Below are 230,686 nucleotides of genomic sequence, written 5' to 3'. Positions count from 1 at the left end.
CACCTCGCCGATGCCGTGCCCGCTCACCTCGCCGAACTGCTGGCCGGTGGCCTTGGCCTGACCGGGCCTCGGCTCACCTTCACCAATGCCTGCGTGGCGTCCGCCGCCGCGATCATCCATGCCTGTCGGCTGATCTCCTCGGGCCGGATCGATACGGCCGTCTGCGCGGGCGGGTATCTGGTGGAGGAGGAGACCTTCGGCAAGTTCGACTCCGGGCGGGCGTTGTCCCGTGACGGCATGGTGCGCCCGTTCTGCGCCGAGCGCACCGGACTGCTGCTGGGCGACGGGGTCGCGGCCGTCGTACTGGAGTCCACCGAGCACGCCCGGCGTCGCGGGGCCCGGCCCCTGGCGTCGGTCGTCGGGTGGGGCGCCGCAACGGACGCGCACCATATCGCCCAGCCGCACCCGCAGGGCGCCGGGCTGGCGCGCGCCGCACGGCAGGCGCTGCGGATGGCCGGTGACCCGGAGGGGGCGTCCCTCGGCTATGTGAACGCCCATGGCACCGGCACCAAGTACAACGACGGGGCCGAGACCCGGGGCCTGCGCGCCGCGTTCCCGGAGCGGGCCGATTCGATCCCGGTCAGCTCGACGAAGAGCACCACCGGCCATCTCCTGGAGGCGGCGGGCGTCGTGGAGTTCGTGATCACGATGCTGGCCCTGCTGGACGGCGTGCTGCCGCCGACCGCCGGATTCGGCGGCCCCGACCCGGAGTGCGACCTCGACTACGTGCCGAACCGGCCCCGCCCCGCCGACCCGCGCCGGGCCCTCACCATCAACGCCGCCTTCGGGGGCGCCAACACCGCACTCGTCCTGGAGCGGCCATGACCACGACCGACACGATGGTCCTGCGCTCGCCTCTCGCCATCCTCGCGTCCGCCACCGCGACCCATGACACCGGCCGGGACGACGACATCGCGCTCCCGAAGCTGCCGGGCTTCGTGGAGTCGGCGTTCAGCCCGCTGGCGTACGAGGTCAGCAGGCGGTGTCTGACCGAGCGGCCCGGGGACGGCGCCCGCACCGCCGTGGCACTGGCCAGCCTGACGGGTGACACCACCACCGCCGATCTGGCCAGCCGGCGCATGGTGTCCGGGCGGGTGCACAACCCGCTGCTGTTCATGCAGGCCACCGCCAACTCCGTACTGGGCCACACGAGTCGTGAGTTCGGGATCACCGGGCAGATGTTCAGCCTCTCGACCCTCGACGACGCACTGACCGAACTGCTGGCCATGGCGGACCTGTTGCTGGAGGACCCGGAGGTGGACCGGGTCCTGGTGCTGGGCGTGGAGCTCGGCGGCGGCGAACGCGTGGCCGCCGCGCACCGTGAACTGAGCCCTGTCCGACAGGTCTTCGCCGCGCCCGGAACGCCCGGGCAGGACCTGACGGCGGACAGCGGACGTCCGGTCCCGGACCTCCCCGCGTCCGCCGGCCTGGCGGCGGCGGTGCTGCTCGGCCGTCCCGGCGACCCCGGAGCCCCGGTGTCGGTCCGCTCGGCCGGGACGACGTACGACACCGGTTCGGCCCGGCAACTCGGAAGCATCCAGGGTCTGTTCGAACTGGCCGACGCCCACCGGCGGCTCCTGCGGGACGGCGGCACCCACCTCCTGACGACCGAACCGGAAGCGCCCGCATTCATCCTCAGCTCCGGCACCGAAGCACGATCCGACACCAAAGCACGATCTGGCACCGGAGCACGATCCGGCACCGCTGCAAGAGACACGGCAAGGAATGAGACGGAGACCCATGCTCATCAGTAGGCAGGAGCGGGCGCGGATCTGCTCCGACACCGAACTGGGCGCCGGCAATGTCCTGGCGCGCCTGACGGCGTACGGCCGTCCACTCGACGAGGTCGTACTGCGAACGGACGGCACCTGGCAGTCCCCGGACGGCAGTTGCCCCGAGGCGCTGACCCTCGGGCAGCTGTGCGAGGTGGTCGAGACCTACGCGGGCTGGTACGCCGCCCAGGGGGTGCGCCCCCGCGATCCCGTCGCCCTCCACTCCCACTCCAGCGCCGAGTTCGCGGTGAACTTTCTGGCGCTGACGTCCCTCGGCGCGATCCCGTCGTTCGTCAACGGCAACCTGCCGCCCGACATCGCCCGGGAGTACGTACGACGACAGGGCGCCGTGGGCGCCTTCACGGACCAGGAGCACCGAGCCGTGCTGTCGGCCCCCGGGGCGGACCTCGGCTTCTGTGTGACCGCCGCCGGCATCGGCCCCGAGCACCGCGCCTCGCTCCCGCCCTCCTACCCGTACCGTCACGACCCCACCGACCCGGTGCTCATCTCGCACTCGTCCGGAACCACCGGTATGCCCAAGGGAGTTCCGCACACCCACCACACGCTGATGTACGCGCAGCTGCACCGGCTCCGCCACTCCACCGGAACCGACATGGAACGCACCCTGGTGGGGCTGCCGGGCGCGCACAACGCGATGGTGGCGACGCTGCTGTACTGTCTGCTGCTGCGCACCGACATCAAGCTGCTCTCCAGCCAGGGCGGCACCGAAGTGCTGGACGCCATCGAGGAGTTCAGGCCCACCGCCGTGCTCGCCTTCGCCGGCACCTTCGGCGAGATGGCCTCCGAGGACCTGGCCGCCCGCGACCTGTCCAGCGTGCAGGTGTGGTTCAACACCGGGGACGCGGCGCACGAGGCGCACATCCGGGCGCTCGTGCGGTACGGCAGCCACCGGACGATCGGCAAGGACCTGCGCCGCACACGCGTCGACGGCGCCGTCTTCGTGGACGGGCTCGGCTCCTCGGAGGCCGGCTACTCCGTCTTCCACAACCGGCACACCAAGGACACCTCGGCCTACTCGCGCTGCGTCGGCAGGCCGATCAGCTTCGCCGAGGCCGCTGTACTCGCCGAGGACGGCACCCCGCTGCCGCCCGGGGAGATCGGCCGCCTCGGCCTCAAGTCCCCTACGCTCACACCGGGTTACTGGAACGACTCGCTGACCTGGAACCGTATGCGGCTCGGCGGCTACTGGCTCACCGGCGACCTCGCCCGCCAGGACGAGGACGGCAACTTCTACCACCTCGACCGCGCCCCGGACGCCATCCGCACCCGCGCCGGCCTCGTCCTCAGCACCCGCACCGAGGAACTCCTCCTGCGCGAGCTGCCCGAACTGGCCGACTGCACCGTGGTCGGGGTCGCCCCGGACGGCGTACGGGCGGACTGGGACGGCGACGGGGTGGCGGAAGCGTACGCGCTGCTCCAGCTCGCCGACGAAGAGGGCGGCAGCGACGAGGAGTTGACCGACCGGGTCAACACGGCTCTCAAGGCCGCCGCATTCCCCCCGATGACCCGCGCCCTGCGCATGAAGCCCGACGACGTGGTCAAGGGCGCCACCGGCAAGGTTCTCAAACGAGTGATGCGCGACCGCTTCGCCGCCTCCTCGGCCAAGGAGCAGGCATGAGTACGGGCACAGGCGCCGGCGAGGTCAACCACCGCGCGCAGACGGTCGAGGCCTACCGGCTGTGGTGGCAGCACGACGCCCACTGGTACCAGGGGGTCGCGAGCCGGTTCGGGCAGGAGGCCGCGAACGAGATCAATGCCGAGGCGCTGCGCAAGGTCGCGGCGCACGTCGGGCAGCGCGTCGGCCGCCGGTCCGGGGCGTTCCCCGACTCCGGCGACAGCCGCAAGGACCTGGAGGAGCTGCGCCGCAGGTTCGACGAGTGCGGCGACCGGATGTTCCCGCCGGAGCTGCGCAACGCCTCCACCGAGGTCGAGGACGACGACCTGATCGTCCTCACACTGCGCCGGAACTTCGCCATCACCATGGTGCGGATGGCCGGTTCACTGGACGGCTACCGGTGCCCGTGCACCGACATCCACGCGGGCTGGTCCGAGGGACTCGGCGTCACTCTCACGGAGAACCGGGCCGAGAGCTGTCTGCGCAACGGCGACAAGGCGTGCCGCCTGCTGATGCGCGTGCGTACTCCTCTCGCTCACGGTACGGAAGGCTGAGCCGTGCGGACAGTTGTGGCCGGGGCCACCGGAGTGGTCAGGCATCCCCTGCTGCGCGACGGGCTGGGCCAGGAATGACCGGACCAGGTGCCGCAGGTGATGCCCGCGATGCCCGTGACACGCCTGCCGCGCCCGACGCGCCTGACGCGCCTGACGCGCCTGACGTGCCTGACGCGCCTGACGCGCCTGACGCGCCTGACGCGCCTGACGCCATCAGCGTGTGCGTGATCGGCGCCGGTCCGCGCGGGCTCTCGGTCCTGGAGCGGATCTGCGCCAACGCGGGCCAGGCCGCCCGCCCGGTCGTGGTCCACCTCGTCGACCCGTACCCGCCCGGCCCGGGCGCGGTGTGGCGTACCGACCAGCCGCCCGAGCTGCTCATGAACACGGTCGCCTCCCAGGTGACCCTGTTCACCGACGACAGCGTGCCCTGCCCGGGGCCGTCGGTACCGGGCCCGAGCCTGTACGAGTGGGCGCGCACCCTGGAGCCCGGGGCGTACCCCGGCCGGGTCCTGGCGGAGGCACGCCGACTCGGCCCGGACACCTACCCGACCCGCGCCTTCCACGGCCACTACCTGGAGTGGGTCTTCCGGCACCTCTTACGCACCGCACCGCCCCGGATCACGGTCCACACCCACCGGGCGACGGCAGTCGCGCTGGACGACACCCCGGACGGGCGCCAGACAGTGGCCCTGGCGGACGGCGACCGGCTCACCGGCATGGACGCGGTGGTACTGGCCCTCGGCCATGGGGAGTTGATTCCGGCCCCGGAGGAATGCGAGCTGCGCTCTTTCGCGGAGCCGCACACCCGCCTGGCCTACGTGGGCCCAGCCAACCCGGCCGACGCCGACCTGAGCGGCATCCGGCCCGGCACGCCGGTCGCCCTGCGCGGACTCGGGCTGACCTTCTTCGACCAGCTGGCACTGCTCACCGAGGGGCGCGGCGGAACGTTCAAGCAGGGCGCGGCCGCGCTCGTGTACATCCCGAGCGGCAACGAGCCGGTACTGTACGCCGGTTCGCGGCGCGGAGTGCCGTACCACGCCCGCGGCGAGAACGAGAAGGGCGCGCTGGGCCGCCACCGCCCCCGGTTCCTGACCCCGGAGGTCATCGCCGGACTGCGGCGACGACCCGTCGGTTTCCGGGCCGACATCTGGCCTCTGATCGACCGCGAGGTACGGACCGTCTTCTACGAGGCGTGGATCCGGGCCGCCCGAGGACCGTGGGCGGCCGAGGAGTTCGTACGGTCGTGCTTCGCGGGCCGCCACTCCGAGTCGGCCCTCCTCGACCGGTACGGGATACCGGCGGACGAGCGCTGGGACTGGCGGCGCATTGAACAGCCGTACGGCGACCGGCACTTCACGGACCGCGCGGACTTCCGGCACTGGCTGCTGGCGTATCTGCGGCAGGACGTCGCCGCCGCCCGGCTCGGGAATGTGACCGGGCCGTTGAAGGCCGCGCTGGACGCGCTGCGGGACCTGAGGAACGAGGTCCGGCTGGTGGTCGACCACGGCGGGGTCTCCGGTGACTCGTACCGGTCCGAACTGGACGGCTGGTACACGCCGTTGAACGCGTTCACGTCGATCGGCCCGCCCGCCTTCCGGATCGAGCAGCTGATCGCGCTGATCGAGGCCGAGGTACTGCACGTGGTCGGTCCGGGGATGCGGGTGGAGCCCTCGGCGCGCGAGGGCGGTTTCCTCGTGGACGCGGAGAGAGTGTCCGAGGCGCCGGTGCTGGTGAACGCGCTCGTCGAGGCCCGGCTGCCCGACATCGACCTGCGGCGCAGCGCCAATCCGCTCCTGCGGGGGCTGCTGGCGGAGGGCCGGTGCGTCCCGTACCGGCCGGGCGGCCACGAGACGGGCGGGATGGCGGTGACCGGCGGTGCGCCCCGGCTGGTGGACGCGTCGGGCCGGCCGCACCCGCGCCGGTTCGCCTTCGGGGTGCCGACGGAGGGGGTGCGCTGGGTGACGGCGGTCGGCATCAGACCGGGCGTGGGATCGGTGACTCTGGAGGACTCCGACGCGATCGCGCGGGCAGTGCTGCATCTGCCGGAAGCCGAAGGGCCTCCGGTTACAGCGGCTTTGACGGTAGGTCAGTCATCAAGCACAGGGGAGTCGATCAGCGTGAACGGGACGTCCGTGTCCGTGGACACCGACACAGGACTGGTCGACCGGGCTCTGCGCGCATACGGCGACAGCACTTGCGGAGACGACGGAGATGTCCGATGAGCGAAACCAACAGCGGTATCGGGAAGACCTCCCGGTCGTGGCCCGTCCTCCTGGTCGTGGTCTGCGCCCAGATGCTGATCTGGCTGGACACCTCGGTCCTCAACGTCGCCGTCACCACCCTGGCCGACCCGGCCGAAGGCCTGGGCGCGACCCCCGCCGAGCTGGAGTGGGTGGCGAGCGCCTACACCCTGGTCTTCGCCGGTGCCCTCTTCGCGGGCGGCGCGCTGGCCGACCGTTTCGGCCCCCGGACCACCCTCCTGGCCGGGCTCGCGCTGTTCGGCGCCGCTTCCGGCGCGGGCGCCTTCGCCTCGGACCCCGCCTGGCTGATCGTGGCGCGCGCCGTCATGGGTGCGGGCAGCGCGCTGCTGATGCCGGCGACGCTGTCGGTCATCGTGCAGAGCACCCCGGAGGAGAAGCGGACCCGGGCGATCGCGATCTGGAGCTCGTCCAGCGGTCTGGGAGTGGCGGTCGGACCGGTCGTGGGCGGGGCACTGCTCAGCAACTTCTGGTGGGGCTCGGTGTTCCTGGTCAACGTGCCGATCGTGGCCCTCTGCATGGCCGGAGTGGCCGCCGTCGTACCGGAGTTGAAGGCCCCCCGGCGCAGACAGCTCGACCTGCCCGGGATGGCCCTCTCGATGCTCGGCCTCGGCGGCTTGGTGTACGGAATCATCGAACTCGGCAACGGACAGATCTGGTACGGCCCCCATGTCCTCCTCCCCCTTCTCCTGGGCGGCGCCCTGCTGGCCGCCTTCGTGGCCGGACAACGCAAGTCCCCGGCACCCAGCCTGGACCTACGGCTCTTCAGGCAGCCCGGATTCACAGCCGGGAGCGTGGTGCTGCTGATCGCGTTCATGGCACTGGCCGGGCATCTGTACTACGCGGCCTTCTACCTCCAGGGCCCCCGCGGCCTCTCCCCCGCCGACGCCGGAACCGTGATGATCGCCGCCGCGATCGGCATCGTCCTGGGCAGCCAGGCGTCTCCCGCGATAAGCCGCCGGCTGACGGCCCGCTGGACGGTCGCGGCCGGGGTCCTGGCCACGGCCGCGACCTACGTCGCCTACGCCTGGCTCGACGGACGGACCCCGATCTGGTTCATCGCCGCGCTGCTGTGGATCCAGGGCTTCGGCATGGGTCTGATCGGTACGCCGGTCACGGCCGTGATGATGAGCGGGGTACCGCCGCGGCTCGCGGGCGCCGGATCGGCCGTCAACAGCGTCACCCGGCAGGTCGGCGGAACGCTCGGGGTGGCGATGGCCGGTTCGATCCTCTCCGGGGTGTACCGGGCGCGGATGTCGGATGCCGAACTACCCGGCACCGGGCGCGAGTTATCATGGGCGGCCGAGGAGCAGGCCCGTACCTCCGCCGAGGCGGCCCGGTCACTGGCCGGTTCCTTGCGCCTGCCCGAACTGGCGGCCACGGCCGACCGAGCCTTCCTCGACGCGATGTCCGCCGCCACCCTCTCCATCGCAGCACTGGCCCTCATCGGCTTCGCCGTGTCGGTCGTGGGTCTGCGGACACGGGCGGCACGACCGAGCGACGTCCCGGCCCGGGAGGCACGGGACGAGCAGGTGGAATCCGCGTAGGAGGGCCCGTGAATGTGGCCGAAGAGACTGGAGAGTGAGATGGAGAGCGAAGCCATGACGGCGCAGACGACGCCCCGGTCGGTGCTGGTGACCGGGGGGAACAGGGGAATAGGGCTGGCCGTTGCCCGCCGCTTCGTGACGGCAGGCGACCAGGTCGCGGTGACCTACCGGGGCGAGAAGCCGCCCGAGTCCGAGGGATTCCTCGCCGTACGCTGTGATGTGACGGACAGTCACCAAGTGGATCAGGCCTTCAAAGAAGCCGAGTCGGCGCACGGTCCGGTCACCGTCCTGGTCGCCAACGCGGGCACCGCCAACGACCGGTTGCTGGTGCGGATGAGCGAGGCGGACTTCACCTCCATCATCGACACCAACCTCACGGGCGCCTTCCGGGTCGCCAAGCGGGCGATGCGCGGAATGCTCCGCGACGGCCATGGCCGTATCGTGCTCATCTCCTCGACGTCGGCGCTGCGCGGCGCACCGGGGCAGTCCAACTACGCCGCGGCGAAGGCGGGGCTGGTCGGTTTCGCACGGTCGCTGACCCACGAGATGGGCCCCCGGGACATCACCTGCAACGTGGTGGCACCCGGCCTCACCGAGACGGACATGACCAGCGTGCTCACCACGGAGCAGCGCCAGAACCTGCTCCGCCAGACACCGGCCGACCGCCTCGCCCGCCCCGAGGAGATCGCCGACGCGGTGGCGTTCCTCGCCGACGCCGGCTATGTGCGCGGCGCCGTGATCCCGGTCGACGGGGGCGCCGGGCTGGGCCACTGACGCGAACCGAAGCCTGCGCGAAGAGGACGCCACGGTCCCGAGGCTCTCGTCCGCCGCCGGTACACGGAGTTCACTCACCGCTGACGGGCCGCCGCGCGCTCCAGCAGCGGGGTGAGCCGGTAGTCGACCAGCCGGCGCATCTCCAGGGCGGTGTCGGTCCGCTCCACACCCGGGATGCTGAGAATCCGTCCGGCGGTGCGGTAGAGGTCCTCGGCGTCGGTGGCGACGACGTGCACCAGCAGGTCGGTCTCCCCGCTCAGGCCGTGCACTTGGAGGACCTCGGGTACGGCGGCGAGCGCCGCCGCCACCGTGTCCAGCCGGCGCTGCACGACCCGGGTGGTGACGAAGGCGGTCAGTCCGTAGCCGAGTGCCGCCGGGTCGACCCGCTGGTCGAAGCCGCCCAGGGCGCTGCCGTTGTCGAGGGCGGTCAGCCGGGCATGGACGGTGTTGCGGCTCAGTCCGGTGCGCTCGGCGAGCGCGATGGCCGTGGCACGCGGGCGGTCGGTGAGTTCGAGGAGCAGGCGCGCGTCGGTCGCGTCGAGACGGTCGCGGCTTGTCATGGTGCGCACCTTCCATGGGGCGGGGCAGGCGGAGACCATGCATTGTGCCCAGTTGACCGGCCCACACTTGTGCACATGATGGCCTGCTGGTCTCCTCGTTGGCAACGAACGCACACCGGGGGCCCGTACGCCCCGCTCGGTGACGACCGGCAGAGCCCAGGAGGCAGCACGCCATGACGACCGCGACTCGACTCGGGGAACGTGCCGGATCCAGCGGAGCGGCCCCCATCGGCTTCGACGTGCTCGGCGAGGTGGAGGACCGCCTGCTCTGGCTGTCCAGCGCGATCGTGCACCATGCCAACCGGGTGCGCCCCAACCCGTCCGGCCTCAAGGTCGGCGGCCACCAGGCGTCGTGCGCCTCCATGGTGTCGATCATGACCACGCTGTGGTTCCGCCATCTGGGCCCGCGGGACCGGGTGTCGGTGAAGCCGCACGCCTCGCCCGTGCTGCACGCCATCAACTACCTGCTCGGCGAGCTTCCCGAGGCGTACCTGACGACGCTGCGCGAGCTGGGCGGGCTGCAGAGTTACCCGAGCCGGTCCAAGGACCCCGATCCGGTCGACTACTCCACCGGATCGGTGGGGATCGGTGCGACCGCGACGATATGGGGCGCGCTGGCCCGCCGCTACGCCGGGGACGGCGCGGACGCCGGGGCGCCGGCGGGGCTGACCGAGGGGGCGCCGGCCCCGGGCGACCGCGGCTTCACCGGCCGTCAGTACGCGCTGGTGGGCGACGCCGAGCTGGACGAAGGCGCGGTGTGGGAGGCGGTGCTCGACCCGGCGGTCGCCGAACTCGGCGAGCTGGTGTGGATCGTCGATCTCAACCGCCAGTCGCTGGACCGCGTCGTACCGTTGGCCGCCTCGGACCGGCTGCGCGGGATGTTCACCGCGGCCGGCTGGCAGGTGCTGGAGGTCAAGTACGGACGGGTGCTGGAGGAGCTGTTCACCCGCCCCGGCGGCGACGCGCTGCGCGCCCGGCTGGACGCGATGACGAACGCCGAGTATCAGCGGCTGCTGCGCTGCGCGCCGCCGGAGCTGCGCCGCCGACTGCCTGGTACGGGACCGGGCGCGGCCGGGATCGCCGCGCTCGTCGCGGGGCTGACGGACGACGAGCTGGTCACGGCCGTCGGCAACCTCGGCGGCCACGACCTGACCATGCTCGACGCCGCCCTGTCCGCGGTCGCCGACGACCGGCCGACGGTGATCCTGGCGTACACCGTCAAGGGCTACGGCCTGCCGGTCCAGGGCCACCCGCAGAACCACTCCTCGCTCCTCACCCAGGAGCAGATGGACCAGTTGGCCGACCGGCTGGGCTGCGACACCGACCGGCCCTGGGCGGACTTCGCGCCCGGTTCCCCGGCGGCCGGACTCTGTGCGGAGACCGCCGAGCGGCTGCGCCGGGACGACCCGGCGCTCCAGCCGCCGCCCGCTCTGCCCACCGACATCGGCCGTACCCCCACCGGCTCCGGCACCACCCAGGCGGCACTCGGCCGGGTGCTGCTCGATCTGACGCGGCAGGCGCCCGAGGCCGCGGCGCGGGTGGTGACGGTCAGCCCGGACGTCAGCTCGACGACCAACCTGGGCGGGTGGGTGAACAAGGTCGGCGTGTGGTCGGCGACCGAGCGGACGAACTGGTTCGCGGACGACGCTGAGACCATCCTGCACTGGCGGGAGAGGCCGACCGGCCAGCACATCGAGCTGGGGATCGCGGAGACGAACCTGGTCGGCCTGCTCGGCGAGCTGGGCGCCACCTGGAGTCGCTGGGGACGGCCGCTGCTGCCGATCGGCGTGCTCTACGACCCCTTCGTGCAACGCGCCCTGGAACCTTGGTCGTTCGGCATCTACGCCGGCGGCCAGTCGATCCTGGTCGGCACGCCGTCCGGGGTGACGCTGGCGCCGGAGGGCGGCGCCCACCAGTCGATCACCACGCCGTCGCTGGGCGTCGAGCAGCCCGGTTGCACGACCTGGGAGCCGGCCTTCGCCATCGACGTCGAGTGGACCCTGCTGGCGGCGCTGGCCCGGCTGGGCCGGCCGGACGGCGGGTCGGCGTATCTGCGGCTGTCCACCCGGCCCGTCGACCAGTCATTGGCGGCGGTACCCACCGATCCGGCCGCCCGTGAGCGGCGCCGCCGCCAGGTGGTGGCCGGCGCCTACCCGCTCCGGCGTGTGGCGGGCGCGGAGGTCACCATCGCGGCGATGGGCGCGACGACCACCGAGGCACTGGCCGCCGCGGACCGGCTGGCGGCGCAGGGCGTCGCCGCGGACGTGGTCTGCGTGACCAGTCCCGGCCTGCTCTTCCGGGCGCTGAGCTCCCGTACGGGTCAGGACACGGGCGCCCCCGGCTGGATCCTCGACCAGGTCTTCCCGCCCGCCCGCGCGACCCCCCTGGTCACCGTGCTGGACGGCCATCCGCACACGCTGGCGTTCCTGGCGACGATCCGCCAGGTGCCCGTACGTACCCTGGGGGTGACCCACTTCGGGCAGTCCGGCTCGCTGGAGGACGTCTACCGCCACCACGGGATCGACACCGACAGCATCATCCGGGCGGCGCTCGACCTCACCCGGTAGGACTCGGGTCCGGCCTGATCCAACGACAGGCCCGAACTCCCCGTACCAGCTGAACGGGGCCGGCGCGGGGCATCGCGTGGGGTGTCATGACCGCCAATGCGGTGCACCGACCAGTCGCAGCACACGCATGTCACCCCGGGGCGATCGATGACGACCCGGATGGACTCCCGCCGGGCGTGCTGGACGGCGTTGGACACCAACTCGGAGACGATCAGCGCCCCGTCCTCGGCCAGCTCCTCCAACTCCCAGGCAGCACACGCGGCGCGCACCAGGCGCCGGGCCGTCGCGGCGCTCTCCGGCTCGCGCGGCAGGGTCTCGTTGTAGCCGGGGTGTCCGATAGGGCGGACTATGGTGAGCGGCAGGCGTTGCAGGGGCTGCTTTCGTGACTGCGCGTCCGTGGATTTCGGCACGTCAGTTGCTCTTTCGGGTCGGCCGCAGCCCCGGCCGTTCACGAGGTCGCGGGGCAGTGACCACTCATGTAAGCGACGTGCCGAGAAGAGTGACAGGGGCGCAACGTCCCACTTTCACCACGCTATTGGCCAAGACCGACCGGCGATTGGGGGGTGGGAGAAGGAGCGGGGGTGGGTGCGTGCGGGTGCAAGGCGGAGGACCGAGTCAACGCGGAGCGTTGGTGAGGGACGACAACACCGCAGATGCGCGTGCCCACCCCCGCGACGCCACCCCCCAATCGCCGGCCGGTCTAAACCCCCAGGAACTCCGCCAACGGCCGGAGTCCCGGCGGGTGGTTGGGGAGCGCCCACAAGTCGCGCACGATGGCCACGGCCAACGTGTGATGCTGCATCCACGTCGGCGCCACCCGGCGCAGGGACTCCAATGTCTTCACTGCTCCGGCTGCGTCCCCGATGTCCGTATGGGCCCGGGCCACGTCCAACAGCAGCCACGTCCGCCAGGACGGCGGGGTGTCCTTGCTCAGCCGCATTCCCTTGGCCAGCGCCAAGGCGTCCTGGGGATGCCCGTACTGAACTGCGAGCCGGACGCGTTCGATGCGGACCGACGACGGGCTGAAGACGCTGACCATACGGTTGTCGCCGCCGTCGGGCAGCTTCGAGACTCGGGCGGCTTCCTTCTCTGCCGTCTCCATCATCGCCGCCGCGCGCTCATAGTCGCCGCTTCGTGCAACCGACGTGGCGGCACTCATGGTCAGCGCACCCCACACCTTCAGGCCGTCGGCCGTGTCGGTACGGCCCGCGTTCACCATGTCCTCGGCGGCACGGAGGGCAATGTTCAGTGCGTCCTCCAGGCGCCCCTGCCGCTGGTAGGTCCACGCTGTGGAGTTGACGATCATCGGTAGAAGCAGCGGATCGGAGGACTCTCCCGCAGCGTCTATGGCGCGCTCCAGGCTCGTCAGGGCGAGGTCCGTCTTGCCCATCCGCACGGCGACATGTCCGGCGAGCTGAAGCGCCTTGCCCAGGGCTGTGAATCCAGCCCCACGGTCGTCGTCGTTGCCCGGGGCCGTGAAGGCGCGCGCATCCGAGAGCACGTCCGGCAGCGCCTTCATCACCGTGTCGAACTCGGCGGCGTGGTACTGCGTCCAGCCTTCCGCGATCTGCTCGCGGAGACGGTCCAGCGAGAAGTCGGGCCCCAGGGGCTCCAGCTCCGGCCCCCAGAGCACAGGCATGATGGCGCGGCGCACCGCCACGAAGCGCGGTCCGTCGTTCTCGCCTGTCGAGGAGACCGCAGGCGGATCGCCCAGAAGCGTGGTCAGCTCGACGCCCAGCCCGTTCGCCAGCGCGTGCAGCGTGGGGAGGCGTGCCGAGTGCTTCCGCCGCCGTTCGAGCTGACGAATCACATCGACGGACACGCCGGAACGCTCGGCCAGTTCTTCTTGCGCCAGTGAGGCCAGACGGCGCAGGCGGCGCAGAGCCCGTCCCAGGTCTTCGTTTGCCACGCGGCCACGGTAGGCCCAACACGACGGGGAGAGAGAGCCGGTGGCGCCGCCCGCAGCGCTGTGCAGGGCGATCCGCGCAGAGCCCTCGAAGATGGCGGCTCAGTCGGTCCTGATGGCTTCCCGCTGGGTTCGGAGAAGCTGGCCGAACCGCTCGGCTGACCTCTGTGAGAAATCGTGAGACGACAGTCCCGAGAACGATCAAGAGGGGCCCCGGAGGACCCCTCTGACCTGCTATCTCTCTGTCGGGACGACAGGATTTGAACCTGCGACCCCTTGACCCCCAGTCAAGTGCGCTACCAAGCTGCGCCACGTCCCGATGCTCGTCTGACCTGGGGTTTTCCCGGCCCAAACGCGCATGAGAACGATACCGCACTTGGACCGGTGGTCACGAATCGCTTTCCTGGCGCGGGGAGGTCTTGACCTCAAGCGCGCTTGAGGTTGCACCGTGGCCCGTATGACGACGACAGAGACGACGACAGAGGCGATCGCCCCCGCGCACCACCGGGACCTGAACCGGCTGCTGGCCCTGATGACGGGTGACGAGAAGCACGGGCCCGCCGCGACCTCCACCCTGGACGCGCTCTGGGTGCTCTACGACCGGGTCCTGCGCGTGTCGCCCGGCACCGTCGAGGCACCCGAGCGGGACCGCTTCCTGCTGTCGAAGGGGCACGGGCCGATGGCGTACTACGCCGTCCTCGCCGCCAAGGGGTTCCTCTCCGAGGATCTGCTGCCCGGATTCGGTTCGTACGACTCACCCCTCGGCCATCACCCCGACGGGACGCTCCTGCCAGGGGTGGAGATCGGCAGCGGGTCGCTCGGGCACGGGTTGCCGCTCGCGGTGGGGAGTGTGCTCGGGCTCCGGGCTCGGGGGCTGACCGGGCCACGGGTGTGGGTGCTGATCGGCGACGCCGAACTGGACGAGGGCAGCAATCACGAGGCGATCGCCTACGCGGGGCCGGCCGGACTGGAACAGCTCCACACCCTCGTGATCGACAACGCGTCCGCGACCCATGGCTGGCCCGGTGGCATCGCCGCACGGTTCGAGGCGGCCGGCTGGTCGGCCGAGACCGTCGACGGGCGGGACCACGAGGCGATGTACACGGCCTTCACCGCGCCGCACGCGGACCGGCCACGGGCGGTCGTCGCGCGCGTCGAGCCCAAGCCCTGAGCGTCCCGGTCCCGGCGGACGCTCCTCCGGAACACATCGACCAGAACACATCGGCCTGCGGACACCGGCCCGCAGACATCGCTCAGAGAGGTATCCCCATGGACACCATGCGCGACCGTTTCACCTCCACCACCACCCAGCTCCTGGACGAGGATCCACGACTCGCGCTCGTCCTGGCCGAGATCGGCCGGGAGAGCTTCGCCGAGGCGGCACGGCGCCACCCGAACCGGGTGATCAATGTCGGGATCCGCGAGCAGCTGCAGGTCGGAGTGGGCGGCGGGCTCGCCCTCGCCGGGGTGCGTCCGATCGTGCACACCTTCGCCAGTTTCCTGGTCGAGCGGCCCTTCGAGCAGGTCAAGCTGGACTTCGGTCACCAGGGGGTGGGCGGGGTGCTGGTGAGTGCCGGGGCGTCGTACGACTGGCCGGCCGGCGGCTTCACCCATATGGCGCCCGGCGACGTCGCCCTGATGGACACCCTCGACGGCTGGACGGTGCATGTGCCGGGCCACCCCGACGAAGCCGAGGTCCTGCTGCGACACGCCGCCGCCGGGGACGGCCGCGTATACGTGCGGCTGTCCGTGCAGAGCAACCGGCGGGCGCGGGCGGTGGCCGGGGCCGGGTTCAGCACCGTACGGGAAGGGCGTCGCGGGGTGGTGATCGCCGTGGGGCCGATGCTGGACAACGCGCTGGCGGCGACGGAGGGCCTGGACACGACCGTGCTGTACGCGACGACGGTGCGGCCCTTCGACGGGGCGGCGCTGCGGCGGGCCGTCGGTGTCGCGGACGCGGCCGATGTCGTGATCGTGGAGCCGTATCTCGCCGGGACCTCCACTGCGGCCGCCAATGACGCCCTGGCCCAGATGCCGCACCGGGTACTCGGGCTCGGTGTGGCCCGGCGTGAGCTGCGCCGGTACGGGACGCTGGAGGAACACCTGACCGGGCAGGGGCTCGACCCGGCGTCGCTGCGGGAACGGATCTCCGCCTTTCTCGCGCGCTGACGTCCGGGACGCGTAGCCGGCCACCCGGCACATCGGACGGCGCCCGGTACGGACACCGCATCCGCGACGTCCGGGACGCGTCTCCGCGCTGCGCGAGGGAACCTGGAGAGGTCCGGGGCATCTCGGCCCGGACCCTGTCCCCACCAGGCAAGGGAGTGTGCCATGACCGCAAGCGGTGACCTGGTCATCGACGCCTTCGGCCGGATCCGTGAAACCGTGCACGAGGTGGTCGACGGCCTCGGCCCCGACGAGCTCGCGGTCCGTATCGACGACGGGGCGAACTCGATCGCCTGGCTCGTCTGGCATCTCACCCGGATCCAGGACGATCACATCTCCGACGTGGCCGGGACGGACGAGGTGTGGATCACGCGGGAGTGGTCGCAGCGGTACGGACTGCCGTTCACGCGCCGCTCCACCGGATACGGCCACTCCCCCAAGGACGTGTCCAAGCTCGGCGGTGTGACGGCGGAACTGCTGGCCGGCTACCACGACGCCGTCCACGACCGGACGGTCGAGTATCTGGGCACGCTCAAGGACGCCGACTACGGACGCGTCATCGACAGCACGTGGACTCCGGCCGTCACCCTCGGCGTACGGCTCATCAGTGTCATCTCCGACGACCTCCAGCACGTCGGACAGGCCGCCTTCATCCGGGGGTGGCTGGAGCGGCCGTGACCGGCCGGGAGAGAGCGGCCGTGACCGGCCGGGAGCTGACAGCCGAGGCCCAGGACGCGGGGCTCAACCGTCCCTCGCGTTCCGTGGGCACGCGTGGCCCCCTGCATATCGACCTGCTGGCGCCGGTGACCCTCAACCAGGTACTGCTGCACATCGGCGACGCCGACCACACCCGGCAGGTGGTGGACACGCTCAACGACAACAGCGCCTGCTGGGTGACCCCGACCACCTGGACCGGCCACCCCGCCGTACGGATCTCCGTGTCCAACTGGCAGAGCGGCCGGGAGAGCGCGGAAGCGACCGCGGCCGCGTTCCTCCGGGCACACCGCGAACACCTCAGCGGCGCCGAACGATGAGCCGTCCCCCGAGCCCTCCCCCCGCGCGCGTCGTCTCAGATGAGTCCGTTCAGATGAGTCCGTCTTCCCTGCCGTGAATCCGCGACATCAGCTCCGCGGCGAACGACTTGATGGTGTCCAGCCCGGCCCGCCCCCAGCGCCGTGGCTCGGTGTCGACCACACAGACGGTGCCCAGGGCCATGCCCGTACGGTCGATGAGCGGCGCGCCGAGATAGGAACAGATGCCGCTCTCGTCCACGAGGGCGTTCCCGGCGAACCGGGGGAAGTCCCGTACGTCCTCCAGCACCAGCGCCTTGCGCCGTACCAGCACATGCGGGCAGTAGCCGTGGTCGCGGTCCATGAACCGCTCGCCACCGGCACCCCGAGGGGTGTGCAGCCCGGCGAAGAACTGCCGTTCCTCGTCGGGAAAGTTGACCATCGCGTACGGAGCGCCCGTCAGGTGCGCCAGTTGCTGGGCGAAGACGTCGAGGGCGGGCTCGGGACGCTCACCGAGGCCGAGCCCCCGCAACCGCACCACGCGGTCGTGCGCTTCTTGATCGACGGGGGTGAGCAGCAGACGGCCGATCGGGTCGTACGTCATAAGCGTGCTCCGTCGCTCGGAGGGGGAACCGAGGTGAGCAGATGCTGAACGAGCGTGACCAGGGTCTGGATGCCGGAACTGGCGATCCGCGCATCGCAGAGCACGATCGGCACTGCCGGGTCGAGGTCTATCGCGGCCCGTACCTCCTCCGGTTCGTAACGGTACGAACCGTCGAACTCGTTGACGGCGACGACGAATCCGATGCCGCGCTGCTCGAAGAAGTCCACCGCGGAGAAGGAGTACTCCAGGCGTCTGGTGTCGGCCAGCACCACCGCTCCGAGCGCGCCACGGGACAGCTCGTCCCACATGAACCAGAAGCGCTCCTGGCCCGGCGTGCCGAAGAGATACAGCACATGCCGCTCGTCCAGCGTGATCCGGCCGAAGTCCATGGCGACCGTGGTCGATGTCTTGGTCTCGACACCCGTCAGGTCGTCGGTCGCGGCACTGACCTGGGTCAGCAGCTCCTCCGTGCTCAGCGGCGCGATCTCGCTGACGGCTCCCACGAACGTGGTCTTGCCGACCCCGAACCCGCCCGCGACGAGGATCTTCAACGCGGTGGGGAAGGGCTCGTGGAAGGACCCGTGGAAGGGTTCAGAGCTGTCGTCGTAGGCCATCGAGCACTGCCTCCAGCAGGAAACGGTCGGTGGGGTTGTCGAAGCTGTCGGGCGGCCGTGCGGTGATCGCCCCGCAGTCCACCAGATCGGAGAGCAGGATTTTGCTGACCGTCACGGGCAGCTTCAGATGCGCGGCGACCTCGGCCACCGAGATCGGCCCCTGGCAGAGTCCTACGGCCTGGGCGTGCTCCGGGCCGAAGTGCGCCGGGGGCACGGAACCTGTGGATATCACCAGCGTCAGCAGATCGAGGGCCGTGGTCGGCCGGGTCCGGCCTCCGCTCACGGTGTACGGGCGGATGAGCCGGCCGGCCGCGTCGTCGAGCCACGGCCCGTCCGTCGGGACCGGCACGCTCAGAGCCTCGATGCGCTCGACGAGGCGTCGGCCCGTTGCCTGGGCGGGGTGACCAGGTACGGCCGTACGCTCTTGACCAGCATCGCCATCTCGTAGCCGAGGACCGCCGCGTCGGCCTCACGCCCCGCCAGCACGGCGAGGCAGGTGCCCGAACCGGCCGTGGAGACGAAGAGCAGTGTGGAGTCGAGCTCCACCACGACCTGACGGACCTCACCGCCGTCCCCGAACCGCACCCCGGCGCTGCGGCCGAGGGAGTACAGGCCGGAGGCGAGCGCGGCCATGTGGTCGGCGCTGTCGGGGTCCAAGCCGTGCATGGACCTGACCAGGCCGTCGGAGGAGAGCAGCACCGCGCTGCGGGTGTAGGGGACTCGCTGGACCAGACCGCTCAACAGCCAGTCGAGGTCCGAGACATGGCCGGTCGGCACATCGCTCGCCATGGTGCATCTACTCCTTGTGGGTGGTGGTGTGGCGCTGCGGTTCCGGCTGTTCCGGGAGCGGCTCCGACAGGGGTTCGGCGGGCGCGTGGTTCCGTTCTCCGGCGGGCTGGGACTCGGCGAGGCCGATACCGCGCTGGAAGGCGGCCATCAGGCCCGGGTCATGGAGCACGGGCTCCTGGTCGGGGGGCGGTACGGGCGCGCCCCGGAGCTGCGGGACCAGATGCTCCTGGCCACGGCGCCTGGGCAGTTGGGGCTTGCTCCTGATACCGGGAGCAGGGCCGTCCCCGGTGGATTCGGTCTGCGGTGGCGGCGGAACCGTCGGGGTGGCCGGGCGGCCGTGGCGTGCGCCACGTACGGGCAGCGGCGCGGGGTGCGGCTGAAGCTGGTTCTGCGGCTGAAGCTGGTTCCGGGTCGGGAGCCGGCTCGGAAGCTGGGGATGGGGCGAGGGCTGGGGATGGTCCGGAAGTTGGGGATGGTTCGGGGGTTGGGCAGGGGGCTGCGGAATTTGATGCTGTGTCATAGAGGACTGACGCGGGGACAGTTCCGAGAGGTACGGCCGCGCGGGCTGCGGCGGACGCGCCGGCGGGTGACCGTTCCGGTCCGCCTGATCAGCTTGATCCGCCTGATCTGCCCGGTCCGGTTGGCCTGGTTGGCCCGTCTGATCCGGCTGATCCGGCTGACCCGTCCGGTCGGAGCCGAGCAGCGCCCGCGGAAGGACCAGTACGGCCTGGATACCGCCGTAGATGTTGGACTGGAGACGCACCATGATCCCGTGCCTGCGCGCGAGCGCCGACACCACGAAGAGTCCGATCCGCCCGTCCTGGAGCAGATGCGCGACATCGACCTGCTCCGGGTCGGCGAGCAGGCCGTTCATCTTCTTCTGCTCGCCGAGCGGCATCCCGAGCCCCCGGTCCTCCACCTCGATGGCCAGACCCGCCGTCACATGCTGTGCCCTCAGCAGCACTTGGGTGTGCGGGGACGAGAACAGCGTGGCGTTCTCGACCAGTTCGGCCAGCAGGTGGATCACGTCCGCCACGGCATGGCCGCGCAGGGTGCCGTCGATGGGCGGCACCAGCTTGATCCGCGGGTACTGCTCGACCTCCGCGATGGCGGAGCGCAGCACCTCGGTCATGGTGACGGGCTTGCTCCACTGCCGCCGGGAGATCGCCCCGCCGAGAACGGCGAGGTTCTCGGCGTGCCGGCGAATACGGGTCGCCAGATGGTCGACGTGGAAGAGACCTTTCAGCAGCTCCGGGTCCTCGACCTCGTTCTCCAGATCGTCGAGCAGCTGGATCTCCCGGTGGACCAGCGACTGGAGCCGACGGGCCAGGTTGACGAAGACCTCCATCTTCTGTTCGTTCCCGGCGCTGCTGGACAGCCGGGACGCCTGCACCACGGCGCCGATGGCCGCGTACTGCGACCGGCCGACCTCCTGTGCCAGCAGGTCGAACTCGTCAGCGTCGGGGTCCGCGGGCGATGGCGGCGTACGGTGCGCGGACACCTGATCGCCGCGCCTGAGCTGCTCGACCACGGCGTCGAGATCGGCCTGGCCGCGTGCGGTGGAGCGGCGCAGCGCGTTGCAGCGGTCGAGGACGGACTTGGCGGTACGTTCCGCTCCCAGGGCGGCCGTACCGATGGCGGCGAAGGCGAGCAGCGCCGTTCCGACCAGGGCCGTCCAGGTCTGGGAGGTCGGCTCCACCGTGGTCGTGCGGAGGACGAGCACCACGGCCGCCGCACCGCTCAGAGCCGCCACTATCGCGGGGAGGACGGCGGCACGCAGGAGTTGTGGCCGTATGCGGAGCTCCGGCGGCGCCGGCGTGTTCGCCCGGCCCATGGCCGACAACGGGCGGGAGCCCGGCCGGCCGTGCCGCCCGCCCTCACGGCGCTCCGGCCGCGCGGCGGGTGCGCGAAGTTGAGACATCAGTGTCCTCGGTACGTGGGCCCCGGGAATCGGCACCGTGCTGGTGTTCCTGCTGTGGCGCAGCGGCAGGACCGGCGCATGCCGCATGAGCCCTCCGCTGATCACCGAGCACACACGGTAGTTGCCAAGCGGTCATCCGTGGCGGGTAGTTGACAAAGTTCCCCACAGAGCATCCCGCTCCGGTATGAGGCCTCGCACATCAGCACGAAATACTGCATTCAACCCGGCCCGGCACTTCGCACCGGTTGGGCTCGGACGGTCACGCGCGCGGGAGTCGCGTACACGAGCCCCACGGCCTCGGCCTGCGGACGCCCCGGATCCGCCGCACACCTATTGACGCGCTCGGCGTCTCCCACTCAATAATGTCAACGTCCGTATATCTAAACCGAGTTCGCTCTTATGGACGACGATCCTGGGTCGCTCCTGCTTCCCGACGACCGCACCCCAGGTCCATCCGTCCGCCGACGGCGGATCGCACCTCGAAAAGCGCGGAGGAACAGTGCCCGGTCCAGGATTACTGCCCACTCGTTCGCTCGCTCATCGCCGATGCGTACGAGTTGTCGGCGCGTTCACGTCCGTGGTCGCTCTGCTCGCCGTCTCCGGATGCTCGGTGGCCGGCGCCGACCCGATCGGTGAAGGCCCGGACACCCTGCGCATCGTCCTGCCCGAGGAGCCACCGACCCTTGAGCCCTGTGACGCCTCGCTCACGGCGACGGGCCGGGTGACGCGCGCCAACGTCACGGAGGCACTCACCGAGCGCGATCCGTCCACCGGCGGGCTGGAACAGGCTCTGGCCACCAAGTGGGCACGTAATTCCCCGACTTCATGGACCTTCACACTCCGCCGGGGTGTCACGTTCCACGACGGTTCGCGGTTCACGGCCGAGGCGGCCGCGTTCTCGATCAAGCGCGCCACGGATTCGCGCCTCAACTGCAATGTCGACGGCTACATCTTCACGGACAGCGAAGTGACCGCCACACCGGTCGACGACACCACACTTGAGGTCACCACGGCGAAGCCGGACCCGATCCTCCCCCTGCGTCTGTCCTTCGTCGAGATAGTGCCGCCGAGTACGGACACCCGAGCCAGGGTCCGTGAGCCGATCGGTACCGGGCCGTACCGGATCGACGAGTGGAACCAGGGCCGCTTTCTGCGTCTGAAGCGCTTCCCCGGATACTGGGGCAAGGCCCCTCAATTCGCCGCGGCCAAGTACGTCTGGCGGGCGGAAGGCAGCGTACGCGCGGCCATGGTGACCAACGACGAGGCGGATGTCGCGATCGGACTCGCCCCCGAGGACGGTGCGGGCGACCGGGCGGTCGAGTTCGCCACCAACGAAGTCTCGTACCTGCGGATGGACGCCACCAAGGCGCCCCTCGACGACATCCGGATCCGCCGGGCCATCAACTACGCCCTCGACAGGGAAGGACTGGTCACGGCGGTCTTCGCGGGCCGGCCGAGCGGCCAGCTCGTCTCGAAGGGCGTCACCGGGTACAACCCGCGTATCCGGCCCTGGCCGTACGACCCGGATCGCGCCGGAGAACTCGTGGCCCAGGCGCGCGCCGACGGAGTCCCGACCGACACCACCATCACCATCATCGGCCGCAACGGCATCTACCCGAAGGCCGCCGAGGCCATGGAGGTGGTGCAGGACTGCCTGCTCAAGGCCGGTCTGAAGGTCGAGATCAAGATGCTGGACGTCAACGCCTGGCTGGAGTATCTGCTGCGGCCCTTCCCGACCGGCGCGGGCCCCACTCTTCTCCAGGCGCAGCACGGCAACCAGGCAGGGGACGCCGCGTTCACCCTGGGCCAGATCTACGGCAGCAAGGGCGCTCAGAGCAGCTACGGCACCCCCGGACTCGACGCGTTGACAGCACGGGCCCAGCTCGCCTCGGGCAAGGAGCGGCAGAAGGCGTTCGCCGCCGCGTTCGCCCACCAGAACGACGAGGTCGTGAGGGACGCCGTCCTGGCCAACATGACCGCGATCATGGCCCTCTCCCCTCACGTCCGTTACCGACCGGACTCGGCCACCAATGACGAGATGCGGCTCGCCGACATGCGCCGCGCGGACTGAGAGAGGAGCGGACCGATGTTCACCATGCTGCGCCGCCGCGCGGTCTCCAGCGTCATCCCCCTGCTGGTCGTGGTCCTCGGAGTGTTCTTCCTGGCCCGCCTCACCGGGGATCCCGCCAATCTGTACCTTCCGCTCAGCGCGACACCCGAGATGAGGGCCGAGTTCGCCGCCCGGAACGGTTTCGACGAGCCGCTGCTCTCCCAGTTCGGCGACTACCTGGGCCAGGTCACCCACCTGGACTTCGGCGAATCACTGCGCACCGCCCAGCCCGCGAGCGAAGCGGTACTGCGGGCCTTCCCCGCCACCCTCCAACTGGCCGGGTGGACGATGCTGCTCGCCGTCGTGGGCGCCGTCGTGATCGGCAGCCTGGCGGCGTACCGTCCCAACTCGGCGACCGACCGGATCGCGAGCTTCCTGTCCTCGACGGCCGCCAGCGTCCCCGACTTCTGGTTCGCCATCATGGGCGTGCTGGTCTTCGCGGTGACGCTCGGCTGGCTTCCCACCTCCGGCACGAACGGTGCGGCGGCCTGGGTCCTGCCCGTGGCCACTCTCCTCATCCGTCCGTTCGGGGTGCTGGTCCAAGTGGTGCGCGGAGCCATGGTCTCCGCGCTGTCCGCCCCGTACGTCAAGGTGGCGCGCGGCAAAGGGGCGAGCGAGGGGCGCGTGGTCTTCGGACACGCCTTGCGCAACGCGTCCGCACCGGCGCTCACCGTCGCGGGTGATCTCGCCGTGGGGCTGGTCAACGGAGCCGTCGTCGTCGAGACCATCTTCGGCTGGCCCGGTATCGGCAAGCTGATGATCGACTCGGTTCTTCAGCGTGACTTCGCCGTTCTGCAGGCAGCGGTGCTGCTGACCGCCCTGGTGATTTTCGCGCTCAACATCCTGGTGGACATCTGTCACGCGCTCCTCGACCCACGGGTCCGGCAGCAGGCGGCGGCATGAGTCGAGGAAGTGACATGTTCCAGAAGGACGACATGTTCCGGAAGGATCCGGACGCGGATACGGGCACCGGTGCCGGCACCGGCGTGAACTCCGGGGGCGAGCGGGCGGCGGCGCGGTGGAAGTGGCTCGACCTGCTGCTCCAGGACCGGTTCGCCACCGCGGCGGCCCTGGTCCTGTTCGTCGTCGCGGTATGCGCCGTCCTGGGCCCGCTCCTCGTCGGGGACCTGGCGACGCGTCAGAACCTGCGCGACCCCAGCCGCCCTCCGTTCAGTCTCGACCATGGATGGGCCTTCGTCCTCGGCAGCGACTCACTGGGCCGCCCCGTCGCCGCCCGGCTGGCAGTCGCGGCCGGGACAACCCTGTCCGTGGCCGTGCCCGCCGTCCTGTGCTCACTCGCCGTCGGCTCGGTCTGGGGTATGTGGGCGGGCCATCACGGCGGATGGCGCGAGAACGTGTCCCTGCGGATCGCGGATGTGATCCTCAGCTTCCCCTCTCTTCTGCTGGCCGTGGTCGTGCTGTACGTCTTCTCGCCGAGCGCCGCCAACATCGTGCTGGTCCTGGCCGTCGCCAGGATTCCCGTATACCTGCGAACCGCACGGGCCGAGTCCGCCGAACTGCGCAGCCGGCTGTTCATGGACGCGGCCCGCACCTTCGGCACCGGCAGCTGGGCGGCCATCCGACGCCATGTCGCTCCCACGGTGCTGCCCACGCTGCTCACCGTCGCCGCACTCGACTTCTGCTTCGTGATGCTGACCGAGTCGTCGCTGAGCTTCCTGGGGATCGGCGTCCAGCCACCGGACATGAGCTGGGGACTGATGGTGGCGCAAGGGCGGCAGGAGTTGCGGAGCGCGTGGTGGATCGCGGTCTTCCCCGGTCTCGCCATTGTCGTCACGACCGTGTCGGCGACCGTCCTCGCCGCGTGGGCGCGGCTCTCGACCGACCCGGGGCAGCGCTGGCGACAGGGGCTGCGGCGCGTCAACCGGCTTCCGGGGCCGCCGCGTTCGGCAACAGGGAGTACGAGCGACGGCGACGACTCGGCGGCCCCCGCGACCCCCGCGGCCCCGGCGACCGAAGCCGCCACTTTGGCCGTGGAGGGTCTGTCGGTCGATATCCGTACCCCAGCGGGGCCGGTCCCTGTGGTGCGCGGGGTGAGCTTCGCCGTCCGCTCCGGTGAAACGCTGGCCCTGCTCGGCGAATCCGGATGCGGCAAGAGCATGACCGCCCATGCCGTCGCGGGCCTGCTCGACCCGGCCGCCTCAGTCGTGGGCGGTCAGGCCCGGCTGAACGGCGAGGATCTGCTCGGACTCGGAGCGCGCGCCAGGCGCCGGCTCGCCGGTCCGGGCCTGGCCGTCGTCTTCCAGGACGCGCTGAGTGCGCTCAACCCCGTCTTCACGGTCGGGACGCAGCTCGCGGAACCGTTCCGTATCCACGAGCGGATGTCCCGACGCGCGGCGAAGGCCAGGGCGGTGGAGCTGATGGAGCGGGTCGGCATCCCGGAGGCGCGCTCACGTGCCGACGCGTATCCGCACCAGTTCTCCGGAGGCATGCGCCAGCGACTGCTGATCGCGATGGCTGTCGCGCTGCGGCCGAGGGTACTGCTCGCCGACGAGCCCACGACGGCACTGGATGTCACGGTGCAGGCTCAGATCATGGACCTCCTCGGGGAACTGCGGAGCGAGCAGCGGATGGCTCTGGTCCTCATCACGCACGACCTCGGACTTGTCGCCGAGCACGCGGACCGGGTCGCCGTCATGTACGCGGGTACGGTCGTGGAGACCGGCAAGGTGGCCGACGTGTTCGGCAAGCCGAACCACCCTTACACGCAAGGGCTGTTGGCGTCGGTTCCGGGTCGGCAGCACAAGGGCGCCCGGCTGAGTTCCATTCCCGGGGGCCCTCCCGACCCGCGCTCCGTACCCGCTGGCTGTGCCTTCCGTACGCGCTGCCCGATGGCCCGCGACCTGTGCGCGACCCGTCGGCCGACGCTGGCCGTTACCGGTGCCGACCGCGCCGCCGCCTGCCACTTCGGGAAGGAACTGGCCGATGCCTGACTCCGGGACACTGCTGGAGGCCACCGGCCTGGCCAAGAGCTTCGCGGTGCCGCGTACCGCGAAGGGAAGCACCAGGCTGCGCGCGGTCGACGGGGTGGATCTGAGCCTGGGGCGCGGGGAGACCCTGGGCCTGGTCGGCGAGTCCGGCTGCGGCAAGTCCACGCTGGCCAGGGTTCTGCTGATGCTGGAGCGTCCCGACGCGGGCACCGTACGGTTCGAGGGAGTGGACCCGTTCACGTTGTCGGGTGCGCGGTTGCTCGCCTGGCGTCGCAAGGTGCAGATGGTCTTCCAGGACCCGTTCGGCTCGCTCAATCCCCGGCTGTGCGCGGCGGATCTGATCAGCGAGCCCTGGCTCACCCACCGCGGACTCGTGCCCGCCGCGAAGCGCGCGGCGCGGGTGGGTGAGCTGCTGGAGATGGTCGGGCTGCGCGCGTCCGACGCGCACCGCTACCCGCAGGAATTCTCGGGAGGGCAACGGCAGCGGATCGGGATCGCCCGCGCCCTGGCGCTGGAGCCCGATGTCGTGGTCTGCGACGAACCCGTGTCCGCGCTGGATCTGTCCGTGCAGGCGCAGGTGCTCAATCTCCTGTGCGATCTGCGGGACGAGTTGGGGCTGTCGTACGTGTTCATCTCGCACGACCTGTCCGTGGTGCGGCACGTCGCGGACCGGGTCGCCGTGATGTATCTGGGCAGAATCGTGGAGACCGGCCCGACGGAGGAGGTCTTCGAGCGGCCGCTCCACCCCTATACGGCGGCGCTGCTGTCGGCGGCCCCGTCCCTGGCCGCCGGGGGCGGGCCGAAGCGGCGGCGGATCCCGCTCACCGGCGAGATCCCCTCTCCGGCCGACCCTCCGTCCGGCTGCCGGTTCAGGACCCGGTGCGGGCGGGCCGAGGACGTGTGCGCCGAAGCAGCCCCCGCACCGGCGCACACCACCGCGCTCCACTCGGCGGCATGCCACTTCCCGTTGGAGGAGACGCCCGGAGTGACGGCCGGGACGTGACAGTCGGGACGTGACGGCCGGGACGTGACAGTCGGGACGTGACAGCCGGCATCGGACGGCCGGACTCGGACACCGCCCGGCAGAGGCACCGTCAGTCGGTCGCGAGGTCCAGCTGGGCCGGCTCGGCGGACGGCGCCGCCGGTCCCGCGGGCGGCCGTACGGGCCAGCCGCCGGGCGGCGGGGTCGCCACGGCGCGCCACCACGGGGCGGCCGGGACCTCGTCCCCGGTGGGCTCGAAGGGCTGGCCGGGGTGCGGCAGCGCGAGCGCGGCGCCCGCCTCGCCGGCGGCCGCGACCGTACCCTCACCGGGCTCGGCCCACGGGTGCGGGGCGAGGTTGAACGTCCCCCAGTGGATCGGCAGCATCACGCCGGACGCCCGGCCGCCCTGAAGATCGAGATGGGCCCGCATCCCCTCGGCCGGGGTCATATGGATATCGGGCCAGTACTCGCTGTACGCGCCGATCTGGATCATCGTGGCGTCGAACGGGCCGTGCTCGGCACCGATGTCCGCGAAACCGGAGAAATAGCCGGTGTCCCCGCTGTGGTAGATCCGGTGCTCGGGACCGGCCACCGCCCAGGACGCCCAGAGCGTGTGCTGCTGATTGCGCAGGCCCCGGCCGCAGAAGTGCCGTGCGGGAGTGGCGGTGAGCCGGATACCGGCGATCTCGGTGGACTCGTTCCAGTCGAGCTCGCGCAGCCTGGACGCGGGCACACCCCAGCTCTCCAGATGCGCGCCGACGCCGAGCGGCACGGCGAACAGCGTGTCCGTGGAGGCGAGGGCCCGGATCGTGGGCAGATCGAGGTGGTCGTAATGGTCGTGCGAGATCACCACGACGTCGACGGGACCGAGGGCGGCGAGCGGCAGGGGCACGGGGTGCAGCCGCTTCGGCCCCGCGAAGGCGAACGGCGAGCAGCGGTCACCCCATACGGGGTCGAAGAGCACGCGCCGGCCGTCGATCTCGGCAAGGACACTCGAATGCCCCATCCAGGTGAGCCGCAGGCCCGAGGCCGGGGGCTCGGCGAGATCGGCGAGGGTGGTGGAGTGCACGGGAATGGTGCCGGCCGGAGCCCGCCGGGTCCGCGCTTCCTTCTGGAAGTAGATCTTCGCCAGCTCCAGGCCTGAGGCGCCGGACGGTCTGGTCCTGGCACCCACCGGGTTCTGGAACACCCCGTCGGCGAAGTTCGGGGAGCTGTGAATTCTCTCCAGCCTCTCCCCCGCCGAGTCGGCCCCGAAGGCCGCGGGTCGCAACGAGCGCAGCCGTTGGCGCAACGAGAGGGGGGAACCAGCGCCTGTCACAGCATCTCCTGGAGGTTTGGTGTTGTCTCATTATGGCCACCGGTGTTCATCGGTGCGGGGCGAGCCGGTGGCATTCCCCGCCCCTGCCTACGCCGGTGCAACGTCGTCACTGCCCCCTGGATTCCCGGGCACGCCCTCGTATGCCGAATCAAGACGATCTCTTTGACATACGTGATCACCCTCTCGATACTGACCGGCGCTTCGGTAGATCCGCGGCCCTCGCCCCTCAGCCCCTCGCCCCGCCTGGAGATTCCATGTCCGAGTCCGAGTCCGGGCCACCGGGGGCGTCCCCGCCCGGCGCTCCTCTGATCTCGCTGACCTGGACGGACCACGTCACCGGCCGGCAGGGATTTCTGGTGGTGGACCGGCTGGTCCGTGGTGTCGCCAGCGGCGGCCTGCGGATGCGCCGGGGCTGCACGCTGGACGAGGTGACCGGCCTGGCCCGCGGGATGACCATGAAGGAGGCCCTGCACTTCGACGCGGACGACCCGAAGGTCCGCTATGTCCCGCTCGGTGGAGCCAAGGGCGGTATCGACTGCGATCCGCGTGATCCCGGGGCGTACGGCGTGCTGGTCCGTTTCCTCCGCGCGACGCGACCGTACATCGAGCGCTTCTGGACCACCGGCGAGGACCTGGGGCTGACCCAGGACCTCGTGGACAGGGCCGCCGCCGAAGCCGGTCTCGTCTCGACCGTCCAGGCGGTCCATCCCCTGCTGGACGACGAGCGGGAGGCGCGGCGGCGTCTCGCCGACGCCTTCGCCGTACGGGTCGACGGCATCGGTCTGGACGCACTGGTCGGCGGCTGCGGGGTCGCCGAGTCGGCGCTCGCGGCGCTCGACCGGGCGGGAACGGCGTACGAGGGGGTCCGGGTCGGCGTCCAGGGGTTCGGCACGATGGGCGGGGCGACGGCGCGCTTCCTGTCCCGGGCCGGGCTGAAGATCGTCGCCGTCGCCGATGTCCGGGGGACCATCGCGCACCCCGGCGGCCTGGATGTCGAAGCCCTGCTCGCCGCCCGCGACACGTACGGCACCGTCGACCGTACCGCGCTGCGGCCCGCGGACCGCGAACTGCCGGGCGACGCCTGGCTGTCCACCGATGCGGAGGTGCTGGTGCCGGCGGCCGTCTCGTACGCGGTCGGCGCCGGCAATCAGGCGGGAATCAAAGCCCGTTGGATCGTCGAAGCGGCGAACATGCCCGTACTGCCCGAGGCCGAGGAGCGGTTGGCGCGACGAGGCATCACCGTACTGCCGGACGTAGTGGTCAACTCAGGTACGAACGCGTGGTGGTGGTGGACGCTCTTCGGTGACATCGGCCCGGACGCGGACGAAGCGTTCGACCGTACCCGCCGGGCGGTGCGGGGACTCGTGGACGGAATGCTGGAGCGTGCCGAGGCCGACGGCACCACGCCACGCGTCGCCGCACACGCCATGGCCGCCGACCGGCTGGCGGCCGTCGACCGGCGGTACGGCTGGTACCGCTGAGACCGGTCGGCAGCAGGGCGGGCCGGAGGCGGACGGCTGTCAGCAGGAGAGCTGTCGGCAGGAGATACGGCCGACGACAGGTCCTGGGGAATTCCCGTGTGTCCGAGCAGTACGGTCCCCCTGCCACGTCCGCATCCCCGAAGGACCCGAGCCTCGTGCAAGACATCATCGAAGCCGTGCTCTCCGACGAAGCCGTCTCCGAGGACTTCGCCGCCCTCCCCGTGCCCGACTCGTACCGCGGCGCCCTCACGCTGAAGGAGGAGGCCGGCATGTTCGAGGGGATGGCCTCCTCGGACAAGGACCCGGGAAAGTCACTGCACATCAGTGAGGTCCCGACGCCTGCCCTCGGCGCCGGCGAGGTGCTGATCGCGGTCATGGCGAGCGCGATCAACTACAACACGGTGTGGAGCGCCATCTTCGAACCGCTCCCCACTTTCGCCTTCCTGGAGCGCTACGGCCGGTGCGGGCCCGAGGGCGCCCGCCACGATCTGCCGTACCACGTCCTCGGGTCGGACCTGTCCGGCGTCGTACTGCGCACCGGTCCGGGAGTGCGCCGCTGGAAGCCCGGGGACCGGGTGGTGGCGCACTGTCTGTCGGTGGAGCTGGAGAGCGCCGACGGGCACGACGACACGATGCTCGACCCGGAACAGCGGATCTGGGGCTTCGAGACCAACTTCGGCGGCCTCGCCGAGATCGCCCTCGTCAAGTCCAACCAGCTGATGCCCAAGCCCGCCCACCTCACCTGGGAGGAGGCGGCCTGCTCGGGGCTGGTGAACTCCACCGCGTACCGGCAGCTCGTGTCCCGCAACGGCGCCGGGATGAAGCAGGGCGACAACGTCCTGATCTGGGGCGCGAGCGGCGGACTCGGCTCGTACGCCACGCAGTTCGCCCTGAACGGCGGCGCCCACCCGATCTGTGTGGTGTCCTCGGACGCCAAGGCGGAGCTGTGCCGGGCCATGGGCGCCGAGGCCGTCATCGACCGCGCCGCGGAGGATTACCGGTTCTGGGCCGACGAGCGGACCTCGGACGCCAAGGAGTGGAAGCGCTTCGGGAAGCGGATCCGGGAGCTGACCGGCGGCGAGGATGTCGACATCGTCTTCGAGCACCCGGGCCGGGAGACCTTCGGGGCGAGCGTCTACGTCACGCGCAAAGGCGGCACGATCGTCACCTGCGCCTCCACCTCCGGCTACACGCACGAGTACGACAACCGCTATCTGTGGATGTCACTCAAGCGGATCGTCGGCTCCCACTTCGCCAACTACCGCGAGGCCTGGGAGGCCAACCGGCTGGTCGCCAAGGGAAAGATCCACCCGACTCTCTCCGCGGTCTTTCCGCTGACGGAGACGGCGGAGGCGGTGCGGCACGTCCGTGGCAACCGCCACAGCGGGAAGGTCGGTGTGCTGTGCCTGGCGCCGGCCGAGAATCTCGGGGTCCAGGATCCGGAGACCCGTGAACGTCATCTGCCGTACATCAACCGGTTCCGCGCGGCGGCCAGCCTGTGAACAGGCCCGCCCCGGCCTGCTGTTCGGCGTAAGGCCGTCGAACGCCGTGCTGTACGCGCCAAGTCTAGGGATTTGCGGGTATGGGGCGGACTTGACTGGGATCCGTCTCTCCGGTCTTCGTGGATCAGCCGGACGCCCCCGGGCCACGAAGACCGGAGGGACGGATCCCGGGACCATTCCCGGGACAGAACCCCTGGGAACGAGCGGGGACATCACGATCGGGAAGGACCGACGACACGTGGTTACGAAGGACGACGCCAGCACGGACTGGATCCGCCGGTACCACCCTTCCGGCGCCAGTACCGCGCGGCTCATCTGCTTTCCTCACGCGGGCGGTTCCGCCAGCTTCTTCCACCCGGTATCGGTACGGTTCTCCCCCGGCATCGACGTGATCGCCCTCCAGTACCCGGGCCGCCAGGACCGCCGCCGCGAGCCGTGCATCGAGGACATCGGCGCGCTCGCGGACGCTCTGGCCAAGGAGATCCAGACCTTGAGCGACAAGCCCACGGTCTTCTTCGGGCACAGCATGGGCTCCGTGCTGGCCTTCGAGACAGCCCTCCGGCTGGAGCGGCAGAACGCCAACCCGCCCCGCGCGGTGATCGCGTCGGGCCGACGCGGCCCCTCGACGCGGCGGGACGAGCAGGTCCACAAGCGCGACGACAACGGCATCATCTCCGAGCTGAGGCTGCTCAACGGCACCGATTCGGCGGTCTTCGGCGACGACGAGTTGCTGCGGATGGCTCTGCCGGCGATCCGCGGCGACTACACGGCGATCGAGACGTACGCCTGTGAGCCGGACCGGCGGGTGCGCTGTCCCATCACCGTCCTGACCGGCGACTCCGATCCCAGGACGACGCTCGACGAGGCGGACGCCTGGCGCGAGCACACCGAAGGAGCCTTCCGCGTCAAGGTGTTCCCCGGTGGCCACTTCTTCCTGGCTGACCATCAGGCCGAGGTCAACAGCGAAATCGCCAGGGAACTCGAAGCCGCGCGGTCGGCGGCATGAGCCCGCAGTCACGCCCGACCTGACCTGATTCGAGGAGTAGTCCGTGCCCTCCACGCCCCAAAGGCCGCCGGAATCCCGGGAACTGCCCGAACTGACCACCGAGGCGCAGCCCATCCTGTGTCCCAGCCGGCTGGAGGGCCTTCGGGCGGACGCTCCCGTCTGCCGGGTCCGTACCCCGGCCGGTGACGAGGCGTGGCTGGTCACCCGGCACGCCGAAGCGAAGCGGCTGATGAACGACCAGCGGGTGGACCGGTATCACCCGGACCCGGCCGCCGCACCGAGGTACATCAGGAACCCGCTGGTCGAGATGTTGATCGGCGACGACCTGGAGGACACCCGCGCGGGGCGGGCCCGGACGCGCTCGCTGCTCACGCCGAACTTCACCACACGGCGCATGGAGCGTCTGCGCCCGAAGGTCGAAGCGCTGGCGAGCGCGATGGTGGAGGACCTCGCGGCCCGCGAGCGCCCGGTCGATCTGCGCGCCAACTTCTCCCTGCCGTTCTCGCTGCGGGTCATCTGCGAGCTGATCGGGGTTCCCGAGGACGACTGGCAGCGGTGCGCGACGCTGCTGGCCCAGATCGGGCAGACGGACCCCGAGGACGGGACGTCCACCGGCCCGGAGGCGCTCTTCAAGCTCCTCGGCGAAGTCGCCACGTACAGGCGTCAGGAGCCGGGGGAGGACGTTCTCTCGCACTTGTGCGGTGCGGGCATCCCTGACGAGCACGCCGGCATGCTGACCGGGGGCGTGCTGTTCGCGGGGCTGGACAGCGTCGCGAACCATATCGACCTCGGTGTGGTGCTGCTGTCCAGCAACCCGGACCAGCGCGACGCCGTCACGCGGGATCCCGCCGTGCTGGGGGGCGTGGTCGAGGAGGTGCTGCGGTCCTCCAAGCGGGCCGGGGCCACTCTGCCGCGGTACGCGAACGAGGACATCGAGATCGACGACGTCACGATCCGCGCGGGCGACCTCGTCCTGCTCGACTTCGGTCTGGCGAACTTCGACGAGCGGGCGTTCGACGACCCCGAGGAGTTCGACGTCACCCGCTCCCCGAACCGGCACCTGTCCTTCGGCCACGGGATGTGGCACTGCACCGGCGCGCCCCTGGCGCGGATGGAGCTGAGCACCGCGTTCAGCGTGCTGTTCTCCCGCTTGCCGGAACTGCGCCCGGCGGTCCCGGTGAACGAGTTGCGGACGCAGGGCGGCACGATGATCGGCGTGCTCGCCGAACTGCCGGTGACCTGGTAGCCCGAACCGGATCCTGAGAGCGGACACCTATGACAACGACAGAAGCGTCGGACTCGGTGGACTCGTCGGACGCGGCAGACGCGGCAGACGCGGCGAAGCTGGTCGATTTCCCGCTGCGGCAGGCCGGTGAGCCCCTGCCGCCCCACCAGTACGCGGAGTTCCGTGAGCGTGAGGGGCTCGTCTGGTCCACCATGCCCACCGGTGCCCGGGTCTGGCTGGTGACCCGGTACAAAGACGTCCGCGAGGTGCTCACCCACCCGAAGATCAGCTCCAATCCCGCGCACGAGGGCTTCCCGAGCCCCGGCAGGACCGGCGGGCCGCCCGCGCAGGATCAGGTGCCCGGCTGGTTCGCGGCACTGGACCCGCCCGAGCACGACCGGTACCGCAAGGTCCTCATCCCGGAGTTCAGCGTCCGGCGCATCAAGGAACTGCGGCCACGGATCCAGGAGGTCGTCGAGGACTGCGTCGAGGCGCTGCTCGCCAAGGGCAGTCCGGCGGATCTGGTCTCCGACTTCGCGGTGCCGATTCCCTCGCTGGTGATCTGCGCCCTGCTCGGGGTGCCTCAGGTGGACCGCGGCTTCTTCGAGTCCCGTATCCGCTGCCTGGTCATGCTGGACGCCACGGACGAGGAGCGCGACGAGGCGTCCAAGCAGATCCTGCGCTACTTCAGCAGGATGATAGCCATCCGGAAGCGGCGCCCCGGCGACGATCTGATCAGCGTGATGATCCAGTCGGAGACGATGACCCCGATGGAGATCGGGGGCGCGGCGATGCTGCTGGTCATCGCCGGCCAGGAGACCACGGCGAACAACATCGCCCTCGGCGCGAGCACCCTGCTGTCGAACCCCCGGTGGATCGGCGACGACCGGGTGGTCGAGGAGCTGCTGCGCTACTACTCCGTCGCCGACCTGGTGCCGTTGCGGGTGGCGCTGGAGGACGTGGAGGTCGCCGGGCAGGTCATCAAGGCCGGTGAGGGCATCGCCCCGCTGGTCGCCGCGGCCAACCACGACGGGTCCGCGTTCGCCTGCCCGCACCAGTTCGACCCCGGGCGCGAGGAGCGGCACCACATCGCGTTCGGCTTCGGCCGTCATCTGTGTCTCGGGGCGCATCTGGTGCGTACCGAGATGGAATTGGCCTACAGGACGCTGTTCGAACGGATTCCGACGCTGGAACTGGCGCGGCCCGACGAGGAGTTGGCGTTCAGGAACAACGGTGTGCTGTTCGGCCTCGATTCACTGCCGGTGCGCTGGTGAACCGATGTGTCCCTGCCGGTGCGCTGGTGAACCGATGTGACTGAAGGACCGGCTACCGGCCCTGCCCCTCTCCGATGAAGGCCTCTGTCCCTCTCCGATGAAGAAGGAGCCTGGATTTCCCATGGCCATACGTCTCGCCCGGCTCCCCGCCACGTCCACGGTCGCCGAGGTCTCCGCGGCACTCGAACGCGACGGCGGCGTGATCGTGGAAGACCTGATCGACAAGACCACTCTCAAAGGACTCTGGGACGACCTGGGGCCCGCCCTGGACGGGACGGGGTACGGGGACAGCACGTTCACCGGGCAGCGGACCAAGCGGCTGTGCTCGCTGTTCGCGCGCTCCCGGCACATGGAGAGGGTGGCGCTGAATCCGCTGTTCCTCGGTGCCGCCCGTGATCTCATCGAGCGGCCCGTACCCAACTGGTTCGGGCCGCAGCGGACCGAGATCGCGCCCAACATCCAGGTCAGCATCACGCAGGCGATCCAGATCTGGCCCGGGGAGACACCGCAGACCGCGCACCGCGACGACATCGCGCACATGCTGCCTTCGCCCGGGCCGACCAACCGTGTGCAGATCATGCTGGCGTTGGACGAATTCACGGACGAGAACGGCGCCACGATGGTCTACCCGGGCAGCCATGCCTGGGAGGCGGAGCGCGCCCCGCGGCCGGAGGAGGCCGTACAGGCCGAGATGGAGCCGGGCTCGTGCCTGATCTGGGTGGGCGGCCTGTTCCACGGCGGCGGCCCGAACCTCTCCGAAGGCCCGCGGACCGGGCTCACCCTGGCCTATGTGCGGGGCAACCTCCGGCAGGAGGAGAACCAGTTCCTGGCCGTGCCCAAGGAGATCGTCCGGGAGTACCCGGAGGAGTTGCAGCGTCTGCTGGGCTGGGGCCTGTGCCCGCCGTTCATCGGCTGGTACGAACACGCGGACCCCAATGCGCTGCTCCGGGCCGAATAGCTGATCCGGGCCGAGTAGCCTCCGGGCCGGGTGGAGCGCCCCGGCCGGCACCTGCCGGGCCGAGGCCGAAAGCCGCCGGCTAAGACCGCCGGCAAAGACCGAAAGACGAAGGCCACCGTGAGGGGTTTCCGCCCCGCACGGTGGCCTTCGTCGTGGCCGCACCGGCCGGTGCGAAGGGGGGTACCGGCCGGTGCGGTGCCATGGGGGTTACCGGCCGGTGCCGTAGGGCTGCCGGCCGGTCCCACCGTCTGAGGTCACTCCTGATCCCTGAGCCACTCGTGGACCCGGCGCGCGGTCGTCTCCGCGTCGTTCTCCATCAAGGTGAAGTGATTGCCCGTCACTTCGAGCATCTCGTGCTCCAGGGGCCAGGACGGCCGCGTGGCCTCCAGCAGCAGCTCGGGGACGAACTCGGCCGCTCGTACGAACAGCGTCCGGGTGGTGACGGGCTCCGGCCGCCAGCCGGTGAACAGGCCCGCGTAATGCGTCATGGCGGTCAGTTGGTCGTCGTCCACCGGGATGTCCGGGAAGCGGCCCATCAGCCGATGGGTGGTGATCGCCATGCCGAGCGCGAGGTCCGCGCCCGCGCCGGCCGGGGTGTCCAGCAGGACCAGCGTGCGCGGCGGGGTGCCCAGTGCCTCCAGCCGCGCCGTGAGGGCGTGGGCCAGCCAGCCGCCCGACGAGTAGGCGACGAGCGTGAGCGGCTTGTCGCCGAACGCGCGCCGCACCGCGTCCGCCTGCCGGGCGACCGCGGCGTCGAGATCGGCCGGAAGCGCCTCGTCCCGACCGGTGCCCGGGGCGGGCAGGACCCAGACGTCCCGGGTGCCGCGCAGCGCTCGGGCGAACCGGGCGAACTGGTACGGGCTCGCCGGGGCCACCAATGAGGGCACACACAGCAGGGGTTCGGCCTCCGAGCCGTCCGAGAGCCGCACCGGCTCCGCGCCGGCCGACGCCCCGTCACCGGTGTCGGAGACCTGGAAGCTGGGGCGCACTCCGGCCGCGAGGTCGAGCAGGTCCATGCCGCGCTCGTACCGTTCCTGGTCGAAGGCGTGCCGGAACAGGTGGGTGACGGTCCCGCCCGGTGCCGCGCTCCCCGGGGCGACCGGAGCCGCCGGAACCTTGGGAGTCACTGAGCCGGGTGCGTCCGCCTGGTCGGTCGGAGTCGCCTGGCCGGTCCCGGCCGCCTTGCCGGTCCCGGCCGCCTGGTCCGTCGCGTCCGCCTGGTCGGTCGCGGCCATCGTCCCGGTGAGTCCCGCCAGCCCGGTCAGCAGATGGGTGGCGAGCGCCCGGGGCGTCGGGTGTTCGAACAGCGCCTCGGCCGTCAGTGCAAGTCCGGTCGCCCGGCTGAGCCTGGTGCGCAGGTCGGTGATCGACAGGGAGGTGAAGCCCGCTTCGAGGAATTTACGGCCCGTGCCCACCTCCGCCAGGTCGGTGTGCCCGAGGATCGCGGCGACCTGCGACGTGATCAGGGCGACCAGCGCCCGGTCCTGTTCCTCGGCGGTCATTTTCCTCAGCCGGGAGCCGAGTTCATGGTCGTCCTCGATCAACTCCGGGTCCGGCAGGGCGACTTTCGCCGACTCGGAGCGGCGCGTGTCCCACTGCGAAGACAGCGAAGGGCTCCCCGGCGCGACGGCCCGGTCCGGCAGCCAGAAGCGGCGGCGCCGGAAGGCGTACGTCGGCAGGTCGACGCGCCGCGCGCCGGTCCCGGCGAAGAGCGCGGCCCAGTCCACGTCCGTGCCGCGCACGAACATCTCGGCGACGGCGGTCAGCGCGCTCTCGGTCTCGGGGCGGTCCCCGCGCAGTACGGAGACCGCCGTGTCAGCGTCGGACCGTACGAGCGAGCTGAGCACCGGGTCGGGGCCGACCTCCAGGAGGCGGGTCACACCCAGCTCACCGGTCGTGGTCCGTACGGCGTCGTGGAAGCGGACCGGCCGGCGCACCTGCCGCACCCAGTAGTCGGCGGTGGCCCAGTCCCGCTCCCCCACCGGCTCCCCGGTGAGGGTGCTGGCCGCCGGGAGCACCGGCTGCCGGTAGGTGACGCGCTCGGCGACGCGGGCGAAGTCCGCCAGCATCGGCTCGATCAGCGGGGAGTGGAAGGCGTGGCTGACCCGCAGCCGGGACACCCGGCGACCGTCGGCGCGGGCCACGGCGAGTGCACGCTCGACCTCGTTCTCGTCGCCGGAGACGACCACCGCCGAGGGGCCGTTCACGGCCGCGATCACGAGGCGTGCGCCCGCCGGAGCATCCTTGGCCGCCTCTTCGAGGATGCGCAGGGTCTCGTCCTCGTCGGCCTCGATCGCCGCCATCGCTCCGCCCGTCGGCAGAGCCTGCATCAGACGGGCGCGGGCGGCGACCAGCCGGGCGGCGTCCGGAAGGTCGAACACCCCGGCGGTGTACGCCGCGACCAGCTCACCGATGGAGTGTCCAAGCACGGCGTCGGGGCTCATGCCCCAGGACCGCAGCAGTTCCACGAGGGCGGTCTGCACCGCGAACAGCGCGGTCTGGGCATACCCGGTCCGGTCCAGCAGCGCCGCCTGGTCCGAGCCCTCGCCCGAGCCCTCGTCCGCGAACAACACCTCCCGCAGGGAAACGTCGAACCCGGCGGCGCCGTCCAGTTCCGCGTCCAGGTGGGCGCACGCCTCCTCCAGGGCCTGGGCGAACACCGGGAACGTGGCGTGGAGTTCACGGCCCATTCCGACGCGCTGGCTGCCCTGTCCCGTGAACATCCACGCCGTGCGCCCCTCGGACACAACGCCCGACACCAGGGAGGCATCACCGTCGGCCAGAGCCGTCAGTCCCGTACGGAGCGCCGGGGCGTCGGTGCCGAGCACCACGGCGCGATGGTCGAGAAGAGCGCGGGTCGTCGCCAGCGACAGGCCGACGGCCAGGGGCGAGCCGTCCTGATCGTCGAGGAAAGCCGCGAGGCGGCCCGCCTGGGCCCGCACCGTCCGCGCGTCGCGGCCCGAGAGCACCCAGGGCACCACCGGCAGTTCCACGGACGGCTGTTCATCCGTCTGAAGGGTGGTCGACACAGGCCTGGTCCCCGCAGGCGTGGTCCCCGCAGGAGCGGTCTCCGCAGGCGTGGGCTCGGGGGCCTCTTCGAGGATGACGTGGGCGTTGGTACCGCTGATCCCGAACGAGGAGACTCCCGCCCGGCGCGCGCGCTCACCGCGCGGCCACTCCCGGGCCTCACTCAGCAGCCGTACCGCACCCGCGTCCCAGTCCACCCGGGACGAGGGCTCATCCGCGTACAGCGTCTTCGGCAGCCGCTCCTCCCGCAACGCCAGAATCATCTTGATCAGCCCCGCCACACCGGCGGCGGCCTGAGTGTGACCGATGTTCGACTTCACCGAACCCAGCCACAACGGCTCGTCGCCGTTCCGGTCCTGGCCGTACGTCGCGAGCAGCGCCTGCGCCTCGATCGGGTCACCCAGACTCGTACCCGTACCGTGCGCCTCCACCGCGTCCACCTCGGACACCGAAAGCCCGGCAGCGGAGAGCGCCTGCCGGATCACACGCTGCTGCGAGGGACCGTTCGGCGCCGTCAGACCGTTCGACGCACCATCCTGATTCACCGCACTGCCCCGTACGACGGCAAGCACTCGATGCCCGAGTTTCCGCGCGTCCGAGAGGCGTTCGAGTACGAGGACACCGGCGCCCTCTGACCAGCCCGTACCGTCCGCGCCCTCACCGAACGCCTTGCACCGGCCGTCCGGAGCGAGTCCGCGCTGCTGGGAGAACTCCAAGAAGGTCGCGGGGGTGGACATGACCGTCGCACCGCCGGCGAGGGCCATGGCGCACTCCCCCGACCGCAATGCCTGGCTCGCCAGATGCAGGGCCACCAGCGCCGACGAACACGCGGTGTCGACCGTCACCGCCGGGCCTTCCAGACCCAACGCGTACGAGATCCGGCCGGAGATCACACTGGCCGCCGAACCCGTACCGACAAAACCCTCCACACCCTCCAACCGGCCACCCACGGTGTGCAGATAATCCTGACCGTTGGTCCCCGTGAACACACCGGTCGCCGAACCGCGCAGAGACAACGGATCGATACCCGCCCGCTCCAGCGCCTCCCACGACGTCTCCAGCAGCAACCGCTGCTGCGGGTCCATCGCCAACGCCTCACGCGGCGAAATCCCGAACAACCCCGCGTCGAACTCGGCCACGCCCTCGATGAATCCGCCGACGCGCACATAGGTCGTGCCCACACGGGACGGGTCGGGGTCGTACAGCGCGTCGACATCCCAGCCCCGGTCGTCCGGGAACGGCGAGAGACCGTCACCGGCCGAGGACAGCAGATCCCACAACGCCTCGGGCGAGTCGACCCCACCGGGGAACCGGCACCCCATGCCCACGACGACAATCGGGTCGTCCGTCGTGTCGGCCGCCGCGCCGACCGGTGGCCGTTGCGTGGGTGCGACGTCCGCCACGGGCGTCTTCCCCGCGATCTGTTCACGCAGGAACGCCGCGAGCGCGGAGGGGGTCGGGTGGTCGAATACGAGCGTGGCGGGCAGCGGCTGAGCGGTGGCCTGGGCCAGGCGGTTACGGAGATCGACAGCGGTGAGGGAGTCGAATCCGAGGTCCTTGAACGCCCGGCCGGGGTCGATCGTCGCGCCCGAAGAGTGTCCCAGCACGGTGGCGACCTGGGACTGGACCAGTGTGAGTACCGTCCGGTGCTGCTCAGCCGCCGAACGGCCACGCAGTTGTGCGGCGAGTTCGCCGTCGCTCGCGGTGGTGGGAGTACGTTCCGCCGCCACCCCGGGCAGGTCACCCATCAGCGGGCTGGGGCGGGTGAATGCCATGGTGGCGGCGAACCGCTGCCAGTCGACATCGACCACGGTCGGGCAGACCCGCCCGTCCCCGAGCACCTGCCGCAGGGCGTCGATGGCACGTTCCGGGGCGAGCGGGCGCACGCCCAGGCGGCGGAAGTGCTCCGCCACGGTCGAGTCGGCAGCCATGCCATCGCCACCCCACGGCCCCCACGCCACCGACGTCGCGGCCAGACCCAGACCACGCCGGTACTGCGCCAGAGCGTCCAAATACGCGTTGGCAGCGGCATAAGCCGCCTGGCCGGCGTTACCGACGACACCGGCGATGGACGAGAACAGGACGAAGGCGTCAAGCTCCCGGTCGGCCGTCAACTCGTGGAGATGGCGTGCGGCGTCCGCCTTCGCCGCCAGCACCCGCGCCAACCGCTCAGGCGTCAACTCGGCCGCCAGACCGTCCTCAAGTACCCCAGCGGTGTGCACAATCCCCGACAGCGGGAACTCTTCGGGGATGCCGTCCAGCACCGCCCGCACAGCCTCACGATCAGCGACATCACACGCCACGAAGGTGACCCCGGCGCCCAACTCGGCCAGCTCACGCTCCAGTTCCTCCACGCCGGGAGCCTCAGCACCACGACGGGACAGCAAGACCAAGCGCTCGGCACCGGAAGACGCCAACCAGCGCGCCACATGCCCACCCAACGCACCCGAACCACCGGTCACCAACACCGTGCCACGCGGCGACCAGCTCTCCCCATGACCCGCACCAGCCGAGTCGGGCACCAGACGGGCCACGAAAGCGCCCGAGGACCGTACCGCTACCTGATCCTCACCCCCGGCACCCGCCAACACCGACACCAACCGGGACAGACTCCTGCTTTCTATATCCTCCGGCAGATCAACCAGACCACCCCAACGCTCAGGCTGCTCCAACGCCACCGTACGACCCAGACCCCACACCTGAGCCGACACCGGATCCGCCAACAACTCACCCGAACCGACAGACACCGCCCCACACGTCACACACCACACGGGCGCCTTGATCGCGGTGTCGGCCAGCGCCTGCACCAGAGTCAGCGTCATCTCGGCGGTGGACAGCAGGGACAGCATCCCGGCCGCCTCAGCGGGCGCGGCAATCTCGGCGCGGAGCCGGGCCGCCAGGGACTCGCGCGTGTCGTCGGCGGACACCGGCACAGCGATCACTTCCGCGCCGGACAGCCGCAAGGCCTCGATCACAGCGTCATGTCCGGCGTCGGCTCGGGCGTCACCGCCTTCGTGAGGGACGGCCTCGTGCGAGACGTCCTCCTGCGGGACGGCCACCAGCCAGGTTCCCGACAGCCGGGCGGCGGCCGGGAACTTCGCCGGCTTCCACTGCACCCGGTAGCGCCAGCCCGACAGTTCCGACTCCGCACGGTGCCGTGTCCGCCAGTCCGAGAGCACCGGCAGCACCGCGTCCAACGGCGTGGCCGCCGGAACTCCCAGCTGTCCGGCCAGGGATTCCACATCGCCCTGCTCGACCAGTTCCCAGAACCGCCGCTCGATCCCGAGGGACTCGGCGATCTCCTCCTCCGGAAGTTCCCGGTCCAGCAACCAGAACCGCTCCCGCTGGAAGGCGTACGTCGGCAGCTCCACCCGCCGGGCGCCGGTCCCGGCGAACACGGCGGCCCAGTCGACCTTGACCCCGCTCACAAACATCCGGGCCACGGCCGCCATCAACGTCCCGGACTCGGGCCGGTCCTTCCGTAGGGCCCCTACCGCTTCGACGGCATCCGCATCGGCGGAATCCGTGTCGGCGGTGTCCGCGTCGGTGCCCACGAACTGGGCGAGACCGCTGAGTACCGGATCGGGCCCGAGCTCCAGCAGTCGGCCGGCGCCCTGTCCGGCGGTCGCGGTCCGTAGCGCGTCATGGAAGCGCACCGGCCGGTGCACCTGGCGCACCCAGTACTCCGGGGTCGCCCAGTCCTCGGCGGTCACCAACTCGCCGGTGACGGTACTGACCGCCCGTGTACGGGGAGTCCGGTAGGTGATCCCGGCGGCGATCCGGGCGAACTCGTCGAGCATCGGGCGCATCAGCGGGGAGTGGAAAGCGTGGCTCACCCGCAGTCGGGAGACTCGTCGGCCCTGCTCACGGGCTACGGCTGTCGCGCGCTCCACGACGTCCTCGGTACCGGAGATCACCACCGCCGAGGGGCCGTTGACGGCAGCGATCGCGGCTCGACCGCTGCCGCCGTCGCCATCGCTGTCGCCGTCGCTGTCGCCGTCGGAGAGCCCGTTCAGGATCTCCAGCACATCGTTCTCGGTGGCCTCGATCGCGGCCATCGCGCCACCGCCGGGCAGCGCCTGCATCAACCGGGCCCGAGCCGCCACCAGACGGGCGGCATCGGCCTGTTCGAACACTCCGGCCGTGTACGCGGCGGCGAACTCGCCGATCGAGTGGCCCAGCAGTACGTCGGGGCGCATGCCCCAGGACCGCAGCAGTTCCACGAGGGCGACCTGCACCGCGAACAGGGCGGGCTGGGCGTAGCCGGTCCGGTCCAGCAGCGCCGCCTCGGCGGAGCCCTCGTCCGCGAACAACACCTCCCGCAGGGAAACGTCGAACCCGGCGGCGCCGGACAGTTCGGTGTCCAGGAGGCCGCACATCTCATCCAGGGCCCGGGCGAACACCGGGAATGTGGCGTGGAGTTCACGGCCCATGCCGACCCGCTGGCTGCCCTGGCCGGTGAACATCCAGGCCGTACGGCACTTGCGCACCGCCCCGGTGACGACGTCGGCCACCACGGACGCGTCTGCCTCGGTTGCTTCGTCCGGAGCGGCCGCACCGGACAGCGTGGTGGCGCCCGCGCGCAGGGCCGCGCCGTCGGCGGCGAGCACCACCGCACGGTGTTCCAGGACGGCGCGGGACGTCGCGAGCGAGAAGCCCACGTCCGCCGGGGAGTCGGACCGGCCGTCCAGGAAGGTCCCGAGGCGGCCGGCCTGGGCACGCACCGCGTCCGGGGTACGGCCGGACAGCACCCAGGGCACCACCGGCAGTTCCATGGACGGCTGTTCCACTGACGGCAGCCCCTGCGGCCCCGGCTGCTCGGGCCGATCAGACTGCTCGGGCGCTATCGCCTTGGCCTCCGGCGCCTCTTCGAGGATGACGTGCGCGTTGGTACCGCTGATCCCGAAGGAGGAGATCCCCGCCCGGCGCGAACGCTCGCCGCGCGGCCACTCCCTGGAGTCGGTCAACAGCCGTACCGCGCCCGCCTCCCAGTCCACATGGGAGGAAGGCGCGTCCACGAACAACGTCTTCGGCAACCGCTGTTCCCGCAGTGCCAGGACCATCTTGATCAGCCCGGCGGCACCGGCGGCGGCCTGGGTATGGCCGATGTTCGACTTCACCGAACCCAGCCACAACGGTTCGCCGTCGCCACGGTCCTGCCCGTACGTGGCGAGCAGTGCCTGCGCCTCGATCGGGTCACCCAGACTCGTACCCGTACCGTGCGCCTCCACCACGTCCACCTCGGACGCCGAGACCCTCGCCGCCTTCAGCGCCTGACGGATCACGCGCTGCTGCGAGGGGCCGTTCGGAGCTGTCAGGCCGTTCGACGCACCATCCTGGTTGACCGCGCTGCCCCGTACGACCGCGAGCACCGGATGCCCCAGGCGCCGCGCGTCGGACAACCGCTCCACGACCAGGACACCGGCGCCCTCGGACCAGCCCGTACCGTCCGCGCCCTCGGCGAACGCCTTGCACCGGCCGTCCGGAGCAAGCCCGCGCTGCTGGGAGAACTCGACGAAGGCCGACGGGGTGGACATCACTGTCGCACCGCCGACCAGCGCCATCCGGCATTCCCCGGAGCGCAGTGCCTGGCTCGCCAGGTGCAGCGCCACCAGCGCCGACGAACACGCGGTGTCCACCGTCACCGCCGGGCCTTCCAGACCCAACACGTACGAGATCCGGCCGGAGATCACACTGGCCGCCGACCCCGTACCGACAAATCCCTCCACACCGTCCAGACGACCACCCACGGTGTGCAGATAGTCCTGACCGTTGGTCCCCGTGAACACACCGGTCGCCGAACCGCGCAGAGACAACGGATCAATACCCGCCCGCTCCAGCGCCTCCCACGACGTCTCCAGCAGCAGCCGCTGCTGCGGGTCCATGGCGAGGGCCTCACGCGGCGCGATCCCGAACAACTCGGCGTCGAACTCCGCCGCGTCATGCAGGAATCCACCGACGCGCACGTAGGTCGATCCGGTGCGCCCCGGCTCGGGGTCGAACACCGCGTCCAGGTCCCAGCCCCGGTCGGCCGGGAACGGCGAGAGGCCGTCACCCGCCGCCGACAGCAGATCCCACAGCGCCTCGGGCGAGTCGACACCACCGGGGAACCGGCAGCCCATCCCTACGATCGCGATCGGCTCACGGGAAGCAGCGCGAAGCTCCTGATTCCGCTTCTTGAGCGTGTCGGTCTCCTCCAGGGACTTCCGGAGCGCCTGGACGACCTTTTCGTACGGTGCACTCATCTGTTGTGACCCCGATCAATCCTGTTCGAAGGGTTCGTCGTCGCCGAGCGCCATTTGTACGAGGTCGTCGACGTCCAGTCCGGCGATCGACCGCTGTTCCTCGTCCTCGGTCCCCTCCGGCCCGCCGTCTCCGGAGCCGGAACCCGATCCGGTGCCGTCTGCGGCCAGCCGCACCAAGGCGTCCATCAGCCCCGCCTCGCGGAACCGGTCCAGCGGTACGGACGCCAGGACCCGCCGCAGCCGCTCCTCGTCCATCCCGAACTCCGCGTCGCCCAGGCCCGTGTCACCGGATTCCGAGGCGTCGCCGGGGAACAGCTCTCCGCGCAGATAGCCGGCGAGAGAGGCGGGGGTGGGGTGGTCGAAGACGAGCGTGGTCGGCAGGCGCAGCCCGGTGGACGTGGTGAGCCGGTTACGCAGGTCCACGGCGGTCAGGGAGTCGAAGCCGAAGTCCTTGAACGCGCGGTCCGCGTCGATCGCGGCGGCGGACGCGTGCCCCAGCACCACCGCTACCTGGGACTGCACCAGATCCAGCAGCGACGCTTCGCGCTCGCTCGTGGGCAGCTCCCGAAGCCGCCGGATCAGCTCGTCGGTCTCCTCGGCGCCGGAGTCGGCGGTGGCGGCCAGCGCGGCGGCGGCCTCCGGCAGGTCGGCGATGAGGGCGCTGGACCGCGTCAGAGTCAGTGAAGGCGCGAAGCGTTCCCAGTCGACATCCGCGACGGTCGCCTGTGCCCGGCCGTCGCCGAGTACCTGGTCGAGCGCGGCCACCGCGCGCTCCGGGGGCAGTACGCGGACACCGGAGCGGCGGAACCGTTCTCCGGCCACGTCGTCGGCGGCCATGCCGTCGCCGCCCCACGGCCCCCAGGCCACCGAGGTCGCCGGAAGCCCCAGGCCGTGCCGGTGCTGCGCGAGGGCGTCGAGGTAGGCGTTGCCCGCCGCGTACGCGGACTGTCCGGCGCTTCCGAGCACACCGGCGATGGAGGAGAACAGGACGAACGTGTCCAGCTCCAGGTTCGCCGTCAGCTCGTGCAGATGCCGCGCGGCTGCCGCCTTCGCGCCCAGGATCCCGGCAAGTCGCTCGGGTGTCAGGTCGGTGACCAGCCCGTCGTCCAGTACGCCCGCGGTGTGTACGACGCCGGTGAGCGGCGCGTCCTCGGGGAGGCCGGCCAGCACGGCGGCGAGGGCCGCGCGGTCGGTGATGTCGCAGTCGGCGAACGTGACCCGCGCGCCGAGCGCGGTCAGCTCCTCCCGCAGTTCCTCGGCGCCCGGCGCGCTCGCGCCCCGGCGGGAGACCAGTACGAGGTGCTCCGCGCCACGGGACGCCAGCCGACGCGCCATGTGCCTGCCCAGCGCGCCGGTGCCACCGGTGACGAGCACGGTGCCGGTGCCGCGCGACCGTCGGTCCGCACCGTCGTCGGACTGCGCGGAGTCCGGTGCCGTATCAGGTGTTGTGTCCAGCGCCGCTTCAGGTGCAGTGTTCCGCGCCGCATCAGGTGCCGTGTTCCGCGCCGTGTCCCTCATCAGCCGGGCCGCGTACAGGCCCGAGGACCGCACCGCGACCTGGTCCTCGTAACCGTCCGTACCGCCCACCGCGCCATGAGCCGGGGCGTCGGCGCTGCCGGCGGCGAGGACGGACACCAGGTGGGTCAGGCTCTGGGCGCCGATCTCCTCGGGCAGATCGACCAGACCGCCCCAGCGCTGCGGCTGTTCGAGAGCCACGGTCCTGCCCAGGCCCCAGAGTTGGGCCTGCGCCGGGTTCGCCAGTTGCTCCCCCGCGCCCACGGAAACGGCGGAGCTGGTCAGGCACCACAGCGGTGCCGTGGCCTCCGCGTCGGCCAACGCCTGCACCAGGGCCAGCGTCATGGCCGTCGCGACCGGCGCCTGCCGCCCGTCCCCGGCTCCGCCTTCGTGACCGGTATCGGCCCAGGCCAGGAGGGATACGACACCGCCGTCCGCCGAGGCCGCGCGGATCCGGTCTGCGAGTTCCTCGCGGCTCGTCGTGTCGGCGACGGTCAGTACGGTGACGTGCGCCGCGCCGGCCGCACGCAGGGCCTGTTCACAGCTCTCGGCCAAGCCGTCCCGCACGGCGGCCATCCGTTGCGGCACGACCAGCAGCCAGGCGCCCGACAGGCGGCCCGCCGCCGACGCGGTCGTCCGCTTCCACACCACGCCGTAACGCCAGCCGGACAGCTCCGACTGTTCCCGCTGCCGCTTCCGCCACGTCGACAACACCGGCAGCACGCTGTCCAGCGAAGTACCCACGTCGACTCCGAGCTGCCCCGCGAGGGACGCGGCATCGCCGTGCTCGACCAGCTCCCAGAACCCGGCGTCGATGCCGCCCAGCCCTGCGTCGGCCGTGGCCATCCGCCGCGTCCTGCGGTCCCGCAGCCAGAACCGCTGCCGCTGGAAGGCGTACGTCGGCAGATCCACCCGCCGCGCGCCGGTCCCGGCGAACACCGCAGCCCAGTCGACCTTCGCGCCCCGTACGAACAGTTCGGCCACCGCCGTCATCAAGGTCTCTGCCTCTGCCTGGCCCTTGCGGAGGGCTGCCACGGCCACCACAGCGTCCGCCGCCGTACTCACGTCCCCGGCATCCACGGCGTCAGCTCGGGCCCGGGTGAGTGCCGTCAGCACCGGGTCGGGCCCGATCTCCAGCAGTCGGCTCACGCCCTGCTCACCCGTGGCGGTCCCGACCGCGTCGTGGAACCGCACCGGCTGCCGGACCTGGTTCACCCAGTAGTCCGGGGTCCCCCAGTCCTTCTCTCCGACCGGCTCTCCGGTGACCGTGCTGACCGCCGGGACAACCGGCTTCCGGTAGGTGATGCTTCCGGCGATGTCGGCGAATTCCGCCAGCATCGGCTCCATCAGCGGCGAGTGGAAGGCATGGCTGACGCGCAGCCGGGAGACGCGACGCTCCTGCTCGCGGGCCGTCGCCATGGCCTGTTCGACGATGTCCTCGTCACCGGAAACCACCACGGCCGTCGGGCCGTTGACGGCCGCGACCGCGATCCGGTCGCCGTCCGGGAGGCCTCGCAGGATGTCCGTGACCTGGGCCTCGGTGCCCTCGATCGCCGCCATCGCCCCACCCGTCGGCAGGGCCTGCATCAGCCTGGCCCGTGCCGCGACCAGTCGGCAGCCATCCGCGAGATCGAACACCCGGGCGGTGTATGCGGCGACCAGCTCACCGATCGAATGCCCCAGCACCAGGTCAGGGCGTACGCCCCAGGAGCGCAGGAGTTCCACCAGCGCGGCCTGGACGGCGAAGAGGGCCGTCTGCGCGTAGCCCGTCCGGTCCAGCAGCTCCGCCTCGGCGGATCCCTCGTCCGCGAACAGCACCTCCCGTACGGGCACTGTGAAGCCGGTGGCACCTGCCAGTTCGGTGTCGAGGTGGTCGCAGACCTCGTCCAGCGTCTTCGCGTACACGGGGAACCGCTCGTACAACTCACGTCCCATGCCGGGCCGTTGGCTGCCCTGGCCGGTGAACATCCAGGCCGTACGGCCCTCGCCGACCACGCCGGACACCACAGCCGCGTCGCCGTCGGCGAGCGCGGCCACTCCGGCGCGCAGCGCCTCGGCGCCTTCGCCCAGCACTACGGCACGGTGGTCGAGCATCGCGCGACTGGTCGCCAGCGACAGACCGACATCCACCGGTTCGGGGCCGCTTTCGCCCAGTTGGTTACGTTCGTCGCCTTCGTTTCGCTTGTTTCCTTCATCGCCCGCGTCCAGGAAGGCCGTCAAACGGCCGGCCTGGTCACGCACCGCCCGCGCACTCCGGCCGGACAGCACCCACGGTACGACCGGCAGCTCGGCCGACGGCTGTTCCTCCGCCACGGCCGGTTCGTCGGCCGGCGCTTCCTCGATGATCAGGTGCGAGTTGGTGCCACTGATGCCGAACGACGAGACACCCGCCCGGCGCGGACGTTCACCGCGCGGCCACTCCTTGGCCTCGGCCAGCAGCTCGACGGCACCGGAGTCCCAGTCCACATGGGACGAGGGCCGGCCCACGTGCAGGGTGCGTGGCAACCGCTCCTCGCGCAGCGCCATCACCATTTTGATCACACTCGCGGCGCCCGCGCCGGCCTGGGCGTGCCCGATGTTCGACTTGATGGAGCCCAGCCACAGCGGATCCCGATCGCCGCGGCTCTGTCCGTACGTGGCCAGCAGTGCCTGGGCCTCGATCGGGTCGCCCAGACTCGTACCCGTACCGTGCGCCTCGACGACGTCCACGTCGGATGCCGACACTCGCGCCGTCTTCAACGCCTGCCGGATGACGCGCTGTTGGGAGGGGCCATTGGGTGCGGTGAGGCCGTTGGAGGCACCGTCCTGGTTGACCGCGCTTCCCCGTACGACCGCGAGCACCGGATGGCCGAGACGCCGCGCGTCGGACAGCCGCTCCAGTACGAAGATTCCGCCGCCCTCGGACCAGCCCGTGCCGTCGGCCGCGTCCGCGAAGGACTTGCACCGGCCGTCCTCGGCGAGGCCTCCCTGGCGGGAGAACTCCACGAACATGCCCGGCGTGGCCATCACCGTCGCGCCTCCGGCGAGCGCCATCTCGCACTCGCCCGCGCGCAGGGCCTGGCAGGCCAGGTGCAGGGCGACCGAAGCGGACGAGCACGCCGTGTCCACCGACACCGCCGGGCCTTCCAGGCCCAGCACGTACGACAACCGGCCCGACGCGACACTCGGGGTGCTGCCGGTCAGCAGGTACCCGTCGGTCTCCGGATCCGATTCGTCCTCCTGGCCACTGGCGTAGCCGTTGGCCGAGACGCCCGCGAAGACTCCGGTGGCCGAACCGCGCAGGGAGAGCGGGTCGATGCCCGCCCGCTCCAGCGCCTCCCAGGACGTCTCCAGCAGCAGCCGCTGCTGCGGATCCATGGCGAGGGCCTCGCGCGGGGAGATCCCGAACAGCTCCGCGTCGAAGTCCGTCGCGTCCGGTACGAACCCGCCGACGGTCGCGATGTCTTGCAGCACCTGCTCGTTCCAGCCGCGGTCCACCGGCAGTGGCGACATCCCGTCACGCCCGGAGTCCACCAGGTCCCACAGTGTCTCCGGCGAGGTGATACCGCCGGGGTAGCGGCAGCCCATGCCGACGATCGCGATCGGGTCGTCGGCGACGTCCGCGCGCACGGTGGCGCCATCTTCCACGGCCTGGTCCAGGGCCTGGTCCGCGACCGCGCCGAGCAGCTGCTCGCGCATGTAACCGGCGAGGGAGGCCGGGGTGGGGTGGTCGAAGACCATCGTGGCCGGCAGGTTGAGTGCGGTGGCGGAGTTGAGGCGGTTGCGCAGGTCGACGGCGGTGAGCGAGTCGAAGCCGAGGTCCTTGAACGCCCGCGTCGGATCCACCGCCGCACCCGAGGCATGCCCGAGCACACCCGCGACCGACGTCTGGACGACGTCCAGCAACATGTGTTCCTGCTCGTCCGACGACAGTTCCCGCAGCCGTCGGGCGAGTGCGCCGCCGTCGCCGGTGGAGGACTGCCCTGCCGTACGGCGCTGCTGGGTTCCGGCCGGGACGAGGGCGTGCAGTACGGCGGGCAGGCTGTCACGGTGCCCGGCCATTGGCGCGGTCCTCAACGCGACGGGCAGCGCCACCGGTTCATTGATCTGGAGCGCGGTGTCGAGGAGTTCGAGCGCGTGGTCCGTCGAGAGCGGCGGGAAACCCTGACGGCTGAGACGGGACACGTCGGCCTCGCTGAGCCGGCCGCCCATCCCCTCCGCCTGTTCCCACATGCCCCAGGCAAGCGACACACCCGGCAGACCCTGTTCTCGACGGGAGGACGCGAGCGCATCGAGCACCGAGTTGGCGGCCGCGTAGGCCGACTGACCCGCGTTGCCCACCACACCCGCGATGGAGGAGAAGAGCACGAACATGTCGAGATCGGTATCCGCGGTGAGTTCATGCAGATGCAGAGCTGATTCGGCCTTGGCCGCCAGCACCCGGGTCAACCGCTCCGGCGTGAGCTCGGCGATCAGACCGTCGTCCAGCACACCGGCCGCGTGCACAACACCCGTCAGCGGAACATCATTGGGAACACCGGCCAGGACATCGACGAGAGCCGAACGGTCGCTGACATCACACGCGGTGACGGTCACCCGCGCACCGAGTTCCACCAGTTCCCGCCGTACATCCTCGGCGCCCGGCGCCTCAAGACCACGACGGGACAGCAGGATGAGGTCCTGGACACCGTGCCGGGTGACCAGATGACGGGCCACCACCGCGCCCAGACCACCCGTACCACCGGTGATCAAGACGGTGCCACGCTCCCGCCACGGAGCCGGAACCGTGAGCACGACCTTGCCGACGTGCTTGGCCTGCCCCAGGAACCGCAACGCCTCCGGCGCCCGCGCGATCTCCCACGACGTCACCGGAATCGGACGCAGCACACCCCGCTCGAACAGCTCCAGCAGCGCCGCCAGCATCTCCCCGATACGCTCCGGACCCGCCTCCACCATGTCGAACGCCCGGTAGACCACACCCCCGTACTCGGCGGCGACCTCGTCCGCATCACGGATGTCCGTCTTGCCCATCTCCACGAACCGGCCACCCGGCTTCGTCAACCGCAACGACGCGTCAACGAACTCACCCGCCAGAGAGTCCAGTACGACATCCACCCCGGCACCATCCGTCGCCCGGGAGAACGTCTCCTCGAAGTCCGTCGTACGGGACGACGCGATGCGGTCGGCGGCCACCCCGTACTCACGTACCACCGGCCACTTGGGCTGGCTCGCGGTCGCGAACACTTCCGCGCCCAGATGCGCGGCCAGCTGCACCGCCGCCGTCCCCACACCACCAGCGGCGGCATGGACCAGCACCGACTCACCCGACTCCAGACCCGCCAGATCCACCAGCGCGTAGTAGGCCGTCAGGAACACCACCGGCACCGACGCCGCCTGCTCGAACGACCACCCCGACGGCATCCGCGCCAACATCCGCGCATCCGCCACCGCCGCCGGACCGAACCCACCGTCCAGCAGACCCATCACCCGGTCACCCGCCTTGAAGTCGGCCACACCCGGGCCGACTTCGAGGATCACACCGGAACCCTCCAGACCCATCCGGCCCGCATCACCCGGATACATCCCCAACACATTCAGCACATCACGGAAGTTCACACCAGCCGCACGCACACCGACCCGGACCTCACCCGGCTCCAGCGCACGCAACTCCTCCGGCAACAAGGCCACACCATCCAGGCGGCCTTGATCGACCACGTCCATGCGCCACGTCCCGGCGGCCGGCGGTACCAGCACGCCGCCCGAGGACATCCGCACCATCCGCGGCAACCACACCCGACCGTCACGGACCGCGCACTGGCCCTCACGAAGGGCTCCGGCCACAGCATCGAACGACTGGGCCTCAGAGTCCACATCCACCAGCGCGAACCGGCCGGGGTGCTCGCTGATCGCCGAGCGCACCAGACCCCACACACCCGCGGCGGCGACGTCCACACCCTCACCGTCGGACACCCGCACCGCACCCGACGTCAACACCACCAGACGAGCCCCCGCCAACCGGGACTCGCCCAACCACCCACGCACCACACCCAGAACACCCGACACCGCATCACCGACACCGGCACCGTCCACGCCAGTAACCGAGAGCACCACCGTCGCAGGAACGGCCACACCCTCATCCAGAGCAGCAACCAACGCCCCAAGATCGGCATAGGGCGTCACCGGAACACCGGCATCACCCCACGTCCGTACCTCGGTCTCACCCAGCACCGCCCACGCACCCGACTCGACGGACACCGCCGACGCAGACGCAGGCTCGGGTGTCGCCGATACCGGCGCGGGAACCCAGTCCAGCCGGAACAGACTGTCCGCCGTCGGGGAGTTCGCCGCCGCCAAGTCGGCGGCCGACACGGGACGCAGCATCAGCGAGTCGACCTCGGCGACCGGTTCACCGGAGGCGTCCGCCACCCGCAGCCCGATCTCGCCCGTCCCGCGCGGGGTGAGCCTGGCACGTACGGCGGAGGCGCCGACGGCGGAGAGGGACACACCCGACCACAGGAACGGCAGCAACGCGCTCTCCGCCGCCCGCTCCTGGCTTCCCAGAGCGTGCAACAGCGTGTCCAGCAACGCTGGGTGCAGGCCGAAGCCGGCCGCGTCGCCGAGCACCGGCTCGGGCAGGGCGGCTTCTACGTACAGGTCCTCGCCCTGCCGCCACACCTCGCGCAGACCACGGAAAGCCGGACCGTACGCCAGCCCCGCACCCGACAACCGCTCATACAGGCCGTCCACCGCCACCGGCTCCGCACCGGCGGGCGGCCACACCCGCAGATCCCAGTCAGCCGCAACCGCACCCTCCGCAACCAGCGCGCCCGCCGCATGCAACGTCCACGGCTGCTCACCACCAGCATCCTCGGCACGGGAATAAACACGCAGGTCATGCCGGTCATCCCCGACGCGGTCGAGGGCGATCTGTACCTGCACCGCGCCCTGTTCCGGCAGTACGAGCGGCGCCTGAAGCGTCAGATCCTCGACGCGGGGGCAGCCGACCCGGTCACCCGCCTCCAGCGCCAGTTCCACGAACGCCGTACCCGGCACCAGCACCGAACCGGCCACCACATGATCGCCCAACCACGGATGCGACCCCACCGACAACCGCGACGTCAACAACACCGCATCCGAACCCGCCACCGACACCGCCGCACCCAACAACGGATGACCGGCGGCACCCAGCCCCAGGCCCTTCGCGTCGACGCTCGGCCGGGAGGTCCGCATCCAGAAGCGTTCCCGCTGGAAGGCGTACGTCGGGAGGGCGATCCGCCGGGCGCCGCTGTCGGCGAACACGGCCGACCAGTCGACCTTGTCCCCCTGTGCGAACAGCTCCGCCACCGCGGTCATCAGGGTCTCGGCCTCGGCCCGGCCCTTGCGCAGTACCGAGACCGCCGTGTCGACCTCGGTCGTGGCCAGGCTGGTCAGGACGGGGTCCGGGCCGATCTCCAGGAGCCGGGCGACCGCCAGTTCGCCGGTCGCGGTCAGCAGAGCGTCATGGAACCGGACGGGCTGCCTGACCTGGCGCACCCAGTAGTCCGGGGTGGCCCAGTCCTGCTCGCCGACGGGCTGTCCGGTGAGCGTGCTGACCGCCGGGAGCATCGGCTGCCGGTAGCTGATGCCGGCCGCTGTCTCGGCGAATTCCGCCAGCATCGGCTCCATCAGCGGTGAGTGGAAGGCGTGGCTGACGCGCAGCCGGGAGACGCGACGCTCCTGCTCGCGGGCCGCCGCCATGGCCCGTTCGACCACGTCCTCGTCACCGGAAACCACCACTGCCGTAGGCCCGTTGACGACCGCGACCGCGATCCGGTCATGGTCGGAGAGCCCGCCGAGGATCTCCACGACCTCGTTCTCGGTGGCCTCGATCGCGGCCATCGCGCCACCGCCGGGCAGCGCCTGCATCAGCCGGGCCCGAGCCGCCACCAGTCGTGCGGCGTCGGCAAGGCCGAACACTCCGGCCGTGTACGCGGCGACCAGCTCGCCGATCGAGTGGCCCAGCACCACGTCGGGTCGCAGGCCCCAGGAGCGTGCCAGTTCGACCAGGGCGGTCTGTACGGCGAACAGCGCGGTCTGTGTGTAGCCGGTCCGGTCCAGCAGTCCCGCCTCGGCGGAACCCTCGTCCGCGAAGAGCACCTGCCGCACCGGGACCGGGAATTCGGCCGCACCGTTGAGTTCGTCGTCGAGAAGGCGGCAGACCTCGTCCAGAGTCCGGGTGAAGACCGGGAACCGGCCGTAGAGTTCGCGCCCCATGCCGAGCCGCTGGCTGCCCTGCCCCGTGAACATCCAGCCCGTACGGGCCTCGTTCGCCACACCGGACGCCACCAGTGTGTCGCCCTCGGCGAGCGCCGCCACGCCCGAACGCAGCGCGGCGAGGTCGGTGCCCAGCACCACCGCCCGGTGCTCCAGCGCCGCGCGGGTCGTGCCCAGCGAGAGGCCGACATCCAGCGCGTCGACCTCGACATCGGCGTCAGCGTCAGCGGCGACAGCAGCGGCTCGCTCGTCGAGGAAGGTCACCACACGGGCCGCCTGGGCCCGCAAGGCCTCCTGGCTGCGACCCGACAGGACCCACGGGACGACCGGCAGTTCGGCCGACGGCGGTTCCTCCGCCACGACGGGGGCGGGCTCGGGAGCCTCCTCGATGATCACGTGAGCGTTGGTGCCACTGATCCCGAACGACGAGACGCCCGCGCGGCGCGGGCGCTCGCCGCGCGGCCATTCCCGGGCCTCGGTCAGCAGCTCGACCGCGCCGGACTCCCAGTCGACGTGGGACGAGGGCTGGTCGACGTACAGGGTCTTCGGGAGCTGCTCCTCGCTCAGCGCCATGACCATCTTGATCAGTCCGGCGGCGCCGGCGGCGGCCTGGCTGTGCCCGATGTTCGACTTGATCGAGCCGAGCCGCAGGGGGTCCTGGCTCTCCCGGCCCTGCCCGTACGTGGCGAGCAGTGCCTGGGCCTCGATCGGGTCACCCAGACTCGTACCCGTACCGTGCGCCTCCACGGCGTCCACGTCGGACGGTGCCAGGCGCGCGTTGGCCAACGCCTGCCGGATGACGCGCTGTTGGGAGGGGCCGTTGGGTGCGGTGAGGCCGTTGGAGGCGCCGTCCTGGTTGACGGCACTGCCCCGTACGACCGCGAGCACCGGGTGGCCGAGGCGCCGCGCGTCCGAGAGACGTTCCAGTACGAGAACGCCGGCGCCCTCGGCCCAGCCCGTACCGTCGGCCGCCTCGGCGAACGACTTGCACCGCCCGTCGGCGGCCAGCCCGCCCTGCCGGGCGAACTCCAGGAAGATGCCGGGCGTGGCCATCACCGTGGCGCCTCCGGCGAGCGCCATTCCGCACTCGCCCGCGCGCAGAGCCTGGCAGGCCAGGTGCAGGGCGACCAGGGCGGAGGAGCACGCGGTGTCCACGGTGACCGCCGGACCTTCGAATCCGAGGGCGTACGAGACTCGGCCGGAGGCGACGCTCGGGATGCTGCCAGTGAGCAGGTATCCGCCCGTCTCCCCTTCGGGGTCCCGCATGTCCCCGCCGTACCCACTGCCCGAGACGCCCGAGAAGACTCCGGTGACCGAACCCCGCAGGGAGAGCGGGTCGATGCCTGCCCGCTCCAGGGCCTCCCAGGACGTCTCCAGGAGCAGCCGCTGCTGCGGATCCATGGCGAGGGCCTCACGCGGCGAGATCCCGAACAGCTCCGCGTCGAACCGCGCGACGTCTTCCAGGAACCCACCCACGGTGGCGATGTCGGGCATCGTCGGGACGTCCCAGCCCCGGTCGGTCGGCAGCGGTACGGATCCGTCCCGGCCGGAGGCGACCAAGTCCCAGAGGTTTTCGGGCGAGTTCGCCCCACCGGGATAGCGGCAGCCCATGCCCACGATCGCGATGGGATCGTCGTCGGTCCCGCCGACGGCACCGGCCGAGGCCGCCGCGTTCTCGGCCGCCTCGATCGCCGCACCCAGCGCCTGGGTCCGCAGGTATCCCGCCAGCGCGACCGGGGTCGGGTGGTCGAAGATGATGGTGGCGGGCAGGTTGAGCGCGGTGGCGGAGTTGAGGCGGTTGCGCAGGTCGACGGCGGTGAGCGAGTCGAAGCCGAGGTCCTTGAACGCCCGCGTCGGGTCCACCGCAGCGGCGGACGCGTGTCCGAGCACACCGGCGACCGTTGTCTGTACGAGGTCGAGCAGCACCCTGTCCTGCTCGACGGGCGGCAGGCCCTGCAGGCGCCGGGCGAGTGCGCCGCCGTCGCCGGTGGAGGACTGCCCTGCCGTACGGCGCTGCTGGGTTCCGGCCGGGACGAGCGCGTGCAGTACGGCGGGCAGGCTGTCACGGTGCCCGGCCATGGGCGCGGTCCTCAACGCGACTGGCAGCGCCACCGGTTCATTGATCTGAAGCGCCGTGTCGAGGAGTTCGAGCCCCTCCTCCGTCGACAGCGGCGGGAAACCCTGACGGCTGAGACGGGACACGTCGGCCTCGCTGAGCCGGCCGCCCATCCCCTCCGACTGCTCCCACATGCCCCAGGCGAGCGACACACCCGGCAGGCCCTGCGCCCGCCTGGACTCCGCCAGACCGTCCAACATCGCGTTGCCCGCCGCGTAGGCCGACTGACCGGCATTACCGACGACGCCGGCGATGGAGGAGAACAGCACGAACATGTCGAGGTCGGTATCCGCGGTGAGTTCATGCAGATGCAGAGCCGATTCGGCCTTGGCCGCCAGCACCCGGGCCAACCGCTCCGGCGTGAGCTCGGCGATCAGACCGTCGTCCAGCACACCGGCCGCATGTACGACTCCCGTCAACGGAGCGTCATCGGGCACGGCATCGAGGACCGCTGACAAGGCCGTACGGTCGCTCACATCACACGCGGTGACGGTCACCCGGGCGCCAAGTTCCACCAGTTCCCGCCGTACATCCTCGGCGCCCGGCGCCTCAAGACCGCGCCGAGACAGCAGGATGAGGTCCCGCACACCGTGCCGGGTGACCAGATGACGGGCCACCACGGCACCGAGACCACCCGTACCACCGGTGATCAGGACGGTGCCGGGCTCCCGCCATGGAGCCGGAACCGTGAGTACGACCTTGCCGACGTGCTTGGCCTGCCCCAGGAACCGCAACGCCTCCGGCGCCCGCGCGATCTCCCACGACGTCACCGGAATCGGACGCAGCACACCCCGCTCGAACAACTCCAGCAGCGCCGCCAGCATCTCACCGATACGCTCCGGACCAGCCTCCACCACGTCGAAGGCCTGATACGAGACACCCGCGTAATCAGCGGCTACCTCGGCCGCGTCACGGATATCGGTCTTGCCCATCTCCACGAACCGGCCGCCGGGCTTCGTCAACCGCAACGACGCGTCAACGAACTCACCCGCCAGGCAGTCCAGTACGACGTCCATCCCGGCGCCGTCCGTGGCCCGGGAGAACGTCTCCTCGAAGTCGGTGGTCCGAGAGGAAGCGATACGGTCGGCGGCCACCCCGTACTCACGTACCACCGGCCACTTGGGCTGGCTCGCGGTCGCGAACACTTCCGCGCCCAGATGCGCGGCCAGCTGCACCGCCGCCGTCCCCACACCACCAGCGGCGGCATGGACCAGCACCGACTCGCCCGACTCCAGACCCGCCAGGTCAACGAGCGAGTAGTAGGCCGTCAGGAATACGACCGGCACCGACGCCGCCTGCTCGAACGACCACCCCGTCGGCATGGGCGCCAACATCCGGGCATCCGCCACCGCCGCCGGGCCGAACCCACCGTGCAGCATGCCCATTACCCGGTCGCCCACCGCCAAGTCGGCCACATCCGGGCCGACTTCGAGGATCACACCGGAACCCTCCAGACCCATCCGGCCCGCATCACCCGGATACATCCCCAACACGTTCAGCACATCACGGAAGTTCACACCAGCGGCACGCACACCGACCCGGACCTCACCCGGCTCCAGCGCACGCAGCTCCTCCGGCACCAGGGCCACACCGTCCAGGCGCCCCTGCTCCGCAACCTCCATACGCCACGAGCCGGCCGTATTCGACGGCGGAATCAGCAGGCCGCCCGAGGACATCCGCACCATCCGGGGCAACCACACCCGACCGTCACGGACGGCCAGCTGACTCTCCCCGGACGCGGACCCGGACCCGGATCCGGCCTCGTACGCCGCAAGAGCACGGTAGGAATCCGAATTATCATCCAGATCGGCCAGCGCGAACCGGCCGGGGTGCTCGCTGATCGCCGAGCGCACCAGACCCCACACACCCGCGGCGGCGACGTCCACACCCTCACCGTCGGACACCCGCACCGCACCCGACGTCAACACCACCAGACGAGCCCCCGCCAACCGGGACTCGCCCAACCACCCACGCACCACACCCAGAACACCCGACACCGCATCACCGACACCGGCACCGTCCACGCCAGTAACCGAGAGCACCACCGTCGCAGGAACGGCCACACCCTCATCCAGAGCAGCAACCAACGCCCCAAGATCGGCATAGGGCGTCACCGGCACACCGGCATCACCCCACGTCCGTACCTCGGTCTCACCCAGCACCGCCCACGCACCCGACTCGACGGACACCGCCGACGCAGACGCAGGCTCGGGTGTCGCCGATACCGGCGCGGGAACCCAGTCCAGCCGGAACAGACTGTCCGCCGTCGGGGAGTTCGCCGCCGCCAAGTCGGCGGCCGACACGGGACGCAGCATCAGCGAGTCGACCTCGGCGACCGGTTCACCGGAGGCGTCCGCCACCCGCAGGGACACCTCACCCGTGCTCTGCGGCGACGGCGACAGACGGACCCGTACGGCGGAGGCGCCCACGGCGGACAGCGTCACGCCCGACCACAGGAACGGCAGCAGAGCCGTTCCGGCACTCGCACCAGTGCCGGCTTCGGTACCGGATTCAGCACCGGTCGCGGCGAGCCCCAGCGCGTGCAGCACGGTGTCGAGCAGCGCCGGATGCAGACCGTACGAAGAGGCGTCCTCCGCCTCGCTTTCCGGCAGGGCCGCCTCGACGTACAGGTCGTCACCCTGCCGCCACACCTCGCGCAGACCGCGGAACGCCGGACCGTACGCCAGCCCCGCACCCGACAACCGCTCATACAGACCGTCCACCACCACCGGCTCCGCACCGGCGGGCGGCCACACCCGCAGATCCCAGTCGCCGGCGACGGCGGCCCCGGCAGCGAGCGCACCCGTGGCGTGCAGCGTCCACGGCTGCTCACCCTCGGCGTCCTCGGCACGGGAGTAGACACGCAGGTCGTGTCGGCCGTTCTCGACGCTGTCGAGGGCGATCTGTATCTGGACCGCACCCTCTTCCGGCAGCACCAACGGCGCCTGAAGCGTGAGGTCTTCGAGGCGGTCACACCCCACGTGGTCGCCGGCCCGGACGGCCAGTTCCACGAACGCCGTACCCGGCACCAGCACCGAACCGGCCACCACATGATCAGCCAGCCACGGATGCGACCCCACCGACAACCGCGACGTCAGCAGCACCGCGTCCGAACCCGCCACCGACACCGCCGCACCCAGCAACGGATGACCGGCGACTCCCAGCCCCAGGCCCTTCGCGTCGGAGACCGGACGTGCGGCGTCCAGCCAGTACCTCTGGCGCTGGAAGGCGTACGTCGGCAGATCCACCCGTGCGGCGCCGGTCCCGGCGAACAGGGCAGACCAGTCCACCTCCGCGCCACGTACGAACATCTCCGCGACCGCCGACAGGACCGCTTCCGCCTCGGAGCGCCCCTTGCGCAGAACAGCCGCTGCCGTCACGTCCTCCGAGGCGGACTGAGCCAGCGCGGCCAGCACAGCGTCCGGCCCGATCTCCAGCAGCCGCGTCACACTCTGTGCGCCCGTGGCCGTCTCCAGCGCGTCGTGGAAGCGGACCGGTTCACGGACCTGCCGCACCCAGTAGCCCGGGGACGCCCAGTCGTTCTCGGCCACCAGCTCGCCGGTCACGGTACTGACGGCGGGCAGGATCGGCTGGCGGTAGTCGATGTCCGCGGCGATCTGCTCGAACTCCGCCAGCATCGGCTCCATCAGCGGCGAATGGAACGCATGGCTCACCCGTAGGCGAGAGACCCGACGCTCCTGCTCACGCGCCACCGCCATGACCCGCTCGACCATGTCGGTATCGCCGGAAACCACCACGGCCGTCGGCCCGTTGACCGCCGCCACCGCGATCCGCGTACGGTCCGACAGCCCGGCGAGGATGTCGGTGACCTCGGCCTCGGTGCCCTCGATCGCCGCCATCGCCCCGCCGGCCGGCAGCGCCTGCATCAACCGCGCACGGCCGGCCACCAGCCGGGCCGCGTCAGCGAGGCCGAACACACCGGCCGTGTACGCCGCCGTGAACTCACCGATCGAATGACCGAGGACCACATCGGGCGCCATGCCCCACGACCGGGACAACTCCACCAACGCCGCTTGGACGGCGAAGAGCGCGGACTGCGCGTACCCGGTCTGATCGAGCAGCGCCGCCGCGTCCGAACCCTCCGCAGCGAACAGCACGTCCCGCACCGGGATCTCGAAGCCGGGCCGCCCCGCCAGCGCGGCATCCAGATAGCCGCACACCTCGTCCAGAACCCGCGCGAACACGGGGAAGCTCCCGTACAACTCACGGCCCATTCCGAGCCGTTGGCTGCCCTGCCCGGTGAACATCCAGCCCGTACGGCCCTCGGTCACCGCGCCCGACACCACACCGGCCGGGTCCGTCAGGCCGGCCGCCAGGCTTGCCCGGTCCGTGCCCAGCGCCACTGCCCGGTGTTCCAGCACCGCGCGTGTCGTGGCCAGCGAGAAACCGACGTCGAGCGCGGAGTGGTCCCCCTCGCCGACGAAGGCTTCGAGCCGGTCCGCCTGCGCGCGAACCGCCTGCGCGCTGCGGCCCGACAGCACCCACGGGACCACCGGCAGCTCGGCCGGTCCTGTCCCCGCTACCGGCTCCGCTGTCGGCTCCGCTGCGACGGCGGTCCCGGACTCACCCGCCGACTCGTTGTCTCCGTCGTTCTCGGCCCCGCCCGCCGCGTCCGTCTCTACAGGGGTTTCCTCAAGGATGACGTGGGCGTTGGTGCCGCTGATACCGAACGAGGAAATCCCCGCGCGGCGGGGGTGTTCGGTGCGGGGCCAGGGGCGTTCCTCGGCCAGCAGACGTACCGCACCGGCAGCCCAGTTGACGTGGGACGAGGGCTCGGCCGCGTGCAGACTGCGGGGCAGTTCCCCGGCGCGCAGCGCCATCACCATCTTGATGACACCGGCGACACCCGCGGCGGCCTGGGTGTGTCCGAAGTTGGACTTCACCGAGCCGAGCCACAGTGGTTCGGCTCCGTCACGGCCCTGCCCGTACGTGGCGAGCAGCGCCTGGGCCTCGATCGGGTCACCCAGCGTCGTACCGGTGCCATGGGCCTCCACCGCGTCCACGTCGGACGGTGTCAGGCGCGCGTTGGCCAGCGCCTGACGGATGACACGCTGCTGCGAGGGGCCGTTCGGGGCGCTCAGTCCGTTCGAAGCGCCGTCCTGGTTGACGGCGCTGCCGCGAATCACCGCGAGTACGGGGTGGCCCAGCCGCCGTGCCTCGGACAGCCGTTCCAGTACGAGCACTCCGGCGCCCTCGGCCCAGGCGGTGCCGTCCGCCGCTTCCGAGAACGGCTTGCACCGGCCGTCGGCCGCGAGGCCGCGCTGCCGGGAGAACTCCACGAACGTCGTCGGACTGGCCATCACGGTGACACCGCCGGCGAGTGCCATTCCGCACTCGCCGGTCCGCAGGGCGTGGCAGGCGAGGTGCAGCGACACCAGTGAGGAGGAGCAGGCGGTGTCCAGCGTGACCGCGGGTCCCTCGAACCCGAAGACGTACGAGATGCGCCCGGAGAAGACGCTGCCCGCGTTGCCGTTGGCGAGGAAGCCCTCGACGTCCTTCGGCACGTCGTGCAGGCGGGACGCGTAGTCGTGGTACATCAGCCCGGCGAACACACCGGTGGACGAGCGGCGCAGGGAGTGCGGGTTGATGCCCGCGCGCTCCAGGGCTTCCCACGAGGTCTCCAGCAGGAGCCGCTGCTGCGGGTCCATGGCGAGAGCCTCGCGCGGGGAGATCCCGAACAGCTCGGCGTCGAACTCGGCCGCCTCGTGCAGGAATCCGCCCTCGCGCACGGACGAGGTGCCCGGCCGATCGGTGTCCGGGTCGAAGAGTGTGCCGGTGTCCCAGCCGCGATTGGTGGGGAAGGGCGTGATGCCGTCCTCACCGGAGCTGACCAGCCTCCACAGGTCCTCCGGCGAGGCCACCCCGCCGGGGTACCGGCAGCCCATGCCCACGATCGCGATGGGTTCGTGGTTTTTCGCTTCGGCTTCACTCAGGCGAAGGTGAGCTCCCCGAGCATCGGCGATCGCGCGCTTGAGATATTCCCGGAGCTTGTCTTCGTTCGCCATGCGTTCCTTATCCTTCAGATAGAGCCGAAGCCTGAGCCGGAGCTCAGATCGCCCAAGGCTTGTCGTCCACAAGTGAGAACAGCTCGTCGTCGGTCGCGTCGTCGATCTCCTCGGCGCCGGCCTTCGTCTCCGAGCCTCCGTCGCCGTCCGCCCATACGGCCAGCAGTTTCTGCAGCCGGGTGCCTACTTCGGCACGGACCATCTCGTCGGCGGGCACAGTGCCCGCCAGGATCGACTGGAGTTTTTCGAGTTCTCCGAACAGGAATCCCGCGCCGCCGTCGTCCTCCGGCATCAGCTCCGCCCTGATGTGATCCCGCAGTGCCAGGACCGTGGGATGGTCGAATACGACGGTCGCGGTCAGGTTGAGCGCGGTGGCGGAGTTGAGGCGATTGCGCAGGTCTACGGCGGTGAGCGAGTCGAAGCCGAGGTCCTTGAACGCCCGTGTCGGATCGATCGATCCGGGTGAGGCGTATCCGAGTACGGTGGCGACAGAGGTCTGTACGACATTGAGCAGCATCCGGTCCCGCTCGTCGGGCGAGAGTTCCTTCAGCCGTTCTGCCAGCTGTCCGTCGCCGGTGGCCGCGGTGTGACCTGCGGAGCGCCGCTGCTCGGTGGCGGGGACCAGGCCGCGCAGCACACTGGGCAGCGAGTCCCGCCGGCCGGCGAGCGCGCTGGTCCGCAGTGCCATCGGCAGCGCGACCGGTTCGTTGATCTGAAGTGCGGTGTCGAGGAGTTCGAGCGCGTGATCCGTCGACAGCGGCGGGAAACCCTGACGGCTGAGACGGGACACATCCGCCTCACTGAGCCGACCACCCATCCCTTCCGCCTGCTCCCACATCCCCCAGGCGAGCGACACACCCGGCAGACCCTGGTCTCGGCGGAAGGACGCAAGTCCGTCGAGCACCGAGTTGGCGGCCGCGTAGGCCGACTGACCCGCGTTGCCCACCACACCCGCGATGGAGGAGAAGAGCAAGAACATGTCGAGGTCGTCGTCCACGGTCAGTTCATGCAGATGCAACGCCGATTCGGCCTTGGCCGCCAGCACACCGGCCAACCGCTCCGGAGTCAGATCCGCGATCAGGCCGTCCTCCAGCACACCGGCCGCGTGCACAACACCCGTCAACGGAACGTCAGCGGGCACGGCATCGAGGACAGCGGACAAGGCCGTACGGTCGCTGACATCACACGCGGCGACGGTCACCCGCGCACCGAGCTCGACCAACTCGCGCCGTACGTCCTCCGCCCCCGGAGCCTCAAGACCGCGCCGAGACAGCAGGATGAGGTCCCGGACACCGTGCCGGGTGACCAGATGACGGGCCACCACCGCGCCCAGACCACCCGTACCACCGGTGATCAGGACCGTGCCACGCTCCCGCCACGGAGCCGGAACCGTCAGCACCACCTTGCCGATATGCCTCGCGTGTCCGAGGAACCGCAGTGCTTCCGGCGCCCGCGCGATCTCCCACGACGTCACCGGAATCGGACGCAGCACACCCCGCTCGAACAACTCCAGCAGCGCCGCCAGCATCTCACCGATACGCTCCGGACCCGCCTCCACCATGTCGAACGCCCGGTAGACCACACCCCCGTACTCGGCGGCGACCTCGCCCGCATCACGGATGTCCGTCTTGCCCATCTCCACGAACCGGCCACCCGGCTTCGTCAACCGCAACGACGCGTCGACGAACTCACCGACCAGAGAGTCCAGTACGACATCCACCCCGGCACCATCCGTCGCCCGGGAGAACGTCTCCTCGAAGTCGGTCGTACGGGACGACGCGATGCGGTCGGCGGCCACACCGTACTCACGCGCCACCGGCCACTTGGGCTGGCTCGCGGTCGCGAACACCTCGGCGCCCAGATGCGCGGCCAGCTGCACCGCCGCCATTCCCACACCACCAGCGGCGGCATGGACCAGCACCGACTCGCCCGGCTCCAGACCCGCCAGGTCAACGAGCGCGTAGTAGGCCGTCAGGAACACCACCGGCACCGAGGCCGCCTGCTCGAACGACCACCCCGACGGCATCCGCGCCAGCATCCGCGCATCCGTCACGGACACCGGACCGAACCCGCCGTCCAACAGGCCCATCACCCGGTCGCCCACCGCCAAGTCGGCCACACCCGGGCCGACTTCGAGGATCACACCGGAACCCTCCAGGCCCATCCGGCCCGCGTCACCCGGGTAGCGGCCCAGTACGTTCAGCACATCGCGGAAGTTGATTCCAGCGGCACGCACGCCGACCCGGACCTGCCCCGGCGCCAAGGGCGCGGGCCTCTCCGGCAGCAGGGCGACACCGTCCAGCCGACCCTGGTCGACCACATCCATACGCCACGAGCCGGCCGTACTCGCCGGCGGAACCAGCACGCCGCCCGAGGACATCCGCACCATCCGCGGCAACCACACCCGACCGTCACGGACCGCCAGCTGACTCTCCCCGGACGCGGCCCCGGATCCGGCCTCGTACGCCACAAGAGCACGGTAGGAATCCGACCCACCGTCCAGATCGGCCAGCGCGAACCGGCCGGGGTGCTCGCTGATCGCGGACCGCACGAGACCCCATATACCGGCACCCGCGAGATCGGGCTCTCGCCGGTCGGCGGCTTCGGAGACTCGGGGTGCTCCTCCGGGTGCCGCGAGTGATTCGGAGGTTCGGAGTGCGCCGGAGGCAGCACTGAGCCCGACCGCGCCGGTGGTCGACACCACCAGCCGCGAGTCGGCCAAACGCTCCTCAGCCAGCCACGTCCGCATCACGCCCAGCACATCAGTAACCCCACCAAGGAGATCACCAGATTTCGAGGTCACCGGCAGCACCACCGTGCGCGGGGGCGCGGTCCCCTCGTCCAGAGCGGCGATCAGAGCGCCCAGGTCCGCGTAGCCGGTCACCGCGACATCCGCGGCGGTCCACGCGTCCTCGACCTGCGGATCCGCCGTCAGCACGGCCCATTGACCGCGCTCGACCTGCTCGTCCCTCGTGACGGACTCGCCCCCCTTGTCCGGGACAGGCGCGGGCACCCAGTCCAGTCGGAACAGGCTGTCGGCGCTCGCGCTCGCCGAGCCGGCCTGGGCGAGGTCGGCGGCGGAAACGGGCCGCAGCACCAGGGAATCGACCTCGGCCACCGGGGCGCCGCCGGCATCGGCCACCCGTAGCTCGTACTCGCCGGTCCCTCGCGGCGACAGACGCGCCCGCACCGCCGAAGCACCCACGGCGGTCAGCGATGCGCCCGACCAGAGGAACGGCAGCATCGCGCCCTCGGTCGACCGGTCGTCCTGACCGTCCTGGCCCTTCTGGCCGTCCTGGTCGTTCTGGCCGTCCTGGTTGTCCTGGCCGTCCTGGTTGTCCTGAAGTCCGAGCGCGTGCAACACGCTGTCCAGCAGCGCCGGGTGAAGGCCGTACGCGGAGGAATCCTCGGCCGCCGCCTCGGGCAGCACCGCCTCCACGAACAGCTCGCCGTCCCGCGCCCATACACCCCGCAGGCCCTGGAACGCGGGGCCGTAGGTCAGCCCGGCCTCCGTCAGCCGCTCGTACAGACCGTCCAGCGGAAGAGCTTCGGCACCGGCAGGCGGCCAGACCGACAGGTCCCAGTCGGCGACAACGGACTGTTGCGGTACGAGACTTCCGGTGGCATGCAGCGTCCACGACCGACCGGCATCGGCGTCAGCATCGGCATGGGCGTCCTGCGGCCGGGAGTAGACGCGCAACGCACGCCGCCCCTCCGTATCGGGCTCCGGCTCATCGACGCTGACCTGCACACTGACCGCGCCGCCGCGCGGAAGAACCAACGGCGCCAGCAGCGTCAGATCCTCGACCCGGCCACACCCCACGTGGTCCCCGGCCCGGACGGCCAGTTCCACGAACGCCGTACCCGGCACCAGCACCGAACCGGCCACCACATGATCGCCCAACCACGGATGCGACCCCACCGACAACCTCGACGTCAACAACACCGCGTCCGAACCCGCCACCGACACCGCCGCACCCAACAACGGATGACCAGCAGCGCCCAGCCCCAAGCCACCGAGATCACTCACCGAACGTCCCGAACGCAACCAGAACCGCTGCCGCTGGAACGCGTACGTCGGCAGATCCACCCGCACGGCACCCGTCCCCGCGAACACCGCTGCCCAGTCGACCTTGGTACCGCGTACGAACAGCTCCGCCACCCCGGTCAGCAGGGTCTCGGCCTCGGGCAGGCCCTTGCGCAGCACGGCGACCGCCGTGTCGGCGCCGGATCCCGCGAGCGAGGCCAGCACCGGGTCCGGACCGATTTCGAGCAGCCGGGTCACCGCCTGCTCACCGATGGCGGAACTCAGGGCGTCATGGAACCGGACCGGCTGCCTGACCTGACGGACCCAGTAGGCGGCGGTCGTCCAGTCACCATCGGCGAGCGGCCTGCCGGTGACCGAACTGTCGGCCGCCAGCGTCGGCTGCCGGTAGTCGACGCTCGCAGCGATCTGCTCGAACTCCGCCAGCATCGGCTCCATCAGAGGAGAGTGGAACGCATGGCTGACCCGCAGCCGGGACACTCGACGGTCCTGCTCACGCGCGAGTGCCATCACGCGCTCGACCGCGTCCTCATCACCCGAAACCACCACAGCCGCAGGTCCGTTCACCACCGCGACCGCGATCCGCACGCCGTCCGACAGCCCGGCCAGCAGCTCCGCGACCTCGGCCTCGGAAGCCTCGATCGCCGCCATCGCACCCCCGGTAGGCAGTGCCTGCATCAACCGCGCACGACCCGCCACCAACCGAGCCGCGTCCGCGAGGTCGAACACACCGGCCGTATAGGCGGCAGCGAACTCACCGATCGAATGACCGAGCACCACATCCGGACCCGTGCCCCAGGAACGGAGCAGTTCCACCAACGCCACCTGGACCGCGAACAACGCCGACTGCGCGTACCCGGTCTGGTCGAGCAGCGCCGCCGCGTCCGAACCCTCCGCAGCGAACAACACCTCCCGCACCGGGATCTCGAAGCCCGGCCGTCCCGCGAGCGCGGCGTCCAAGTAGGAGCAGGCGTGGTCCAACGTCTCGGCGAACAAGGGGAATCGCTCGTACAGCTCACGCCCCATCGCGAGACGCTGGCTGCCCTGACCGGTGAACATCCAGCCCGTACGCCCCTCGGTCGCCACACCGGACACCACGGTCGGGTCGGCGTCGGCCAGGGCATTCACCCCAGCGCGCAGGGCCTCTTGGCCGGAACCGAGTACGACGGCTCGATGGTCGAGCACCGCGCGTGTGGCCGAGAGGGAGAGCCCGATGTCGGCCGGGTCGGCATCCTGCCCGTCGACGAAGGCAGCCAGCCGGCCGGCCTGCGCGCGCAGAGCCTCTTCGGTCCGACCGGAAAGCACCCACGGCACGGTCGGCAGCTCGGTCGTGGGCCGGTCCTCGGCCACGGCCGGGACGGTCTCGGGAGCTTCCTCGATGATCACGTGCGCGTTCGTGCCACTGATCCCGAACGACGAGACACCGGCACGACGCGGACGCTCACCACGCGGCCACTCCCGGGCCTCGGTCAGCAGCTCGACCGCACCGGTCGCCCAGTCCACATGCGACGAACGCTCTTCAGCGTAAAGGGTTTTGGGCAGCCGCTGCTCGCCCAGTGCCATCACCATTTTGATCAGCCCGGCAGCGCCGGCGGCGGCCTGGCTGTGCCCGATGTTCGACTTCACCGAACCCAGCCACAGCGGACCGGCTCCGTCGCGGTCCTGACCGTAGGTGGCGAGGAGCGCCTGTGCCTCGATCGGGTCGCCGAGCTTCGTACCGGTGCCGTGCGCCTCCACGGCGTCCACATCGGCTGTCGTCAGGTGCGCGTTGGCCAGGGCCTGACGGATCACGCGCTGCTGCGAGGGGCCGTTCGGCGCCGTCAGACCGTTCGACGCACCGTCCTGATTGACCGCGCTGCCCCGTACGACCGCCAGCACGTTGTGCCCCAACCGCCGTGCGTCCGAGAGGCGTTCGAGTACGAGAACTCCGGCGCCCTCGGCCCAGCCCGTACCGTCCGCGTCCTCCGCGAAGGACTTGCATCGCCCGTCGGCGGCCAGCCCGCCCTGCCGGGCGAACTCCAGGAAGATGCCGGGCGTGGCCATCACGGTCGCGCCCCCTGCCAGAGCCAGGTCGCATTCGCCCGACCGCAGCGCCTGCGCGGCGAGGTGCAACGCGACCAGCGCGGACGAGCAGGCGGTGTCCACCGAAACCGCCGGGCCCTCCAGGCCGAGGGTGTATGCGAGCCGGCCCGAGGCGACACTCGGGGTGCTGCCGGTCAGCAGGTAGCCCTCCGTACCGCCTTCCGGCTCGTGCATGTCGCCGCCGTACCCGTTCGCCGACACACCGGCGAACACGCCGGTGGAGGAGCCACGCAGCGAGGAGGGGTCGATCGCGGCGCGCTCCAGCGCCTCCCACGACGTCTCCAGCAGCAGCCGCTGCTGCGGATCCATCGCGAGCGCCTCACGCGGCGAGATTCCGAACAGCTCCGCGTCGAACCGCGCCACGTCCGGTACGAATCCGCCGCCACCGGCGCCGGTCACGTCAGCGAGTGCCCCGTCGTTCCAGCCACGGTCGGTGGGCAGCGGGACGAAACCGTCCCGTGCCGAGTCGACCAGGTCCCACAGCGCCTCGGGGGATGTCGCGCCGCCCGGGTAGCGGCAGCCCATGCCGACGATGACGACAGGGTCGCCGTCCTGGGCCACCGCCGTCCTCCGTACCAGCGGGGCGGCCTGCTCCACCGCCACGCCGAGGAGCCGCGTACGCAGGTAGTCCGCCAGCGCGGCAGGGTTCGGGTGGTCGAAAATGAGGGTCGCGGGCAGCTGCAGGGCGGTCGCGGCGGTGAGTCGGTTCCGCAGGTCGACGGCGGTGAGCGAGTCGAAGCCGAGGTCCTTGAACGCCCGCGCGGCGTCGATCGCCGCGCCCGAGGCATGCCCGAGCACACCGGCAACGTGGGTCTGTACGAGGTCGAGCAGCAGCCGGATCTGCTCCGCGCCGGGGAGCCCTTGGAGCCGACCGGCCAGTTCACCACCGTCTGCGGCGGGGACCTGTCCGGCGGTCCGGCGCCGCGAGGCCGTGGGGACGAGCGTGTGCAGGACGGCGGGCAGGCCGTCGCGCGCGGCGGCGAGCGCCGAGGTGCGCAGGGCGACCGGCACGGCCAGCGGTTCGTTGATCCGCAGGGCGGTATCCAGGAGCGTCAGCCCGTGGTCTGTGGTCAGCGCCGGGAAGCCTTGCTGTCGCATCCGGTTGAGGTCGGTTTCGTTGAGGGTGCCGCCCATGCCGGCGGAGTTCTCCCACATGCCCCACGCCAGCGACACACCCGGCAAGCCCTGCGCCCGACGGGACACGGCGAGGGCGTCCAGGACCGAGTTGGCAGCCGCGTAAGCCGACTGCCCTGCATTCCCCACCACACCCGCGAACGAGGAGAAGAGGACGAACGCGTCGAGGTCGTGGGACGCGGTGAGTTCGTGCAGGTGCAGAGCCGAGTCGGTCTTGGCCGCCAGCACGCGAGCCAGCCGCTCCGGCGTCAGATCCGCGATCAGACCGTCGTCCAGGACACCGGCCGTATGCACCACACCTGACAGTGGGGCGTCATCCGGAATCGTATCGAGGACACCCGCCAGGGCCGTACGGTCGCTGACGTCACAGGCGGCGATCGTGACCCGCGCCCCCAGATCGGTCAGTTCTCGTTCGAGGTCGGTCGCGCCGGGCGCTCCTGGGCCACGGCGGGAGAGCAGCAGCAGGTCCCGTATTCCGTGTTCGGTGACCAGATGACGGGCCACGACCGCACCCAGACCACCCGTACCACCCGTGACCAGCACCGTACCGGCCTCACGCCACGGCCCCGGAACAGTGAGTACGACCTTCCCGACATGCTTGGCCTGGCCCAGGAACCGCAACGCCTCCGGCGCCCGCGCAAGATCCCACGCCGTCACCGGAACCGGACGCAGCACACCGCCCTCGAACAGCTCCAGCAACGCCGCCAGCATCTCACCGATACGCTCCGGACCCGCATCCATCACATCGAACGCCCGGTAGACCACACCCGCGTAATCGGCGGCCACCTCATCCGCATCACGGATGTCGGTCTTGCCCATCTCCACGAACCGGCCACCCGGCTTCACCAGCCGCAACGACGCATCGACGAACTCACCCGCCAGACAGTCCAGTACGACATCGACCCCGGCCCCGTCCGTGGCCCGCGAGAAAATCTCCTCGAAGTCGGTTGTGCGGGAAGAGGCAATGCGCTCGGCGCCGATACCGAGTTCGCGCACAGTCGGCCACTTGGCCTGGCTCGCGGTGGCAAATACCTCCGCACCCAGATGCTGGGCGAGCTGCACGGCCGCCATCCCGACGCCACCGGCAGCAGCGTGGATGAGGACCGACTCACCGCCCTCCAGACCGGCCAGGTCAACCAGCGAGTAGTACGCCGTCAGGAACACGATCGGCACCGACGCCGCCTGCTCGAACGACCAACCCTCCGGAACACGCGCCAGCATCCGCGCATCCGCCACCGCCGCCGGACCGAACCCACCATCCAGCAGACCCATCACCCGGTCACCCACAGACCAGCCCGCAACCCCCGGACCAACCTCCACGATCACACCCGCACCCTCATGCCCCAAGCGCCCGGCATCACCCGGATACATCCCCAGCACACTCAGCACATCACGGAAATTGACCCCAGCCGCCCGCACCCCGACCCGCACCTGACCAGGACCCAACCGCCGGGGCTCCTCAGGCACCAGGGCGACGCCGTCCAGCCGCCCCTTGCCCACCACATCCATCCGCCAGGCCGAACCCACACCCACCGGAGGCACCAACACCCCACCCGAACCCATCCGCACCATCCGCGGCAACCACACCCCACCACCACGAACAGCGAACTGGCCCTCACCCACACCACCGGACAGACACCCGGCCAACACCCGCCAAGACCCATCCCCGCCATCGACATCAGCAAGAACGAACCGGCCAGGACTCTCACTCAGCGCCGAACGCACCAACCCCCACACACCCGCGCCACCCAGGTCCAGCACACCCGAAGCGGCACCCTCAGAGACCACATCCACCGCACCGGACGTCACCACCACCAACCGCGCACCAGAAAAACGCGGCTCAGCCAACCAGCCCCGCACCACAGCCAACACACCAGACACCACCTCAACCACCTCCCCCTCGGCGGCATCCAGAGGAAGCAGAACCGTGTCCGGCACGTCAGCACCCGCATCGAGAGCAGCGGTCAACGCGGCCAGATCGGCGTAATCCGTCGCCGGAACACCCAGATCCGGCACGCTCTCGCCGAGCACCGCCCACACACCCGGCTCCACGCGCTCACGGGACTCCGGTGCGGGAACCCAGTCGAGACGGAAAAGACTGTCCCGGGTCGGAGAATTCGCCGCAGCCAGATCCGCCGTCGACACCGACCGCAGCACCAACGACTCCACCTCAGCCACCGGCACACCCACACCATCAGCAACACGCAAGGAGACCTCGCCCGCAGACCGCGTGGACAGCCGCACCCGTACCGCAGCCGCGCCTACCGCCGACAGCGATACACCCGACCACAGGAACGGCAGCATCGCGCCTTCGTCGTCCGAGTCGCCAAGTCCCAGCGCATGCAGTACGGAGTCCAGCAGCGCCGGATGCAGACCAAAACCGGCCGCGTCACCGGACAACGACTCCGGCAGGGCAGCCTCGACGTAATAGTCCGCGCCCTGCCGCCACACCTCACGCAGACCACGGAACGCCGGACCGTACACCAGACCGCCATCGGCAAGCCGCTCATACAGGCCGTCCACCGAAACCGACTCTGCGCCAACGGGCGGCCACACAGCCAAATCCCAGTCGGCGACGACCGCGCCGGAGGTCAGGGTTCCGGTGGCATGCAGAGTCCACGGGTCATCAGCCTCGGCGTGCTGCGGGCGCGAGTACACCTTCAGCGTGCGCCGCTCGTCGCCCGTCTCTTCGGCCGTGTCGATGCCTATCTGGACCTGCACCGCGCCCTGCTCCGGCAGCACCAACGGCGCCTGGAGCGTCAACTCCTCGACCCGGTCACAACCGACCCGGTCCCCCGCCTGCACCGCCAACTCCACAAACACCGTGCCCGGCACCAACACCGAACCCGCCACCACATGATCGCCCAGCCACGGATGCGACCCCACCGACAACCGCGACGTCAACAACACCGCGCCCGAACCCGCGACCGTCACCGCCGCACCCAGCAACGGATGGTTCGCCGCTCCAAGGCCCAGGCCGTCGACGTCGGTGACTCCGCGCGGAGCGTCCAGCCAGTACCTCTGACGCTGGAAGGCATACGTCGGCAGATCCACCCGCACGGCACCCGCTCCCGCGAACACCGCCGCCCAGTCCACCTCCGCACCACGTACGAACATCTCCGCGACCGCCGACAGAACCGCCTCCGCCTCGGACCGCCCCTTACGCAGAACAGCCGCTGCCGTCACGTCCTCCGAGGCAGACTGAGCCAACGCGGCCAGCACCGGGTCCGGCCCGATCTCCAATAGCCGGACCACGCCCTGTACGCCCGTGGCCGTCTCAAGTGCATCGTGGAAACGGACGGGTCGACGAATCTGCCGCACCCAGTAGTCGGGGGTCGCCCAGTCCTCCTCGGTCACCAACTCGCCGCTGACGGTACTGACCGCTGGAGTGATGGGCTGCCGGTAGTCGATGCTCGCCGCGATCTGCCCGAACTCCGCCAGCATCGGCTCCATCAACGGCGAATGGAACCCATGGCTCACCCGCAGCCGGGACACGCGACGACCGTCGGCACGGGCCACCGACATGACCCGCTCAACCGCCTCCTCGTCACCCGAAACCACCACAGCCGTCGGCCCGTTGACCGCAGCGACCGCGATCCGCGCACCGTCCGACAGCCCACCCAGGATCTCCGCGACCTCGGCCTCGGACGCCTCGATCGCCGCCATCGCACCACCCTCGGGCAGCGCCTGCATCAACCGCGCACGACCCGCCACCAACCGCGCACCATCAGCCAGATCAAACACACCCGCCGCATACGCAGCCGCGAACTCACCGATCGAATGACCCAGCACCACATCGGGGCTAGTGCCCCAGGAGCGGAGAAGCTCCACCAACGCGACCTGGACCGCGAACAACGCAGACTGCGCATACCCGGTCTGATCGAGCAGCGCCGCCGCGTCCGAACCCTCCGCAGCGAACAACACCTCACGGACAGAAACCCCGAAGCCCGGCCGACCCACCAACTCGGCGTCCAGGAAACCGCAGACCTCATCCACCACCCGCGCGAACACCGGATAGCTCACATACAACTCACGGCCCATACCCAGCCGCTGGCTGCCCTGCCCCGTGAACATCCAGCCTGTACGGCCCTCCGCGACCACACCGGAGACCACGGAGCCATCACCCTCAGCCACCGCCGCGACGCCCGCACGCAACGCCGCCGAATCCCCACCCAGCACCACCGCACGATGATCAAGCAGCGCACGCGACGTCACCAACGAAAAACCAACATCACCACCGGAGAGCTGGTCCCTCCCAGCAACAAACTCCGCCAGACGACCAGCCTGCGCCCGCACCGCCCCAGCACTCCGACCCGACAACACCCACGGCACCACCGGCGGCTCCCCCACAGGCCGTTCGGCGGGAGCTTCGGCTGTGTGCGAGGTCTCGGGATCTTGCTCGGAGTCGGGCGCCGGCGCAGCGGCCTCAGGCGCGGGAGCTTCTTCGATGATGACGTGGGCGTTGGTGCCGCTGATCCCGAACGACGAGACACCCGCACGACGCGGACGCTCCCCCTTCGACCACGCACGCGACTCCCGCAACAGCCGCACGGCACCCGCCGACCAGTCCACCTGACCCGACGGCTCATCCACATGCAGCGTCCGAGGCAGCCGCTCAGCACCCAACGCCAGCACCATCTTGATCAACCCGGCAACACCCGCCGCCGCCTGGGTATGACCGATGTTCGACTTCACCGAACCCAGCCACAACGGATCGTCGGCCGAACGCGCCTGCCCGTATGTCGCCAGCAGCGCCTGCGCCTCGATCGGGTCGCCCAACTTCGTACCCGTACCGTGCGCCTCCACCACATCGACCTCGGAGGCGGACAGCCGGGCGGCGTCCAGCGCCTGGCGGATCACGCGCTGCTGCGAAGGACCGTTCGGCGCCGTCAGACCGTTCGACGCGCCATCCTGGTTCACCGCCGAACCACGCACCACCGCAAGCACGTTGTGCCCCAGCCGCCGCGCATCCGACAACCGCTCCAGCACCAGCACACCGGCACCCTCGGACCAGCCCGTACCATCCGCCCCGTCCGCGAACGATTTGCACCGACCGTCCGCCGCCAGACCCCGCTGACGCGAGAACTCAGTAAAGGTTGTCGGGATCGCCATCACGGTGACGCCACCCGCCAGAGCCGCGTCGCACTCGCCGGACCGCAGGGCCTGGACGGCCCAGTGCAGCGAGACCAGCGACGACGAACACGCCGTGTCCACCGTCACCGCCGGCCCCTCGAACCCGAACACGTACGAGATCCGGCCGGAGAAGACACTGCCCGCGTTGCCGTTTCCGAGCAGGCCTTCGACTTCCTCCGGTACGGAGGGCAGCCGTGACGCGTAGTCGTGGTACATCAACCCGGCGAACACACCGGTGCGCGAGCCGCGCAGCGAGAGCGGGTCGATGCCCGCCCGCTCCAGCGCCTCCCACGACGTCTCCAGCAGCAGCCGCTGCTGCGGATCCATCGCGAGCGCCTCACGCGGCGAGATCCCGAACAACTCGGCGTCGAACTCCGCCGCGTCATGCAGGAACCCGCCCTCACGCACGTAGGACGTACCCGCACGGTCCGGGTCCGGGTCGAACAGGGCCTCAAGATCCCAGCCACGGTCGGTCGGGAAGCCCGTGATCCCGTCCCCGTCAGTGTCGACCAGGTCCCACAGCGCCTCGGGAGACGTCACACCCCCGGGGTAGCGGCAGCCCATGCCCACGATCGCGATCGGCTCATGGTCCTTCGCTTCCACTTCACGCAGCCGCTGGCGGGTCTCGCGGAGGTCGGTGGTGAGCCGCTTGAGATACGTCAGCGTCTTCTCGTCAGTGGACACGTGAGCACAGCCCCTTTGGCACGCGTGAGGGTGCTGCCATGAGCTCCCTCATCCTTCGAGTTCGCGATCGATGATGTCGAACATTGAATCGAGCGAAGCGGAGTCGATGTCGTCGTTCTCGGCACCGTCACCACCGCCCAAGTTTTCTTCCAGCCGCGCCGCCATCGCCTTGACCCGCGACCGGATCTGCTGGCGCAGCGCGTCGTCCTGGGCCATGGCGAACACGGCGGCTTCGAGCTTCTCCAGGTCACCCAGGCCGGCTTCGCCGTCGCCGGAAGCCCTGTTGAACTCGTCGCGCAGATATCCGGCGAGGCCGATGATCGTCGGGTGGTCGAAGATCAGGGTGGCGGGCAGGGTGAGCGCGGTCGCGCCGCCCAGCCGGTTCCGCAGGTCCACCGCCGTCAGCGAGTCGAACCCGAGGTCCTTGAACGCCCGCCCCGGATCGACCGCACCCGCCGAACCGTGCCCCAGCACCGCAGCCACCTGCGACTGGACCAGGTCCAGCAGCACCCGGTCCTGCTCGGCCGTGGTCCGGCCCCGCAGACGGCGGGCGAGCGCGTCAGGGCTGCCCGCGCCGTCCCGGCTCCCGGCACGCCGCTGCCGTACGGCGGGCGGTACGAGGCCGTGCAGCACGCCGGGCAGGCTGTCCCGACGCGCTGCCAGTGCCGAGGTGTTGACCGACACGGGCAGCGCGACCGGCTCGTCGGAGCGTACGGCCGTGTCGAACAGCGCGAGCGCGTGCTCGGTGGCCAGCGGCGCGAATCCCTGCCCGCGGAGGCGGGCGATGTCCGTGTCGCCGAGGCGGCCGCCCATGCCGTCGGCGTGCTCCCACATGCCCCAGGCGAGAGATACGGCGGGGAGCCCCTGGGCGCGGCGGGCCGTCGCCAGCGCGTCGAGCACGGTGTTGCTCGCCGCGTAGGCGGACTGACCGGGGTTGCCGACCACACCGGCGATCGAGGAGAAGAGTACGAACGCCTCCAGGTCGGCCTTGGCCGTGAGGTCGTGCAGCCGCAGCGCCGACTCCGCCTTCGCCGACAGCACATCGGCCAGGCGCTCCGGAGTGAGGCCGGTGATCATGCCGTCGTCGAGTACGCCCGCGGCGTGCACCACTCCGGCCAGCGGTGCGTCTTCGGGGATCGTGTCGAGCGCTTCGGCGAGCGCCCGCTCGTCACTGACGTCGCAGGCGGTGATCCGCACCTGGGCGCCGAGGTCGGTGAGTTCCTGGTGGAGTCGCCCGGCGTCGGGGGCCTCGGGGCCCCGGCGGGAGAGCAGCAGCAGGCTCCGTGCTCCGTGCGTGGTGACCAGGTGCCGGGCGATGACGGCGCCCAGGCCACCGGTCCCGCCGGTGATCAGGACCGTGCCCTTGTCCCAGCGTGTCGTCGGAGCGTCGTCGTCCGCTTCGGAGGCCATCCGCGCGATGCGGGGTACGAAGGCCCGTCCCTCGCGCACCGCGAGCTGGCTTTCCCCCGACTGCCGCGACACGGCCGGGTCCGTGGACACAGCCGCCGGATAGGACGCGAGCGCACGGTAGGAGTCCGGCGCGTCGTCCAGGTCGGCGAGCGCGAAGCGGCCGGGGTGCTCGTTGATCGCGGATCGCACCAGGCCCCAGACCCCGGCACCCGCCAGGTTCAGTTCGCGGGCGTCGTCGGCAGGGCTGACGGCGGTCGCGCCCGTGGTCGACACCAGCAGGCGCGAACCCGTCAGGCGCTTTTCGGCCAGCCACGCTCGCATGACGCCCAGCACATCAGTAACCGCACCAAGGAGATCCCCAGATTTCGCGGCCATCGGCAACACCACCGTGGCCGGAACCACCACCCCGTCGTCCAGAGCGGAGACCAAAGCGGTCAGATCGGAGTAACCGGTCACGGAGACACCCGCTTCGGTCCACGCGGTCAACGCGTCGCCGCCCTGCGGACCAGTCCCGAGGACGGCCCAGTCGCCGCGTTCGCCCGAGCCGTGTTCGGCCGAGCCGTGTTCACCCGATTCGGCCGGGGTGGGCGCGGGGGTCCACTCCAGACGGAAGAGGCTGTCGGCCGTGGCTCGGGCGGCGGCCAGGTCGGCCGTCAGGTCGGCGGCGGAAACCGGCCGCAGCACAAGGGAGTCGATCTCGGCCACCGGGTCACCGCCCGCATCGGCCACCCGTAGCGCGAATTCGCCCGTGCCGCGCCTCGACAGCCGTACGCGTACGGCCCCCGCGCCGACGGCGGACAGCGACACACCCGACCAGAGGAACGGCAGCATCGCGCCCTCGGCCGACTGGTCCTGGAGCGCCAACGCGTGCAGGACGGTGTCCAGCAGCGCGGGGTGCAGACCGTACGCGGAGGAGTCCTCGGCGATCTCCTCGGGCAGAACCGCCTCTACGAATATGTCGTCGCCGTTCGCCCAGACCTCACGCAGGCCCTGGAACGCGGGGCCGTAGGACAGTCCGGCCTCGGTCAGCCGCTCGTACAGACCGTCCAGCGGAAGGGCTTCGGCACCGACGGGCGGCCAGACGGACAGATCCCAGTCGGGGGCAACGGGCTGTGCCGGTACGAGAGTTCCGGTGGCGTGCAGTGTCCACGGCCGACCGGTGTCGATGTCGGCATCCTGTGTACGGGAGTAGACCCGCAGCGCACGCCGCCCGTCCGTATCGGGCTCCGGCTCATCGACACTGACCTGCACACTGACCGCGCCGCCGCGCGGAAGGACCAACGGCGCCAGGAGCGTCAGATCCTCCACCCGGCCACAACCGACCCGGTCGCTTGCCTGCACCGCCAACTCGACCAGGGCGGTCCCTGGGACCAGCACCGAACCGGCCACCACATGATCGCCCAACCACGGATGCGAACCCACCGACAACCGCGACGTCAGCAGCACCGCATCCGAACCCGCAACCGACACCGCCGCACCCAACAGCGGATGACCGGCAGCGCCCAGCCCCAGGCCACCGAGATCACTCACCGACCGGCCAGGACGCAGCCAGAACCGCTGCCGCTGGAAGGCGTACGTCGGCAGAGCCACCCGGCGGGCACCGGTCCCGGCGAATACGGACGACCAATTCACGTCCGTACCGCGTACGTACAACTCCGCCACCCCGATCATCAAGGTCTCGGCCTCGGCCCGGCCCTTCCGCAGCACAGCGATGGCGGGAACATCGACGGCGGCCGACGTGAGACTGGTGAGCACGGGGTCGGGACCGACCTCCAGCAGCCGGGTGACGCCCTGCGTGCCAACGGCGGATGTCACGGCGTCCTGGAATCGAACCGGCCGGCGGATCTGCTCGGTCCAGTAGGCGGCGGTCGTCCAGTCACCGTCGGCAAGCGCCTGTCCGGAGACGGTACTGACGGCCGGGAGCGTCGGCTCCCGGTAGTCGACCGTCGCGGCGATCTCGCCGAACTCCGCCAGCATCGGCTCCATCAACGGCGAATGGAACGCGTGACTCACCCGCAGCCGGGACACGCGACGCTCCTGCTCACGCGCCACTGACATGGCCTGTTCGACCGCGTCCTCGTCACCGGAAACGACGACCGCCGTGGGCCCGTTCACCGCAGCGACCACAATCCGTGTATCGCCCGACAGCCCGGCCAGTATCTCCATGACCTCGGCCTCGGAGGCCTCGATCGCCGCCATCGCACCACCCTCGGGCAGCGCCTGCATCAACCGCGCACGACCCGCCACCAACCGCGCACCGTCGGCCACATCGAACACACCCGCCGCATACGCGGCAGCGAACTCACCGATCGAATGACCGAAGACCACATCCGGGCTCGTACCCCACGACCGCAGCAGCTCCACCAACGCCACCTGCACGGCGAACAACAACGACTGCGCATAACCGGTCCGGTCCAGCAGCGCCGCAGCATCGGAACCCTCCGCCGCGAACAACACCTCCCGCACCGGAACCCCGAAGCCCGCCACACCACTCAACTCGGCGTCCAACAGACCACAGACCTCGTCCAGAGCCTGGGCGAACACCGGGAACGCGGCGTGGAGTTCACGCCCCATCCCCAGCCGCTGACTGCCCTGCCCCGTGAACATCCACGCCGTACGACCCTCGGCCACCGTGCCCGACACCACCGACACACCACCCAGGTCCGCAAGACCCGCCCGCAGAGCATCCCGGTCACCACCGAGCACCACCGCACGCCGCTCCAACGCCGCACGAGTCGTCACCAACGACAGACCCACATCCAACGCATCGGCATCCCGCTCCCCGACGAAGTCCGCCAGGCGGAGTGCCTGGGCCTCCAGCGCCTGTGTACTGCGTCCCGACAGGACCCACGGCACGGTCGGCAGCTCGGTCGTGGGCCGGTCCTCGGCCACGGCCGGGACGGTCTCGGGAGCCTCCTCGATGATCACGTGCGCATTCGTGCCACTGATCCCGAACGACGAGACACCCGCACGACGGACACGCTCACCACGCGGCCACTCCCGGGCCTCGGTCAGCAACTCGACCGCACCGGTCGCCCAGTCCACATGCGACGAACGCTCTTCGGCATAAAGGGTCTTGGGCAGTCGCTGCTCACTCAGCGCCATCACCATCTTGATCAGCCCGGCGACACCCGCCGCCGCCTGTGGATGGCCGATGTTCGACTTGATCGATCCCAGCCACAGCGGATCGTCGTCGGTACGAGCCTGACCGTAGGTGGCGAGGAGAGCCTGCGCCTCGATCGGGTCACCCAGCTTCGTACCCGTACCGTGCGCCTCCACCGCGTCCACGTCGGACGCCGACAGCCGCGCGGAGGCCAGCGCCTGCCGGATCACGCGCTGCTGCGACGGACCGTTCGGCGCCGTCAGACCATTCGACGCACCGTCCTGATTGACCGCACTGCCCCGTACGACCGCCAGCACGTTGTGCCCCAACCGCCGGGCGTCCGAGAGACGTTCGACCACCAGGACTCCGGCACCCTCGGCCCAGCCCGTACCGTCCGCGTCCTCCGCGAAGGACTTGCACCGGCCGTCACCGGACAGCCCGCCCTGCCGGGCGAACTCCAGGAACATGCCCGGGTTCGCCATGATCGTCGCACCACCGGCGAGCGCCATGTCGCACTCCCCCATACGCAGCGCCTGGCACGCGAGGTGCAGGGCGACCAGCGCGGACGAGCAGGCCGTGTCCACCGACACCGCCGGGCCCTCCAGGCCGAGGGCGTAGGACAGTCGGCCCGACGCGACGCTCGGAGTGACGCCGGTCAGCAGGTAGCCCTCGGTCTCGGCGCCCGCCTCGTGCAGCTGCCCGCCGTAGCCGTTGCCGGACACGCCCGCGAACACGCCGGTGGACGAGCCGCGCAGTGATCGCGGGTCGATGCCCGCTCGCTCGACAGCCTCCCACGCCGTTTCCAGCAGCAGCCGCTGCTGCGGATCCATCACGAGCGCCTCACGCGGCGAGATCCCGAACAGTTCAGCGTCGAAGTCCCCTGCGTCCGGTACGAATCCGCCGACGGCGACGATGTCGCGCAGTGCCTGCTCGTCCCAGCCACGGTCGGCGGGGAAGGGTGTGATGCCGTCCCGTCCCGAGGCCACCAGGTCCCACAGAGTCTCCGGCGAGGTGACGTCCCCCGGGAAGCGGCAGCCCATGCCCACGATCACAATCGGCTCATCGGTGCCACCGATGGGAGCCGGGACCGATGGAGCCGGTGTTCCGGCCGGGACGACCGCCGCGCCGAGTACCTGTTCACGCAGATGGCCCGCGAGGGCGGACGGTGTCGGATGGTCGAAGATGAGCGTCGCGGGCAGGTGCAGGGCCGTGGCCGTGTTCAGGCGGTTACGCAGGTCGACCGCAGTGAGCGAGTCGAAGCCGAGGTCCCGGAAGGCACGGACCGGGTCGATCGCCGCCGCCGAGGTGTGTCCCAGCACTGTCGCGACCTGATTCTGTACGAGGTCGAGCAGCAGCCGGATCTGCTCGGCGTCGGACAGGCCTCGCAGTCGGCGGGCCAGCGCGCCACCGGTTTCGGCAGCGGCCTGCCCAGCCGTACGACGCTGTTGGGCGGCGAGGGGCACCAAACCGTGCAGCACGGCCGGCAGGCTCTCGCGCTGCGCGGCCAGCGCGGGGGGCAGCAGGGCGACCGGCACAGCCAGCGGTTCGTTGATCCGCAGGGCGGTGTCCAGCAGGTTCAGTCCGTGATCGGTCTCCAGGGCCGGGAAGCCCTGGCGTGCCATCCGGTTGAGGTCGGTTTCGTTGAGGGTGCCGCCCATGCCGGCGGAGTTCTCCCACATGCCCCACGCCAGCGACACACCCGGCAACCCCTGCGCCCGACGGGACACCGCAAGCGCGTCCAACACCGAGTTCGCAGCCGCATAAGCCGACTGGCCCGCGTTGCCCACCACACCCGCGAACGACGAGAAGAGAACGAACGCGTCGAGGCCGTGAGACGCGGTGAGTTCGTGCAGGTGCAGAGCCGAGTCGGTCTTCGCCGCCAGCACCCGCGCCAACCGCTCCGGCGTCAGATCCGCGATCAGACCGTCGTCCAGGACACCGGCCGTATGCACCACACCAGACAACGGCACATCATCCGGAATCGTATCGAGGACACCCGCCAGGGCCGTACGGTCGCTGACGTCACAGGCGGCGATCGTGACCCGCGCCCCCAGATCGGTCAGCTCTCGTTCGAGGTCGCCCGCGCCGGGCGCTCCTGGGCCACGGCGGGAGAGCAGCAGCAGGTCCCGTATTCCGTGTTCGGTGACCAGATGACGGGCCACGACCGCACCCAGACCACCCGTACCACCCGTGACCAGCACCGTACCGGCCTCACGCCACGGCCCCGGAACAGTGAGTACGACCTTCCCGACATGCTTGGCCTGACCCAGGAACCGCAACGCCTCCGGCGCCCGCGCAAGATCCCACGCCGTCACCGGAACCGGACGCAGCACACCGCCCTCGAACAGCTCCAGCAACGCCGCCAGCATCTCACCGATACGCTCCGGACCCGCATCCATCACATCGAACGCCCGGTAAACCACACCCGCGTAATCGGCGGCCACCTCATCCGCATCACGGATGTCGGTCTTGCCCATCTCCACGAACCGGCCACCCGGCTTCACCAGCCGCAACGACGCATCGACGAACTCGCCCGCCAGACAGTCCAGTACGACATCGACCCCGGCCCCGTCCGTGACCCGCGAGAAGATCTCCTCGAACTCCGTGGTCCGGGAGGAGGCAATACGCTCAGCGCCGATACCAAGTTCGCGCACGGTCGGCCACTTGGCCTGGCTCGCCGTCGCGAACACCTCCGCACCCAGATGCTGAGCGAGCTGCACGGCCGCCATCCCCACACCACCGGCAGCCGCGTGGATGAGGACCGACTCACCCCCGTCCAGGCCGGCCAGGTCAACCAGCGAGTAGTACGCCGTCAGGAACACGATCGGCACCGACGCCGCCTGCTCGAACGACCAACCCTCCGGAACACGCGCCAGCATCCGCGCATCCGCCACCGCCGCCGGACCGAACCCACCATCCAGCAGACCCATCACCCGGTCACCCACAGACCAGCCAGCAACCCCCGGGCCGACCTCCACGATCACACCCGCACCCTCATGCCCCAAGCGCCCGGCATCACCCGGATACATCCCCAGCACACTCAGCACATCACGGAAATTGACCCCAGCCGCCCGCACACCAACCCGTACCTGACCAGGACCCAACCGCCGGGGCTCCTCAGGCACCAGGGCGACGCCGTCCAGCCGCCCCTTGCCCACCACATCCATCCGCCAGGCCGAACCCACACCCACCGGAGGCACCAACACCCCACCCGAACCCATCCGCACCATCCGCGGCAACCACACCCCACCACCACGAACAGCGAACTGCCCCTCACCCACGCCACCGGACAGACACCCGGCCAACACCCGCCAGGACTCCCGCCCGGCATCCACGTCAGCGAGAACGAACCGGCCAGGACTCTCACTCAAAGCCGAACGCACCAACCCCCACACACCCGCACCACCAAGATCCAACACACCCGAAGTAGCCCCCTCGGAGACCACATCCACCGCGCCGGACGTCACCACCACCAGCCGAGAACCGGAAAAACGCGGCTCAGCCAACCAGCCCCGCACCACAGCCAACACACCAGACACCACCTCAACCACCTCCCCCTCGGCGGCATCCAGAGGAAGCAGAACCGTGTCCGGCACGTCAGCACCCGCGTCAAGAGCAGCGGTCAACGCGGCCAGATCGGCGTAATCCGTCGCCGGGACACCCAGATCCGGGACGCTCTCGCCGAGCACCGCCCACACACCTGGCTCCACGCGCTCACGGGACTCCGGTGCGGGAACCCAGTCGAGACGAAAAAGACTGTCCCGGGTCGGAGAATTCGCCGCAGCCAGGTCCGCCGTCGACACCGACCGCAGCACCAACGACTCCACCTCAGCCACCGGCACACCCACACCATCAGCAACACGGAGAGACACCTCTCCGGATCCCTGAACGGAGACACACACCCGTACCGCAGCCGCGCCTACCGCCGACAGCGACACACCCGACCACAGGAACGGCAGAGACGCTCCCCCATCGCCCGAATCGCCAAGTCCCAGCGCATGCAGTACGGAGTCCAGCAGCGCCGGATGCAGACCAAAACCGGCCGCGTCACCGGACAACGACTCCGGCAGGGCAGCCTCGACGTAATAGTCCTCGCCCTGCCGCCACACCTCACGCAGACCACGGAACGCCGGCCCATACGACAGACCTGCACCCGACAACCGCTCATACAGACCGTCCAGCGCCACCGACTCCGCGCCCACAGGCGGCCACGCCCGCAGATCCCAGTCAGCGGCAACCGCACCGGAGGTCAAGATCCCGGTGGCGTGCAGAGTCCACGATTCCTCGGCGTCGGTGTCCTCCTGGCGCGAGTAGATCCGTACCGCACGCCGCTCGTCACTCGCCTCTTCGGCCGTGTCGATGCCTATCTGGACCTGCACCGCGCCCTGCTCCGGCAGCACCAACGGCGCCTGAAGCGTCAACTCCTCGACCCGGTCACAACCGACCCGGTCACCCGCCTGCACCGCCAACTCCACAAACACCGTGCCCGGCACCAGCACCGAACCCGCCACCACATGATCGCCCAGCCACGGATGCGACCCCACCGACAACCGCGACGTCAACAACACCGCGCCCGAACCCGCGACCGTCACCGCCGCACCCAGCAGGGGGTGTTCAGTGACGCCCAGCCCCAGACCACGGGCATCCGTGGCCAGGCGCGGAGCGTCCAGCCAGTACCTCTGGTGCTGGAAGGCATACGTCGGCAGATCCACCCGCACGGCACCCGCTCCCGCGAACACCGCCGCCCAGTCCACCTCCGCACCACGTACGAACATCTCCGCGACCGCCGACAGAACCGCCTCCGCCTCGGACCGCCCCTTACGCAGAACAGCCGCTGCCGTCACGTCCTCCGAGGCGGACTGAGCCAACGCGGCCAGCACCGGGTCCGGACCGATCTCCAGCAGCCGCGACACGCCACGCGCACTGGTGGCGGTCTCAAGCGCGTCATGGAAACGGACCGGCTCGCGGACCTGACGCACCCAGTACTCCGGGCTCGCCCAGCCCTCCTCCGCCACCAGTTCGCCGGTCACCGTACTGACGGCCGGCAGAATCGGCTGCCGGTAGTCGACAGCTTCAGCCACCTGCTCGAACTCCGCGAGCATCGGCTCCATCAACGGCGAATGGAACGCATGGCTCACCCGCAGCCGGGACACGCGACGACCGTCGGTACGGGCCACCGCCATGGCCCGCTCAACCGCGTCCTCATCACCCGAAACGACCACCGCCGTAGGCCCGTTGACCGCCGCCACCGCGATCCGCGCACCGTCCGACAATCCACCCAGGATGTCAGCGACCTCGTCCTCGGACGTCTCGATCGCCGCCATCGCACCACCCTCGGGCAGCGCCTGCATCAACCGCGCACGACCCGCCACCAACCGCGCACCATCAGCCAGATCAAACACACCCGCCGCATACGCCGCCGCGAACTCACCGACCGAATGACCCATCACCACGTCCGGAGCCGTGCCCCACGACCGCAGCAACTCCACCAACGCCACCTGCACAGCGAACAACAACGACTGCGCATAACCGGTCCGGTCCAGCAGCGCCGCCGCGTCCGAGCCCTCCGCCGCGAACAACACCTCGCGCACCGGAACCCCGAAGCCCGCCACACCGTCCAACTCGGCGTCCAGCAGCCCACAGACCTCGTCAAACGACCGAGCGAACGCCGGGAAGGTCTCGTACAGTTCGCGGCCCATACCCAGCCGCTGGCTGCCCTGCCCCGTGAACATCCAGGCCGTACGGCCCTCCGTCACCGACCCCGCCACCACCGCTGACGTATCACCGCCGGCCAGCGCCGCGACACCCGCACGCAACCCAGCAAAGTCTCCACCCAGCACCACCGCGCGGTGGTCGAGCAGCGCACGCGTCGTCGCCAGCGACAACCCGACATCGGCACCGGAGTGGCCCTGCCCCTGCTCACCGGCGAATTCGGCCAGGCGTCCCGCCTGGGACCGGAGTGCCTGGGCGCTGCGCGCCGAGAGCACCCAGGGGACCGACGGCAGTTCAGCCGAGGGGGATTCCTTCGCCACAGCAGGAGCGGAAGGAGCTTCTTCGATGATGACGTGGGCGTTGGTGCCGCTGATGCCGAACGACGAGACACCCGCACGACGCGGACGCTCCCCCTTCGACCACGCACGCGACTCCCGCAACAGCCGCACGGCGCCCGCCGACCAGTCCACCTGACCCGACGGCTCATCCACGTGCAGCGTCCGAGGCAACCGCTCAGCACCCAGCGCCAGCACCATCTTGATCAACCCGGCAACACCCGCCGCCGCCTGGGTATGACCGATGTTCGACTTCACCGAACCCAGCCACAACGGATCGTCGTCACTGCGGTCCTGACCGTAAGTGGCGAGCAGTGCCTGCGCCTCGATCGGGTCACCCAGCTTCGTACCCGTACCGTGCGCCTCCACGACGTCCACGTCAGAGGTCGACAGCCGTGCGGCGGCGAGTGCCTGCCGGATCACGCGCTGCTGCGACGGACCGTTCGGCGCCGTCAGTCCGTTCGACGCACCGTCCTGGTTCACCGCCGAACCACGCACCACCGCAAGCACGTTGTGCCCCAGCCGCCGCGCATCCGACAACCGCTCCAGCACCAGCACACCGGCACCCTCGGACCAGCCCGTACCATCCGCCCCGTCCGCGAACGACTTGCACCGACCGTCCGCCGCCAGACCCCGCTGACGCGAGAACTCGACGAATGTCGAGGGTGTCGCCATGACGGTGACACCTCCGGCCAGAGCTGTGTCGCATTCGCCGGACCGCAGGGCCTGGACGGCCCAGTGCAGCGAGACCAGCGACGACGAACACGCCGTGTCCACCGTCACCGCCGGCCCCTCGAACCCGAACACGTACGAGATCCGGCCGGAGAAGACACTGCCCGCGTTGCCGTTGGCGACGAAGCCCTCGACGTCCTGGGGCACGGTCTGCAAACGTGACGCGTAGTCGTGGTACATCAGCCCGGCGAACACACCGGTGGCCGAGCCGCGCAGGGACAGCGGGTCGATGCCCGCCCGCTCCAGCGCCTCCCAGGACGTCTCCAGCAGCAGCCGCTGCTGCGGATCCATCGCGAGCGCCTCACGCGGCGAGATCCCGAACAGCTCCGCGTCGAACTCCGCCGCGTCATGCAGAAATCCACCCTCACGCACGTACGACGTACCCGCACGGTTCGCGTCCGCGTCCGCGTCGAAGAGCGAGGAGACGTCCCAGCCACGGTTGGTCGGGAAGGCCGTGATCCCGTCACCGGCGCTGTCGACCAGGTTCCACAGTGCCTCGGGGGACGTCACACCACCGGGGTAGCGGCAGCCCATACCGACGATCGCGATGGGCTCGTCGGCGTCCGACGACCTGGACGGCCTCCGCACAAGATCCTGGTCCGCCGTCGTCTCGCCCAGCAACTCTTCGCGGAGGAAAGCGGCGAGTGCGGTGGGGCTGGGGTGGTCGAAGACCAGCGTCGCGGGCAGGGTGAGCGCGGTCGCGCCGCCCAGCCGGTTCCGCAGGTCCACCGCCGTCAGTGAGTCGAACCCGAGATCCTTGAACGCCCGCCCGGGATCGACCGCGCCCGCGGAGGCGTGCCCCAGTACCGCGGCCACTTCGGTCTGTACGACGTCCAGCAGCACCCGGTCCCGCTCTGCTGCCGACAGGCCCCGCAGGCGGCGGGCCAGTCCGCTCACATCGGCACCCCGTCCGGCCGTCCGGCGCCGGTGGGTGACGGGGAGGAGGCCGTGCAGCACGCCGGGCAGGCTGTCGCGCCGTGCGGCGAGTGCGGTGGTCCGCAGGGCGACGGGCAGTGCGAGGGGTTCGTCGATCCGCAGCGCCACGTCGAACAGCGCCAGCGCGTCCTGTGTAGGCAGCGGCGGGAAGCCTTGGCGCCGCATGCGCGCGATGTCCGGGTCACCGAGGCGGCCACCCATGCCGTCGGCGTGCCCCCACATGCCCCACGCGAGCGACACTCCGGGCAGGCCCTGCGCCCGCCTCGAAACCGCGAGCGCGTCCAGCACGGTGTTGGCGGCAGCGTACGCGGCCTGTCCGGCGTTGCCGATGACGCCCGCGATGGAGGAGAACAGGACGAACGCGGTCAGGTCGTCGTTGCCTGCCGTCAACTCGTGCAGATGGATGGCGGCTTCGGCCTTGGCGGCGAGCACCTGGGCGAGCCGCTCCGGCGTCAGGTCGGCGATCATGCCATCGCCGAGGACACCAGCGGCGTGAACGACACCGGTCAGAGGCGCGTCCTCGGGAATGGTGTCCAGCGCTTGGGCCAGCGCGTCACGGTCGGCCGCGTCGCAGGCCGCGAGGGTGACATGGGCGCCGAGGCCGGTGAGTTCGCGTCGCAGTTCGTCCGCGCCCGGAGCCTGCGGGCCACGGCGGGAGAGCAGCAGCAGGTTCCGTACGCCGTGCCTGGAGACCAGGTACCGGGCCATGACGGCGCCGAGTCCGCTCGTACCACCGGTGATCAGTACGGTGCCCTGCCCGTTCCAGGCACCGGGCGCGTCCTCTACGGCGATGTCTGCCGGAACCGTACCGTCGGCGGCGGTCGTTGGGGCCGTGCCGTTCGCGGTGGCGGGCATCCGTGCCATCCGGGGCAGCCACACCGTGCCCTGCCGTACGGCGAACTCGCTCTGTTCGCCGTCGGTGAGGGTCGCCGTCAGCGCGGGATACGAGGACGGCTCACGGTCGAAGTCGGCCAGGACGAACCGGCCGGGGTGCTCGCTGATCGCCGAGCGCACCAGACCCCACACGCCCGCGCCCGCCAGATCGGTGGCCTCGGTGTGCACGGCGCGGGAGGTCAGTACCACCAGCCGGGAGTCCATGAGCCGCCGTTCGGCCAGCCATGCCCGTACGGTCCGCAGGACGCCGGACACCACGTCGGTGACCCCGGCGTCGGTGCCGTGTGCCAGCGGCAGCACGACGGTGTGCGGGGCGACATCGCCCGCGTCGAGGGCCGTGGTCAGCGCGGCGAGGTCCGCGTAGCCGGTCACCGGTACCCCGGCGGCCTGCCACTCCCCCGGGTCGCCGAGCACACACCAGGAGCCGGACTCGTCCGGTTCGACGTCTCGGTCGCCGACCTCGACGGCGGTCCAGTCCAGCCGGAACAGGCTGTCCGCGACCGGAGAACCCTCCGCGCCGTCGACAAGATCGACGGACGACATGGGCCGCAGCAGCAGGGAATCCACCTCGGCGACCGGTTCACCGGCCCCGTCCGCGATCCGCAGCGTGATCTCACCCGAGCCCGAGCCGGACCCCGAACCCGCGCCCGTACCTGCACCCGCGTCGCGCGGCGAGAGCCGCACCCGTACGGTGGAGGCGCCCACGGCGAAGAGCGATACGCCCGACCACAGGAACGGCAGCGACGCGCCCCCGGACGTACCGTCGGACGTGCTGTCGGCCGACGCGTCCTCCCCAGCGGAAGCCGACTCCGGCAGCCCGAGGGCGTGCAGGACCGTGTCGAGCAGGGCCGGGTGGAGCCCGAACTCGGCTCCCTCCTCGGCGATTTGCCCGGGCAGGGACGCCTCCACGAACAGGTCCTCGCCCCGCCGCCACACATCCGTCAGGCCTCGGAACGCCGGTCCGTAGGCGAGCCCCGCGTGGGCCAGCCGCTCGTACAGGCCCTCGATCCCGTCGGCGCCGTCGGCCGGTACGGGCTCGGCGTCCGCCGGGGGCCAGGCGCGGAGGTCCCACTCCGGGGCCTGCCTCGCGGCAGTGAGGGTGGCGGTGGCGTGCAGGGTCCACGGCTGGTCGGTCGGCGCGTCCTGCGGGCGGGAGTAGATTCGGGCCGTGCGCAGCCGGTCGTCGTCCTCGGCCGGTTCGACGCTGATCTGGAGGTGGACGGTGCCGTCCTCCGGCAGGATGAGCGGCGCCCGCAGGGTCAGGTCCGCCACCCGGTCGCAGCCCGCCTGGTCGCCGGCCTGTACGGCGAGTTCCACGAACACCGTGCCGGGCACCATGACGGATCCGGCCACCACATGGTCGGTCAGCCAGGGATGGGTCTGCGCGGACAGCCGCGAGGTCAGGAGCACCGTTTCCGAGCCCGCCGGCCGCAGCGCGGCGCCCAGCAGCGGATGCCCGACCGCCCCGAGCCCGAGGCCGCCGGCGTCGGTCACGGAGTGACCTGGCCGCAGCCAGAACCGCTGTTGCTGGAACGCGTACGTCGGCAGATCGACCCGCGCGGCACCGGTCCCCGCGAACACCGCCGCCCAGTCCAGCTTCGCGCCGCGTACGAACACCTCGGCCAGAGCGGACAGTACGGACTCGGGCTCCGCGCGGCCCTTGCGCAGCACCGACACGGCAGTCGCGTCCGTGCCACTCTGCGCGAGGCCGGTCAGCACGGGGTCGGGGCCGACCTCCAGCAGCCGGCTCACGGCCTGCTGCCCGGTCGTGGTGCGCAGTGCTTCGTGGAAGCGGACGGGCTTACGTATCTGCTCCACCCAGTAGTCGGGCGTGGACCAGTCGCCTTCGGCGAGTGTCGCGCCGGTGACGGTGCTGACGGCTGCCAGCGTCGGCCGCTGGTAGTCGACGGTCGCGGCGATCTCGCCGAACTCCGCGAGCATCGGCTCCATCAACGGCGAATGGAACGCGTGGCTCACCCGCAGCCGGGACACGCGACGGTCCTGCTCACGCGCCACCGACATGACCCGCTCGACGGCGTCCTCGTCACCCGAAACCACCACAGCCGTCGGCCCGTTGACCGCAGCGACCGCGATCCGCGCACCGTCCGACAGCCCACCCAGGATCTCCGCGACCTCGGCCTCGGACGCCTCGATCGCCGCCATCGCACCACCCTCGGGCAGCGCCTGCATCAACCGCGCACGACCCGCCACCAACCGCGCACCATCAGCCAGATCAAACACACCCGCCGCATACGCAGCCGCATACTCACCGATCGAATGACCCAGCACCACATCGGGGCTAGTGCCCCAGGAGCGGAGAAGCTCCACCAACGCGACCTGGACCGCGAACAACGCAGACTGCGCATACCCGGTCTGATCGAGCAGCGCCGCCGCGTCCGAACCCTCCGCAGCGAACAACACCTCACGGACAGAAACCCCGAAGCCCGGCCGACCCACCAACTCGGCGTCCAGGAAACCGCAGACCTCATCCACCACCCGCGCGAACACCGGATAGCTCTCATACAACTCACGGCCCATACCCAGCCGCTGGCTGCCCTGCCCCGTGAACATCCAGCCTGTACGGCCCTCCGCGACCACACCGGAGACCACGGAGCCATCACCCTCAGCCACCGCCGCGACACCCGCACGCAACGCCGCCGAATCCCCACCCAGCACCACCGCACGATGATCAAGCAGCGCACGCGACGTCACCAACGAAAAACCAACATCACCACCGGAGAGCTGGTCCCTCCCAGCAACAAACTCCGCCAGACGACCAGCCTGCGCCCGCACCGCCCCAGCACTCCGACCCGACAACACCCACGGCACCACCGGCGGCTCCCCCACAGGCCGTTCGGCGGGGGCGATCGGCTCGACAGCCGGGGCTTCCTCCACGATCACGTGGGCGTTGGTGCCGCTGATGCCGAACGCCGAGACACCCGCACGACGCGCGTTTTCCCCCTGCGGCCAGGCGCGTTCTTCGGTGAGCAGCCGTACGGCGCCGGCGCTCCAGTCGACGTGGGAGGAGGGCTCGTCGGCGTGCAGCGTGCGTGGCAGCTGCTGTGCGCGCAGCGCCATCACCATCTTGATCATGCTGGCCACACCGGCGGCGCACTGCGCGTGACCGATGTTCGACTTGACCGAGCCGAGCCACAGCGGATCGCCGTCGCGCCCCTGGCCGTACGTGGCCATCAGGGCCTGGGCCTCGATCGGGTCGCCGAGCCGGGTGCCGGTGCCGTGTGCCTCGACGGCGTCGACCTCGGCCGCCGAGATGTTCGCGGCTTCCAGGGCCTGCCGGATCACACGCTGCTGGGAGGGGCCGTTGGGGGCGCTGAGGCCGTTGGACGCGCCGTCCTGGTTGACGGCGCTGCCGCGTACGACGGCGAGGACGTCGTGTCCGAGGCGCTGTGCGTCGGACAGCCGTTCCAGGACGAGGACTCCGGCGCCCTCGGCCCAGCCCGTACCGTCCGCGTCCTCCGCGAAGGACTTGCACCGCCCGTCCCCGGCCAGCCCGCCCTGCCGGGCGAACTCCAGGAACATGCCGGGGTTGGACATGACCGTGGCACCGCCCGCGAGGGCCATGCCGCACTCTCCCGCGCGCAGTGCCTGGCAGGCGAGGTGCAGCGCCACGAGGGCGGATGAGCACGCGGTGTCGATGGACACCGCCGGGCCCTCCAGGCCGAGGGTGTAGGCGACCCGGCCCGAGGCGACGCTCGGGATGCTTCCGGTCAGCAGATAGCCCTCGGTCTCGGCCGCCGCCTCGTGCAGCTGGCCGCCGTAACCGTTGCCCGACACGCCGGAGAACACACCGGTTCGCGAGCCGCGCAGCGAGAGCGGGTCGATCCCGGCACGCTCCAGCGCCTCCCAGGACGTCTCCAGCAGCAGTCGCTGCTGCGGATCCATGGCGAGGGCCTCACGCGGCGAGATCCCGAACAGCTCGGCGTCGAACTGCGGTGCCTCGTGCAGGAATCCGCCGACCTCGGCGAAGTCGCCGAGGGTCTGGAGGTCCCAGCCCCGGTCGGCCGGGAAGGGAGTGATGCCGTCGCCCGCCGAGGACACCAGGTCCCACAGGGTCTCCGGCGAGGTGACGTCCCCCGGGAAGCGGCAGCCCATGCCCACGATCGCGATCGGCTCTCGGGACGCGGTGACCAGGTCCTGGTAGCGCTGCCAGAGCCGGTCGTTCTCCTTGAGGGACTCCCGCAGGGCTTCGACGAGTTCTTCGGAGGATGTAGTCATTTCGCTCTCCACGGTCGCGGCCTGCTGAAGTCTGTGTCGGGCCTGAGTCGGGCCTGAAAGGGAAGCCCTGGAAGGGAAGTCCGGAACTGATGCTCGGATCTCGTGCCGGACTGATGCCGGACTGATGCCGGGCGTTCTGCCTGGAACGGATGGCTGGACGCGTCGGCAGGGCAGCGACGGTGTCGGTGCTGCCCTGCCGACCCGGGCTACATCGGCCTCACGCGCTTCATGGCCAGCTGTATGAGACTGTCGGCGCCCATCGAGTCGAGGCCTCCGGATTCGCTGCCTTCTTCGGTGGATTCCGCCGCGGTGGCGGTTCCGGCATCCGTATCTCCGTTGCTTCCGTTGGTTCCGTTGGTCCCGTTGCTCCCGTTGGTTCCCTTGGACCCGTTGGTTCCGTTGGATCCCTTGGTTCCCTTGTTGTCGTTGGCCTCGGCGAGCCGGCGCAGGATGTCCAGCACACCCGACTCCCGCAGCCGCGGCATCGGAATCGCCGACAGCAACTCCCTCACCTGCGGGTCCACCCCGTCATCTGCGGCACCGGCGTCTCGCCCGGTGTCCGCCGCCGGGGCGGCGTCGGCGAGCAGGCGCTCGCGCAGGACCTGAACGAGTGCTTCGGGCGTCGGGTGGTCGAAGATCAGCGTCGCCGGGAGCGTCAGCGCGGTGGCCGAGTTGAGCCGGTTGCGCAGTTCCACCGCGGTCAGCGAGTCGAAGCCGAGGTCACGGAACGCCCTGGCGGGATCGACCGCCGCGGCGGACGCGTGCCCGAGCACCGAGGCGACCTGGGACTGTACGACCTCCAGCAGCATCCGGTCCTGTTCGGGCGCCGGAAGCCCCAGCAGCCGTCGGACCAGACCGTCGCCGCCACCGGAGGACGCTTGGTCTGCCGCACGCCGCTGCCGTGCCGCTGCCGGGACCAGGCCGTGCAGCATGCTGGGCAGGCTGTCCCGGCGCTCGGCAAGGGTCGTCGTCCGCAGGGTGACGGGGAGCGCCACCGGCTCGTTGATCTGGAGGGCGGTGTCCAGGAGGGCCAGCGCGTCGTCGGTGGACAGCGGCGGGAAGCCCTGACGGCGCATCCGGGCGAGGTCGGCCTCGGCCACCCTGCCGCCCATACCGTCGGTGTTCTCCCACATACCCCAGGCCAGCGACACCCCCGGGAGGCCCTGGGCACGGCGGGCCGTCGCCAGCGCGTCGAGTACGGCGTTGCCCGCCGCGTAGGCGGCCTGGCCGGCGGTGCCGATCACTCCGGCGATCGAGGAGTACAGCACGAACGCGCCGAGGTCCGACTTCGCGGTCAGGTCGTGCAGGTGCAGCGCGGAGTCCGCCTTGGCGGCGAGGACCCGGGCCAGTCGCTCGGGGGTCAGGTCGGTGATCATCCCGTCGTCCAGCACTCCGGCCGTGTGGATGACTCCGGTGAGCGGAACCTGCTCCGGGATGTTCTCCAGCACTCCGGCCAGCGCCTCGCGGTCGCTGACGTCGCAGGCGCTGATGGTGACCCGCGCGCCCAGTCCGGTCAGTTCCCGTTCGAGTTCGAGCGCGCCGGGGGCGTCGGGGCCTCGGCGCGAGAGCAGCAGCAGGTTCCGGACCCGGTGCCGGGTGACGAGGTGGCGTGCCACCACCGCGCCGAGACCGCCGGTGCCGCCGGTCACCAGGACGGTGCCGGACTCCTGCCACGGTGCCGGGACGGTCAGCACCACCTTGCCGATGTGCTTGGCCTGGCCCAGGAACCGGAATGCCTCCGGGGCTCGGGCGATGTCCCAGGTGGTGCTCGGGATCGGCCGTAGCGCGTTCTCCTCGAAGAGCTCCAGCAGGACGGCCATCATCTCGCCGATCCGCTGCGGGCCCGCCTCGATCACGTCGAACGCCTGGTAGGCGACGCCCTGGTGGGCGGTCCTGACCTCGTCCGCGTCGCGGATGTCGGTCTTGCCCATTTCCACGAACCGGCCGCCCGGCTTGGTCAGCCGCAGCGACGCGTCGACGAACTCACCGGCCAGGCAGTCCAGTACGACATCCACCCCGGTCCCGTCCGTGGCGCGCGAGAAGGTCTCCTCGAACTCCGTCGTACGGGAGGAGGCGATGCGCCCGGCGTCGACACCGAGCCCGCGGACGGCGGGCCACTTGGCCTGGCTCGCGGTCGCGAACACCTCGGCGCCCAGATGCTGGGCGAGTTGCACGGCCGCCATACCGACACCACCGGCGGCCGCGTGGATGAGGATCGACTCGCCCGCCCGCAGACCGGCGAGGTCCACGAGGGCGTAGTAGGCGGTCAGGTACACGATCGGCACCGATGCCGCCTGCGCGTAGGACCAGCCGCGTGGGATCCGCGCCAGGACGCGGGCGTCCGCGATCGCCGTGGGGCCGAAGCAGCCGTCCAGCATGCCCATCACCCGGTCGCCCACGGACCAGCCCGTCACGTCCGGGCCGACCTCCAGGATCACGCCCGCGCCTTCCAGGCCCAGGCGGCCGGCGTCACCGGGGTACATACCCAGGACGTTCAGTACGTCCCGGAAGTTGATCCCCGCGGCGCGCACGCCGACCCGGACCTGGCCGGGCAGCAGGGGCCGCATGTCCTCACGTACCGGGGCGATGCCGTCCAGCCGGCCCTGGGCGACGATGTCCAGCCGCCAGCCGAGCCCGGATCCCAGGTCGGATTCCGGGGTGACGGGCGGCACGAGCACCCCGCCCGAGCCCATGCGGGCGATACGGGGCAGCAGCACCTCGCCGTGCCGTACGGCCAGTTGCGCGTCGCCCGCCGCCGCGAGGCCGTGCAGCCGCTCGGCCAGTGCCCGGTAGGACTCCTGGTGACCGTCGGTGTCGGCGAGGACGAAGCGGTCCGGGTTCTCGGTGATGGCCGCGCGGACCAGACCCCACACTCCGGCGCCGGACACGGTGCCGAAACCGCCGCCCGCGCCACTGCCCGCGCTGCTCGCGAGACCGGGCCGGACAGGCTCCTCGCCCGGCGCCGCGGAGATGTCGACGGCGCCTTCGGTCAGCACGGCGAGCCGGGCCCCGGAGAGCCGCTCGTCGGCCAGCCATGCCCGTACGACGGCCAGTACGCCGGTGACGGTGTCGGTGACCCCGTCGGTACTCGCCTCGCCGTCAACGGCGGTGTGGTGAAGGGAAAGCAGCACCGTGTCGGGCGTCTCGGCGCCGCCGTCCAGGGCCGCGCCGAGCGCGGTGAGGTCGGCGTACTCGGGCGCGCCGAGGCCTGTGGCACGCCAGCCGTTCCGGGAGCCGTCGGTGTGGCCGGGCGTGCCGTCGTCCGTGGCACGCCCACCGTTCGGGGAGCCGCCGAGTCCGGTCAGGACCGCCCAGCGGCCCGAGGGGGCCGGGGCCCGGTCGGCGGGTGCCGGAGTCCAGTCGAGCCGGAAGAGGCTGTCGGAGGCCGGTGAGCCGGCTCCGGCCAGGTCGGCGGGCGACATCGGGCGCAGCACCAACGACTCGACCTCGGCGACCGGTTCACCGGCGGTGTCGGCCACCCGCAGGGCCACCTCGCCGGTGCCGCGTACGGTCAGGTGTACGCGCACGGCGGCGGCGCCCACCGCGGACAGCGTCACACCGGACCACAGGAACGGCAGTGACGCGCCGTCCGTCGCCCCCTCGCGCAGTCCGAGGGAGTGCAGGACGGTGTCGAGCAGCGCGGGGTGCAGTCCGAACGCGGCCGCGTCGCTGGACAGTGAATCGGGCAGGGCCGCCTCGACGTAGAAGTCCTCGCCGTGCCTCCAGACCTCGCGCAGGCCCTGGAAGGCCGGGCCGTAGACGAGACCTCCGTCGGCGAGCCGCTCGTACAGCCCGTCGGTCAGCACCGGTTCGGCGCCGGGGGGCGGCCACGCGGTCAAGTCCCATTCAGGGGCGGCCTGTTCGCCAGCGGCCTGTTCGCCAGCGGTCGGTTCGGCGGCGAGGGTGCCGGTGGCGTGCAGGGTCCACGGCTGGTCGGACGTGGAGTCCTGGGGGCGCGCGTACACCTTCAGCGGGCGGCGCAGCTCGTCCGGGGAGTCGGTGGAGTCGGCGGGCTCGACGCCGATCTGCACCTGCACCGCCCCGTCGGCGGGCAGGACCAGCGGCGCCCGCAGCGTCAGCTCCTCTACTCGCCCGTGGCCGACCTGGTCGCCTGCCCGCAGGGCGAGTTCGACGAGGGCGGTTCCCGGGACGACGATCGAACCGGCGACGGCGTGGTCGGCCAGCCAGGGGTGGGAGCGTACGGAGAGGCGCGCCGTGAACAGCACTGTCTCCGACCCCGCCACGGTCACCGTCGCGCCCAGCATCGGGTGCCCGGTGACGCCCAGCCCGAGGCCGTCGGCGTCGGTGGCCGGAGAGGTGGCCTCCAGCCAGAACCGCTCACGCTGGAAGGCGTACGTCGGCAGCTCCGCCCGCCGGGCGCCGGTCCCGGCGAACACGGCCGCCCAGTCGACCCGGGCACCGCGTACGAACAGCTCGGCCACGGCTGCCATCACCGTCTCCGCCTCGGCGCGGCCCTTGCGCAGCACCGGGACGGCCACGGTGTCGGAAGTGCTCTGGGCCAGCGAGGTCAGGACCGGGTCGGGGCCGACCTCCAGCAGTTTGGCCGCTGCCTGCTCGCCGGTGGTGGTGAGCAGCGCGTCGTGGAACCTGACGGGCCGGCGGATCTGCTCGGTCCAGTAGGCGGCCGCCGTCCAGTCACCGTCGGCAAGCGCCTGTCCGGAGACGGTACTAACGGCCGGGAGCGTCGGCTCCCGGTAGTCGACCGTCGCGGCGATCGCGCCGAACTCCGCCAGCATCGGCTCCATCAACGGCGAATGGAACGCGTGACTGACCCGCAGCCGGGACACGCGACGCTCCTGCTCACGCGCCACCGACATGGCCTGTTCGATCGCGGCCTCGTCACCGGAAACCACGACCGCCGTGGGCCCGTTCACCGCAGCGACCACAATCCGCGTGCCGTCCGACAGCCCGGCCAGCATCTCCATGACCTCGGCCTCGGAGGCCTCGATCGCCGCCATCGCACCACCCTCGGGCAGCGCCTGCATCAACCGCGCACGCCCCGCCACCAACCGAGCCCCGTCGGCCACATCGAACACACCCGCCGCATACGCGGCAGCGAACTCACCGATCGAATGACCGAAGACCACATCCGGGCTCGTGCCCCAGGAACGGAGCAGCTCCACCAACGCCACCTGCACGGCGAACAACAACGACTGCGCATAACCCGTCCGGTCCAGCAGCGCAGCCGCGTCCGAACCCTCCGCCGCGAACAACACCTCCCGCACCGGAACCCCGAAGCCCGCCACACCACTCAACTCGGCGTCCAACAGACCACAGACCTCGTCCAGAGCCTGGGCGAACACCGGGAACGCGGCGTGGAGTTCGCGGCCCATCCCCAGCCGCTGACTGCCCTGGCCCGTGAACATCCAGGCCGTACGGCCCTCGGCCACCGTGCCCGACACCACCGACACACCACCCAGGTCCGCGAGACCCGCCCGCAGAGCATCCCGGTCAGCCCCGAGCACCACCGCACGCCGCTCCAACGCCGCACGAGTCGTCACCAACGACAGACCCACATCCAACGCATCGGCATCCCGCTCGTCCCGCTCGTCCAGGAACTCCGCCAAGCGCCCGAGCTGCCCTTCCAGAGCACCGGAGTTGCGTCCCGACAGCACCCACGGCACGACCGGCAACTCCGCCGTCGGCCGCTCCTCGGCCACGGCCGGGACCGTCTCGGGAGCCTCCTCGATAATCACGTGCGCGTTCGTGCCACTGATCCCGAACGACGAGACACCCGCACGACGGACACGCTCTCCGCGAGACCACTCGCGGCCCTCGGTCAGCAGCCGGACCGCTCCGGCCTCCCAGTCCACGTGGGAGGAGGGCTGGTCCACATGGAGTGTCTGCGGCAGCTGACCGGCGCGCAGAGCCATCACCGTCTTGATGACACCCGCCGCACCGGCGGCCGCCTGGGTGTGCCCGATGTTCGACTTGATCGATCCCAGCCACAGCGGATCGTCATCGGTACGAGCCTGACCGTAGGTGGCGAGGAGAGCCTGCGCCTCGATCGGGTCACCCAGCTTCGTACCCGTACCGTGCGCCTCCACGACGTCCACGTCGGACGCCGACAGCCGCGCGGAGGACAACGCTTGGCGGATCACGCGCTGCTGCGACGGACCGTTCGGCGCCGTCAGACCATTCGACGCACCGTCCTGATTGACCGCGCTCCCGCGCACCACCGCCAGGACCTGGTGTCCCCGGCGCCGGGCCTCGGACAGCCGCTCCAGTACGAGCACACCGGCGCCCTCCGCCCAGCCCGTGCCGTCGGCCGCGTCGGCGAAGGACTTGCACCGGCCGTCGGCGGCCAGGCCGCGCTGCCGGGAGAACTCGACGAAGGTGGCGGGCGTGGCCATCACGGTGACGCCGCCGGCCAGGGCCGTGTCGCACTCCCCTGACCGCAGCGCCTGGCAGGCCAGGTGGAGCGAGACCAGCGACGACGAGCAGGCGGTGTCGACGGTGACGGCGGGGCCCTCGAAGCCGAAGACGTAGGAGATCCGGCCGGAGAAGACACTGCCCGCGTTGCCGTTGCCGAGGAAGCCCTCGACCTCGTCGGGTACGGCGTGCAGCCGGGACGAGTAGTCGTGGTACATCAGGCCCGCGAACACACCGGTCGCCGAACCGCGCAGCGAGTGCGGGTCGATGCCCGCCCGCTCCAGCGCCTCCCACGAGGTCTCCAGCAGCAGCCGCTGCTGCGGGTCCATCGCGAGGGCCTCACGCGGCGCGATCCCGAAAAGCTCCGCGTCGAAGTCGGCTGCGTCGTGCAGGAATCCGCCTTCGCGTACGTACGACGTACCGGCGTGATCCGGGTCGAGGTCGTAGAGGCCGTCGAGGTCCCAGTCACGGTTGGTGGGGAAGCCGGAGATGCCGTCGCCGCCGGAGGTGACGAGCCGCCAGAGCGTCTCGGGTGAGGTGATCCCGCCCGGGTAGCGGCAGCCCATGCCGACGATCGCGATGGGCTCGTCGGCCATGGCCGGGACCCGGCCCGTTACGGCGGAACTCTCCTGTCCGGGCTCTCCGAACTCTTCGAGTCCTTCGGACTCTTCGGCCCCGAGCAGTTGTTCGCGGAGGAACCCGGCGAGCGCGGCGGGGCTGGGGTGGTCGAACACGAGAGTCGCGGGCAGCCGCAATCCGGTCGCGCTGTTGAGGTGGTTGCGCAGTTCCACCGACGTCAGTGAGTCGAACCCGAGGTCCTTGAAGGCACGCACCGGATCCACGGCGGCGGCCGAGGAGTGGCCGAGCACCAACGCGACCTGGGACTGCACCACGTCCCGCAGCACCCGGTCCTGCTCGGCGGCGGGCAGGCCGCGCAGCCTGCGCGCCAGTACGTTCTCGTCACCGTCGGCGGCCTGTCCGGCGACGCGGCGCCGCCCGGCCGCCGGGACGAGTCCGAACAGCACGCTGGGCAGGCTGTCCCGGCGCTTCGCGAGGGCCGTGGTGTTCAGCCTCACCGGCAGGGCGAGGACTTCACCGGAGCGCAGGGCGACGTCCAGCAGGGTGAGCGCGTCCTCGTTGGTGAGCGCGGAGAAGCCCTGGCGGCGCAGCCGGGCCAGATCGGCCTCGCCGAGGCGGCCTCCCATGCCGTCGGTGTGTTCCCACATGCCCCATGCGAGCGACACACCGGGCAGGCCCTGGGCACGCCGGGAGGTGGCGAGCGCGTCGAGCACGGTGTTGCCCGCAGCGTAGGCCGCCTGACCGGGTGCGCCGACGATTCCCGCGAGGGCGGAGAAGAGGACGAACGCGTCGAGTTCGAGCGTGGCGGTCAACTCGTGCAGATGCAGGGCGGATTCGGCCTTGGCGGCCAGCACCCGGGCCAGCCGCTCCGGGGTCAGGTCGGTGATCATCCCGTCGTCGAGGACACCGGCCGTGTGCACCACGCCGGACAGCGGGGCGGCCTCGGGTATGGCGTCGAGCGCCCGGGACAGCGCGTCGCGGTCGGCGACATCACAGGCGGCGATGGTGACGTCCGCGCCGAGGCCGGTGAGTTCGCGTCGCAGCTCGTCCGCGCCGGGGGCCTGCGGGCCACGGCGGGAGAGCAGCAGCAGGTTCCGTACGCCGTGGGTGGTGACGAGATGGCGTGCGACCAGCGCGCCGAGCCCGCCGGTGCCGCCGGTCACGAGGACCGTGCCCTCCGGTCGCCACGGGGCTGAGGCGCCGGTGTCCGCCGTTGTGGCAGAGGCGCCTGTGTCCGCCGGTGTGGCGGGGGTGGTCGTACGGCCGACGCGTGGCAGCAGCACCGTGCCCCGACGGACCGCGAGTTGGCTTTCCCCTGCTTCGGCAAGGCCGGTCAGGCTCGCGGTCAGCGCCTCGTACGACTCCGGCGTGCCGTCGACGTCGGCCAGCGCGAACCGGCCCGGGTGCTCGCTGATGGCCGAGCGCACCAGGCCCCAGACGCCGGCGGCGGCCAGGTCATCGGCTTCCGGATCACCGGTTTCCAGGTCACCGATTTCCAGGTCATCGGCCGCCAGGTCATCGGTTTCCAGGTCCTGTCCGGTCGATGTCGCGGGCCCGGTAAGGGCTGGCCGCACAGGGCCCGGGACCGCGCCCGAGGTGAGCGCGACCAGGCGGGACCGGCCGAGCCGAGGTTCGTCCAGCCACTGCCGTACGGCATCGAACACGCCGCCGACGACGTCGGTGGGCCTCGCCGCGCGGGCGACGGGGAGCAGCACGGTGTCGGGAGTCGCGGCGCCGCCGTCCAGTGCGGTGATCAGTTCGGCGAGGTCGGCGTAGCGGGTCATCGGGAGCCCGGTGTCCGGGCGTACGTCGCCGAGCACGGCCCAGGCGTCCGGCTCGCCGGTCCGCGCGGAGGGTGCCGAACCGGGCTGTGCGTCGCCGGTCGGTGTCCCGCCGGTCGGTGCCTGGATCCAGTCGAGCCGGAAGAGGCTGTCGGCCGCCGGGGAAGCGGCGGCGGTCAGCCCGGTGGCCGAGACCGGCCGCAGTACCAGTGTGTCGACCTCGGCCACCGGCTCACCGGCCGCGTCGGCCACCCACAGCCCGACCTCGCCCGGCGCGCGGACGGACAGCCGGGCGCGCAGCGAGGAGGCGCCGACGGCCGACAGCGACACACCGGACCACAGGAAGGGCAGCAGCGCCTTGCGGCGGCCGTCCGGTCCAGCCTCGGTGTCGGGTGCGGTACCGGCCTCCGTGTCGGGTTCGGTGTCCTCGATCCCGAGTGCGTGCAGTACGGCGTCGAACAGCGCGGGGTGCACCCCGAAGCCGGCCGCTTCTCGCGCGTTCTCCTCGGGCAGGGCGGCCTCGACGAACAGGTCGTCGCCGCGCCGCCAGATCTCCCGCAGGCCACGGAAGGCCGGACCGTACGCCATGCCCGTCTCGGCCAACCGCTCGTACAGCCCGTCGACCGGCACCGGTTCCGCGTCGGCGGGCGGCCAGACGCGCAGGTCCCAGTCGGCGGCGGGCGCTCCGGTGGTCAGAGTGCCGGTGGCGTGCAGGGTCCACGGCTGCTCGGCCGGGGCACCGTCCTCGCGGGAGTAGATCCGTACGGCCCGCGAGGTGTCGCCCTCGGCGGTCTCGATGCCGATCTGCAGCTGGGCCGCGCCGTCCCGGGCCAGCATCAGCGGGGCTTGCAGGGTCAGGTCCTCCACCCGGTCGCAGCCGACCTGGTCGCCGGCCTGCACCGCGAGTTCGACAAAGGCGGTGCCGGGCAGCACGACGGTGTCGCCGACGACATGGTCGGCCAGCCACGGGTGGGTCGCTACGGACAGCCGCGAGGTCAGTACCGTCGCGTCCGATCCGGCCAGTCGCACGGCGGCGCCGAGCAGCGGGTGTCCGGTGGCGCCGAGGCCGAGCCCGTTCGCGTCGAGCGCCGGGCGGGCGGGCTCCAGCCAGAACCGCTGCCGCTGGAAAGCGTACGTCGGCAGCTCGATCCGGCGAGCTCCGGTTCCCTCGAACACGGCGCCGGGGTCGATGTCCGCACCGCGTACGTACAGTTCGGCGACGGCGGTGAGTACGGTCCGGGCCTCGTCGTGGCCCGCGCGCAGCGCCGCCACGGCCACCACCGGATCCGTCACCGACTGAGCCAGCGTGCTCAGAACCGGATCAGGACCGATCTCCAGAAGACGGCTCGCGCCCTCCTCCCCGGTCGCCGTCCCCAACGCGTCAGAGAAGCGGACCGGCTCACGGACCTGACGCACCCAGTACTCCGGACTCGCCCAACCCGCCTCAGCCACCACCTCACCGGTGACCGTACTGACCGCCGAAGTAGCCGGCTGCCGGTAGTCGACACTCGCCGCTATCTGCCCGAACTCCGCCAGCATCGGCTCCATCAACGGAGAGTGGAACGCATGGCTGACACGCAGCCGGGACACACGGCGGCCTTGCTGACGCGCCACCGCCATCACGCGCTCGACCGCGTCCTCATCACCGGAAATGACCGCAGCCGCAGGCCCGTTCACCGCAGCGACCACAACGCGGCCATCCCCGGAAAGCCCAGCCAGGATGTCAGCGACCTCGGCCTCAGACGCCTCGATCGCCGCCATCGCACCACCCGCAGGCAGCGCCTGCATCAACCGCGCACGACCCGCCACCAACCGGGCCGCATCCGCCAGGTCAAACACACCAGCCGTATACGCAGCCGCGAACTCACCGATCGAATGACCGAGCACCACATCCGGACCCGTGCCCCAGGAACGGAGCAGTTCCACCAAAGCCACCTGGACCGCGAACAACGCCGACTGCGCATACCCGGTCTGATCGAGCAGCGCCGCCGCGTCCGAACCCTCCGCAGCGAACAGCACCTCCCGCACCGGTATCTCGAAGCCCGTCGCACCATCCAACTCGGCGTCCAGCAGCCCACATACCTCATCCAGGGCCCGCGCGAACACCGGGAACGCGGCGTGGAGTTCACGCCCCATCCCGATGCGCTGACTGCCCTGCCCCGTGAACATCCACCCCGTACGCCCCTCAGCGACCACACCGGACACAGCAGTCGTGTCACCGTCGGCGAGCGCGCGCACGCCCTCTCGCAGTGTGTCCAGGTCGGCACCGAGGACAACGGCACGGTGGTCCAGCGCGGCGCGGCTCGTCGCGAGTGAGTAGCCCACGTCGGCCGGGGACGGGTCCCGCTCCTCCAGAAGCGCCACCAGCCGGGCGGCCTGGCCGCGCAGGGCCTCCGGGGTCCGGCCGGACAACATCCAGGGAACCACGGCAAGTTCGGCCGAGACCGGGCCCGGGGCCGAGGCCGGGTCCCCGGAGGACCGCTCTGCCTCGGCAGCGGGGGCGTCCTCGGGGGCCTGCTCGATGATGACGTGCGCGTTGGTGCCGCTGATCCCGAACGCCGATACTCCCGCGCGGCGGGGACGGTCCGCTTCCGGCCACGGTACGGGCTCGGTCAGCAGCTCGACGGCCCCGGCCGCCCAGTCCACGTGGGACGACGGACGATCCACGTGAAGGGTCGGCGGGAGTTGCTGGTTCCGGAGCGCCAGCACCATCTTGATGACCCCCGCAGCACCGGCGGCGGCCTGGGTGTGGCCGATGTTCGACTTCACCGATCCCAGCCACAGCGGCTCGGCCTCGTCCCGCCCCTGCCCGTACGTGGCGAGCAGGGCCTGCGCCTCGATGGGGTCACCGAGCCGGGTTCCGGTGCCGTGCGCCTCTACGGCGTCCACCTCGGACGGGGCCAGGCGAGCGGCGGCGAGAGCTTGCCGGATGACGCGCTGCTGGGAGGGTCCGTTGGGAGCGGTGAGACCGTTGGACGCACCGTCCTGGTTGACCGCGCTGCCCCGTACGACCGCGAGCACCGGATGTCCCAGGCGTCGCGCGTCCGAGAGGCGTTCGAGTACGAGGACACCGGCGCCCTCGGACCAGCCCGTACCGTCCGCGCCCTCACCGAACGCCTTGCACCGGCCGTCCGGAGCGAGTCCGCCCTGTCGGGAGAACTCGACGAAGGCCGCCGGGGTGGACATGACCGTCGCACCGCCCGCGAGAGCCATCCGGCATTCCCCGGAGCGCAGTGCCTGGCTCGCCAGGTGCAGGGCCACCAGCGCCGACGAGCATGCCGTGTCGACCGTCACCGCCGGGCCTTCGAGACCCAACGCGTACGAGATCCGGCCGGAGATCACACTGGCCGCCGAACCCGTACCGACAAAACCCTCCACACCCTCCAACCGGCCACCCACGGTCTGTAGGTAGTCCTGGCCGTTGGTCCCCGTGAACACACCGGTCGCCGAGCCGCGCAGGGACAGCGGATCGATGCCCGCCCGCTCCAGCGCCTCCCACGATGTCTCCAGCAGCAGCCGCTGCTGCGGATCCATGGCGAGGGCCTCACGCGGGGAGATGCCGAACAACTCGGCGTCGAACTCCGCCGCGTCATGCAGGAATCCCCCGACGCGCACGTACGACGTGCCCGATTGGCCCGGCTCGGGGTCGTACAGCCCGTCGACATCCCAGCCCCGGTCGGCCGGGAACGGCGAGAGACCGTCACCGGCCGAGGACAGCAGATCCCAGAATGCCCCGGGGGAATCGACGCCGCCCGGGAAACGGCAGCCCATGCCCACGATCGCGATCGGGTCGTCCGTGGCATCGGCCGCACCGACCGGTGTGCTGTGCCCTGGGATGACGTCCGCCCCAGGCGTCTCTCCCACGATCTGTTCACGCAGGAACGCCGCGAGCGCGGAGGGGGTCGGGTGGTCGAATACGAGCGTGGCGGGCAGCGGCAGAGCGGTGGCCTGGGCCAGGCGGTTACGCAGATCGACGCCGGTAAGGGAGTCGAATCCGAGGTCCTTGAACGCCCGGCCGGGGTCGATCGTCGCGCCCGAGGAATGCCCGAGCACGGTGGCGACCTGAGCCTGGACCAGTGTGAGCACCATCCGGCGCTGCTCGGCCGCCGAACGGCCACGCAGCCTGGTCGCCAGTTCACCGCCGTTCCCGGTGGCGGGGGCGGCCACCGGGGTCACTCCGGGCAAGTCGGCCATGAGCGGGCTGGGCCGGTTGAAGGTGAGGGCGGGCGCGAAGCGTTCCCAGTCGACATCGGCCACGACCTGGGACGCGCGGTCACCGTCCAGCACGGTCCGCAGCGAGGCGATGGCACGATCCGGGGCAAGCGGGCGCAGACCCAGGCGGCGGAAGTGCTCCGCCACGGTCGAGTCGGCGGCCATGCCGTCGCCGCCCCACGGCCCCCACGCCACCGACGCAGCGGCCAGACCCAGACCACGCCGATACTGCGCGAGGGCATCCAGGTACGCGTTGGCGGCACCGTAAGCCGCCTGGCCGGCGTTGCCGACGACACCGGCGATGGACGAGAACAGGACGAAGGCATCAAGCTCCCGGTCAGCCGTCAGCTCATGCAGATGGCGTGCGGCGTCCGCCTTCGCCGTCAGGACCCGTGCCAACCGCTCAGGCGTCAACTCGGCCGCCAGACCGTCCTCAAGAACCCCAGCCGTATGCACAATCCCCGACAGCGGGAACTCCTCGGGGATGCCGTCCAGCACCGCCCGCACAGCCTCACGATCAGCGACATCACACGCCACGAACGTAACCCCGGCACCCAACTCGGCTATCTCACACCGCAGTTCCTCCACCCCGGGGGCCTGATCACCACGACGGGACACCAGCACCAGATGCTCGGCACCGGAAGACGCCAACCAGCGCGCCACATGCCCACCCAACGCACCCGAACCACCAGTGACCAACACCGTGCCACGCGGCGACCAGCTCACCCCGCGCCCCGCACCGGCCGAGTCGGGCACCAGACGGGCCACGAAAGCACCAGAGGACCGCACCGCTACCTGATCCTCACCCCCGGCACCCGCCAGTACCGACACCAACCGGGACAGACTCCGCCCGTCCGCGTCCTCCGGCAGATCGACCAGACCACCCCAACGCTCAGGCTGCTCCAACGCCACCGTACGACCCAAACCCCACACCTGAGCCGCCGCAGGATCCGCCAACAACTCACCGGAGCCCACCGATACCGCAGAACGCGTCACACACCACACACGCGCCGTGGAATCAGCGTCCGCCAATGCCTGCACCAGAGTCAGCGTCATCTCGGCTGTCGACAGCAGGGACAGGACCCCGACCGCCTCGGCGCGGGCTACGTCCTCGGTACGGAGCCGGTCGGCCAGGGACTCCCGACTGTCCTCGGCACCGACCCGTACGACCGTCACCTCCGCACCCGACGCCTCCAGAGCCTCAACCACCGCTCCGTACGCGTCAGTTCCCTCCGGAACCGCCACCAGCCAAGAACCCGACAACCGGGCACTGGCCGGCAACCGCACCGGCTTCCACATCACCCGATACTTCCACCCCGACAACGCCACCTGCTCACGCTGCCGCCTCCGCCAATCCGACAACACCGGCAGAACAGAACCCAACGACGAACCCGCATCGACACCGAGCTCACCCGCCAGAGACTCCGCATCACCCCGCTCAACCAAATCCCAGAACTCACCGTCACCACCGCCACCAAGTTCCACCCGCTGCCCGGCCACAACATCCGGCACGGCGTCCGGCAGCCAGAACCGCTCACGCTGGAACGCATACGTCGGCAGACCCACCCGCCGAGCACCAGTCCCCGCGAACACCGCCGCCCAGTCGACCGTGGCCCCGCTCACGAACATCCGGGCCACGGCCGCCATCAACGTCCCGGACTCGTCATGTCCCTTCCGCAGAACCGCCACCGCGTCGACGGCATCCGCGTCAACGTCGTCCGCGTCGGCGACCACGTGCTGGGCGAGACCGCTGAGTACCGGATCGGGCCCGAGCTCCAGCAGTCGGCCGGCGCCCTGTCCGGCAGTCGCGGTCACGACGGCGTCGCGGAAGCGCACCGGGCGGTGGATTTGGTTCACCCAGTACTCCGGGGTGGCCCAGTCCGCCGCGCCCACCGGCTTTCCGGTGACTGTGCTGACCGCCGGAAGGCCTGGCTGCCGGTAGTCGACGGTGGCCGCGATCCGCGCGAAGTCGTCCAGCATCGGCCGCATCAGCGGGGAGTGGAAGCCGTGGCTCACCCGCAGCAGGGTCACCCGACGGCCCTGCTGCCACGCCCAGTCCAGGGCCGCCTCGACCATGGTGTCGTCGCCGGAGACGACCACGGCTCGGGGACCGTTCACCGCGGCGATGGCCAGCCGCTCGTCGTCCAGGAGGCCGCCGAGCAGTTCGGTGACCTCGGCCTCGGTGGCCTCGATCGCCGCCATCGCACCACCTTCGGGCAGCGCCTGCATCAACCGCGCACGACCCGCCACCAACCGGGCCCCGTCGGCCAGATCAAACACACCCGCCGCGTACGCAGCCGCGAACTCACCGATCGAATGACCGAGCACCACATCCGGACCCGTGCCCCACGACCGCAGCAACTCCACCAGAGCCACCTGCACAGCGAACAACAACGACTGCGCATAACCCGTCCGGTCCAGCAGCGCCGCCGCGTCCGAGTCCTCCGCCGCGAACAACACCTCCCGCAGCGGCACGTCGAAGCCCGCCACACCACTCAACTCGGCGTCGAGCAGCTCGCAAACCTCGTCCAGGGCCCGCGCGAACACCGGGAACGCGGCGTGGAGTTCACGCCCCATCCCGACACGCTGACTGCCCTGACCGGTGAACATCCACCCCGTACGACGCCCGTCCGCAACCACACCGGAGACAGCCGTCGTGTCACCGTCGGCGAGCGCGCGCACGCCCTCTCGCAGTGTGTCCAGGTCGGCGCCGAGGACAACGGCACGGTGGTCCAGCGTCGCGCGCGTCGTACCCAGGGAGAGCCCGATGTCGAGAGGAGAACCTGAGAAACCGTCGTGGTCATCGAGGAAGGCCGCCAGGCGGCCCGCCTGGTCCCGTACCGCCTGCGCGGTCCTGCCCGAGAGAACCCAGGGCACCACCGTCGGGCGTACCGAGGGGAGTGCGCCGACCACCACCGGTTCCAGGGCGGGCGGCTCCTCCAGGATGACGTGGGCGTTGGTGCCGCTGATCCCGAACGAGGAGACGCCTGCCCGGCGCGCGCGCTCACCACGCGGCCACTCCCGTGCCTCGCTCAGCAGCCGTACGGCACCCGCGTCCCAGTCCACCCGGGACGAGGGCTCATCCGCGTACAGCGTCTTCGGCAGCCGCTCCTCGCGCAAGGCAAGGATCATCTTGATCAGTCCCGCCACACCGGCGGCGGCCTGGGTGTGACCGATGTTCGACTTCACGGACCCCAGCCACAACGGATCGTCGTCACCGCGATCCTGACCGTACGTCGCGAGAAGCGCCTGCGCCTCGATCGGGTCACCCAGACTCGTACCCGTACCGTGCGCCTCCACCGCGTCCACCTCGGACACCGAAAGCCCGGCAGCGGAGAGCGCCTGCCGGATCACACGCTGCTGCGAGGGACCGTTCGGCGCCGTCAGACCGTTCGACGCACCATCCTGATTCACCGCCGAACCACGCACCACCGCAAGCACGTTGTGGCCCAGTCGGCGCGCATCGGACATCCGCTCCACGACCAGTACACCGGCGCCCTCGGACCAGCCCGTACCGTCCGCGCCCTCACCGAACGCCTTGCAGCGCCCGTCCGGCGCCAGCGCCCGCTGCCGGGCGAAGTCCACGAACAGGTCCGGGGTCGCCATGACGGTGGTACCGGCGGCCAGGGCCATCCGGCACTCCCCCGAGCGCAGCGCCTGGGCGGCCATGTGCAGGGCCACCAGCGCCGACGAGCACGCGGTGTCCACAGTGACCGCGGGCCCCTCCAGACCCAGGGCGTACGAGACCCGGCCGGACAGGACACTGGCCGCTGAACCGGTGGTCACATAGCCCTCGACGTCCGTGGTCAGGCCGCGCGAGGTGTGCTGGTAGGTCTGGCCGTTGGTCCCGGCGAACACACCGGTCGCCGAGCCGCGCAAGGACAGCGGGTCGATGCCCGCCCGCTCCAGCGCCTCCCACGACGTCTCCAGCAACAGCCGCTGCTGCGGATCCATCGCCAGCGCCTCACGCGGCGAAATCCCGAACAACCCCGCGTCGAACTCGGCCGCGTCCTCGATGAACCCGCCGACGCGCACGTACGTCGTACCCGAATGGCCGGGGTCGGCGTTGAACAGCCCGTCGACGTCCCAGCCCCGGTCGGCGGGGAACGGCGAGAGGCCGTCGCCCGCCGAGGACAGCAGGTCCCACAACGCCTCGGGCGAGTCGACCCCACCGGGGAACCGGCATCCCATGCCCACGACGACGATCGGGTCGTCGTCGGCGCCCAGTGGCGCGAGCGCCACGTCGGCGGGCTCGATCCCGTCGGCCGTGACACCGAGCAGCTGTCCGCGCAGGAAGGCCGTGAGCGCGGCGGGCGTCGGGTGGTCGAAAATCAGTGTGGTGGGGAGCCGCAGGGCGGTCGCGGCGGCGAGCCGGTTACGGAAGGCGACAGCGGTGAACGAGTCGAAGCCGAGGTCCTTGAAGGCCCGCACCGGGTCGATCGTCGCCGGTGTCGCGTGCCCGAGCGCGGCTGCGGCCTGCGCCAGCACGATGTCGAGCAGTACGCGGTCCTGTTCGGCGACGGGTCGGTCCCGGAGTTGGCTCGCCAGTTCACCGCCCGCCGGATCGGACGGGGCAGCGGCTCGTACTCGGGTCTGGGCCGCTACCTCGGGGAGGTCGCCGATCAGCGGGCTGGGGCGGGTGAATGTCGCTGCGGCAGCGAAGCGTTCCCAGTCGACATCGGCCACGACCTGGGATGCGCGGTCACCGTCAAGCACGGTCCGCAGGACGGCGATGGCACGTTCCGGAGCAAGCGGGCGCAGACCCAGGCGGCGGAAGTGCTCCGCCACGGTCGAGTCGGCGGCCATGCCGTCGCCGCCCCACGGCCCCCACGCCACCGACGTAGCGGCCAGACCCAGACCACGCCGATACTGCGCGAGGGCATCCAGGTACGCGTTGGCGGCACCGTAAGCCGCCTGTCCGGCGTTGCCGACGACACCGGTGATCGAGGAGAACAGGACGAAGGCGTCAAGCTCCCGGTCGGCCGTCAGCTCATGCAGATGACGTGCCGCGTCCGCCTTCGCCGCCAGCACCCGCGCCAACCGCTCAGGCGTCAGCTCGGCGGCCAGACCGTCCTCAAGTACCCCAGCGGTGTGCACAATCCCCGAGAGAGGCGACTCCTCGGGGATGCCGTCCAGCACCGCCCGCACAGCCTCACGATCAGCGACATCACACGCCACGAACGTAACCTCGGCACCCAACTCGGCCAGCTCACGCTCCAGTTCCTCCACGCCGGGGGCCTGATCACCACGACGGGACACCAGCACCAGACGCTCGGCACCGGAAGACGCCAACCAGCGCGCCACATGCCCACCCAACGCACCCGAACCACCGGTCACCAGCACCGTGCCGCCAGGCTGCCAACTCTGCCCATGACCTGTACCGGCCGAGTCGGGCACCAGACGGGCCACGAAAGCGCCCGAGGACCGTACCGCTACCTGATCCTCACCCCCGGCACCCACCAACACAGACACCAACCGGGACAGACTCCGCCCGTCCACGTCCCCCGGCAGATCAACCAGACCACCCCAACGCTCAGGCTGCTCCAACGCCACCGTACGACCCAAACCCCACACCTGAGCCGACACCGGATCCGCCAACAACTCACCCGAACCGACCGACACCGCCCCACGCGTCACACACCACACAGGCGCCGTCAGACCTGCGTCCGCAACCGCCTGCACCAGAGTCAGCGTCATCTCGGCGGTAGACAGCAGGGACAACACACCGCTCGGACCAGCGGAATCAGTCGGCTCGGCACGGAGCCGGTCGGCCACGGTCTCCCGACTGTCCTCGGCACCGACCCGTACGACCGCCACCTCCGCACCCGACGCCTCCAGAGCCTCAACCACAGCTCCGTACGCGTCAGTTCCCTCCGGAACCGCCACCAACCAAGAACCCGACAACCGGGCACTGGCCGGCAACCGCACCGGCTTCCACATCACCCGATACTTCCACCCCGACAACACCACCTGCTCACGCTGCCGCCTCCGCCAATCCGACAACACCGGCAGAACAGAACCCAACGACGAACCCGCATCAACCCCCAGCTCACCCGCCAGAGACTCCGCATCACCCCGCTCAACCAAATCCCAGAACTCACCGTCACCACCGCCACCGAGTTCCACCCGCTGCCCGGCCACAACATCCGGCAACCAGAACCGCTCACGCTGGAAGGCGTACGTCGGCAGTTCCACCCGCCGGGCGCCCGTCCCGGTGAAGTACGCGCCCCAGTCGACGTCGGTGCCCCGTACGTACAGTTCGGCGACGGCCGTGAGCACGGTCCGGGCCTCGTCGTGGCCCGCGCGCAGGGCAGCCACGGCCACCGCAGGATCCGTCACCGACTGGGCCAGCGTGCTCAGAACCGGGTCAGGACCGATCTCCAGAAGACGGCTCGCGCCCTCCTCCACGGTCGCCGTCCCCAACGCGTCATAGAAGCGGACCGGCTCACGGACCTGACGCACCCAGTACTCCGGACTCGCCCAACCCGCCTCAGCCACCACCTCACCGGTGACCGTACTGACCGCCGAAGTAGCCGGCTGCCGGTAGCCGACACTCGCCGCTACCTGCCCGAACTCCGCCAGCATCGGCTCCATCAACGGCGAATGGAACCCATGGCTCACCCGCAGCCGGGACACACGGCGGCCTTGCTGACGCGCCACCGCCATCACACGCTCGACCGCGTCCTCATCACCCGAAACCACCACAGCCGCAGGCCCGTTCACCGCAGCGACCACAACGCGGCCATCCCCGGAAAGCCCAGCCAGGATCTCCACGACCTCGGCCTCAGACGCCTCGATCGCCGCCATCGCACCACCCGCAGGCAGCGCCTGCATCAACCGCGCACGACCCGCCACCAACCGGGCCGCATCCGCGAGATCAAACACACCCGCCGCATACGCAGCCGCGAACTCACCGATCGAATGACCGAGCACCACATCCGGACCCGTGCCCCAGGAACGGAGCAGTTCCACCAAAGCCACCTGGACCGCGAACAACGCCGACTGCGCATACCCGGTCTGATCGAGCAGCGCCGCCGCGTCCGAACCCTCCGCAGCGAACAGCACCTCCCGCACCGGTATCTCGAAGCCCGTCGCACCATCCAACTCGGCGTCCAGCAGCCCACATACCTCATCCAGGGCCCGCGCGAACACCGGGAACGCGGCGTGGAGTTCACGCCCCATCCCGATGCGTTGACTGCCCTGCCCCGTGAACATCCACCCCGTACGCCCCTCAGCGACCACACCGGAGACCACGGAGTCATCGTCGTCGGCCCAGTTCATGACGCTGGAACGCAGAGCGGTGTAGTCGGTGCCCAGCACCACGGCGCGGTTCTCGAAAGCCGCGCGGGTGGTCGCCAGCGACAGGCCCAGGTCGGTGGCCGAGGAGTCCGGGACCTCGTCGAGGAGCGTGGCGAGCCGTCCGGCCTGGGCCCGTACCGCCTCGGCCCCGCGACCGGAGAGAACCCAGGGCACCACGGGAGGCTGTGTCGGGGACGGCTCGTCCACGACGCCGCGGGCGGGCTCGGCTTCCGGAACGTGCTCGATGATGGTGTGCGCGTTGGTGCCGCTGATCCCGAACGACGACACACCCACGCGGCGGGGACGGCCCGCCTCCGGCCACTGCACAGGCTCGGTCAGCAGCTTGACGACGCCGGTCGACCAGTCGACGTACGGGGTGGCCTCGCTCGCGTGGAGCGTGCGCGGCAGCACACCGTGGTGCATCGCCATGACCATCTTGATGACCCCGGCGACGCCCGCCGCGGCCTGGGTGTGCCCGATGTTGGACTTGAGCGAGCCGAGCCACAGCGGCTGGTCCTCGCCCCGGTCGGTCCCGTACGCGGCGATGACGGCGTCGGCCTCGATCGGGTCGCCCAGGGTGGTGCCCGTTCCGTGGGCTTCGAGCGCGTCGATGTCGGCCGGCACGAGCCCGGCGTTGGTGAGGGCCTGGCGGATGACCCGCTGCTGGGAGGGGCCGTTGGGGGCGGTGAGGCCGTTGGACGCGCCGTCCTGGTTGACCGCGCTGCCCCGTACGACGGCCAGCACCTGGTGGCCGTGGCGGCGGGCGTCGGAGAGGCGTTCGACGAGGAGCATGCCCGCGCCCTCGGCCCAGCCGGTGCCGTCGGCGCCGGCCGCGAAGGGCTTGCAGCGGCCGTCGGCGGAGAGCCCGCGCTGCTGGCTGAACTCGACGAACATGCCGGGGGTGGCCATGACGGTCGCGCCGCCCGCGAGGGCCATGTCGCACTCGCCCTGGCGCAGGGCCTGGCAGGCGAGGTGAAGGGCCACCAGGGAGGAGGAGCAGGCGGTGTCGACGGTGACCGCGGGGCCTTCGAAGCCGAAGGTGTAGGCGAGGCGGCCGGAGGCGACGCTGTTGGACGTGCCGGTCAGGGCGTGCCCTTCGGTGCCCTCGGACACCTCGTGCAGACGCGGGCCGTAGTCGTTGTGCATGACACCGGCGAAGACGCCGTTCGCGCTGCCGCGCAGGGTCGCGGGGTCGATGCCGGCGCTCTCGAACGCTTCCCAGGCGGTCTCCAGCAGCAGTCGCTGCTGCGGGTCCATCGCCAGTGCCTCACGCGGGGAGATGCCGAAGAAGTCCGCGTCGAACTCGGCTGCCTCGTGGAGGAAACCGCCGTGCCGGGTGAAGGTCTTGCCGGGTCGGCCGGGCAGCGGGTCGTACAGCCCTTCGGTGTCCCAGCCCCGGTCGGCGGGGAAGGCGGAGATCGCGTCGCCTCCGGCGGCGACGAGCCGCCACAGCTCGTCCGGGGAGTCCACACCGCCGGGGAGCCGGCAGCCCATGCCGACGATGGCGATCGGCTCGTCGGCGGTGGGCGCGGCGGGAGCAGGTGCGGCGGCAGTGTGCGGTGTGTCGGCCGCCAGCGCGGCGAGGTGGCCGGCGAGCGCGGCGGGTGTGGGGTGGTCGATGGCGACGGCGGTCCCGAGTCGCAGCCCGGTCGCGGTGGCGAGCTGATTGCGCAGCTCGACCAGGGTGAGTGATTCGAGGCCCAGTTCCTTGAAGGTGTGGCTGGGCTGGACCGCGTCCGGGGAGGGGTACCCGGCAACTGCGGCGACGTGGGCGCGGACGAGTTCGAGCACCGTGCGCTGCCGCTGGGCCGGAGTGAGAACGGCGATCTGGCTCGCCCAGGACGGCCCTTCAGCCCCGTCGAATCCGTCGGATCCGTCTGATCCGTCGAATCCGTCTGATCCGTCGGACTCTGCCGAGGCGGCCGGGCCGGTGGTTTCGGCGAGTGCGCCGTTGGCGGCCGTGTGGCCTGGCGCCATCGGCGGCCTGGGGCCGTAGCCGTCGGCGGTGGCGGATTCGGCCAGCCAGAAACGACGGCGCTGGAAGGCGTAGGTCGGCAGCGGGAGTCGGCGGGGCGGGTCGGTGAGCATGGTGCCGAACACCGCGGGCCAGTCGATGCCGGCGCCGTACATGTGCGCCTCCGTCAGGGAGGTCACAAACCGGTCGAGGCCGCCCTCGCCACGACGGAGCGAGCCCACGCAGGCGGCCTCGTGTCCGGCCGCTTCGGCGGTCTCGCCCACCCCCGCCGCCAGGACGGGATGCGGGCTCATTTCGATGAAGATCCGGTGACCCTCGTCGAGGAGTCCGTCGACGGCCCGGTCGAAGCGCACGGGGTTGCGCAGGTTTTCGTACCAGTACCCGGCGTCGAGTTCCAAGGCGTCGAGCCGTGCGCCTGTCATCGCCGAGTGGAAGGGGATGTCCGTGGGTGTCGGTGTGATGTCGGGCAGCGCGTCCAGCAGCGCTTCGCGGATCTCATCGATCTGGGGCGAGTGCGAGGCGTAGTCGACGGGCATCCTGCGGGCGCGCACGCCCTCGGCGGTGAGGGTCGTCACGAGGTCGTCCAGCGCCTCGGGGGCGCCCGCGACGACGACGGAACCGGGCCCGTTGACCACGGCGACGGACAGATCGGTGCCCCGGCGTTCCAGCCGGGCGGTGATGTCGTCGAGCGGGAGCGCGACGGATACGAGGCCGCCCCGGCCGGAGAGTTCCGCGATCACCTGGCTCCGCAGGGACACCAGGGCCGCGCCGTCCGCCAGGGTCAGGGCGCCCGCAGCGCAGGCCGCGGCGATCTCGCCCTGGGAGTGGCCGACGACGGCGGCGGGCTCGACCCCGTACGAATTCCACAGCCCGGCCAGGGAGACCATCACCGCCCACAGCACCGGCTGGACGACGTCGGCGGCGTCCAGCCCGGGGGCACCCGGCACCCCGCGTACGACGTCGGACAGGGACCACGGCACATGCGGGTCGAGCGCTTCGGCGCACTCCTCCATCCGCGCGGCGAAGACCGGGGAAGTGTCGAGGAGATCGGCCGCCATGCCGGCCCACTGCGAGCCCTGGCCGGGGAAGACGAAGACCGGCCGCTCGCCGGACCGGCCGGTGCCGCGTACGACGCCGGGGGCGATGCCGCCGGTGGTCAGGGCATCCAGGCCCTGGAGGAAGTCGGCCCGGTCGGCGGCGAGGACGGCGGCGCGGCAGGTGAAGTCGGTGCGGGTGGTGGCCAGGGAGAAACCGATGTCGGCCGGATCCGTCGCGGGGTTGTCCCGGAGGTGCGCCCGTAGCCGCCTGGCCTGGGCACGCAGCGCGGTCTCGGTACGGCCGGAGATCATCCAGGGGAGCACGGGGCGCGGCGCCGTGTCAGCGTCGGCGTCGGCCGTATCGACGGTGGCGGCGTCGGCTTCGGCCGCATCAGCGTCGGCGGCGTTGGCCGTACGGTCCTGGGCCTCGGTGATCGTACGGTCCTGGGCCTCCGGGGCCGTACGGTCCTGGCCGGGCACCGGACGACCCTGCGCGGTGGGGGCGTCGGCCAGGATCATGTGACAGTTGGTGCCGCCCATGCCGAAGGCGCTCACCCCTGCCACGAGCGGCTGCTCGGGGCGCTCCCAGCCGCCGAGTTCGCGCTGTACCCGCAGGCGCAGTTCATCGAGCGGGATCTCGGGGTTGGGGGTCTCGTGGTTGAGGGTGGGCGGGATCTCGCGGTGCCGGATGGCGAGGGCCGTCTTGATGAGCCCGACGATTCCGGCGGCGCCTTCGAGGTGGCCGACGTTGGTCTTGGCCGAGCCGACGGCCAGGGGGCGGTCGGCGGGGCGGGCGGCGCCCAGGACGGCACCGAGGGCGGAGGCCTCGATGGGGTCGCCGACCTTGGTGCCGGTGCCGTGCAGCTCGACGTACTGGACCCGCGCCGGGTCCACTCCGGCCCGCTCGTAGGCGAGTCGGAGCACCTCCTGCTGGGCGTGCGGGTTGGGGGTGGTCAGCCCGTCGCCGCCGCCGTCGTTGTTGACCTCGCTGCCGAGGATGACGCAGTGGACGGTGTCGCCGTCGGCGAGGGCGCGGGACAGCGGCTTGAGGACGACGAGGCCGCCGCCCTCTCCACGTACGTAGCCATTGGCGCGGGCGTCGAAGGTGAAGCAACGGCCGTCGGGTGACAGGCCGCCGAACTTCTCGACGGCGGCGGTGCCCTCCGCGAGCAGGTTGAGGTTGACACCGCCGGCGACGGCAAGTGTGGACGTGCCCCTGCGCAGGCTCTCGCAGGCCAGGTGGACGGCGACGAGCGACGACGACTGTCCCGTGTCGACGGTCAGGCTCGGCCCGTGCAGGCCCATGAAGTACGAGACGCGGTTGGCGATGATGCTGCGGTGAACGCCGGTGAGGCTGTGCCGGGTGAGACCGTCGGGACCCTGCCGGCGGGCCAGGGCCGCGTAGTCGTCGGCGATGGCGCCCACGAAGACCGCGCAGTCGCTGCCCCTGAGCGATTCGGGGACGATTCCCGCGTTCTCCAGGGCTTCCCAGCTGAGTTCCATGGTCAGCCGCTGTTGCGGGTCCATGGTGGTGGCTTCGCGGGGTGAGATCCCGAAGAAGCCCGGGTCGAACCGGTCGACCTGGTCGAGGAACCCGCCCCAGCGGATGCCTGTCTCCCCCGGAACCGAGGTCTCCCAGCGGCCGGGCGGCGCCTCCTCGACGGCGTTCACACCGGACCGCAGGGTCCGCCAGAACGTCTCGGGGTCCTGCCCCTGGGGAAGCCGGCAGGAGAGACCCACGACGGCGATCGGCTCGTCCCGCCCGGCGAAGGCCGGTGAAGGGTCGATCAGTTCGCGCACCATGCCGAGCTGCGGGGAATCGTCACCCGGGAAGGCGGCGGCCGGGTGGGCAGGCGTGGTGGAGCGAGCTTGATCGGACACGTTCTCTCCCGCTGTGTCGGGGCGAAGCCGCAATGTGGCGGTGGGATGGCTCTCCCGGCCCGGACGGCCGCCGTGCACGTGTGCGGGACGCCACGGGGATGGCCGCCGAATGCGAGAGCCACCTGGTTTACGCAGCGATTATCTGGAGGTGCGACTGGTGGAATCCCTACAAGGGATCCGGCGTCACTAAGGGAATCCCTACACGTCATTCAGTAGGTACACGTGTAAGCGGCCGCCGCGGTGCGACGGCCGGTCAGCGGTACGACACGGCAGGGAGCGGATCAATCACGGATCGTGTCGGGCACCACACGGTTCAGGCCCGAAACGGCTCAGGCACCGCATGGTTCAGGCCGGAACGGCTCAGGCACCGAGCCGTTCGAGATGGGACACCGCGGCCTCGATGCCGGGCAGGGCCAGCATCTCCTCCCGGGCTCGGTGTGCGGCGGCGGTCACCGTCGGGGCGTCGAGCAGTCGGCGGCACGCGTCCGTCAGGGCTTCCGGTGCCCGCTCGGATACGTGGGTGCCGAGCCCGAGGTCCTGCACGCGCTCGGCGTTGTACCGCTGGTCGGCGAACATGGGCCGGACGACCATGGGTACTCCGGCTCGGACGGACTCCCGGATGCTGTTGTAGCCGCCGTGGCTGAGGAACAGCGCCGAACGCTCCAGCAGCAGCTGCTGCGGGAAGCGGTCGACGACCAGCACGTTGTCCCCGGCGAGGCTCCTGTCGACGGGCATGCCGAGTGTGGACACCACGGCCGAGCAGTCCAGGGCGGACAGTGCCTGAACGACGGCGTTGAGCGGTTCGGCGGGGTCGTACACGGGGATGGGCGCGCCGAACTCCCTGGCCTTGGCCAGGAAGCCCAGTACGGTGCCGGGCAGACCGGTGCCCAGCGACGCGAGGACGAGCGGCCGGCCGGCGGGCAGCTCGCCCAGCCAGTCGGGCAGGCTCTCGCCTCGGGTGACGGTACGCGGCTGCTCGTAGGACACCGCGTCCGGGGCCGCCGGCCGCGCGAAGGAGTATTTCACCGGCATGCAGTCGAACCGCCCGTACCGGTACACCGACGCCGGGTCGTCGGCCGGGGGCAGCCCGGCCTCCTGGCGGCGGTCGTTGAGCATCGGCAGGATCAGCTCGGGGTCGAGGAACTGTCCGGAGCCCGAGGGCGCCGGCACCTGCGGTACGCCGAGCGCCTCGGCGGCGAGGAGCGCGGCGAACTCGTAGCCGTCGCGGAGGATGACGTCGGGCCGGAAGTCGCGGGCGATCGGCAGGAGAAGCTCGTACGCGTCGTTGAGCTGGGGACCGCACCCCAGGCCCGCCCACAAGTCGTGGGCGAACCGGCTGAATTCGGCCGGAATCGGCAGCTTGCCCTCCAGGAGCAGCCGCATGCCCTGCTCGGTGATGTCGGTGAACACGCCCTTCACCTGGGCGCTCTCACCGTCGAACACGGGCACCAGGGTGGGCGCGGTGACGACGAGGACATCATGTCCCGCCCCGGTCAGCGCCCGCACCAGCGGAAGCGAGGCACGCGCGTGCGAGGTCGATCCGGTGATACTGCACAGAACCTTCATCGGGGCGGGCCTTTCCTTGATCGGGTACAGGTCATCGGGGTACAGGTCATCGGACAGGTTGGCGGGGACAGCTTGTCGGGGGACAGCTTGTCGGGGGCGTTGCTGCCTCAGCCTGGTTGCGGCACCGCGGCGGGACGTTGTTCGGTGACCGGGCTGTCGGCCGTGCCGGTCACCGGATCGCCGGCCAAGCCTGTGACCGGGCGCACGCCCACCCCGTGCCAGGCGATCCCCGCCGCGCGGAGCGCTTCGGGATCGAGGTGGTTGCGGGTGTCCACGACCAGCGGCCGGTCCAGGGCCTTGGCCATCAGGTTCCAGTCCAGGTCACGGAATTCGGGCCATTCGGTGCAGAGCACCAGGCATGCCGCGCCCTTGCCCGCCTCGTAAGGGTCGTCTACGACGGTGACGTCGGGAACCGGTGCCGCCGGGGTGCCGCCGACGGTCAGCACCGGGTCGTACGCGACGAGTTCGGCGCCCAGCCGGGCCAGTGCCCCGGCGAGGGCGACGGCCGGGGAGTCCCGCATGTCGTCGGTGCCCGCCTTGAAGGTCAGTCCGAGGACCCCGATCCGGACTCCGTCGAGTGGTGTCGCCGAGTCCGTGCCGCACAGCCGGGCGATCTTGTCTGCGATACGTTCGCGCTGATGGATGTTGACGTCGATCGCGGCGCGCAGCAGCTGGAAGTCGACATCCGCCGTCTCGGCGGTCCTGAGCATGGCGCGGGTGTCCTTGGGCAGGCAGGAGCCGCCCCAGCCGGGGCCCGGCCGCAGGAAGGCGCCGCCGATCCGGTGGTCCTTGCCCATGGCGGTGGCGACCTGCCCGACATCGGCGCCGACCCGCTCGCAGAGTTCGGCGATGACATTGACGTAGGACAGCTTGACCGCGAGGAAGCAGTTCGCCGCGTACTTGATCAGCTCGGCGCTCGCGGCGTCGGTGATCACCATCGGGGCGTCCAGCGTGGCGTAGAGGGCCGCGACGCGTTCGGCGGCCTCGCGATCGTCCGCTCCGACGACGACGCGGTCGGGGTGCAGGAAGTCGTGGACGGAGGTGCCCTCGCGCAGGAACTCCGGGTTGCTCACCACGGCGACGTCGGGGCGGTCGAGCCGCCGGGTCAGCCGGGCCGCGGTGCCCACCGGAACGGTGGACTTGGTGACCAGTGCGCAGCCGTGCGGCAGGAGGTCGCGGATCTCGTCGGCGACCGCGTCCACCGCGGTCATGTCGAGGTCGCCGTCCGGGCTCATGGGCGTGCCGACGCAGACGAAGACGGTCTCCGCGTCGCATATGGCCTTCTCGGCGCCCAGGACGAAGGTGAGCAGCCCGGAGTCGAGCCCTTCGCGGACGAGTTCGGGCAGGGACTCCTCCAGGATCGGGATCTCGCCGCGGGTCAGCCGCTCGACCTTGTCCGGGTCCATGTCCGCGCACACCACCCGGTGCCCGAGGGAGGCCAGACAGGCACCGGCGGTCAGTCCTACGTAACCGGTGCCGATGACGGCGATGTGGTGCCGGTGCACTGTGGACATCTCGTTCCTTCGATGATGGGTTGGGCTCGTTTCTTCGATGACCGGGTTCGGTGATCAGTGACCACCGATCAGTGATCAGCGATCAGTGATCAGTGGCCAGCGATCACCGATCACTCGACCGGCGACCGGCGATCAGGGGGTTTCGCGGGTGAGCAGGTCGCTGATCGATTCCGCCGCGCGGACGGCCAGGGCCACGCTGGTCAGCGTCGGGTTGACGGCGGTGGAGGTGGGGATCACTCCGTTGCCGCCGACGTAGAGGTTCCCGAAGCCCCACACACGGGAGTACGAGTCGCAGACCGAGGTGCCGTCGTCGGCCGGGCCCATGCGGACGGTGCCCTGGTAGTGCTTGGAGCTGCCGGCCGGGAACAGGTCGGGTTCGCTGTCGGGCAGGAAGGTCCCGAGCCGGGCCGCGATCTTCTCCTGGTCCGCACGGGCCTGGGCGATCCCCTCGCGGTCGCGGTCGGTGAGGGAGTAGTGGATGGTCATCTTCGGCATGCCGTAGGCGTCGGCCTCGGTGGTGGAGAACTCCACCCGGTCGTCCGCCTGGATCTCCTTGGCGCCGTACCAGACCATGCCGACGAACAGCTCCGGGTCGACGCCGTCGATCGGCGAGGTGTCGATGGTCATGACCTGCCCGTGGCTGCGCCGGCCGGAGTCGGCGAACGGCACCCAGAACCGGCCGGTCTCCAGGTCGCGGATGTCGCCGGTGAACTCCACCGAGCCGCGCGCCTCGATCCCCGCCGCGGGGCCGTCCTTGACGTGCACGGAACTCACGGTCTTGGGCTGGTCGTTGAGGTAACGGCCGAGGGCGTCCGGCCGGATGCCGGAGGCCCACAGCAACTGCGGGGTGCGCAGCGCGTCCGCGGCCACGGCCACGGCGCGGGCGCGCACCTTGAACTCGGCGCCGGTGGGCAGGTGTTGCAGTACGGCCCCGGTGGCGCGGCCGTCCTCGAACAGGACCCGGCGGCAGATGGTCTCGGCCGCGATCCGGAACGGGCCGCCGCCGTCGGCGAGCGGCCCGAGCACCACGTCCGGGCCCGCCCACAGCGGTCGCTCCCCGGGACGCGGGGTACAGGCGAGGGGCATGTTCTGGACATGCCTGCCCTCGGGGTAGTCGCCGTCGAACAGCTCGCTCAGTGTCTTGAGTACGAGCTGACCGCCCGCGGTGTCCTCGAAGGCGTCCCGCGTGACGGTGAGCAGGTCCTCGGCCACGCCCAGCGCCGCGTCGAACTCGTCGTCGGGGAGGAACGGGACGCGCTCGCTGTCGAGCGGGCGAGGGGCGGTGCACGCCCAGTGGACGCCCATGCCGCCGATGTTGCTGGACATCACCGCGGCGGGCATGCCCTCCTGCTCCGGCTCACCCTCCCGCCGCGGTGCGACCAGGTGCGTGCCGCGGTCGGCGTACCTCTTGACCAGGGCCTTGTCCTCACCGGGGGCGGTCCGGGGATCGCGCCCCTGGGATTTGGCCTGCAAGCCGCCGCGCTCCCCGGAGGGGAGGTTGCTCAGATGCAGACCGGCTTCCTCGGTGAGGCGCGGTCCCAGGTCGGCCATGAGGATCCGGGCGGACGGCACCGCCTCGTTGACCCGGCGAGCGATGGCCGAACCGACCGGGCCGCTACCGATGACGAGCAGGTCGACCTCCGGCGGGAGTTCGGGTCGGCTCATGCTTGCGCACTCCTTGTCCTGGGCCCCCGTCACCGCTGACGGGGGTGGGGCGAATGAGAGGGACGTACGGGCGGACCTGCCGGTTCGGACCTCGGGGTCAAGCCGTACGGGTCGGCCGTACGAGGTCGGCCGTACCGGTCAGACCGCGGCGCGAGTGGTCGCGTAGTACTCGCGGATCTGCTTGAGGAACACGGGGTTCATCCGGGCCTTGGCCAGGATCTCGGCGGGCGGCGTGAATTCGTCGTCCACCTGGTCGGCGAACTTGCTGTAGTCCGCGCGCAGTTGCGCCTCGATGACCTTCGGCCAGGCGTTCGGGAGCTTCCACTCGTCCTCGTAGCCGGTGGCCAGGAGGTGCACGACCGCGGTGTCCACGATGTCGGCGCGGCTCTGCGCCTGGACCGGCGGGCGGACCGGGTTGAAGATGCCGAGGTCGTGTCCCGGCTTCTCACCGAGCAGACGGCGGGTCATCTCCTCCGCGAGGAGCGGCGACAGGTGGAGGCCGTCGCGGTAGGTGCCGGTCATCATCCACAGTCCGTCGAGAGTCGTCTCGCCGATGAGCGGGAAGCCGTCGAAGGCCACCGGGCGGTTGCCGACCTGGACCTTGACGATGCCGCTCTCGTCGAGGTCGCGGCGCAGCTGGCGCAGCGCGCAGCCCAGCAGGAAGGTGGTGTCGCGGATGCTCGGTACGTCGGCCGGCTCCGGCTCGATGGCGTTGGTGGCGCCGAGGTAGACCTCGCCGCGGCCACGCGGGACCAGGTGCAGGCCGCAGGCGAAGGCGCGGTTCGGGGTGCGCAGCACGCTGGTCGGGCCGGGCTCGTCGGGGTTGACGCGCGCCAGGACGGAGACGCCGACGCCGGCGCACAGCCGGGGCATGGCGGCCGCGACGGACGGCACGGTGTCGAGGAGGGACTGGGAGGCGGCGCCCGCGGCGAGGACGACCTGACCGGCGGAGACGGTGTCGCCGGAGGCGAGCTTCACGCCGGTGATCCGGTCACCGGAGTGGATCAGCTCCTCACCGAATCCGGCGACGAGTTCACCGCCGGCCCTGGTGAAGGCGTCCTCGAGGCGCTCCAGCAGCCTGCCCGCGTCGACCGCGTGCTCGCCGGGGATGAACATGCCCATGAGGGGGCGGGTCGTCGGGTTCGGGTCCAGCCACGTGACGTCGGCCGGGTCGATGTCCTCGTACGGCTCCTTGTAGCGGTCGAGGGTCTCGCGGATGGCCGCGTAGTTGGCGGAGTCGATGCCGGGGACGCCCACGGAGTTGAGCAGCATGACGGTGCCGTCGGCGGTGAGGAGGGAGTCGGTCTTCCCGGTGTCCTCGGCGAGACCGGCGAGCCACTGGTCCCAGAGCTTGGTGGCCTGCACGCCGATGTCGAGCTTGGTGCGGCCCTGCTCGCTCTTGAGGAGGGTGGTGGTCACCTCGCCGAAGGTGCCGAGCATGGCGCCCGCGGCGGTGGAGGCGGCCCACGGGCGGTCCCCGCGGCCGAGGACGGCGACCTTAGTGCCGCGCCGGGCGAGGCTGAGGCCCAGGGAGAGGCCGAGTACGCCGTTGCCGACGACAAGGACCTCGTAGTTCCGTCCTGCCAGGTGTTCGGTAGTCATCGCTTGAGTCTTCCCATCTGGTGGAACCGCCGCCGGGGGCAGGGTTGTTCGGGGTCGTGCGATTGGTTCAGGCGTGTCCGGTGACCCAGGCGTGTCCGGTGGTTCAGGCATGTCCGGAGATCCAGGCGTGTCCGGTGGTTCAGGCGTGTCCGGGGATCCAGACGTGCCAGTGGTTCAGGCGTGTCCGCTGCCGGTACGCGGCAGTTCGGCGAGGACCTTGGTCAGGCCCTCCACGATGTCGTCGATTTCCTGGTCCCCGCCCAGCAGGACCTGGTGCGGGATCATCAGCCCGCGGCTGCCGAGCTTCTCGGCGTTCGGGCAGCGCCGGGCGAGGTCCTCGGCCGGCTCGGGGCCGGTCCGCGCGGTCCAGAACGCCTCGGTGCGGTGGATCGCGCGGTTGCAGCCGAAAGCGGGGATGCCCTCGGCGAACAGGGCGCCGGACACGGTGTCCCGGTCCAGGCCGTCGAGTTCCTCCGGGTCGAGGATGAACATCGTCATGTAGTGCGGGTTGACGGTGCATCGCTCGTCGCGGCCCTGGGGGACCACTCCCGGGATGCCGGCCAGCCCCGCGGCGAGCTTCTCGTACTGCCGCTCGCGCCGTTCGGTCTGGGCTGCGAGGCGGCCGAGCTGCACCCGCAGCAGCGCCCCCGTCATCTCGGAGATCCGGAAGTTGGAGGAGGCGGTGCGGAGGCTGAGATCGCCGGCACGGCCGCAGTTGTGCCGCATGTGGGCGATCTCGTAGCTCTCCTCGCTGGGCAGCAGCAGCGCGCCGCCCTCGCCGGCCGTGACGACCTTGGTCTCCTGGAAGGAGAACGTGGCCATCGAGCCGAGCGCGCCGAGTCCCTGGTCGCGCCACATCGCGCCGTGTGCCTGCGCCGCGTCCTGGATCACCGTGATGCCGTGGGGTTCGGCCCAGGTGTTGATGGCGTCCATGTCGGCGACGTGGCCGCCGATATGGACCGGGATGACCGCCCGGGTGCGTTCGGTCGTCGCCGCTTCGAGCTCCGCGGGATCCATGCAGTACGTGACGGGGTCCACGTCCACCAGCACCGGGATCCCGCCGCGGCGCTGGACCGCGGTGGCGGTGGCGATGAAGGTGTACGCGGGCACGATCACCTCGTCGCCGGGCCGCAACCCGATGATCTCCAGGGCGAGTTCGAGGGCGTGCGAGCCGTTGGTGACCGCGAGTGCGGCGGGCGCCTGGTGGAACTCGGCGAACTCCTGCTCGAAGGAGCTCACTTCCTTGCCGCCGAAGCGCCACCAGGATCCCTGGTCCAGCGCCCGCCCCACGGCCGCGCGGTCCAGGTCGTCGAACTGCGGCCAGTGGGGAAAGGGCGTGGTACGCACTTTCGGCCCGCCGTTCATGGCCAGCATGAGCGTCTTCTCCTCGGGGAGGCGCGGATGTCCGGGCGGTCGGGAACGATCCAGGTGACCGGGAGCGATCCGGATGGTCGGGAACGGTCCAGGTGACCGGGAACGATCCGGATGGTCAGGAGGGAACGGTGCCGAAGGCCCCGCGGGTGCCGAAGGGGTCGAGCTGCATGTCGAGCCCGAGCTCTTCCTTCCAGCGCTCGGTGATCTCCTTGCCGCCGGCCCGGTTCACGTCGTCGAGCAGGACGCTCGCGCCGGGGGCGAGGAAGTCCCACAGCACCGGGGCCGCGGGGTAGCGGGCCAGCGTGCGATCGCGCTGCCATCCGGGCGGTCCGTCCACCAGCAGCAGGTCGATGGCGCCGTGCTTGTCGGTGTACGCCGTGATCTCGTCCGAGACCGTCTTGCTCGCGTACCAGTCCATGCCCTTCACCGCGGCGGGGTGCTCTTCCAGCGGCGCGTGGACGACCGTCGCCACATCGGAGAGCCCCTCGGCGGCCAGCTGCGTGGTGACACGGGCGGCCCATTCGCCGTCGTGCTCCAGCGAGAGCAGCTTGCCGTAGCCGCGCTGGTTCATCATCCGCGCGAACACCACGGTCGAGGTGCCGCTGCCGCACTCGACGAGGACCTTGCGGTCCCCCAGAGCGATGTCGTCCAGCACCTTGATCATCGCGCTCGGCCGCAGTGAGACCACGGAGAACGGCAGGTAATGACCGTTGTTCAGCAGCGGGGACAGCCGTATCCACGAAGCCAGGTCGTAGAAGGCCTGGAGGAACTGCGCTTCCATCTGCCCGTCTCCTATCTTTCGTTGGGTGGGGCGTGTGTTTCGTTGGGTGGGCGGGGCCGGGTCAGCCGACGAGTCGTACGAGGTGGTCGACGGCGGCGTCCACCGGGGGGAGGGAGAGCATGTGCCGTTGGGCCTTGCGGGCCTGCTGGGCGAACCGCGGGTCCTCCAGCAGCCGGGTGCAGGTCTCCGCGACGGTTTCCGCGTTCGCCGCGGGTACGCGCAGCCCGAGCCCGAGCTCTTCGACACGGTTGGCGTTGTGCAGCTGATCGCTGACCTCCGGGAGGACGGCCATCGGCACACCGGCCCTGACCGCTTCGCGGACGCTGTTGTAGCCGCCGTGGGTGAACAGCAGTTGCGTGCTCTCCAGGAGCAGCGGCTGCGGGATGCGTTCGAAGACATGCACGTTGTCTCCGACGAGGTCCTGGTTGAGAGGCATGCCACGGGTGGCGACGACCGCGGTGCAGTCGACCTCGGACAGCCCCTTGACGACGGCGTTGAGCGGGTTGGCGTCGCCCTGCATCAGGGCGTTGACCATGACCGCCGGATCCATCTGGACATCGCCCATGCCCTCGAACATGTGCCCGGCGACCAGTCCGTCGAAGAACAGGCCCAGGATGCGCGGGAACACACTGCTCGACATCACCGAGGCGAACACGTTGGTGGAGGACACCACCACCAGCGGTCGGTCGGTCGGAATGTCCCGCAGCCACTCGGGCCCGGTCTCGTCGCGGACGATGCTCGACGGCTGCTGGTAGGCGAAGGTGTTCGCGATGTCGTGCGTGGTGAAGGAGTAGTCCGACGGCATGCAGTCGAAGCGGCCGTTGGCGAAGATCGCGTCCGGGTCGTCCCCGGCGGGCAGGTCCAGCTCCGCACGGCGCTCGTTCAGCTCCGCCAGCACCTGCTTCGGGTCCAGGTACTGCCCGCCGCCCGAGGGGGCGGTCACATGCGGGATGCCGAGCTTCTCGGCGACGAGGTAGCCGGCGAACTCGACGCCGCTGCGCAGCACGATGTCCGGGCGGAACTCCTCGGCCACCTCGATGAGCCGCCGGTACGCCTCGGTGACGTGCGGGCCGCACGACGTGGCGACCAGTGTGTCCGGCGAGAACGGATCGGAGGGCATCGCCTCGATCCGCTTCTCCTGGAGCAGGCTGAGCACGATGTCGCCCATGTCGCTGAACAGCGGCTTGACCCGCACCGGTTCACCGTCGAACACACCGGCCATCTCCGGCGGCGCGACCACGAGGACCTCATGACCGGCCTCGGCCGCGGCCCGTGCCAGGGGAAGCAGGGCACGCGCGTTCGACGGCGACAGCGCAATGCTGCACAGAATGCGCACAACTATTCCTTTCCACGCGGGAGCAGAGCCGGCTGCCGCGGACAATCGCGAGCGGGAACGGGAGGACATACCGCCCGCGCCGCCGACCATCGCAATGATCTGCCTTCGAACTCAGTGTTTTCATGAGTATTCAGCGGGGCTTTCCGGCCTCCGGTGCATCCGAAGATAGGCGATGCCGGAGCGGGTCCCAATGCCGTATTTCCATCGTCGAGTAACCGGCCCCGGCACGGGAGTTCCCGCAGTAATTCGCTTCCCGCCAGGGGCCCCTATGCGGGGAGGTCTGCCGCGTTCCGGTCGTTCCAGACGGCGGCCCGGCGACGCTTGTCCTCGCGCGTCGAGGGGGAAATCAGGGAATCGACCACCTCGCGGGTCGCCGAGTACCGGAAGGCGTACTGGGCCTCCCCGGTGGGCGAATCGTGCCGGGAGCGCCGCAGGAGGTCGCGCCGTTCCAGATGGTCCAGCCATGTCGCGGCTTCCGCCCGGTTCCCGTCGCCCACCGCTGCGACGCCCTCGGCGCAGAACACCCCACCGAGCGCTGACGCGTTGACGAGAGCGGACGCGTTGACGAGTACGGCCTTGCCGTCCGGCGGCACGGTGTCCACCCGGGCCGCGATCACGCGGTGCACGTAGTCGGGGACCGGCGGGGCCATGGACGCGGGCATGTGTCCGGATTCCTGGCCCGGCAGGTCGGAGCGGGGCACGTGTCCGGACAGTGGCGGCCGCTCCCGCAGCTCACGGGCGTACTCGACGGCGAACAGCGGATTCCCGCCGATCCGCCGGATCAGCTCGCGGTGCAACTCCCCCGGCAGCGCCCGCCCGTCCCGGGTCAGCAGGTCGGCCAGCAGTCCGCTGATGCCCTCGGCGGTCAGCGGGTCCAGGGTGAGGGCGAGGGCGTCGCGCAGGCCACCGCCCCAGCTCGGCCGGAAGTCCAGCAGTTCGGGCCGGGCGGTCACCGCCACGAGCATCGGCACCGGGCCCGCCGTGGCGGCCAGGTATTCGATGAAGTCCAGGAGCGACGCGTCCGACCGGTGTACGTCCTCGAAGACGACCACCAGCGGGCGTTCCGCCGCGAGTTCGGTGAGGAACAACCGCCACGCCTCGGCGTCCGCCTCCGGGCCGGGCGAGCCGGGGCCCACCGGGCCAGGGCCGACCGAGTCCGGGCCGACCGGGTCAGGGCCCGCCGTCCCGAGCAGTGCGCGCAGCCGTCCGAGCATCCACGCACCCGACTCACCGGTGCCGAACAGCCGGTGCACCTTGCGGGCCAGCTTCTCCTCCGCCGCCACCGGGGAGTCCCCCGGCTCGATCCCGGCCCCTGCGGAGACGATCCGCTGGAGGGCGGCGAGGGGCGCGTCCCGGTCGGAGAACGAGCCACAGCCGGTCAGTACGGTGAACTCACCGGGACCTCGCGCGGCCAGCAGCCCGAGTTCGGCGGCCAGCCTGCTCTTGCCCAGGCCGGGTTCGCCCAGCACGGTCAGGAAGTGGGACCGCCGCCGCCCGCACACGTCACCGAGCAGCCCACGCAGCTGATCGATCTCGCGCTCACGGTCCACCAGGGCCACCGACGCGTCCAGGCCCGTGTGACCGGGGCGGACGACGCGGGGTTCCGAGCCGCCGCCCGGTCCTTCGGCCGGCTCGTACTCAACGGCGCGTTCACTGCTCCTGCGGGTGGTCGGGCACACCCGGATCCCGCCCGCGGGCACGGTCTCCAGCAGACCCATGCAGCTCTCCGGGACCGCCCCGCCGACCACCGGAATCGGCCCGCTGCCGTCCGCCGCGCAGGTCACCAGCACCTCGCCGGTCGCCACCGCCACCCGGACGGCCAGCTTCCCGCCGGCCGGGCTCCCGCCGCCCGGACGGCCGGCAGGAGCCCGGTGGCCGAACCGGTCGCGGATGGCGAGCCCGGCACGTACGGCACGGGTCGCGTCGTCCTCCTGGGTGCGGGGGACTCCGAACAGGGCGAAGGTGACGGGACCGATCACGCCGACGATCTTGCCGCCGTGGCGTTCGATCTCCTCGCGGATCGTGGAGGTCAGACCGCCGGTCGTGGAGGTCGGACCGCCGGTCGTGGAGGTCGGACCGCCGACCAGGCGTGCCTGGTCCTCGGGGTCGACCGGTGCGTCCGGGCCGGTCTTGGTACGCACGAGCAGCATGCTGAGCCGCTTGCGCTGCTCGGTGAGCCCGCCGCCCCACGGGACCGGCGGGGCGGGACCGCGCATCGCCACGTGCCACCCCGTCCCGGTGGCGTCCGCCGGCGGACCGGCCTCGAACCGGGCCTGCCGCCTTGGAGCGGGATCCGGTTGCCGCAGGACCGGCGGCCGACGCCCGGCGAATCCGGTGCCCGTGCGTACGGGAACGGCCGGCGGGGTGGGCGCGACGGCGGGGGCAGGCCGTTCCGGGGCCACACGGAAGGACGGTGAAGGGGGAGGCTGCGCACGGAAGGACGGTGAAGAGGGAGGCTGCGCACGGAAAGACGGTGAAGGGGCAGGCTGCGTACGGGAGGGCAGCATAGGGGACGACTGTGTGGAGGCAGTCGTACGGGAGCCTGTGCGGGAGGTCGTACGGGAGGTCGCGGCGGGCGGAGCGGCGCACTTGACCTCGCTACCCCGGGCGATGATTGCCAGCGCGTCGGGCTGGGACAGCACCGGGTCGTGTTCGAGGATCGCCCGCTCCATGTCGCGCAGTACGCGGCCGGGCTCCAGGCCCAGCTGTTCGCCGTACTCGGTCCGCGTACGGCGGTAGACGTCCAGCGCGTCGACCTGGCGACCGCAGCGGTAGAGGCCCAACAGCAGCTCGGCGCAGAGCCGTTCGCGTACCGGCTCGGTGGCGACCAGCGCCTCCAGCTCGTGCACCACCTCGTGGTGGCCGCCGCAGGCCAGTTCGGCCTCGAACAGGTCTTCCTGCACGGTGCGGCGGGCGTCCTGGATCGTGGTCAGCTCCGGCCAGTCCGCGCCCGCTTCCGCGAGATCAGCCAGCACCGGGCCGTGCCACAGCTCCAGTGCGGCCCGCAGGGTCTTCGCTGCGGCGGCCCACGAGCCGAGCTCCAGTTCCGCCCGGCCGCTGTCGACCATCGCCTGGTAGGCGGTCAGGTCGAGGGCGTCGGTGTGCACGCTGAGCAGATAGCCCGGCGCGTGGGTCAGCAGCATCGGCGCGGCGGCCGAGCCCTCGTCGAGGTCACCGGTTCCGCCGTGCGCACGGCCGCCGCGGTCGACAGCGCCGCCGTAACCGCCGACGCTGCCGACGCTGTCGACGCTGTCCGTGGACAGCAGGCCACGCAGGCCGGAGACCGCGTTCTGAAGCATCTTCCGCGCGGTGGGCGGTGGGGTGCCGGTCCACAGCGCCTGGAGCAGGGTGCTGGTCGCGACCACCTGGTTGGCGTGCAGCAGGAGGAATCCGAGGGCGGCGCGCTGTTTCATGCCGCTCAGCCCCACCGGGCCGCCGTGGTCGAGAACCGTCAGCGGACCCAGCACCCGGAATTTCATACCGAATTCGCTCCCGCCCCGTCCGCCGCGCGGTGGATCATCAGCCGATGCCCGGCCGGTCGGATTTCCCTGTTCGGCCCGGCCAGGATGCTAACGGGCGGGCCACTAGGGAAATTACCGGCCTCCGGAGCGGCGCCTCGGGAGCGGCGTCTCAAGGGCGACGACTCGGGAGCGATGACTCGGGGAGCGGCCCGGTGACCTCAGGAAGCGCGCCAGCGCAGCGCCCGGTCCGCGACCAGGAGGGAGAACACCGTCATCACGCCCAGCACACCGAGGTCGAAGGCGAACGTGGCGTCGAGGTTGTCGCTGACACTGCGCCGGATGGCGTCCGCCCCGTAGGTGGTGGGCATGACGTAGCTCAGCGCCTTGAGCGGCAGCGGCAGCGCCTCTGCGGGGATGAGCAGCGGCGCACCGAGCAGCAGCACGAAGTTGAGCACGTAGGTGACGATCGAGATCAGCTCGATGCGGTCGATGAGGCTGCCGATGACCAGCCCCAGCGCGGCGAGCGGCAGCGCGGTCAGCGGATAGACGAGGAGCAGCGCGGGCGACAGCGTCAGGTCGAGGCCGTAGAGCAGTCGCACCGCGAACAGCGAGGTCACCAGGCCGGGAGCGATCAGCAGCAGTCGGGCGGCGACGAACGCCATCACGAACGCCACCTTGCTGATCGGCAGCGAGGCGTAGTACAGCATCGATCCCTCGGCCTTGATCGCGCCGATCCGCTGCGCGATCGCCGTGGTGCCGAGCGCCGCGATCGCGAACACGCCGGAGCCGCTGGCGATGTACGTCAGGCTCTTCTCGTCGTCCAGCCCCGAGCCGATCCGGGAGAAGCCGAACACCATGGTCAGCGGCATGAAGATGCCGAACACCATGTGCACGTGCCATGACGTGCGGACGGTCAGCATGTGCTCGAACCACAGGAATTTGAACGCGGTACCGAACCGGCCGAGCCGGTCCCGCAGCGGCAGCTTGGTCCTGCCCTGCTCCGGACGGGACTTCTCCCGTTGCGGGCTGGGCTTCTCCTGTCGCGAAGCCCTCGGATCGTCGGCTGTGATCGTGGTGGTGGCCGAGGGCGTGGCCGAAGGTGTGGCGGTAGCCGAGGGCGTGGCCGTGGCCGAGGGCGTCGGGGCCAGTACGGCGACGGGGCTCCGGCCGTTGGCTTCTGCTTCTGCCTCTGCCTCTGCCTCTGCCGAGATCGCCGCCGGCTCGGCATCGCCGGCCCGGACTGCATCGTCGGCCGGGGCAGTCGCCGGCTCCGCGAGGGCGGGGGCCTTGGCGTTCTGCCTCGGGCTGAGACTCAGGTAGACGTCTTCGAGTGTGGGGCGGGCGAAGCGGAAGTCGTCGACACGCTTCACGCCGATATCGGCGACCAGCACTTCGATCAGCGACTGAAGCTGGTCCGGCGAGGCGGTTATCAGGTAACTGCCGCTGCGGTTGCCCTGGCTGACCTCGCCGACCGTACTGAGCCGCGCGATCTCCTCCTGGCTGAGGACGCCGCCGTCACGGACGAACAGCTCCAGCCGCGCCTTCGCGCCGATCTGCTCCTTGAGTTCGCCGGGCGTGCCCATCGCGGCGATCCGGCCCCCGTGCATCACGGCGACGCGGTGCACGGCCTTCTCGGCCTCCAGCACGTTGTGTGTCACCAGCACGATCGTGGCGCCCTCGTCGGTGCTGCGGCGCTCGATCATCTCCCAGATGAGCCGCCGGTTGTGCGGATCCAGCTCGTTGGTGGGCTCGTCCAGCACGATCAGCTCGGGACGGCCCATCAGGGTCATACCGAAGTTGACCAGCCGCATCAGTCCGCCGCTGAGCTTCTCCACCTGCCGGTCGGCGTACTGGCCGAGGCCCAGTTCCTCGATCAGCTCGTCGGTCTGGCGGCGGGCGTCGTGCTCGCTCTGGCCGCGCAGCCGCCCGGTGTAGTGCAGCGCGCGGCGGGTCTCGATCAGCCGCATGGAGAGCCCCGTCTGCGGCAGGAAGCCGACCGTGGACTTCACCATCTCCGGGTTACGGGTCACATCGATGCCGTTGACCAGGATCGAGCCGGAGGTGGGCTGTACGAGTCCGAGCAGTTGCAGTACGAGTGTCGTCTTACCGGCGCCGTTCGCGCCGAAGAGGCCGAATACCTGCCCGCGGGGCACGCTGAAGCTCAGGCCGTCATTGGCCTTGATCAGCTCCCCGTTGCGTCCCGGGTAGGCGCGGACGAGATCGTGCACCTCGACCGCTGTGTCGCCACCTGTTTTGACCATGCCCCTACGCCTTATCCCCTCATCGGCTCACGAACCGGGCACGCGCCACCGGTTGGCCGTCTACGTATCGGGTGTCCTCCCGCTCCGCGGCTCAGGCACGATCACGTCGTGCTGCCACGAGCGAAGAATTCCACGCTTCGCACTCACGTTATGCCAGGCGGGTTCCCCGCGTCATTGGAACCTCTCCACTGTGCGCCCACGGGAATGTCCGACGACGCCACAGGATCTTTTTCCCATGGAAAGGTCTCGGGTTTTTCCCGTTCCTTCCCTTCCCGTTCTCTTTCCCCGCTCTGTGGTCACGAGCCGTCCAGTTCATCGTCGAGGAAGGCGAACATCTCGTCGTCCGAAGCGGCCTCGAAGTCGAGTTCGGCGTCCCGCCGCGCAACACCGTCCGGGCCGTCGCCCGGTACGCCGTCGTCGGCGCGCACGGTCGCCCACCGTGACCTGAGTACTTCGAGCCGCCCGGCGATCTGCTTGTGTGTCTTCGCGTCCACGTCCGCCCCGGCTATCGCCCGCTCGACCTGGTCCAGTGTGGCGAGGATCGAGCCGGAGCCGGCCAGTTCGCCCGACACCAGTTGGGTGTGCAGATGAGACGCGATCTCGGTTGCCGTCGGATAGTCGAGGGCCAGTGTGGCCGGGAGCCGTAGCCCGGTCGCCCTGCTCAGCGCGTTGCGCAGCTCCACGGACGTCAGCGAGTCGAAACCGAGTTCGCGGAACGCCCGGGTCGGGTCGACGGCGGCCGCGCCCTGGTGTCCGAGCACTGCCGCGGCCTGCCCGCATACCAGGCCGAGCAGTGCCTCGTGTTGCCCGGCCTGGTCCAGCCCGGCCAGCCGCTGGACGAACCCGGGCTCCGCGGCGGCCGACCGGTCGGCCGTGCGGCGGGTGCGGACCAGGCCGCGCAGCAGCGGTGGCACGTCGGCGTGGGTCCGCAGGGCGGGCAGGTCCAGCCGGACCGGCAACAGCACCGCGTCCGCCGTGGACAGGCCGGTGTCGAACAGAGCGAGCCCTTGCTCGGTGGAGAGGGGCGGGAAGCCGGAGCGGCGCATCCGGTCGCGGTCGGCGTCGCTCAACTCACCGAGCATGCCGTCGCCTTGCTCCCACGGGCCCCATGCGAGCGACACTCCGGGCAGCCCCAGTTCGCGGCGGTGCTCGGCCAGGGCATCGAGGAAGGCGTTGGCGGCGGCGTAGTTGCCCTGGCCGGCGCCGCCGAACGTACCGGCGACGGACGAGAACACCACGAACGCCGACAGCTCCAGACCCAGTTCCCGGGTCAGTTCGTGCAGATTCCAGGCCGCGTCCACCTTGGGTCGCAGCACGGCGTCGACCCGGTCCGGGGTGAGCGCCCCGATGACACCGTCATCGAGGACACCGGCCGTGTGCACCACCGCCGAGATCTTCCGCCCCGACAACACGTCGGCGAGCGCCTCACGGTCGGCCGCGTCACAGGCGACCACGTCGGCGTGGGCGCCCAACGCGGCCAGTTCGGCGACGAGTTCCTGGGCTCCGGGTGCGGCCGGTCCGCGCCGGGACAGCAGAAGGAGTTCCCGGGCACCGTGCTCGGTTGCGAGGTGACGGGCAGTCACCGCGCCGAGGCCGCCGGTGCCACCGGTGATCAGCACCGCACCGGAGCCGACGCCCCGGACGGCGTCGGTCTCTGTATCCGGGTCGGAGCCGGTCCCGGGGGCGGCTTCGGCGCCGGCTTCGGGGTCGGTTTCGGCGTGGGTCTCGGGGTGGGTCTCGGGGTCGGACGCCGTCGCCCTTACGAGCCGGGGCACGAACACGTGCCCTTCGCGGAGAGCCAGTTCCGGCTCCGGCGTCGTCAGGGCACGGGACAGTGCGACTCCCGGAAGGTCTTCGCCGGCCACGTCCAGGAGGGTGATCCGATCCGGGTTCTCCGTCTGCGCGGACCGGATCAGGCCCCACGCGGAGGCGGCGGCCAGGTCGCCGGCGGTGGCGTTCCGTGTCAGCACCACCAACCGGGAATCCGCGAACCGCTCCCCTGCCAGCCAGTCCTGCACCAGCCGCAGCGCACGCGAAACCGTGGCGTGAACAGCCCCTACCTGTCCGGTGGTTGGCTCAGAGGCCGCCGTCCCGGTGACCGGCTCGGCGGATGGCTCGATGGACGGCGCGGCCGACAACTGGACCAGAACCACGTCCGGCACCACGTCCGCCGACGCGGCAAGCGTGGCCAGATCCGGATACCCGTACGCCCGGACGTCGATCCCGGCGGAACTCAGCGACTCCGCCACGTCGTCCGCCAGGCCGACGGCGGCCATCTCGGGCGGTGTGGTCCCGGCAACAGCCTGCTCCGTGGCGGCCTCGGTCCACTCCGTACGGAAGAGGGAATCGTCGCCGACGGCCTGGCCGGTGCCGAGCTCTTCGGAGCTGACCGGGCGTACCACCAGAGCGTCCACCGAGAAGACGGGCTGGCCCGCCGCGTCGACGGCCGCGATCGCCACGCTGTCCGGCCCGGTACGCGACAGCCTCGCCCGTACGGACCTGGCCGCCGAGGCGTGCAGCGACACTCCTTCCCAGGAGAACGGCAGGGCGCCTCCTTCGCCGTCGCCGTCCTGTGCCGCGCCGGTGAATCCGGCGGCGTGCAGGACCGCGTCCAGCAGCGCGGGGTGCGCACCGAACCCGTCGAGGCCGGTGTCCGCGCCCGCACCGGTGCCGGCGCTTTCGGGCAGCTCGGCCTCGGCGAACACCTCGTCACCGATCCGCCACGCCGACCGCAGGCCCTGGAACACCGTCCCGTAGTCGAATCCCGCTTCGGCAAGCCGCGCGTAATGGTCACCGAGGTCGATCGGTTCGGCGCCCGGCGGGGGCCACGAGGCCATGTCCGGGGCGGCGACGGATTCGGCGGGACCAGCAGGACCGGCGGGACCGGCGGGATCGACGGCGAGCAGGCCGGCGGCGTGCTGGATCCAGGGCGCCCCCGGGTGGCCGTCGGGCCGCGAGTGGACGGTGACGGTACGCCGCCCGTCCCCGGCTCCGTCACCGTCCCCGTCGGCGCCGACCCGTACTTGTACCTGCACGGCGTCCCGTTCGGTCAGTACCAGGGGCGCGGCCAGGGTCAGTTCCTCGACGCGGCCGCTTCCGACCTCGTCACCGGCCCGGATCGCCAACTCCACGAACGCGGTACCCGGCAGCAGGATCCGGCCCATGACCGTGTGACCGGCCAGCCAGGGATGCGTGTCCAGGGAGATACGTCCGGAGAGCACCACCCCGTCCGAGTCCGCCAGCGACACCACAGCGCCCAGCCACGGGTGCCGCGCCGGGGCGAGCCCCGCCGCCCGCATGTCGCCCGGCGTGGTGGTGACGGCGGCGGTAGTGGGCCAGAACCGCTCGCGCTGGAAAGCGTACGTGGGCACGTCGACCAGTTGGGCGCCCTTGCCCGCGAAGTACGCCTGCCAGTCGACGGCCACACCGGTCACATGCAGCCGGGCGAGTGCGGTAACGGCGGCCGTCTCTTCCGGACGGTCCTTGCGCAGGAAGGGAACCACGATGGCGTCGTCGGGCAGGGATTCCCGTGCCATCCCGGACAGCACCCCGTCCGGGCCCAGTTCCAGGACGGTGCGTACACCCGCGTCGGACAGGGCGCTGACACCGTCGGCGAAACGTACGGTCTCACGGACGTGCCGGACCCAGTACTCGGGCGACCGGAGATCATCGGCGGTCGCGAGGGCGCCGGTCAGGTTCGAGAGCACCGGAATGACCGGTGTACGGAACTCCAACTGCTCTGCGACAGCGCGGAATTCGTCGAGCATCGGGCGCATGAGCGGCGAGTGGAACGCGTGGCTGACAGCGATCCTGCTCGTACGCCGCCCCTCGAACCGCCCGACAACCTCCAGCACCGCATCCTCGACACCGGACACCACGACCGATGAAGGCCCGTTGACGGCAGCGATCGACACCTGACCGGAAAGGTCGGAGAGGCCGGAGGGTTCGGGGAGGTACGGCAGGACTTCGTCCTCGGTGGCCTGGATCGCCACCATCGCCCCGCCACGCGGGAGCTCCTGCATCAGACGGGCACGAGCCACCACCAGACGGCACGCGTCCGCGAGCGACAGGACACCGGCCACGTGGGCCGCCGCGACCTCACCGATCGAATGCCCACCGACGTAGTCCGGCGTAACGCCAAGGGACTCCAGCAGCCGGAAGAGGGCTACTTCCATGGCGAACAGGGCCGGCTGAGCGATACCGGTCTCGTTGAGGGCGTCCGGGTCCTCACCCCAGATCACCCCACTCAAACTCTCCCCGTCGCCCAGTTCTTCGAACACAGCGTCCAGTGCCTCCGCGAACACCGGGAACCGCCCGTACAACTCCCGACCCATACCAAGCCGTTGAGCGCCTTGACCACTGAACAGAAACGCCACGGCGCCTTGTGTAATGGAGCCCCGCGCTGCCTCGGTCAGACCGTCCTGCGAAGCCAGCAGAACAGCCCGATGCTCGAAGGGGGTACGGGCCGTGGCCAGCGAGAAGCCAACATCCACAGGCGACGCACTACTTACGAAGGACCGCAGCTGGTCGATCTGTGTATCCAACGCGGTCGGCGTACGGCCGGAGACCACCCACGGCACGACCGCCCCGGGCTCTTCCTCGACCCGCTCGGGAAGAGGAACGGGCGCGGAAGGCTGCTCCAGGATCACATGGGCGTTTGTGCCGCTGATCCCGAACGACGACACACCCGCACGACGAGGGTGATCCGCCTCGGGCCAAGCCGTGTTCTCCCGCAGCAACTCGACATCGCCCGCCGACCAGTCCACGTGCGATGACGGAGCATCCACATGCAGCGTGCGCGGCAGTACGCCGTGCCGCATCGCCATCACCGTCTTGATGACCCCCGCGACACCCGCAGCCGCTTGCGTGTGACCGATGTTGGACTTCACCGTGCCCAGCAGCAACGGGCGTTCACGGTCTTGGCCGTAGGCAGCGAGCAGGGCCTGTGCCTCGATCGGGTCACCCAGCGTCGTACCCGTACCGTGCGCCTCCACCACATCCACGTCGGCGGGCGACAGACCACCGCTCGCCAGCGCCTGACGGATCACCCGCTGCTGCGACGGACCATTCGGCGCCGTCAGACCATTCGACGCACCATCCTGATTCACCGCACTGCCACGCACCACCGCCAACACAGCGTGCCCGTTACGCTCCGCGTCCGACAACCGCTCCAGCAAGAGCATCCCCACGCCCTCGCCCCAGCCCACACCATCAGCCTCATCCGAGAACGCCTTGCACCGACCGTCCATGGCCAAGCCGCCCTGACGGGAGAACTCCACAAAGGTCGTCGGAGTCGACATCACTGTCACACCACCGGCCAACGCCAGCGAACACTCACCCGCACGCAACGCCTGCGCCGCCAGATGCATCGCGACCAGAGACGACGAACACGCCGTATCGATCGTGACCGTCGGACCTTCCAGGCCCAACGTGTACGCCACCCGGCCCGACGCCACACTCGGCGCGCTGCCGTTGCCCCGGAAGGCCTCGAATTCCTGGGCGGTCAGCAGGTTGCGGTAGTCGTTGTACATCAGACCGGCGAATACTCCGGTCTGGCTTCCCCGCAACGACGCCGGGTCGATACCCGTACGCTCGACGGCTTCCCACACCGTCTCCAGCAACAACCGCTGCTGCGCATCGGTCGCCAACGCCTCACGCGGACTCATCCCGAAGAACTCAGGATCAAACTCCGCAGCATCATGCAGGAACCCACCCGCACGCGTAGAAGACGTACCCGGGTGCTCGGGGTCCGGGTGATACAACGCGTCCCGGTCCCAGCCACGGTCCGTCGGAAACTCCGAGACCGCGTCCACTCCGCCGGACACCAGATCCCACAACTGATCAGGAGACGACACCCCACCTGGATACCGGCACGCCATCCCCACAATCACCACCGGGTCGTCCGCCACCGGCGGCAGTACGGCCACTGGCACGGACGACTCAGCCTCGGCACCCAGCAACTCGCCAACCAGATAGGTCGCAAGCGCCTGCGCGGTCGGGTAGTCGAACACCAGAGTCGCGGAGAGTCGCAGCCCCGTCGCCGCACTCAACCCATTCCGCAACTCCACTGCCATCAACGAGTCAAACCCGAGATCACGGAACGACCGAGCCGCATCCACCGCAGCCGCGCCCTGGTGGCCGAGCACCAACGCGACCTGGCTACGTACCAGGTCGAGCAGCACCTCACGCCGCTCAACCTCGTCGAGCCCCGCCAACCGCTGCACAAACCCGGAAACCGCCGCCCCATGCCCCACAGCACGCCGCGACCGCACCAAACCGCGCAGCAGAGACGGCACCTCACCAGCGGAACCAGAACGGAAGGCGGAGACATCCAGCCGCACCGGCAGCAACACCGGCTCGCCCGTACCGAGCGCCGCGTCGAACAACGCCACACCCTGCTCGACGGACAACGGCGGGAAACCCGAACTATTCATCCGCTCACGGTCGGCGGCGGACAGCTCACCTAGCATGCCGTCCGCCTGCTCCCACGGACCCCACGCCAACGACACACCCGGCAAACCCTGCCCACGCCGGAACTCCACCAACGCGTCCAGGAACCCATTCGCCGCCGCATAATTCGCCTGACCAACACTGCCCAACGTACCCGCAGCAGACGAGAACACCACAAACGCCGACAAGCCCATGTCTCGCGTCAACTCATGCAAAAACCAACCCGCATCCACCTTCGGACGCAACACACCATCAACACGCTCAGACGTCAACGACCCGACAAGACCGTCATCCAGCACACCCGCCGTATGCACCACAGCCGAAACGTCATACTCCGCGAAGACTCCAGCCAACGCCTCACGATCCGCCACATCACACGCCACCACATCAGCGTCAGCACCCAGCCCGGCAAGCTCAGCCACCAACTCCCGCGCACCCGGAGCATCCAGACCCCGCCGGGACAGCAACAACAGATCCCGCACCCCATGCTCAACCACCAGATGACGGGCCACCACCGCACCCAAACCACCCGTACCACCCGTGATCAAAACCCTGCCGGAACCGTCCCACACCGGCCCCGACTCGTCAGGCACCTGGACCCGGGCCAGCCGAGGAGCCACAATCTGCCCCTCACGGACCGCAATCTCAGGCTCCGCAGCAGCCAGCGCCTCCAGCAGCACCGGCCCCGAGCAGTCCTCGCTCTCCAGTTCCAGCAGACCGAACCGCCCCGGATGCTCCGACTGCGCCGACCTCAACAGCCCACGCACCACACCGGCAACAGGCCCCTCACCAACGCCGCAGACCGCCACAACCAACCGGGAATCGGCAAACCGCTCCCCCGCCAGCCACGCCTGCACCAACTCCAAGACTCGCGAAGCGGTTTCGTGCGCCGCAGCCACCACCTCGTCAGCCGACGACTCCCCCGGAACCACAGCCAGCACCACACCGGCCACCGGCTCCTCACTCGCAGCCAACTCACCCAGATCCGCCCACAACCCGGCCTCGGCCCCCGCATCCCGCAACACTTCCGACAGCGCCTCGCCCGGCCCGACCACCGCAACCCCGGACGCCACGAACGCCCCGATGTCTGCCGCGCCGGACACCGGAGCCCACTCCACCCGGAACAGCGAATCCCGCCCCAGAACCTGACCGCCCGCAAGCTGATCAGCCACAACCGGACGCGTCACCAACGACTCAACCGACGCGACCGCACGACCCGCCGCATCCGCAACCTCGATCGACACCCCGTCCCGCTCACCGTACGAAAGCCGCGCACGCACGGCCGTCGCCCCCGACGCGTACAGAGACACCCCTTCCCAGGCGAAAGGCAGACCGCCGTCTTGCACGCCGTCGAAGAAAACGGCCGCGTGCAGGACGGCGTCCAGCAACGCGGGATGGACTCCGAACCCCTCCGTGCCCACGCCCTCGGGCAGGGCCACCTCGGCAAACACCTCACCGTCGCGCCGCCAGGCCGCCCGAAGCCCCTGGAACACCGGGCCGTACGCGAACCCCGCCTCAGCACGAGCCCCGTAGAAGTCGCCGAGGTCGACCGGCTCTGCACCGGCCGGCGGCCACACCGCCGCATCGAATCCGCTCTCGGCCCGCTCCAGACTCGTCACGGTAAGGAGGCCGGTGGCATGCTCGGTCCACGGCAGTTCGTCGGAACCGTCCGGCCTGGAGTGCACCTTCACGGTCCGCCGCCCGGAGTCATCGGCTGGGCCGACGAACACCTGAACGCGTACGGCTCCCCGTTCCGGCAGCACCAGCGGTGCGGTCAGGGTCAGCTCCTCGACCGTGTCGCACCCGAAGTCGTCACCGGCCCGAATCGCCAACTCAACAAGGGCAGTTCCCGGGACCAGGGCACGGCCCATGATCGTGTGATCGGCCAGCCACGGATGTGAGGACACCGAGAGACGGCCGGAGAAGACCGCCCCATCCGATTCGGCCAACGAAACGGCCACGCCCAGCAGCGGATGTTCCGCCGACGCCAGCCCGGCGGCCCGTACGTCACCCATCCGGCCCACCCCAACCGGGGGCCAGAACGACTGACGCTGGAAGGCGTACGTGGGCAGGTCGACCCGCTGGGCACCCGTGCCCGCGAAGTACGCCCGCCAGTCGACGGCCACGCCCGTCACATGCAGGCGGGCAAGCGCCGTAACGGCCGCCGTCTCCTCACCACGGTCCTTACGCAGAACGGGCACGACCACGGCCTCGTCCGACACCGACTCACGAGCCAACGCCGACAGCACACCATCCGGACCCAGCTCCAGGAAGGTACGCACACCCGCCTCGGACAACGCCCGCACACCATCAGCGAACCGAACCGTCTCCCGCACATGCCGCACCCAGTACTCAGGCACACACAGCTCATCGGAACCGGCCAGGGCACCCGTCAGATTGGACACCACCGGAATCAACGGCGCACGAAACTCCAGCCCCGACACCACCGCACGGAAATCGTCCAGCATCCCGTCCATCAACGCCGAATGGAACGCATGGCTCACAGCAAGCCGACTCGTACGCCGCCCCTCGAACCGCCCCACAACCTCCAGCACCGCATCCTCGACACCGGACACCACCACCGACGCAGGCCCATTGACCGCAGCGATCGACACCAACTCAGAGAGGTACGGCAGGACTTCGCCCTCGGTGGCCTGGATCGCCACCATCGCCCCACCACGCGGAAGCTCCCGCATCAGACGGGCGCGGGCCGCCACCAGACGGCACGCATCCGCGAGCGACAGAACACCGGCCACGTGAGCCGCCGCGACCTCACCAATCGAATGCCCACCGACATAGTCCGGCGTAACGCCAAGGGACTCCAGCAGCCGGAAGAGGGCCACTTCCGTGGCGAACAGGGCCGGCTGAGCAAAACCCGTCTCATTGAGAAGATCCGGGTCCTCACCCCAGATCACTCCACGTATATCCTCCCCGTCGCCCAGTTCCGCGAGCACCGCGTCCAGGGCCTCCGCGAACACCGGGAACCGACCGAACAACTCCCGCCCCATACCAAGCCGTTGAGCGCCCTGACCACTGAACAGAAACGCCAACGGACCCTGCGCGACCGAACCCCGGGAAGCCTCGACCACACCCTCTTCCGACGCCAGCAGCACCGCCCGGTGCTCGAACACCGACCGACCGACAACCAGCGAGAACCCGACATCTATGGGCGAAAGGGAATGTTCCTCCACAGCCGACCGAAGTCGGTCGAGTTGAGCGTCCAACGCCGTCTCGGACTTGGCCGACACCAGCCATGGCACCACACCCCGCACCACCGTCGGTGCCTCAACCTCACGTTCCACCAGCCGCTCCGCAGATGGCGCGGCCTCAAGGACCAGATGAGCATTCGTGCCACTGACACCAAAGGATGAGACGCCGGCCCGTCGAGGATGTCCGGTCTCGGGCCAGGTCGTGTTCTCCCGCAGCAGTTCGACATCGCCGGCGGTCCAGTCCACATGCGATGACGGAGCATCCACGTGCAACGTACGCGGCAGCACCCCGTGCCGCATGGCCATCACCGTCTTGATGACCCCCGCCACACCCGCAGCCGCCTGCGTATGACCGATGTTCGACTTCACCGTGCCCAACAGCAACGGACGTTCACGATCCTGCCCGTAAGCCGCCAGCAGGGCCTGCGCCTCGATCGGGTCACCCAACGTCGTACCCGTACCGTGCGCCTCCACCACATCCACATCGGCGGGCGACAGACCACCACTGGCCAGCGCCTGGCGAATCACCCGCTGCTGCGACGGACCATTCGGCGCCGTCAAACCATTCGACGCACCATCCTGATTCACCGCCGACCCACGCACCACCGCCAACACCGAATGCCCGTTACGCTCCGCGTCCGACAACCGCTCCAGCAAGAGCATCCCCACGCCCTCGCCCCAGCCCACACCATCAGCCTCATCAGAAAACGCCTTGCACCGACCATCAGGCGACAACCCACCCTGACGATCGAACTCCGCAAAGGTGGACGGGGTGGACATCACTGTCACGCCACCGGCCAAGGCCAGCGAGCACTCACCCGCACGCAACGCCTGCGCCGCCAAGTGCATCGCCACCAGCGACGACGAACACGCCGTATCAATCGTGACGGTCGGGCCCTCCAGGCCCAGGGTGTACGCCACCCGGCCCGACGCCACGCTCAGTGCGCTGCCGCTGCCCCGTAGCCCGTCGAACTCGCGCCCCGCGAGCAACGTCCCGTAATCGCCGTACATCACACCGGCGAATACACCGGTTCGGCTCCCTCCCAGTGACACCGGATCCACCCCGGCACACTCGACGGCCTCCCACACCGTCTCCAACAGCAACCGCTGCTGCGCATCCGTCGCCAACGCCTCACGCGGACTCATCCCAAAGAACTCGGGATCAAACTCCGCAGCGTCGTGCAGGAACCCGCCCGCGCGCGTAGACAACTCCAGATCCCAACCGCGCTCAGCGGGAACCTCCGAGACCGCGTCCACGCCACCGGACACCAGATCCCACAACTGATCAGGAGACGACACCCCACCCGGATACCGGCACGCCATCCCCACAATCACCACCGGGTCATCCGCCACCGGCGGCAGTACGCCCACCGGCACGGATACAGCAGCCTCGACACCCAGCAACTCACCGAGCAGATGTGTCGCAAGCGCCTGCGCGGTCGGGTAGTCGAACACGAGCGTCGCCGGAAGCCGCAACCCCGTCGCCGCACTCAACCCGTTCCGCAACTCCACCGCCATCAACGAGTCAAACCCGAGATCACGGAACGAACGAGCCGCATCCACCGCAGCCGCACCCTGATATCCCAGCACCAGAGCAACTTGACTACGCACCACGTCAAGCAACACCTCATGCCGCTCGACCTCACCCAGCCCGGCCACGATCTCTCCGAGACCGCCCGTGGCAGCGCGGCGACCAGCTGTACGGCGCGTGCGCGTCAGGCCGCGTAGCAGAGGCGGAACGTCACCGCTGGAACGAAAGGCGGGGAGGTCCAGCGACACAGGCAGCAAAACCGGTTCGCCGCTACTCAGTGCCGCGTCGAACAGCGCGAGCCCCTGCTCGACCGACAGCAGCGGTAGGCCGGCGCGCGACATGCGCTCACGGTCGGCGGCGGACAGTTCGCCCAGCATGCCGTCCGCCTGTTCCCACGGACCCCACGCCAACGACACACCCGGCAAACCCTGCCCACGCCGGAACTCCACCAACGCGTCAAGGAAACCGTTCGCCGCCGCATAATTCGCCTGACCAACACTGCCCAACGTACCCGCAGCAGACGAAAACACCACAAACGCCGACAGACTCATATCCCGCGTCAACTCATGCAAAAACCAACCCGCATCCACCTTCGGACGCAACACACCATCCAGCCGCTCAGACGTCAACGACCCAACAAGACCGTCATCCAACACACCCGCCGCATGCACCACAGCCGAAATATCCCGACCAGCCAGCACCCCGGCCAGACCCTCACGATCCGCCGCATCACAGGCCGCCACATCAGCGTCAGCACCCAGCCCGGCAAGCTCAGCCACCAACTCCCGCGCACCCGGAGCATCCAGACCCCGCCGGGACAGCAACAGCAGATCCCGCACCCCATGCTCAACCACCAGATGACGGGCCACCACCGCACCCAAACCACCCGTACCACCCGTGATCAAAACCGTGCCGGAACCGTCCCACACCGGCCCCGCCTCGCCGGACTCCACAGCCCGAACCAACCGAGGCACTCCAAGCCGCCCCTCACGGACAGCCATTTCCGGCTCGGAACCCGACGCTCCCAGCGCCTCCAACAGCACCGAACCCGAGCAACCCTCACCGTCCAACTCCAGCAGACCGAACCGCCCCGGATGCTCCGACTGCGCCGACCTCAACAGCCCACGCACCACACCGGCAACGGGACCCTGACCCGCACCACGGACCACCACAACCAACCGGGAACCGGCAAACCGCTCCCCCGCCAACCACTCCTGCACCAAACCCAAAACCCGCGACGCCACACCATGCGCCACATCCACCGTATTCTCCGAGCCGCCCCCGGACAGCGCGGTCAGCACCATCTCCGGAACCGCATCGCTCTCGGCCAACCCGGCCAGGTCCGGATACGCGTCGGCGGTGACCCCGCTCTCTGTCAGTCCAAGTGCATCGGTCAGGACAGCGGCGTCAGGACCGACGACGGCCACAGGGCCGGTGTGCCTGCCGCCCGGCTCGGCGGCGGTCCACTCGACCCGGAACAGCGAGTCCTGGTCCGGGGCGGCCACCGCGTCCAGCTGTCCGGGGGTGATCGGGCGTACCACCAGCCCGGTCACCGTGGCGACCGGCTGCCCCGCCGGGTCGGCGATCGCGATGGCGATCTTGTCCGGTTCGGTGTGGGTGAGGCGGACCCGTACCGTCGTCGCGCCCGACGCGTGCAGGGAGACGCCCTCCCAGACGAACGGGAGCACGCCGTCCTCAACGGTCAGTGCCGTCGCGTGCAGCACCGCGTCCAGCAGTGCAGGGTGCAGGCCGAATCCGCCGGTCTCGATGAGTCCACTGAGGCTCTGGTAGTCCTCGTCGGTGTCGTTGATGTTGAAGTCGGCCTCGCCCAGGCTTACTTCCGCATAGACGTCCTCGCCCTGCCGCCAGGCGGCCCGCAGGCCCTGGAACACCGGGCCGTAGTCGAAACCTGCCTCGGCCCGAGCCGCGTAGAAGTCGCCGAGATCGACGGGCTCGGCCCCGGTCGGCGGCCACACAGAGGTGTCGAGCGCGGCCACCTCGGCGTGGCCCGCCGGGGCATCGGTGGAGAGTGTGCCGGCGGCGTGCTGGGTCCATGGCCCGGGGGTACCGCCGCCCGTGACCTCTGGCCGGGCGTGGACGGTGACCGTGCGCCGGTTGCTTCCGTCGTCGGCCGCGCCCACTCGTACCTGGATCTGTACGGCACCCCGCTGCGGCAGTACGAGCGGTGTGGCCAGGGTCAGTTCCTCGATCCATGAGCAGCCGAACTCGTCTCCGGCCCGGATCGCCAACTCCACGAGCGCGGACCCCGGTACGAGAATCCTGCCCATCACGGTGTGGTCGGCCAGCCACGGATGCGTCGTCACCGACAGCCGACCGGCGAACACCGCTCCGTCGGCATCCGCCAGGGGCACGGACGCGCCCAGCAGCGGATGTTCCGCCGAGGCCAGCCCCAGCCCAGAGGCGTCCCCCACGGCCGTCGGCGCGGAAGGCCAGTACCGCCGGTGCTGGAAGGCGTATGTCGGCAGTTCGACCCGCCGCGCGCCGGTTCCGGTGAAGAGCGCGGGCCAGTCCACGGCCACACCCGTCACATAGAGCCCGGCCAGTGCGGTGACAGCCGCCGTCTCCTCCGAACGGTCCTTGCGCAGTACGGGGACGGCCACGGCCTCGTCCGGTGCCGACTCACGGACCAGAGGCGAGAGCACGCCGTCCGGGCCCAGTTCGAGGAAGGTACGGACACCTGCCTCGGCCAACGCCCGCACACCATCGGCAAACCGAACCGTCTCCCGCACATGCCGCACCCAATACTCAGGCGCGCACAGCTCCTCAGCCGTAGCCAGAGCGCCCGTCAGATTCGACACCACCGGAATCAACGGCGCACGAAACTCCAGCCCCGACACCACACCCCGGAACTCGTCCAGCATCCCCTCCATCAAAGGCGAATGGAACGCATGCGAGACCCTCAGGCGACTCGACCGGCGCCCCTCGAACCGCCCCACAACCTCCAGTACCGCATCCTCGACACCGGACACCACCACGGACGAAGGCCCATTGACGGCAGCGATCGAGACCAGCTCGGAGAGGTACGGCAGGACCTCGTCCTCGGTGGCCTGGATGGCCACCATCGCCCCGCCACGCGGAAGCTCCTGCATCAACCGCGCACGAGCCACCACCAAACGGCACGCATCAGCCAACGACAGCACACCCGCGACATGCGCAGCCGCCACCTCACCGATCGAATGCCCACCCACATAGTCCGGCGTAACGCCAAGGGACTCCAACAGCCGGAACAGAGCCACCTCAACCGCGAACAACGCCGGCTGAGCGATGCCGGTCTCATTGAGGGCGTCCGGGTCCTCACCCCAGATCACCCCACGCAAACCCTCCCCGTCGCCCAGTTCCGCGAGTACCGCGTCCAGCGCCTCCGCGAACACCGGGAACCGACCGTACAACTCCCGCCCCATACCCAGCCGCTGCGCACCCTGACCACTGAACAGAAACGCCAACGGACCCGCCGCGACCGTGACCGAGCCTCGGGCGACCTCGCCCGAGCCCGGCAGCAGGACCGCCCGCCGCTCGAACGTCGATCGGTTGGTGACCAGTGAGAGCCCGATGTCCAGCGGCGAGAGGGAACGCTCGGCCGCGAAGGACCGGATGCGGTCCGATTGGCGGTCCAGTGCCGCTTCGCTCTTGGCCGATACGACCCAGGGCACCGCGCCAGGCGTCACCGTCGGTTCCTCGACGCGCGGCTCCAGCGATGGGCCCTGTTCCAGGATCACATGGGCGTTCGTACCGCTGACGCCGAAGGAGGAGACGCCCACCCGCCGTGGACGGCCCGTTTCGGGCCAAGCCGTGTTCTCCCGCAGCAACTCGACATCGCCCGCCGACCAGTCGACGTGCGACGACGGGGCGTCCACGTGCAAGGTGCGCGGCAGCGTCTCGTGACGTATCGCCTGCACCATCTTGATGACTCCCGCGACACCCGCAGCCGCCTGGGTATGACCGATGTTCGACTTCACCGAGCCCAGCAACAGCGGTCGTTCGCGGTCCTGACCGTAGGCGGCGACCAGGGCCTGCGCCTCGATCGGGTCACCCAGCGTCGTACCCGTACCGTGCGCCTCCACCGCGTCCACATCAGCGGACGAGAGTCCCGCCCCCGCCAGCGCCTGCCGGATCACCCGCTGCTGCGACGGACCGTTCGGAGCCGTCAGACCGTTCGACGCACCGTCCTGGTTCACCGCCGAACCACGCACCACCGCCAGGACCTCGTGGCCGTTGCGCACCGCGTCGGACATCCGCTCCAGTACCAGCATGCCCACGCCCTCGGCCCAGCCCACACCGTCGGCCGCGTCGGCGAAGGACTTGCAGCGGCCGTCCGGGGCGAGGCCGCCCTGCCGGGAGAACTCCACAAAAGTGGACGGCGTCGACATCACCGTCACACCACCGGCCAACGCCAGGGAACACTCACCCGCCCGCAGCGCCTGCGCCGCCAAGTGCATCGCCACCAGAGACGACGAACACGCCGTATCCACCGTGACCGTCGGGCCCTCCAGGCCCAGCGTGTACGCCACCCGACCCGACGCCACACTCGGCGCACTGCCGTTGCCCCGGAACGCCTCGAACTCGTCGCCGGTCAGCAGGGTGCGGTAGTCGTTGTACATCACACCGGCGAACACACCGGTGCGGCTCCCCCGCAGTGACAGCGGGTCGATGTCCGAACGTTCGACGGCCTCCCACACCGTCTCCAGCAACAACCGCTGCTGTGCGTCCGTCGCCAACGCCTCACGCGGACTCATCCCGAAGAACTCGGAATCGAAGTCCGCCGCCTCGTGCAGGAACCCACCCGCACGCGTCGAAGACGTACGCGGATGCTCGGGATCCGGGTGATACAACCCATCCCGGTCCCAGCCACGGTCCGCCGGAAACTCCGACACCGCGTCCACACCACCGGACACCAGATCCCACAACTGATCAGGAGACGACACCCCACCCGGATACCGGCACGCCATCCCCACAATCACCACCGGGTCGTCGGTGACCGGCAGTTGGGTGACCATCGGCCCGGAGACCGGGGTCCGGTCGGGCCCGCCGAACAGTTCGTCGCGCAGATGGTCGGCGAGTGCCGTCGGTGTCGGGTAGTCGAAGACCAGGGTCGCCGGGAGCCGCAGTTCAGTCGCCGCGCTCAGCGCGTTGCGCAGTTCGACCGCGGTCAGCGAATCGAAGCCCAGATCACGGAAGGCCAGCGTGGCGTCGACCGTGGCCGCGCTCTCGTGGCCGAGTACGAGCGCGATCCGGCCGCACACCAGTTCCAGCAGCGCGGCGTCACGGTCCGCCTCGCTCAGCTCGACCGGCAGGCCGAGCCCACCGCTCGGGGCCCCCGTCGAAACGGCGGCGAGGGCGGAAGCGGTATGTGCGGTGGTACGGGTACGGCGGCCTCGGGGACGGACCAGGCCTCGCAGCACCGGCTGCACCTCGCCGCGCGTACGCAGGGCGGGCAGATCCAGCCGGATCGGGAGGAGCGTGGGCCGGTCGGTGGCCAGTGCGGTGTCGAAGAGGGCCACGCCCTGCTCGGCGGTCAGGGGCGGGAAGCCCGCTCGGCTCAGCCGGGCCCGGTCGACCTCGGTCAGGCCGCTGGTCATACCGGTCTCGCCGGACTGTTCCCACGGGCCCCACGCCAACGACACCCCGGGCAGCCCGAGGCTTCGGCGGTGCTCGGCCAGGGCGTCGAGGAAGGCGTTCGCGGCGGCGTAGTTGGCCTGCCCCGGCCCGCCGATGGTGCCGGCGGCGGAGGAGAAGAGCACGAACGCCGAGAGTTCCAGGCCCAGTTCCCGGGTCAGCTCGTGCAGATGCCAGGCCGCGTCCACCTTCGGCCGCATCACGGCGTCAAGGCGTTCGGTGGTGAGTGCGCCGACCACACCGTCGTCGATCACCCCGGCGGTGTGCACGACGGCGCCGATGTCGTGCCCGGACAGCAGTTCCGCCAGGGCGGCGCGGTCGGCGATGTCGCAGGCCACCGCACGCACCCGGGCGCCGAGCCCGGTCAGTTCGGCGGTGAGGTCTCCGGCGCCGGGGGCCTCGGGGCCGCGACGCGACGCCAGCAGTACGTCCCGTACGCCGTGTTCGGTCACGAGGTGCCGGGCCAGCAGCGCTCCCAGGCCGCCGGTCCCACCGGTGATGAGGACCGTACGCGCGGTGTCCCAGGCGGCCGCCGTCGCGTCCGGCCCGGGGGCCCGCCGTTCGAGCCGGGCGACGAAGAGCTGTCCGTCACGGAGCAGGATTTCCGGTTCCGGCAGGGCCAGCGCCCGCGAGAGCGCCGCCACCGGAGCTGCCCCGACCGTCGCGTCGGACGTCCGGCGCAGCGCCCCGTCCATCGCGTCGGGGATCGCCTCGGGGATCGCCTCGGGCGTCGCGTCGGGGATCGCGTCGTCTCCGAGGTGGAACAGGGTGATCCGGCCGGGGTGCTCGGCCTGCGCGGACCGTACAAGACCCCAGACCGGCGCGAGGGCGACGTCGTCGGCGGCGCCCCGGACGGCCACGACCAGACGGGAGCCGTTGAACCGTTCGTCCGCCAGCCACTCCTGTACGAGGCTCAGTGCGCGCGCGGCGGTGGCGTGGGCACTCGCCACGATGCCCTGGGCGGGTACGGTCGCGAGTTCGGTGACGACGATCTCCGGGACCGGGGCCGGGCGCTCGGCGAGCGCGGCCAGATCCGGGTACACCTCGACGGCTTCCAGGTCCGTCCCGACGGCTTCCTCATGCGTCCCGACGGCTTCCTGGTGCGTCCCGACGGACGCGGCGACCTCCCGCAGCGCGTCGGCCGCCGACCCGATCAGGGCGACCTGGCCCGCGTGTGCGGCGCCGGGTTCCTCCGTCACCGGTGTCCAGCCGAGGCCGAACAACGCGTCGGAGCCGGTGCCGACCGCCCGCGCCGCGTCCAGTTGCCCGTCCGCGAGCGGGCGGGTGACGAACGAGTCGACGGACGCGACGAGTTCACCGGCCGGGTCGGCGATGACGATCGACACGGCTCCGTGTCCGTTCCGCGCCAGCCGTGCCCGTACGGTCGTCGCCCCGGACGCGTACAGCGAGACGCCCTCCCAGGCGAACGGAACGCCGCCCTCGCTGAGGGCGCCGAGGTCCGCGTAGGACGAGGCGTGCTGCGCGGCGTCGAGGAGCGCGGGATGGAGGCAGAAGCCCGAGGCGTCGGCCTCGGCCTCCCGGGGCAGAGTGGCCTCGGTGAACAGCTCGGTGCCCCGGCGCCAGGCGGCCCGCAGCCCCTGGAAGGCGGGGCCGTAGGTGAAGCCCAGGTCGGCGAGGTGCGCGTAGCAGTCACCGAGTTCGATGCGCTCGGCGCCGGCGGGGGGCCACACCGTCGCGTCGAAGTCCGCGCCGGCATGAGCGGCGGTCGCCGTCCGGGCGCCGCCCTCGGGACCGGTGATCCGGCCCGGACTGATCAGACCCGAGGCGTGCTGCGTCCACGGGCTGTCCTCCGTGCCATCCGTACCGTCCGCGCGGTCCGCCGTTCCCTCGGGCCGGGCGTGGACGGTGACCGGACGTCGGGCGTGGTCGTCGGCCGCGCCGACCCGGACCTGGAGGTGTACGGCACCCCGCTCGGGCAGTACCAGGGGCGCGGCCAGGGTGAGTTCGTCGATACGGTCGCAGCCGAACTCGTCGCCGGCGCGAACGGCCAGCTCCAGGAAGGCAGTTCCTGGCACCAGGATGCGGCCGCCCACCACATGGTCGGCGAGCCAGGGGTGCGAGAGCGCGGACACCCGGCCGGTGAACACGACGCCCGCGCCGTCCGCGAGGTCGACGGCCGCGCCCAGCAGTGGATGGTCCGTGGCTCCCAGGCCGAGCCCGGCCGCGTCCCGGGCGCGCCCGGCGCCCGAGGGCCAGTGGCGGCGGCGCTGGAACGCCGTGGTCGGCAGGTCCACGCGACGCGCGCCGGTGCCCGCGAACAGTACGGGCCAGTCCACCGGCTTGGCCGCCAGGGCCACATGCAGCCGGGCCAACCCCGTTACCAGGGCGATCTCCTCGCCTCGGTCCTTGCGCTGCACCGGTACGGCGATGGCGTCGTCGGGCGCCGAGTGCCGTACCAGGGCGGAGAGTACGCCGTCCGGGCCGAGTTCCAGGAAGGTGCGCACCCCCTGGCCGGACAGGCTCCGGACGCCGTCGGCGAACCGTACGGCCTCGCGTACGTGCCGCACCCAGTACTCGGGCGAGCACAGCTCGTCGGCCGTGGCGGTCCGGCCGGTCAGGTTGGACACCACGGGGATGGCGGGGCGGCGGAAGGAGAGGCCGGCCACGGCGGCGCGGAACTCGTCCAGCATCGGGTCCATCAGGGGCGAGTGGAACGCGTGCGAGACCCGGAGGCGGCTCGTCCTGCGGTCCTCGGCCCCGAACCTGGCGCTGATCTCCAGCACCGCCGGTTCGGCGCCGGAGATCACCACCGACGACGGGCCGTTCACGGCGGCGATCGACACACCGTCGGAGAGCAGGGGCAGGACCTCGTCCTCGGTGGCCTCGACCGCCACCATCGCCCCGCCGGGCGGGAGCGCCTGCATCAGACGGGCCCGCGCGGAGACGAGCGCGCACGCGTCCGCCAGCGACAGCACGCCCGCCACGTGCGCGGCGGCGACCTCGCCGATCGAGTGTCCGCCCACGAAGTCCGGTGTGACGCCCAGCGACTCCATCAGCCGGTACAACGCCACTTCGACGGCGAACAGGGCCGGTTGGGCGAAGCCGGTCTCGTCGAGCCGGTCCGGGTCCTCCCCCCAGATCACCGCGCGGAGTGTGTCTTCCGCGCCGCCCGACCCGTTCTTGGATCCGGCGAGTCCGGCAGATTCAGCGGATCCGGCGGATTCAGCGGATTCAGCGGATCCGGCGGCCTCCGGCGCACTCCCGGCCAGCCCCGCGAGCACCTCGTCCAGCGCCTTCGCGAACACCGGGAACCGGCCGTACAACTCCCTTCCCATACCGAGGCGTTGTGAGCCCTGGCCGGAGAACAGCACCGCGAGCGGCCCGTCCGAGGCCGTGCCGCGCGCGATCTCGTATGCCTCGCCCTCGCCGGGACCTGCCAGCAGGACGGCCCGCCGCTCGAACACCCCCCGGCCGGTGGCCAGCGAAAACCCGACGTCCAGCGGGTCGTGGCCGGCCACCGCGGGGGTGAGCCGGGCGAGTTGCTCGTCGAGTGCGGCGGCCGTACGGCCCGAGACCACCCAGGGGACGACACCGGGCACCACTGAAGGAGTCTCGGCCCGCTCCTCCGCGGTCGGCGCCTGTTCCAGGATCACATGCGTGTTGGTGCCGCTGATCCCGAACGAGGACACACCGGCCCGCCGGGGGCTCCCCGTCTCGGGCCAGGCCGTGTGTTCCGTCAGGAGTTCGACGGAACCGGCGGTCCAGTCCACATTGGTCGACGGCACCTCGGTGTGCAGGCTGCGCGGCAGCGCGCCGTGGCGCAGGGCCATCACCGTCTTGATCACGCCCGCCACACCGGCGGCGCCCTGCGTGTGGCCGATGTTGGACTTCACCGTGCCGAGCAGCAGCGGGCGTTCGCGCCCCTGTCCGTACGTCGCGAGGAGGGCCTGCGCCTCGATGGGGTCGCCGAGAGTGGTGCCGGTGCCGTGTGCCTCCACCGCGTCGACCTGGTCGGCCGTGAGGTCGGCGCTCTCCAGAGCGGCCCGGATCACACGCTGCTGCGCGGGGCCGTTGGGGGCGCTGAGGCCGTTGGAGGCGCCGTCCTGGTTGATGGCGCTGCCGCGTATGACCGCCAGTACGGGGTGGCCGCCGCGCCGGGCGTCCGACAGCCGTTCCAGGACGAGCATTCCGGCGCCCTCGCCCCAGCCGACCCCATCGGCCGCGTCGGAGAACGGCTTGCAGCGTCCGTCGGCGGCCAGTCCGCCTTGTGCGGTGAACGAGACGAAGATGCCGGGGGTGGACATCACGGTCGCGCCGCCGGCCAGTGCGAGGGTGCACTCGCCCGCGCGCAGCGACTGGACCGCCCAGTGCAGCGCGACCAGTGAGGACGAGCAGCCCGTGTCGACGGTGACGGCCGGGCCTTCGAGACCGAGTACGTAGGACAGCCGGCCGGAGATGACTCCCGCCGCGTGGCCGGTGGTGGAGTAGATGTCCATGTCGTCGCGGGAGCGCGCGACGACCTTGCCGTAGTCCTGTCCGGTGGTTCCGGCGAACACTCCCGTACGGCTGCCGCGTAGCCGTGTCGGTGCGATCCCGGCCCGTTCCAGCGCCTCCCACGCGGTCTCCAGCAGCAGCCGCTGCTGGGGGTCCATCGCGACCGCTTCGCGTGGTGAGATGCCGAAGAAGCCGGGGTCGAACTCGGTCGCGTCACCGAGGAATCCGCCCTGGAGGGCGAGACTGCGCCCACGTCCCTCGCCACCGAGCCGGTCCAGGTCCCAGCCCCGGTCGGCCGGGAAGTCGGAGATCACGTCCCGGCCCTCGGCGACCAGTCGCCACAGATCCTCGGGCGAGGCCACCCCGCCGGGGAACCGGCAGCCGATACCGACGACGGCGATGGGTTCCACCGCCGCCGCGATCAGCCGCTGGTTCTGCCGGCGCAGCCGCTCGTTCTCCTTGAGGGAGGAGCGGAGGGCTTCGATGTACTGCTGAGAAGTGTTCATGCACGCTCTCTCGGGTCGGGCGTGAGTCCGTCTCTCGGGACGCGCGTCAGTCGGTGCTGGTCTCGGCCGCGAGCCTCAGCAGGCTCTCGCCGTCGAGGTCGTCGATGTCGTCGATGTCGGTGATCCCTGCCTTGTCGGTGCCATCGGTGTTGCCGTCGACCGCGTCGGGACCACCGTCGGCGGCGGCGCCCTCGCGGTGCCGGGTGTCGTGGCTGTCCGATGACCCGGGCCGGGCGCTCGCGGGGTCGGCGGTGCCGCCGGCGTCCGCGAGTTCCAGCACCAGGTCCAGCAGCCCGGCCTTGCGCAGCCTGCTCGGCGGGATCGACGCCAGCACCCGCCGGACTTCGGCCTCCGGGTCCGCCACGGGCTCCCGCGCTTCGGGGAACAGCTCGGACGCGAGGTGTCCGGCGAGTGCGGTGGCGCTGGGATAGTCGAAGACGAGGGCCGCGGGCAGGGACAGCCCGGTCACCGTCCTGAGCCGGTTGCGCAGTTCCACCGCGCTCACCGAGTCGAAGCCGAGGTCGCGGAAGGCACGGTCGGCGGGGACGGCTTCCGTCCCGGTGTGGCCGAGCGTCACGGCCACTTCGGCGCGTACGGCTTCGAGGAGCACGCGGCCCCGTTCGGCGGTGGGCAGTTCGGCGAGGCGCCGGGGCAGCGACGGTGTGCCGTCCTGGTCTCCAGCGCTGTCTCCCGGGTGCGCCGCGTCTCCCGTGTTTCCGGCGCCTTGCGGGAGCGCCGGTTCGCGGGCCTCGGGCAGGTCGGCGAGCAGAGGGCTGGGGCGGACGGCGGTGAAGCTCGGCGCGAACGCGGCCCAGTCCATCGCGGACACCGTCATGGTGGTCCGGTCCTCGTCGAGGACGCGCTGGAGCGCGGCGACGGCCTTCGAAGGCTCCATCGGCAGGACGCCGCGCTTCGCGAGCCGCGCCAGCAGGCCGGGGTCGTCCACGGCCATGCCCGCCTCGCCCCAGGCGCCCCAGGCGACCGAGGTGGCGGTCAGGCCGGAGGCGCGGCGGTGTTCCGCGAGCGCGTCGAGGAAGGCGTTGGCCGCCGCGTAGCCGGGCTGCCCGCCACTGCCCCAGGTCGAGGCCCCCGAGGAGAACATCACGAAGGCATCCAGGTCGACGCCCTCGGTCAGCTCGTGCAGGAGGAGCGCGGCGGCCAACTTGGGCCGCAGCAGCGCCTCCAGCTGATCGTTGGTCAGGGACGCGCTGTCGCCGTCGCCCGTGGACACTCCGGCGGCGTGGATCACCGCCGACAAGGGGAACTCTTCCGGGATCGCCGACAGTACGGCGCGGAGCGCGTCCCGGTCGGCGGCGTCGCAGGCCACGACCGTCACGCGGGCGCCCAGCTCTTCCAGCTCGGTACGGAGTTCGGCGGCGCCCGGCGTGGCAGGGCCTCGGCGGCCGAGGAGCAGCAGGTGCTCGGCGCCCCGGTCGACGGCCCATCGGCCGAGATGTCCGCCGAGTCCTCCGACACCGCCGGTGATCAGTACGGTTCCGTGGGTACGCCACGGCCGTTCGGACCGTACGGGGGCGGGCTCGGCGCGGACCAGCCTGCGGCCGAAGGCGCCCGAGGCGCGGATCGCGACCTGGTCCTCGCCCCGCGCGGCCAGCACCGCGGCGAGGCGGGCGGCGGTGTGCCGGTCAGGTGTCTGCGGGAGGTCGACCAGACCGCCCCACAGGCCGGGCTGTTCCAGCGCGACGACGCGGCCGAGTCCCCACAGCGCGCCCTGCTCGGGGCTGCCGACACGGTCGTCCCGCGTCGCCTCGACGGCGCCGCGGGTGAGGCACCACAGCGGTGCGCCCAGTCCCGTATCGCCCAGGGCCTGCACCAGCGCGAGGGTGGCGGAGAGGCCGCCGGGGACGGACGGGAATCGCGGATGCGGGGCCTCGGTCAGGCCCAAAAGCGAGACGACTCCGGCGAACTGCGGTCGCTGCTCCGCCGGTTCGGAAGCGGGCCTGTCCGACGATTCAGGGCCCGGGCGGGAAGGAACAGCAGAGCCGGGTCCGGGGACGGAAGTGCTGGGCTCGGGAGAGGCAAGGGCCTTACGCGCACGGTCGATTCGGTCCGCGAGGAGCGCGCGGTCGGCGCTTTCGGCGGACTCGATGTCGATCCGTACCACGTCCGGGCCGAGCGCCGCGAGCACGGTATCCACCCAGGAATCGCCGCCGTCGTCGACATCGACGGCCGGGACGACGACCAGCCAGGGGCCGGTGGGTACACCTGGGGCGGGCTCGGGCAGCCGGGACCAGTCGGTCCGGTAGCACCAGGCGTTGACGGCCGCCCGCCGGCGGGACCGCTCGCGCCACCCGGTCAGCGCGGGCAGCACGGTAGAGAGCGCGTCGTGCCTGTCGTCGGTGTCCGGTTCGTCGGTGCCCAGTTCGGCGGAGAGCGCGTCCAGATCGCCGGTCTCCACCAGATCCCAGAAGGCAGCGTCCGCCCCTCCGCTCTCATCGGCGGTCCCGTCCGCGCCGCCGTACGGCCGGGCACGCTCGGGCTTGGGCTCGGGCCAGTAACGCCGGTGCTGGAAGGGGTAGGTGGGCAGGTCGAGCGGGGCTCCGCCGCCGTCCGGGAACGCCGTACGCCAGTCGACCGGCAGCCCGCGCACCCAGCCTTCGGCGAGGGAGCTGAGGAAGCGCCGGCCGCCGTCGTCCCGGCGGATCGAGCCGAGTACGAGCGTCCCGTCCACGCCCGCCGCCTCGCAGGTCTCCTCGATCGCGCCGGACAGCAGTGGATGCGGGTTCGTCTCGACGAAGGTCCGGTATCCGTCGGCGATCAGGGAGCGCGTCGCCTGCTCCATGTTCACCATCCGGCGCAGGTTGGCGTACCAGTAGTCGGCGTCGAGGGTGGCCGTGTCCACGCGTTCGCCGGTCACCGTCGAGTAGAACGGCACCCGTCCGGAGACGGGGCGCAACGAGGAGAGCACGGTGAGCAGTTCGTCCCGTACGGCTTCGACCTGGGGTCCGTGGCCCGCGATGTCGGCCCGGACCTTGCGGGCGCGCAGGCCCTGGCTCTCGCACAGGCGGCTCAGTTCGTCGAGCGCCGCCGGGTCTCCGGAGACCACCACGGACGACGGCCCGTTGAGGACGGCCAGGGACAGCCTGCCGGGCCAGGCGTCGAGCAGCGGGCCCACCCGGTCGGCGGGCGCGGCCACCGACATCAGTCCGCCGTGTCCGGCGAGCTTGAGCATCGTCCGGCTGCGGAGCGCGATGAGCCTGGCGGCGTCCTCCAGGGACAGGGCCCCGGCGATGTGGGCGGCGGCGACCTCGCCCTGTGAGTGGCCGACGACGGCGCCGGGTTCGACGCCGCGGGAGCGCCACAGTCCGGCCAGCGCCACCATCATCGAGAACAGGGCGGGCTGTACGACATCGGTCCGGCCGAGCTGTTCGGGGTCGCCGACGCCGGTGAGCAGGTCGGTCAGCGACCAGTCGATGTGCGGGGCGAGCGCGTCGGCGCAGGCGGTGACGGACTCCCGGAAGGCGCGGGACCCGGCGTAAAGGTCGCGGCCCATGCCCCACCACTGCGAGCCCTGGCCGGGGAAGACGAACACCGGTCCGCTCTCGCTCTCCAGGGCGGTCCCTTCCACCAGGCCGGGCGCGCTGCCCTGAGTGGCCAGGGTGTCGAGGGAGCGGAGAAGCTCCCCGGAGTCCTCGCCGAGCACGACGGCGCGGTGGTCGAAGGCGGAGCGGGTGGTCGCGAGGGACCACCCCACTTCGGTGGGCGTGGCCTTGGGGTGTTCTCGCGCGAACTCCCGTAGACGCGCGGCCTGTTCGCCGAGGGCCGGGGTGGACCGCGCAGAGAGGATCCACGGTACGAAGCCGTCGGTCAGCTCGGCGGGACGGTCACCCGGCACAGCATCGGCGACCTCGGCGGCGGGACGCTCCTGCCGCACGGAGCCGTCGCTCCCCGGGGCGGCTTCCTCCCGTATGGCGCCGTCGGTCTCCGGGGCGGCTTCCTCCCGTACGGCGCCGCCGGTCTCCGGGTCGGGGCTCTCTCCCGCCCCGAAGTCCTGTGTATCGGGGGCCTGTTCGAGGACGATGTGCGCGTTGGTCCCGCTGATGCCGAACGCCGAGACCCCGGCGCGGCGCGGCCGGTCCACGGCGGGCCACTCCCGCTGCTCGGTGAGCAGTTCCACGGCGCCGGAGGACCAGTCCACCCGCGAGGACGGAGTGTCCACGTACAGGGTCCGGGGCAGTGTCGCGTGCCGCAGGGCCAGTACGGTCTTGATGACCCCCGCGACGCCGGCCGCCGCCTGAGTGTGGCCGACGTTGGACTTGAGTGAACTCAGCCACAGCGGCCGGTCCTTGGGCCGCTCACGGCCGTAGGTGGCCAGCAGGGCCCCCGCTTCGATCGGGTCGCCGAGCCGGGTGCCGGTGCCGTGCGCCTCCACGGCGTCGATGTCCGCGCCCGACAGGCGCGCGTCGGCCAGCGCCTGCCGGATGACACGTTGCTGGGAGGGTCCGTTGGGCGCGGTGAGGCCGTTGGACGCACCGTCCTGGTTGACGGCGCTGCCCCGTACCACCGCGAGGATCCGATGGCCATCACGCAAAGCGTCGGACAGGCGTTCCACCACGACGACGCCGACGCCCTCGGAGTAGCTGGTGCCGTCGGCGTCGTCGGAGAACGCCTTGGACCGGCCGTCGCGGGCGATCGCGCCGAGCCGGGCGATCCGCGCGAAGCTCGCGGAGTCGGTCATCACGGTCACGCCGCCGACCAGGGCGCGCGAGCATTCACCCGCGCGCAGCGCCCTCGTCGCCATGTGCAGGGCGACCAGGGACGAGGAACACGCGGTGTCCACGGTGACGGACGGGCCCTCGAAACCGAAGGTGTACGAGACCCGGCCGGAGAGCACGCTCGCCGCGATCCCGGTCGCGGCATGGGGCGCCACGTCCTCGCGGGAGCCGGACATCACATGGGCGTAGTCCTGGCCGTTGCTGCCCACGAAGACGCCGGTGCTGCTGCCGCGCAGGGTCCTCGGGTCGAGTCCCGAGCGTTCGACGGCCTCCCAGGACACCTCCAGCAGCAGCCGCTGCTGCGGGTCCATGGTCACCGCCTCGCGCGGGGAGATACCGAAGAAACCGGGGTCGAAGTCGGCCGCGTCGTAGAGGAATCCGCCCTCGAAGTACGCGCCGCTCCACGGCCCGTCGCCCTCGAAGGCCCCGAGGTCCCAGCCGCGGTCGGTGGGGAACTCCGAGATCGCGTCCCGTCCCTCGGCGAGCAGTTCCCACAGCTGTTCGGGGGTGTGGACACCCCCGGGCAGCCGGCAGGCCATGCCCACGATCGCCACCGCGTCGTCAGCATCATCCGCTTCGTCAGCGCTGTCAGGGTTTGCACCGGACACCGCCCGTTCGCCGGACACCGCCCCCTCACCGGTCAGTTCGGCCAGCAGGTGCCCGGCCAGCAGCCGGGGCGTCGGGTAGTCGAACACCACCCCGCCGGGCAGGGGCAGTCCGGTCTCCGCCGCAAGCCGGTTGCGCAGGTCCACCGCGGCCATGGAGTTGAAGCCCGAGTCCCGGAATGCCCGGTCCGAGCGCACCGCGTCCACCCGTGCGTGGCCGATCGCCCCGGCGGCGTGGGTCCGTACCGTCTCCAGCACCAGCGCGGCCCGCTCCGTGGCCGGTACGTCACGCAGCCGCCCGCTCAGCCGGGGTGCCGGCGCGCCGGCCTCGCGGGTCGCCGACCGCGCGTGGGGCAGTTCGTCCAGCAGCGGGAGTCGGCGCGGGCCGGAGAGCAGGGAGGAGATCGCGGGCTGCGACAGGTCGGCGACGACCAGCGTCGGATACGGCTCGATGGCCGCCTCGAACAGGGCCGCGACCGCGAGCCCCGGGTCCAGCCGGCCTGACGCGAGGCCGCCGGAACCTGGTCCGGTGCCGGGCCCGGACGCCGCCATACCGCCGCCCTCCCAGCCTCCCCAGGCGATCGAGGTCGCGGGCAGCCCGCGCGCGTGCCGGTGTCGGGCGAGCGTGTCCAGTACCGCGTTGGCGGCCGCGTAGTTGGCCTGGCCCGGGTTGCCGACGGCCGACGACACCGAGGAGAACAGGACGAACGCCGACAGGTCCGCGTCGCGGGTGAGTTCGTCGAGCAGCAGGGCGGAGCGGGCCTTGGCGCGGAAGACGGTCGCGAACCGCTCCGGCGTGAGCCGGTCGAGGACCCCGTCGTCCAGCACACCGGCCGTGTGCACCACACCGGTCAGCGGGTGTTCGGCCGGGATGTCCGCCAGGACGGCCGACAGCCCGGCGCGGTCGGCGGCGTCGCAGGCGGCGATGGTGACGTCCGCGCCCAACTGGTTCAGTTCGTCGCGCAGTTCGGCCGCGCCGGGGGCGGCCGGGCCGCGTCGGCTGACGAGCAGCAGCCGGGGCCCGCCCGGCCGGGCCAGCCCACGCGCCACATGCGCGCCGAGCGCGCCGGTCCCACCGGTGATCAGCACGGTGCCGGACGGCTGCCACATGCTCGCGGGCCGCCGGGCCGGGGCGGGCACCAGCCTGCGTACATACGTACCGGAGGACCGTACGGCGACCTGGTCCTCGCCGTCCCGGGCCGCCAGTACGGAGGCGAAGGCGGTGGCCACGCGGTCGGTCAGCTCGGCGGGCAGGTCGATCAGCCCGCCCCAGCGGTCGGGGTACTCCAGTGCGGCGACCCGGCCCAGTCCCCACACGGCGGCCTGTTCCGCATCGGCCGGGTGGTCGGCGTCGTCCACCGCGACGGCGGCGCGTGTGACGCACCACAGGGGGCGGTGGATCCCCGCGTCGCCGAGCGCCTGTACGAGCACGGCCGTGGAGAGCAGCCCGGCCGGGGTGCCCGGTTCGTCGGCCGCCGTCCCGTCCGGTGCCGTCCCGTCCAGCGCCGGCAGCGAGAGCACTCCGGCGACGGACGCGTGCCCCTCGGTCGCGGCGGTGAGCTGCCGCGCGAGGCCCGCGCGGTCGGTGTGTGCCGCCTCGACGCGGACGATGTCGGCCGTTCCCAGGGCGGAGACAAGCGTCTCGGTCCAGTCCTCGTCCGGCCCGTGCGGCGAGGTGACGACAACCCAGGTGCCGGAGGTACGCGCCGGCCTCGGCGCCCGGCGCGTCCAGGTTTCGCGGAAGCGCCAGGAGTCGATGGCCGATCGCTCGCGGCTCTTGGTCCGCCAGGTGGAAAGTGCGGGTACGACGCCGCCGAGGGTGTCGGGGTCCACGTCGAGGCTCGACGCCAGGGACGCCAGATCCGCCCGCTCGACCGCCGCCCAGAACTCGGCGTCGTCACCACCGACAGCATCGCCCCGGCTGCCCCGGACCACGGCATGCGCGAACGGCGGCGCGAAGCTCTCGTGCTGGAACGGGTAGGTGGGCAGATCGACCTGGCGTGCTCCGGTGTCCGTGAACAGCGCGGGCCAGTCGACGCGTACGCCCGACACATGCAGCCGTGCCAGGGCGGTCACCGCCGCCAGTTCTTCGCTCCTTACCCGGTCCAGGACCGGGACGACGGCTGTCGCGTCCGGCACCGACTCGTGGACCATCGGTGAGAGGACGCCGTCGGGGCCCACCTCCAGGAAGGCGCTCACGCCCTCGTCGGCCAGGGTCCGGACGCCGTCGGCGAAGCGGACGGTCTCCCGGACGTGGCGGACCCAGTAGTCGGCGGTGCGCAGATCGCCGCCCTCGGCAAGCCGCCCGGTCAGGTTCGACACGACAGGCAGGCACGGCTCGTGGAACGTCAGCGCCTCGACGGCCGTACGGAACTCCGCCAGCATCGGGTCCATCAGGGGCGAGTGGAACGCGTGGCTGACCGTCAGCCTGCTCGTACGACGCTCCCCCAGAGCCGCCACGACCTCGTCGAGCGCCGCTTCGTCGCCGGACAGCACCACCGAACCGGGTCCGTTCACCGCCGCGATCGCGACCCCGCCGGTCAGCAGAGGACGGACCTCGGCCTCGCCGGCCTGGACCGCCACCATCGCCCCGCCTCGCGGGAGCTCCTGCATCAACCGGGCGCGGGCCGCCACGAGACGGCACGCGTCCTCCAGCGTCAGCACGCCCGCGACATGCGCGGCGGCGACCTCACCGATCGAGTGCCCGCCCACGAAGTCCGGCCTGACCCCCAGCGACTCCAGCAGCCGGAACAACGCCACTTCGACCGCGAACAGGGCCGGCTGAGCCGAACCGGTCTCGTCGAGCCGGTCCGGGTCCGCACCCCACATCACCGCACGCGGGCTCTCCGAGCCCAGTTGTTCCAGCTCCGCGAGCACCGCGTCCAGGGCCTGCGCGAACACCGGGAAACGCCCGTACAGTTCACGTCCCATACCGAGCCGCTGTGCGCCCTGGCCGCTGAACAGGAACGCCAACGTGCCCCCGGCCGCCACGCCCCGGGCCAGCTCCGGCATCCCATCGCCCGAACCCGAACCCGAACCCAGCAGTACGGCTCGGTGCTCGAACGTCGAGCGGCCCTTCGCCAGGGAGAGCCCGGCATCGATCGCGGACGGCCGCGGGTCCGGCAGGGACCTCAGTCGTACGAGCTGCTCGTCGAGTGCGGCTTCGGTCCTGGCCGAGACCGGCCACGGCACCACGTCCGGTACGACCGGCACCACCGGATCCGGGGTACCCACCGGGGCGTCCGGAGCCTGCTCCAGGACGACATGGGCGTTCGTACCGCTGATGCCGAACGACGACACGCCCGCCCGCCGGGCACGTCCGGTATCCGGCCAGGCGACGGCTTCGCGCAGCAACTCGACCCGGCCCGTGGACCAGTCGACCCGTGAGGACGGTACGTCGGCGTGCAGGGTGCGCGGCAGGGTGCCGTGGCGCATCGCCTGGACCGTCTTGATGATGCCGGCGATTCCGGCGGCGGCCTGGGTGTGGCCGATGTTCGACTTGAGGGAACCCAGCCACAGCGGCCGGTCGTTGGGCCTCTGACGGCCGTAGGTGGCCAGGAGAGCCTGTGCCTCGATCGGGTCGCCGAGACGGGTGCCGGTGCCGTGGGCCTCCACCATGTCCACGTCGAGGGTGTCCAGCCCGGCGTTCTCCAGCGCCTGCCGGATGACTCGCTCCTGCGACGGACCGTTGGGCGCCGTCAGGCCGTTGGAGGCACCGTCGGAATTCACGGCGCTGCCGCGCACCACGGCCAGGACGGGGTGGCCTTGGCGCTGTGCGTCGGAGAGGCGTTCGACGACGAGCACCGCGACGCCCTCGGACCAGCCGGTGCCGTCCGCGCCCTCGGCGAACGCCTTGCACCGGCCGTCGGGGGCGAGGCCGCCCTGTCGGCCGAACTCCGGGAAGATCGCGGGGTCCGACAGGACGGTGACCCCGCCGACGACGGCGAGCGAGGAATCCCCGCCGCGCAGCGAACGCACCGCCATGTCCAGCGCGACCAGCGAGGACGAGCAGGCGGTGTCCACCGTGACGGCGGGGCCTTCCAGGCCCAGGGAGTAGGCGACGCGGCCGGACATGACGCTGGCCGCGGTGCCGGTCATCACATGGCCCTGGTGATCCTCGCCCTCGGGCTCCGGCGGCTGCTGCCGGTAACCCCAGTTGTAGCTGCCGACATAGACGCCGGACCGGCTGCCGCGCAGGGTCCGCGGGTCGATCCGGGCGCGTTCCAGCGCCTCCCAGGAGACTTCGAGCAGCAGCCGCTGCTGCGGATCCATGGCGGCCGCCTCACGCGGTCCGATCCCGAAGAAGCCGGGGTCGAAGTCGGTCGCCCCGGTCAGGAAGCCGCCCTCGTGGCTGGGGCTGCCGCCGGGGCCGTCGCCGCGCAGGGCGTCCAGGTCCCAGCCGCGGTCGGTGGGGAAGGCCGTGATGGCGTCCCCTTCGGTGCTGACCAGTTCCCACAGGTCTTCCGGGGAGCCGATGCCGCCGGGCAGGCGGCAGCTCATGCCGACGATCGCGATCGGTTCGTCGGCGCCCCGCTCCAGCTCCTCGACCCGCGCTCGGGCGCGCCTCAGGTCGGCGGTGAGCCGCCTGAGGGTTTCGACGATCCTGACCTGCTGGTCCTGCTGGTCCTGCTGGTCCTGCTGGTCCTGCTGGTCCTGCTGGCCATCTGACTGGTCTGCTGGCACCGGACTGTCCTCACGACGCGACGAAAGAGGGCTGCTGCTCACTGAAGTTCGAATTCCTCGTCGATGAGGTCGAGGAGCCGGTCCACCGGCGCGGCATCGATGTCCTCCGTGGAAACCTGGCCGGGCTCCGGTCCGGCCGGTCTCGTCGGGCGGACCGGACCGGACGAATCACCCGCGGGATCGGGAGGATCACCCGCGGGGCCCTCGGGCGGGTCGTCCGGGTCGGCCCCGAGCAGGTCCGCGAGGTGGTCCGCGACCGAGGCGGGTGTGGGGTGGCTGAACACGAGGGTGCCGGGCAGCCGCAGCCCGGTGGCGGCGGTGAGCCGCTCCCGCAGTTCGGTCTCGGTGAGGGAGTCGAAGCCCAGCTCTCGGAAGGCCAGGTCCGCACCGACCTGGTCCGGGTCAGGGTGGTCCAGCACTACGGCGGCCTCGGCGCGTACCAGGTCGAGCAGGGCGCGGGCCCGCCGGGCGGCGGACATGGCGCGCAGCTCCTCCGGCCGCCCCGGACGTGTGCTCGCCCCGGCGGCGGACTCGGCCCGAGTCAGGTCTGCTTGAGGAGCCAGGCCTGCTTGAGGACGGTCTGCCGGTGCAGCGTCGAGTGGCGGGACGGGCCGTACGAACAGTGACTCGACCGAGAGCGCCGGCTCGCCGCCCGGGGTGACGGCCTCGATCGCCACCGAACCGTCCGGCCGGGCCATGAGCCTCACACGAAGTGCCGTGGCACCGGAGCCGTGCAGCGAAAAGCCTTGCACATACGAGGGGTTGCCGACGTCGGCCTCCACCGGGGTGGCGTGCCGGGCCGCGTCCAGCAGGGCAGGGTGCATGACGTACGCGACCGGGTCCACGCCCTCGGGCAGGGCCACCTCGGCGAACACCTCCGTACCGCGCCGCCAGGCCGCGCGCAGTCCCCGGAACGCCGGGCCGTAGCCGAACCCGGCGTCCGCCGACCGTCGGCGGACGCTCTCCAGATCGACCGGTTCGGCGCCCACGGGCGGCCATTGAGCCGTGTCGAATCCGGCGTCGGGCCCGCTCTTGGGGCCGAGCACACCGAAGGCGTACTGGGTCCACGGTGTGGCCGTGGCCGGGGCGGGCCGCGCGTGTACGGTCACGGGCCGCGCGTGTACGGTCACCGGACGCCGCCCCGACTCCCGGGCGGCTCCGACCCGCAACTGGAGTTCCAGGGTGCCGGATTCGGGGAGTACGAGGGGTGAGGTGAGGACGAGTTCTTCGAGGTGGGCGCACTCGACTTCGTGCCCGGCCCGGACGGCGAGTTCCGCCAGGGCCGTGCCGGGCAGCACGATCCGGCCGCGTGCGGTGTGGTCGGCCAGCCACGGCTGCGCGGCGGGCGAGACGCGGGCGACGCACACCAGGCCCGCGTCCCCGGCGAGTTCCACGACCGTACCCAGGAGCGGGTGGCCGGGACTGTCTCCGTACGCTCCGCTGGCGCCGGAGTCGCTTGCGTACGCGCCGTTCGCCCCGCGGCCCGCGGGGTGCGACGGGAGGGTCGGCCAGAAGCGCCGGTGCTGGAAGGCGTACGTCGGCAGGTCCACCCGGCGCGCGCCGGTGTCCGCGAACAACTCGCGCCAGGCGACCGGCACTCCGGCCACATGCAGTCGGCTCAACGCGGTGACCAGGGCGGTTTCCTCGCCGCGGTCCTTGCGCAGCGCGGGCAGCGCGGTGACCGGCGGCCCGGCCGGCTCGGTCGGGTCTGCCGGGCGGGCCGGGTCGCCGAGGCTGTCCAGGCTGTCTTTGGACAGGGCGGCGAGCGTTCCGTCCGGGCCCAGTTCGAGCAGGACCGTGGCGCCCGCCGCGCGCAGCGCGAGGACGCCGTCGGCGAAGCGGACGGGCTCGCGGACGTGCCGGACCCAGTACTCGGGTGAGCTCTGTTCCCCGGCCGTCGTGATCCTCCCGTACAGGTTCGACACCACGGGGACGCGCGGTTCCTGGAACCGAAGCCCTTCCAGCACCTGTCGGAAGTCCGCCAGCATGGGGTCCATCAGCGGCGAGTGGAAGGCGTGCGAGACGGGCAGCCGGGTGGTCTTGCGGCCCCGCCCGGCCAGGGTCTCCGCGATCCGCAGCACCTCGTCCTCGGCGCCGGAAATCACCAGTCGCGTCGGGCCGTTGACCGCGGCGAGCGACGCGCGTTCGGTCAGCAGAGGCAGCACTTCGTCCTCACCGGCCTGTACGGCGACCATGGCTCCGAGCCGGGGCAGCGCCTCCATCAGCCCGGCGCGGGCGGCCACCAGCCGGCACGCGTCCTCCAGGGTCAGGACACCCGCGACATGCGCGGCCGCCACCTCGCCGACCGAGTGCCCGACGAGGAAGTCGGGGTGCACGCCGAACGACTCGACCAGCCGGTGGAGCGCCACTTCGACCGTGAAGAGAGCGGGCTGCGCGTACCCCGTTCCGTCGAGCAGGCCCGGGTCCTCGCCCCACATGACATCGCGGAGCCGCCCCAGGTCGGCTCCTGAACCGGTGCGCGGTCGCGACGCGGAGATCGCGGAGATCGCGGAGATCGCGGAGAACTCCGCCAGCACCGCGTCGACCGCCGCCGCGAACACCGGGAAGCGCGCGTACAACTCCCGCCCCATGGAGAGCCGTTGCGACCCCTGGCCGGGGAACATCACGGCGATCCGGGGCTGTCCGGCGACACCCCGCGCAGCCTCGGTCAGCTTCCCGTCGGCCGCCAGCAGGACCGCCCGGTGGTCGAACGTCGCACGGCCGGTGGCCAGGGAGAAACCGACATCGGCGGCGCGGCCCTGGTCGGCGGCGGACCGGATCCGGGCCAGCTGGGCGTCCAGCGCGGCCTCGGACTTGGCCGAAACGGCCCAGGGCACCGCGGTGGGGACGACGCGCGGATTCCCCTCGGGAGCGTCGAACTCCGGTTCGGGAGAGGCTTGTTTGGGTGCCTGTTCGAGGATGACGTGCGCGTTGGTGCCGCTGATCCCGAACGAGGACACCCCGGCGCGACGCGGACGGCCCGCGTCCGGCCACGCGGTGTTCTCGCGCGGCAGCTCGACCGCGCCGGCCGTCCAGTCGACCTCGGAGGTGGGCGCGGTCACGTGCGCCGTACGCGGGAGTGTCCCGTGGCGCAGCGCCAGCACCGTCTTGATCACGCCCGCGACGCCCGCCGCCGCCTGCGCGTGGCCGAGGTTCGCCTTGAGGGAACCGACGTACAGCGGACGGCCGTTGCTGCCCCGGTCGCGCCCATAGGTGGCGAGCAGCGCCCGCGCCTCGACGGGGTCCCCCACCCGGGTGCCGGTGCCGTGGGCCTCCACGGCGTCGACCTGATCCGGTGTCAGTCCGGCGGCGGCGAGCGCCTGCCGGACGACCTGTTCCTGGGCGGAGCCGCTCGGAGTGGTCAACCCGCCTGAAGCGCCGTCGGAGTTGACGGCGCTGCCGCGCACCACGGCCAGTACGGGGTGCCCGTACCGACGCGCGTCGGACAGCCGCTCCAGCAGCAGTACGCCGACGCCTTCGGCCCACACCGTGCCGTCCGCGTCGTCGGAGAACGGTTTGACCCGGCCGTCCGGTGCGAGACCGCCCTGCCGGGAGTAGCCGACGAATCCACGCGGGGTGGACATGACGGCCGCGCCACCGGTGAGCGCGAGCGAGCACTCCCCCGCGCGCAGGGCCGCCACCGCGCTGTGCAGCGCCACCAGAGAGGAGGACGAGGCGGTGTCCACCGTGATCGCCGGGCCCTCCAGCCCGAGTACGTAGGCCAGTCGGCCGGACGCCACGGCCGGCGAGGTGCCGGTGACGGCGTGCCCGGCCAGGTCCTCGTCCGCCCGCTGGACGAGGAGCGCGTAGTCCTCGCCGCTGACGCCGAGGAACACACCCGCCGGGCTGCCCCGCAGCGACAGCGGGTCGATGCCCGCGCGTTCGACCGCCTCCCAGGCCACTTCCAGCAGCAGCCGCTGCTGCGGGTCCATGGCCAGCGCCTCGCGCGGGCTGATCCCGAAGAAGCCGGGGTCGAAGTCCGCCGCGCCGCGCAGGAAGCCGCCCCGCCGGGACGTACTGCGCCCCGGGCCGTCGCCGGTGAGGGCGGTCAGGTCCCAGCCCCGGTCCTCCGGCAGGGGCTCGGTCACCTCTCGTCCGGACAGGACGAGGTCCCACAGGTCCTCGGGGGTGTCGACACCACCCGGGTAACGACACGCCATTCCGACGATCACCACGGGATCGCCGGAGCGCTCCGTGCCGGATCCAGGCCCTGTCCGGCCGATCTCTGCCGGGCCAGGGGCTGATCCGAAAAGACCGTCCGGACAGGACCCAGGCCCTGTCCGGCCGATCTCTGCCGGGCCCGGAACGCCTGGCACAGCACCTCGCCGCGTTGCCGAAACGCCCACAGGAAACCACCCTGCGGGCGCCCCGGCGCCTTGCGATGCACCGCACCAGACGCCCCGGGCCGATCCGACAAGATCGACCGGACAGGACCTAGCCGTCATGCCGCCGCACCGCCTTCGGGGAAGTCTGACGATTGGAGCTCCAGGTCGGAGGCTAAGGGCGGCGGTGCTTTACATTCCCCTAGACCTCACGCCCGCCGCTCGCGTCCGCACCTCGCGTCCGTCCGGTCCGCGCGCGAAGCTCGCGGCGGGCCGCTTCGGCGGCCAAGGCGGGCGTAGGAGACGGCACCCTCTAGGACCTGTCCGGTCGATCTTGTCGGATCACCCCGGGGCGTCCGGTGCAGGGGGTACCTCCCCGGCCCCCAGGGCCGAGGGGGAGCATCGCAAGGCGCCGGGGCGCCCGCAGGGTGGTTTCCTGTGGGCGTTTCGGCAACGCGGCGAGGTGCCGTGCCGGGCGTTCCGGGCCCGGCAAAGATCGGCCGGACAGGTCCTAGGGTCTTTCGTTTGGATCAGGCCGGATCAGGGAGCGGGGTCTGGTGCCGTGGATCGCAAGGCGGAGGAGTGAGGCGACGCGGAGCGTCGTGGAGTGACGACAACGCGGCGAGGCGCGGTGCCAGGGCACGCGAGCCCGGCAAGATCCAAACGAGAGGCCCTAGCCCTCAGCGGGCCTTCCCTTGCCCAGCGGTACGGGAACGGCGGCAGGAAGCCGCGGGGCGAGCCGCGGCAGCCACCGGTGTTCCTTGTCCACATCGTTGGCGGCCCCCCGCGATGCGAGGGAGCCGTACGACCATGTCCTCGCCGAGCTGATACATGGCGTTGGATGTGCCCGCGGAGTCGACCAGGGTGACGGGGAGGTCCGCCCACTGCGGAAACTGCGCGGTGATCAGTCTCCGCACGAGCGGTACGTCGATGTCCAGCTCCTCGGCATGCATCGTGCCCACGCGTATGAACACCTTCCCGGAGTGGGGCGATTCGCCACGCGACAGGAGCGACACGCCTGAATCGCCCACGAATTCGACGGCTGGGCACCGGAGCTCACCGCGCTGATCACCGACAGCGAGACCGCACCGGTCCTGCGTCCCCTCAACGCCCTGCCCGTCGGGCACCGGTGGGATCGCGTGCAGGGGGCGACCCTGCTCGGCGACGCCGCCCACCTCTCGATCCCGGACGGCGAAGGCGCCAACCTGGCCATGTACGACGGCGCCGAAATCGGCAAGGCCCTCGCCGCGCACCCCGACGACGTCGAAGTCGCCCTCACCGCATACGAGCGGGCCCTCTTCCCCCGCAGCGCCGAAGCCGCCGCCGAAGGCACTCAACTCCACGAGCTCCTCTACGGCGACAACACACCCCACGGCCTGATCGACATGTTCACCGGACACGAGCAGCCCCAATGAGGCGGATGCTCGACGGGCCGACGCGGGTGCGAACCGGGCCCGGTAGAGGCCCGGTTGGTACCGGCGCCGTAAGCGGAAGTTTCCGTGGCCCGGCCCTGCCGTCAGGAGTTGGACAGGCGGCGGAAGCGGTCGTCGTCCTGGTAGCCGACCGCGGGAATGCCCAGCAGGTCGTCCACGCCGGGGAAGCCCTCGCCCGCCTGGAACTGCGCCCCGTGCACCGACGCGTTCTGCGGCGGGCCCGCGTACATGCCGGTGTGCGCGCTGCCCAGCTCCATGAGGTAGCCGCCCGTCGCCGACGGACGGCGCCGGTCGTTGGCGACGGCCTGGGTGGCGTAGGTGTTCATGGCGGCGACGCGCTGGTAGAGGGCGGTCGCCGACATCGTGGGACGGCGGGCCGGACGGCCGTCCAGGCCCTTGACCCGGATGCCGTGCGTCCGGGCGGCCTCCAGCACAGCTCCCAGCCCGGTCGCGCCCAGGTTCATGTTGCCGTCGTAGCGGGTGACGAACGCCCGCAGCTCGGGGCTCATGGTCCCGGTGGCGAGGTACACGTCGACGTGCGACTGGTAACCGTCGTCCCGGATGCTCTCCAGGTAGAGGGTGCGCACACCGGCGGCCTTGACCTGCTCCATGTGCGTGCACAGGAACTGCCAGATCGGTGCCCCGGAGTGGGTTCCGCCGATGGCCACGCCCTCGAACCGCTCCAGCAGTGCGCCCAGGTCGCCCATCGCGTCCTGGGGGCCGGCGTCGGCCAGGGTTTCCTCGACTGCCTGGTGGCGCTGCTGCCGGCCCTCGGAAGTCTCCGTGTACGCGTCGCGCGCGGCTCGCGCGTCGCGGCCGAGCTGTGTGTCGCGTGCGTCCTGGCGCTTCCAGTGGCCGAGCGTCTTCGGGTCGGCGCGGCCGATGCCCTCCAGCACCTCGTTGCGCCCGGCTGCCAAGGGAACGTCCGGCGCCAGCCTGCGGATGTTGCCCAGGTTGTAGTGGAGGAGCTGATCGGTCTCCATGAGCGTCTGCGGGTCCGCGTCGATGTCCACGCGCTGCTTGTGGCCAGCGTCCCGGGTGGCCTGCGGCAGACTCTGCCATTCGGGCGCCGTCAGCGCGTTCGGTGTGCGGTCGCTCGCGCGGGAGTTGCGGGGACCCCGTACCCGCAGCGCGGGGCCCGGCGGGTGCCGGTGCAGTTCGTCCTGCTGCATGCGCTGGACCACGGGAGCGGGACCCGGCGGCGGCGCCGTGCGCTGGACGGGGGGTGTGTGCCCGCAGTCCGCAGTGTGCGTGTGCCGCTGTTCCTCGATGGTCTGGGACACCGCCGCGTTCCCGGCGAGACGCTGGAGTCGCAGCATCGACTCCGCGGTCGTTCCGCCGCCGGGCCGGGGCTGTCGCACGGCCTTCGCGGTTCCCGGGCACTGCGGTCCGTGCCGCTGCTCGTCACCGGTCTGCTGCGCCCGCATGCGTGCGTCCCCCTCTGAAACACGGACTGGGAAAGTCCAGTGTCACCGCTCTGCCCCGCTCGGCGGTACGTCCGGACGAGCAGGTACGGGTGCAGGCTCCTTACCCTTTCAGGCCACCGATCCCGGCCGGATCGGGCAGCACGGCCCCAAGGGCGGCTGAGAACCGACCTCAGACCAGCGCCGTGCACCCCGTGAACGGGACCAGAATCAGCACGGCCGTGCCGAGCCACCTGCCGAGCCGGTCACCGCGCCGCAGCGGCAGAAGCACATCCACCATGAGGACCACCAGCAGCATGAACAGCCCTGTCACCGCCAGCAGGAGCATCACGGGAAACGCGTGATCGAGAGTGGTGTAGTTGCAGTTGACGGACCCGGCGCCGGCCGGGTCCCCCGTACTCCGGCAGTCCATCGGCAGGTACTCGGTCAGCAACCACCACGCGAGGTAGAGCGGGATCATCGCGGGTATGCCGACGGCGAGATTCACGAGGCCGGGCACCCAGAGGCCACCCCTCGCCCGCTGATCACGATCGGCGCCCGCATCGGTCTCTGACACAGCCTCAAATCCCTCCCGTTTCCCGCCCGCCGGGACGAACTCACAAGATCCGTCCGGTGGTTCCGTGCCGGAGCACGGGCGGCCGTTGCGGGAGGCCCGGCACCAGGACTGATCTTAACGACCGTCGCTGCGCGCTGGCATAGTGCCCGCATGCTCCAACGAATACGGACACGGATACGTATACGGATCACCAGACGCCCGGCGGCCCTGGCGGCCCTTGCGGCGAGTCTCGCCGCCGCCCTCGCCACGGCCTCGGCTCCCGCGGCGGCCGACGGCTCCCGCGACGTCGCCTTACGGCTCGAAGCCCCGGCGGCCTTCCACATGTACAACGCCGACGAGGGTGCCGAAGCCACGAACAGTGACTTCGTCGTGCCCGTCGCCGTCGTAGCCGGCGACGGCGGCCCGGCGCGCAACGTCAAGGTCGTCGTGGACGCGTCGGGGCTGGAGGGCGTCGCCCGAGCGGAGAAGGGCGGCTACGGGAACTGCACCGGCGAGGGCCCGGTGTTCACCTGCGCGTACGGCAACCTGCAGAACGGCGACGGAGAGGCCAACGCGCCGTTCAACCTCCGCGGTGTGGACGGCGTCAAGCCGGGCGACAGCGGGACGGTGACGTACACCGCCACCGCCGACAACGCGGCCCCGGTCACCGGCACCACCCGCATGACCGTGGGCGGTCCCACACTGCACTCGCCCAAGGAGGAAAGGGCGGTCAAAGGTGTGGAACCGGGGAAGTCCGTGCCGCTGACCCCCAGGTTCGCCAACCACAGCCGGTTCACCGCGAAGCGGGGTGTCGCCCTGCACATCACCACCGCGCAGAGCGGTCTGCTGATGACGTCACGCCCCGACAACTGCTCTTTCGACACCGCGTTCACCTCGGCGTGGTGCACGTTCCCCACGAAGGCCGCACCGGGCAGCGCGTACCGCACCAGTTCCCCGATCAACTACACGGCCGCCCCAGGGAAGTTGACGGGCACGCTGTCCTACAGCTGGTCCTCCGACCCGCGGATCCCCGACGACCTCACCGTACGAGGCAAAGGCGCCCCGCTGACCCTGGCGAGGACGGCCGACCGCGGCCTCACGAACGGCAGCACCGACGTCCACGTCGAGACCACCGTGCAGGCCGACTACGAGCCGGTAACGGCAACCGTCCGGGGCCGGGTCGGCGACACGGTGACGGTACGGCTCGGGCTGCGCGACCACGGACCCGGCCGGCTGATCGATTCCGAGGCGCTGGGCCGCTTCGAGGTGGTTCCGCCGCAGGGAACCACCGTCACGTCCATCCCGTTCACCTTCGAGGATTCGGGCGGCAAATGGGCGTGCGAACGGCCGGAGAAGCCCGGCGGGGCCTTCGTCTGCGACATCGGTTACGACGGCTTCTCCGAGGTACGGCACGAAGGGGGTACGACCGCCATCGGCTTCCACGTCCGCATCGACCGGCAGGTCCCCGGCGCACGGGGCACCATCCGTACGTACAACCCTTACGACCGCACCCCCGGAAACAACACCGCCGTCATCCCGCTCGACGCGTCGCCCGCCCCGCCCTACCAGCCCTACCGGGATCCCGTCATCTGGGCAGCGGGTTTCACGGGGGCTGTGGCGGCCGTGGTCCTGGTGGCCGTGTACCGGCGTCGGCGGCGCGTGTCCTAGATGCCGTGTTTCACCTGGCGTCGCAGAGCCCGCTCGTCGCTCACGGCGCCGACGTACGTCGCTCATGGCGCGAACGTGCGAGGTGATGGGCGGTGCGGAGCAGCTCGCGGACTGCCGCGTCGGTCCGTTGGCCCGGATTCACCACCGCGAGCCAGCCGAGGGAGCCGTAGACGGGGTGTGCGATCACAGCATCGGTGACGCCGGGGTCGTCGTCGCTGGCTGGTTCGCGCGGCGCGTGGCCGGTCCAGTTGATGAACGATTCCTTCCCGGCGGCCATATTGACGCGGAACGCGTCCGGGCGGTCCAGGCGCGACCTCTCGTCGCCCGGCTGGTTCTTCGTCACGATCGTCGCGAACGGTTGAGTCGCTTTCGGCATGACGCCCTCGGGAGAGTAGAAGAAGAACGTATCCCCCCAACTGATCTCCGGTGAACCGTCGCCGGGCCCCGGCCTGATGGCCAGGGCTCCGTCCAGGTGCTCGATGAAGTCGATGATCTCTTCTTCGGTCATGTGCTCAAGCGTTTCATTAAGGTGCTTGTGGAGACTTCGGGCCGGAAAACAGAGGATCATCGGGTGCCAACTCTCAAGTCGTCGGCGATGCGCACAGTCGATGTCGCCCGACGTGCCGGGTACTCCGTTCAACAGGTGCGCAATCTCGAACGCGACGGTGTCCTGCCGCCGGCGAGGCGCTCAGCCGCGGGCTACCGGATCTACGGGGAGATTCACCTTCGGTCCGCCCTGGCCTACCGAGCCCTTGCCGCCGGCACGGGTCCGGTCGAGGCCAAGCGGATCGTTCGTGCCGTGCACGAGTGCCCGATCTCGGACGTACTCGCACTCCTCGACGCGGCACACGCCCAACTCGACCGGGAGCGCAGGGACCTCGGACTCGCCAAGGAGGCCGCCGCGGCGATCTCCGCCGAACTGGTCGAGGACGTACGCCCCTCGGACGCGATGAGCGTCTCCGAACTTGCCACCGCGCTCGGAGTGCGCCCCTCGACCTTGCGGCACTGGGACGCCGAGGGGCTTGCCGTACCCGACCGGGTCTCCCCGCGAGAAACCCGACGATACTCACCCGCCCAGACTCGGGACGCCCGGATCGTGCACCAGCTGCGCGGCGCCGGGTACCGCGTCGACCAGCTCCGGACCTTGATGCCGGGCCTGCGGAGCGGGCACCGGTGGGAAGACATCGGAGCCGCGCTGGCGGCCCGGGATGTGAGCATCGCGGCTCGCTCCCGCGCTCTCCTCGACGCCTCCGTCGCACTCAGTGCGGTCCTCGCCGCCACGAACTGGGCACGCTGATCAGGCCGATCGGGGAAGCGCCTGATGTCACTCACCGCGGTGCGTGTGATCGCGAGGCGAACACGGCACGCCTGTACGCCTGCCGGGCGTACCGTGCTGAGTGTCACCCAGGAGCGGAGGCCCGTATGCCCGAGAAGAGGCGCGCGCACCTCGGCGCGCGCATCGCGGAAGAGCGTGTTCGCGCCCACCTCACTCAACGTGGGCTCGCCGCCCGCGCGCATGTGTCCTTCAGCCTTCTGTCGAAGGTCGAATCCGGCGCCCGCCCCGCCTCGCCCGCGCTCATCGCCGCGTGCGCCCGTGCGCTCGGAATCGAGAGCAGCACCCTGATCGGCCAACCCTTCGCCGAAGAACTACGAGTTGAGCGCTTCGAGGCGCCTCTGGCCGCGATTCGCGCGAGCCTGGAGAACTGGGACATCGCACTCGATGAAGGCGTAGCACCACGCGATCTGGCGGAGATCGGCAAAGACGTCAACAGCCTGGGCACCCTGCGACGCAGCGCGGCCTACCTCGGCGTGGCCTCGAACGCGCCGGCGCTCATCGACGAACTGGTGGAGGCATCGCACCGTTACGAGGGAGCCGACAAGGAACGCGCACACCGGTTTCTGGCGTACACCTACCGATGCGTGCACGACGTGGCCCACAAGCTCGGACATCTGGACATGGGCAACACCATCCTCGCGCGCATGTCGTACAGCGCCGAGCGCAGCGACGACCCGAACATGCCGCTGCTCACCGCGTATCTGCGCGCTCAGAGCTGCTTCAACAGCGGACGCCACGAGGTGGGTATACGGCTGATGGGCCGTTCCCTGCACGATGTCGAAGACGCGGCTTCCGCCGGGGACGTATCGGCGCTGTGCGTGCAAGGGAACCTGCGCCTGCGGACCACCATGCTCGCCGCCCGCAGCCAGGACAGCGGCCAAGCGAAGGCCGAGTGGAAAGAAGCCGACGAGACCGCGATGCGGCTGGGGCGTGACACGCAGAACTATGTCCTGTCATTCGGGCCGACGAACACCGCGATCCACAAGGTCGCCATGCACGTTGAGCTCGGCGAGTACGGAGAAGCCGTACGAGAGGCCCGGAGCGTGCGGTTCTCTGAGGCGTTCGAGAAGACCTACCCCGACCGGGTCGGTCATCACTTCATCGACCTGGGGCGCGCCCAGTTGTGGACCGGCGACCGGGCCGCAGCGGAGGCTTCGCTGCACAAGGCCCGCAAGGCAGCGCCGCAGCAGGCGCGGTTCCATCCGCACGCTCGGGAAACAGTGCTGTCGCTTCGTCGGGCTGAGCGGCAGAGCAGCGAGACCCTTTCCAACCTGGCGCAATGGATGGGGCTGTAACGGCTGAACGGTTGTCAAGGAGGCGGAGTTTCACATTCTGTGAAACTCGCCGCGCGACCAGGTCGGCACGCTGTGACGGTCAGCACACCGTCCGTTATGGAGCCGACCATGTCCGACACCGACCGACCGCTCGCCTTCATCTACGACCGGCACGCCACCGAACGATCCCGGGGGATGCTGGACCTGAGACTGGAAGGCTGCCGGAACTGGGCGGCCCTCCAGCGCTGGGACGTCGCGGGCGCCTGGGTCGATCTGGGTGACCACGCCCTCTGCGGCTGTCAGGCCCCGGAGGAATCGTGAACATCGACGTGCGTCCCGGCCTGCCCGCCTACCCCCTGCTCGGCGACTGCTTCCGCTGCCCCCGCCGCCACGTCCAGACCATCCGCATCGGCCAGATGACCGCTCCAGGCGGCCCCGGCCACACCTCAGGCACAACACCCCTGTACGCCTGCCGAACCTGCGAGGTGGAGCTCATGGCCATGCACCACCAGGCACAGGCCTACCCGGTCCGGCCGTACACACAGGCCGGACACCCCCGCTGAGCCCCCGCCCCGGCCGACGTATCCCTGGCAGGACTCCGGCCGGGGCGGGTTCCATCACCCATCCGTCAGGGCGGGAGCCGCCGTCATGACTACCCGCTCAGTGCCCCAGTACCCGACCCGTGGTTCTTGACCGGGCCGGCCCAGGTGGTCTCAAAGGCAGCGGTTTGCTCGCCCCTATCGAGCGAGGGGCAGCTTGTCGCTCGCAGTCGGACGGCGGACCAACACGCGGGTGGTGCTGCCGTGGTCCTCTTCGATGTCCCGGACATGCTCGAAGCCGATTCTGTCCAGCAGGGTCAGTGAGGCCTTGTTCTGTGCGGCTACGGTGGCGTAGACCTCGGTCAGTCCAAGAGGGCCGAAGCCATGGGCGACGATCGCTTCCGCCAGCCCGGTTCCCAGGCCAACCCCCCAGGCCACCGGCGCCAGAGCGTAAATGATCTCGTGGCCTCCGACGACATCGGTCGGCTTGATCTCGGCATGCCCGACCAGGAGTCCGTCCCGACGAACAGCCCAGACATCGAACAGGTCCTGGGCATAGACCTTGGTGAAGATCCGCCCGAACAGAGCCCGGTCCGCTGCTTCGGAAACAGGTCCGTCACCCATCCATCGCGACACCCTGGTGTCCTGGAACAGAGCGACGAAGTCCTCTTCGTCCCCGGGGACATACGGCTCCAGTAGTAGCCGCTCGGTGCGCAGAGTCGGGGTCACGGACGGCGACGCTACCCACGCGGCACCGGGTCGGCAAACCACTTCACCCGCACAGAGATCGCCCTCCCGATCGGTCTCCGGAGTTACGTGTCCCGGTCGGCCTCCTGAGCCGCACGCTCCAGTCGGCGTCGGTAGTTCTCCCACCACTCCGAGTCGCCCGGCGGCATGCTGTCGTTGCCCTTGTTCATCCCCACCGCACCGTCCATGAGTTCCCGGAGGATGTCGGCGTGCCCGGCGTGCCGGTGCGTATCTGCGATGACGCGCACCACGGCATGGTGCAACGTCACCTCGTCCCTGTCGCTCGGCCACCACGGGACCCTGCCGATCGTGTCCAGCGGCAGCGCGTCGACCGTCGCGTCCGCGTGGGCCCACGCCCGGCGGTAGAGCTCCACCATCTGCTTCCGTGACTCGTCGGCGGTGGCCCACATGTCCGCGTTGGTCTCAGCACCGTCTTCGAGCCAGGGCAGCGGCTCACCGGACGGGCGTCCGAAGGTGTCGCCGAGGTAGCCCAACTCCACGCCGGCCGCGTGTTTCACCAGGCCCAGGAGGTTGGTGCCGGTCGGTGTCAGTGGGCGGCGGATGTCGTACTCCGAGAGCCCTTCGAGCTTCCACAGCAGGGCATCTCGGGCGGACTGCAGGTAGAAGTGAAGGTCGGTCTTGGGATCCGATGCGGTCATGTGACAAGTCTGCCGCTCGCGTGATCTCTGTCCACCGCTTTGTCCACACTCACGGCGAACCAACGAAGTGGGTAGTGGCTCAGTGGTTTACGTCCATGCGCTGTGTGCCGATGACCGACAGCAGCCGTAGGGCCTCCTCGGAGGGCGAACCCGGTACGGCGGTGTAGATCACGAGCTGCTGGTCGCGGTCGGTGATGTCGAGGGCGTCGCAGTTGACCGTGACCGGGCCGACCAGTGGGTGCTGGAAGGTCTTGCGCAGGGTGGGCTCGGTGGACACGTCGTGGGACTCCCAGAGGCGGGTGAACTCTTCGCTCGCGTCGAGGAGTTCGGCTACCAGCGCGGCCACCTCCGGATCGTCGGGGTAGCGGGCGGCGGCGGCGCGCAGCCGCCGCGTCGAGAAGCGGGCGAACTCGTCCGCGTCCGACACTCCGTACAGCCGGTTCCCCTGCGTGTGCGACCCGAGAAAGGCACGGCGCAGGAAATTGCGGTCGCGTCGCGGCAGAGCGGAGAAGTCCTCCATCAGAGCTGCCGCCAGATCGTTCCAGGCGAGTACGTCAAAGGTCGCGGACGTGACGGTTGCCGCGGCCTGCGGCAGTCGGTGCAGCAGGTCGAGGATGCTCTGCCGTACCTCGCGCGAGGGCCCGGCCGACGGGAGCGGCGGTGCGCCGGCGAGGTAGTGGAGATGGTCACGCTCGGCGTCCGACAGGCGCAGGGCCCGAGCCAGCCCGGCCAGCACCTCATGGGACGGGTGTGGCGACCGGGCCTGCTCCAGCCGCGTGTAGTACTCCGTCGAGATGAACGCCAGCTGCGCCACCTCCTCACGGCGCAACCCAGGGGTGCGGCGGCGCGGGCCGGCGGGCAGCCCGGCCTCGGCGGGGGTGATCCGCTCGCGTCGGCCGCGCAGGAAGTTCGCCAGTTCTCTTCGATCCACATCCCCAGTGTGTACAGACGTCGGCCGGCTCAGCCAGGTACCGCCGGTGCCTGGCTGGGCTTCGCGGACGGGCGCAGACTCGCTGCCATGGACAACACACCGGTTACCGGCACGTCAACCGACCCCGCGGCCCTGGGCCTGCTGGCCGACAAGGTCGCCTTCATCACCGGTGCCGGACGCGGCATCGGTGCCGCCGCGGCCCGGCTCTTCGCCCGCGAGGGCGCCCGAGTGCTTCTCGCGGCCCGGACGGAGGCCCAGCTCATGACGGTGACCGAGGAGATCCGGGCGGCGGGCGGCACCGCGGAGTACGTGGTGTGCGACCTGGCCGACGCGGCCGGCGTGCGCGCCGCGGTGGACCGCACCGTGAACCTGTACGGCAGGCTCGACATCGCGTTCAACAACGGCGCGACGATCCAGCGGCCCGGCCCGATGGACCAGATGCCGGAGGCCGACTTCGACCGCATCTACGGCGTGAACCTCAAGGGCGTCTGGCTGGCCATGATCGCCGAGATCGCCGCCATCCGAGCCACCGCCGGGACGGGCGCCATTGTCAACAACTCATCCGTCGGCAGCCTCATGGGCAACCCCGAGCTGCCCGCCTACGGCGCGATGAAGCGGGCGGTCAACAGCCTCACCGAGTCGGCCGCCGTCACCTACGGCCCGGAAGGCATCCGCGTCAACGCGATCGCTCCCGGCAACACGCTGACCGAGATGATCCGCAGCTGGGAAGCCGATTCGCCCGGTCTCCAGGAGCGACTCACGACGCACACGCCGCTGCGCCGCGCGGCCGACCCCGACGAAATCGCCCAGGCCGCCGCCTGGCTCCTCAGCGACCGTTCCTCCTACGTGACCGGCACGGTCCTGCGGGTCGACGGCGGCGCGCGGGCCTGAGCCGGGGCGGACAGGATCTGGGTCCTGTCCGCCCCGGCTCAGGCGCCAGGCGTCACATCACCTCACGTCACGGCTTCAGGCCTCAGGCCTCCGGGTCGAGTGTCGTGAGCCATTCCTCCATCAGGCGCGCGGTCTCCGCCGAGTCGTCGGAGATGAGCGTCAGATGATCCGCGTCGATCATGCGCGTCGCGGTGGCGGGCACCGCCGGCACCTCGTCGCCGTGGCCGACGCCCGGCAGCGCGTCCCCGCACCGGATGAGCAGGCTGGGCACCGAGGTGTGGTACCGCTCGGCGTCACCGGTGGTCATCCGGATGAACCAGTACGCCATGGCCGAAAGCCGGGCGCTGTTCAGCTTCACCGACGGCGAGTCGATGCCCGCGAGGTAGTTGGTCTGGACCGCGCCCCAGTCGACCTGTTCGCCGGCCCCGTACCCCAGGCTCAGGGTGTCGAGCATGATGATGCCCTCGGGCCGGACGCCCCAGACTTCCTCCAGCACGCCCGCCGCCCGGTAGGCGAACGTGCCGCCCGTCGAGTAGCCGACCAGGACGAACGGTTCGCCGTCGCTGGCCAGCAGCGCGCTCTCCGCGATCAGCCGGGCCGCGGTCTCGCTGTCGGCGGGCAGTGGCTCGCCCTCGGCGAAACCGAGCAACGGCAGTGCGGAGACGTGCCTGTTGCCGCGGAAGCGGGAGGCGATCCTGGCGTACTGGTGCACACCTCCGTTCGCGCCGGGGGCGCTGACGCAGATCAGCCGGGGGCCGCTCGGTCCCGAGGCCAGGGTCACCGGCTGGGGCAGTTCCTCCACCTCGGCGGATGCCGCGACGGACGGGCGGGTGGCGGCGACGGCCATCAGCAGCCGCATCGCCTCCAGTTGCTTGCCGGAGTTCACCGTGTCGAAGAACATGCCGACCAGCGAGTCCTGGGTGTTCTCCTGGATGGCGGTCAGCGCGCCGGGTTCGGCCGCCGCGCTCAGGCCGCCCTGGTCGGCGAGCCTGCCGCGCAGCCACTGGGCGAGCCCGACCGGCGTCCGGCTCTCGAAGACCACCGACGTGGGCACTCGTATGCTCAGCGCCTCGCCGAGCTGATTGCGCAGCTCCAGCGCGATCAGCGAGTCGAACCCCAGGGTGAGGAAGGCCCGTTCGGGGTCCAGCGCGTCCGCGTCGCGTCGGCCGAGGAGTACGGCGGAGGTGCCCACCACCAGTTCCACCAGCAGTTTCTCCTGCTCGGTGGGGTCGAGGCCGCGGAGCTTGTCCCGTACGGTGGCGAACGACCTGGCCTTTCCGGCGGCCGTGGGCCTGGCGCCGGCGATGAGGTGGCGCAGCAGGGGGTGTACCTGCTGGAGCGCCCGCGAGCGGTCCACCCGGAGCGGGACCAGCGCGGCCTCGTCGCGGGTCAAGGCCGTGTCGAAGAGGGCCAGGCCGAGTTCCGGGGTGAGCGGCGGTGTGCCGGAGCGGCTCATGCGCTGGATGTCGGTGTCGGTGAGGTGGCCGGTCATGCCGGTGCGGCGGCCCCAGAAGCCCCATGCCAGCGAGGTGGCGGGCAGTCCCAGGCCGTGCCGGTGGCGGGCCAGGGCGTCGAGGTAGGCGTTGCCCGCCGCGTAGCCGGCCTGTGCCTGGCTGCCCATGACGCCGGACACCGAGGAGTAGAGCACGAAGGCCGCCAGGTCGAGTCCGCCGGTTGCCTCGTGCAGGTGCCAGGCGGCGTCGGCCTTGGGCCGCAGTACGGTGTCGATTCGTTCGGGGGTGAGCGAGGCGATCAGGCCGTCGTCCAGGACACCGGCGGTGTGCACCACGGCGGTCAGCGGGTGTTCGGCCGGTACGGAGGCCACCAGGTCCCGTACGGCGACGGGGTCGGTGACGTCGCAGGCGGCGAGGGTCACCCGCGCCCCGGCGGCGGTCAGTTCGTCGCGCAGTGCGGCGGCGCCCGGCGCGTCGGCGCCCCGGCGGCCGGCCAGCAGCAGGTGCCGGACGCCGCGCGTGGCCACCAGGTGCCGGGCCAGATCCCCGCCGAGGCCGCCGGTGCCGCCGGTGATGAGCACGGTCCCGTCAGCGTTCCAGGCCCGCTCGGAGAGAGACTGCTCGGTGGGAGGCTGCTCCGGCACCCGGGCGAGTTGGGCGACCCTGGCCGTCCGCTCGCGGAGCACCCACTGTTCCTCGTCGGAGGCGAGCAGGCCGGACAGGGCCGGCGCCGATATGTGCGCGTCGTCGATGTCCACCAGCAGGAAGCGGCCGGGGTTCTCCGACTGCGCTGAGCGCACCAGGCCCCATACGGCGGCGGCGGCCAGGTCGCGTATGTCCTCGCCGTCCACGGGCATGGCGCCGCGAGTGACGAAGAGGAGCCGGGAGCGGGCGAACTTCTCCTCGGCCAGCCACTCCTGCATCAGCGCGAGGGCCCGGTGAGTCTCCTCGTGCACGGCTTCGGGGCCGGAGTCACCGGCGACCGCGACCACGAATCCGTTCGGTACGGGGCCGTTGTCGCCGTTCTCACCGATCGCTCCGGCGAGGGTCTCGGCGTAGGCGGCGATGGTCTCGCCGCCCAGTGCCATCGCGTTGCCGAGGTCGAGCCGGTCGTCCCCGACGACGGCCCACCGGGCGCCCGCGAGCGGGGTCGGCTGGGTCGGGGCGGGGCGCCATTCGACGCGGTAGAGCGAGTCGAGCGGATTCTGTCCCGCGCGGTTGTCCCGCTGGGCTTCCGTCACCGGACGCAGCGTCAGCGAGTCGACCGAGATGACCGGCATGCCGTCGGTGTCGGTCGCGGTGAGCGTGACGGTGTCCGGTCCGGTACGGGCGATCCGGGCGCGCAGCACGGTGGCGCCGGAGGCGTGCAGGGAGGCGCCGTTCCAGGTGACGGGCAGCACGCTGTCACCGGCCGACTCGCCACTCTCGCCTGTGTACGGGGCGGCGTGCAGCACCGCGTCGAGCAGCGCCGGGTGCAGTCCGTAGCCGCTCGCGTCCGGTGCCCCGCCCTCCAGGGTGACCTCGGCGAACGCCTCGTCGCCCCGGCGCCAGAGCGCCCGCAGGCCGCGGAACGCGGGGCCGTATTCCAGGCCCGCCTGTGCGTGGCGCTCGTGGAGGCCGTCGAGGTCGACCGGGGTGGACTCGGGCGGCGGCCACTCGGTGGCGTCGAACCCGGCGTCGGGCGTGATCCCGGGCGAACGGGAGCCGAGCACGCCGGTCGCGTGGAGGCGCCAGTCGCCGTCGGCCGCGTCGGCGGGCCGGGCGTACAGCCGCAGGTCCCGGTGGCCGTCCGCGTCCGGCTCGCCGACCCGCGCCTGGATCTGTGTCGCGCCCTGGGCGGGGAGCGGCAACGGCTCGGTGACGGTGAGGTGTTCGACGCGGTCGTGGCCGGCCTGGTCACCGGCCCGGACGGCCAGTTCCAGGAAGCCGGTGCCGGGGAAGTACGCCGTTCCGCCGATGCGCGGCTCGGCGAGCCAGGGGTGGATCGCCGGGGAGAGGGACCCGGTCAGTACGAGATCGTCCGAGCCCGCGACGGTCACGGCCGCGCCGATGAGGGGGTGCCCGGTCGGGTCGAGGCCCACGCCGGACAGGTCGGTCGGTACGGGCGATCCGGACGGCCAGTACCGCTCGTGCTGGAAGGCGTACGTCGGCAGGTCGACGCGGCGCGCGCCGGTGCCCGCGAAGAACGCGCGCCAGTCCACCGGCGCTCCGCTCACATGCAGCCGCGTGAGTGCGGTGACGGCGGCGCTCTCCTCCGGCTGGTCCTTGCCCAGCAGCGCTACGGCGACGGCGTCGTCGGCCGCCGATTCCCGGATCATCGCGGTGAGCGCGCCGTCGGGGCCGAGTTCGAGGAAGGTCCGTACGCCGCTGTCGGAGAGGGTCCTGATGCCGTCGGCGAAGCGAACTGTGCCGCGGACGTGTCGGACCCAGTAGTCGGGCGAGCGCAGTTCGTCGCCGGTGGCGAGGGCGCCGGTGAGGTTGGACACCACCGGGACAGTCGGCTCGTGGAACTCCAGGCCGGCCAGGGCGGCGCGGAAGTCCTCCAGCATGGGGTCCATGAGCGGCGAGTGGAAGGCGTGGCTGACGGTCAGCCGGTGTGTACCGCGCTCCTCGAACCGTGCCGCGATGTCCCGTACGGCGTCCTCGTCGCCGGAGACGACCACCGAGGAGGGGCCGTTCACGGCGGCGAGGGACACCTGCCCGGCGAGCAGCGGGGTGACCTCGTCCTCCGTGGCGCGCAGGGCTACCATCGCACCGCCGGGCGGGAGTTCCCCCATGAGGCGGGCGCGGGCGGTGACGAGTGTGCAGGCGTCCGCCAGTGACAGTACGCCCGCGACGTGCGCGGCCGTGATCTCGCCGATCGAGTGGCCCGTCACGAACTTCGGGGTGACACCGAGGGATTCCAGGAGGCGGAAGAGGGCCACCTCGACGGCGAACAGGGCGGGTTGGGCGACACCGGTGTCGCCGAGCCGGTCCGGGTCCTGGCCCCAGATCACCTCGCGCAGCGCGTCCGGTCCCGGGGCGGAGAGCTCCGCGAGTACGGTGTCGAGCGCCTCCGCGAAGGCCGGGAAGCGGTCGTACAACTCCCGTCCCATGCCGAGGCGTTGGCTGCCCTGGCCCGAGAAGACAACCGCCAGCGGTCCGGGGGTGACGGTACCGCGGACGGCCTCGGTCACCGAGTCGCCGGTGGCCAGCAGGGCGGCCCGGTGGTCGAACGCCGAGCGTTCGGTGGCGAGCGCGAAGCCGATGTCCAGCGGGCTGTGGCCGTTCGCGGCGGCGAAGGACGTCAGCCGGTCCACCTGGGCTTCGAGGGCGGCCCCGCTCTTGGCGGACAGCAGCCACGGCACGACGCGGGGCGTCACCGAGGGCGCCGGGACGTCGTCCGTCAACTCCTCGGGCGGGGCCTGTTCGAGGATGACGTGCGCGTTGGTGCCGCTGATCCCGAACGCGGACACGCCTGCCCGGCGCGGGCGTTCCGTCTGCGGCCATCCGGCGTTGTCGGTCAGCAGCCGGACCGAACCGGCCGACCAGTCGATGTGCGAGGACGGGGCGTCCACGTGGAGGGTGCGCGGCAGCACGCCGTGGCGCAGCGCCATGACCGTCTTGATCAGACCGGCCACACCGGCGGCGGCCTGCGCGTGGCCGAGGTTGGACTTCACCGAGCCGAGCAGCAGCGGGCGTGCCGGGTCGCGTTCCTGCCCGTACGTCGCCAGCAGCGCTTCCGCCTCGATCGGGTCGCCGAGGGTGGTGCCCGTGCCGTGTGCCTCCACCGCGTCGACGTCGCCGGTGGTCAGGCCGCCGGCGGCGAGGGCCTGGCGGATCACTCGCTGCTGGGACGGGCCGTTCGGCGCGGTCAGACCGTTGGACGCGCCGTCCTGGTTGACGGCGGAGCCGCGTACCACGGCCAGGACGGGGTGTCCGTTGCGTCGGGCGTCGGACAGCCGCTCGACGACGAGCATGCCGACGCCTTCCGACCAGCCGGTGCCGTCGGCCGAGTCGGCGAACGCCTTGCACCGGCCGTCGGGGGCGAGGCCTCCGTGGTGCCGGAATCCGGCGAAGCTCGCCGACGTGGTCATGACCGTCACGCCGCCCGCCAGCGCGAGCGAGCACTCGCCGCCACGCAGCGCCTGGGCGGCGAGGTGCAGGGACACCAGGGACGACGAGCAGGCCGTGTCCACGGTGACGGCGGGCCCTTCGAGGCCGAGGGCGTACGAGACCCGGCCGGACATGACGGCGGGTGCGAGCATGACGCCGCGGCCCTCCATGTCCCGGGCGCGGGCGATGACATGCATGTAGTCCACGCTGTTGCTGCCGACGAACACGCCGGTGCGGCTGGAGCGCAGAGCGACCGGGTCGATACCGGCCTGTTCGATCGCCTCCCAGGAGGTCTCCAGCAGCAGCCGCTGCTGCGGGTCCATTCCCAGGGCCTCGCGCGGTGAGATGTCGAAGAACTCCGGGTCGAAGTCGGCGGCGTCGTAGAGGAAGCCGCCCTCGCCCTCCAGCCCCCAGCCCCGGTCGGTGGGGAACCCGGAGATGGCGTCGCGGCCGTGGGAGACGAGGTCCCACAGCTGGTCGGGTGAGTCGGCGCCGCCGGGGAAGCGGCAGGCCATGCCGACGATCACGATCGGGTCGTCGGACGCGAGGGCGGGGGCCGCGGCGAGCGCGGGGGCGTCCCTCCCGGGCCGCTGTCCCATCAGTTCGCCCGCGAGGTGGTCGGCGAGCGCCCGGGGCCTCGGGTAGTCGAAGAGGAGGCCGGCGGGCAGTGTGAGGCCGGTGACGCGCGCCAGTTGGTTGCGCAGTTCCATCGAGGTCAGCGAGTCGAAGCCGAGGTCCTGGAAGACCCGGTCCACGCTGATGGCTTCGGGGCCCGGGTGGCCGAGGACGCCGGCCGCGTGGGCCCGGATGAGGTCCAGCAGCAGCGCCGAACGCTCGGACTCCGGTGCCTCGTACAGCCGTTGCCGTAGCTCGGAGGCCACCGACTCGCTGTCGCGGCGGACGTCCTTGGCGGAGCGCAGGGCTTCCTGGGCGGCGGGCAGGGTGCTCAGGGACGCGTTGGCCCGCAGGCTGAACAGCGCCTCCAGTACGTCACTCCGCCCCAGGTCGGCGACCACCGTGACGGGGTCCGGCGCGGCGACCAGTTCGGCCAGCACCCCGAGGGCCAGGCCGGGTTCGAGGGCCGTGGTGCCGCTCTCGCGTATCACGTCCTCGACACCGGCGGCCATGCCGCCGCCCTCCCAGGCGCCCCAGGCGACGGAGGTCGCGGGCAGGCCCTGTGCCCGGCGCTGCTGGGCGAGCGCGTCGAGCACCGTGTTGGCGGCGGCGTAGTTCGCCTGGCCGAGGTTGCCGACGGCGCCGGCCACCGAGGAGAACAGGGCGAAGACCGACAGGTCGCGGTCGCGGGTGAGTTCGTCCAGCAGCATCGCGGGGGCGACCTTCGCCCGGAACACCGCGCCGAACCGCTGCGGGGTCAGTCCGTCGAGTACGGCGTCGTCGAGCACTCCGGCGGCGTGTACGACCCCGGTCAGCGGGAACTCCTCGGGGACGGCGGCGAGTACGCCTTCCAGCTCGGCGCGGTTCGCCGTGTCGCAGGCGGCGACGGTGACGCGCGCGCCGAGCGCGGTCAGCTCCGCCTCCAGGTCGGCCGCGCCCGGCGAGAGGGGGCCTCGGCGGCTGAGGAGCAGCAGGTGTTCCGCGCCGTGTTCGGCGAGCCAGCGGGCCAGGTGGGAGCCGAGTGCGCCGGTGCCTCCGGTGATGAGGACCGTTCCGGCCGGCCGCCAGGTCGGGGCGCCGTCGCGGGACGGGGCGGGCAGCAGCCGCCTGCCGTACACACCGGAGGCGCGGACGGCGAGCTGGTCCTCGTCGCCGGGCCCGCCGAGGATGCCGATGAGCCGCCGTACCGTACGGTCGTCCGGCGCGGCCGGCAGGTCGACGACGCCGCCCCAGCGGTCCGGGTACTCCATCGCGGCCACCCGGCCCAGGCCCCAGAGGGCGGCCTGGCGCGGGTGGGTGACGGGGTCGCCCTCGTCCACCGACACCGCTCCCCTGGTGACGGACCAGACCCGCGCGGGGATCCCGGCGTCGTCGAGTGCCTGGACCAGTACGGCGGTGTCGATCAGGCCCACCGGGACGCTCGTCCAGCGTCGCGCCTCGGTCGCGGCGAGCAGCGAGACCACTCCGGCGAAGCGCATGCCGCCGGCCGCCAACGCGCCCAGTTCCTCGGCGAGTTCGGCGCGGTCGGGGCGCTTGTCCAGGGTCACGTGGACCGTGTCGGGGCCGAGCCCGTCCAGCAGTGGCCGCAGCCAGGCGGTGTCGACGTCCGGCCCGTCGGCGGGCAGCGCCACCAGCCATACGCCGGGCAGGGTGGCGGCGGCGGTGCCGCGCAGCGGCTGCCAGCTCTCCCGGAACCGCAGTGAGTCGGCGAGCGAGCGGGCCCGTCGCCTGCCGCGCCACGCCGACAGCGCGGGGACGACACCGCCGAGGGCGTCGGCGTCGATGCCGAGGCGGGCGGCGAGGTCCGACAGGTCCTCGCTCTCGACGGCGGCCCAGAAGTCGGCGTCGGCCCCGTCCCCGGCTCCCGCGAGGGACGGCGGGACCGCCCCCGCCGCCTGGGGCCAGTAGCGTTCGCGCTGGAAGGCGTACGTCGGCAGGTCGATACGGCGGGCGCCGGTGCCGGCGAAGAACTCCGTCCAGTCGACCGCTACCCCGGCCGCGTGCAGCCGGGCGAGGCAGGTGACTGCGGCCGTTTCCTCGTCCCGGTCCTTGCGCAGCAGCGGGACGACGTGCGTGTGCTCGGGCGCGGACTCCCGCATCAGCGGCGAGAGGATCCCGTCGGGGCCGAGCTCCAGCAGCACCCCGGCTCCGGCGTCGGTCAGTGCCCGTACGCCGTCGGCGAAGCGTACGGTCTCGCGGACGTGCCGGACCCAGTAGTCGGGCGAGCGCAGCTCGTCGGGGGTGGCGAGGGCGCCGGTCAGGTTGGAGACGAGGTCGATCTCGGGGGTGTGGAAGGTCAGTTGCCCGACGACGGTACGGAACGCGTCCAGCATCGGGTCCATGAGCGGGGAGTGGAAGGCGTGGCTGACGGACAGCTTGCTCGTACGGCGTCCCGCCAGCCGGGCCGTCACGGCCGCGACGGCGTCCTCGGTGCCGGAGAGCACCACCGAGGAGGGGCCGTTGACGGCGGCGACCGACACCTGTCCGGCCAGCAGCGGGGTGACCTCGTCCTCGGTGGCCTCGACCGCCACCATCGCGCCGCCGGTGGGGAGTTGTGACATCAGGCCGGCGCGGGCGGCGACGAGGCGGCAGGCGTCGGGGAGGGACAGCACGCCGGCGACGTGCGCGGCCGTGATCTCGCCGATGGAGTGTCCGGCCACGAACCGGGGGCGTACGCCCAGCGATTCGACCAGCCGGTAGAGGGCCACTTCGATCGCGAAGAGGGCGGGCTGGGCGTACCCGGTGCCGTCGAGCGGGGCCGGGTCGTCGCCCCAGATGACCTCGCGGAGCCGGGCCAGGTCGGGGTGAGGGGTGGCTTCCGGGAGCGCGGAGGGTCCGGTTTCCAGGGCCGGGGTGGATTCGGCGGCGGCGAACTCCGTCAGGACCGCGTCCAGCGCCCGCGCGAACGCGGGGAACCGCTCGTACAGGCCACGTCCCATGCCGAGGCGCTGCGCGCCCTGCCCGGAGAAGGCGACGGCGACCGGCGGGTCTCCGGCCTCGCCCCTGGCGGCTTCGAGGATTCCCTCGTCGGAGGCGAGCAGCACCGCGCGGTGCTCGAACGCCGAGCGGGCGGTGGCCAGGGAGTATCCGACGTCCAGGGCCGAGCACTTCGCGTTCTCCGCGATGAACCGCCTCAGCTGTTCGACCTGCGCGTCCAGCGCGGTCGCGGTCCGGCCGGCGACGAGCCAGGGCACCACGCCGACCACCGGGGCGGGCGACTCGGCGGCTCCGGACATGGCCCCGGCTCCGGCACCGGCCTCGACTGCGGCACCGGCCTCGATTCCCGCGTCCACGCCGGTCTCGGGGCCGTCCGGTGTGTGTTCCTCCAGGAGCACGTGCGCGTTGGTGCCGCTGATGCCGAACGAGGACACACCGGCCCGGCGCGGGTGGTCGGTCCGGGGCCAGTCGGTGTGGGCGGTGAGCAGGTCGACGCGGCCCTCGGCCCAGTCCACGTGGGAGGACGGGGTGTCGATGTGCAGGGTGCGCGGCAGCACCCCGTGCCGCATGGCCATGACCGTCTTGATGAGCCCGGCGGCGCCCGCCGCCGCCTGGGTGTGGCCGAGGTTCGACTTCACCGAGCCCAGATACAGCGGGCGTTCGCGGTCCTGACCGTACGTCGCGAGCAGCGCCTGCGCCTCGATCGGGTCGCCCAGCGTCGTACCCGTACCGTGCGCCTCCACCGCGTCGACGTCCGCCGGGGAGAGCCCGGCGGAGGCCAGGGCCTGCCGGATGACCCGCTGCTGGGAGGGGCCGTTGGGGGCGGTGAGGCCGTTGGAGGCGCCGTCCTGGTTGACGGCGGAGCCGCGTATCACGGCGAGGATGTCGTGCCCGTTGCGTACGGCGTCGGACAGCCGCTCCACCATCACCAGGCCGACGCCCTCGGACCAGCCGGTGCCGTCCGCCGCGTCGGCGAAGGCCTTGCAGCGGCCGTCGGGAGCCAGCCCGCCCTGGACGCCGAACCCGGCGAAGCTCGCGGGGGTCGTCATGACGGTGACCCCGCCCGCGAGCGCGAGGGAGCACTCCCCGCTGCGCAGCGCGTGCGCCGCCAGGTGCAGGGAGACCAGCGAAGACGAACATGCCGTGTCCACGGTGACCGCCGGCCCCACGAGGCCGAGTACGTACGACAGCCGCCCGGAGATCACACTCGCCGCGAGCCCGGTGCCGCCCTGGCTGTCCATCTCTTCCCGGGCCTCGGCCACCAGGCGGACGTAGTCCTGGCCGTTGGTGCCGACGAATACGCCGGTCTGGCTGCCGCGCAGGGCCAGCGGGTCGATACCGGTGCGTTCGACGGCCTCCCAGGCGACCTCCAGCAGCAGCCGCTGCTGCGGGTCCATGGCCAGCGCCTCACGCGGGCTGATCCCGAAGAAGCCGGGGTCGAACTCGGCCGCGTCGTAGAGGAATCCGCCCTGCCCGGTCACGCTGCGGCTTCGGTCGTCCCCGCCCAGTGTCCCGGAGTCCCAGCCGCGGTCGGCGGGGAAGCCGGAGATCGCGTCGCCGCCGGAGGACACCAGGTCCCACAGCTGCTCCGGCGAGCGCACTCCGCCGGGGAACCTGCAGGCCATGCCGACGATCGCCACCGGCTCGTACCGACCGGACTCGGCCTCCTCCAGACGCCGCCGCGTCTGATGCAGATCCTTCGTGACCCACTTCAGGTATTCGACGAGCTTGTCTTGGTCAGCCATGGTCAACGAGCCTTTCCGCTTCCGCTTGAGAGATCGACCTGAGAGATCGGACTGGGAGATCGACCGGGGTCGACTGTGGTCGGGGGCCGCCTGATGTCAGTGGTCCTCTGTGCTCAGTGGTCCTCTGTGCTCAGTTGTCCCCCGTGGTCAGTGGTCCCCCGGTCGGCCGAGCTCACTGTCGATGAAGGCCAGGACCTCGTCGGCGCTCGCCTCTTCGATCCGTCGCTGTACGTCGTGTTCGGTGTTCTCGGTGCTTCCTCCTGTCACCCGGGCGAGCATCGTCCGCAGCCGCGCCGCCGCGCCCGCCCTGGTCCCCTCGTCGAGGTCGGCCGACAGCGCGGTGGACAGCGCCGCCTCCAGCCGGTCGAACTCGGCGGGGAGAGCCGGTTGCGTGTCCGCCACGACGCCGTCGCCGAGGCGGGACGCGAGGAATTCCGCGACCGTGACCGGTGTCGGGTAGTCGAAGATCAGCGTGGCCGGCATCCGCAGACCGGTCGCCGCGGTGAGCCGGTTGCGCATCTCGATCGCCGTGAGCGAGTCGAACCCGAGCCGGTCGAACTCCCACTCGGCGCCGACCTGGTCCGAGGACCGGTGCCCCAGTACGGCCGCCGCCTCGCCCCGCACCAGATCGGTGAGGAACGGCACCCGCTCGTTCTCGCGCTTGTCCCTCAGCACCGCTTCGAGGTCCGCCGCCCGGTCGTCGGCGGCGGCGGTCCGGCGGCCGGCCCGGACCAGGCCGCGCAGGATCGGCGGCACCGCACCGGCGAACGTCGCGGAGCCGGGCCCCGCCTTGCTCGCCGTACGCATGGCGATCAGGCCGGCCTCGGCACGGCCGGTGACGGCGTCGAAGAGCGCGAGACCCTGCTCCGCGCCGAGCGGCGGTGTCGCCGACCGGTTCATCCGCTCGATATGGGCCGCGCTCAGCCCGCTGGTCATACCGCTGTCCTGTGCCCAGGGGCCCCAGGCGATCGAGGTCCCGGCCAGCCCGTTGGCCTTGCGGTGCTGGGCCAGCGCGTCGAGGAAGGCGTTGGCGGCCGCGTAGTTCGCCTGACCGGGGCTGCCCATCACGCCCGCCACCGACGAGAAGAGGACGAACGCCCCGAGGTCCGCCGTACGGGTCGCCTCGTGCAGATGCCAGGCGGCGTCGGCCTTCGGCCGCAGCACGGTGTCCATCCGCTCCGGAGTGAGGGCGTCGAGCACACCGTCGTCGAGCACACCGGCGGCGTGCACCACGGCGGACAGCGGGCGCCCGGCGGGGATCGCGGCCAGCAACTCCCGTACGGCGCCGGGGTCGGCGAAGTCGCAGGCGGCGAGGGACACGTCGGCGCCGAGTGCGGTCAGCTCCTCGCGCAGCTCGGCCGCGCCCGGCGCCCCGGCACCACGCCGGCCGGCCAGCACCAGGTGCCGGGTTCCGCGCTCGGCCACCAGGTGCCGGGCCAGCAGACGGCCCAGGCCGCCGGTGCCGCCGGTGATCAGTACGGTGCCGTCGGGGCCCCACGGACTACGGTCCCGGGCCGGGCCGGATGCTCCGGCGGGCGCGTCGGAGGTGGGAACTGCTCCCCCGGCGGGCGCTTCGGGAGAGGGAACAGAACCTCCGGCGCGCGCTTCGGGAGAGGGAACAGGTCCTCCGGCGGGCGCGTCAGGGGCGGCCATCAAGCGCGGGACCCGGACGGCTCCCTCCCGGACCATGAACTGCTCCTCGTCCGTCCCCGGCAGCCCCGGCAGCACGGCCGCCGTGGCCGCCGTGCCGTCGACATCGGCGAGCAGGAACCGGCCGGGGTTCTCCATCTGCGCGGCCCGCACCAGGCCCCATACCGCCGCGCCGGCCAGGTTCGGCACATCGTCGCCCTCCGGCGCGACCGCGCCCTCGGTGACGAACAGCAGCCGGGTGCGGGCGAGCCGGTCCTCGGCCAGGTACTCCCGCAGCAGCGCCAGCACCCGGTGCGTCACCTCGTGCACCACGGACACGCCATGCACCACGGACGCGCCATGCACCGCCGACGGACCGTGCACCGCCGATGGGCCGTGCTCAATCGCGCCGTGCTCTGTCGCGCCCGCGACGGGCACCAGGACCACCTGCGGTGTCACCACCCCGCTACGGTCGCTCAATTCGGCCAGGGATTTCACTGGTTCCACGCCCGGATAGGGCAGAGCGGGCGCGGAGTCCGCCTGCCCGAATCCGCCCGTGGTGTCCGCCAGCACGAACCGGCCGGTGGTGTCGGCCGGTGCTTCGGTCGCCGGCAGCGGAGCCCACTCCAGGTGGAACAGCGACCGCTGGTGGTCCGGTCGGGCCGGCGCGTCCGGCCGGCGTGCCGCCGGGCGCAGCACCACGGACTCCGCCGAGAGGACCGGCGCGCCCTGCGGGTCGGTCGCGACCAGGGCGAACCCGTCCCCCTCGCGGGTCAGCCGGGCGCGCAGCACCCGCGCGGAGGCGGCGTGCAGCGTGACGCCACGCCACTCGGCCGGGAGCAGCCGCCCGGCTTCGGCGTCGTCTTCCGGGTCGCCGGTCAGTACCGCCGCGTGCAGGGCGGCGTCCAGCAGCGCCGGATGGATGCCGAAGCCGTCGGTGTCGCGCGCCTCGTCGGGCAGGGCGACCTCGGCGTAGAAATGCCTGCCCTGCCGCCAGAGCGCGCGCAGGCCCCGGAACGTCGGCCCGTACTCCAGGCCCGCGTCGGCGAACTCTTCGTACAGGTCGGCCGGATCGATCTCGGTCGCACCGGTGGGCGGCCACGGCGCGGCGCCGAACCCCGCCCCGGACCCGGACCCGGTCACCGCCTCGTCCGCCGGTACGAGGCGCCCGTGGGCGTGCGGCGTCCACTCGGCGTCGGGGTCGTCGGCGGGGCGCGCGTGGAACCACAGTTCGCGGGCCCCGGTGTCGTCGGGTTCCCCGATCCGTGCCTGGATCTGCGACGCACCACGTTCCGGCACGACCAGCGGCGCGGTCAGGGTCAGTTCCGCCACGCGGTCGCACTCGACCTGGTCGCCCGCGCGGATCGCGGCCTCCAGGAACGCGGTCCCCGGCAGGACGGCCTCTCCATCGACGGCGTACTCGGCCAGCCAGGGGTGCAGGGCGAGGGACAGTGTGCCGGTGAGGACCCGCTCCGCCGAGCCCGCGACGGTCATCATCGCGCCGAGCACGGGATGCTCGGTGGCGGCGAGGCCGAGACCGGCCGCGTCGGTGGAGCGCACCGAGGCCGTCGGCCAGAACCGCTGGTGCTGGAACGCGTAGACGGGCAGGTCGACACGGCGCGCGCCGGTGCCCGCGAAGAACTCCCGCCAGTCCAGCGGGACTCCTGTCACGTGCAGCCGGGCGAGCGCGGTGACCAGGGCGGCCTCCTCGGGCCGGTCCTTGCGCAGCGCGGGGACGACGGTGGTGCCCTCCGGCGCGGAGTCCTCGATCATCGCCGAGAGGACGCCGTCGGGGCCGAGTTCGAGGAAGGTCTTCGCCCCGCCGTCGGCGAGGGCCCGGACACCGTCGGCGAAACGGACGGTCTCGCGGACGTGGCGGACCCAGTAGTCGGCGGTACGCAGATCGTCGGGACCGGCGAGGCGGCCGGTCAGGTTGGACACGACGGGGAGGGCGGGCGCGTGGAAGGCGAGGCCCTCGACGACCGTACGGAACTCCTCCAGCATCGGGTCCATGAGGGGCGAGTGGAACGCGTGCGACACGCGCAGCCTGCTGGTACGGCGCTCCCCCAGACCCGCCACGACGTCGGCGACCGCGGTCTCGTCGCCGGACAGCACCACCGAGTCCGGCCCGTTCACCGCCGCGATCGCGACCGCGCCCTTCAGGAGCGGGCGGACCTCGGCCTCGGTGGCCAGGACCGCCACCATCGCCCCGCCTGGCGGCAGTGCCCGCATCAGCCTCGCGCGGGCGGCCACCAGGCGGCAGGCGTCCTCCAGCGACAGCACACCCGCGACATGCGCGGCGGCGATCTCGCCCACGGAGTGACCCGCGACGTACTTGGGCGTGACGCCGAGGGATTCCATCAGCCGGAAGAGGGCCACTTCGACGGCGAACAGGGCGGGCTGGGCGATTCCGGTGTCGTCCAGCGGGTCCGGGTCGTCGCCCCAGATCACCGCGCGCAGCCGGTCCAGCCCCGAGTCCGGCCCCACGTCCGGCCCCGAGTCCGTCTCCGCGAGCGCCGACAGCACCGCGTCGAGTGCCTGGGCGAAGGCCGGGAAACGGTCGTACAACTCCCGTCCCATACCCAGGCGTTGGGCGCCCTGCCCCGAGAAGACAACCGCCAGGGCGCCGCCCTCGGCGGCCGCGCCTCGCGCGACCTCCGTGGTCCCGTCCTCGCCGGCCAGCAGGACGGCCCGGTGCTCGAAGGACGTACGGGCGGTGGCCAGCGAGAAGCCGATGCCGAGCGGCGGCCGGCCGGCGGCGTAGGAGGTGATCCGGTCGAGCTGGGCGTCGAGCGCCGCCGCCGTACGGCCGGATACGGGCCACGGCACCACGGCCGGCCGGACCGACGGCTCGTCGGTGGGGGCGGGATCCGCCGCCGGCGGTGCCTGCTCAAGGAGGACATGGGCGTTGGTACCGCTGATGCCGAACGAGGAGACCCCGATCCGGCGGGGGTGTTCCGTTTGAGGCCAGGGCCGGTTCTCGCCGAGCAGTTCGATCGAGCCGGCCGTCCAGTCGACCTGGGACGACGGCTCGTCCAGGTGGAGCGTGCGCGGCAGGGTTCCGTGCCGCATCGCCAGTACGGCCTTGATGACGCCGGCGACGCCCGAAGCGGCCTGGGTGTGGCCGATGTTGGACTTCACCGATCCGAGCAGCAGCGGGCGTTCGCGGTCCTGCCCGTACGTCGCGAGCAGCGCCTGCGCCTCGATCGGGTCGCCCAGCATGGTGCCGGTGCCGTGTCCCTCGATCGCGTCGATGTCCCGGGGCGCCAGTCCGGCGCCGGCGAGGGCCTGGCGGATGACGCGCTGCTGGGAGGGGCCGTTGGGCGCGCTCAGGCCGTTCGACGCGCCGTCCTGGTTGACGGCGGAACCCCGCAGGACTGCGAGGACGTGGTGCCCGTTGCGCAGCGCGTCGGACTGGCGCTCCACCACCAGCATGCCGACGCCCTCGGACCAGACGGTACCGTCCGCGGCCTCGGCGTACGGCTTGCAGCGGCCGTCGGGGGCGAGTCCGCCCTGGATGCTGAACCCGGCGAAGGCGGAGGAGGTCGCCATGACCGTGATGCCGCCGGCCAGCGCCAGCGAGCACTCGCCCTCGCGCAGGGCCTGAGCCGCGAGATGCAGCGAGACGAGCGAGGACGAGCACGCCGTGTCCACCGTGGACGCGGGGCCCTCCAGGCCGAACACGTAGGACAGCCGCCCGGAGAGCACGCTCGCCGCCAGCCCGGTGCCGGCGTGGGCTCCGAGGTCCTCCCGGGCCCGGGTCACGAGGTGCACGTAGTCCTGGCCGTTGGTGCCCACGAAGACACCGGTCCGGCTGCCGCGCAGGCCCTGCGGATCGATCCCGGCGCGCTCCATCGCCTCCCAGGACACTTCGAGCAGCAGCCGCTGCTGCGGGTCCATGGCCAGCGCCTCGCGCGGGCTGATCTCGAAGAAGCCGGGGTCGAAGTCCGGGGCGTCGTGCAGGAAGCCGCCCTCGGTGGTCGCGCTGCTGCCGGGCAGATCGCTCCCGAGGGTCTCCAGGTCCCAGCCCCGGTCGTCGGGGAAGCCGGTGATCGCGTCGGCGCCGGAGGAGATGAGGTCCCAGAACTCCTCCGGAGTACGCGCCTCTCCGGGGAACCGGCAGGCCATGCCGACGATCACCACCGGGTCGTCGGCGAGGCCGGTCCGGACCGGGACCGGGGCGAGGTCCGGCACGTCCTCCGGCTCACCCAGCAGCTCGGCGACGAGGTGCTCGGCCAGCACGCGGGGCCTCGGGTAGTCGAAGAGCAGGCTCGCGGGCAGCGCGAGACCGGTGGTCCTGGCGAGCTGGTTACGCAGTTCCATCGAGGTCAGCGAATCGAACCCGTGGTCCTGGAAGGCCCGGTCGGGGCCGATGGCCTCCGCGTCGGCGTGGGCGAGTACGGCGGCGGCGTAGGTGCGCACCATGTCGAGCAGCACCCCCACCCGTTCGGCCTCCGGGGTGGCGAGCAGGCGCTCGCGCAGCCGCAGTGCGGTGGACTCGCCGTCGTGGCGCGCCTTCCGTACGGTCCGCGCGGCCTCGCTCGCCCCGGGCACGCCGGTGAGCGCCGCACTGGTACGGAGGCCGAACACGGCTTCCAGCAGCTGAGGTTGCCGCAGGTCGGCGACGACGGCGATGGCCTCGGGCTCGACGACGAGTTCGGCCAGCGCCGTCACCGCGAGCCCTGGTTCGAGCACGGTCGCCCCGGCACCCTCGGGGGCTCCGGCGCCACGCCAGGGGCCCCAGGCGACGGATGTCGCCGGGAGACCGTCGGCGCGGCGGCGCTCGGCGAGAGCGTCGAGCACGGCGTTCGCGGCGGCCTGGTCCGCGCGGCCCGGGCTGCCGACGGCGGCGGCCACCGAGGAGAAGAGCGCGAACACCGACAGGCCGAGATCGCGGGTCAGTTCGTCCAGCAGCAGCGCGGGGGCGACCTTGGCGCGGAACGCGTCCTCGACGCGGCGCGCGGTCAGCGTGTGCAGCGCGGTGGGATCCTCCGGGTGACCGGCCGTGTGCACGACACCGGTCAGCGGGAACTCCGGCGGTATCCCCGCCAGTACGGCGCCCAGTTCTGCGCGGTCCGCCGAGTCGCAGGCCGCGATCGTGACGCGCGCGCCGAGCGCGGTGAGTTCGGCCTCCAGCTCCGCCGCTCCGGAGGCGTCTGGACCGGGGGTGTCTTGGGGGGTGTTCGTACCGGGCGTGTTCGTACCGGAGGCGGAGAGCAGCAGCAGGTGTTCCGCGCCCTGCGCTGCCAGCCCTCGCGCCACGTGCGCGCCCACGACGCCGGTGCCCGCGGTGATCAGCACCGTGCCGGCCGGCTGCCACCGGCGGGCCTTGTCCGCTCCGGGCGCGGGCAGCAGCCGGCGCCCGAACACTCCGGACGGCCGTACCGCGACCTGGTCTTCCGCGCCCTTCCCGGGCAGCGCCCCCGCGAGGACACCGATCAGCCGCCGGGTGGCGGCGTCGTCCAGCACCTCCGGCAGGTCGACCAGGCCGCCCCAGCGGTCCGGGTGTTCCAGCGCGGCGACGCGGCCGAGGCCCCAGAAGGCGGCCTGCCGCGAGTCGATCGGCGCGCCGCCCTCCGCGGACACCGCGCCACGGGTCACGGCCCACACGGGTGCCGTGATCTCCGCCTCGCCCAGGTCCCTGAGCAGCGCCACCGTGTCCGTGAGGCCGTCCGGGGACGCGGCGAGGAGCGAGACCACGCCCGTGAACCGCGTGCCGTCGGCGGTCAGTTCGGCAAGCCTGTCGGCCGTAAGCCTGTCTGCCGTCAGGTCCGCCGTCCGTCCGTCGGGGAGCACGAGAGGGACCACGGCCGAGCCGAGCGCGTCGGCGACATCCCGCGCCCAGCCGGGCTCGGTGGAACCGACAGGCCCGGTGGCTTCGGTGGTCCCGGCGGGGAGCACCACCAGCCAGGTACCCGGGAGTTCGGCCGGGGAGGCACCGCTCCCGACCGGCCGCCATGTCTCGCGGTAGCGCCAGGAGTCGACCGTCGACCGGGCCCGGCGCCGCCCGCGCCAGGACGACAGCGCGGGTACGACTCCGCTGAGCGCGTCGGCGTCCACGTCGAGACTCGACGCCAGGGACTCCAGATCCTCCCGTTCCACCGCCGCCCAGAACTCGCCGTCGAAGACATCGCCTTCCGCTACCACGACTTCGGCGGCCTCCGGCCAGTACCGCTCGCGCTGGAACGCGTACGTGGGCAGATCGACCCTCCGGCCGCCGCTCCCGGCGAAGAACGCCGGCCACTCCACGCGGACCCCGGCCACATGCAGGCGGGCGAGGGCGGTGACGACGGCGCTCTCCTCCGCGCGGTCCTTGCGCAGGGCCGGGACGACGACCGTCTCGTCCGGCACGGACTCGCGGATCATCGGCGAGAGGACGCCGTCGGGGCCCAACTCCAGGAAGGTGCTGACGCCTTCGTCGACGAGTGCCCGTACACCGTCGGCGAACCGTACGGTCTCGCGGACATGGCGGACCCAGTAGTCGGGCGTACGGAGGTCATCGGCCTCGGCAAGACGACCCGTCAGGTTCGACACCACGGGGATACGGGGCTCGTGGAACTCCAGCCCCTCAAGGGCCGCACTGAACTCCTCCAGCATCGGATCCATCAGCGGCGAATGGAACGCGTGGCTGACCGACAGCCTGCTGCCGCGACGCTCTCCCAGACGCGCCACCGTCGCTTCGACGGCGGCCTCGTCGCCGGACAGCACCACCGATTCCGGCCCGTTCACCGCCGCGATGGCGACCCCGTCGGTCAGCAGGGGACGGACCTCGGCCTCATCGGCCCGCACCGCCACCATCGCCCCGCCGGGAGCCAGCGCCGCCATCAGACGCGCACGCGCCGACACCAGCACGCACGCGTCCGCCAATGACAGCACGCCCGCGACATGCGCGGCGGCGATCTCTCCGACCGAGTGACCCGCCAGGTAATCCGGCCGCACGCCCCACGACTCCACCAGCCGGAACAGCGCCACCTCGACGGCGAACAACGCCGGCTGCGCCCTGTCCGTCCCGCTCAACCGGTCCGGGTCCGCACCCCACATCACCGCGCGCAGCGAGCCGCTTTCCCCACTCGACCGCTCCAACTCCGCGCACACCGCGTCGAACGCCTCCGCGAACGCCGGGAACCGCTCGTACAACTCCCGTCCCATTCCGGGACGTTGCGCACCCTGGCCGGAGAAGAGGAACGCCGACGCGCCCTCGCCGGCCACCCCACGGGCTGCCTCCACCACGCCGTCCGGTGTGGACAGCAGCACCGCCCGGTGGTCGAAGACGGTGCGGCCGTTGGCCAGGGAGTGGCCGACGTCCAGCGCGGGGTGGCCCGCGGCGAAGGCCTTGAGACGGTCGAGTTGCGCGTCGAGGGCCGCTTCACTCGTCGCCGCGACCGGCCAGGGGACCACCGCCGGAACGGGCAGCGCCGCAGGCCCGGACACAGGCTCGGGCTCGGGCTCGGGCTCGGGCGCCGGCTCCGCGAGGGCCGGGGCCTGTTCGAGGATGACGTGCGCGTTGGTGCCGCTGAGGCCGAAGGAGGAGACACCCGCGCGACGCGGGCGGTCCGTCTCCGGCCACGGGATGTTCTCCGTCAGCAGGTCGATGTCGCCGGCCGACCAGTCGACATGGGACGACGGGGCGTCCACGTGCAGGGTGCGGGGCAGCACCCCGTGCCGCATGGCCATGACCGTCTTGATGAGCCCGGCGGCGCCCGCCGCCGCCTGGGCGTGGCCAAGGTTCGACTTCACCGAGCCCAGATACAGCGGGCGTTCGCGGTCCTGCCCGTACGTCGCGAGCAGGGCCTGTGCCTCGATCGGGTCGCCCAGCGTCGTACCCGTACCGTGTGCCTCCACCGCGTCGACATCAGCGGACGAGAGTCCCGCCCCCGCCAGCGCCTGCCGGATCACGCGCTGCTGCGACGGGCCGTTCGGAGCCGTCAGGCCGTTCGACGCACCGTCCTGGTTCACCGCCGAACCACGCACCACGGCCAGGATCTCGTGGCCGTTGCGCACCGCGTCGGACATCCGTTCCACGACGAGTGTGGCGACGCCCTCGGACCAGCCGGTGCCGTCCGCCGTGTCGGAGAACGCCTTGCACCGCCCGTCGGGCGACAGCCCGCCGGCGCGGGCGAATCCGGCGAAGCTGAGCGGGGTGGCCATGATCATCACCGCGCCCACGAGGGCCAGCGAGCACTCCCCGGCGCGCAGCGCCTGCATGCCCAGGTGCAGCGACACCAGCGACGACGAGCACGCCGTGTCCACGGTGACGGCGGGGCCCTCCAGGCCGAGTACGTAGGACAGCCTGCCGGAGGCGACGCTGCCCGACAGGCCCGTGGTGGCGTGTCCCTGGACGTCCACGGCGGAGTTCATGACCACGGTGGAGTAGTCGTATCCGCTGAGTCCGACGAACACACCGGTATCGCTGCCGCGCAGCCGCGTCGGGTCGATACCCGCCCGCTCGACGGCCTCCCAGGTCGTTTCGAGCAGCAGCCGCTGCTGCGGGTCCATGGCCAGCGCCTCACGCGGGCTGATCCCGAAGAAGTCCGCGTCGAAGTCGCCGGCGCGGCTCACGAATCCACCCGCCGCGACAGGACCGGAGCCGTCGGCCCCGGAGCCTCCCGGCCCCATGTCCCGTTCCCAGCCGCGGTCTTCGGGGAATCCTGAGATGGCGTCGCCGCCTGCCTCGATGAACTCCCACAGGGCCTCCGGCGTGTCGAGACCGCCGGGGAAACGGCAGCCCATGCCGACGACGACCATCGGGTCGTCGTCCGCGGCGGCCGGCGCGAGCAGGGCCGGAGCGTCCGCGTCGGCGCCCGCCTCCCCCAGCTCTCCGAGTTCCGTGAGCAGGTATGCGGCGAGCACCTGGGGGGTGGGGTGGTCGAAGACGAGCGTCGCGGGCAGCACGAGCCCGGTGACGGAGGAGAGCCGGTTGCGCAGCTCGATGGCGGTGAGCGAGTCGAAGCCCAGCCGCCGGAAGTCCTTGTCGGGGGAGACGGCCGAGACGGCGTCGCCCGGGGAGTGCCCGAGCACACCGGCGGCTTCCTGCCGTACGAGGTTCACCAGGTGGCGGGCCCGTTCCTCGGCCCGCAGTCCGCCGAGTTGTTCGGTGAGCGCGGCCCGTGTCGCCCCTCCTGCCCGGGCGGTCGCGGCGCGGCGGCCGGCGCGGAACAGGCCGCGCAGCAGCGCGGGGACGGCTCCCGGCCCGGGGCGGGGGCCGGCACCCCTGCTCGCGGTGATGGGCAGGGGGATCACCAGCGCGTCGCTCGCGCCGACGGCGGCGTCGAAGAGCGCCAGGCCCCGGTCCGTGGGGAGCAGCGGCAGGCCGGTGGAGGAGGCGCGGCGCAGGTCCTGTTCTTCGAGGTGGCTGGTCATGCCCGCGCCCTGTTCCCACGCGGGCCAGGCCAGTGATACGGCGGGCAGCCCGGCGGCGGCGCGGCGGTGGGCGAGGGCGTCCAGGAAGGCGTTGCCCGCCGCGTAGTTCGCCTGTCCCGGGGAGCCCATCACGCCCGCGACGGAGGAGTAGAGGACGAACGCGGCGAGGCCGAGGCCCTTCGTCGCCTCGTGCAGGTGCCAGGCCGCGTCCACCTTGGGCCGCAGTACGGTGTCCAGTCGTTCGGGGGTGAGCGAATCGATCACGCCGTCGTCGAGCACGCCGGCCGTGTGGACGACCGCGGTGAGCGGATGCCCGGCGGGGATCCCGGCCACCAAGGCCTGTACGGCTTCGGGGTCGGAGACGTCGCAGGCGACGACGGTGACCTCGGCGCCGTGCTCGGTCAGTTCGGCCTTCAGGTCGTGGGCGCCGGGCGCGTCCGGGCCCCGGCGCGCGGCCAGCACGAGGTGCCGTACGCCGCGTTCGGTGACCAGGTGGCGGGCGAGCGTGCCGCCGAGGCCGCCGGTGCCACCGGTGATCAGTACGGTGCCCTCGGGGTCCCACTGGGGCGGCAGGGTCAGTACGAGCTTGCCGACGTGCCGGGCCAGACTCATGTGGCGGAACGCGTCAGGTGCGCGCCGCACGTCCCAGGCGCGTACCGGCAGAGGCTCCAGCGCCCCTTCGGCGAACAGCGCGGTGAGGGCGGTCAGCATCCGCTGGATGGAGTCGGGGGCGGCCCAGCCCAGGTCGAAGGCCTGGTAGTGGACGTGGTCCGGGACACTGTCCGCGTCCCGGATGTCGGTCTTGCCCATCTCCAGGAATCGGCCGCCGGGGCCCAGCAGCCGCAGTGAGGCGTCCACGAACTCGCCGGACAGCGCGTTGAGTACGAGATCGATCCCGCCGTCACCGGCGAGGGCGGCGAAGGCCGCCTCGAAGCCGGTGGTGCGGGAGGAGGCGATACGGTCCTCGGCGACCCCGAGGTCGCGCAGTGTGTCCCACTTGCTCTCGCTCGCGGTGGCGAACACCTCCGCGCCGAGGTGGCGGGCCAGTTGGATCGCCGCCATACCGACGCCGCCCGCGCCCGCGTGGACGAGCACCTTCTGGCCGGGCCGCAGTCCGGCGAGGTCGACGAGCGCGTGGTACGCGGTGAGGAAGACGAGCGGAACGGAGCCCGCGGTCTCCCAGGACCAGTCCTCGGGGACCGGCGTCAGCTGCCGTTCGTCCACGACCACGGCCGGCCCGAATCCGCCGGACACCATGCCCATCACCCGGTCGCCCGGCCGCAGGGCGGTCGCCTCGGGACCGACCTCCGAGACCACACCGGCCGCCTCGGAACCGAACGCCTCGGCTTCGCCGGGGTACATGCCCAGGGCGTTGAGTACGTCACGGAAGTTGATGCCCGCTGCCCGTACGGACAGCCGTACTTGACGTCCCGTCAGGGGAGTCGGGGTTTCCGGGCAGGGCAGCAGGGCCAGCGCGTCCAGGCTGCCCTTCGCGGCGCTGTCGAGCCGCCAGGACTGGTTCGCGGGCGGCACGAGCGCGCCGCCCGAGGCGCCGCGCGCCAGCCGCCCGACCCGCACCTGCCCGGCGCGGATCAGCGCCTGCGGCTCGTCGAGGTCCAGCAGCCCGGGGACGCCCGGCAGTACGGACGCGGCCGCCGCCATGTCGCCGTCCAGGTCCAACAGCAGGAAGCGGCCCGGGTTCTCGGCCTGAGCGGACCGCACCAGACCCCACACGGCCGCCGCGGGCAGGTCCCGTACGTCCTCGTCCCGCGCCGCGATCGCGCCCCGGGTCACGAACACCAGGCGGGAGCGGGCGAAGCGGTCGTCGGTGAGCCATTCCCTGATCAGGCCCAGCACATGGCCCGTCAGCGCGTGGACGGCCTCCGGGCCGCCGTCGTCGTCCCCCGTCACCGGTACGGCGACGACGCCCGGCAGCTCGGCCGGGTCGCTGTCGCTCCGGGCCTCGGCACAGCCGTGCTCCGTGCCCAGCAGTGCGAGGGACGGCACGGACACGTGGGCGGTCCCGGCCGCGTCCAACGCAGCGCCGAGGCCGAGGACATCCGTGCCGGGGCCGTCCGCGCCGATGACGGCCCACCGCGCGTCGTCCGCGTCCGGCGCGGCCTGCGGGATCCAGTCGAGGTGGAACAACGACTCGGCCGCGTCGGGGCCGGCCGACGCGAGGGCGTCGGTGGACGGGGCCCGCAGGGTCAGCGAGTCCACCGTGATCACGGGCGCGCCGTGGACGTCGGCGCCGGTGACGACGACGGTTTCGGGGCCGGTCCTGACCAGCCGGGCGCGCAGCACGTCGGCGCCGGAGGCGTGCAGCGAGACGCCATGCCAGGCGAAGGGCACCAGGCGCTCGCCGGAGTCCCTCGCCACATGCAGGACCGAGTCGAGCAGTCCGGGGTGGACACCGTAGTCCCCGGCGTCGCGCACGGACTCGGGGAGGACGACCTCGGCGAACAGTTCGTCGCCGCGCTGCCAGGCGGCCCTCAGGCAGCGGAAGGAGGGGCCGAAGTCCAGGCCGGATTCGGCGTACTGGTCGTAGTAACCGTCGATGTCGACCACGGTCGCGCCGGGCGGCGGCCACTGCGTCGCGTCGAACTCGGCCACCCGCTCGTCCGGGGCGAGCCGTCCGGAGGCGTGCAGCGTCCAGGCGGCGTCGGGCGCGTCGGCGGGACGGGCGAAGAACGACATCTCGCGACGGCCCGCCTCGTCGGGCTCGCCCACCTGGATCTGTACCTGCGTCCCGCCGTGCTCGGGGAGCACGAGCGGTACGAGGAGGGTGAGTTCCTCCACCCGGTCGCAGCCGGCCTGGTCGGCGGCCCGGACGGCCAGCTCCAGGAATCCGGTGCCGGGGAAGAGGATCATGCCGCCGACCACATGGTCGGCGAGCCAGGGCTGTGCCGCCGGGGACAGTACGCCGGTCAGCGTCACCTCGTCGGCGCCGGCCACGACCATCACCGCGCCGAGCAGCGGGTGCCCGGCGGGCTCCAGTCCGGTCGCGGACAGGTCGGTGGACAGGTCGGTCCCCGAGGGCCAGTACCGCTCGTGCTGGAAGGCGTACGTCGGCAGGTCGACGCGCCGCGCGCCGGTACCCGCGTAGAACTCCGCCCAGTCCACGGCGATACCGCCCACGTGCAGCCCGGCGACGGCGGTGACCAGGGCGAGTTCTTCCGGGCGGTCCTTGCGGAGCAGCGGGAACACCGCCGCCCGCGTCGGCAGGGACTCGCGGGCCGCCGCCGAGAGCACGCCGTCGGGGCCGAGTTCGGCGAACACAGCGGCTCCGGCGTCGGACAGCGCCCTTACCCCGTCGGCGAAGCGGACGGTCTCCCGGACGTGCCGCACCCAGTACTCCGGCGAGCACAGCTCTCCCGCGTCGCCGACCCGGCCGGTCAGGTTCGACACGACGGCGATCTGCGGCTCGTGGAACTCCAGCCCGGCGAGGGCCTGTCGGAACTCCCCGAGCATCGGCTCCATCAGCGGCGAGTGGAAGCCGTACGGCACGCGTAGCCGAGTACCACGGTGGCCGCGCTCCTCCAGGCGCGCCACGATCGCGAGTACGTCGTCCTCGGCGCCGGACAGCACCACGGAGGACGGCCCGTTCACGGCGGCGATCGCCACCCGCTCGGTCAGCAGCGGGGTGACCTCGTCCTCGGCGGCCCGTACGGCGACCATCGCCCCGCCGGGGGGCAGTGCGTCCATGAGCCGGGCCCGCGCGGACACCAGTGTGCAGGCGTCGGGGAGCGACAGCACCCCGGCGACATGGGCGGCGGCGACCTCGCCGACGGAGTGCCCGGCGACGAAGTCGGCCCGTACGCCCCACGATTCGAGCAGCCGGAACAGGGCCACCTCGATCGCGAACAGCGCGGGCTGGGCGTAGCCGGTGCGGTCGAGCGCCTCCGGGTCCTCGCCCCAGATGACGTCACGGAGGCGGCTCAGGTCCGCCGCGGTGCCGTCGGCCGTACGTACCGCATCGGCCGTACGTACCGCGTCGGAGCCCTCCGCCGTGGAAGGCTCCGTGCCGCCGGCCGGTGAGAACTCCGCGAGCACCGCGTCCAGCGTCTCCGCGAACACCGGGAACCGGCCGTACAGTTCCCGGCCCATGCCGAGCCGCTGCGCGCCCTGCCCGGAGAACAGCATGGCCAGCTTCGCGCGGTCCGGGGCGGTCCCGGCCACGACGGAGGGCGCCGCGCCGTTCTCGGTCCAGGCCGTCAGGCCCTCCCGGAGGGCTTCGCGGTCCTCCGCGACGACGGCCAGCCGGTGTTCGAGGCCGGTCCTGGTCGTCGCCAGGGAGTACGCCACGTCGAGCGGGCGCGTCTCCGGCCGCCAGTCCGACTGCTCCTCCGGCCGCTCCTCCGGCCGCTCCTCCAGCAGGGACAGCGCGGCCGTTACCTGGTCGCGCAGCGCGGCCTCGGTGGCTCCGGACAGCACCCAGGGCAGCGCGGTGAGGCTCCGCCCGGGGGGCGCCGTGCTCTGCGGGGTCTCGTCGCCGAGGTCGTCGGGCGCCGCTTCGAGGATCACATGCGCGTTGGTGCCGCTGACTCCGAAGGACGACACGCCCGCTCGGCGGGGGCGGCCCGTCTCCGGCCACGCGCACGGTTCCGTCAGCAGCTTCACCGCCCCGGCGGACCAGTCCACGTGGGACGACGGGGTCTCGGCGTGCAGGGTCTTGGGGACGGTGCCGTGCCGCATCGCCATGACGGTCTTGATGACCCCGGCGACCCCGGCCGCGGCCTGGGAGTGTCCGAGGTTCGACTTGACCGACCCCAGCAGCAGCGGGGTCTCCCGCTCCTGCCCGTACGTCTCCAGGAGGCTCTGCGCCTCGATCGGGTCGCCGAGCGGGGTGCCGGTGCCGTGCCCCTCCACCACGTCGACGTCCGCCGGGGAGAGGCCGGCGGCGGCGAGCGCCTGCCGGACGACCCGGCGCTGGGACGGCCCGTTGGGGGCGGTGAAGCCGTTCGACGCGCCGTCCTGGTTGACGGCGCTGCCGCGCACCACCGCGAGCACCGAGTGCCCGTTGCGCTGTGCGTCGGACAGCTTTTCGAGGACCAGCACGCCGACGCCCTCGGACCAGCCGGTGCCGTCGGCGGAGTCCGCGAACGCCTTGCAGCGGCCGTCGCGGGCGAGCCCGCCCTGGCGGCTGAACTCGATGAGCGGCCCCGGCGTGGACATCACGTTGACGCCGCCCACGAGGGCCAGCGAGCACTCGCCGCCCCGCAGCGCCTGCGTGGCGAGGTGCAGGGCGACCAGCGACGAGGAGCACGCCGTGTCGACGGTCACCGCGGGCCCCTCCAGGCCCAGGGTGTACGACAGCCGTCCGGACACCGCGCTGGCCGCGATCCCCGTACCGACCTCACCGGTCGCGTCGTCCAGCGAGCGGACCATCAGATAGGCGTAGTCCTGGCCGTTCGTGCCCATGAAGACACCGGTCCGGCTGGAGCGCAGCGTGCTCGCGTCGATACCCGCCCGCTCGATCGCCTCCCACGAGGTCTCCAGCAGCAGCCGCTGCTGGGGATCCATCCGTACGGCCTCGCGCGGCGAGATCCCGAAGAAGCCGGGGTCGAACTGGGTGGCGCAGTCCAGGAATCCGCCCTGCTGGCTGACCTCCATGCCGCGCTCGTCGGTCTGCCCGCCGCGCAGGGCGCTCAGGTCCCAGCCCCGGTCGGTGGGGAAGCCGGAGATCGCGTCGGAGCCGGACTCCACGAGCCGCCACAGGTCGTCCGGGGAGCGCACCCCGCCGGGATAGCGGCAGCCCATGCCGACGACGGCGATCGGTTCGGTGGCCGCCGCGACCAGGTGCCTGTTCTGCCGCCGGAGGCGCTCGGCCTCTTTCATCGCGGCGCGAAGGGCCTCGACGACCTGCTCGCTGGACGTGCTCATGAGTTCCTCCGTCGCTTGGATGACTCGTCGTCGGGTCGTCGGTCTGACTCGTTGCCGGATCGCCGGCCTGGCTCGTTGCCGGATCGTCGGTCCGGCTCAGCGTCAGGTTGTCGGTCCGGCTCGTCGTCGGACTGCCCCTGGAGGGCGGCCCGTACCAGGTCGTCCAGCGCCATCGCGTCGATGGACCGCTCGTCGGGCTCATCGTCGCGCGCCGGGGCTCCGCTGTCCTGGCCCACGAGTTCGAGCAGCGGCTCCAGGAGGCCGATCTCCCGGAGCCGGCCGAGCGGCACCTTGGCCAGCAGCGACCGGATCTCCGCGTCCTCGGCCGACTCGCCGTCCTTGGCAGCCGTGGCGGGCGAACCGTCGGGGGCGAGCCGCCCGGCGATGTGTTCGGCCAGCGCCAGCGGGGTCGGATAGTCGAACACCAGCGTCGCGGCCAGGCTCAGACCGGTCGCGCCGCCGATCTGGTTACGGAGTTCGACCGCGCCGAGGGAGTCCACCCCCAGCTCGCGGAACGGCCGCTCGGCGCCGACCGCGTCGGCGCCCCGGTAGCCGAGCACCTGCGCGGAACGGGCACGGACCACGTCCAGCACCGCTTCCAGGCGCCTGGCCTCCGGCAGTTTCACCAGCCGCTCCCGCAGGGCGCCGCCTTCGGACTCGGCCGGCTCGTCGCTGCGCGAGGCCACCAGCTCCTGGTAGCCGGGCAGTTCACGGAGCAGCGCACTCGGCCGCGCCCCGCCGTACGCCCGCGCGAAGCGGTCCGGGGCGATCTCGGCGACCAGCGCGGTGGGCTCGGGCTCCGCCACCAGCCGGCGCAGCACCTCGCTCGCCAGCCGCGGATCCATCGGCGCGACACCGGCCCGGCGGGCCGCCTCTTCCGCCTGGGCCGATCCGGCCGTGCCTCCGCCGCCCCACGCACCCCAGGAGACCGAGGTCGCGGGCAGGCCGTCCGCCCGGCGCCGCTCGGCCAGGGCGTCCAGTACGGCGTTCGCCGCCGCGTAGTTGGCCTGTCCGGGGTTGCCGACGACGGCGGACGCGGAGGAGAACAGCGCGAACACGGACAGGTCCGCGTCCCGCGTCAGCTCATCGAGCAGGAGGGCCGAGGTGACCTTGGCGCGGAACACCGTCGCGAACCGCTCCGGGGTGAGCCGGTCGAGTACCCCGTCGTCCAGCACACCGGCCGCGTGCACCACGCCGGTCAGTGGCTGATCGGCGGGTACGGAAGCCAGCAGTCCGGTCAGTTGCGCGCGGTCGGCGGCGTCGCAGGCGGCGACGGTCACCCGGGCCCCGAGCGCGGTCAGTTCCTCGCGCAGGGCGTCCATCCCGGGGGCCTGCGCGCCGCGCCGGCCGGCGAGCAGCAGATGCGGTGCCCCCACCCGTGCGAGCCGCCGGGCCACATGCGCCCCGAGCGCCCCGGTTCCGCCGGTGATCAGTACGGTTCCGGTCGGCTCCCAGACGGGGACGGCCGAGGCGGGACGCGTGGTCCCGGTGACCGCCGCCAAGCCGGCTGCCTGGGCTGGTGCAGAGGCTGATTCGGTGGCCGGGGCCGGGGCCGGGATCAGCCTGCGGCCGAAGACCGCGCTCCGGCGGACCGCGACCTGGTCCTCACCGTCCCAGCCCGCCAGCACGGCCGTGAATCCGGCGGTCACCCGGTCGTCGAGTTCGGCCGGGAGGTCGATCAGACCGCCCCAGCGGTCCGGGTACTCCAACACCGCGACCCGGCCCAGGCCCCAGACGGCCGCCTGCACGGGCGCGGTCACGGCGTCCGAGCGGCCGACCGATATCGCGCCGCGCGTGACGCACCACAGCGGGGCGGTCACACCGGCGTCGCCCAGAGCCTGTACGAGCGCCGCGGTGGCGACCGTACCGGCCGGAGCGCCCGTATCCGTTCCGGTCCCGTCCATCGCCAGCAGCGAGATCACGCCGGTGAACTCACCTGCCTGATCACGGAGTTGGCCCGCCAGCACCTCACGGTCACACACCGCCACCGGCACGGGCACCACGTCGGTGCCCAGTGCCTCCAGCACCGCCCTGACCCACGGGTCGTCCGCGTACGCGGCGGGGACGACGGCGAGCCAGCTCCCGGCCGGGCGCTCGGCCGGCGCGCCGGAGAGCGGCTTCCAGATGATCCGGTGGCGCCAGCCGTCCACCGTGGACTCCTCCTGGCGCTGCCTGCGCCAGTCCAGCATCGCGGGCAGGACCCGGGACAGGGCGTCGCCTTCGACGTTCAGCGTCGATTCGAGCGCGGTGAAGTCCTCGCCCTCGACGGCCTCCCAGAAGGCGTCGTCGGCCCTTCCCGACCCGGCTCGTTCGCCGGTACGGGGCGCGGGCACGGCCTCCGGCCAGAACCGTTCGTGCTGGAAGGCGTACGTCGGCAGGTTCACCCGCTTGACCCGCCGCGCGCCGTCCGCGAAGTACGCGTGCCAGTCGACCGCGACACCGCTCAGGCGCAACCGGGCCAGGGCCGTCGCGACGGACTCCTGTTCCGGCCTCTCGCGGGGCAGGGTCGGCACCGTGGCCACGCCCTCGGGCAGTGTGGTGGCGGCCATGCCCAGCAGTGTGTTGCCGGGGCCGAGTTCCAGCAGGGTCGTGACGTCGCGGTCCGCGAGGGTGCGGACGCCGTCGGCGAAACGGACGGTCTCGCGGACGTGCCGCACCCAGTACTCCGGCGAGCACAACTCCTCGGCGGAGGCGAGGGAACCCGTCAGATTCGACACCACCGATATCTGCGGCGCATGGAACTCCAGCCCGGACAAAGCCTGTTGGAACTCTCCGAGCATCGGCTCCATCAACACCGAATGGAACGCGTGCGACACCCGCAAACGCGTCGTCCGCCGCCCCAGCCCCACAAAACGATCCGCGAGCGCGAGAACGGCATCCTCATCCCCGGACACCACGACCGACTCCGGACCATTCACCGCCGCGATCGACACTCCCGCATCCAGCAGCGGGACGACCTCGTCCTCCGGGGCCTCGACCGCCACCATCGCACCACCAGCGGGCAGACCATCCATCAAACGCCCACGCGCGGCCACCAACCGGCAGGCATCCTCCAACGAGAACACCCCCGCCACATGCGCGGCAGCGATCTCGCCCACCGAGTGACCCGCCAGATAATCCGGCACGACACCCCACGACTCGACCAGCCGGAACAGCGCCACCTCCACCGCGAACAACGCCGGCTGCGCACACCCCGTCCGATCCAGAACCTCCGGAGCATCACCCCACATCACATCCCGCAACGGACGATCCGACACGGTGTCCAGGCGGGCCAGCACCGCGTCCAACGCCTCCGCGAACACCGGGAACCGCTCGTACAACTCCCGCCCCATACCCAGCCGCTGACTCCCCTGCCCGGAGAAGAGGAAGGCCAGCTTCCCCGTCCGAGGGGCGTCCGCGCGGAGGATGTGCGGGCCGTCCCCGCCGTCGGCGAGCGCGGCCAGCGCGGCCAGCAGTTCACCGCGGTCGGTGGCCGGAAGCGCGGCCCGGTGCTCGAACAGCGCGCGGGTGGTGGCCAGCGAGTACGCCAGGTCGGCGAGCCCGAGCCCGGGACGGGCCTCGGCATGGGTGAGCAGGCGACGAGCCTGCGCGCGCAGTGCGTCCGGTGTGCGGGCGGAGAGCAGGACCGGTACGGTCTCGCCCGTCTCTCCCGAGATCGTCCCTTCCTGAGGCGTCTGTCCCTGAGGCATCTCTTCCTGAGGCGCCTGCTCCAGGATCACGTGCGCGTTCGTCCCGCTGGCGCCGAACGAGGAGACACCGGCCCGGCGCGGGCGGCCGGAGTCCGGCCACGCGGCGGGTTCGGTCAGCAGTCGCGCGGCGCCCGCGCTCCAGTCCACGTGGGACGAGGGGGTGTCGGCGTGCAGGGTCTTCGGCAGCAGGCCGTGCCGCAGCGCCTGGATCATCTTGATCACGCCCGCGGCGCCCGAGGCGGCCTGGGTGTGACCGATGTTGGACTTCACCGAGCCCAGCAGCAACGGACGCTCCCGGTCCTGCCCGTAGGTCGCCAGCAGCGCCTGGGCCTCGATCGGGTCGCCCAGCGTCGTACCCGTACCGTGCGCCTCGACCGCGTCGACATCGGCGGGGGCGAGCCCGGAGCTCGCCAACGCCCGCTGGATCACTCGCTGTTGGGACGGGCCGTTCGGGGCGGTGAGGCCGTTGGACGCGCCGTCCTGGTTGATCGCCGAGCCACGGAGCACGGCCAGCACGGGGTGGCCTTCGCGGCGTGCGTCCGAGAGCCGTTCGATCACCAGCATGCCCACGCCCTCGGCCCAGCCGGTACCGTCCGCGTCCTCGGAGAACGCCTTGCAGCGGCCGTCCGGCGAGAGCGCGCCCTGGGCGCTGAACTCCACGAAGCCGACCGGGGTCGACATCACGGTCACACCGCCGGCCAGCGCGACCGAGCACTCCCCCGACCGCAGTGCCTGCGCGGCGAGGTGCAGGGCGACCAGCGACGACGAGCAGGCGGTGTCGACGGAGACGGTGGGGCCCTGGAGACCGAAGGTGTAGGCCAGTCGGCCGGACAGGAGGCTCGCCGACTGCGCGGTCTCCCACCGGCCCAGATGCTCCGGCAGGCGATAGTCGCCGCTGCCGCCGCCGACGAACGCGCCCGCGTCGGTCCCGCGCAGCGTGGCCGGGTCGATACCGGCTCCTTCCAGCGCCTCCCAGGCGGATTCGAGTACGAGGCGCTGCTGCGGGTCCATGACGAGGGCTTCGTGCGGGGAGATCCCGAAGAAGCCGGGGTCGAAGTCGGCCGCGTCGTGCAGGAAGCCTCCGCTGCGGGTGACGCTGCCTCCGGAGCCGCCCCCGTCGAGCAGGGCGTCGAAGTCCCAGCCACGGTCCACGGGCATGTCGCCGACGGCGTCGGTGCCGTCCATGACCAGTGCCCAGAGGTCTTCCGGCGACCGCACCCCGCCGGGGAACCGGCAGCTCATCCCGACGATCACGATCGGGTCGTCGGCCGTACGGACGTCCGGCGGCGCCGGGACGGCCGGGGCCCCGGGGGCGGTCCGCCCGCCGAGCAGCCCGGCCAGCAGATGCTCGGCCAGTTCGATCGGGGTCGGGAAGTCGAACACGGCGGTGGCGGGCACCCTCAGTCCGGTCGCCCGGGTGAGCTGGTTGCGCAGGTCGACGGCCGTCAGCGAGTCGAACCCGAGGTCCCGGAACGGCAGACCGGCCTCCACGGCGCGCGCGTCCGTGTGCCCGAGCACCAGGGCGCTCTCCTCGCGGACCAGGGTGAGCAGTTCGCCGAAACGCTCGGCCTCGGGCAGGCCCAGGAGCCGGTCCCGAAGCTCGGTCGTGGCGGTTCCCGCTCCCCCGGCGGCCTCGCCGCCGTCCCCCCGGTCCCGGTCCCGGTCGGCGGCGGCGAGCGCCGCGCGGGCCTCCGGCAGACCGGCCAGCAGCGCGCCGGTGCCGGCTTCGGCGAAGGCGGGAGCGAAGACCTCCCACTTCACGTCGGCCAGGGTCAGCGACGCCTCGCCGCCCGCGACCGCCCGGCCGAGTGCCACGAGCGCCGTGTCCGTGGGCAGTACGGGCAGTCCGCTGGCCCGCAGATGGCCGGTGAGGGACCGCTCGGTGGCTTCCTCCCACGCACCCCAGGCGACGCACAGCGCGGCCGTGCCACGGTCGCGCCGTCGCTGCGCCATGGCCTCCAGGACGGCGCCCGTCGCCGCCTCGGTGGACCGGCCCCGTACACCCCACACTCCGGCGACCGAGCTGAACAGTACGTACGCTTCCAGCTCCCGGCCGGTGAGCAGTTCGTCGAGATGGGTCACCCCGGCCAGCGCCTGGTCCAGGGTGTCGCCGGCGGGCTCCTCCGCGTGTACGACGGTGGTGAGCGCGCCGTCCGGGAGGGCGTCGAGTACGACGGCCAGTTGGTCGCGGTCGGCGGTGTCGCAGGCCAACACCGTTGCCCTGGAGCCCAGTTCGGCTTCGAGTTCCGCCGCCGTCGAGGTGTCACGGCCGATGAGGACGAGGTGTTCGGTGCCTTCGAGGACCAGCCGGCGCGCCACCCGCAGAGCGATGGGGCCGGTGCCGATGACCAGTGCGGTACCGGAGGGGGTCCAGGTCGTGGTGGGTGCCTCGGCACGGACGAGACGCCTGGCGAATGCCCCGGAGGGGCGGAGCGCGATCTCGTACTCACCGGCGCGGTCGATCCGCGACCCGTTGGTTCCCTCGCCCATTCCCTCGGCCGCGAGGCGCTCCGTCAGGTGTGCCGCCAGGTGCTCTGCCAGGTGCGATGCCAGGCGTTCCGGGCTCGAAGAGTCCTGCGAGTCAGGGCCTGGGCGCTCGTCCGGCTCGTCCGGCTCCTCCACCGCCATGTCGATGACGCCGCCCCATCGTTCGGGGTGCTCCAGGGCGGCCACTCGTCCCGCGCCCCACAGCGCCGCCTGGCGCGGGTCCTCGATCCGGTCCTCGGGCAGCGCCTTCACCGCGCCCCGGGTGACACACCACAGCGGCGCGGTGATCCCGGCCGCCGCCAGTTCCTCCAGCAGCTCCAGCGGTCCGGCCTCGGGCGAGGCCGACAGCGAGACCACACCGGCGAAGTCCGTACGGTCGATGTCGGCCACCCGGCGGGCCACGTGCGCGGCCTCGTCGCCCAGTGCCCCGGCGATGGCGACGGCCCACGGGTCCTCGGCCTCCGCGAGCACCAGCCAGGGGCCGGGCGCGGCCTCCGTGTCCCGCTCGGTATCCGTGTCTCGTACGGCTGCCGAGTCCAGCGCGGCCACCGTGTCCCGTACGGTCACCGGCTCCCAGCTCGCCCGGTACCGCCAGCCGTCCGCGACGGCGCCCTCGCGCCTGCGCCGGTTCCACGACGACAGCGCGGTCAGCGCCGGGGCGATCGCCGTCGCCGCGTCGCCTTCGAGGCCGAGCGTCGCCGTCAGCGCACCCAAGTCCTCGCGCTCGACGGCCGACCAGAATTCGGCGTCGGCCGGGTCGGCAGGATCAGCCTGGGCCGTCGGCGCCGGTTCGGGCCAGAACCGCCGCCGCTGGAAGGCGTAGGTCGGCAGAGCGACCCGTTCCGCGCCCGTCCCGGCGAAGAACGCGCGCCAGTCGATGGCGACGCCGTGCACATGGAGCCGGGACAGGGCGGTCACCAGCGCGGTTTCCTCGCCGTGGTCGCGGCGCAGCACCGGTACGACCGGCGGTCCTTCGACGAGCCGGGCCATGGCGGCGGACAGGGCGCCGTCGGGGCCGAGTTCGACGTACGCGCTCACGCCCGCGTCGTGCAGGGTGCGTACGCCGTCGGCGAAGCGGACGGTCTCGCGGACGTGCCGCACCCAGTACTCCGGCGAGCACAACTCCTCAGCCGTGGCGAAGACACCCGTCAGATTCGACACCACGGACATCTGCGGCGCATGGAACTCCAGCGCGGACAAGGCCTGTTGGAACTCCCCGAGCATCGGCTCCATCAACACCGAATGGAAGGCGTGCGACACCCGCAGACGCGTCGTCCGCCGCCCGAGCCCCGCAAGATGATCCGCGAGCGCGAGGACAGCGTCCTCATCGCCGGAGACGACAACCGACTCCGGACCATTGACCGCAGCGATCGACACCCGTTCGGTCAACAGCGAGGTGACCTCGTCCTCGGCGGCCTCCACCGCCACCATGGCACCACCAGCCGGCAGACCATCCATCAGCGCCGCACGCGCGGCCACCAACCGGCAGGCATCCTCCAGCGAGAACACCCCCGCCACATGCGCCGCCGCCACCTCGCCGATCGAATGACCCGCGACATAATCCGGCACCACACCCCACGACTCGACGAGCCGGAACAGCGCCACCTCCACCGCGAACAACGCCGGCTGCGCACACCCCGTACGCTCCAGAACCTCCGGAGCATCACCCCACATCACATCCCGCAACGGACGATCCGACACGGTGTCGAAGCAGGCCAGCACCGCGTCCAACGCCTCCGCGAACACCGGGAACCGCTCGTACAACTCCCGTCCCATCCCCAGCCGCTGACTCCCCTGACCGGAGAAGACGAAGGCGACGGGGCCGCGCGCGCCGCGTGCGACGCCGCGCGCGATCTCCGTCGTTCCGTCCTCGGCGGGCAGCAGTACCGCGCGGTGCGCGAAGGCGGAGCGGGCCGTCGCCAGTGAGTGGGCGATGTCGGCGGCGGGCAGTTCGGGGTGGCGCCCGGTGAAGGAAGCGAGGCGTGTGAGCTGGGCGTTGAGCGCCTCGGCGGTCTTGCCCGAGACGACCCAGGGCAGCACGGCCCGGTTGCTCGCCGGATGGTGAGGACCTTCGGTGTCTTCGGTGTCTTCGGGCTCAGGCGGCGCGCTCGGTGCCTGCTCGATGATGACGTGGGCGTTCGTACCGCTCATGCCGAACGCCGATACGCCCGCCCGGCGCGGCCCGCCGGTCTCGGGCCACGCGGTGGGCGCGGTGAGCAGGTCGAGTTCGCCGGAGGCCCAGGCGATGTGCGGGGAGGGGACGTCCGCGTGGAGCGTCTTCGGCAGGGTGCCCCGCTGCATCGCCAGGACCATCTTGATGACGCCGGCGGCGCCGGCCGCGGCCTGGGTGTGGCCGAGGTTCGACTTCACCGAGCCCAGCAGCAGCGGGCGTTCGCGGTGCTGCCCGTAGGTCGCGAGCAGCGCGTGCGCCTCGATCGGGTCGCCCAGCGTCGTACCCGTACCGTGCGCGTCGACAGCGTCGATGTCGGTGTGGTCGAGTCCCGCGTCGGCCAGCGCCTGCCGGATGACCCGCTGCTGCGACGGGCCGTTGGGGGCGGTGAGGCCGTTGGAGGCACCGTCCTGGTTGACGGCGGTGCCCCGGACGATGCCGCGGACCTCGTGCCCGTTGCGCAGGGCGTCGGAGAGCCGTTCCAGGACGAGCACGCCGGCGCCCTCCGACCAGGAGGTGCCGTCCGCGTCGCCGGAGAACGGCTTGCAGCGGCCGTCGGGGGCGAGGCCGCCCTGAGCGCTGAATTCCACGAAGGCGTCGGGCCGCGACATCACCGACACGCCTCCCGCGAGCGCCAGCGAGCACTCGCCGCCGCGCAGCGCCCGGGTGGCCCAGTGCAGGGCCACCAGCGAGGCGGAGCAGGCGGTGTCGACCGTGACGGCCGGGCCTTCGAGCCCGAGTACGTACGACACACGTCCCGACAGGACGCTCGCGGTGTTGCCGGTGGCCGCGTACCCCTGGACGTCCTCGGAGCCGCCGCGCAGTACGTCGGTGTAGTCCTGGCCGTTGGTGCCGACGAAGACTCCCGTCGCGCTCCCGCGCAGCGAACCGGGGTCGATGTCGGCTCGTTCCAGCGCTTCCCACGACGTCTCCAGCAGCTGCCGCTGCTGCGGGTCCATGGCCAGCGCCTCGCGCGGGGAGATTCCGAAGAATCCGGCGTCGAAGTCGGCCACACCACTGAGGAATCCGCCCTCGCGGGTGGTGGAGGCCCCGGCCGCGAGCGCGTCCAGGTCCCAGTGCCGGTCGGTGGGGAACGGCGAGATCGCGTCGCGGCCCTCGGCGAGCAGCTCCCAGAGGTCGTCGGGGGAGGTCACGCCGCCGGGGAAGCGGCAGCCGATGCCGACGATCGCGATCGGGTCGTCGGCCGTGTGGGCGGTGGCCGGTCCCCTCGCCGGGGCGTCGGGTGCCGTGTGTTCCGGCAGCGATCCGAGCAGTTCGGCGAGGAGGAAGTCGGCCAGCTCCTGCGGGGTCGGGTAGTCGTAGACGAGTGAGGCGGGCAGGGTCAGGCCGGTGCCCGCGGCGATTCCGTTGCGCAGCTCCAGTGTGGTCAGCGAGTCGAAACCGAGGTCCCGGAAGCTACGGTCGGCCTCGACGGCGCGTAGGTCGGTATGGCCGAGGACCGCGGCGACCTGGGTGCGCAGCAGGTCGAGCAGGAATCGGCCGCGTTCGGCGTCGGGCATGCCCGCAAGCCGTTCGCGCAGTTCCGACTCGCCGGGTGCCTGAGCGGCGTCGGTGCCACCGCCGTTGGCGAGGATCCGCCGCGTCTCGGGCAGGTCGCTGACGAGCGGGGCGGGCCGGGCGGAGGTATGGGCGGGGACGAAACGGTCCCAGTCGATGTCGGCGACGGTGAGCGTGGAGTCGTCGTGTTCGACGGCCGCGCGGAGGGCGGAGACGGCGAGGTCCGGGTCGAGGGGCGTGAATCCGCCGCGCCGGACGCGGCGTTCGATGTCGGCCACCTCGTCGGGACCGCTGGTGCCGCCAGTGCCGCTGATACCACTGGTGTCGCTGGTGCCGCCGATACTGCTGGTGCCACTGGTACCGCTGACCATGCCGGATCCGGCCCAGGGGCCCCAGGCGATCGAGACAGCGGTGCGGCCACGGGACCTGCGGTGCTCGGCGAGGGCGTCCAAGTAGGCGTTGGCGGCGGCGTAATTGCCCTGTCCGGCCGCGCCGATGACACCCGCTGTGGACGAGAAGAGGACGAACGCCGACAGCTCGGCGTCCTCGGTCAGTACGTCGAGGTTCCGCGCCGAGACGGCCTTGGCACGCAGTACGGCGGCGAAGTCGTCCGGTGTCAGGTCGTCGACGACGCGGTCCTGGAGCACACCGGCGGTATGGACGACGGCGGTGAGCGGAAGGTCCTCGGGGATGTCGGCGAGGACGGCGGCGAGGGCGTCCCGGTCGGCGGCGTCGCAGGCCGCGACGGTGACCCGGGCGCCGAGTCCGGTGAGTTCCCGGCGCAGTTCGGCGGCGCCGGGTGCGTCTTCTCCCCGACGGCTGATCAGCAGCAGATGCGGCACGCCCTCGCTGGCCAGCCAGCGGGCCACGTGCCCACCGAGACCACCGGTGCCACCGGTGACCAGGACAGTGCCGCCGGGAGTGAACTCGGTCGCCCGGTCCGCCGCCCGGTCCGCCGTCGCGGGGCTGTGCGCGAGCCTGCGCGCGAACACGCCGGAGGCGCGTACGGCGACCTGGTCCTCGCCGGTGCCCGCCAGCACGCCCCGGAGCCGACGGACCGTGGCCTGGTCGATCCGCTCGGGCAGGTCGATCAACCCGCCCCAGCGGCCGGGGTGTTCGAGGGCTACGACACGGCCCAGGCCCCAGACGGCGGCCTGGGCGGGCCGGTGCACGGGCTCGGAGCGGCCGACCGACACGGCGCCCCGGGTGGCGCACCACAACGGTGCGTCGATCCCGGCGTCGCCGAGGGCCTGGAACACGGCGGCGGTACGGGCGGAGGCGCCCCCGGCGCCGAAGTGACCGCCGTCGGCCAGGCCACCGTCAAACGAGTCGCCGTCGAGCGAATCGCCGTCGAGCGAATCGCCGTCGACCGAATCACCATCGAACGAATCGGCGTTGAACGAATCGCCGTCGCCGAGGGCCAGCAGGGACAGCACTCCGGCGAACTCACCGTCCTCGTCCCGCAGTCGGCCCGCGAGGTCCTCCCGGTCCGCGTCCGCCCCGGCGACCTCGACGCGTACGGTCCGCGCGCCGAGTCCGTCGATCACGGCGGTCACCCATGCGTCGTCCTCGGACCCGGCGGGGGTGAGGACGAGCCACCGGCCCGGCAGAGCCCGGGACATCGACGTGGCACTGGTCGGCTTCCAGACCACCTGGTAGCGCAGCGCGTCCACCGTCGACCTGGCACGGCGGCGACGGCGCCACGAGGACAGGACGGGCGTCAGCACGCTCGCCGCCTCGGCGTCCAGGTCCAGCGTGGCGGCCAGCGAGTCCGCGTCCTCGCGCTCCACCGCGGACCAGAACACGGTGTCCGCCGCGTCCTCCGAAGCGGCGGGGCCGGGGCCCGGGGCCACGAGCGCCGGTTCCGCCCAGAACCGCTGCCGTTGGAACGCGTAGGTGGGCAGTTCGATCCGTCGCGCGCCCGTTCCGGCGAAGAAGCCGGACCAGTCCACGGGCACGCCCGCCACATGGACGCCCGCCTGTGCGGCGGTGACGGCGAGCACCTCGTCACGGTCCCGGCGCAGCGCCGGTATCACCGTGGTGCGCGCTCGCGCCTCGTCGTCCAGGCACTCCCGGGTCATCGCGCTGAGCACGCCGTCCGGGCCGACCTCGACGAAGGTGCGTACGCCCCGCTCGGCGAGTGTGGTCACCCCGTCGGCGAACCGTACGGTGCCGCGGACATGCCGTACCCAGTAGTCCGGCGAGCACAGTTCCTCGTCGGTGGCGAGTTCGCCGGTCACGGTGGAGACGAGGGGGATCGACGCCGGGTGGTAGGAGACGCGGGCGGCGACGGCGGCGAAGTCGTCCAGCATGGCGTCCATGTGCGGCGAGTGGAAGGCGTGGCTCACCCGGAGCCGCTTGGTCCGCCTGCCGCGCGCGGCGAGTTGGGCCGCGATCTCCTCGACGGCGTCCTCGTCCCCGGAGATCACCAGTGACGAGGGGCCGTTGACGGCCGCGAGGGAGACCCGGTCGGTGAGCAGCGGGGTGACGTCGTCCTCGGTGGACTCGACGGCGACCATCGCCCCGCCGGCGGGCAGTTCCTCCATCAGCCGGCCGCGCGCGGCGACCAGCGCACAGGCGTCCGCGAGTGAGAACACACCCGCGACGTGTGCGGCGGCGAGTTCCCCTACGGAGTGCCCGGCGAGGTAGTCGGGGGCCGTACCCCAGGATTCGAGGAGCCGGAAGAGCGCCACCTCGATCGCGAACAGCGCGGGCTGGGTGTGGCCGGTCCGGTCGAGCCGCGCCGCCTCGGGTGTCCCGTCGGCGGCGAACATGACCTCGCGCAGGGGGCTGGCCAACTCGGTGTCGAGGTGGGCCAGTACGGCGTCCAGGGCATCGGCGAAGACCGGGAACCGCTCGTACAGCTCACGGCCCATGCCGGGGCGCTGGCCCCCCTGTCCGGTGAACAGGAAGGCGAGGCGGCCCTGGCCCGTGCCTCCGCCGGCCCCGCCCCGTACGACGCTCGCGTCGCTCTTGCCGTCGCGCAGGGCCAGCAGGCCACGGCGCAGGCCGTCCTGGTCGCGGGCGACGACGGCCGCGCGGCGCTCGAAGCTCGACCGGTGCAGGGCCTGCGAGTACGCGATGTCGGTGAGGCGCGTCCCCGGCCGGTCCTCGACCAGGGAGAGCAGACGGTCGGCCTGCGCCCGCAGCGCGTCGTCGCTACGCCCGGAGAGCACGACGGGCACGGTCTCCTCGTGGAGCGCGGGCGCGGGCGCGGGTGCCGACGCGGGACTCTCACGACTCTCCGCCGTCAACTCGTCAACGGGCGGCGCCTGTTCGAGGATGGTGTGCACATTGGTGCCGCTGATCCCGAAGGACGAGACACCGGCGCGGCGCGGGCGCCCGGTCTCGGGCCAGTCGGTGGGCTCGCCCAGCAGCTCCACCGCGCCGGCCGACCAGTCCACGTGGGACGACGGGGTGTCGGCGTGCAGGGTCGGCGGGAGGACACCATGGCGCAGCGCCATCACCATCTTGATGACGCTCGCCACGCCCGAAGCGGCCTGGGTGTGACCGATGTTGGACTTCACCGAGCCCAGCAGCAGCGGCCTCTCCCGGTCCTGCCCGTACGTCGCGAGCAGCGCCTGGGCCTCGATCGGGTCGCCGAGCGCGGTCCCGGTGCCGTGCCCCTCGACGGTGTCGATGTCCGCCGACGCCAGCCCGGCGCCGGCCAGGGCGGCGCGGATGACGCGCTGCTGCGACGGGCCGTTGGGGGCGGTCAGTCCGTTGGAGGCGCCGTCCTGGTTGACCGCGCTGCCCCGGACCACGGCGAGGATCGGGTGCCCGTTGCGCTGGGCGTCCGACAGGCGCTCCACGAGCACCATGCCGACGCCCTCGGCGAGCGCCATGCCGTCGGCGGAGTCCCCGTACGCCTTGCAGCGGCCGTCGGGAGCCAGCGCCCGCTGGCGGCTGAAGCCGATGAAGGTGTTCGGCGTGGACATGAGGCTCACACCGCCCGCGAGGGCGAGCGTGCTCTCGCCGTTGCGCAGCGACTGGCAGGCCAGGTGCAGCGCGGTCAGGGAGGACGAACAGGCGGTGTCCAGGGTGACGGCGGGGCCCTCCAGGCCGAGCAGGTAGGAGACCCGGCCGGACAGCACGCTGGAGAGCGTGCCGGTGACGGCGTGCCCGTCCACGCCGTCCGAACCGTCGCCGCCGGACGCGCCGCTCGCCTGGTAGTCCTGGTAACTGGCGCCGATGAACGCGCCGGTCAGCGTGGAGCGCACGCTTTCCGGGACGATTCCCGCGCGTTCGAACGCCTCCCACGCCGTCTCCAGCAGCAGCCGCTGCTGCGGGTCCATCGTCACGGCCTCGCGCGGCGAGATTCCGAAGAATCCGGGGTCGAAGTCGGCGGCCCGGTGCAGGAATCCGCCCTGTGCGCTGTAGGTACGCCCGGGGGTGTCCGGGTCCGGGTCGTACAGCGCGTCGGTGGACCAGCCGCGGTCGGCGGGGAAGCCGGAGATCGCGTCCGTACCGCCCATGACGAGTTCCCACAGCTCTTCCGGCGAGTCGGCCTCACCCGGGTAGCGGCAGCTCATGCCGATGATGGCGATGGGCTCGTCGGTGGTCCGCGCCGAGGCCGAGCCCGGGGCGGAGGAGGCGGTCAGCGGCTGGTCGCCCTGGTCGCCGCTGATCTCGGCACGCAGGAAACCGGCCAGCGAGACGGGGGTCGGGTAGTCGAACACCATGGTCGCCGGCAGGCTGAGCCCGGTGATGGCGGCGAGCCGGTTGCGCAGGTCGACGGCGGTCAGCGAGTCGAAGCCGACCTCGCGGAACGCGCGCCGCTCGGCCACCGTCTCGACCGAGCTGTGGCCGAGCACGGCCGCCGCCTGGCCCCGTACGGTCTCCAGCAGCAGCCGGTCGCGCTCGACGGGCGGCAGGGCGGCCAGCTTCGCCGAGAACTCGCCCCTGCCCGCCTGCCCGGCCTGCTGTTCGGCGGCCTCCACCAGCTGCCGGACCTCGGGCACCTCGTCGAACAGCGCCGTCGGCCGGACCGAGCCGAACACCGGGTAGTAGCGGTCCCAGTCCACGTCGGCGATGGCGATCGCGGTCTCGCCGTCGTCCATCGCGCGCCGCATCCCGGTCAGCGCCAGGTTCGCGTCCATGAACTCCAGGCCGGTGCGCCGGACTTGGTCCGGGGCGACCCGGCCGATGCCCATCTCGTTGGCCCAGATGCCCCAGTGCACGGAGGTCGCCGCCATCCCCCGGGAGCGCCGGTTCATGGCCAGCGCGCCGAGGTAGGCGTTGCCCGCCACGTAGGCGGCGTGCTGGCCACTGCCCCACATGCCCGCGACGGACGAGAAGAGGACGAAGGCGTCCAGCTCGGTGTCCGCCAGGAGTTCGTCCAGGTTCCGCGCGCCGGCGACCTTGGCGTGCATGACCCTGGCGAACGCCGCCATGTCGGTCTGCGCCAGGGTGTGCAGCTCGATGACGGCGGCGGCGTGGATGACGGTGCGCAGGGTGTGGCCGTCGGCTGTCAGCCGGTCCAGCAGCGCGCCCAAGGCCTCGCGGTCGGTGATGTCGCAGGCGGCGACGGTGACGTCGGTGCCCTGCACTGCCAGTTCGTCGACCAGTTCGGCGGCGCCGGGCGCGTCGGGGCCCCGGCGGCTGACGAGGACGATCCGCTCGGCGCCCTGGCCCGACAGCCAGCGGGCGACGTGCGGGCCGAGCGTGCCGGTGCCGCCGGTGACCAGCACCGTGCCGCGCGGCGACCACGTTCCGCGCGGTTCGTGATCGCCGGTACGGGCGCGGACGATGCGCCGGGTCAGCACGCCGGAGGCACGGAGGGCGAGTTGGTCCTCGCCGAGTGTGCCGCCGGCCCCGGCCGCTTCGGCCGCGTCTGTCCGTACTCCTGCTCCTGCTCCTGCGAGTACGGCGGCGAGCCGCTGTCCTGCCCGGTCGTCCACGACCTCCGGCAGATCCATCGCGCCGGCGTAGAAACGCGGGTGTTCCAGCGCAGTGGTCCAGCCGATGCCGAGCGTCTGGGCCTGGACCGGGCGGATGACCCGGTCGGAACGGCCCGTGGAGACCGCGCCCCGGGTCAGGCACCACAGGGGCGTCTCGGCGCCGGTGTCCTCCAGGGCCTGTACGAGGGCGACGGTGAGGGCCGTACCGGTGGCGAGTTCGGGATACGCCGCGCAGGGCTCCTCGGCGGCGGCGAGCAGGGAGACGATCCCGGCGACAGGTCCGGCGTCGGTGGCGTCTCCGCCCAAAGCGGACGGGTCGGTGCTCTCGCACGCGCCCGTCAGCCGGGACGCCAACACCTCGCGGTCCAGGCAGGATTCGTCCAGCGTCAGCCGACGCACGTGCGCACCGTGCGCCTGAAGCGCGGCCACCACATCCGCGCCGCTGCCCTTGCCGACCTCGGCTCCGGACACGGCCTCGGAATCGGACTCGGACACGGCCTCGGGCTCGGGCTCGGCGGTGACAACCAGCCACGTACCCGAGAGCGTCGCCCGGGGCAGGGCGGGCAGCGGCGTCCAGCTGACCCGGTAGCGCCAGTCGTCCACGGTGGACTGCTCGTGCCTGCGCCGACGCCAGGCGGTGAGTCCGGGGAGGATCGCGGCGAGCGCGTCCTCGTCGACATTCAGGCTCTCGGTGAGGCCCGCGAGGTCCGCCCGCTCGACGGCGGACCAGAAGGCCGCGTCCGCCGGGTCGGCCGTCCCGGTCCGCTCCGCCTCGCCGGGCCGTACCCACAACTCCTGGTGCTGGAACGGGTACGTGGGCAGGTCGACCCGCTTCGCCGCCGGGCCGAAGGCAGCGGTCCAGTCGACGTTCACGCCCCGTACGAAGGCCTCGGCGAGCGAGGTCAACACGCGGCGCGTCCCGTCCTCGCCACGGCGCAGCGTGCCGACGGCGACGGCCGGGACGTCGGCTTCCTCGATCTGGGCCTGGACACCCATGGTCAGCACCGGATGAGCGCTGACCTCGATGAACGCGCGGTGCTGCTCTTCCAGCAACCGCGCGACGGCGGGCGCGAAGCGCACGGTCTGCCGGAGGTTGCGGTACCAGTACGCGGCGTCCATGCCGCTCGTGTCGAGCCAGTCGCCGGTCACGGTGGAGAGCAGGGGTACGAGCGAGGCGCGCGGGGTGACCGGCGCCAGCTCGGTGAGCAGCTCGTCGTGCAGATCCTCGACGTGCGCGGAGTGCGAGGCGTAGTCCACCGCGATCTTCCGCACCCGTACGCCGTCCTCGGTCAGGCGGGCGAAGCACTCGTCCAGCGCCTCGGGATCGCCGCACACCACCACGGAACCAGGGCCGTTGACGGCCGCGACCGACAGCCGCCCGTCCCACGACGCGTCCAGCCGGTCCTGTGCCTCGTCGGCGGACAGCGCCACGGACATCATGCCGCCGCGCCCCGCGAGGCGCCGGCCGATGGCCTGGCTGCGCAACGCCACCACGCGGGCGCCGTCCTCCAGGGACAGCGCACCCGAGACGACCGCCGCAGCGATCTCGCCCTGCGAGTGGCCGACGACCGCGTCCGGGACGACGCCGTACGACTCCCACACGGACGCCAGCGCCACCATGACCGCGAACGACACCGGTTGCACGACGTCGACACGTTCCAGGGTCGGCGCGCCGGGCTTCTGCCGTACGACATCCTCCGACGACCAGTCCACGAACCGGTCCAGGGCCGCCGCGCACTCGGCGAAGCGCTCCGCGAACACCGGTGACCGGTCGAGGAGAGCGGCGCCCATGCCCGCCCACTGCGTGCCCTGCCCGGGGAAGACGAACACCGTCTTCCCGTCGACGTCGGCCTCGCCTCGGACAACGGGAGCCGACGGGTCTTCCTCGGCGAACGTGGCCAGTGTGGCTGCCAGTTCGGCGGAATCCGCGCCGACGGCGACCGCGCGCTGCTCGAAGAGCGACCGCGAGGTCACCAGCGACAGGCCGATGTTCGCCGACCGCGTGTCGAGTTCTGCCGACTCCTCGTCCGGGTGCGCTGGTTCCTCGTCGAGGTGCGATACGAGGGCGGCTGCCCGGTCCCGCAGCGCGGCTCCGTCACGTGCCGACAGCACCCACGGAACGACGGCCGGTCCGGAGCCGGTGAGCCGCGTGACGGGGGCGAGGTCATCCTGAGCAAGGGCGTCGGGGGCGAGTGCGTCGGGGGCGTCAGGAATGGGGGAACGCTCGGCTTCGGCCTCCACGGGGGCCTGTTCCAGCACCGCGTGAGCGTTCGTACCGCTGATTCCGAACGACGACACGGCGCACCGGCGCGGCTGCCCGGCCTCGGTCTCCGGCCACGGCATCGGCTCGGAGAGCAGCCGGAGGGCGCCGGAGGACCAGTCCACGCGCGACGACGGCGTATCCACGTGCAGGGTCGGGGGCAGGACGCCCCGTCGCAGCGCCATGACCATCTTGATGACGCTCGCGACACCCGCCGCCGACTGGGTGTGCCCGATGTTGGACTTCACCGAGCCCAGCCACACCGGCCGCTCCGGGGCCCGGTCCCGGCCGTACGTCGCGAGCAACGCCTGGGCCTCGATCGGGTCGCCGAGCGGCGTGCCGGTGCCGTGTGCCTCCACCGCGTCGATCTCGGCGGCCGAGACCCGGGCGGTGGCCAGCGCCTTGCGGATCACGCGTTGCTGCGAGGGGCCGTTGGGGGCGGTGAGACCGTTCGAAGCACCGTCCTGGTTGATCGCGGAGCCCCTGATCACGGCGAGTACCGGGTGCCCGTTGCGCCGCGCGTCCGACAGCCGCTCGACCAGCAGCAGTCCGACACCCTCGGCGAGCGCCATGCCGTCCGCGCCTTCGGAGAACGCCTTGCAGCGGCCGTCGGGAGCGAGCGCGCGCTGACGGCTGAACGCGACGAACGAGTCAGGTGTCGTCATCACCGTGACGCCACCGGCCAGCGCGAGCGTGCTCTCGCCGTCGCGCAGGCTCTGGCAGGCCAGGTGCAGGGCGACCAGCGAGGACGAGCAGGCGGTGTCGACCGTGACCGCCGGGCCTTCGAGCCCGAGCACGTACGACACCCGGCCCGACAGGACGGAGGGGATGGACCCGGTGACCATGTGCCCCTCGGTGCCGTCCCCGGCGCCGCGCCCGTAGTCCTGGTAGCTGGAGCCGATGAACGCGCCGGTCAGCGTGGAGCGCAGGGCGGCCGGATCGATCCCGGCCCGCTCGACGCTCTCCCATGCGGCCTCCAGCAGCAGCCGCTGCTGCGGGTCCATGACCAGCGCCTCGCGCGGCGAGATCCCGAAGAAGACCGGGTCGAACGCGCCCGCCTCGTGCAGGAACCCGCCCTGCGTGGAGTACGTGGTGCCGCTGCGGTCCGGATCCGGGTCGTACAGGCCCGTGGCGTCCCAGCCACGGTTGACCGGGAACTCCGAGACCGCGTCCACGCCGGAGGAGATGAGGTCCCAGAACTGCTCGGGCGAGTTGACGCCGCCGGGGAATCGGCAGCTCATGCCGATGATCGCGATCGGTTCGTCACTGGTGTGCGCGGCCGGAGCGGCCGGCGGCGCGTCCAGGACGCTCGCGCCGTCCGCGTCGCGCGCACCGTCCGCGTCGCTCAGCAGCTCCCCGCGCAGAAATCCCGCGAGAGCGGTGGGGGTCGGATAGTCGAAGACCATGGTGCTGGGCAGGGGCAGATCGGTGACCAGGCTGAGCCGCTTGCGCAGTTCCACCGCCGTCAGCGAGTCGAAGCCGTGGTCCTGGAAAGCCCTGTCCGGCTTGATGGCATCCGGTCCGGGGTGGCCGAGCACGGCGGCCGCGTGCGTACGGACCAGCTCCAGCAGCACCGCCAGGCGGCCGTTCTCGGGGGCCGCGTACAGACGCTCGCGGAGCGCCGACGCCGCCGATTCGCTCTCGCGGCGCGCTTCCCCGGCCGCCCGCGCGGCCTCGCGGGCGCCGGGCAGTGTGGTGAGCGACGCCACGGGCCGCAGGCTGAACATCGCCTCCAGCACGTGCGGGTCGGCCAGATCGGCGACGACGGTGGTCGGGTGCGGTTCGGCCACCAGCTCGGACATGGCCTCCAGCGCGAGCCGGGGATCCAGCGCGGTGGCCCCCACGTGCCGCGACCGCGCGACCGGGCCGCCCCCGGCGGCTGCGCCGTCACTGACAGCCATGCCGTCACTGGCAGCCGTGCCGACCCCGGCGGCCATTCCGTCCCCGCTCCAGGCGCCCCAGGCGATCGACGTCGCCGGCAGACCGCGCGACTGACGCCGCTGGGCCAGAGCGTCCAACACCGCGTTGGCGGCGGCGTAGTTCGCCTGACCGAGGTTGCCCAGCGCTCCGGCCATCGAGGAGAACAGGACGAACGCCGACAGGCCGGCACGGTCGGCGGTCAGCTCGTCGAGCAGCAGCGCGGGGGCGACCTTGGACCGGAAGACCCTCTCGAACCGCTCCGGAGTCAGTCCGTCCAGCATCGCGTCGTCCAGCACCCCGGCCGCGTGCACCACACCGGTCAGCGGGAACTCGGCCGGTACGGCGTCCAGGGCGCCCGTCAGCTCGTCGTGATCGGCGACGTCGCAGGCCAGGACCGTGACGCGCGCGCCCAGGGCGGTCAGTTCCGCCTCCAGCTCCACCGCGCCGGGCGCCCCGGGGCCACGGCGGCTCAGCAACAGCAGGTGTTCCGCGCCTCGTTCGGCCAGCCAGCGGGCTACGTGCGCGCCCAGGGCACCGGTACCGCCGGTGATCAGCACCGTGCCCGAGGGCTCCCAGCCGGTGCCGGCGTCGGTGTGGGTGGCGTCTCCGGCGTCGACCTGGGGCTTAGGCTCGGCACCGGTATCGGCCCCGGTCCGGGCTCGGGTTTCCGGGGTCGGCGTGGGGGCGGGCAGCAGTCGCCGACCGTAGACACCGGAGGCTCGTACGGCGACCTGGTCTTCTTCACTGGTTCCGGCACTGGCCTCTGCACCGGCAGCGGCCAGGACCCCGACCAGACGTCGGGCGATCAGCTCGTCCAACTCCCGTGCGTCTTCTGGTTCGTACGGGGCCCGCGAGTCCTGCCGGTCCTGCCGGTCCTGGGGCAGATCGATCAGGCCGCCCCAACGCTCCGGGCACTCCAACGCGGCGACCCGGCCCAGACCCCATACGGCGGCCTGTGCCGGGTGGCTCACGGCGTCGTCGGCTCCGACCGACACCGCACCGCGCGTCACCGCCCACACGGGGGCCGTGATCCCGGCGTCCTCCAGCGCCTGTACGAGCACCGCCGTGGCCACCAAGCCGACAGGTACGTTCGATGAACGGTCCCGTTCATCGGCCGCCAACAGCGACACCACGCCCGAGAGATGCGCCACGCCCTCCGCGCCCGACTCGGCTATCTGTCGCGTCAGTTGCTCGGCCACGGCCGTACGATCGGCGTTGTCGACCACCACCCGCACCGCGTCCGGGCCCAGCGCGGCCACGACGGACCGCGTCCACTCCTGCTCGGTCTCATCGGCCGGGAGCACGACCAGCCACGTCCCGGACAACGCCGTCGGCGACGTACCGCCGGCCAGCGGCTGCCAGGTCTCCCGGAACCGCCACGAATCCACCGTCGACCGAACCCTGCTCCGGCTGCGCCACGCCGACAACGCGGACACCACGCCGTCCAAGGCATCGGTGTCGACCTCCAGCCGAGCCGCCAGACCCTCCAGGTCCTCGCTGTCGACCGCGGCCCAGAACTCCGCGTCGACCGAGTCCACCGCCGCGCCGACCCCGGCACCCTGGGTGGGTTCGGGCCAGTACCGCTGCCGCTGGAAGGCATACGTGGGCAACTCGACCTGCCCCGCACCGGTACGGGCGAACAACGCCCGCCAGTCCACACTCA

Annotated in this window: 63 protein-coding genes, 1 tRNA gene and 2 pseudogenes (2 of these 66 only partly in view); 29 read left to right on the top strand and 37 right to left on the bottom strand. The window is 71.5% G+C overall.

Features of this window, described 5'->3' with window-relative positions; translation table 11 throughout:
- The 7 genes from ACIQD6_RS07455 to fabG all read left to right on the top strand — a co-directional run.
- On the top strand, window positions 1-825 hold the 3' portion of the coding sequence (locus ACIQD6_RS07455) for a beta-ketoacyl-[acyl-carrier-protein] synthase family protein (RefSeq protein WP_401879231.1). The gene continues 438 nt to the left of window position 1, outside the view; 825 of the gene's 1,263 nt are visible here — the last part of the coding sequence; its start codon lies off the left edge, out of view; the stop codon is at window positions 823-825.
- On the top strand, window positions 822-1,754 hold the full coding sequence (locus ACIQD6_RS07450) for a hypothetical protein (RefSeq protein ID WP_401879230.1): 933 nt from the start codon (window positions 822-824) through the stop codon (window positions 1,752-1,754). Before ACIQD6_RS07455 ends, ACIQD6_RS07450 begins: the two co-directional genes overlap by 4 nt.
- Window positions 1,741-3,411 (top strand): class I adenylate-forming enzyme family protein, encoded by a 1,671-nt coding sequence (locus ACIQD6_RS07445; RefSeq protein ID WP_401879229.1) that lies wholly within the window; start codon window positions 1,741-1,743, stop codon window positions 3,409-3,411. Before ACIQD6_RS07450 ends, ACIQD6_RS07445 begins: the two co-directional genes overlap by 14 nt.
- Window positions 3,408-3,962: a hypothetical protein gene (locus ACIQD6_RS07440; protein WP_401879227.1), complete on the top strand. Its 555-nt coding sequence runs from the start codon at window positions 3,408-3,410 to the stop codon at window positions 3,960-3,962. The genes ACIQD6_RS07445 and ACIQD6_RS07440 overlap by 4 nt, the downstream gene beginning before the upstream one ends.
- 164 nt (window positions 3,963-4,126) lie before the next feature.
- Window positions 4,127-6,184, top strand: a complete 2,058-nt coding sequence (locus ACIQD6_RS07435) for an FAD/NAD(P)-binding protein (protein ID WP_401879225.1) — start codon at window positions 4,127-4,129, stop codon at window positions 6,182-6,184.
- On the top strand, window positions 6,181-7,767 hold the full coding sequence (locus ACIQD6_RS07430; RefSeq protein WP_401879223.1) for an MFS transporter: 1,587 nt from the start codon (window positions 6,181-6,183) through the stop codon (window positions 7,765-7,767). Before ACIQD6_RS07435 ends, ACIQD6_RS07430 begins: the two co-directional genes overlap by 4 nt.
- Window positions 7,768-7,806: 39 nt before the next feature.
- On the top strand, window positions 7,807-8,541 hold the full coding sequence (fabG, locus tag ACIQD6_RS07425; RefSeq protein WP_401879222.1) for a 3-oxoacyl-ACP reductase FabG: 735 nt from the start codon (window positions 7,807-7,809) through the stop codon (window positions 8,539-8,541).
- Window positions 8,542-8,615: 74 nt separating this feature from the next.
- Here fabG and ACIQD6_RS07420 read toward each other — a convergent pair whose 3' ends face one another.
- On the bottom strand, window positions 8,616-9,101 hold the full coding sequence (locus ACIQD6_RS07420) for an Lrp/AsnC family transcriptional regulator (protein ID WP_401879220.1): 486 nt from the start codon (window positions 9,099-9,101) through the stop codon (window positions 8,616-8,618).
- Window positions 9,102-9,274: 173 nt separating this feature from the next.
- Here ACIQD6_RS07420 and ACIQD6_RS07415 point away from each other — a divergent pair, with 173 nt between their 5' ends.
- Window positions 9,275-11,668, top strand: a complete 2,394-nt coding sequence (locus tag ACIQD6_RS07415; protein WP_401879219.1) for a transketolase-like TK C-terminal-containing protein — start codon at window positions 9,275-9,277, stop codon at window positions 11,666-11,668.
- Here the strand turns inward: ACIQD6_RS07415 and ACIQD6_RS07410 are convergent.
- The 3 genes from ACIQD6_RS07410 to ACIQD6_RS07400 all read right to left on the bottom strand — a co-directional run bounded on the left by ACIQD6_RS07410 (window position 11,605) and on the right by ACIQD6_RS07400 (window position 13,893).
- Entirely contained in the window at window positions 11,605-12,030 is a 426-nt protein-coding gene (locus ACIQD6_RS07410; protein WP_401879582.1) for an ATP-binding protein, read from the bottom strand. The two genes, ACIQD6_RS07415 and ACIQD6_RS07410, sit on opposite strands and share 64 nt — an antisense overlap.
- 338 nt (window positions 12,031-12,368) lie before the next feature.
- Window positions 12,369-13,577 (bottom strand): helix-turn-helix domain-containing protein, encoded by a 1,209-nt coding sequence (locus tag ACIQD6_RS07405; protein ID WP_401879218.1) that lies wholly within the window; start codon window positions 13,575-13,577, stop codon window positions 12,369-12,371.
- 242 nt (window positions 13,578-13,819) lie between these two features.
- Window positions 13,820-13,893: transfer RNA gene (locus tag ACIQD6_RS07400), tRNA-Pro, on the bottom strand.
- Between the two features lie 138 nt (window positions 13,894-14,031).
- On the opposite strand from ACIQD6_RS07400, the gene ACIQD6_RS07395 reads away from it, so the two are divergent.
- The 4 genes from ACIQD6_RS07395 to ACIQD6_RS07380 all read left to right on the top strand — a co-directional run bounded on the left by ACIQD6_RS07395 (window position 14,032) and on the right by ACIQD6_RS07380 (window position 16,774).
- Entirely contained in the window at window positions 14,032-14,745 is a 714-nt protein-coding gene (locus ACIQD6_RS07395) for a transketolase (RefSeq protein WP_401879216.1), read from the top strand.
- Between the two features lie 98 nt (window positions 14,746-14,843).
- Complete coding sequence (locus ACIQD6_RS07390) at window positions 14,844-15,743, top strand: transketolase family protein (protein WP_401879214.1); 900 nt, start codon at window positions 14,844-14,846, stop codon at window positions 15,741-15,743.
- 162 nt (window positions 15,744-15,905) lie between these two features.
- Window positions 15,906-16,418, top strand: a complete 513-nt coding sequence (locus ACIQD6_RS07385) for a DinB family protein (protein WP_401879212.1) — start codon at window positions 15,906-15,908, stop codon at window positions 16,416-16,418.
- Entirely contained in the window at window positions 16,415-16,774 is a 360-nt protein-coding gene (locus tag ACIQD6_RS07380; protein WP_401879209.1) for a hypothetical protein, read from the top strand. Before ACIQD6_RS07385 ends, ACIQD6_RS07380 begins: the two co-directional genes overlap by 4 nt.
- 49 nt (window positions 16,775-16,823) lie before the next feature.
- Here ACIQD6_RS07380 and ACIQD6_RS07375 read toward each other — a convergent pair whose 3' ends face one another.
- Genes ACIQD6_RS07375 through ACIQD6_RS07355 form a run of 5 tightly spaced genes read right to left on the bottom strand, consistent with a single transcriptional unit; the run spans window position 16,824 to window position 20,678 of the window.
- A complete protein-coding gene (locus ACIQD6_RS07375; RefSeq protein ID WP_401879206.1) occupies window positions 16,824-17,354 on the bottom strand; it encodes a GAF domain-containing protein in 531 nt (176 codons plus the stop codon).
- Window positions 17,351-17,968: a GTP-binding protein gene (locus tag ACIQD6_RS07370; RefSeq protein WP_401879203.1), complete on the bottom strand. Its 618-nt coding sequence runs from the start codon at window positions 17,966-17,968 to the stop codon at window positions 17,351-17,353. Before ACIQD6_RS07370 ends, ACIQD6_RS07375 begins: the two co-directional genes overlap by 4 nt.
- Complete coding sequence (locus ACIQD6_RS07365) at window positions 17,946-18,317, bottom strand: DUF742 domain-containing protein (RefSeq protein ID WP_401879201.1); 372 nt, start codon at window positions 18,315-18,317, stop codon at window positions 17,946-17,948. Before ACIQD6_RS07365 ends, ACIQD6_RS07370 begins: the two co-directional genes overlap by 23 nt.
- A 2-nt stretch (window positions 18,318-18,319) precedes the next feature.
- The gene (locus ACIQD6_RS07360) at window positions 18,320-18,757 is read right to left on the bottom strand and encodes a roadblock/LC7 domain-containing protein (RefSeq protein ID WP_401879199.1); all 438 of its coding nucleotides are present in this window, start codon (window positions 18,755-18,757) and stop codon (window positions 18,320-18,322) included.
- A 7-nt stretch (window positions 18,758-18,764) separates the two neighbouring features.
- A complete protein-coding gene (locus ACIQD6_RS07355; protein ID WP_401879196.1) occupies window positions 18,765-20,678 on the bottom strand; it encodes a sensor histidine kinase in 1,914 nt (637 codons plus the stop codon).
- Window positions 20,679-21,255: 577 nt separating this feature from the next.
- On the opposite strand from ACIQD6_RS07355, the gene ACIQD6_RS07350 reads away from it, so the two are divergent.
- From ACIQD6_RS07350 to ACIQD6_RS07335, 4 genes are read left to right on the top strand one after another with little or no spacing between them, the layout of a single operon-like run.
- On the top strand, window positions 21,256-22,749 hold the full coding sequence (locus tag ACIQD6_RS07350) for an ABC transporter substrate-binding protein (RefSeq protein ID WP_401879193.1): 1,494 nt from the start codon (window positions 21,256-21,258) through the stop codon (window positions 22,747-22,749).
- Between the two features lie 15 nt (window positions 22,750-22,764).
- A complete protein-coding gene (locus ACIQD6_RS07345; RefSeq protein ID WP_401879192.1) occupies window positions 22,765-23,691 on the top strand; it encodes an ABC transporter permease in 927 nt (308 codons plus the stop codon).
- Between the two features lie 14 nt (window positions 23,692-23,705).
- Window positions 23,706-25,739, top strand: a complete 2,034-nt coding sequence (locus tag ACIQD6_RS07340; protein ID WP_401879189.1) for a dipeptide/oligopeptide/nickel ABC transporter permease/ATP-binding protein — start codon at window positions 23,706-23,708, stop codon at window positions 25,737-25,739.
- Window positions 25,732-26,739, top strand: a complete 1,008-nt coding sequence (locus tag ACIQD6_RS07335) for an ABC transporter ATP-binding protein (protein WP_401879186.1) — start codon at window positions 25,732-25,734, stop codon at window positions 26,737-26,739. Before ACIQD6_RS07340 ends, ACIQD6_RS07335 begins: the two co-directional genes overlap by 8 nt.
- A 91-nt stretch (window positions 26,740-26,830) precedes the next feature.
- Here ACIQD6_RS07335 and ACIQD6_RS07330 read toward each other — a convergent pair whose 3' ends face one another.
- A complete protein-coding gene (locus tag ACIQD6_RS07330) occupies window positions 26,831-28,036 on the bottom strand; it encodes an MBL fold metallo-hydrolase (RefSeq protein WP_401879183.1) in 1,206 nt (401 codons plus the stop codon).
- A gap of 254 nt (window positions 28,037-28,290) precedes the next feature.
- On the opposite strand from ACIQD6_RS07330, the gene ACIQD6_RS07325 reads away from it, so the two are divergent.
- The 6 genes from ACIQD6_RS07325 (at window position 28,291) to ACIQD6_RS07300 (ending at window position 35,482) form a co-directional block, all read left to right on the top strand.
- Window positions 28,291-29,517, top strand: a complete 1,227-nt coding sequence (locus ACIQD6_RS07325) for a Glu/Leu/Phe/Val dehydrogenase dimerization domain-containing protein (RefSeq protein WP_401879180.1) — start codon at window positions 28,291-28,293, stop codon at window positions 29,515-29,517.
- Window positions 29,518-29,672: 155 nt separating this feature from the next.
- The gene (ccrA, locus tag ACIQD6_RS07320) at window positions 29,673-31,019 is read left to right on the top strand and encodes a crotonyl-CoA carboxylase/reductase (RefSeq protein ID WP_401879177.1); all 1,347 of its coding nucleotides are present in this window, start codon (window positions 29,673-29,675) and stop codon (window positions 31,017-31,019) included.
- Between the two features lie 238 nt (window positions 31,020-31,257).
- Entirely contained in the window at window positions 31,258-32,025 is a 768-nt protein-coding gene (locus tag ACIQD6_RS07315; RefSeq protein WP_401879176.1) for a thioesterase II family protein, read from the top strand.
- A gap of 43 nt (window positions 32,026-32,068) precedes the next feature.
- The gene (locus ACIQD6_RS07310) at window positions 32,069-33,271 is read left to right on the top strand and encodes a cytochrome P450 (protein ID WP_401879173.1); all 1,203 of its coding nucleotides are present in this window, start codon (window positions 32,069-32,071) and stop codon (window positions 33,269-33,271) included.
- 29 nt (window positions 33,272-33,300) lie between these two features.
- A complete protein-coding gene (locus ACIQD6_RS07305) occupies window positions 33,301-34,524 on the top strand; it encodes a cytochrome P450 (protein WP_401879170.1) in 1,224 nt (407 codons plus the stop codon).
- 121 nt (window positions 34,525-34,645) lie between these two features.
- Window positions 34,646-35,482 (top strand): phytanoyl-CoA dioxygenase family protein, encoded by an 837-nt coding sequence (locus ACIQD6_RS07300; protein WP_401879167.1) that lies wholly within the window; start codon window positions 34,646-34,648, stop codon window positions 35,480-35,482.
- Between the two features lie 254 nt (window positions 35,483-35,736).
- Here the strand turns inward: ACIQD6_RS07300 and ACIQD6_RS07295 are convergent, their stop codons facing one another.
- From ACIQD6_RS07295 to ACIQD6_RS07210, 18 genes and pseudogenes are all read right to left on the bottom strand, one after another.
- Entirely contained in the window at window positions 35,737-44,709 is an 8,973-nt protein-coding gene (locus tag ACIQD6_RS07295; protein WP_401879580.1) for a type I polyketide synthase, read from the bottom strand.
- A 60-nt stretch (window positions 44,710-44,769) separates the two neighbouring features.
- A complete protein-coding gene (locus tag ACIQD6_RS07290; protein ID WP_401879164.1) occupies window positions 44,770-62,643 on the bottom strand; it encodes a type I polyketide synthase in 17,874 nt (5,957 codons plus the stop codon).
- 43 nt (window positions 62,644-62,686) lie between these two features.
- On the bottom strand, window positions 62,687-75,721 hold the full coding sequence (locus tag ACIQD6_RS07285) for an SDR family NAD(P)-dependent oxidoreductase (protein ID WP_401879162.1): 13,035 nt from the start codon (window positions 75,719-75,721) through the stop codon (window positions 62,687-62,689).
- A gap of 48 nt (window positions 75,722-75,769) precedes the next feature.
- Window positions 75,770-93,079 (bottom strand): SDR family NAD(P)-dependent oxidoreductase, encoded by a 17,310-nt coding sequence (locus tag ACIQD6_RS07280; RefSeq protein WP_401879159.1) that lies wholly within the window; start codon window positions 93,077-93,079, stop codon window positions 75,770-75,772.
- Between the two features lie 206 nt (window positions 93,080-93,285).
- Window positions 93,286-118,158: a type I polyketide synthase gene (locus ACIQD6_RS07275; protein ID WP_401879577.1), complete on the bottom strand. Its 24,873-nt coding sequence runs from the start codon at window positions 118,156-118,158 to the stop codon at window positions 93,286-93,288.
- A 438-nt stretch (window positions 118,159-118,596) separates the two neighbouring features.
- On the bottom strand, window positions 118,597-119,802 hold the full coding sequence (locus ACIQD6_RS07270) for a glycosyltransferase (RefSeq protein WP_401879156.1): 1,206 nt from the start codon (window positions 119,800-119,802) through the stop codon (window positions 118,597-118,599).
- Window positions 119,803-119,909: 107 nt separating this feature from the next.
- Window positions 119,910-121,316: a UDP-glucose dehydrogenase family protein gene (locus ACIQD6_RS07265; protein WP_401879153.1), complete on the bottom strand. Its 1,407-nt coding sequence runs from the start codon at window positions 121,314-121,316 to the stop codon at window positions 119,910-119,912.
- A 132-nt stretch (window positions 121,317-121,448) separates the two neighbouring features.
- Complete coding sequence (locus tag ACIQD6_RS07260) at window positions 121,449-122,981, bottom strand: GMC family oxidoreductase (protein WP_401879150.1); 1,533 nt, start codon at window positions 122,979-122,981, stop codon at window positions 121,449-121,451.
- Window positions 122,982-123,119: 138 nt separating this feature from the next.
- On the bottom strand, window positions 123,120-124,583 hold the full coding sequence (locus ACIQD6_RS07255) for an NAD(P)/FAD-dependent oxidoreductase (protein WP_401879147.1): 1,464 nt from the start codon (window positions 124,581-124,583) through the stop codon (window positions 123,120-123,122).
- 174 nt (window positions 124,584-124,757) lie between these two features.
- Window positions 124,758-125,957, bottom strand: coding sequence for a DegT/DnrJ/EryC1/StrS family aminotransferase (locus ACIQD6_RS07250; RefSeq protein ID WP_401879144.1), 1,200 nt, complete (start codon window positions 125,955-125,957; stop codon window positions 124,758-124,760).
- A 115-nt stretch (window positions 125,958-126,072) separates the two neighbouring features.
- On the bottom strand, window positions 126,073-126,738 hold the full coding sequence (locus tag ACIQD6_RS07245; protein WP_401879141.1) for a class I SAM-dependent methyltransferase: 666 nt from the start codon (window positions 126,736-126,738) through the stop codon (window positions 126,073-126,075).
- Window positions 126,739-126,799: 61 nt separating this feature from the next.
- Window positions 126,800-128,074 carry a glycosyltransferase gene (locus tag ACIQD6_RS07240; RefSeq protein WP_401879138.1) on the bottom strand — a complete coding sequence of 425 codons (1,275 nt, stop codon included), beginning with the start codon at window positions 128,072-128,074 and terminating at the stop codon, window positions 126,800-126,802.
- Window positions 128,075-128,340: 266 nt separating this feature from the next.
- On the bottom strand, window positions 128,341-131,553 hold the full coding sequence (locus ACIQD6_RS07235; RefSeq protein WP_401879135.1) for a BTAD domain-containing putative transcriptional regulator: 3,213 nt from the start codon (window positions 131,551-131,553) through the stop codon (window positions 128,341-128,343).
- 200 nt (window positions 131,554-131,753) lie between these two features.
- Window positions 131,754-133,796, bottom strand: a complete 2,043-nt coding sequence (locus ACIQD6_RS07230; protein ID WP_401879132.1) for an ABC transporter ATP-binding protein/permease — start codon at window positions 133,794-133,796, stop codon at window positions 131,754-131,756.
- A gap of 296 nt (window positions 133,797-134,092) precedes the next feature.
- On the bottom strand, window positions 134,093-155,581 hold the full coding sequence (locus ACIQD6_RS07225) for a type I polyketide synthase (RefSeq protein WP_401879129.1): 21,489 nt from the start codon (window positions 155,579-155,581) through the stop codon (window positions 134,093-134,095).
- A gap of 46 nt (window positions 155,582-155,627) precedes the next feature.
- Complete coding sequence (locus ACIQD6_RS07220) at window positions 155,628-165,602, bottom strand: type I polyketide synthase (protein WP_401879127.1); 9,975 nt, start codon at window positions 165,600-165,602, stop codon at window positions 155,628-155,630.
- 38 nt (window positions 165,603-165,640) lie between these two features.
- Window positions 165,641-169,774 carry a type I polyketide synthase gene (locus ACIQD6_RS07215; RefSeq protein ID WP_401879574.1) on the bottom strand — a complete coding sequence of 1,378 codons (4,134 nt, stop codon included), beginning with the start codon at window positions 169,772-169,774 and terminating at the stop codon, window positions 165,641-165,643.
- Window positions 169,775-170,600: 826 nt separating this feature from the next.
- Window positions 170,601-170,877, bottom strand: a pseudogene (locus tag ACIQD6_RS07210) (phosphotransferase); the annotation flags it as partial.
- A 69-nt stretch (window positions 170,878-170,946) separates the two neighbouring features.
- On the opposite strand from ACIQD6_RS07210, the pseudogene ACIQD6_RS07205 reads away from it, so the two are divergent.
- Window positions 170,947-171,339, top strand: a pseudogene (locus tag ACIQD6_RS07205) (FAD-dependent oxidoreductase); the annotation flags it as partial.
- 101 nt (window positions 171,340-171,440) lie between these two features.
- Here the strand turns inward: ACIQD6_RS07205 and ACIQD6_RS07200 are convergent.
- Both ACIQD6_RS07200 and ACIQD6_RS07195 read right to left on the bottom strand, forming a co-directional pair.
- Complete coding sequence (locus tag ACIQD6_RS07200) at window positions 171,441-172,784, bottom strand: hypothetical protein (protein ID WP_401879125.1); 1,344 nt, start codon at window positions 172,782-172,784, stop codon at window positions 171,441-171,443.
- 169 nt (window positions 172,785-172,953) lie between these two features.
- On the bottom strand, window positions 172,954-173,337 hold the full coding sequence (locus ACIQD6_RS07195; protein ID WP_401879122.1) for a hypothetical protein: 384 nt from the start codon (window positions 173,335-173,337) through the stop codon (window positions 172,954-172,956).
- A 150-nt stretch (window positions 173,338-173,487) separates the two neighbouring features.
- Between ACIQD6_RS07195 and ACIQD6_RS07190 the strand changes: the two genes are divergently transcribed.
- Entirely contained in the window at window positions 173,488-174,984 is a 1,497-nt protein-coding gene (locus ACIQD6_RS07190; RefSeq protein ID WP_401879119.1) for a hypothetical protein, read from the top strand.
- 40 nt (window positions 174,985-175,024) lie between these two features.
- On the opposite strand, the gene ACIQD6_RS07185 is transcribed toward ACIQD6_RS07190, so the two are convergent.
- The gene (locus ACIQD6_RS07185) at window positions 175,025-175,492 is read right to left on the bottom strand and encodes a DUF6194 family protein (RefSeq protein WP_401879116.1); all 468 of its coding nucleotides are present in this window, start codon (window positions 175,490-175,492) and stop codon (window positions 175,025-175,027) included.
- A gap of 63 nt (window positions 175,493-175,555) precedes the next feature.
- On the opposite strand from ACIQD6_RS07185, the gene ACIQD6_RS07180 reads away from it, so the two are divergent.
- From ACIQD6_RS07180 to ACIQD6_RS07165, 4 genes are all read left to right on the top strand, one after another.
- Window positions 175,556-176,281 (top strand): MerR family transcriptional regulator, encoded by a 726-nt coding sequence (locus tag ACIQD6_RS07180; RefSeq protein WP_401879113.1) that lies wholly within the window; start codon window positions 175,556-175,558, stop codon window positions 176,279-176,281.
- Window positions 176,282-176,406: 125 nt separating this feature from the next.
- Window positions 176,407-177,615: a helix-turn-helix domain-containing protein gene (locus ACIQD6_RS07175; RefSeq protein WP_401879111.1), complete on the top strand. Its 1,209-nt coding sequence runs from the start codon at window positions 176,407-176,409 to the stop codon at window positions 177,613-177,615.
- 108 nt (window positions 177,616-177,723) lie between these two features.
- Entirely contained in the window at window positions 177,724-177,915 is a 192-nt protein-coding gene (locus ACIQD6_RS07170; protein ID WP_401879108.1) for a hypothetical protein, read from the top strand.
- Entirely contained in the window at window positions 177,912-178,157 is a 246-nt protein-coding gene (locus ACIQD6_RS07165) for a hypothetical protein (RefSeq protein WP_401879106.1), read from the top strand. Before ACIQD6_RS07170 ends, ACIQD6_RS07165 begins: the two co-directional genes overlap by 4 nt.
- 174 nt (window positions 178,158-178,331) lie before the next feature.
- Here the strand turns inward: ACIQD6_RS07165 and ACIQD6_RS07160 are convergent, their stop codons facing one another.
- The 3 genes from ACIQD6_RS07160 to ACIQD6_RS07150 form a co-directional block, all read right to left on the bottom strand.
- Window positions 178,332-178,862, bottom strand: a complete 531-nt coding sequence (locus ACIQD6_RS07160; RefSeq protein WP_401879104.1) for a GNAT family N-acetyltransferase — start codon at window positions 178,860-178,862, stop codon at window positions 178,332-178,334.
- 83 nt (window positions 178,863-178,945) lie between these two features.
- Window positions 178,946-179,539, bottom strand: coding sequence for a DinB family protein (locus tag ACIQD6_RS07155; protein WP_401879101.1), 594 nt, complete (start codon window positions 179,537-179,539; stop codon window positions 178,946-178,948).
- Window positions 179,540-179,618: 79 nt separating this feature from the next.
- Window positions 179,619-180,470 (bottom strand): helix-turn-helix transcriptional regulator, encoded by an 852-nt coding sequence (locus ACIQD6_RS07150; protein ID WP_401879099.1) that lies wholly within the window; start codon window positions 180,468-180,470, stop codon window positions 179,619-179,621.
- 87 nt (window positions 180,471-180,557) lie between these two features.
- Here ACIQD6_RS07150 and ACIQD6_RS07145 point away from each other — a divergent pair, with 87 nt between their 5' ends.
- On the top strand, window positions 180,558-181,361 hold the full coding sequence (locus ACIQD6_RS07145; RefSeq protein ID WP_401879097.1) for an SDR family NAD(P)-dependent oxidoreductase: 804 nt from the start codon (window positions 180,558-180,560) through the stop codon (window positions 181,359-181,361).
- Between the two features lie 82 nt (window positions 181,362-181,443).
- On the opposite strand, the gene ACIQD6_RS07140 is transcribed toward ACIQD6_RS07145, so the two are convergent.
- From ACIQD6_RS07140 to ACIQD6_RS07130, 3 genes are all read right to left on the bottom strand, one after another.
- Complete coding sequence (locus ACIQD6_RS07140; protein ID WP_401879094.1) at window positions 181,444-192,207, bottom strand: type I polyketide synthase; 10,764 nt, start codon at window positions 192,205-192,207, stop codon at window positions 181,444-181,446.
- A gap of 147 nt (window positions 192,208-192,354) precedes the next feature.
- Window positions 192,355-209,079 (bottom strand): type I polyketide synthase, encoded by a 16,725-nt coding sequence (locus tag ACIQD6_RS07135; RefSeq protein WP_401879092.1) that lies wholly within the window; start codon window positions 209,077-209,079, stop codon window positions 192,355-192,357.
- Window positions 209,076-230,686, bottom strand: partial view of a type I polyketide synthase gene (locus ACIQD6_RS07130; RefSeq protein ID WP_401879089.1) — the 3' portion only. It continues 18,052 nt past the right edge of the window; 21,611 of the gene's 39,663 nt are visible here — the last part of the coding sequence; its start codon lies beyond the right edge, outside the window; its stop codon occupies window positions 209,076-209,078. Before ACIQD6_RS07130 ends, ACIQD6_RS07135 begins: the two co-directional genes overlap by 4 nt.

The organism is Streptomyces sp. NPDC088400, assembly GCF_044753355.1.
Taxonomy (GTDB): domain Bacteria; phylum Actinomycetota; class Actinomycetes; order Streptomycetales; family Streptomycetaceae; genus Streptomyces.
This window is presented reverse-complemented; position numbering and strand designations above follow the sequence as displayed.

Coding starts and splice junctions, on each gene's coding strand:
- ACIQD6_RS07140 (WP_401879094.1), bottom strand. CDS start 192,207: ATGGCTGACCAAGACAAGCTCGTCGAATACCTGAAGTGGGTCACGAAG.
- ACIQD6_RS07245 (WP_401879141.1), bottom strand. CDS start 126,738: ATGGAAGCGCAGTTCCTCCAGGCCTTCTACGACCTGGCTTCGTGGATA.
- ACIQD6_RS07340 (WP_401879189.1), top strand. CDS start 23,706: ATGTTCCAGAAGGACGACATGTTCCGGAAGGATCCGGACGCGGATACG.
- ACIQD6_RS07260 (WP_401879150.1), bottom strand. CDS start 122,981: ATGAGCCGACCCGAACTCCCGCCGGAGGTCGACCTGCTCGTCATCGGT.
- ACIQD6_RS07325 (WP_401879180.1), top strand. CDS start 28,291: ATGTCCGAGTCCGAGTCCGGGCCACCGGGGGCGTCCCCGCCCGGCGCT.
- ACIQD6_RS07280 (WP_401879159.1), bottom strand. CDS start 93,079: ATGACTACATCCTCCGAAGAACTCGTCGAAGCCCTGCGGGAGTCCCTC.
- ACIQD6_RS07335 (WP_401879186.1), top strand. CDS start 25,732: ATGCCTGACTCCGGGACACTGCTGGAGGCCACCGGCCTGGCCAAGAGC.
- fabG (WP_401879222.1), top strand. CDS start 7,807: ATGGAGAGCGAAGCCATGACGGCGCAGACGACGCCCCGGTCGGTGCTG.
- ACIQD6_RS07395 (WP_401879216.1), top strand. CDS start 14,032: ATGACGACGACAGAGACGACGACAGAGGCGATCGCCCCCGCGCACCAC.
- ACIQD6_RS07345 (WP_401879192.1), top strand. CDS start 22,765: ATGTTCACCATGCTGCGCCGCCGCGCGGTCTCCAGCGTCATCCCCCTG.
- ACIQD6_RS07225 (WP_401879129.1), bottom strand. CDS start 155,581: ATGAACACTTCTCAGCAGTACATCGAAGCCCTCCGCTCCTCCCTCAAG.
- ACIQD6_RS07270 (WP_401879156.1), bottom strand. CDS start 119,802: ATGAAGGTTCTGTGCAGTATCACCGGATCGACCTCGCACGCGCGTGCC.
- ACIQD6_RS07450 (WP_401879230.1), top strand. CDS start 822: ATGACCACGACCGACACGATGGTCCTGCGCTCGCCTCTCGCCATCCTC.
- ACIQD6_RS07190 (WP_401879119.1), top strand. CDS start 173,488: ATGCTCCAACGAATACGGACACGGATACGTATACGGATCACCAGACGC.
- ACIQD6_RS07290 (WP_401879164.1), bottom strand. CDS start 62,643: ATGGCGAACGAAGACAAGCTCCGGGAATATCTCAAGCGCGCGATCGCC.
- ACIQD6_RS07135 (WP_401879092.1), bottom strand. CDS start 209,079: ATGAGCACGTCCAGCGAGCAGGTCGTCGAGGCCCTTCGCGCCGCGATG.
- ACIQD6_RS07185 (WP_401879116.1), bottom strand. CDS start 175,492: ATGACCGAAGAAGAGATCATCGACTTCATCGAGCACCTGGACGGAGCC.
- ACIQD6_RS07145 (WP_401879097.1), top strand. CDS start 180,558: ATGGACAACACACCGGTTACCGGCACGTCAACCGACCCCGCGGCCCTG.
- ACIQD6_RS07390 (WP_401879214.1), top strand. CDS start 14,844: ATGGACACCATGCGCGACCGTTTCACCTCCACCACCACCCAGCTCCTG.
- ACIQD6_RS07235 (WP_401879135.1), bottom strand. CDS start 131,553: ATGAAATTCCGGGTGCTGGGTCCGCTGACGGTTCTCGACCACGGCGGC.
- ACIQD6_RS07170 (WP_401879108.1), top strand. CDS start 177,724: ATGTCCGACACCGACCGACCGCTCGCCTTCATCTACGACCGGCACGCC.
- ACIQD6_RS07370 (WP_401879203.1), bottom strand. CDS start 17,968: ATGGCCTACGACGACAGCTCTGAACCCTTCCACGGGTCCTTCCACGAG.
- ACIQD6_RS07415 (WP_401879219.1), top strand. CDS start 9,275: ATGACGACCGCGACTCGACTCGGGGAACGTGCCGGATCCAGCGGAGCG.
- ACIQD6_RS07385 (WP_401879212.1), top strand. CDS start 15,906: ATGACCGCAAGCGGTGACCTGGTCATCGACGCCTTCGGCCGGATCCGT.
- ACIQD6_RS07300 (WP_401879167.1), top strand. CDS start 34,646: ATGGCCATACGTCTCGCCCGGCTCCCCGCCACGTCCACGGTCGCCGAG.
- ACIQD6_RS07305 (WP_401879170.1), top strand. CDS start 33,301: ATGACAACGACAGAAGCGTCGGACTCGGTGGACTCGTCGGACGCGGCA.
- ACIQD6_RS07360 (WP_401879199.1), bottom strand. CDS start 18,757: ATGGCGAGCGATGTGCCGACCGGCCATGTCTCGGACCTCGACTGGCTG.
- ACIQD6_RS07200 (WP_401879125.1), bottom strand. CDS start 172,784: ATGCGGGCGCAGCAGACCGGTGACGAGCAGCGGCACGGACCGCAGTGC.
- ACIQD6_RS07250 (WP_401879144.1), bottom strand. CDS start 125,957: ATGCTGGCCATGAACGGCGGGCCGAAAGTGCGTACCACGCCCTTTCCC.
- ACIQD6_RS07230 (WP_401879132.1), bottom strand. CDS start 133,796: ATGGTCAAAACAGGTGGCGACACAGCGGTCGAGGTGCACGATCTCGTC.
- ACIQD6_RS07420 (WP_401879220.1), bottom strand. CDS start 9,101: ATGACAAGCCGCGACCGTCTCGACGCGACCGACGCGCGCCTGCTCCTC.
- ACIQD6_RS07375 (WP_401879206.1), bottom strand. CDS start 17,354: ATGACGTACGACCCGATCGGCCGTCTGCTGCTCACCCCCGTCGATCAA.
- ACIQD6_RS07265 (WP_401879153.1), bottom strand. CDS start 121,316: ATGTCCACAGTGCACCGGCACCACATCGCCGTCATCGGCACCGGTTAC.
- ACIQD6_RS07275 (WP_401879577.1), bottom strand. CDS start 118,158: ATGGTGCGCGAACTGATCGACCCTTCACCGGCCTTCGCCGGGCGGGAC.
- ACIQD6_RS07430 (WP_401879223.1), top strand. CDS start 6,181: ATGAGCGAAACCAACAGCGGTATCGGGAAGACCTCCCGGTCGTGGCCC.
- ACIQD6_RS07175 (WP_401879111.1), top strand. CDS start 176,407: ATGCCCGAGAAGAGGCGCGCGCACCTCGGCGCGCGCATCGCGGAAGAG.
- ACIQD6_RS07355 (WP_401879196.1), bottom strand. CDS start 20,678: ATGTCTCAACTTCGCGCACCCGCCGCGCGGCCGGAGCGCCGTGAGGGC.
- ACIQD6_RS07440 (WP_401879227.1), top strand. CDS start 3,408: ATGAGTACGGGCACAGGCGCCGGCGAGGTCAACCACCGCGCGCAGACG.
- ACIQD6_RS07155 (WP_401879101.1), bottom strand. CDS start 179,539: ATGACCGCATCGGATCCCAAGACCGACCTTCACTTCTACCTGCAGTCC.
- ACIQD6_RS07255 (WP_401879147.1), bottom strand. CDS start 124,583: ATGACTACCGAACACCTGGCAGGACGGAACTACGAGGTCCTTGTCGTC.
- ACIQD6_RS07445 (WP_401879229.1), top strand. CDS start 1,741: ATGCTCATCAGTAGGCAGGAGCGGGCGCGGATCTGCTCCGACACCGAA.